This window comes from Nocardiopsis sp. M1B1, assembly GCF_052466615.1.
The window spans coordinates 5,254,789-5,485,474 of record NZ_CP196194.1; the positions used below are offsets into that span (position 1 = coordinate 5,254,789).

The window sequence follows — 230,686 nt, forward strand, 5'->3', positions numbered from 1 at the left end:
GGGCGCCGGGGCGGGGAGGGCGGCCTCTCCGACGGGCTCCGCCCCCGCTCGGAGGCGATCAGGCGTCGAGTTCGCCCAGCAGCTCGCGCACGCGCTCCGGCTGCTCGTACAGCGACAGGTGCCCCGCGCCCTCGATGGTGTGGACGTCGGCGTCCAGGAACCGGCGGGCCGGGCCGTGCAGGCGCGCGGGCGAGAAGAACGGGTCGTGCGACCCGGTCGCGACGGCGACCGGGGTCTGGGCCCAGGCGCGGAAGTGCTCCGCCGGCAGCGGGCTGGGGGTGGACCCCGCGCGGCAGTACCGGGCCACCAGGGTCAGCCACTCGGCCTCGGCCCGGTGCTTGTCGCATTCGGTGGAGGGGCCGCTGAGGAACTCCACCAGGCGTCCGCTGGTCTGCTCGTTGGGGTGGATCATCCACGGCAGGGTGGCGCGCATGGACTCGGAGCTGACCCCGGCCGCGGTCAGTCCGGCCGGGTTGAGCAGCAGGATCCCGGCGACCAGCGGGGACGGCGTGGAGGCGAGCGCGATGGCGGCGCCGCGCGAGTGCCCCAGCACGAGGACGGGTCCGTCGGTGATCTGGGGCAGGAGCTCGTCGAGCCACGCGCCGTAGGTCTCGATCCTGGCGCCGCCGACCCTCTGGTTGCAGCTCAGGCCCGGCTGCCCGGGCAGGTCGACCAGCAGCACCGGCCGGTCCGCGGACAGCGCGCGGGCCGCGGGCACCGTGGCGGCCGCGTTGAAGTTGGTGCCCGAGAGCACCAGCACCGGGGTGCCGGGGCCGCCCGCGGAGCGGAAGGCCTGCGTGCTGCCCAGACGGGTCTCCACGGGCGGGAGGGGTCCGAGTTCGGGCCACTGGCTCAGGGCTTTGTGGCACCAGGCGTGCACGGAGCGCTCGGCGTTGTCGGAGCGGTACACGCGCGCGGTGCGGTGCGGGACGACGGTCATGATCTGCTTCGCCTAAGAGGAGACTGGCCGCCGTCCTTGCTTGTCGGCGCGCCAAGAGAGGACTGTACGCCTCCGTTCGGCACCACGCCACTCGGGGACGCTCGGAGTGTCCCAACAGACACGCGAAAGAGATCCGCACCCGGCACTGGGTGTCCCCTGTTGAGCTGTTCGCCCTGCTCTGAGGGCTTTCGTCCGCCCCTTCTCGGCCGTGTCCGGCCACGCTCCCCCGTCCCCGCGGGGGTGTTCCCGGACCGGACGCCGGCCCGGGAACACGCCGATCAGCCGACCGTGGCGGGGTCCGAGCCGATCCGGCCGCCCCGGTCGAGGGCCGAGATCCGGTCCATGTCCTCGGCGGACAGCTCGAAGCCGAACACGTCGAAGTTCTCGCGGATACGGGACGGGGTCACCGACTTGGGGATCACGACGTTGCCGAGCTGGAGGTGCCAGCGCAGCACGACCTGCGCCGCGGACCTGCCGTGCTTCTCGCCCAGGGCGGTCAGCTCCGGGTCCTCCAGCAGCCCCTTGCCCTGGCCCAGCGGGCTCCAGGCCTCGGTGAGGAGGCCGTGGCGGGCGTTGACGGCCCGCATGGCCTCCTGCGAGAAGTAGGGGTGCAGCTCGATCTGGTTGAGCACGGGGACGACGTCGGTCTCCGCGACCAGGCGGTCCAGGGTCTGCTCGGTGAAGTTGGACACGCCGACGGCCCTGGCGCGGCCCTCGGCGTGGATGCGCTCCATCGCCTTCCAGCTCTCGACGTAGGCGTCCTGCCGGGGGCAGGGCCAGTGGATCAGGTACAGGTCCACGTAGTCCAGGCCGAGGCGGTCCAGGCTGGCGTCGAAGGCCTTGAGGGTGCTGTCGTAGCCCTGCTCGTCGTTCCACAGCTTGGTGGTGACGAACAGCTCCTCGCGGGCGATGCCCGACTCGGCCAGGGCCCGGCCCGTGCCCCGCTCGTTGTCGTAGATCCTGGCGGTGTCGATGCTGCGGTACCCGGTCTCCAGGGCGGTCGCGACCGCGGCATGGGCCTCGTCGTCGGGAACCTGCCAGACGCCGAACCCGAGTTGGGGCATGGTGAGGCCGTTGTTCAGCGTGACGTGCTGCATGAGCGCCCTTCCGTCGTGGCGGACTCGTTGTTGCTCGTGGGGTGCTCCCCCATGGTGGCCACCTGGAGTGCACTCCAGGCAAGCGGTTCAGGGTGTGAGGTGGACCAGCATCTTGCCCGTGTTGGCGCCCCGCATCATGCCGAGGAAGGCCCGCACGGCGTTGTCGATGCCGTCGACGACGGTCTGCTCGGTGCGCAGCCTGCCGTCGACGATCCACTCGGAGGCGCGCTCGGCGTACTCCTTCATCAGGTGGCCGTGGTCGCCGGCGATGAACCCGCGCAGGGTGAGGCGCTTGCCGACGGCCAGGAAGAGGTTGTCGGGACCGGGCTCGGGCTTGGTGGCGTTGTACTGCGAGATCGCGCCGCACAGGGCGATCCGGCCGTGGTTGCGCATCGCGGCGATGGCGGCCCTGAGGTGGTCGCCGCCGACGTTGTCGAAATAGACGTCGATCCCCTCGGGCGCGGCCTCGGCGAGCTGCTCCTCCAGGCGGCCCTCGCGGTAGTCGATGGCGACGTCGAAGCCGAAGTCCTCCAGGAGGCGGCGCTTCTTCTCCGGACCGCCCGCGGAACCGACCACCCGGGACGCGCCCAACTGGCGGGCGATCTGGCCGGCGGCGGACCCGACCGCTCCCGCGGCGCCGGAGACGAACACCACGTCGCCCTCGCGCACCGGGGCGATCTCGGTCAGGCCCGCGTAGGCGGTGAGGCCGACCATGCCCAGTACGCCGAGGTAGGCCTCGGCGGGCGCCAGGGAGGCGTCCACCGCGCGCACGGACTCCGCGGGCAGCAGCGCGTACTCGCGCCATCCGGCCCCGTGCAGGACGGTGGTGCCCACGGGGACGTCGTCGCTGCCGGAGGCGGTGACCACGCCCACCGCGCCGCCGTCCATCGGCTCACCGAGCCGGAACGGGGGGACGTAGGACTTGGCGTCGTTCATGCGGCCGCGCATGTACGGGTCCACGGACATCCAGTCGTTGCGCACCAGGACCTGTCCGGGTCCGGGGTCGGCGACGGTGGTCTCCACGAGGGAGAAGTCGGTGGGCTCGGGCTCGCCGACGGGACGGGCCACCAGGTGGACCTCCCTGCTGGTGACGGACATGACGTGACCTCCGTGACTTCGCTGGGTGTTGGCGCGGTGACCCGCGGACCGAACCGACACTAGTCCGACCATCCATTCACCGACCAATAAAATCGGCGAGGTGAGCTATAGGAATGTCAATGGTTCGGGCACGGCGGCCGACCCGCGGCCCGGCGGGCCGCTCGATCTGCAGCAGTTGAGGACCTTCCTGGCGGTACACCGATCGGGGTCCTTCACCGCCGCCGCGCAGCTGCTGCGGCTGTCGCAGCCCACGGTCACCACCCAGATCCGTTCCCTGGAGCGGCGGCTCGGACACCCCCTCTTCGAGCGGCTGCCCCGAGGCGTGGCTCCGACCGCCGAGGCCAACGACCTGGCCGCGCGCGTGGCAGAACCCCTGGACGCGCTGGAGGTGGTGGCCGGGCTCGGCGGGGGCGGCACGACCGCGTCGCCCGCGCCGCTGCGCGTGGCGGGTCCCGCCGAGGCGCTGCACGCGCTGGTGCTGCCCGCGCTCGCGCCCCTGGTGGAGGGCGGCCTGCGGCTGCGCGCGCGCACCGGTCCGGCCGAGGACCTGCTGGAGGGACTGCGCCGGGACCGGCACGACCTGGTGGTGTCCGCGGTGCGGCCGCGCGGGCGGACCCTGGTCGCCGAACCCCTCGCCGACGAGGAGTTCGTGCTGGTGGCGTCGCCGGTGTGGGCGGACCGGATCGGCCGCGACCGGCTCCTGCGCCAGGGCGCCTCCGCGCTGTGCGCGGTCCCGCTGGTGGCCCACGACGACGAGCTGTCGGTCCTGCGCCGCTACTGGCGGCAGGTGTTCGGGGTGCGGCTGACGTGTGCGCCCGCGGTCACCGTGCCCGACCTGCGCGGGGTGGTGTCGGCCGTCACGGCGGGGGCGGGGGTGACGGTGCTGCCGCGCCACCTGTGCCGGGAGGCGCTGGCCGAGGGCCGCCTGGTGGCGCTCCTGGCCCCGGAGGAGCCGCCGGTCACCACGCTGTACCTGGTACGGCGCCCGGGGGTGGCGGACAACCCGTGCCTGGAGGAGGTGCACCGGCGCCTGGTGTCGGCCGCCCGCGCCTGCTGAGGGGGCCGCCCGGGGGTTCGGAGCCATCGGGCTTGGAGCCACCAGGGATTCGGCGCCGCCAGGGGCTCGGCGCCGCCGGGAGCGGATGCCGCCCGGGGTTCAGTGCCATCGGGCTCGGGTGCCGCGACCGCCCCGAACCCGCGCCGCGGTGGTGTAGTCCTAACCCCGTGAAGGGCGGGCGACGGCGTCCGCTCCGGGGAGGACGGCGATGGAACGCGTACAGGCACCGGACAGCGGCACGGAAGCGGCGGACGACGGGGGCTCCGGGCCCCCGGGCCGCTCCCCCGCGGTGACCGTCCTGGTCGCGCTGGCCGCCGCGGGGCTCGCGGTGTTCGCCCTACTGCGGGTCCTGGGCTTGGAACGGGGCTGGCCCCTGGTGCCCGCGCTGGCCTTCACGCCCTACGCGCTGGCCACCGCTCCGCTGGCGGCGGTGGTGGCCGGACTGCTGCGGCGCTGGAGGTCCATGGCGGTCCTGACCGCGGTGACGTTGGCGCTGGCCGCCGTGGTCGTGCCCCGCGCGGTGCCGTTCGGCGTGACCTCGGCGGGTGGTCCGGTCGTGCGGATCATGACCCTGAACATGCTCGGCGGCGGCGCCGACGTGAACCGGGTGGTGTCGCTGGTGCGCGACCGGGAGGTGGACGTGCTCACCCTCCAGGAGGTCACCCCCGACCTGGTGCGCGAACTGTCCGCCGCCGGGCTGGACGACCTGCTGCCGCACGCGGTCGACCGCTCCGACCCCCGGGGCGTGCACGGGAGCACCGTCCACTCGGCCTTCCCACTCACCGACGCCGGCGGCGGGGAGGCGGGCCGGGACACGTTCGCGATGCCGACCGCCGTCGTGCGGCTGCCAGAGGACGGCGACGGGGACGGGGAGGACGACGTGCTGGAGGTGACGTCGGTGCACGTCCCGCCGCCGCTGTCCCCCGCGTACACCGACTCCTGGCGCGGGGAGCTGGAGGGCCTGGCCGAGGCGGGCGACCCGGACACGATGCGGGTCCTGGCCGGGGACTTCAACGCGACGCTCGACCACGCGGCGCTGCGCGAGGTCCTGGACGCGGGGTACCTCAGCTCAGCCGCGGTCCTGGGCGAGGGGCTGGAGCCCACGTGGCCGGTGGGGCGGGCGGTGCCGGGGCTGGCCATCGACCACGTGCTGGTGCACCCCCGGATGGGCGTCGACGGCCTGGAGGTGGTGGAGGTGACCGGCACCGACCACAGGGCGGTGCTGGTCGAGGTGTCCCTGCCCTCGCCCCGGTAAGCTTCCCGGCTTCCCGGCTTCCCGGCTTCCCGGCTTCCCGGCTTCCCGGCTTCCCGGCTTCCCGACGAGGACGGTACGGGGACGTCCGGCCCGTCCTTGACCCTCGCACCGGTGGCACGGTCTACCGTCGCCCCATGAGCGAGTTGACCGAACCGATCACGGGAACCGCCCTCCAGGTGGTCCTGCCCGACGAGTCCGCGCGGATGTCCCCGGGAACCCTCGTCGACCTGGGCGTTCGCGCCGAGGAGTTGGGTGTGGACGCGGTGTGGCTGCCCGACCACCTGCTGCCGCCCGCGCCGTACGGCCGCACCTTCGGCGGCGTGTACGAGCCGCTGGTGACCCTGGCCCACCTGGCGGCCCGGACCCGGCGGATCCGGCTGGGCACGTCGGTGCTGGTGGCGCCGATGCGCGACCCGTTCGTCCTGGCGAAGCAGGTGGCGACCCTGGACGCCCTGTCCGAGGGGCGCTTCGTCCTGGGCGTGGGGACCGGCTGGTCGCGCGAGGAGTTCGAGGCCGTGGGGTCGGACTTCGCCACGCGCGGCGCCCGGACCGACGAGACACTGCGGCTGCTGCGGCACCTGTTCGAGGGTGAGGGGCCGTTCGAGGGGCGTTTCCACTCCTACGAGCGCGGGGTGTTCGCCCCCCGTCCGGCACGGCGCGTACCCGTGATGGTGGGCGGCACGTCCGAGCGGGCGCTGCGGCGGGCCGCTGAGTGGGCCGACGTGTGGCAGGGCGTGGAACTGGACACGACGGGGTTCGTGGAGGCCCGGAACCGGCTGCGGGAACTGACCTCGCGGCCGGTGCGCGCGGGAACGCGGATCGCCTGGTCCGGGGGCGAGGAGGAGTTCGAACGAGCCGTCGGGCTGTTCCGGGAGCTGACCGCCGCCGGGGCGGACGCGGTGGCGGTGTGGTTCGGCGACGCGGAGGGCTTCGGCGACCGGATGGAGCGGTTCGCGGCGGCACTGCGCTGACAGGGGACACCGGGCCGAGCGACGGCGCCACGCCGACCGGCGGCGGAGTGCCGGTGCGGCGGCGGAGTGCCGGTGCGGCGGCGGAGTGCCGGTGCGGCGTTCCTACTCCTGCGCGCCGAAGAGCCCCCGGCCGCCGTACTTCTTGTGGATGGCCTGCTTGGACACGCCGAGCACCCGGGCGATCTCGGCCCAGGTGGAGCCGCGGTTGCGGGCGCGGCGGACGAGGACGGCCTCGACCCGCTCCATCTCCCTGCGCATCCGGACGGTGGCGTCCAGACCCACCAGCGGGTCGTCGGCTCCGGTGGTGCGGGCGAGGGAGGTCAGCTGTTCGGCGTCCATAGGTCAACTGTAATTGACATACCCGTGGTGGCGCACCCGTGGCGTGTCCTCGTCGGGCGGGCGGAGGAGGGCCGGACGCCGTGCCGGATCGGGTCGATCACCGCCTCCCGAAGGTCCGGCGGGGGTGCCTTCGCCGACGCCCCGGCGGTCGCGGGTGGCACCCTGGAGTTCCCGACGAGGACCGGACGAAGGAGTGACGTGGGCGGTTACGACGAGGCGACCGTGCTGTTCGACCTGGACGGCGTGCTGGTGGACTCCACCGCGAGCATCCGCGCGGGGCTGACCGCGTGGGCCGTGGAGCGCGGCGTGGACGTCGGCGCGGTGCTCGAACACCACCACGGGCGGACCGACGTGGACCTGGTCCGCCTCTTCGCCCCGCACCTGGACCCGCTGACCGAGGCGCCACGGATCGAGGACCACGAGGCCGCCGCCGGGGACGGCGTCCGGGGCGTGCCCGGCGCGCGCGAACTCCTCACCGAACTCGACGCGCGCGGACGCCCCTGGGCGATCGTCACGTCCGGGAGCGACCGGATCGCGCGTTCGCGGATCGCGACGGCGGGGCTGCCCCTCCCCCGCGTGCTGGTGACCGCCGACCAGGTGACCGCGGGCAAACCCCACCCGGCCCCGTACCTGCTGGGCGCCGAGCGCATGGGGGCCGCCCCCGCGCGGTGCGTGGTGGTGGAGGACTCGGTGAGCGGGGTCCGCTCCGGACTGGACGCGGGCATGCCCGTGGTGGCCGTGGCCTCCACGACCGGCGCGGAGGATCTCGCGCACGCGACCACCGTGGTGGCGGACCTCGAAGCCGTGGCCGCGCTGCTGCTCCCGTGACACCCGCGCCGGGTCGGCCCGCCCGCGACGCGGGGAAGCGCTCCGAGCGGCCGGGCCCCTCCCCTTCGGAACCGCTCGGGGCGAGGCCCCATCGACCGCGTCCGGCGGCGCCGGAACGCCTGACGACGTACGGAGCACCCTTGAACGAGGGCATCACCATCGACCGGGCCCGCGCAGAGGACGTGGCGGCGATCGTCGCCATGCTCGCCGACGACGAGCTGGGCTCCCGGCGCGAGGACCCCGGGGACCCGGCCCCCTACCTGGCGGCCTTCCGAGTGATCGACGCCGACCCGCACCAGTTCCTGGCGGTGGCCCGCCTCGGGGGCCGGGTGGTGGGAACCCTCCAGTTGACGTTCCTGCCGGGCCTGTCCCACCGGGGCGCCACCCGCGCCCAGGTGGAGGCGGTGCGGGTGCACTCGGACGAGCGCGGCGGCGGCCTGGGCACCGGCCTGCTGGTCTGGGCCGAGGAGGAGGCCCGCCGCCGGGGAGCCGCCATGCTCCAGCTGACCTCGGACGCCTCGCGCGGGGACGCGCACCGCTTCTACGAGCGGTTGGGGTACACCGCCTCCCACGTCGGTTTCAAGAAGCGGCTCGGCTGAGCGGACACGCAACGGCGGGCGCGGAGCCGAGGACCCGCGAGCGAACGGGCACCGGCGTGCGGCTACGGCGTCCGGCGGGCCAGGTGGAGCCGCGTGACGTAGGGGACGCGCACGTTCCCGTCGGGGAAGTGCGCGGCGACGAGCTCGGTGAGGGCGGCCCGGGTGCGCTCCTCGCCGATGTTGCGGACCACGGCGGCCATCCTGCTGGAGGACAGCGCGCTCCCGACGAAGCCCGCGGTGTCGAGTTCGCGCGTCCAGGCGGCGGTGAACTCGGTGGCGTCGGAAAGGCCGTCCCGGGCTTCCATCTCGGCGACGGTGTCGTAGGCGCGGTAGTCGCGCCGGTAGTCGTCGCCGTACTCCTCCATCAGGCTCTCGTGGGCGTCGACGAACGCACTGGCCGTCCAGTCGCGGTCGTTGTTGAGGACCGCGACGGTGCCGCCGGGCAGGAGCAGGCGCGCGGCCTCGGCGTAGAAGGCGGGCCGGTCGAACCAGTGGACGGCCTGCGCGGCCAGCACGAGGGAGGCCGACGCGTCGGGGAAGGGGACCTCCTCGGCACGGCCGTCCACGTACTCGGCCCCGTCGGGTTCCTCTGCGGCGGTGGCCCGCATGGAACGCCCCGGCTCGACGCCGACCACACGAGGGCCCGGACCGAAGACGTGGCGCAGGGCTCGGGTGGAGATGCCCGTCCCCGCGCCGACGTCGAGCAGGAGCCGGGGCTCGGGCCAGGAACTCCGCTCACCGGCGAGGACGTGGGCGCGCAACCGGTCAAGCACGGAACGGGGGTATCCCGGCCGGAAACGGCGATAGCCCTCACTGAGCTGGTCGAACTCCTGGGTCCTGTCGGTCATCGCGTCCCCCTTCTGCCGTGCCCTGGTCCCCGGGTCCCGGGAACACCTACCCAACCACGTGGCTCGGGGCCGCGTCAGGCCTCCTGCGACACGCGCTCGGCCCGGGCGGCCCGGTACGCGGACGGGCTCGCGCCCGTGTGGTTCTTGAACGCGGAACTGAACGCGAACGCGCTCCCGTAACCCACCCGGGCGGCCACGGCCTCCAGGCCCAGCCCCGGGCTGGCGGTGAGCAGGTCGCAGGCCACCGTCAGCCGCCAGGTGCGCAGGTAGGTCATCGGAGGGGTGCCCACGGCCCGCTGGAAGCGCGCGGCCAGGGTGGCGCGGGAGACCGCGCACTCCCCCGCCAGGGACTCCAGCGTCCAGGGGTCGGCGACGCGCTCGTGGACCAGCTCCAGCGCCCGCGCGACGACGGGGTCGCTGCGGGCGGTGAGCCAGTTGGGCGCGCTGTCGGGGTTGTCCTCCAGCCAGGCGCGCACCGCCATCACCAGCAGGCAGTCCAGGAGCCGGTCGTTGAGGCTGGTCTGGGCTACGTGGCCGGTGGTGATCTCGCGGGCGAGCAGTTGCACCAGCGCGGGGTCGACCCGGCCCTCGGGGAGCACCGCAAGCGACGGCAGCGCGGCCAGGGCGAGGCGGCCGACCTCGCTGTCGTCCAGGTAGGCGCCCACGACCATGGTGTCGGTGCCGTCGGGGTCGTTCCCCCAGGTGCCGACGCCGTGGCTCATGGACACGTGGACCTCCGCGCCGTCGCGGGCCACGCACCGCGCACCCGGCAGGGCGGTGACGGTGGGCTCCCGGCCCGGGCTGTCGGCGATCACGTAGGGCTCCGGGCCGCGCACGAGCACCAGGTCGCCGGGACCGGCCTCGGCCTCCTCCCCGCGCGCCGCCACCCAGGCGCGCCCGGAGGTGACCACGACCAGGGTGAGCGCGGCCTCGTCGCGGATGTCGATGCCCCAGGGCGGGCTCATGACGGTGCGCAGGGTGAAGGCGCCGCGCGCGCGTGGTCCGTCCAGGAGGTGCACGAGGGGGTCCATGGCCTCACCCTAGTGACGCGGACGGGGGCTCAGGGCTCGGCCGCCGAACGCGCGGGCTCCTCCGAGGGGGCCGTGTCCGAGGACAGCGGGAACCGCGCCGGATTCAGACGAACGCTTATGCACACCAGCGTTCTGGCTATGTTCCGTCCGATCCCCGGCTGGTGGACTGGGGGACATGACCACACAACACGTCCTCGTCACCGGCGGCACCGGCATGACCGGCCGCCGCGTCACCCGCCTGCTGCGCGAGCGCGGCGCCGACGTCCGGGTCGGCTCCCGCTCCGGTCGGCCCCGCTTCGACTGGCACGAACCCGCCACCTGGGACGCCGTCCTGGAGGGGGCCGCCTCCGTCTACCTGTGCTACCACCCCGACCTGGCCTTTCCCGGTGCCGACGAGACCGTCGCCGCGTTCGCCTCCCGTGCCGCCCGGAGCGGCGTCCGACGCGCGGTGCTGCTGTCGGGCCGAGGCGAGGAGGGGGCCGAGCGCGCGGAGCACGCCGTGCGCGGCGTGTTCCCCGACCTGACCGTGCTGCGCTGCTCGGTCTTCGCGCAGGACTTCTCCGAGAGCTTCCTGCTCGGGCCGGTCCTGGAGGGCACCGTGGCCCTACCCGTCCCGGACGTGCCCGAGCCGTTCGTGGACCTCGACGACGTCGCGGAGATCGCGGCCCGGGCGCTGACCGAGGACGGGCACGCCGGTGAGCTGTACGAGCTGACCGGGCCCCGGGCACTGACGTTCACCGAGGCCACCCGCCTGATCGGTGGGGCCGCCGGGTATCCCGTCGCCTGCCGCCGTGTCCCGCCGGAGGAGTTCGTCGCCGGGGCGGTCGCCGCGGGGCTGCCCGGGGAGGTGGCCCGGGGGCTGACCGAGATGTTCGGCGAGATCCTGGACGGCCGCAACGCCGAGCCCGCCGACGGGGTGGAGAAGGCGCTGGGCCGCCCGGCCTCGGACTTCGCCGAGTACGTCCGCCGGGCCGGGGCCGCCGGGGCCTGGAGCCGCTGAAGGCGCGGGCGCGCCCAGTACGAGGGGGCGCGGTGTGGAGGCGCCCGGTGCCCGTACGGGCACCGTTTCCCACCGCCCCGGACGGACCGCCAGGTCCGCCCGGGGCGGCCCGCGTCCGGGGCGGTCACTCCCTGGCCGGTCCGCGCCTCAGGTAGCGCACCCAGTTCACCGCTACACCGCCGACCGCGGCCGGACACGCCGCGAGGATGAGCGAGGACAGGATCCACTCCCGGGAACCGTCGGGGCCGTAGACGCGGTTGGCGGCCCCCGCGTCCACGGAAGGGATCCGCTCGCCCTCCCGGCAGGTGTCGCGGCCGGCCGCGTGCAGGTAGACCCCGCGCGGCTCCCCTCCCCCGGCACTGGTGAAGGTGCCGTTGCAGACGCACGACTCGTGCCCGGGGTGCTGAACGCACGTGAGGCTCGACGCGGTGAACACACCCGGCACGCCCTCACCGCGCGCCGCGCGCAGCCCCTGTTCCAGTCCGGAGAACGCCACGTAGGCCACCATGGCGACGAGGATCAGCAGGACGACGGAGAACTGCGGTGACGGTCGCCGGGGACTCCGGGCTGCGCGGCCCCCGCCGAACCCGCCACCGTCCGAACGGGCGTCGCCGCAACCGGTGGCGCCGTGGTCGTTGTCGGAGGTCTCGGCGCCACCGCAGACGTCAGCGTCCCCCATGCCGGTGTCCCTCATGCCGGTCACGCCCTCTCCCGCGCGTCGTCACTCACCCCTGCGGGCCCCTCGTCCGCGAGGTCGGCGCCCGTGCCGCGCGGCAGGTTGAAGGCCAGCAGCCCGGCGACGGCGCACAGGGCGGCGGCCATCAGCCACACCGGGCCGTAGCTTCCGCCCACGTCACGGGCGAAGCCGCCGAAGACCGCCATCGCCCCCGCGCCGACCTGGTGGACGGCGTTGACCCATCCGAAGACGATGGCCCCGTCCGCGCCGAAGATCCGACGGCACAGCAGGATGGTCGGGGGCACCGTCGCGACGTCGAGCAGACCGAACACCACGACGAAGGCCACCAGCGCCGCCCCGGCGTCCGGGCCCAGCAGCACGGGCAGCGCGGCCAGGAGGGCGCCCCGCCCCGCGTAGTAGACGACCAGGAGCGCACGCGGGTCCACCCGGTCGGTGAGCCACCCGGACAGGACCGTTCCCACCAGGGAGAACACACCGATCGTCGACACCAGCGCCGCGGCGACCGTGACGGCCATCCCGTGGTCCTGAGCGGCGGGCACGAAGTGGGTCCAGATGATGCCGTTGGTGGTCGCGCCGCACACCGCGAAGGTCCCCGCCAGGAGCCAGAACCGGCGGCCGCGCACCGAGGAGGACAGGACCTCCACGGTCCGGCGCGCCGCCCCCCGGTCCACCCGGGGCCGCTCCACGAAGACCGGGGAGCCGTAGGGACGCTGCCCCAGATCGGCCGGGTGATCACGGAGTACCAGGGCGACGAGGACGATCATCACGCCCGCCGTCAGCGCCGGGGTCACGAGGGCCGGACGCCATCCCTGGTTCTCGACGATCCACGCCAGAGCGGGCAGGAACACCATCTGTCCGAAGGCACTGGCCCCGGTCAGGGTGCCGATTACCAGCCCGCGGCGTTCGACGAACCAGTTGTTGGCCACGGTGGCGGCGAACGTCATCGCCAGGGACCCGGTACCCGCGCCGATGAGCATCCCCCAGTAGAGGGTGAGCTGCCAGGCGGTGGTCATGACGGTGGTGAGTCCGGCGCCCGCCACGACGGCCCCCAGGGCCACCAGGGCGACGCGGCGGATGCCGAACCGGTCCATCAGCGCGGCGGCGAACGGGGCGATCAGGCCGTAGACGACCATGTTGACCGAGGCCGCCGTGCCGATCGTTCCCCGGGACCACCCGTACTCGGCGTGCAGGGGATCGGTCAGGATCCCGGGCATCGCTGCGAAGGCCGCCGCGGCCACGATGGTCAGGCACGAGACCAGTGCGATCGGCCACGCGCGGTGGAACGGGGTACGTGCGGGCTTCCCCGCGGAAGCGGTGTTCTCGACCATGGCCCCAGCCTCCTTCGCGGGCCCCTCCCCCCGACAGTGTCCTGAAAGCCAACATGCGCAAGAATCGGGCCATGAGGATTTTTTCGCGTCCCGGCCGCCACCGCGTGGCCGTCCTCGTCCGCCACGGCCTGCTGCCCATCGAGTCGGGCATCGTCCACCGCCTGTTCGGCCAGGCCCGGGGCGCCGACGGGGAACCGCTCTACGAGGTCGTCACCTGCGCGCTGGAGCCGGGTGAGATCAGCACCGACACCGACTTCACGATCAACGTGGCCCACGGACCGGAGGCCCTCGACGAGGCGGACACGGTGATCCTGCCCGCCGCCGACGAGGACTACGGCGAACGCCCGCACGCACCCCTCGCACCGGCTCTGGCCGCGGCCGTCGCGCGCATCCCGCCGACCGCGCGCGTGGCCTCGATCTGCACCGGCGCGTTCGTGCTCGCCGCGGCCGGGCTCCTGGACGGGTGCCGCGTGACCACCCACTGGAAGTCGGCGGGCTACTTCCGCACCATGTACCCGGGCATCGACCTGGACCCGGACGTGCTGTACACCGACAACGGGCGTGTGCTGACCGCCGCCGGGGTCGCCTCGGGCATCGACCTGGGCCTGCACATGATCCGCGTCGACCACGGCGCCGCCGTGGCCAACGAGGTGGCGCGCAGTACCGTCGTCCCGCCCCACCGCGACGGCGGACAGGCCCAGTACATCCGCCGTCCCGTGCCCGCGCCGGAGCGCGCCGCGACGGGTCGGGCGCGCGCCTGGGCCCTGGAACACCTGCACCTCCAGCCGGGCCTGCGGGAGATGGCCCTCCAGGAGTCCATGAGCGTGCGCACCTTCACCCGCCGTTTCCGCGACGAGGTGGGGCTCTCGCCCGGCCGGTGGATCGCCCAGCAGCGCCTGGACCGGGCCCGGCAGCTGCTGGAGGAGTCGGACCTGCCGGTGGACGGGGTCGCGCACGAGGCGGGCTTCGGCACGGCGGCGTCGCTGCGCCAGCACATGCACGCCGAGCTGGGGGTGTCCCCCAGCGCCTACCGGCGCACCTTCCGGGGTACACCGGACGCGGTTTGAACCCGTCCGGGGCCCGGAACCCCTGACCGGGGGCGCGGGCGGCGGACCTCCCCCAGCGGGGAGGCGCCCCCGGGGGTCATCGGTACGGCCCACGGAACCGGGCGCGGGACGGACCGTGCAAGGGCGGGGCGCGGGTGCGGAAACGCCCGTGGCCGCGCGGTCCGCGGCGTGAGGGGGCCCGGAACGGGTAACGGGGAACCGTGGGTTCCGCGCCCACGCCCGCCCCTCACCCCGGAAGGCCCCCGTGAAGCTCTACGCCGAGTACCCCGTGCGCGCGTTCCTCCAGTTCGCCTCCGACCTGCTCGCCGCCGCCTGGGTGTACGCGTGGGTCGGCGCGGCGCTGGCGCTGCGCGAGACCCTCATGGCCCTCAGCCGCCCCGGCGAACTCATGGTGAGCACGGGCGAGGGCTTCAGCGAGCACATGAACGCCGCCGCCGAGCAGGCCCGGAAGGTGCCCCTGGCCGGGGAGGCCCTGTCCACCCCGTTCACCAGCATGAGCGAGACCGGCGAGTCCCTCACCTCCGCCGGGGTCTCCTTCCAGGAGACGGTGGCCTCGCTCTCGCTGGCCCTGCCGCTGCTGACCGCCGTGCTCCCGCTGCTGCTGCTCGCCGCCACCTGGCTGCCCCTGCGCGCCCGGTGGGTGCGCCACGCCAGCGCCGCCAAGCGGCTGCGCGGGCTCACGCCCGAGGCCCGGTCCCGGCTGCTGGCCCTGCGCGCCCTGACCTCGGCCTCCCCGTCCCGGCTGGCCGGTACGCACGAGGACCCGGCGGGCGCCTGGCGCTCCGGTGACCGCGGAGCCGTGGACGCGCTGGCCGCCCTGGAACTGCGCCGCCTGGGTCTGCGCCGGATCTGAAGCACGCCGCACCCCGCACCGACGAGGGTCGTCCCGGCCGCGTGGCGGAGGACCCCGTCCCGGGCCCGGCCGAGTGGCGGGGCCGGACGCGCGGCCCGGAGATGGCCCCATCCGGCCACTCCGGACCGCGCGAACGTCGTCGCCGCTTCCTAGGCTGGATGGCCACACTCCCGACCCCCGGAGCACGCATGCACCTGACAGCGCTGTTGGACTTCGACGCCGTCCCCCGGGACACCGACGACGCCGTGTCCGTCCTGGTCGACATCACCGCCCCCGAACGCGAGGAGGACACCGAGCGCCCGCCCGCGACCCTCCAGGTCGTGCTGGACCGAAGCGGGTCCATGGGCGGAGGACGCCTGGACGGCGCGGTGCGCGCGCTGTTGTCCCTGGTGGAGCGGCTCGCGCCCTCCGACAACTTCGGACTCGTGTCCTTCAACGACCAGGCCCGCGTCGAGGTGCCCTGCGGGCCGCTGGAGGACAAGGCGCGGGTGCGCCGCCTGATCTCCGGGCTGCACGCGTCGGGGGGCACCGACCTGTCCAGCGGGCTGATGCGCGGTGTGCAGGAGGCCCGCCGCGCCGGAGCCGACCGGGGCGCCACCCTGCTGCTGATCTCCGACGGGCACGCCAACCAGGGCGTCACCGACCACGACCTGCTCCGGCAGGTGGCGGCCGACGCCTACTCCCACGGGGTCGCCACCACGACCCTGGGATACGGCCTGGGCTACGACGAGGAACTGCTCGGCGCGGTGGCCGACGGCGGCGCGGGCAGCGCCCTGTTCGCCGAGGACCCCGACACCGCGGGCGGCCTCATCGCCCAGGAGGCCGAGTACCTGCTGGCCAAGACCGCTCAGGCCGTGTCGCTGCGGGTTCCGTCCGGTCCGCTCCTGCGCGCCGTCTCCGTGGTGGGCGAGATCCCCTCCCACCGGCTCGCGGACGGGTCGGTGGTGGTCGAACTGGGCGACTTCCACTCCGGGGAGCGGCGCCGCCTGCTGCTGCGCCTGGAGGTCTGCGGGCTGTCCGCGCCGGGCACCGTCGCCGCGCTGGAGGTCACCTACGCCGACCCGGTCACGCTGGCCAGCCGCACCGTGTCCCTGCCCGTCGAACTCGGCGTGGTCGCGCAGGAAGCGGCCGACGAACGGGTGCCCCGGCCCGAGGTACGCGCGGAGGAGGTCCTCCAGCGGGCGCAGACCGCCAAGAGGAGGGCCAGCGAGGCCATGCGCCGGGGCGACCGCTTCGGCGCCGCGGGTCTGTTGGAGGAGGCGCGGACGGACCTGGCCGACCACATGCCGGAGGCGCCCGGCGGTGCCACCGGTGCGCGTGCGGCGGCTCCGCCGCCGGAGGTGCTCGCGCAGATGGAGGAACTGCGGCGGATGGCGGGGATGACCCGGACCGGCGACGCCTCCCGGGTCTCCAAGTCGCTGTACGCGAGCCAGGCGGGCTACTCGCGCAAGAGCGGCCGTCAGCGCCCGGGGGCCGCACAGGACGGCGGGCAGCGGGCCGGAGGGGACGGGGACCGGGCGGAGCAGGACCGGACCGGCGGCGGGGCCCGGGACGGTGCTTCCGGTCCCGGTCAGGGCTCCGGCCCGGAGGCCGGGGGCGGTGGCCCCGGCCGGGGCCCCGGCCGCGGTCGCCGCGGTCGCCTCATCCGGGGCCAGCAGACCGACGGCGGACGACCCACCCCCGACGGGGGCGCTCCTCCCCCGCAGGAGTCCTGAGGCGTTCCCGCCCGGGTTCCGTACCCGGGCGGGGAAGCAGCCAGGGACGGCACACCAGGAAGATCAACGCGATCTCCACCGGCGCACCGGCGTAGTACATGAGCTGGGCTCCGGCATGGGCCTGTTCGGCGGGCACCCCCGGAGGCGGCGCCGCGTAGAGGGACTTGGCCAGGACGTTGTGCGCGGCGACGGCCGCGACCAGGGCGGCGGCCCGCCACGGCGGAGGGAGCCGGTGCGGCGCGGGGTCGGGTCCGCCCAGCACCGCGAAGGTGAACAGGCACCCGGCGGCCAGCACGTGGGCGTGTACCAGGGCGTGCAGGAGCGGGTCGGTGTGCGTCGCGGCGTACAGGCCGGTGCGGTACAGCGCCCACAGGCCTCCGACGCTGAGCAGGCCCGCGACGACCGGATGGGTCACGAACGCGGCGGGCGCCGACCGCAGGACCCGGGAGAGCGTGCGCGCGGCGTCCAGCGGCAGGGTCCGCAGGGCCAGAGTGGCCGGTGCCGCCAGGACCAGCAGGAGCGGGCCGAGCATGCCCAGCAGGACGTGCCCCGCCATGTGGGCGGCGAAGTCGTGGTGGGCCCGCTCGGCCAGGGGGCCCACCAGGGCCGCCCCCACGGCCGCGCACCCCGCCGCCCAGGCCAGGACGCGGGTCCGGGGCCAAGCCGCGCCCCGGCGGCTCGGCAGGAGCGCCGCGACCGCGTAGACCGCCAGGGCCGCGCACACCAGCGCCAGGACGGCCCACGCGCCGGGTGCGAGGAAGCCGGGAACCGCGGTGGCGGGTTCGTGCCCGCGGTGGTCCACGGGTCAGGCCCGCCCGGGATCGGCGCCCGACGCCCCGCGTGCCCGCCTCCGGGACAGGGTCCACAGCGCGACGCCCGCGACCAGCAGTATCCCGGCGAGGATGTTCCAGGTCAGGTCGTAGGGCACCAGGTTCACGCCGTAGCGGATCTGGTGCAGGCCCATGAGTTTGTGCTGGACCAGCCCGTCGTAGAGCTGGAAGGACCCCGCCCCGGTCAGCCAGCCCGCCGTGAAGGCCAGCCCCCGGAAGCGGTGTTCCCGGCGCAGGGAGGCCACCATGAGCAGGGAGGCCACCGTGGCGAACCAGCTGAAGGCGTGGAACAGCCCGTCCGACACCAGGCCGACGCCGGTCGTCGAGAGGTCGTAGAAGTGGTGCCAGTGCAGCAGCTGGTGAAAGACCACCTCGTCCACGAACGCCACCGTGCCCAGCCCGAGCAGGACGCCCGCGGCCGTGTTGCGGCCGTGCGCCGTCGGCGGTCGCGCCCCCGCGCGCGCGGATGCCGTCATGGACGCCTCCCTGGGTGTCTTGGCCTCTTCCCGAGGACCCCTGTTCCCGAGGACCGGTGCGCCGCCGTCGCGAAGGCGGCGTCACCGACCGTGCGGGCGCGCCGTGCCCCCGACCGGCCGGGCGTACCCCGCGCCCGGGAGGGGTCGGCCCGCCGCCCCCCGGTGGACGACACCGGGTTCCGGCCGCCGGGTCGGGCGCGGCCGGAACGGTGCCCGCCACACGGGCGCCCCGGGGAGGCGGTGCCTCTCCGGGGCGCCCGGGTCCCGTCGCGCGCGCCCGGCCCGCGGCGCGGTCAGCGTTCGGCGTCGGCCAGCGCGGTGCGCACCGCACCCGGGAGCTTCTGCTCCAGGAAGCGGGCCATGTCCTCCTCCTGGTGGAGGATGGCGGTCAGCTTGAGGGCGATCTGCTCCTCGCCGAGCGCGCGGGCGCCCTCGATCAGCGCCCGGTAGGAGGCGATCTCGAAGTGCTCGGCGGCGTAGTCGGAGAGGGCGTTCTTGACCATGGTGTCGCCCGCGGGCCTGTTCGCGATGCCCTGCACCGAACCCATCATCCCGGCCAGGGCGCTCTTGACCTTGGACACGCTGCCGCCCAGGGACTCGATGCACCCCTTGACCGTCTCGGCCTGCTCACGCGTCTCCTCGATGTGCCGCGTGATGCGGGCGTGGACCTCGGGGTCCTTCTCCGCGTCCTTGGCGTGGCTCTCCAGCGTCTCCTCGAGGGACTTCTCCATCGAGTAGGCGTCGTTGAGCCAGGCGATCAGTTGCTCGCGGCTGTTCACACCGTTCCCCTTCGTTCGTCGTGTCGCTCAGGCCTGGGCCCGCGACTACCCCCGGGGTCCGGCGGCAAACGTCAGGGCACCTGGTAGGAGGAGTCGCGCACGTCGGTGATCGCCATGTGCCCGGGGGCGTGGCCGATGGCGAACTCGGGGGCGGAGGCCGTCACGGCCGCCTGCGGGGTGACCCCGCACGCCCAGAAGACCGGGATCTCGCCGGGGCGCACCTCCACCGCGTCGCCGTAGTCGGGCCGGTCCAGGTCCTCGATGCCCAGCGCGGCCGGGTCGCCCACGTGCACCGGGGCGCCGTGGACCGCCGGGTAGCGCGAGGTGACGCGCACCGCGTCGGCCACCCGGTCGGCGGGGATCGGCCGCATGGAGACCACCAGCGGACCGCTGAACCTGCCCGCGGGGCGGCAGGGCCGGTTGGTGGCGTACATGGCCACGTTGGTGCCCGCCTCGATGTGGCGCACCGGCACACCGGCCTCCAGAAGGGGCGTCTCGAAGGTGAAGCTGCACCCGATGAGGAAGGCCACCAGGTCGTCGCGCCACAGGTCGGTGACGTCGGTGCGCTCCTCGGCCATCTTCCCATCGCGGTAGACCCGGTAGGCGGGCAGGTCCGTGCGCAGGTCGCCGTCGAAGACGGAGGCGTCCACCCGCCCCGGCTCGGTGACGTCCAGGACCGGGCAGGACTTGGGGTTGCGCTGGGCGAACAGCAGGAAGTCGAAGGCCGCCTCGCGGGGCAGCGCGATGAGGTTGGCCTGCGCGTAGCCCGCGCTGTAGCCGGAGGTGGGGACGCGCAGGCCGTCGCGGAACAGCGCGCGGGCCTGGGACGGGGAGAGGTCGGCCGGAGAGGTCATCGGTTCTGCCTTTCGTTCCGGGTGGGACGGACGGGCGGTGTTCCCGCTCGGCGCCGCGGCCCGTTCCCGGTACGGAACCCGGTCCGCGGTCGTTTCGGGCCCCGCCGCTCGGCGGGGCCCGGCCGGTCAGAGGGTGAAGCGCAGGCGGGTGCCGGGGCGCGCCTGGGCCGCCCTGGGCAGGTCCGCCGAACACACGACGGCCACCACCGGGTAGCCCCCGGTCACGGGATGGTCGGCCAGGAACAGCACGGGCTCCCCGCCCGGCGGGATCTGGAGCGACCCCGCGACCATGCCCTCGCTGGGCAGCTCGCCGGAGCGGGCGCGTTCCAGGACCGGGCCGGACAGCCGGGCGCCGACCCTGTCGCTGCGCGGGGTGACCTCGTAGGCGGACGACAGCAGCGTGCGGACGGCCTCCTCGGTGAACCAGTCCTCGCGCGGGCCGAGGACCACCCGCAGGACCTCCTCGGGTCCGCCGACGGGCGGCACGGGGGCGTGGTCCGCGTTCGGGAAGTCCGCGGGCGCGGGTCCGACCGGGAGCAGGGCACCGGGCACGAGCAGGTCGGGGCCCAGCCCGGCCAGGACGTCGGTGCTGCGCGATCCGAGGACCGGCGGGACGTCCACCCCGCCGCGCACGCCCAGGTAGGAGCGGAGTCCGCGGTCGGGCACGCCCATGGCCAGCTCCGCGCCGTCGGGCAGGTGCAGCACCGTGTTGGCGGCGGCGCCGCGCCCGTCCACCCGCAGCGGGGCCTCGGCCCCGGTGACGGCGACGGTCACCGGCCCGCGGGCCCGCACGCGCAGCCCGCCCAGGGTGGCCTCCAGGGCGGCGGCCCCCGGGGGGTTGGCGAGCAGGCGGTTGGCCAGGGCGTAGGAGTGGGCGTCGGCGGCGCCGGAGCGGCCCACGCCCAGGTCGGCGTGGCCGAAGCGGCCCGCGTCCTGGACCGTGGTCATCGGCCCGGTGGCCACGACCTCCAGGGCCGAGCGCCCCCCGCCGGCGGTCGGGGCGTGCTCCGCGGTCGCCTCGCGCGGTTGCGCCACCGATCCCCGACCCGACACCGCGTTCCTTCCCCGTCCCTGTCCCTGCAGCCGTCCCCGCCCCTGTTCGCGGGCGGGTTCCGTCCGTGCCGGTCCGACACGCGCACTCATGAGGCCTCCGCGTCGGTGAAGCGCACGCGCACCCCCGGCCGCAGCAGGCCGGGCGGGTCGCGGTCCAGGTCCCAGATCGGGGCCTCGGTGCGGCCCAGGAGCTGCCACCCCCCGGGAGAGCTGCGCGGGTACACCCCCGCGAACTCCCCCGCCAGGGCCACCGAACCGGCGGGCACGCGGGTGCGCGCCTCACCGCGCCGGGGCACGTTCAGGCGCGGGTCGTCGCCGACCATGTAGCCGAACCCGGGCGCGAAGCCGCAGAACGCGACCGTCCAGGTGGCGTTCGTGTGCGCCTCGACCACCCCGCGCCGGGTCAGGCCGGTCAGCTCGGCGACGTCGTCGAGGTCCTCGCCGTCGTAGAACACCGGGATGGTGACGGTGTCGCCGGAGTCCGGTCCGGTCCCGGGTGCCAGCGGCAGGCCGGTGACCGCGGCGGCGACCCCCTCGGGGTCGGTGCCGGGTTCGATCCGCAGCAGCAGTGTGCGGGCGGCCGGGACGACGTCGGTGACCCCGGGGAGCGGCCGGGCCCGGAGCGCGGCGCGCAGCGCGATCACCTCGGCGAGGTCGGCGACCTCCACCAGCACACCGCTGTCAGCGCACGTCAGGACACGCACGGCGCCTCCTCGGCGGGGGCGGTGGGCCCCACCCTCCCGGCAGGGGTCACGCGGCCTCCCCGGTGAACGGCGCGAGGGTGACGCCCTCGGCGCGCAACCGGTCGGCCACGGCCCGGGCGATGTCCACCGCGCCGGGGCTGTCGCCGTGCACGCACAGGGAGTCGGCCTCGATGACGATCCGGCTGCCGTCCACGGCCTCGACCGGCTCGCCGTGGGCGATGCGCAGGCAGCGCTCGGCGATGGCCGCCGGGTCGTGCAGGACGGCGCCGGGCTCACGGCGCGAGACCAGCGTTCCCTCCGGGGTGTAGGCGCGGTCGGCGAAGGCCTCGCGGTGCGCGGGCAGCCCGGCCTCCTCGGCCAGGCGCAGGAACCGCGATCCGGGCAGGCCCAGCACGGGCATGGCCGGGTCGAACTCGCGCACCGCGGCGACCACGGCGGCGGCCTGCTTCTCGTGGTGCACGATCGTGTTGTAGAGGGCGCCGTGCGGCTTGACGTAGCGGATCCGGTCCCCGGCCAGACGGGTGAACGCCGACAGCGCGCCCATCTGGTAGACCACCTCGTCGGTCAGCTCGGCGGGCGGCACGTCGAGGAAGCGGCGGCCGAACCCGGCGAGGTCGCGGTAACCCACGTGCGCGCCGACGGCCACTCCCCCGGCCACCGCGTCGAGCGTGGTGCGCCGCAGCACGGACGGGTCACCGGCGTGGAAGCCGCAGGCGACGTTGGCGCTGGTCACGATGGACAGCAGTGCCTTGTCGTCGCCGAGTTCCCAGCGGCCGAAGCTCTCGCCGAGGTCGGAGTTGAGGTCGATGCGCAACGTCGGTGCTCCTCGTTCTCTCGTGTTGCCCCTTGCGGGGTACCCCTACCCCGCCCGGGTGGCGGTCCGGGCGGGGCAGGGGTGGGGGAAGGTGGAAGGGCGCTCGCCCGGCGGGCTACTGCCAGAGGTCGGCGATGCCGCCCAGGGAGCCGATGGCCATGTACACGGTGAGCGCCCAGGCGGCCACGCCGATGACGATCAGCCAGCGCGGGTAGCGGTACCCGCCCAGCAGGTCGCCGGAGCGGCGGGCCGCGACCCACAGCAGGATGCCGAGGCCCACCGGCAGGATCACGCCGTTGAGGGCTCCGGCCAGGATCAGCAGCGTGTTCGGGGCCTGACCGGACAGCAGCAGGATCGCCAGCGAGAGGCCGATGAAGACGGTGACCAGGAGGCCCCGGCGCTTCTCCAGCCACGGGTGGAAGCTCGTGACGAAGGAGATCGAGGTGTAGGAGGCGCCGATGACGGAGCTGACCGCCGCGGCCCACAGGATGACGCCGAACAGGCGCACGCCGACCTCGCCCGCCGCCTGGCGGAAGGCCTCGGCGGAGGGGTTGGCGGACGCCAGGATGTCGGCGCCGCCCGTGACGACGCCGAGGATGGCCAGGAACAGCACCACGCGCATGACGCCGGTGACGATGATGCCGGTCACGGAGGTCTGCGTGATGGCGCGGACGTTCTCGCGCCCGCCCTGGCCCGCCTCGACGAGGCGGTGCACGCCCGCGTAGGTGATGTAGCCGCCGACGGTGCCGCCGATGATGGTGACGGTGGCCAGGAAGACGTCCGCGCCGAACCGCTCGGGCAGGACGGCCTGGCGCAGTGCCTCGCCGACCGGGGGCTGGGACACGACGGCCACGTAGACGGTCAGCACGATCATGGCCACGCCCAGCACGATCAGGACGCGGTCCAGGGCCACGCCCAGCCTCTTGACGGCCAGGATGACCACGGCCAGGACCGCGGACAGGACGGCGCCGAGCCGGGTGTCGAACCCGACCATGGCGTTCAGGCCCAGGCCGGTGCCCGCGAGGTTGCCGACGTTGAAGATCAGGCCGCCGAAGACGATGAGCGCGGCGAGCAGGTAGCCCGCGCCGGGGACGACCTTGTTGGCCAGGTCCTGGGCGCGGGTGTTGGCGACGCCGATGACGCGCCAGATGTTCAGCTGGACCGCGATGTCGACCAGGATCGAGATGAGGATGGCGACCGCGAAGGTCGCGCCCAGTTCAGCGGTGAACGTGGTGGTCTGGGTGATGAAGCCGGGGCCGATGGCGCTGGTGGCCATGAGGAACATCGCACCGAGCAGGCTGCTGCTGATCGCGATCCGCCCGACACGGGGGCGCACCTTCGGAGGTGCGGGGGGTGTGTCACCCATGGGTCACTCCAAGGGGTCCGATGTGGGTCGGTGACGCGATAACCGACCGCGCCATCGTTGGATTGTTGAACGATACTTCAATCCAACGAGACGGGTAAAGATCCGGTATGTAAAAAACCCAGGTCACCTGTGTTGCAGGAGGGTCTCTTCGCCCCACCTTGCCCAGGAGAGGCATTGGAGGAACCTCTGAAAGGGGCGTCCGCGAGTCCGTGGACGGAGCCGCGCGGGACCGCGCCGCGGTCCACCGGTCCGATGAACCGACTTCTGTGGGCTCCCCGCTCTCCCGGGAGTGCTCCGCGTCGGTGACAATGAAATAACAGACGCCATTCCCCTTAAGGAGCACCTGTGACGGCCACGGACGCCCGCACCGACCGGACCAGCGGCCGCACGCGCCTCCTCCCCCCGCTGCCCACGCAGGCCGAACGGGTCGCGGAGCTGCTCCGCGAGTCCCTCATCGACGGCGTGTACCCGCCGGGACAGCGCCTGTCGGAGGAGCGGCTGTGCGAGGAGCTCGGGGTCTCCCGCAACACCCTGCGCGAGGCGTTCCGACTGCTGGTGCGCGAGCGGCTGCTGGTGCACCAGATGCACCGAGGAGTGTTCGTCGGCCTGCCGACCAGCGAGGACGTCCGCGACCTGTTCAAGGCGCGCCGCTCCCTGGAGCTCCCCGCGCTGCGGGGGGCGGTGGCCCCGGACGAGGAGGCGGTGCGGCTGGTCGGGGCGGCCGTGGACGAGGGCGAGGCCGCGCGCGGACGCGAGGACTGGTGGCGGATGGGAACGGCGAACATGCGCTTCCACCAGGCCGTGGCCGGGCTGGCCGGGAGCGCGCGGGTGAACGAGTTCATGAGCCAGGTGCTGGCCGAGACCCGGCTGGTGTTCCACGTGATGGACGCGCCCCGGGAGTTCCACGTTCCGTACCTGGACTGGAACCGCAGGATCCACACCCTGCTGGCCTCCGGGGACGCGGCCGGGGCGGCGGACGAGCTGACGACCTACCTGGAGACCTCGGAGAACCAGCTGGTCACCGCGTTCACCGCCATGGAGCGGCAGCGGGACTGACCGCAGGGCGGGCGGCGGGCCGCGCCCCCGCCGCTCACGCCGGACGCGCGGCGCGGCGGCCCTCCCCTTGTCCAGCCGGACGGACCGCCCTCCCGAACAGCGGGAACACCCCCCCGCAGGCCCTCCGAGGGGGGTGAAAGGTCCGCGCCGGAGAGCCGTCCTACCTTGAAGCCATGACGAAATACGCGTGGATGTACCGTCTCGGCTTCACCCCCTGGGAGCGCTACGGCGCCGCGGGCGGGGCGGCGCAGCTCGGCGCCCTGCTCGACCGCGAGACGCGGGCGCGTGCGACCGGCCCCGGGCGGGCGCTGGACATCGGCTGCGGACGCGGGCAGTTCACCCCCGAGCTGGCCCGGCGCGGCTGGGAGGCGGTGGGCGTCGACATCGTGCCGGAGGCCGTGGAGGCCGCCCGCCGCAGGGGCCCGGCGGAGGTCACCTACGTCGTCGGCGACGTGACCGGCCTCGAATCGTCCGGCCTGGGCGCCTTCGACCTCTTCCTCGACATCGGCTGCTTCCAGGGCCTGGACGCGGACCAGCGGGCCGCGGAGGGGCGGGGAGTGACAGCCCTGGCCGCGCCGGGGGCCGTCCTGTTGATGCTCGCCTTCGGCCCGTCCCGGTACCGGCGGCTCGTCGAGGGCGTCGCACAGGCGGAGATCGAGGCCGCGTTCCCGGGGTGGGAGCTCCTCACGGCCGAGGACGCGCGGACCGACGGCCTGGGATGGCCGATGAACCGGACCTCACCGCGGTGGTACCGCTTCCGCCGCACGACCGGCTGACTCGGGCCCCGGCGGCCGGGTCCCGACCCGACCGGCGCGGTGCGCCGCCCACCCCGGTCCCGGTGGGGGAAAGCCCGATGGCGCGGATACCGGAATGCCATGATGGACACCTCATGGAACTGAACGGACGCCCCGTCAGCACCGGGGAACTCGCGGGCCTCGCCCTGTACGGCTACGGCCACTTCACCACCATGCTCGTCACCGACCTGCGCGTCCGCGGCCTCGACCTGCACATGGAACGCCTGAGCAACGACTGCCGCACCCTCTTCGGCGTCGAACTCGACATCCCCCGGGTCCGCGAACTCGCCCGGCGCTCCGCGCGCGCCCACCCCTCCCCCTCGGTGGTCCGCGTGACCGTCTTCGACCCCCACATGGACCTGGGCCGCCCCTCCGCCCGCCAGCTCCCGCAGATCCTCGTCAGCACCCGCCCCGCGCCGGAGAACGCCTCCCCTCCCCCGGTCCGCCTGGGCACCCGCCTCTTCACCCGGGACACCCCGCAGGTCAAGAGCACCGGCCTGTTCGGAGCGCTCCGCCAGCGCCGCGCCGCCCAGTTGGACGGCTACGACGACGCGCTGTTCATGGGCGTGGACGGCCGCGTCTCGGAGGGCCCCACCTGGAACATCGGCTTCCTGGACGGCGGCGGCCTGGTCTGGCCGCAGGCCCCCTGCCTGCCGGGGGTGACCACGGCGCTGGTCAGCCGGGCCGCCGAGAACCTCGGCATCCCGGTCACCACCCGGCCGATCGCCTCGGCGGCGAGCACCCGCACGGCGGGCGCGTTCATCACCAACGCCACCACGGGCGTGCGGCCGGTGGCCGCCATCGACGGCGTCCACCTGCCGCAGGCCGCGCTGGTGCGCAAGTTCGCCGCGGCCTACGCGGACCTGCCCGGAGACGCCCTGTAGCGACCTCCGGAGCGCGCACACGCTCCGCCTCGTCGTGTGCGCCCGACGAGCGCACACGACGAGGCCGGGTCCGGGGGTACGGGGCCGACGCGGCGTCAGCGCTCGGTGGGCTCGCGCTCCTCCGCGTTCTTCGGGGCGCGGCCCGCGCGCCCGGGCCACCACACGCGGGACCCGACGTCCAGGGACAGCGCGGGCACCAGCACCGTCCGCACGAGCAGCGCGTCCACCAGCACGCCGAACGCCACCAGGAAGGCCAGCTGGAGCAGGAACAGCAGCGGGATCACCGCCAGGGCCGCGAAGGTCACGGCCAGCACCACCCCGGCGGAGGTGATCACACCGCCGGTGACGGTCAGCGCGCGCAGCACGCCCTCGCGGTGCCCGTGCAGCAGCGTCTCCTCACGCGCCCGGGACATGAGGAAGATGCTGTAGTCGATCCCCAGCGCCACCAGGAACACGAACGCGAACAGCGGCACCACCGGGTCCGCGCCGGGCAGGCCGAGCACGTGGTCGAACAGCAGCGTTCCCACGCCCAGCGCCGCGGCGAAGGACAGGACGTTCACGGCCATCAGCAGCAGCGGCGCCACCAGGGAGCGCAGCAGCGGGATGAGCACGAGGAAGACCACCACGAGCACCAGCGGCACCACGACCACGAAGTCGCGCTGGGCGGTGTCCAGGGTGTCCAGGTCGGTGGCGCTCACACCGCCGACCAGGGCGTCGGCGCCCTCGACGGAGTCCAGTTCGGTCCGCAGGTCGCGCACCGCGTCCACCGCCTCGGCCGACTCGGGGCCGACGGTGAGGACCACCTCGACCAGCACCCGGCCGTCCTCCACCAGGGGCGGCAGGTCGGCGCCGGGCGGGCCGGGCTCGGTCACCGGCGCGGCCCCGTCCACGACGGGCAGGCGTTCGGCGGCCCGGACGACCTCGTCCAGGTGGTCGGCGTCGGCGACCACCAGGGCGGGGGCGGCGCTGGCGTCGGAGCCGAAGCCCCGGTCGAGGGCCTCTTGGGCGTCGACCGCCTCCACCTCGGTGCGGAAGACCTCGGCCTGGCCGGTGCCCCCGGCGTCGAACTGGGGCGCGAACACGGCCGCGGCGGCCAGGACCGCGGTGGTGACGATCCAGTACAGGCGCGGCCTGCGCGAGACGGTGGTCGCCAGGCGGCCCCAGAACCGGTGGCTGGCCACGACCTCGTCCAGGGTTCCGTCCGTCCGGCCGCCGCTGTGCGGGGCCACGGGCCAGAAGGCGGCGCGTCCGCACAGGGCGAGCACGGCGGGCAGGAAGGTCATCGCCGAGAGCAGGGCCGCGACGACGCCGATGGCCACCACGGGGCCGAGGCTGCGGGTGGAGGCCAGGTCGGCGGCGAGCAGGCAGAGCAGGCCGAGGATGACGGTCCCGCCGGAGGCCAGGACCGGGCCGGTCACGCCGCGCACGGCGGCCGTGACGGCTTCGGGCACGCGGTCGCGGACGGCCAGTTCCTCGCGGTAGCGGGCCACGAGCAGCAGTGCGTAGTCGGTGCAGGCGCCCACGACCAGGATGAACAGGATGCCCTGGCTCTGACCGTTGAGGCTGACCAGGCCGGTGTCGGCGGCCAGGTAGACCAGTGCGCCGGACAGGCCGAGCGCGAGGAGGCAGGCGAGGATGACCAGCACCGGCAGCAGCGGCGAGCGGTAGACGGCCACGAGGATGATCAGCACGGCGGTGATGGCCACGATCAGCAGCGTGGAGTCGATGCCGCCGAAGGCCGCGGCGAGGTCGGCCGCGAAACCGGCGGGGCCGGTGACCTGGACCTGGAGCCCCGGCACGGGGTCGTCGGCCAGCACCGCGCGCAGGTCCTCGACAGCGTCGCCGGTGTCGGCGGTCGGGTCGAGCAGCACCACGAGTTGGGCGACCGAGGGGTCCTCGGTCCCGGGGACGGGGCCGACGACGGAGCCGGAGACCCAGGGCTCCTCGCCCACGCGCTCGGCGACCGCGGCGATGTCGGCGAGTTCGCCCTCTCCGAGCGCCTCGCCCCCGTCGTCCCCGGCGTCCTCGCGCGAGTAGACGACGACGGCCGGGACCGCCTCCTCGCGGTCGAACTCCTCGGCGATCTCACTGACCTCGGTGGACTCGGCGCCCACCGGCAGGAACGCGCCCGGGTCGTTGGTCTGCACCTCACCGAGCCTGCCCAGGAACATGCCCAGGGGCCCGGCGCCCGCCAGCCACACCAGGGTGACCAGCAGGGCCGCTCCGATCCACCAGCGCGACCGCCCGGCAGGTGGTCTGCCGTTGTCCTTGTCCACGTTCGGGATCCCTCTCACACCGTCAGCTTGCTCGAAATTTGAGCATCTCGCTTTTCGAGTTACTTTCGGGCATGACCCTACCCCAGTCCGCTCCCGCCATGCGCCCGCCCCCGTCCGGCGCGGACGTGGCCCCCGTCACCGCCCGTCGGCGGTGCGGTCGGGCGCGAACGCCGTCGGCCCCGGTCCGCGCGGACCGGGGCCGGGGAGGCGGGTGTCAGCGGCGCGCGTGCGCCCCCCGCGGGGCCGCGCGCTTCGAGGACGCCCGTTCCCGGGACGCCTCTTCCGCGGCCGCGACGATGTTGTCGGCCATCGCGCCGAACACGAACCCGTGGAAGGGCGTGACGGCCTTCCAGTACAGGTGCCCCAGCAGGCCGCGCGGGTGGAAGAGCGCGCGCTGGCGGTAGACCGTGCGTCCGCGCACGCGGGCCACGCCCAGTTCGAGCCAGGCCGGTCCGGGCAGGCGCATCTCCGCCCGCAGCCGCAGCAGCTCGCCGGGGACGACCTCCTCCACCCGCCAGAAGTCCAGGGAGTCGCCCACCCGCAGCCGCTCCGGGTCGCGCCGCCCCCTGCGCAGGCCCACCCCGCCCACGGCCAGGTCGATCCAGCCGCGCGCGGCCCACGCGAGGGGCCAGGAGTACCAGCCGTGTTCGCCGCCGATGCCCTCGACGACCCTCCACACCGCCTCCGTTCCGGCGTCGACGTACCGCGCGCGCACGTCGGTGTAGAGGCTGCCGCCCGCCCAGGCGGGGTCGCTCGGCAGGGGGTCGGACGGGGCGCTCGGCCAGGCGGCCGAGGACCAGCGGGTGTCCACCCGCGACTCGTCCACACGGCGCAGGGCCAGCTCCACGGCCCGGTCGAAGCCGATCCGGTCGTGGTCGTCCAGCAGTTCGGACAGGTCGTCCTCGCCGACCACCGCGTCGTGGCGCAGCGACTCCACCAGCGGCCGGGCGATCGCGGGCGGCACCGGCGTGACCAGGCCGACCCACAGGCTGGAAAGGCCCGGCGAGAGCACGGGGACGGGGATGATCAGCCTCCTGGCGATCCCCGCCGCCCGGGCGAAGCGCTGGATCATCCGGGCGTAGGAGAGCACCTCCGGGCCGCCGATGTCGAAGGTCCGGTTGGTCCCCTCCGGGAGTTCGGCGCACCCGACCAGCAGTCGCAGCACGTCGCGCACGGCGATCGGCTGGACGCGGCTGCGCACCCACCGGGGCGTGGTCATCACCGGCAGCCGCTCGGTGAGGTGGCGCAGCATCTCGAAGGAGGCCGAGCCGGAGCCGAGGATCACCGCGGCGCGCAGCACGGCGGTGGGCACGCCCGACTCCAGCAGGATCCGGCCGACCTCCTCGCGCGAGGCCATGTGCGCCGACAGGCCGTCCCCGTGCGGCGCCAGTCCGCCCAGGTAGACCAGGCGGGTCGTGCCCGCCGCGCGCGCCGCGCGGGCGACGTTGCGGGCGGCGCGGGCGTCGGTGCCCGCGAAGTCGCGCCCGCCCGACATCGAGTGGACCAGGTAGTAGGCGGTGTCGATGCCCGCGAACGCCTCGGCCAGGCCCTCGCCGCTCACCACGTCGCCCCGGACCACCTCCACGCGGTCGCGCCAGGGCTGGTCGCGCAGCTTGTCCGGGGTGCGCGCCAGACAGCGGACGCGGTACCCGGCCGTGAGCAGCTCGGGCACCAGACGTCCGCCGATGTAGCCGGTGGCCCCGGTGACCAGGACGGACTGACTCATCCGGTCGCACCGACCACGCCGTGGCGGCGCTCGCGTCGCCGCGCGCGCCTGCGGCGGTACGGGTTGTCCTCGGGCAGGCCGCCGCTGACCCGGCCGTACATGCCGAAGGTCATCACCATGATCCCGACGACGAAGCTGAAGATGACGTTGGGCATGGAGAAGGCCAGGATGTTGGGCCCCGCGCTCATCAGGTAGAGGTTCACGAGTCCGCTGGCCACGAACCCCACGCCCACCAGCGTGCAGACGGTGGACGCGAACGAGCCGCCCAGCACGGAGGCGCCCAGCAGAAGTGAGCCGATCGCGACGGACACGAAGCTCAGCGCGCCGTTGGTGGACAGGCCCGCGATGACCTCCCCCTGGGTGTCGAAGAGCGGGAGCCTGACCACCAGCCCCGCGATGCCGAAGCCCATGAGTACGAGTCCGGTGAGTCCGGCGCCGACACGGTAGACCACGCTGAGACGGCGGTCGGCCGGGCGTCTGGTGTCCAGATCCATGGTGCTGCCCCTTCCGGTGTTCTCCCAGCTAGAGTTCTACGCGTGTGGTGTGCGACACAAGACGCACCGCTTTCGCAACGCTTGGGGCGCCATGGCCGACGCACTGACCCCCGGGGCGACCGCGCGTCTGCTCGGGGTCTCGCCCTCCACGCTGCGCAGCTGGGACCGGCGCTACGGTGTGGGGCCGCGCGAGCGCAGTCCGGGCGGGCACCGCCGCTACTCCCCCGCCGACGTGGCGCGCCTGCGCGAGCTGTGCCGCCTGGTCGGCGAGGGCCTGTCGCCCGCCTCGGCGGCGGAGTGCGTGCTGGACCCGGCCCGCGGGGGTTCGGCCTCCGCTGCCGCCGCGCCGCGCGTTCCCCGGCAGCGGGGCGCGGGGACCGGCCGGGAGGAGGCGCGGGCCTCCGGGGAGGGCTCGGGAACCGGCGGGGAGGGAGCGGAGGCCCCCGGGAGGGGCGTACGGTCCCGCTGGCGCCCCGGCGGGGACACCCTGCCGCTGGGCCCGTCCGGGCCCACCCTCCAGGGGATCGCCCGCGCCGCCATGCGCATGGACGCCGAACTCGTGGAACTCCTGCTGGAGGAGGCACTGGACGAGCGCGGCGTGGTGGCGGCCTGGGAGGACCTGGCGATGCCGCTGCTGTACGGGATGGGCCGCAAGTGGGAGGACACCCGGCGCTACGTGGAGGTGGAGCACCTCCTGTCGTGGTGCGTGTCCTCGGCGCTGCGCCGCGTGGCCGCCCCGGCGGGCACGGACGCGGCGGGCCGTGCCACGGTCCTGGCCTGCGGCCCCGGCCAGATGCACAGCCTTCCGATGGAGGCGCTGGCCGCCGCACTGCGCGAACGGGGCGTGCCGCGCCGGGTGCTGGGGCCGTGCACGCCCGTGGCGGCGACGGTGCGGGCGGTGCGCCGCACGGGCCCGCGCGCGGTGGTCCTGTGGTCCCACGCCGGAGACGCCGACGACGTCGCGGCGCTGCGGGCCGCGGTGCGCGCGGCGGCGGAGTCGGCCCAGGCCACCGCCGTGTACACGGCCGGGCCGGGCTGGCGGTCGCTGGGCGCGGCGCCGGGGCTGGCCGCCGGGCACCTGGGCTCGCTCACCGACGCCGTGCGGACCCTGGCCCCCGGCTGAGGTCCCTCGCACCGGCACCGGCTCCGCGCAGCGTGTACCACGCCTGGTCCAGGCTGGTCAGCGACATGGCCGCGACCGGTGTGCTCAGGCCCATCACCAGTTCCCGGGGCAGGCGCGAACCGCCGTCCAGGAAGGCCAGCACGTCCCCGAGGCGGTTGGCCGCGAACAGCCCGGCGAAGAACTCCGCTCCCCGCACCCGCCCCGTGTCCAGGGCCCGCAGCATGACCGCGTCCATCGCGAGATGGCGGCGCCGGTGGGGCACCGGCGGCACCGGGACCCGCCCCCGGGCCAGCGCCCGCGCCACGGCGGCCGTCTGTCGCCGCACACCGCTGAACGTGTACCCGGTCGAGGGCCGGGTGGCGCCGCCCGCCGTCCCCACCCGGAACACGCGCCGCCCCGCGCGGGGCCGGAACCGCGCGTCGGTCATCGGGATGACGCCCTGCTCGGCCGCGGTCACCTCCACGTCCCCCAGCCCGAGCAGACCGCAGTAGTCCTTGAGCGCGCGCTCGTACTCGGGGGTCGTGAGCGCCTCGCGGCCGAACTCGGTGTACTCCACCAGCGCCTCGCGCGACGACAGCGGCAGCACGTAGCCGAAGGCCACCCCGTTGGGGGGCTGGGGAGGGCGCAGGTCCATGAGCACCGCCGAGGCGGGGTCGAAGGCGTCGTCGGGCGTGCGCACGAACCAGCCGCGGAAGTGCTGGAGCAGGTGCGTGCGCCCGCGCGGGGCGGGCCGGGGCGGACGCGAGTCGAACACCCACGAGGCGGTCAGCACACGCTCCCCTCCCCCGGGTCCGGTGCCCCGCACCACGGCGTGCTCGGCGCCGTCGGCGACCCCGGTGACCAGCACCGGGAGCTGGTCCACGTGTTCACCGGCCGAGGCGCGCACGTGCGCGTCCACGTCGGCCGACCGCAGCATCTTGTACACGTAGGGCGCCGCCGAGGAGTCGTGTGAGGCCCCGTCCGGCCCCACCACGGACAGGTCCTCCCAGCGGGCGGCCAGCAGGTGGTCCCACGGCCCGCCGTCGGGCTCCCAGAAGCACCAGGTGCGGGGCGGAGGGGTGTGCGGCCCGGGGGGCGGTTCGACCAGGGCGACCCGCAGCGGTCGGCCACGTCGGTCATTGACCCCGCGAAGCTGGTGGGCCAGGGTGAGCCCAGCGGCTCCCCCGCCGATGATCGCCACGTCGTAGTCGGCCATGCCCCCAGCATGCACGGGAAGGGCCGCGCCCGCACGCGAACACCCCCCGGGAGGAGAACGTGGACACCACGACGCACGCCATGAAGGACGGCGCGGTCACCGACGAGTTCGACCACGCCGCCGGAGCCTACGACCGGCTCGTGGGAGCCAACCCCGGCTACCACGCGCACCTGCGGGTCTCCGCCAGGCGGCTGGGCCTGCCCTGGGACGGCACGGGGCTGCGCCTGCTCGACCTCGGGTGCGGCACGGGCGCCTCCACCGCCGCCCTGCTGCGCGCCCTGCCCCGGGCGCGGATCGCGGCCGTGGACGCCTCGCCCGGAATGCTGGAGGCGGCCCGCGCCAAGCGGTGGCCGGAGTCCGTCTCCTTCCACCGGGCCAGGGCCGAGGAACTGACCCCCGAGTGGGCCCGGGAGCATGTGGGCGGCCCGGTGGACGCGGTGTTCGGCGCCTACCTCATCCGCAACTGCCCCGACCCCGACGCCCTGCTCGCCTCCGTGCGCGCGCTGCTCAAACCCGGCGGCCGCGTCGTCCTGCACGAGTACTCCGTGGCCGACTCGGTGTCGGCGCGGGCGGTGTGGTCGGCGGTGTGCTGGGGAGTGGTGATCCCGGCGGGCAAGGCTCTGACCGGCCGGGCGGACCTGTTCCGCTACCTGTGGCGCAGCGTTCTGGAGTTCGACGGCCGCGGCGCGCTGCTGGACCGGATGCGCCGCGCGGGCCTGGAGTCGGTGGCCAGCGCGCCGCTGCCGGGCTGGCAGTACGGGGTCACGCACACGTTCGTGGGACGGCGCCCGAACGGCGCTTCGAGCGGCGCTCTGGAGAGCGCTCTGAACAGCGTTCGGAAAGGCGCTCCGAACAGCGCTCCGGGGGGCCGCGTTGACGAGCTCTGACGGCGAGGGGCGCCCCGGGGCGCGCCCCGCCTCCGACGGGTCCGGCCGTCCCCCCGGCGTCCGCGACCCCCTGGCCGAGGCCGTCCCGCCCGCCCCGCCGACCGGCCCCGCGACCGCCGGGAGGCCCCGCGCCGTCGTGGTCGGCGGCGGCATCGCCGGGCTGGCGGCGGCCTGCGCACTGGCCGAGCGGGACGTGGACGTGACGGTGCTGGAGCGCGAACCCTCGCTCGGGGGGCGGCTGCGCGGCTGGGCCACGACGCTCTCCGACGGTTCGCCCGCGACCATGACCCGCGGGTTCCACGCGTTCTTCCGGCAGTACTACAACCTGCGCGCCCTGCTGCGCCGCGGCGACCCCGGGCTCGGCGCGCTGGTGCCGCTCACGGACTACCCGCTGGTGCACCGGGACGGGCCGCGCGACCGCTTCTCCGGGCTGCCCGCGACCCCGCCGTGGAACGCGGCCGTCCTGGCGGCGACCAGCCCGAGCTTCCCGGCGCGCGACATGGCACGGGTCAACCTGCCCGCGGCCCTGCAACTGTTCGACGTGGACGTGCCAGGCGTGTACGAGCGGCTCGACCACCTCAGCGCCCGCGACCTGCTGGACGCGGTGCGCTTCCCGCCCACGGCACGGCACCTGGCCTTCGAGGTGTTCACCCGCAGCTTCTTCTCCGACCCCGGCGTGCTGTCGGCCGCCGAACTCGCGCTGATGTTCCACGTGTACTTCCTCGGCTCGTCCGAGGGTCTGGTGTTCGACGTGCCGGGCTCGCCGTTCCCGCAGGCGCTGTGGGACCCCCTGGAGCGCTACCTGGCCAAGCGCGGGGTCCGGCTGCGGACCGGCGTGCTGGTCGAGGAGGCGGGCCGGGCGCGCGAGGGCGGGGAACCGGAGCGCCGGGAACCGCGGAGCCGGTTCACGCTGCGCGGGCGCACGGTCGGGGGCGAGTTCTTCGAGGAGGGAGCGGACGCCGTGGTGCTGGCCGCCGACCCCGCCGGAACCCGCGACCTGGTGGCGGCCTCGCCGGGACTGGGCGGACCGGACTGGCGCGGCCGGATGGCCCGGGTGCGCACGGCTCCCCCGTTCCTGGTGTCGCGCTACTGGCTGGACCGGCCCGTGCGCCCGCACCGGCCCGCCTTCCTGGGCACGGCGGGCTACCCCACCCTGGACAACATCAGCGTGCTGGAACGGTACGAGGACGAGGCCCGCGAGTGGGCCCGGCGCACCGGCGGGTCGGTGGTGGAGCTGCACGCCTACGCGCTGGAGGAGGGGTGCCATCCCGAGTACGAACGGAACCGGCTCCGGGAACAGGCCGAGTCCGTCTACCCGGAGCTGCGCGGGGTCCGCGCGGTGGACGCCCGGCACGAACTGCGCGCGGACTGCCCGCTGTTCGCGCCCGGCAGCCACCGGGACCGGTGCGGGGTGACCACGCCCGACCCGTTCGTGACGGTGGCGGGCGACCACGTGCGCACCGACCTGCCCGTGGCCCTCATGGAACGCGCCGCCACCAGCGGTCTGCTCGCGGCCAACGCCCTGCTGTCGCGGTGGGGGCGGCCGGGGCACACGGTGTGGACCGTGCCCCGGCGGGGCCGGTCGGTGCCGCTGCGGGCGCTCGCCCGGTGGTCCAGGATGTCCTAGCGGTCCCGCCAGTACGGTGGCCGAGGAGGTTCACCGGCTCACGGCAGAGGTGGCCCGGTGTCCGCGGGAGCCCGGAGCCGAGGGCGGCGGCGCGCCCTCGGGCGGTTCAGCCGAGGTGGACGGGGAGCTCACGGTAGCGGGTCCAGAACGGCAGGGGCTCGAATTCGAGTTCGGAACGGTCGACGGCCAGCCGCAGGTTCGGATTGCGCCCGAACAGCGTGCCCAGCGCGACCCGGGTCTCCATGCGGGCGAGGTTCGCACCCAGGCAGAAGTGCACGCCGTGGCCGAAGCCCAGGTGGTTGTTCGGGTGACGGCCGATGTCGAAGACCTCCGGTGCGTCGAAGGCCGCCGGATCGCGGTCGGCCGCGCCCAGCAGCGGGATGACCGACGACCCGGCCGGGATCGTGGTGCCGTGCCAGGTGACGTCCTCGACGGTGGTGACCGGTTTGGTCCCCCCGAGCGGACTGCCGTAGCGCAGGATCTCCTCGACCGCGCCGCGCCACAGGGCCTCGTCCTGCGGCGCGTCCCGTAGCCGCGCGAGCTGGCGCGGATGGTCCAGCAGGGTGACCACCGCGCTGGTGATGAGGTTGTAGGTGGTCTCGTAGCCAGCGGTGACCAGCAGGAACACCATCGCGACGAGCTCGTCGTCGGAGAGGCGGTCGCCCTGTTCCTCGGCCTGGATCAGCCCGGTCAGGATGTCGGGGCCCGGGTCGGACCGCTTGCGGTCGATCAGCTCGCGGACGAACCCGGTCAGTGTGTTCACCTCCCGGACCCAGTCGGCCTGGCCGATCTCGGCCAGGCCGGTGATGAGGGCCTTCATACCCCGGCCGAACCGGTCGCGGTCCTCGTGCGGCACCCCGACCATCTCGTTGATCACCGTGGCCGGGATCGGCAGCGCGAACCGCTCGCGCAGCTCGGTCCGACCGGAGGGTTCGAGTTCGTCGAGCAGGCTGTTGGCGAGGTCGCCGACCCGGTCGCCGAGCCGGGCGATCGCCTTGGGTGTGAACGGCTTGACCACCAGCCCGCGCAGTCGCCGGTGTCCGGGGTCGTCCATCATGATCATGCTGGAGGTCGTGAGCAGCCGCATGGGCTCACGGACCGAGTCCGGCATCCGCGCGATCATCGCAGGGCCGCGGCCCTGCGGCGAGCGCTGGAACCGTGCGTCGCTCAGCAGCTTCCGGCAGTCGGCGTAACGGGAGACCAGCCACACGTCCTGCTCGCCCATGTACGCCATGCGCCCGCGGTAGACCGGGGCGTTCTCGCGCAGCCACGCGTAGTGCGCGTGCGGGTCGGCGAGGAACTCGGGGCTGCCGACGGTGATCGGGTGGGTGATGGCGGTCCCGGTCACCGGGGTGGTCTGGGGTGCGCTCATGAGGGCTCCTCGGCCGACTCGTCCTACCGCGCGTCCGTGCGGAGGCGGATGCGCGGCCCTGGTCGGCGTGTGGTCCCTCCGCGGACCGGACCGCGGGGTCGGTGGCTGTCCGGACGCCGTCGGACTCGGAACTCCGCCTGGTCCCCATCATCATCCCGACGCGCCGGTGCTGGCAATCCGCCGGAAGGGACCGCCGCCTGGCGGGCTGACCGCAATGGCCCACCTGTCCGGTGCCGCGCGGCACGGCCGTGTACCCGTGTCGAGGTCCGGCGCCCGGAACACGCCACGAGTACGGGCTCGCTACGGGCGGAATCTCCTGAACTCGCACCAGCAACGTTTTCGGCCAGCCCGTCAGTCAGCCCCGTACGGGCCGTTACAGCAGAACACCGGCCCTTCAGACGGGAACTCCCCCGAGGGGACCGCGTGCCGGGGGCTCAGCCGGGCCAGCGGCCGGTGCTTCTGAGCAGGTACCGGCGCTCCGCGTAGTCCAGATCGTCCTTCCACAGGCGCCGGGCGGCCATCCGCATCACGGGGCGCACGACCGGACCCGCCAGCTTGCGGGCCAGCAGGAAGCCGATCCGCTCCGAGCTGGCCACGGTCGCCTCGATGACCGCCGTGCGCGGCACGCCCTTGTCGTCCACGCCCAGCGGGGTGGCGTGCGTCTCCACCACGCTGCCCAGGCCCTCGCCCTCGATGATGCGCATGACCACCGTGCGGGGGTCCGGGCAGCGGAACTCCGCGCGCACCGGCACGCCCCACCGGCCCGCCACCCGGAACCCCACGTCCACCACCATGCGGTCCGGGTCGGGGTCGGCTCCCTTGGGCACCTCGGTCACCTTCAGCCCCACGAACGAGTAGGGGTGGAACCACGAGCCGTGCCAGGGGTCGAGCCGGTTGGCCACCACGTCCTCGGGTTCGCACCGCCCCGCCAGGCTCTCCACCGCCACCAGGCTCCCCGGCAGCGCGGGGCGCTCGGGGACCACCGGCTCGTCCAGGGGCTCCTCGCCGCCCTCCCGGTCCAGGCGCACCCACACCAGGACGCCGTCGTCGTGCACCGGGTAGGGGTCCCACCCGGGGAAGCCGCCGCCGTCCAGCGACAACCCGTGCCACCGGCACACCAGGCGTCCGGAGTCCACCGCGCCCCGGCACAGCGGCGCGCCCAGGTGCGGGCAGGCGCCCGGCCCCGCGTGCGCGGTCCCGTCCGGGGTGCGCCAGGCCACCAGCTCGGTTCCGGCCACGACGCGTCCGAACGGCCGGTCCGCGCGGACCTCGGTGCTCGCGGCCAGCACGAACCAGTTCCCCGAGGGCCGGGCGAGCGCGCGTTTGAGCGCCGACCCGATGACGGAGGGCGAGCCCTCCCGCCAGGTCGGTTCCTGCTTCCTCCACGTGGTGGCGGGCATGCGGCGCAGGGGAAGCCGCCGCGGTCGCGGGTCGGGCAGTGTCACGGGGTCCTCCAGGTACGTCGTTCGAGGGGTCGGGGACGGACCGCGCGTCCTCAGCCGGTCCGCGGGCGCGGCACCCGGCCGCGCAGGGAGCGAGCGATCAGCGACCGCGCGAGGGCGGGTACGGCGGCGGCCGCCTTGCGGGTGTCCGAGACGCGGTGCCGGACGCTCCACACGTCGTAGTCGGCCGCACGCACCTCGTCCAGGATCGCGCGGTAGAGCCGGAAGGCGGTGGCGACACACGGGCGCGCCACGGGGGAGAGCATCGCGATGCCCGGTTCGGCCCGCCGGTAGAAGCCCTGGTTGACCTCGACCAGGTCGGCGAGGGCCTCCCGCACGCGTGGATGCTGCTCCCGGGCCCGCGCGCACTGCTCCAGCAGCTCGCGGTCCACACCGTGCGCGGCCAGCGCCTCCTCCGGCAGGTAGACGCGGCCGCGCCGCAGGTCCTCGGCCACGTCCCGCAGGAAGTTGGTCAGCTGGAAGGCCTCGCCCAGCGCGGCGGCGTGCGGGGCCGCCTCCTCGCGCGGCGCCACCGTCCCCAGGACCGGCAGCACCTGGAGGCCGATCACCGCGGCCGAGCCGTACATGTACTCGCGCAGGTGCTCCAGGTCGCGGTAGCCGGCCACCGTCAGGTCCATGCGCATGGAGGCCATGAACGCGGTGAAGTAGGCGTGCGGCAGCTCGTACCGGTGGACCGTGTGCGCCAGGGCGGAGAGCACCGGCGCCGCCTCGGGGTCCCGGGCGGGTTCGCCGTCCAGGACCCGGGCCAGGTCGGCGTCGATGACGTCCAGGCGCGCGGTCTGGTCCGCGACCGTGGCGCCCGGCGAGGGCTCGTCGACGATGTCGTCCACCCACCGCGCGAAGCCGTACAGGGCGTGCACCCCGGGCCGGTGCTCGGGCGGCAGCACCCGCGTGGCCGTGTAGTAGGTGCGCCCGTGGTGGGCGTGCAGGGCCCGGCACCTGAGGTAGGCCTCCCGCAGCGGCCCGTCGGTGATCCCGGCCGCGTCGAGTTCGGCGGCTCCCGTGTTCATCGGCCGCCTCCGGTTCTGCGGACCACCTCGGCCGCGGCGAGCTTCCCCGAGATCAGCACGGTCGGCACGCCGACCCCCGGTGTGGTCCCGCACCCGGCCAGGACGGCGTTGGAGGTGCCGGGGACCGTGTTGCGCGGACGGAACGGCCCCGTCTGGGCGAAGGTGTGCGACAGCGAGAACGGCGTGCCGTGCGCGAGCCCCTGCCGCGCCCAGTCCGCCGGGGTGACCAGGTGCTCGGCCCGCACGGAGGCGTCCAGCCCCTCCAACCCGCGCTCCTCCAGGACCCCGACCAGGCGGTCCCGGTAGCGCGGGCCCTCGCGGTCCCAGTCGATGCGGCCCGCCGCCAGGTTGGGCGCCGGGGCGAGCACGTACAGCAGGTGGCGCCCCTCCGGGGCCAGCGACGAGTCGGTGAGGGTGGGCTGGGTGACCAGCAGGGAGGGGTCGCTCATGGTGCGGCCCTCGCGGATGATCTCGGTGAAGGTGCGCTTCCACGCGGCGCCGAAGGAGATGGTGTGGTGTCCCAGCCGCTCCCAGGTGCGGTCGGTGCCCAGGTGCAGCACGACCGCCGAGGGCGAGTAGCGCGCGGCCACGGGGCGCCGGGGCTTGTGGCCGAGCAGCCGGTGGGCGGCGGGCAGGTCCGCGGTGAGCACCACCTGGTCGCAGGCCAGGCGCTCGCCGTCCGCGGTGACGACGGCGCTGACGCGGTCGCCCGCGCGTTCCAGGCGCGCGACCTCCTGGCCGTAGCGGACGTCTCCCCCGGCCTTGGTGACCGCGCCCGCGAGGGCGTCGCCCAAGGCGCGCATCCCTCCCCGGGGGAAGTACACCCCGGCGACGGTGTCCATGTAGGCGATGACGGCGTAGGCGGCCAGGGCGCTCTCCGGCGCCACCCCCGCGTACAGCGACTGGAAGGAGAAGATCCGGCGCAGCCGCTCGTCGCGCACGTGGCGGCCCACGGCCGGGGCCAGCCTGCCGAAGCCGCCCATCGCGACGAGCCGGAACAGGTCGGGTCGGACCAGGTCCAGCGGGGACCGGAACCGGGCGTCGATGAACGAGCGCATCTCCACCCGGTACAGCCGGGTGAGCCAGTCGCGCAGCCGCAGGTAGCCGTCGGCCTCGCGCTGCCCGGCCACCCGGGCGACCTCGGCGGCCATCGCCTCGCGCTCGGTGTGCACGTCGATCACCGAGCCGTCGGCGAAGGAGGCGCGGTAGGCGGGGCTGAGGGGCACCAGGTCCAGCCGGTCGGCCACGGTCTCGCCGACCGCGCCCAGCGCCTCGTCCAGGAGTTCGGGCATGGTGAGCACCGTGGGGCCGGTGTCGATCTGGAAGCCGTCCAGGTCGAGCCGCCCCGCGCGCCCGCCCGGGTGCGCCTCGCGCTCGACCACGACGACCTCGCGTCCCGCGCCCAGCAGGTGCAGGGCGCAGGCCAGGCCGGACAGGCCGGCGCCCACGACGACCACGGGACCGCGTCCGCGCGGCCCGGGCCCGGACCGGGGCGGAGGCGGCGGCTCGGGGGTCTCCTCAGGCACGGTGGTGCTCCTCTCCGGTGTTGCGGATACCTTCCCCGCCTGGCGGGTCACACACGGTCACGGGCGATCCGGGAGGCCAGGCCGCCCAGCCCCTCCAGCACGTGGGCGGGCGCGTCGAGCCCCTCCAGGCGCGCCCGGCCCTGTTCGGCGAGCTCACGGCACCTGGCCCCGACCAGGTCGCGCGCGCCGAGGCGGTCCAGCGCGTCGGCCGCCTCCGCGGGGTCCACGTCCTCGCCGGGAAGGCCGATCCGGTCGAGCAGCCGCAGCGCGGCGTCGTCCCCCCGCTCGCGGGCCAGGCGGGTGCCGGTCACGAGCAGCAGCGTGCACTTGCCCTCGCGGATGTCCTCGCCCACGGGCTTGCCGGTCCGGGAGCTGTCCCCGTAGACGCCGAGCAGGTCGTCCCTGAGCTGGAAGGCGATGCCCACGTCCCTGCCGTAGCCGCGCAGGGCCTCCACCGCCGCCGGGTCGGCCCCGGCCATCGCCGCGCCCAGGTGCAGGGGGCGCTCGACGCTGTAGGAGGCCGTCTTGAGCAGGTCCACGCGCAGGGCGGCCTCCTCCGAGCGCTCCCGGCGCGCCTGGGCGCGCACGTCGAGGAACTGCCCGGCCATGATCTCGGTGCGCAGGTCACGCCACACGGCCCGGGCTCGGCCGGACTCGGGCACGCCCGGCAGGGCCTCGTTGAGCATGTCGTCGGCCCAGACCAGGGCCAGGTCGCCCACGAGGACGGCCAGCGCCTCCCCGTACCGGCGGGAGTCGCCGACGTGGCCGTCCCGCTCGTGTTCGAGGGCATGCGCGGCGTGCACCGAGGGGCGGCCCCGGCGGGTCGGCGAGCCGTCCATGACGTCGTCGTGGACGAGCGCGCAGGTCTGGACGAGTTCGACCGCGGCACAGGCCTGGCGGGCGGCGCGGGCCGTCTCCCCCGAGGGGGCGCCTCCGCCCGCGAGCCACCCCCACCAGGCGAGCAGGGGCCGCATCCGCTTGCCGCCGTCCAGGGTGAAGCGGACGGTCGTGCCGGCCAGGTCCCGGCCGAACTCTCCGTCGAGGTCCTTTGAGTCGCGGAGCCTGCGCTCCAGGTAGTCCTTGAGCGACTCCTCCAGGGCGGAGCGCTCGTCGGCGACTCCGGCGTCCGGCGGGCGCGGGTGCCTGTGGGTGTTCAGGATGGGATTGACGGTGTCCTCCCCGGGTAGCATCCGGACAATGCAACTCGGTTTCCATGAATCTTGGCAACCGAACTACTTCCCCCTCTGCGAGGGTCAAACCCTTCGCTGGTGGAGGGGTGCGCCTCCCGGAGAGGGTTCGTACGTCCCGGTGGCGCTTAGAATTCCAGGAACGGCCGGAGCCACCGGCCACGAACGCGAGAGAGGAACCATGGACACCGCGTCGGCCGCATCCTCTCCCACCGGCTTCGAAGGGTCCGGAACCGCGGATCCCGAGGTCAGGTCGCGGGCCGAACTCTACGACGCGTTGCAGACCGACGGGCAGCGACTCGCCGTACGGCTCATCCGCATGCTGCACCGGATGGCGGAGCGCTCGGGGATGAACCCGACCGACTTCCAGTGCTACACACTGCTGCGCGTGGGCGGTTCCATGACGCCGGGCGAGATCGCCGACAGCCTGTGCCTGTCCACCGGTTCGGTGACCGGGGTGATCGACCGCCTGGAGGCGCACGGTCTGGCCGAGCGCACCCGCCACCCCGAGGACCGGCGCAAGGTCGCCGTCCGGCTGACCGGCGACGCCTCGCGCCTGCCCGCCACCGCGCCCGGCATGCGCGAGGCGATGACGGCCGCGCACGCCGAATACTCGCTGGAGGAGCTGGCCACGATCACGGACTGGCTGGACCGGATCGGCACGGCTCTGGACCGGCTGTCCGCGAAGACGGAGCCGTGAGTCCGAAGGGGCGGCGGTCGCGGCCGTGAGCATGGCACCCGCAGGGGACGAGCGGAACGAGGGTGACCTCTCCTACCCCGATACGTGCGGACATATGCGGTCACGTGTCCAGTCAGGGCCCATGGCACCGCAAGGGATATTTCGCCGCTCGTAGGACAACACTCCACGATTGTGCGGTTGCTTCACGAAAAGGCTTCTGGCACCTACCATCCCACGAGACATGTCCGTGGGCCGGTGCCCGCACCGGTCCGTCATCCCCCGACCAGGGAAAGCGACCCTCCGGGGCTGGGAAGGAGCCAGCATCTCATCCCTACGCGAGTACATCCGAGAACACACCAACCCCACGGTCTTCGGGGTTTCCGGGGTCGTGATCCTCGCCTTCGTCATCGTCGGCATCGTGGCCACCGAGCCGATGCTCGACGCGGCCACCGCCACGCGCGACTGGATAGGTGAGAAGCTGGGCTGGGTCTACGTCCTGTCCACCACCTTCTTCCTGGTGATGGCGGTCTTCCTCATGCTGAGCCGGTTCGGGAAGATCCGGCTGGGCCCGGCCGACTCCAGGCCCGAGTTCGGGACGCTGGCCTGGTTCGCCATGCTGTTCACCACCGGCATGGGCATCGGCCTGGTGTTCTGGGGGGTGTCGGAGCCCATCCACCACCTGACCTCGCCGCGCTCGGCCGAGTTCGTCACCCCCGAGGGTGAACCGCCCCCGCCCGAGGCGGCGAGCGAGGCCCTGGCCCTGAGCTACTTCCACTGGAGCTTCCACCCCTGGGCCATCTACATCGCGCTCGGCCTGTCGCTGGGCTACTTCGCCTTCCGCAAGGGCCTGCCCCTGCGCCCCGCCTCCGCGCTCTACCCCCTCCTGGGCGACCGGGCCTTCGGCTGGCCCGGGAACGTCGTGGACATCCTCGCCATCTTCGGCACGATCTTCGGCCTGGCCACCTCGCTGGGCCTGGGCACCCTCCAGATCAACGGCGGGCTCAACCACGTCTTCGGCATCCCCTCGAACGCCACCGTGCAGTCGGTCATCATCATCCTCATCACCGCGATCGCGCTCTTCAGCGTGCTCTCGGGTATCGACAAGGGCATCCGCCGCCTGTCGATGATCAACCTGTGGCTGGCCTTCCTGCTGCTGGTGGTCGTCTTCGCCCTGGGCCCCAAGCTGTGGATCGCCAGCATCATGACCACCGGCACGGGCGAGTACCTGAGCAACATCGTCGAGTGGAGTCTGGCCTTCCCGAGCCCGCTCATCGACGAGACGGCGGCGGCCTGGACCACCGCGTGGCCCATCTTCTACTGGGGCTGGTGGATCTCCTGGGCCCCGTTCGTGGGCATCTTCCTGGCCCGGATCTCCTACGGCCGCACCATCCGCGAGTTCGTCATCGGGGCGCTGTTCGCCCCCGTCGCCGTGTCCATCCTGTGGTTCGGGGTGTTCGGCGGCTCCGGCCTGTACTACGAGCTGTTCGGGGACGCCGGACTGAGCGCGCTGAGCGAGGAGGACCGGTCCTTCCGCCTCCTGGAGCTGCTGCCCGGGGGGCCGCTCATCGGCGGCATCATCTCCGTGCTGCTGATCATCGTGGTGGCGGTCTTCTTCATCACCTCCTCCGACTCCGGCTCCCTGGTGGTGGACACGCTCGCCAGCGGCGGGAGCCTCAAGCCGGTCAAGGCCCATCGCGCCTTCTGGGCCATCAGCGAGGGCGCGGTCACCCTGATCCTGCTGGTGCTGGGCGGGGAGAACGCGCTGTCGGCGCTCCAGGCCGCGTCGGTGGTCACCGGTCTGCCCTTCGCGATCATCCTGCTGCTCATGGTCTGGGGCCTGATGAAGGCGCTGTCGGAGGAACCCAGGCCCGGAGGCCCCAGGGAGCAGCGCGCCGAGGACCGCCCCCCGTCCGACCGCTCCCCGGAGAAGCGGGCGCGCGACTAGATTCCCGTCAGCACGAGATTCCCGTCAGCACGAGGAAAGGAGGCCGCCGTGGCGTCGAGGAGGTTCCACAACCCCTTCCACGGTGTGGTGGACATGATCACCGAGATGAACCGCATCTCCGACAGCATGTCCTCGATGGAGACCGGCAACGCCGGTGAACGCGAGCGCGGGCACGCCGACGCGTGGAGCCCGCCCACCGACATCCTCGCCCGGGGCAACGACCTGATCGTCCGCTGCGAGGTCCCCGGGGTCCAGGAGCAGGACGTGGCCGTGAGCCTGAACAACGGCATCCTCACCATCAGCGGCGAGCGCCGCCGGGACGGGGACGACGTCGTCTACTACTCCTCCGAGAGGTTCATGGGCACGTTCCGCCGGGAGATCAGCCTCCCGGAGGCCGTGGACGAGGAGGACATCGAGGCCAGCTACGGCGAGGGGCTGCTGGAGGTGGTGGTGCACGGCGCCGCCAACGCCCGCGGGCCCAAGCGCATCGCCGTCCGCAAGCGGACGCCGAAGAGGTCCTAGCCACGGCAGACGGGGCGGGTCCGGCACGGCCGGGCCCGCCCCGTCGGCGTGCGCGGACCGGTTGTGGCGCGGGGCGCCCAAACGCCGGGAACCGGACGGCCCCGCGATCCGACCCGTAGGGGGAACGGCCGCGAGAACGCGGCTCGTACCCCCGGAGGGAACATGGACCGCATCCGCACCAGCCGTACCGCATGGGCCGCCTCACTGCTCTGCCTCGGCCTCGCCCTCACCGCCTGCGGCGGGGCGGAGGAACAGGGCGCCGCCCCCGCGGAGGAGGCCGCCGACAGCGCGGCGACCGCCGCCGACGCCTTCTCCGTGACCGACCCCTGGATCAAGGCCGTCACCGCCGAGGAGGGGATGACCGGCGTCTTCGGTGTGCTGGCCAACGGCTCCGACGAGGAGATCACCGTCGTCTCGGCCGACTACGACGCGGCCGGGCTGGTCGAGCTGCACGAGGTCGTCTCCGAGGGGACCGACGCCACCATGCGCGAGAAGGAGGGCGGGTTCTCGATCCCCGCCGGGGGCAGCGCCACCCTGGAGCCCGGCGGCGACCACATCATGCTCATGGAGCTGGCCGAGGACCTCCGACCGGGAGCCGAGGCCACCGTCACCGTGGAGTTCTCCGACGGCTCCACCACCGAGTTCACCGCCGCGGTCAAGGACTACGCCGGGGCCAACGAGGAGTACGAGGGCGGCCACGGCGAGGGGCACGGGGACGAAGGGCACGGCTCCGGAGCGGAGGGCGAGGGCGGCGAGGCGCACGGGGACGAAGGGCACGGGGACCACTGATGGGCGGCGAGTCCCGGCTCAGCCGCAGAGGGCTGCTCCTGGGCGGTGCGGCGGCCGGTGTCGGCGCGGCCGGGGGCGCGCTCGCCCACCGGTGGGCCGCGGAACCGGCCGCGGCCCCCCAGGCGCCTCCGCTCAACGGCACGCTGACCGTGCCGTTCCACGGCGTGCGGCAGGCGGGCGTGGAGACCCCGCCGCAGACGCACGGCACCTTCGTCGCGCTGGACCTGGAACCGGGGACGGACGCGGACGCGGTCGGCCGACTCCTGCGGCTGCTCAGCGACGACGCGGCCCGCCTGTCCCGGGGCGAGCCCGCCCTGGCCGACACCGAGCCCGAACTCGCCCTGGTCCCGGCCCGGCTCACCACCACGTTCGGGTTCGGGCGGGGTCTGGTGGAGCGGGTGGACCCCGACGCGGTGCCGGACTGGCTCGGCCCCCTGCCCGAGTTCGGGCACGACCGGCTCGACCCGGCCTGGGGCGAGGCGGACCTGCTGCTCCAGGTGTGCGCGGACGACCCCGTGACCGTCTCCCACGCGGTGCGGATGATGCTCAAGGACGCGCGGGCCTTCGCGCGGGTGCGGTGGACCCAGAGCGGGTTCCGCCGGGCCCACGGCTCCCAGCCCGAGGGCACCAGCATGCGCAACCTGATGGGACAGGTGGACGGGACCGTCAACCCGGCGCCGGGAACCGGGGACTTCGACCGGTTGGTCTGGGGCGGGGACCCGCCCCGGTGGCTCAAGGGGGGCACCAGCCTGGTGCTGCGCCGCATCGCCACCCACCTGGACACCTGGGACGAGCTGGACCGGCCCGCCCGGGAGGCGGTCATCGGCCGCCGCCTGGACAACGGCGCGCCGCTGACCGGTGCCGAGGAGCACGACGAGGCGGACCTGGAGGCCACGGACGCCTCCGGGCTGACCGTCATCGCGGACTTCGCGCACATCAGGCGGGCCCGCACAGACGACCCGGACCAGCGGATCTTCCGACGCGCCTACAACTACGACGAGCGCGGCTCGGGCGGCGAGGAGGCAGGGCTGCTGTTCGCCTCCTTCCAGGCCGACCCGCTGCGCCAGTTCGTGCCCATCCAGCGGAGCCTGGACGAACTGGACCTGCTCAACGAGTGGGTGACCGCCGTGGGCTCGGCCGTGTTCGCCGTCCCGCCGGGCTGCGCGGAGGGAGGGTACGTGGGACAGACCCTGCTGGAGAGATGAGGCCCCGGCCCCGGCGACCGGTTCCGGCCTCCGGGGCCGTATGGGGTCGCTTCCGCGAGCGCGGTACGCGGTCCCCGCCGCGCGGCCGACCGCTCGGCCCGCCCCCGGGCGGAGGCCCGGAACGGGTGCGACGTTGACTTCTCTCCCAGCTGAAGCGGGGAGATTCTTCCCTCACGGGTTGAGCTTTCTGCTTCGTAGCCGGTTGCCGACCCGAACTAACGGCGGGGGACGGGGCGCCGCCCATCGGTCTTACATCAGCTCCACAGACATCACTTCCCGCCAGCCCGGCGGTAGGCCGACTCGGTTCTCGTCTGAGCCGACGCGAGTTAGGCTAGCACCGGTTCCAGCGTTGGTTCGCGGGTTCGGTGATTCTGGTGGGCGGTGATCCACCCAGGGACGAACCACCGTTTCCCGTCCTGCTCCGCGGGAGTCCGATTCCTCCCTGGTCTGAAGTCCAGAGTTTTTCGGAAGGATCCAGATGTCGGAGCGGCCACCCCTGCGCGCGGCCCGCGCCGGGGTGTTCGCCTCGGTGTGCTCCGCCGTGTCCGTGGGCGGCCACGCGCTGTCCTCCGAGCACGCCGTCCCCTTGGGCGGACTGCTCGTCGGCGCCGCCCTGGTCTACGCCTCCGCGTGGGCCGCGACCGGCCGCGAGCGCGGACTCGGCGCGATCGCCGGATGGATGGCGTGGGGCCAGCTGGCCCTGCACCTGGTCTTCTCCACGGCCCAGGCGGCGGGCGCCCACGGTGCCCACGCGGCCGACCCCGCCGCCGTCGAGGCCGCCTCGGGCGGCGCCCGGATGCTCGTCGCCCACCTCGTGGCGGGCGCCGTGTGCGCCTGGTGGCTACGCCAGGGCGAGGCGGCGCTCTTCGCCTACCTGCGCCTGGCCGCCGCCGCGCTGCTGCCCGTCCTGGTGCTCGCGGTCCCGCGGCCGGTGCCCGAGCGGGTGCCCTCGGCCCCGCTCCCCGAGCGCGCGACGCCCGCCCCGGCAGCGCCCTACCTCCGGCACAGCCTGGTTCTGCGGGGGCCGCCTGCGGCGTAGGCCGTGTTCGACCGCGCCACCGGCCGCCGCGCGGCGGTCGGCGTCCGCGAACACGTGCCGGGCCGCTGACCCGGCCCCGCCCGCGCCCGCGCGGCCAGTGCGCCCTGCGCCCCGACGACCGCGTTCCGCGGGGACCGGCTCCGAGCCGTCCCCGCGTCGTGCCCCCGGAGGGAACGGCCGCGCGGTCCCGGCTCCGCCTGAGTGGACACGGGTGTCCGGGTCAGCGCCCTCACGCCGCGTCCTCCGCACCGCCGCGCCGCCGCGCGTGCGTCCGGAGGCGTGTCCGGTCCCCGCGTGCCCGGGACCGGTCCCCCGTCGGGGACCGGCCGCGCACGCTCCCGTCACCGCGCGCACCACCGCCCGAGGCCACCGGCCGCCGGGCCGCTGGTGCACGCCGGAACCCGGAGCACCGATGCCCACCGACACCGTCTTCCAGGAGCAGCGCCCGGCACGGGCGCGCCGTTCCCACCCCGACCGCCCGACGCGCCGTCCGCGGCGCGACCACCGCACCGACCCGCCGAGGTCCCCCGCGGCGGCCGAAGCGGACGAGCCCGCCCGTTCGCAGGACTCCCCGCAGGCGGAGGAACGCGGGCGCGAACGGGACGGCGAACTCGACCGGCTGGCGCTCGCCGCCCGCGAGGGCTCGGCCGCCGCGCTCGACGCGTTCGTCCGGCGCACCCGTCCCGACGTCGCCCGCTACATCGCCCGCAGGGTCCACCCCGACCGCGTCGAGGAGCTGAGCCAGGAGACCTACCTGCGGGCCCTGCGCGGCCTGCCGCGGTTCGCCGGACGCGCTCCGGCGCGGACCTGGCTGCTGGCCATCGCCCGCAACACCGTCGCCGACCGCTACCGCCGCGACGCGGCCCGCCCCGACTGCGTGCACCCCGCCGACTGGGACCTGCTGCCCGGCCGGACCGTCCGGTTCGACGAGCACGTGGCCCTGCTGTGCCTGCTGGACGGCCTCGCGGCCGAACGGCGGCAGGCGTTCGTGCTCACCCAGGTGGAGGGCCTGTCCTACGCCGAGGCCGCCCGGCTGGCGGACGTGCCCGTGGGCACGATCCGCTCGCGTGTCGCCCGGGCCCGCGGCGACCTGGTGCGCGGGCTCACCGTCTGAGGGCGGAACGCGACGGCCCCGGACCGCTCCGCGTGCGCGGAGCGGTCCGGGGCCGTGTACGCCACAGCGGCGCCGTTCCCGGCCAGCCGGTCAGAAGACCCGGTCGGCCGCGTAGGGGCCGATCACGGCCAGCGCGCGCGGCCGCGACAGTAGGTCGGCGGCCACCTCGGCCACCTCCGCGCCGGTGACCGCGTCGAACAGCGCCAGGCTCTCGTCGATCGAGTAGTGTCCGGGCCGGTTCAGCTCGTGCGAGAGAAGCCGCCCCATCCGTGCGTTGGTGCCCTCGCTGCCCAGCACCAGCGAGCCCTGGATCTGGCCCTTGGCGCGGGTCAGCTCCTCCTCGGTGATGCCCGAGGCGGCCACCTTCGCCAGCTCCTCGCGGCACACCCCGATGACCTCGTCGGCCTTCTCCGGCAGGCAGCCCGCGTAGATCTGGAAGCTGCCGGTGTCGGCGTAGTCGGCGTTGTAGGCGTGCACCGCGTAGGCCAGACCGCGCTTCTCGCGCACCTCCTGGAACAGGCGCGAGGACATCCCGCCGCCCAGGGCGGCGCTGAGCAGCCGCAGCGCGTGCCACCGCGGGTCGGTGCGGCAGAGCCCCTCCGACCCCAGGATGATGTGTGCCTGCTCGGTCTCGCGCGACTGCACGACCGTGCCGCCGTAGGTGGCGACCGGCGAGCCGCCGATGCGGGGGCGCGCGGGGCGGGCGTCCCCGGCGGCGGCCGAGTGCCCGGCGAACAGCGCGCGGACCTGCTCCACCACCAGGTCGTGGTCCAGACTGCCCGCGGCGGTCACGATCAGCTCGCCGGGCACGTAGGCGTCGCGGTACTGCTCGGCGATGCGGTCGCGGGAGAGCGCCTCGATGGTGTCGGTGGTGCCCAGGATCGGTCGGCCCAGCGGCGAGTCTCCGAAGAAGTGCGCCGCGAAGACGTCGTCCACCAGGTCGGCGGGCTCGTCCTCGTACATGGCGATCTCCTCCAGGATCACGCCCCGCTCGGTCTCCACCTCGCCCTCGTCGAGCACCGAGTTGGCCACCATGTCACCGATGACGTCGACGGCCAGTGGCAGGTCGCGGTCGAGCACCTTCGCGTAGTAGCAGGTGTGCTCCTTGGTGGTGTAGGCGTTGTGGTCGGCGCCCACACCGTCGAGCAGCGCGGAGATCTCCAGCGCCGAGCGCTCCTTGGTCCCCTTGAACAGCAGGTGCTCCAGGAAGTGCGCCGAGCCCGCGTGCGCGGAGTCCTCGTCACGGGAACCCGTGGTCGCCGAGATCCCGAACGCGGCGGAGCGCACGCCCGGCACGGCCTCGGTGACCACGCGCAGGCCGCCCGGCAGCACCGTGCGGCGCACCAGTCCGGTACCGCCGTCCGGCTCCAGCAGCGTCACGGTCGTGTCCGGGTCCTGCTCGGCGGCGATGGGGACAGAGCTCATGGATCCTTCTTCTTCGTCGGGACGTCGGTGGCCGGTCCACCCGGCGGTTCCGGCCGAGGATACGCGCCGGGGCGGCCGCACCCAAGGTGCGACCGCCCCGGCGTCGGTCAGGATCAGGTGTTCTCCGAACGCCCGCCCGAGCTGCGGCGGCGGCGACGGCGCGGGGCCTCCCCGCCGTTCTTGTCGCCGTCCTCCTCCTCGGCCGGGGAGCCCTCGTCCTCGGCGGCGGGGGCGGCCTGGGCCGACTCGGCCTCCACGACCTCGACCGGGACCAGCGACAGCTTGCCGCGGTCGTCGATCTCGCGGATCTCGACCTGGATCTTCTCGCCGATGCTGATCACGTCGTCGAGGTTCTCGATCCGCTTGCCGCCGTGCAGCTTGCGGATCTGCGAGATGTGCAGCAGGCCGTCCTTGCCGGGCAGCAGCGACACGAACGCGCCGAACGTGGTCGTCTTGACGACGGTGCCCAGGTAGCGGTCGCCGACCTCGGGCATCGTCGGGTTCGCGATCTGGTTGATCGTGTCCCGCGCGGCCTCGGCCGAGGGGCCGTCGGTGGCGCCGATGTAGATCGTGCCGTCGTCCTCGATGGTGATCTCGGCGCCGGTGTCGTCCTGGATCGAGTTGATCATCTTGCCCTTGGGGCCGATGACCTCGCCGATCTTCTCCACCGGAACCTTGACGGTGAGGATGCGCGGAGCGTTCGGGCTCATCTCGGCCGGACGCTCGATGGCCTCCTGCATGACGTCGAGGATGGCCAGGCGCGCGCCGCGGGCCTGCTGGAGCGCGAGCGCCAGCTGCTCGGCGGGGATGCCGTCGAGCTTGGTGTCCAGCTGCAGGGCCGTGATGAGCTCACGGGTGCCGGCGACCTTGAAGTCCATGTCGCCGAACGCGTCCTCGGCGCCCAGGATGTCGGTGAGGGTGACGAACTCGTCGCCCTCGCTGATCAGACCCATGGCGATGCCCGACACCATCTCCTTGAGGGGCACGCCGGCCGCCATCAGGGACATGGTGGAGGCGCAGACCGAGCCCATCGAGGTGGAGCCGTTGGAGCCCAGGGCCTCCGACACCTGACGGATGGCGTAGGGGAACTCCTCGCGGGCGGGCAGGACCGGGAGCAGGGCGCGCTCGGCGAGGGCGCCGTGCCCGATCTCGCGCCGCTTGGGCGAGCCCACCCGACCGGTCTCACCGGTGGAGTAGGGCGGGAAGTTGTAGTTGTGCATGTAGCGCTTGGTCTTGTCCGGGTTGAGCGTGTCAACCGTCTGCTCCATGCGCAGCATGTTGAGCGTGGTGACACCCATGATCTGGGTCTCGCCGCGCTCGAAGAGGGCCGAGCCGTGCACCCGCGGCAGGATGCCGACCTCGGCGCTCAGCTGGCGGATGTCCTTGGGGCCGCGGCCGTCGATGCGGATCCCGTCGCGCAGCACGCGCTCGCGCATGAGCTGCTTGCTCAGGGAGCGGAAGGCGGCGCCGATCTCCTTCTCGCGGCCCTCGAAGTCCTCGGCGAGCTTCTCGGCGGCCGAGGCCTTGACGCGGTCCAGCTCGGTCTCGCGGTCCTGCTTGTCCGCGATGGTCAGCGCCTTGGACAGCTCCTCGCGGACGGCGCCCTCGACGGCGGCGTACACGTCGTCCTCGTAGTCGAGGAAGATCGGGAACTCGCCCTGCTCGCGGCTGGTCTGGTCGGCGACGGCCTGCTGGGCCTTGCACAGGACCTTGATGAAGGGCTTGGCGGCCTCCAGGCCCTCGGCGACGGTCTGCTCGTTGGGGCCGACGGCCCCCTCGGCGACCAGCTTGAGGGTGCGGACCGTGGACTCGGCCTCCACCATCATGATGGCGACGTCGCCGTCGGCCAGGACGCGGCCGGCGACCACCATGTCGAAGGTGGCGTTCTCCAGCTCGGCGTGGGTCGGGAAGCCCACCCACTGGCCGTCGATGAGGGCGACGCGCACGCCGCCGATCGGGCCGGAGAAGGGCAGCCCGGCGATCTGGGTGGACATCGAGGCCGCGTTGATGGCGACGACGTCGTACAGGTGCTCGGGGTGCAGGGCCAGGACCGTCTCGACGATCTGGATCTCGTTGCGCAGGCCCTTCCTGAACGACGGGCGCAGCGGCCGGTCGATCAGGCGGCAGGTGAGGATGGCGTCCTCGGAGGGGCGGCCCTCACGCCGGAAGAAGGAGCCGGGGATGCGGCCCGCGGCGTACATGCGCTCCTCGACGTCCACCGTCAGGGGGAAGAAGTCGAGGTTGTCCTTGGGGCGCTTCGAGGCGGTGGTGGCGGACAGGACGACGGTCTCGTCGTCCAGGTACACCGTGGCCGACCCGGCGGCCTGGCGGGCCAGGCGACCGGTCTCGAAGCGGATGGTTCGGGTGCCGAAGGAGCCGTTGTCGATGACGGCTTCGGCCGAGTACACGCCCTCCATGGGCGACCTCCTACTACACGTGTTCGCGTTCGTGGCGCCGGGCACGGAAGGCGTGCCGACGCTGGTGATTCGTTTCCCGCGTCCGTGCCCCGGAGTTGATGACGGCCGGTCATCGATCGAAGCCCACGGCATGCCCTGAGGGAATGTCCGGGGACCACTACCGAGGACCGGCCCCGACTCTGCGCCGGGGTGGGGAGCGGGTGGTTCTCACTGTGGAATTGGGGTGGACGGCGGTGTTCGACCACCGTCGCGTCACACCTTACTAACAAAGCGGGAGCGGCCGAAGCCACTCCCGCCGACAACCTAGCGGCGCAGACCCAGGCGCTCGATGAGCGAGCGGTAGCGGGTGATGTCCTGCTTGGCGATGTACTTGAGCAGACGGCGGCGGCGACCGACCATCAGCAGCAGACCGCGGCGGCTGTGGTGGTCGTGCTTGTGGCCCTTGAGGTGCTCGGTCAGCTCGGTGATGCGGTGCGTGAGCAGCGCGACCTGGACCTCGGGGGAACCGGTGTCACCCTCGCCGGTGGCGTACTCGGCGATGATCTTCTCTTTGGTGGCGGTGTCGATCGACACGTCGCTCCTTCACTGGAAAGTCGGTACGCGGTGTGGAACCCGGTATGCGACCGGGAACAGACGCGGTGACCGCGCGTACGAACAGTCACCGTCGCGTGTGGTGCGCGGCCCGCCGCCGACGGCGTGGGTGCGCCGCGCTCCCCCGGCGACGGTACGCGCGGAGGCGACCGGCCGTGGGCACACGTGGACAACGACCACCCTACCGCAGACCACGAGGTGGCGGGCCGTGCCCGGGCGCGGGCCGGCCCTCCCCCGCTCCGCGCCCTACCCGGCGCGCAGGACCTCGCGGCAGCGGTCGACGTCCCGGCGCATGGCGACGATCAGCTCGTCGATGCTGTCGAAGCGCTCCTGACCGCGGATGTGCACCGTGAAGTCCACCGTCATGCGCAGCCCGTACAGGTCCAGGTCGTCGCGGTCCAGGGCGTAGGCCTCCACGGTGCGCTCGGCGCCGTCGAACGTGGGGTTGGTGCCCACGGAGATGGCGGCGGGCCAGCGCGACTCCTGCCCGGGCGCGGGCTCGGAGCGGTGGAGCCAGCCCGCGTAGACGCCGTCGCCGGGGACGGCGGTGTCGGGGAGCAGGTCCATGTTGGCGGTGGGGAAGCCCAGCAGCTCGCGGCCGCGCGCGGCGCCGTGCACGACCTCGCCCCCGACCCGGTGCGGTCGGCCCAGCAGCTCGGCGGCCCCGGCCACGTCTCCCTCGGCGAGCAGCCCGCGCACGCGCGTGGAGGTGATGGTGTCGCCGTCCGCGACCAGGGCGACCCCGTCGGCGGTGAAGCCGTACTCGGCGCCCAGCGCGGCCAGCGCGGCGACGTCGCCCGCGGCGCGGTGGCCGAAGCGGAAGTCCTCGCCCACGACCACGGCCGCGGCGTGCAGGCGCTCGACCAGGACGCGCTGGACGAACTCCTCCGGGGTCAGGGAGGACAGGTCCTTGGTGAAGGGCAGGACGCACACGGCGTCGGCGCCGTACTCGGTCAGCAGCTCCACCCGCCGCTCCAGGGGGGTGAGCACCGGCGGGGTGGTGCCGCGCAACACCGTCTGCGGGTGGGGGTCGAAGGTCACCACGGTGACCGGGAGGCCGAGTTCACGCCCGTGCCCGACCGCGGTCTCCAGGATGGCCTGGTGGCCACGGTGCACCCCGTCGAACACGCCGACCGCCACCACCGAGCGCCCCAACCCGGAGGGAACGCCCTCCAGCCCGTCCCATCGCCGCACGTCCGGCTCCCCTGCTCGTCGCTGCTCGTGGTCCGCGCGGAGCCCGTGGCGCCCAGCGCGCCCGGAACCCGCACGAACCAAGGGTGCCACGTCCGCGGGTCCCCCACTGACACAAGGGGTATGTGGCCCAGCACACGCCGGGCCGCCGCTCCAGCGGATACCGAAGGTCAGCGCCCGCCCGAGTAGTGGTAGGCGTCGGCCCGCCCTCGAATGTCGTAGACGACGATGACGCCCTTGTCATCGTCTATGCCGAATCGAATCCTGTAAGTGGCACGGCGGGCGACCCAGTCCTGACCGTAGGGGGGATTGAGTCGTTTCCCCACTTTGCGGGGGTTCTCCCTGAGGTCTCCCCGAATCAGCTCCCATGCCGCCGTGGCCACCTTGTCAGGCAACGTCTCGGACAGGGCACGGCGCACGGTACGGGTCAGGACGATTTCGTACTGGTCGCTCACGTTTCCGTCTCCCGGCGCGCACGTTCTCGCATGAGCTCGGCCATCTCGTCACCGGTGACCACGTCCCCGCGTTCGTACTCCTCCTTCGCCCGGGCCAGACTCGCCTGCTCCTCCGGACTGTCCAGAAGGGCGAAGGTCTCCATCATCGACTCGTAGTCGTCCACGGAGATCACCACGGCACTGGGCCTGCCGTTGCGGGTGATGGTGACGGCGTCGTGTGTTCTCTCCACCTCATCGACGATCTTGGACAGGTTGTTTCTGGCCTCGGCCAGCGGAAGCGTCGTCATGGCGTGAATTCTAGCCAACCGTGTCGCGGGTTGTACATCTTTCACGCCAGTCCGCTCTCTTCGTGTGCCGGTTCCGGGAAGTCCCGTCGTCCGGGAGGAACTGGAGGACGCCGGGCTCCGCCGCGGCTGAGACCCGGGCGCGCGCCCGGCCGCTACGCCCCTGGCGGAGCCGGGTTGGCACACGTGCGCGGGGCGGTTACCGTGCACCGATGGCGATGATCGACACGGGTACGACCCGACTGGCGTACGACGAGGCCGGTTCCGGTCCCCCGATCGTTTTCGTGCACGCCGGTGTGGCCGACCGGCGCATGTGGGACCACCAGTTCACCGAGTTCGCCAAGACCCACCGGGTGGTCCGCTACGACTGGCGCGGCCGCGGCGGCTCCGCCGACCACGAGGGCCCCGTCGACCACCACGAGGACCTGCTGGCCCTCATGGACGCCCTGGACATCGACCGGGCGACCCTGGTCGGCGCCTCCTTCGGGGGCGCCTACTGCGTGGACGCGGCGCTGGCCGCCCCGGAGCGGGCGGAGGCCCTGGCCCTGGTCTGTCCGGGGATGTCGGGGCACGAGTGGCCGGAGGTCTTCGTGCGCGAGGCGCGCAAGATGGTGCTGGGCGCCGTCCCCCACGAACGCCTGGAGGTGTACCGGGCGGGACGCGCCGACCCCGATCCCGGGGACGTGGCGGCGATGGCCGAGGCCCAGGCCCGGTTCATGGTGCTGGGCCCTGGACGGGTGCCCGAGGACCTGCCGACGGAGGCCTGGGACCTGGTGCTACTCATGCTGCGCGAGATGTTCGCCCGCGAGTGGTCCGGGCCGGTCGCCACCACCCGCTGGCCGGAGCGGCCCGCCGGCGACCGCCTGGGCGAGATCACCGTGCCGACGCTGGTGGTGAAGGGACTGTCGGAGATCGCCCAGGTACGGGAGGTCGCGGACCTGTACGCCGGGGGCGTGCCCGGGGCTCGGCTGCTGGAGATGCCCGACACCGGCCACCTGCCGTCCGTGGAGCGCCCCGGCGAGCTGACCGCGGCCCTCGCCCGGTTCCTGGGGACCGCCTGACCGGACGGGACCGCGCGGGATCAGGCGGGTTCGAAGACCACCACGGGCTTCATGTGGTCGCGGCGGTTCTCCCCCAGGGCGACGACGCGGCCGTCCGGGGCGAAGAGGCCGACCGGACCGCTTCCGGACCCGTCCGGGTCGATCCGGTTGCCGTGCCGGATCCGCTGCTCCTCGTCCTCACTCAGGGCGCGCGCCGGGAAGGCCGCGGCCACGGCCTCGGCCAGCGGGACCTGCGTGAACTCCTCGGCGAGCTCGTCCAGCGTGCGCGCCCGGGACAGGTCGTAGGGGCCCACCCTGGTGCGCCGCAACGCCGTCAGGTGCCCGCCCACGCCCAGGTCGGCGCCCATGTCACGGGCCAGCGAACGGATGTAGGTGCCGCTGGAGCAGGTGACGGCGGCGTCCACGTCCACGAACCCCCCGTCGGCGTCGGAGGCCCGGCGCACGTCGGTGACCGTGAACTCCGCGACGGTGACCGTGCGGGCCTTGAGGGCGACCTCCTTGCCCTCACGCGCCGACTTGTAGGCACGCTTGCCGTCTACCTTGATCGCGCTGACCTGCGGCGGAACCTGCTCGATCCGCCCCGTGAGCCTGCCGACGGCGGCGCGCACGGCCTCCTCGCCGACCCCGGAGGCGTCCGTGCGCACGAGAGGCTCGCCCTCGGCGTCGTCGGTGTTGGTCGTCAGGCCGAGCCGGATCGTCGCCTCGTAGACCTTCTCCGTCAGGGTCAGGTGGCCCAGGAGCTTGGTGCCCTTCTCGATGCCCAGCACCAGGACCCCGGTGGCCATCGGGTCCAGGGTGCCCGCGTGGCCGACCCTGCGGGTGCGCGCGAGCCCGCGCGTTCTGGCGACCACGTCGTGCGAGGTCCAGTCGGCGGGCTTGTCGACGACCACGACGCCGCTCTCGGCCATGGTGCTCCCTCGTGATGAAGGGCGGCGGCGCGGTCCGCGCCGCCGCCGGGGGTGTTACTCGTCCTCGTCGCGCTCGTCCTCGCGGGGCGCCCGGTAGGGGTCCGCCTCGCCCGCGGGCTCGGCGCCGCTGGCCCTCTCGGCCAGCTCCGCGTCCGACTGGCGGGCCTTGAGCAGCAGTTCCTCGATGTGCTGGGCGTTCTCCTGCACCTCGTCGACGACGAAGGCCAGGCTCGGCGTGTGCCGGATGCCGGTCTGGCGTCCCACCTCGCTGCGGATCACGCCCTTGGCGCTCTCCAGGGCGGCGGCGGAGGCGGCCTTCTCGTCCGGGGTGCCGAACACCGTGTAGTACACCGTGGCGTCCCGCAGGTCGGCGGTGATGCGCGCGTCGGTCACGGTGACGAATCCCAGGCGCGGGTCCTTGATGCGCCGGTCCAGCATCTCGGCGACGATGCGCTGGATGCGGTCGGCGATCTTGCGCGCGCGTGCGGCGTCAACCATCGTCAGTCTTCCTCTTCGTTGAAGAGCCGCTGCCTGGCGGAGAGCAGCTCCAGTTCGGGACGGCCCGCGACGAAGCTCTCGCAGGAGTCCATCAGCTCCCGGGCGTGCGCCGCCGTCGGCGCGACCACCGCGACGCCGATCTTGGCCCGGCGGTACAGGTCCTGGTCGCCCGCCTCGGAGACCGAGACGGAGAACTTGCGGCGCAGCTCGGAGACGACGGGTCGGACCAGCGAACGCTTCTGTTTGAGCGAGTGGACGTCACCGAGAAGGACGTCCAGGGTCAGCGCCCCAACGTACAAGTGATCACCTGTGGTGTGTGGAGTTGTCCGCCGCTGTCGGCGGCGTGAAACACGGGGCCCCGGCCGCACGGCCGGGGCCCCGTCTGGTCATGCTCCGCGAGGATCAGTCGCGGGGCTTCTCCTGCATCTCGTACGTCTCGATGACGTCCTCGACACGCAGGTCGTTGTAGCCGACGCCGATACCGCACTCGAAGCCCTCGCGGACCTCGGTCGCGTCGTCCTTGAACCGGCGCAGGGATTCCACGTTGAGGTTCTCGGAGATGACGACCCCGTCGCGGATGAGCCGCGCCTTGGAGTTGCGGCGGATCAGGCCGCTGCGGACGATCGAACCGGCGATGTTGCCGATCCGCGGCACCTTGAAGACCTCGCGGATCTCCGCGCTGCCGAGCTGGACCTCTTCGTAGATCGGCTTGAGCAGACCCTTGACCGCGGCCTCGACCTCGTCGATGGCCTGGTAGATCACCGAGTAGTACCGGATGTCCACGCCCATGCGGTCGGCCAGCTCGCTGTTCTTGCCCTCGGGCCGAACGTTGAAGCCGACGATGATCGCCTCGGCGGAGGCCGCCAGGTTGATGTCGTTCTGCGTGATCGCACCGACACCGCGCCCGATGACCCGGATGCTCACCTCGTCGCCGCCGGCGTCGATCTTGAGCAGGGACTCCTCCAGCGCCTCGACGGAACCGGACATGTCGCCCTTGATGAGGAGGAGCAGCTCGGAGCGCTCGCCCTCCTTCAGGGCGTTCTGCCAGTTGTCGAGGGTGACTCGGCGGGCCGAACGCGCCTGCTGGGCGAAGCGCTCGCGCGCCTCGCGCTGCTGGGCGATCTGCCGCGCCACCCGGTCGTCCTTGACGACCAGGAAGTTGTCACCGGCGCTGGGAACGTTGGTCAGACCCAGCACCTGCACCGGACGGGACGGCTCGGCGCTCTGCACGTTCTGGCCGTGCTCGTCGAGCATGGCGCGGACGCGGCCGAAGGCGTCACCGCAGACGATCGAGTCACCGACGTTGAGCGTGCCGCGCTGGACCAGCACCGTGGCCATGGAACCGCGACCGCGGTCCAGGTAGGCCTCGATGGCCAGACCCTGCGCGTCCATCTCCGGGTTGGCCTGGAGATCGAGCGCGGCGTCGGAGGTCAGCACGATCGACTCGAGCAGGGCGTCGATGTTGTCGCCCTTGAGCGCGGAGATGTCCACGAACTGGACGTCGCCGCCGTACTCCTCGGCCACCAGGCCGTACTCGGTGAGCTGCGCGCGGACCCGCTGCGGGTCGGCGCCCTCGACGTCGATCTTGTTGACCGCGACCACGATCGGCACCTCGGCCGCCTTGGCGTGGTCGATGGCCTCCGCCGTCTGCGGCTTGACGCCGTCGTCGGCCGCCACGACCAGCACCGCGATGTCGGTGACCTTCGCACCGCGGGCACGCATGGCGGTGAACGCCTCGTGACCCGGGGTGTCGATGAAGGTGATCTTGCGCTCTTCGCCGTCCACCTCGGTGGCGACCTGGTAGGCACCGATGTGCTGGGTGATACCGCCGGCCTCGCCGCTGACGACGTTGGTCTTGCGGATGGTGTCCAGCAGTCGGGTCTTACCGTGGTCGACGTGACCCATGACGGTGACCACCGGCGGACGCGGACGCAGGTCCTCCGCGGTGCCCTCGTCCTCACCGAACTCGATGGAGAAGGACTCCAGCAGCTCGCGGTCCTCGTCCTCCGGGCTGACGACCTCGATCCTGTACTTGAGCTCCTCGCCCAGCAGCATCAGGGTCTCGTCCGGAAGGGACTGGGTCGCGGTGACCATCTCACCCAGGTGCATCATCACCTGGACGAGCGACGCCGGGTTGACGTCGATCTTGTCGCCGAAGTCCGACAGCGAGGCGCCGCGGGACAGGCGGATGGTCTGGTCGTTGCCGCTCGGGATCTTGACGCCGCCGAACGACGGGGCCTGGAAGTCGTGGAACTCCTGGCGCCGCTGCTTCTTGGACTTGCGGGCGCGTCCGGGACGACCGCCGGGGCGTCCGAACGCACCGGCCGTACCGCCGCCGCGACCGCGGCCACCGCCGCCGGGACGGCCGCCGAAGCCGCCGGGACGACCGCCGCCGCCACCACCGACACCGCCGGGACGCGGACCGGAACCCGCGGGGGCTCCCCCGCGGCCACGGCCACCGCCGCCACCGGGACGACCGCCGCCACCGCCGCGACCGCCACCCGCGGGTGCGGCCGGACGGGACGAGGGCATGTTCATCGGGCTGGGGCGCGGACCGCCGGGCCGGGGACCGGGACGCGGGGGACCCGCGGCACCACCCGGACGCGGAGCGCCAGCGGCACCGCCGGGACGCGGAGCGCGCTGCTCGCCGCCGCCCTGCGGGCCGGGACGCGGACCCGGACGCGGACCGCCCGGACGCGGAGCGCCAGCGGCACCGCCGGGACGCGGAGCGCGCTGCTCGCCGCCGCCCTGCGGGCCGGGACGCGGACCCGGACGCGGACCGCCCGGACGCGGAGCGCCAGCGGCACCGCCGGGACGCGGAGCGGCCGGCTTGGAGCCCATGCCGGAGGCGTTGGACGCGAACGGGTTGTTGCCCGGACGGGGACCGGACGGGCGCGGGCCGGGACGGGCCCCGCCGCGCTCGGGACGGTCGCCGCGCTCGGGGCGGTCACCGCCGCGCTGGGCGCGGTCGGGACGGCCGCCCTCGGAACGACCACCCTCGGGACGGCCGCCGGGGCCGGCCGGGGCACCGGGCTTGGGGGCGCCGCCGGGGCGGGCACCGGCCTCGCCGCGGGGAGCCTTGGGGCCGGGCTTGGGCGCGTTCGCGCGCGGAGCGGCCTCGCCCTGCGGGGCGGGCTTGGGCGCGGGAGCCGGCCTGGGGCCGGGCTTGGGAGCCGGCCCCGGCTTCGGGGCGGCACCGTTGTCCGCGGCGGGACGCGGGCCGGGCTTGGGAGCCGAACCCTTGCGACCGCCGTCGGAACCGTTGTTGAAGGCTTCCTGGAGGCGTCGTACGACGGGGGCCTCTATGGTCGAGGACGCCGAACGGACGAATTCACCCATCTCGTTGAGCTTGGCCAGAACGGCCTTGCTCTCTACACCGAACTCCTTGGCGAGTTCATATACCCGGACCTTCGCCACTACTCTCCTTCAGCTTCGGTCCGGGACATGGGCTTGTGCCGGACCGTCGTTAGCTCGAGTTACTCATCGCTGCGTACTCATCAGGCGCTCATCGCAATCTCGACCTGCTTCCTCATCGCTACACAACAATGGGCCAGCTTCTGCGTGCCGACACAGCACTGGACGCCGACCTCGGTCCTTACAACCCAGAAGTCGGTCCAGACATTCCAACCCTATCGGGAGCGCTGACCCGATCCGCCACGCGGGGCGGCGTCGATCAGGGCCGCCACGGGTGAGACGTCCCACCCGTCGGCGCCCGCTCCCCTCCGGTAGGCGCGTGACCAGGCCCTGCGCCGCTCGGCGAGCTCGAAGCACCGCCAATCGCGGTGCAGGTAGGCGCCGCGCCCCGGAAGACGACCCCGGGTGTCGGGCGTGATGACCGTGCCCTCGGCCACCAGCCGCACGAGGTCGGACTGGACTGCCCGCGACCGACACCCCACACAGGTACGCACGGGGCGGTCGGGACCGTCATGGGCCACCCTATCGCGTCGAGGCATGCGCGCGACCCGATCAGCCCGTCGCGGCGGTGTCGTCGCCCTCGGCGGCGCCCTCCCGTTCCGGCTCACCGGCGGGCTCGGCGTCGGAGCGGATGTCGATGCGCCAGCCGGTCAGACGCGCGGCCAGACGGGCGTTCTGACCCTCCTTGCCGATCGCGAGGGACTGCTGGTAGTCGGGCACGATCACGCGGGCGACACGGGAGGCCATGTCGAGGATCTCCACGGAGTTGACCCGTGCCGGGGACAGGGCGTTGGCGACGAACACGGCCGGGTCCTCGGAGTAGTCGACGATGTCGATCTTCTCCCCGTGGAGTTCGGCCATGACGTTGCGGACACGGCTGCCGAGCGGGCCGATGCAGGCGCCCTTGGCGTTGACCCCGCCGCGGTTGGAGTGGACGGCCATCTTGGTGCGGTGGCCCGCCTCCCGGGCGATCGCCGCGATCTCGACGGTGCCGTCGGCGATCTCGGGGACCTCCAGCTCGAAGAGCTTGCGCACCAGGTTGGGGTGCGTGCGCGAGAGGGTGACCGAGGGGCCGCGGTGGCCCTTGCGGACCTGCACGACGTAGGCGCGCAGGCGCTCGCCGTGGGTGTAGGTCTCGGTGGGCACCTGCTCCTGCGGGGGCAGGACCGCCTCGATCTTGCCGAGGTCCACCAGCACGTTGCGGGGGTCCTTGCCCTGCTGGATGATACCGGAGACGATGTCGTGCTCGCGTCCGGCGAACTCGCCCAGGGTCAGCTCGTCCTCGGCGTCGCGCAGACGCTGGAGAATGACCTGCTTGGCGGTGGAGGTCGCGATGCGGCCGAACCCGGTGGGGGTGCCGTCGAACTCGCCGACGGACTCGCCGTCCTCGTCGGTCTCGGCCACCCACACGGTCACGTGGCCGGTGGAGCGGTTGAGCTCGACGCGGGCCCGCTTCTCGGGGCCCTCCTCGCGGTGGTAGGCGATCAGAAGCGCGTCCTCGATGGCCTTGGCCACGAGTTCGACGGAGATGTCCTTCTCGCGTTCCAGGCTGCGCAGAACGCTCATGTCAATGTCCACGGGGCTCCCCCTCTAGTCCGCCGCGTCGGTGTCGGCATCGTGGCGGAATTCCACCTGGACCCTGCCCTTGCCGAGTTCGGCGTGGGTGAAGGTGCGGGGCTGGCCCTCGACGTCCAGGGTGACCCCGTCGTCGTCGGCGCCGGTGACGCGCCCGGTGACCTTGCCGCCCTCGGCGAGGGTGGCGATCACCAGGCGGCCTCGGGAGCGGCGCCAGTGCCTCGGCTCGGTCAGCGGGCGGTCCACCCCGGGTGAGGTGACCTCCAGGACGTAGGGCTGCGCGCCCATGACGTCGGAGGAGTCCAGCAGGGTGTTCACCTCCTGGCTGACCTCGCCGACCGTGTCCAGGTCGACCCCGTTGTCGGAGTCCACGACCACCCGCAGCACCCGTCGCTTGCCGGCCGGTGTGAGTTCGACGGCCTCCAGGTCCAGTCCGGCCTCGGCCAGTACCGGCTCCAGCAGCTCGGCGATGCGCTCCTCGCGCGCCTGCGCTCCCATGTGGTCCTGCTCCTCCAACGGCGAAGATCCCGCCCGCGCGGCCGTCGGGCCGGTGTACGGGGCGGTCCAGCTCTGTACGTAGTCTTCGACTTCAGCGGCCCGCCCCCTGGTGCGGGGACGCGGGCCGACCGCGCGTCGCGTGCGACGGCGGTTATGCCGCAAGAGTATCCACACCCGGAACCGTTCCTGAACAGTGAAGCAGGAGTGACCCCCGGGGGGTCACTTCGGCACTGCACCCGTCCCGAACGGTGCTGGATGGGCTGGGTCACCGCGTTCCTGCCCCGTCCGGCCACGCGCATCGCGTGCGCGCTCCGTGACGGGTGGGCGGTTTCCCTCACGCCCACGACTCCCCGGTGCGGCCTGGAGGGTCCGATGCTCCACACCATCACCCTGGTGGTGTGGGGGCGGTGCCGTCCGTCGCCGGACCGGGTGGCCCTGGGCGCGCCGCCCGACCGCGATGCTGGCCGCATCGTGCCGGGAGACCTTCCTGGTTGTGGTGGTCAGGGGTTGTTGCCAGTGTTGGGCACCCCACCGGGAGGTGTATGCGGGGTCCACGGCGATGACCGATACCCCCAGGGTGTGGGCCATCGAGGTCAGCCGGGACCGCAGCCGTGCGGTGGGGAAACCACTGATCAACTGCCGGAACTTCTTACGCCGTCCGTGCTTTTCCCGGGTCTTCTCGCGGGTGAAGTCCAGGTCCTCCACGGCGATGGCCCGCACACCGTGTGTGGTGGCCCAGCGCAGCAGTCGGGACAGGGCGTGGCGTACCTGCGCGTCCCGGTGGGAGGCGCTGCCGGACAACTCGAAGGTGAACCGGTGTGGGTTCCCGATCGGGTTGCCGTGGGTGTCGAGTCGCCAGGCGGCCAGGTGGTCGGCGTTGGCGTCCACCCCCACCACCCCATGGGCCAGCGCCGCCTCCCACGGCACCTGCGGGGCGGGGGTGGGGGTCCAGGACGCGCTCACGTACCACCGGACCCGGCCCGCGTCCAGGTGGATGCGGTAGGCCACCGCCCCGTCGGCCTCGACCCGATCAGCCCACTCCGTGCCCCGGTGGGCGAAGGCCACTCGACCCGAGAGCACGTACCGACCACGGGGCGCGTTGGCCAGGTGCGCCAACGGGGCGGGCAGCCGGATACTGACCTGCCCGCCAGGGGTGATGCGGATGGTTTCGTTGCCGTAGCGTTTGCCGGACTCACCATCAGTTTGGAGGAAGAAGCGTGCGGCCTCCCACCGGGACCGCCACCCGGCCTCGGTCAGCTGTGCCCGCTCCAGGTGGTGGCGGGTGTGCAGCAACCGCTTGCCGCCACGCACCACCCGTACACGGCCCTCCTCCCAACCGGCCACCGCCACCGCATAGCGATGCTCCAGGGCGGCCAGGCGTCGGGACTTGGCGTGCCACTCCCTGCGACAGGAGTACCCGCCCGGCGCGCCCCGGGTGCCCGGGGTTCCCAGAGGTTGGGAGAGCCGGTGACGCAGGGTGTCGATCCCCGTTTGGAGGCGGTGCAGGTGGGCGGCCTGGCTGCGGCGGGCCAGCGCCCACTGCTCGTTCGAGGCCCTGGTGATCGTCCCCGCCCACCGCGACGAGGATTCAGGGGTCAGTTCCCGTTTGCGGGCGGCCCAGGCGTCCTTGTCGTGGTTGGTGCCGTGCGCGCATCGGGCGGCCAGGTCCGTGGAAGCCAAGGACCCCAGGTGCGCGCCCACCGCCCGCAGCACCGCCTCGTCCTCAGGGGTGAGGCCCTTGAGCCGATCACGCACACTCACACCGGTTGGTGCGGGGGCCAGGAACGGGTCGGCGATCGACCGCAACCGCCGCATGCCGGTACCCGCCATCCCTTCCCACCTCCCGATACCTGCCGGTTTCGTCACTGTGTTCGATACGACCGTAGCCAGGACCGGGGGCGCTTGTCCGGAGAATCAGCGAACTCCTCGGACGGACTTTCACCGGCGGACCGTCCACCGGGGTGGGGACACACACCACACACCGCTTTCCGGCAGCAGTAGAGGCTCACTCCTGTGCCCTCGTGTGTGCTTGAGTGGCTTCCCGATCCAACAGCTGACACCCCCCAGGTCGCCGTCGGTGGCCGGGGCGCGTCGGCGCGTGGCCCCCGGGACGCGTCCGAGCGGCGGCGTCCCCCGCGCGGTACGGGACGTGGAAGGATGGGGGCCGGGGGGCCGCCGCGGGCGGCCCGCACCGCACGAGAGGAAGAGCGCGTGGGGATCGGCCGTGTCAGCCGTCGCACGGTGCTGGGCGCGACGGCCGCTGTGGGCGCCGTGGGCCTGGCCGGGTGCGGCGGTACCGAGTGGTACCCCTCCGACGTGACGCCGGACGTGTACGTGCTGCGCGCGGTGGTCCGGGAGAAGGAGCGGATGGTCGCGCGCTACGAGGCCGCGGTCGCCGGGGGGACGGGACCGGCGGAACTGCTGGAGCGGTTCCTGGAACACCACCTGTCCCACCTGGACGCGCTGCTGGACTCCCTGCCCGAGGACGCCCCCTCCCCCTCCGCCGGGCCGTCCGGCGAACCCTCCTCCCCCGAGGAGGCCCCCGTTCCGGAGACCGCGCCGGACACCGCGGCGCTGCACGTGCTGGAGGCCGCGGCGACCGGCGCCCGGCTGGACCAGGCGGGCGCCGTCACCGACTCCGCGCTGGCGCAGCTGATCAGCGCGATCGGCGCGTGCGAGGCGGGGCACGCCCACCTGCTGGCCCAGGAGCCGTGACGGCGCACACCCCCAGACGGAAGGCAGGTAGCAAGGTGAGCGAGAGCCCCGCGTCCGCAGGCGAGGAGACGGACGCCGGCCCCCGGGCGCTGGCCGAGGCGCTGCGCGCCGAACACGCGGCCGTGTACGGGTACGAGTTCATCGGCGGGGCCGCCGAGGACGAGGACCGGCGCGACCGCGCGGGAAGCACCGCCCACGAGCACAAGGCGCTGCGGGACGCGCTGCACGCGGCGGCCGTGGAGCGGGGCGTGGACCCCCCGCCCGCGCTGGCCTCCTACCCGGTCGCCGACGAGTACGGCGACGAGGCCGTCGACGCCTACGCCGCGGGGTTGGAGCAGGCCGCCGCGCGCGCCCACCTGTGGCTGACCGCCTCGCGGGACACCGACCTGCGGGTGACCGGCGCACGGGCGCTCCAGGAGACGACCGTGCGCCTGCTGGAGTGGGGCGGGGCGCTGGACGCCCTGCCCGGTTTCGACGAGGCCGGTTAACCCGCACGCAGCCCGCACGGACGGGCACGGCGGCGGCCAGGGAAGCACCCGCGTCAGTCCGTGTACGGGCGGGGGGGAGGGTCCGCGGTCTCCCCGCGGGCCCTCCCCCCTCCCGTTCACCCGCTACGCGCGGCAGGCGGCGACGGCGCGGTCCACGATCTCGGCCAGGGCGACCTCCTCGCGGTCGCCGGTGGCGCGGTCGCGCAGTTCCACCAGGCCGTCCTTGAGGCCGCGGCCGACGATGACGCCGGTGGGGATGCCCAGGAGTTCGGCGTCGGTGAACTTGACTCCGGGCGAGACGCCCTTGCGGTCATCCACGAGGACGCGCAGGCCCCTGGCCTCCAGTTCCCGGGCGATCCGCAGCGCCTCCTCGACCTGCTCGCCCTTGCCCGTGCCGACCACGTGCACGTCGGCGGGAGCCACCTCGCGCGGCCAGACGACGCCCTTGTCGTCGTGGGACTGCTCGACGACCGCGGCGACGGCGCGCGAGACACCGATGCCGTAGGAGCCCATGGTGATCCGCCGGGGCTTGCCGTCGGGGCCCAGGGCGTCCACCTGGAAGGCGTCGGTGTACTTGCGGCCCAGCTGGAAGATGTGGCCGATCTCGATGCCGCGCGCGGTGTACAGGGTTCCCCTGCCGTCGGGCGAGGGGTCGCCGTCGCGCACCTCGGCGACGTCGATGGTGCCGTCCGGGACGAAGTCCCGGCCCGCGACCAGGTCGACGACGTGGTGGTCGGCCTCGTCCGCGCCGGTCACCCAGGCGGTGCCGGTGACCACCCGGGGGTCGACCAGGTAGCGGACCTTGTTGTCCAGCAGCGCGCGGGGGCCGATGTAGCCCTTGACCAGGAAGGGGTTGGCCGCGAAGTCGGCCTCCTCCAGCAGGGCGACCTCGGCGGGCTCCAGCGCCGCCTCCAGACGCTTGAAGTCCACCTCGCGGTCGCCGGGCAGGCCGACGGCCAGCAGCTCCCATTCCTTCGCGCCGGGCACGCGGGTCTTGACCAGGACGTTCTTGAGGGTGTCGGCCTCGGTGAAGTCGCGGCCCAGCCCGGCGCCGTTGAGGAAGTCCACCAGGGTCTGGATGGTGGCGGTGTCCGGGGTGTGGTGGACCGCGGCCTCGGGCAGCCCCTCGACCGGGAGCGCCTCGGGGGCCGGGACGGCCACGGCCTCGACGTTGGCGGCGTAGTCGGACTCCGTGCTGCGCACGAAGGTGTCCTCGCCGGTCGGGGCGACGGCCAGGAACTCCTCCGAGGCCGATCCGCCCATGGCGCCCGAGGTGGCCGACACGATCACGTACTCCAGGCCCAGCCGGTCGAAGACGCGGATGTAGGCGGCGCGGTGGTCGGCGTAGGACGCGCGCAGGCCCTCGTCGTCGATGTCGAAGGAGTAGGAGTCCTTCATGTGGAACTCGCGTCCGCGCAGCACGCCCGCGCGGGGACGCGCCTCGTCGCGGAACTTCTCCTGGATCTGGTACAGGGTGACCGGGAAGTCCTTGTAGGAGGAGTACTCACCCTTGACCAGGAGCGTGAACAGCTCCTCGTGGGTGGGGCCGAGCAGGTAGTCGGCGCCCTTGCGGTCCTTGAGGCGGAACAGGGTGTCGCCGTACTCCTCCCAGCGCCCGGTGGCCTCGTAGTACTCGCGGGGCAGCAGCGCGGGCAGGAGCACCTCCTGGGCGCCGATGGCGTCCATCTCCTCGCGCACGATCCGGGAGACGTTCTCCAGGACGATCTTGCCCAGGGGCAACCAGGTGTAGACCCCGGGCGCGGCCCGGCGCACGAACCCGCCGCGGACGAGCAGCTTGTGGCTCGGCACCTCGGCGTCCGCCGGGTCCTCACGCAGGGTGCGCAGGAACAGGGTCGACATCCGCAGTAGCACGGCCACTCCTCGTGGGATAAGCGAAGGAATTTGCAATGCCAAGAAAAACCTTGGCGGCTCAAAAAAACCTGGGTTCCCCAGGCTAGCGCGACCACGGACACGCTCGCTCGGGCCTGTGCGTAGTCTTGGGGCCGACGAACGGAGGCGGACGTGGGCAGACGCGGCGCGCGGGGGGAAGCGGCGCACGGCGGGAACGGCGAGGACGCCGTGGACGGCGGGAACCCGGGCACGGAGCTGCTCGCCGACGCCGACCGCTCCGACTCGTGGTTCCTGGTCGTGGACGGTACGCCCCAGTCCCACGTGGACCTGGCCGATCCCTCCTACCTGGACTTCTCCTACGTGCGCCGCATGGCGCACGCGGCCGACCTCGTGGCGCCGCCGGAGGAGGCCGTGGACGCCCTGCACCTGGGCGCGGGCGCGCTGACGCTGGCACGCTACGTGGCGCACACCCGTCCCGGTTCCCGGCAGCGCGCGGTGGACGTGGACGCGCCCCTGGTCGAGATGGTGCGCAGGCGGCTGCCCTGGGACCGCAGGGCGCAGTTGCGCGTGGGCATCGGCGACGCCCGGGAGTGGATCGCCGCCCGGCACACCGACAGCGCGGACCTGGTGGTCAGCGACGTGTTCGCGGGTGCGCGCACCCCGGCCCGGCTGACGTCGGCGGAGTTCTACGCCGAGCTGGCGCGCGTCCTGCGGCCGACCGGGATGCTGGTGGTCAACATCGGCGACGGCGGGGGTCTGGCCCACACCCGGAGCCAGGTGGCGACCGCGCGCACGGCGCTGCCGCACACGGCGCTGTCGGCCTCGCCGGGCGTGCTGCGCGGGCGGCGGTTCGGCAACCTGGTCCTGACGGCCTCGCACAGCCCCCTGCCGGTGGAGGAGCTGGGCCGCCGCGCGCACCGGGATCCGGAGATGGCCCGCCTCCTGGAGGGCGAGGAGCTGGACCGCTTCGTCTCGGGCCGGTCCCCCGTGCGTGACGCCGACGCCGTCGACTCCCCGGCTCCGCCGGACGACGTCTTCTAGTCGGCCGCGGACTACTCCCCGGGGAGTAGTCCGACGCCGGAAAACCCTCCTCCGGGGTGACGGCTTCCCCGAGGGGTCCCCCGTACTGTCGGGGTTGTGGCAGCACTACTCCTCCGACCCGCGCGCACCGACGTCTGGCTCGCGCTCGGCCTACTCGCCGTCTCCATGGGCAGCACGGCTCTGGTCAGCGCGCTCCAGCGGGCGGTGGGGGCGGTCGACCCCTGGCCGTGGGGCCACGCGCTGATCCTGGTCGCCTGCCTGGCCGCCCTGTGGCGCACCGCCTACCCGCGCACGGTCGGGCTGGTGTCGGTCGTCGCCTCCACCGTGTACTACCCCCTGGGCTTTCCCGACGGCATGGTCATGCTGTGCACCGCCGTCATGCTCTACACCCTGGTGCGCCGGGGGTACCGCGTGTTCGGCTGGACGCTGGGCGTGGGCCAGTTCGTGGCGGTCAACGGCTACGAGTTCCTCATGACGGGGACCTTCCGGCCCGAGGCGGTCGGCATCGTCGGCTGGGTGCTCGTCCTGCTGTGCACGGGCGAGGTCGTGCGCTGGCGGCAGGAGTACCTGCGGGCCGACCGCGAGCGCGAGGCCGAGTCCCTGCGCACCCGGGAGGAGGAGCTGCTGCGCCGGGCCTCCGAGGAGCGCGTCCGGCTGGCCCGGGACGTGCACGACACGGTGGCGCACAACATCTCCCTCATCAACGTGCAGGCGGGCACGGCCCTGTACCTGATGGAGACCGAGCCGCAGCGGGCCGCGGAGGCCCTGGCCACCATCAAGCGGACCAGCAAGGACACCCTGACCGAGCTGCGCGGCATGCTCGGCGTGCTGCGAGCCGTGGACGAGGCCGCGCCGAGGTCGCCGGTCCCCGGGCTGGACCGCCTGGAGGAGCTGGCCGAAGGCACCCGCAGCGCGGGCGTCGACGTGACCGTGGAGGTCGGCGGTGTGCCCGGGCACCTGCCCGTGAGCACCGAGTCGGCCGCCTACCGCACGGTCCAGGAGGCGCTGACGAACGTGGTCCGCCACTCCGGGGCCTCCTCGGCGCGGGTGCGCATCGAGCACCGCGCGTCCTCGCTGGTCGTGGAGGTCACCGACGACGGCGCGGGGACCGTCGGGCCGCCGGTCCCGGGCAACGGCATCACCGGGATGCGCGAACGCGCCGCCCTGGTGGGCGGCACGGTGGACGCGGGCCCCCTCCGGGAGGGAGGATTCCGGGTGCGCGCCCGGCTCCCGCTCGACGGCGCCGGACCGGACCGCCGGACACCGGCCGTCCCCTCCCCCGACACCGAGGAAACGAGGCCCCGTTGATCCGGGTACTGCTCGCCGACGACCAGGCGCTGGTACGCGCCGGGTTCCGCGCGCTGCTGGACAGCGCCCCCGACATCGGGGTGGTCGCCGAGGCCGCCGACGGCGAGGAGGCCGCCCGGCTGACCCGCGCCGAACGCCCGGACGTGGTCCTCATGGACATCCGCATGCCCGGTGTGGACGGCCTGGCCACCGCCGGGCGCATCCTGGCCGACCCCGCCCTGGAGGCGACGCGGGTCGTCATCCTCACCACGTTCGGCCTGGACGAGTACATCTTCGAGGCGCTGCGCGCGGGCGCCAGCGGGTTCCTGGTCAAGGACACCGAACCAGGGGACCTGCTGCGGGCGGTGCGGGTGGTGCACGGCGGCGAGGCGCTGCTGTCGCCGGGGATCACCCGGCGGCTGATCGCCGACTACGCGCGCCGCCCGCCGAGCGCTCCCGACCCCTCGGTCCGGCTGAACGGGCTCACCGAGCGCGAACGCGAGGTGGTTTCCCTGGTCGGCGGCGGCCTGTCCAACGAGGAGATCGCCGCCCACCTCGTGCTCAGCCCGGCCACCGCCAAGACCCACGTGAGCCGGGCCATGGTCAAGCTGGGGGTGCGCGACCGCGCCCAGCTGGTCGTCATCGCCTACGAGACCGCCCTGGTCACCCCGAAGTGGAGCCGGTGAGGAAGGGCCGCGTGCGCCCGGGAGCGTCCCCGGGGTCCTCCCGGGGCCGTCTCGGGGTCGTCCCCTACGCCCCCGGGAGTACCCGCGCCGCCGCTCCTACCCTCGGAGGGGGCGGCGAGGAGCCCCCGCCGGGACGATGCGCCCGCCCCTGCCGCAGTCGGATGCTTGGCCGCGTTCCCACCGCCGAACGCGAGGCCCGACGATGTTCGAAGACCCCCTCCTGCTGGCGCGGCTCCAGTTCGCGCTGACCGCCGCCACCCACTACGTGTTCGTGGCCCTGACCCTCGGGCTGGCCCCCTACCTCCTCACCACACAGCTGGTCGCCACCCTGCGCGGCGACCGCTCCCGGATGACCGCCGTACGGTTCTGGGGCGGCCTGTACCTGGTCAACTACGGGATGGGTGTCCTGTCCGGGCTGGTGATGGAACTCCAGCTCGCGCTGAACTGGAGCGGCCTGCACGGGATGTTCGGCTACACCTTCGCCGCTCCCCTGGCGCTGGAGACGATGACCGCGTTCTTCGTCGAGTCCACGTTCCTGGGGCTGTGGATCTTCGGGTGGGACCGCATGGGCCGGTGGGCGCACCTGGCCTGCTTCGCCGTGGTCACCGCGACGGCGTACGCCTCGGCGTGGTGGGTGCTGGTCTCCAACGGCTTCCTGCGCAACCCCGTGGGCTTCGAGATGGTCGACGGGGTGGCGCACCTGACCGACCCCGTCGCGCTGATGACCAACCCGGCGGCCGTGCTGGCCTTCGGCCACATCGTCACCGGGGCCCTGCTGGTCGGAGCCCTGGTCGTGGCCGCGACCAGCGCCCACCACCTCGTCCGGCGCGACGACGCGCACGGCGTCTTCCGGCGCGGAATCCGCTACGCGGCGCTGGTCCTGTGCGTCGTGCCGGTACCCGTGGCGGCCTTCGGCGGGGTGCAGTTCGGGCTGTTCGGCCAGGATCCGCCCACGAGCGGGCTGACCTACACCGCCGAGGAGATCGCGGCGATCGAGGCGGCGAACCCGGGCGGTCCCCTCCTGGACGCGGCCAACACGGCCGGCGACCTGGTGATGATGACGTCGTGGGCGCTGATGTTCTCCCTGGGCCCGCTGATGCTGCTGGCCTGGCCCCTCGGCGGACTCGACCGCTGGAGGTGGTTCCTCGCTCCGCTGGTGGTGACGCCGTTCCTGCCCTACCTGGCCAGCGTCGGCGGCTGGGTGTTCCGTGAGACCAACCGCCAGCCGTGGACGGTCGTGCACCACCTGACCACGGCCGACGCGGTGACCCCCCTGTCCCCGGCCGCGGCCTCGGCCTCCTTCGGTTTCTTCACCGTCGCCTTCGCGGCCCTGGCCGCCGTCACCTGCTGGCTCCTGGTGCGCTACGCGCGGCGCGGCCCCGGGGGCGGTCCGCTGGCCGAGCCGCGTACACGGCCGCCCGAGGACCCCGCGGAGCCCGGTGGGCACGCCGCACCCGTCCACACGTACTGAGCCCGGAAGGCCGCAAGCCATGGACCTCCTCTCCTCCGCACTCCTCGCCCTCCTCGTCGTGGGCTACCTCGTCCTGGCCGGTGCCGACATCGGCCTGGGCATGCTGATGCCGCGCCTGGCTCGCGGCTCCGGGCAGCGCCGCCGCGTGGTCGCCGCCGTCGCCCCCTACTTCCTGGCCTCGGAGGTGTGGCTGGTCGCCGCGGTCGGGGTCCTGGCGGGCCTGTTCCCCGCCCTGGAGCACCACGTGGTCGCCGAACTGTGGCCCGTGCTCGCCGTCCTGCTGGCCGGGTGGCTGGTCCGCGACGCGGGGCTGTGGCTGCGCGCCCGCGTGGACGGCGACCGCTGGCGGCTGGCCTGCGACTGCGCGCTCGTCGGGGGCAGTTGGGCCCTGGCCGCCTCGTGGGGCCTGGTGGTGGCGGGTCTGCTCGCGGGCGGCCTCACCGCGAGCGCGTTCACGCCGCTGTGCGCGGTCGCCGTCACGGCGCTGTTCGCGTTGCGCGGCGCGGCCTTCGGGGCCGAGCGGCTGGTCGGTCCGACCGACTCCGAGAGCGCGGACGTGGCCGCCCGGGACACGCGCCCGCTCGCGCGCCTGGCCCTGGGGACGGTGGCGCTGGCGGCGGTGGCGGCGGCGCTGCCCGGCGGTCCGGTCCTGTCCCCCGGGCCCGCGGCCGCGCTGGCCGCGGTACTGCTGGCGGCCCTGGCGGCGACGAGCGGCCTGGCGGGTCCGATGCTGTCGCGGCACACGTCGGCGGTGGCGATCGCCGTCCCCGGTCTGCTCGTGGCACTGGCCGTACCGGAGCTGCCCTGGGCGCCGATCCCCTCCACGACCGCGGTGTTCGTGTGGGCGACCCTCGTTCCCGTAATTCCGGTCATGTTCGTCGGTCAGGTTTGGCTCTACCGAATGACACGCCGCCCGGCGGTCGCGCCGACCTTCTTCGCTTGACCCCGGTCGGGCCTCCGCACAGGTCAGTGCGCCCCGCGAAAGCCGCGGGGCGCACCCGGGCCCGGCGGCTCCGTCACCCGCCCCGGTTGGCGGCCGCGGCGAACGGGCACGGTCTCCTGCGGGAAACGCGCCCGTGACGCCCCCTCCCACCAGGGGAGGCTCCGGCGTGATCGCGCACGGGCGCTGTCGATCCCCTTGGAGGGACTGTGACCCACCGGACGACCACGACCCCCGACCTGCGCGGGTGCAGCTGCGGTTCGGGCTGCGGCTGCGGCTGTCAGAGCGGCGGCTCCTGCAACTGCGGCGGAGGCTGCGGCTGACCCCTCGTCCAACCAGAACCCGTCTCCCCTTCCGGCGGGCCGTCCCTCCCCCGGGCGGCCCGCCGCCCCCTTCTTTCCCCGCCCCGCCCCCGCGTGTCGCGACAAGGAGCAATGCTGGGTATACGCTGTGTTACCACGTGAGGCTGCGTATCCACGTGGTGGGGGAGATCAGCGATGTCGCCGTTCACCAGACCAGCGTCGGGGAGGGGCCACCCCTCCGAGCACGCGAGAGTGCTCCAGTGCGTTCTGGGCATCCGGGAGCGCTCGGCGCGTGCGGTCCCCTGGGAGCCGGACACGGTCGGCATCCCGTCCTCGGGCCGCTCCAGCGCCCTGGCCCGGATCAACGACGTCGCCTTCTACGCGAACGCGCGCGAGGAGGTGTCCGCCCTGGCCGGGATCTGCGTGGACCTGCTGCACCTGCACGCCCCCGACGAGGAGGACGGGGACCGCTGCCGGGGGTGCCGCCTGGCCTGGCCGTGCCCCACCTTCGGCGAACTCTGCCGCCTGCTCTCCTAGCGGCCGAGCGAGGGCGGCCGACGGGGAACGGACGCCGTCCGCCGGAGTCGGGGCGCGATCCGACTTCGACGGACGACCGTCCTCGCCTGCCGTCCGCTGACGCCCCGCGGTCGAGCCGCCGGACGCCCTCACCGGGGCAGGCACCTCCAGAGACTAATACTGAAACGCGTTCTACCGCAAGACCCGGGTCCACGGATCTCACCATGGGAACCGGGGCGTCTAGGCCCTCAGCGCCGAATGGAACAGGATCTACTCGACGCTCGGCGCAGAGGCCGGGAGGCGTCGGGACGGCGCACGTGCGGCGAAGGAGGCGCACACGCGCGGAGCGGGAGAACCGGGCCCCGCGCGCGACGCGCAGGTGGAGAGGACCTCCCCGCCTACGCGGGGCGGCCAGGCCCAGGGGCGGGGGACAGCCCCTGGGACCGGCCTTGGGGCGGCAGGGCGCAGCGGCCCGTGGACTCTCCGAGAGTGGGGGGACCCTCCCTGTGGCCGCTGCCGGGGCGCGCCTTGCTCCACAGACGTTAACGAGGAACCGGTAACGCGAACACCCTCCATCAGATAACCGGAACGTCTCGATTCGCGCTGGTGGGCGCGCCGCCCTCTTCCGTGACCTGCGCCGATGCCCGTTCTTCACCGGCACTTCGCCTCTGGAACCCCCGGCGTCCCACAGGCCACACAAGCCACAAAACCTCGCCGGCCGGCTCCCGAAAAGACGGGCGGCGGCGAAACCGGGGCGTCCGGCAATCCCCCTCCGGTAAAAGGTTGCAAGGGGTTGCGGTCCCCCGCCGGAAGAAGGAAAACGAAGACCCCGGGCACTCGCCCGGGGCCCGGAGTCAACTTATTCGCGTGGCCAGCAGATATGCGGAGGGAGTATCCGCGTCGACAATGTCGGTCACCCTCCACGCCTGTCCGCCGACGCTGAAGACGTCGCCCACCCGGACGTCGATCATGGGCGTGGGCCGCCACTCCTTCGGTCCGCCGATCTTGGCGACCGGGTGGCCGTCCTCATCCACCCAGAAACTGCCCCCGCCCACCGGACCGCCCGTGAATCGGTCGTTCCGTCCATAACTGATCTTCTCCTGCGCACCGACCTCGTGGACCACGGTGAATTTCGTCCCAACCGTCTCGGGTTCCGTTGAAAACGCAGCCATGTTAACCCGGACGGGGCAATTGGTGATGCCGTTTTCGGGCTTGTGGGGCGTTTCGAGCAGAGTAGCTGACAAAAGTAATGCGCGGGCCGGGACTTTGGTCCCGACCCGCGCATCCGTTCGCGGGGGAATGGTCAGCTCCCGCTCCCCCGGCCGCCCTTGAGCCTGCCCACCAGGGTCTCGAACGCGGAGCTGAACGGGTGGTCGTGCACCATGTACGTCCACGTCATCGACGGGCGCTTGACGCCCACCGAGCTCACGTCCAGCTCGCCGTCCACGACCTCCAGCTCCTCGAAGCTCTCGGCCGCCCGGGCGCGCGCGTCGTCCAAGAAGCCCTTGAAGACCGGCACCGCGTCGCGGTTGAACTCGTCCAGCGGATCGCGGCGGCCCAGGAAACGCAGGTGGATGCCCTCGCGCAGCTCCGACAGGAAGGCGTTGTGGTCGGTCCAGCCCCGGTCCAGGTGGTAGAGCGTGATGAGGCGGGCCGCACGGGCGACCTTCTCGTTCGCCTCCTCCTCGGCGTCGGCGCCGCTTCCGGCGTCCTCGGCGTCCCCCTCCGCCCCGGCTCCCCTCCCGGCGAGCTCCTCCAGCAGCTCCTCGTGCCGCTTCCCGCGGTCGGCCCTGATCTGCCGGTCGCCCTGGTCCCCGGTCAGGACCATCTCCCGGTGCTCCAGGACCACGTCGCGCTGCACGTCGATCAGCTGGTTGTACCGCCAGGTGTTGCGGTGCACCTCCAGCAGCTGGCCCTCGGACACGCGCTGCGCGTGGTCGACCATGCCCAGCCAGCCCTGGTCGGTGATCTCACCGTCGGAGGTGGTCTGGTAGCCCGTGGTCTCGGGGGCGTGGTTGACCACCAGGTCGTCGTCCATGCTGACGAAGAAGATGGAGTCACCCGGGTCGCCCTGGCGCCCGGCGCGGCCGCGCAGCTGCCCGTCCAGACGGCTGCTGGGGTAGCGGCCGAAGCCCATCACGTACAGGCCGCCCGTCTCCACCACCCGCTCGCGGTCGGCCATGTCGCTGCCGCCCAGGCGGATGTCGGTGCCGCGCCCGGCCATCTGGGTGGAGACGGTGATGGCGCCGTGGGTGCCCGCCTCCGCGATGATGGCGGCCTCGTCGGCGTCGTTCTTGGCGTTGAGGACCACGCACTCCAGCCCCGCCTCGCGCAGGCGCCCGGCCAACAGCTCGGACTCGGCCACGTCCTGGGTGCCGATGAGGATCGGCCGCCCGGACTTGTGGACCTCCTCCACCTTGGCGATGAGGGCGTCCTCCTTCTCCTCGCGCGTGGCGTACAGGCGCGAGCCGTGGTCCTCGCGGACGTTGGGCTTGTTGGAGGGGATGACCGCGACCTCCAGCTCGTAGAACTCGCGGAGCTGTTCGGCGACGGCCATCGCGGTACCGGTCATACCGGCGCGCGTGGGGTAGCGCAGGACGAGCGACTGCACGGTGATGGAGTCCAGCACCTCGCCGGTCTCGCTGAGCGCCACCTTCTCCTTGGCCTCGACCGCGGCCTGGAGGCCGTCCGGCCAGCGCTGGAGGAGGGCGATGCGCCCGCGCGACTCGTTGATGAGGCGGACCTCGCCGTCGCGCACCACGTAGTGGACGTCGCGCTGGAGCAGCACGTGCGCGTGCAGAGCCAGGTTGACCTGCGGCAGGACGGAGGTGTCGTCCTCGGAGTACAGGTCGACCCCGTCCAGCGCCTTCTCCACCGCGTCGATCCCGGCGTCGGTGAGCTGGACGTTGCGCCCCTCACCGTCGATCTCGTAGTGCAGGCGCGGCTTGAGCCCGCGCACGACGTCGGCCATCTCCACGTCGGCGTCCACGCTCTCCGCGGCCCCGGCCAGGACCAGCGGGACGCGGGCCTCGTCGACGAGCACCGAGTCGGCCTCGTCGATGATCGCCACGTGCGGCGGCGGCACGACCCGGTCGGCGATGTCGGTGACCATGCGGTCGCGCAGGACGTCGAAGCCCAGTTCGCTGACGGCCGCGTAGGTCACCTCGCAGGAGTAGGCGGCGCGCCGCTCCTGGGGGGTGGAGTCCTCGGTGATCCAGCCCACGGTGACGCCGAGCATGTCGTAGAGGGGGCGCATCCACTCGGCGTCGCGCCGGGCCAGGTAGTCGTTGACGCTGAGCAGGTGCACGCGCCGGCCGCGCAGGGCGAACCCGGCGGCGGCGAGGGCGCCCGCCAGCGTCTTGCCCTCACCCGTGGCCATCTCCGCGACGTGGCCGTCGAGCAGGGCCATGACGCCGAGGAGCTGCACGTCGAAGGGCCGCTCGTCGAGTGAGCGCCGGGCGGCCTCGCGGCCGACCGCGCACAGCGACACGAGGTCGTCGCGCTCGTAGGGGAGTTCGGCGTTGCCGAGTTCGATGGCCTTCTCCGTCAGCTCGGTGTCGCTGAGCTCACGCAGACCATCCTCCTCGGCCTCGATCGCCGACAGGAGCTTGGTATAGGGCCGCAGATCCACCGCACCGGGCTTACCCAGGAAGCGGCGAACGCCTTCCGCCATTCGTCCGAACACCACCACAGGGTAACGCCGGACACAACCGTTGAGAGAACCCCGGGCGCCCACATGTGCGGACGGTTGCGTCGAAACCGCCCCCGGTCCGCCACGGGGCGCCCGTCGGCTCAGGCGGGCTGGCGCTGGTGGCGCTGACGGGCCTCCACCGCCATGGCGTGCTTGACCAGGGTCACCAGGACCCGGACGACGGAGTTGCGGTCGCGGGCGTCGCAGTGCACGACGGGCACGTCCGGGGTCAGGTCCAGGGCGTCGCGCAGTTCCTCGGCGCTGTGGAGGTTCTCGGGGTCGAACTCGTTGACGGCGACGACGAAGGGCAGCCGGTACTGGCGCTCGAAGTAGTCCAGCGCCTGGAAGGTGTCCTCCAGGCGGCGGGTGTCGGCCAGGATCACGGCGCCCAGCGCGCCCCGGACCAGGTCGTCCCACATGAACCAGAAGCGCTGCTGGCCCGGGGTCCCGAACAGGAAGAGGGTCAGGTCGGTGTCCAGCGAGATGCGGCCGAAGTCCATCGCGACCGTGGTGCTCGTCTTGTCCGGGGTGTGGGAGAGGTCGTCCACGCCCGCGCTGGCGGCGGTGACCGCGGCCTCGGTGCGCACGGGCGGGATCTCCGAGACGGCGCCGACGAACGTGGTCTTGCCGACCCCGAACCCCCCGGCGACGATGATCTTGGTGGACAACGCGGTCGAGGCGTGGGCGTTGTTCGTGCTGTTGACTGGATCGATCACAGTTAGTCCTAGCGGAAGTGCCGGGCCAGCGGGACGGACGGCGCGCACGGTCCGGTCCTCGGGGTACGCGACCCATCGGGGTCGGTACCGACGCGGGAGGCACCGTTCCTGGAACCTAACACCGGATGGCCGGTGGGGAAGGCGTTTTGGCTCAGTGGTGCGGCACGCCACACCGGTCGGCTCGTGGGGTCCGCGGCTCCCGGGCAGAGGAGGAGTCGCGGGAGTGCGGTGGCCGTCGCGTGGCGGTGCGTCCTCCGCCCGAAACCGACCGTGAACAGGTAAGCACACACCTGTACCCCGGAAGGTCGACTTTACGACATTGTGAGCGGTCATTTTCGGCCGCTTTCGGCCGCGCCGATCCCTGTCCGGCGGGGTCCCCGGAGTCTACGGTGGAGGCAGGGCCCCCGCACCGGCAAGTGCGGTCGCGGAGAAGACTCCTGGCACGAGGACGCGACCATCCGCGGGAGCCCCGGCGGCGCCCCGGACACAGGCCACCCACCGACGTCCCGCTCTTCGACGTCGGCCCGGTCGACACTCCGGTCCGGCGCGCCAGCGCCCCACCGGCCCACAACCGTCCACGTGGGCCGGTGGTGGCCGAACCGCGGCGAGCGGTCGCGGCGGCGGGCAGTCCGTCGCGCCGCCCTCCCGACCGGGTTCCCCGTAGACTGGACCGGCCCTCCCCCCGCCCGACGAGCGAACCCGCGCGTGCGTACGCGCGGCGCGGCGCGGACGGGGCCAGCAAGCCGAGACGAAACTGTGAGCCGAGAACCCCACATGTCCGATCAGCGCGTCGTCCGCCCCACTCCCATCAGCGGTTTCCCCGAGTGGTCCCCTCAGGTCCGGGCCGTGGAGCAGCGCTGGCTGGACCATATCCGCGCCGGGTTCGAGTCCTTCGGCTTCGCGTCGGTGGAGACGCCGTCCGTGGAGAACCTCGACGTGCTGATGGCCAAGGGCGAGACCTCCCAGGAGGTCTACACCCTGCACCGCCTCCAGGCCGACGCCAAGGACGACTCCGACGCCAGGCTCGGGCTGCACTTCGACCTCACCGTGCCCTTCGCCCGGTACGTCGCCCAGCACTTCAACGAGCTGTCCTTCCCCTTCAAGCGCTACCAGATGCAGCGCGTGTGGCGGGGCGAGCGCCCCCAGGAGGGGCGCTTCCGCGAGTTCACCCAGTGCGACATCGACGTCATCAACGTCGACTCCGTCCCGCTGCACTTCGACGCCGAGCTGCCGCGCATCGTGCATCGGGTGCTCAGCGGGCTGGACCTGCCCGCCTGGACGCTCAACGTCAACAACCGCAAGGTCCTCCAGGGCTTCTACGAGGGCCTGGGCATCAAGGACCCGATCGCGGTCATCCGCGCCGTGGACAAGCTGCACAAGATCGGCGACGACGGCGTGCGCCGGATCCTGCTGGCCGACGGCCTGACCGGCGAGCAGGCCGACGCCTGCCTCGCGCTGGCCCGCGTCCGCGGCGCCGGGCCCGGCGTCGCCGAGCGGGTCCGCGGGCTCGGGGTCTCCTCCGAACTGCTCGACGAGGGGCTGGAGGAGCTCTCCTTCGTGCTGGAGGACCTGGCCGACCTGCCCGAGGGCAGCGTCGTGGCCGACCTGTCCATCGCCCGCGGCCTGGACTACTACACGGGCACGGTCTACGAGGCCTCCTTCGACGACGACCCCGGCTACGGGAGCATCTGCGCGGGCGGGCGCTACGACGACCTGGCCGGGCAGTTCATCCGCAGGCGGCTGCCGGGCGTGGGCATCTCCATCGGCCTCACCCGCATCTTCGCCAAGCTCGTCGCCGAGGGCCGGATCGAGGAGGGGCGCGCCTGCCCCACCGACGTGATGGTCGTGGTGCCCGGCGCCGAGCGCCGCAGGGAGGCCCTGCGCACCGGGGAGCTGCTGCGCGGGCGCGGGTTCAACACCGAGGTGTTCCACTCCACCGCCAAGGTCGGCAAGCAGATCCAGTACGCCGCCAAGAAGGGCATCCCCTTCGTGTGGTTCCCGCCGTTCGGCGAGGACGGCGGCCACGAGGTCAAGGACATGGGGTCGGGGGAGCAGGGTCCGGCCGACCCCGCCACCTGGGCTCCGAAGGGCCCGGAAAGCGCGGAGTAACCGCTCCATAGCACCTTCCGGTCCGGCGTGGGCGGTTTCTGTCCGCTCATGCCGGAACCGGCCATTCGGAGGACAACCGGGGGTGGCGGGTGCGACACTGGGGACGGCGTTCCCCGCGCCGCCCCCGCAGCGGCGGCGCGGGCCGATTTCGGTGTCCTAGTAATCGAGGCCATGTCTCCTCCCCGCCACAACCTGCCCCTGTCCGCCGGCGAGTTCATCAGCTTCGTCGGACGCGAGCGCGACATCGTCGACCTGGGCCGCCTCCTGGGCACCGCCCGGATGGTCACGCTGACCGGTACCGGCGGTATCGGCAAGACGCGCCTGGCACTGCACCTGGCCGAGCGCGTCATGCGCCGGTTCCCCGACGGCGTGCGCTTCGTCGACCTGAGCGAGGCCTCCACCCACGACCAGGCGCTGCGCGCGGTCGCGGGCAGCCTCCAGGCGGTGCAGGACGACTCGCGCACCATGACGGACGCCGTCATCACCTCGCTGCGCACCCGCAACCTGCTGCTGCTCCTGGACACCTGCGAGCACGCCGTGGGGCCGATGGCGCAGCTGTGCCAGGCCGTGCTGCGCGACTGCCCCCGGGTGCGCATCCTGGTGACCAGCCGCCAGCCCCTGCACGTTCCCGAGGAGAACATCTGGCGGGTGCCGCCGCTGTCCCTGCCCGCGCGGCCCACACCCACCGACCCCTACGCGGCCGACCCCGCGCCCATCCCCCGGCGCGACACCCAGCGCTACGAGTCGGTGCGCCTGTTCGTCACCCGCGCGCACGCCGCACGCGCCGGGTTCGAGATGACCAGGGAGAACTCCGGTTACATCGCGGAGATCTGCCGGATGCTGGACGGCATGCCGTTGGCGATCGAGCTGGCCGCCGCACGGGTGCGGGTGCTGTCGGTGCAGCAGATCCTGCGCCGCCTGGACGACCGGTTCCAGCTGCTGACCAGCGACGGGTCCGAGGACCTGCCGCCGCGCCAGCGGACGCTGCGCGCGGTCCTGGAGTGGAGCCACGACCTGCTCACCGAGCCGGAGCGGCTCCTGCTGCACCGGTTGTCGGTGTTCTCCACCTGGTACCTGGAGGCCGCGGAGGACGTCTGCTCGGGTGAGGGGGTCGACCCCGCCGACATCCTGCCGCTGCACTTCTCCCTGCTGGACAAGTCGCTGGTGGTGATGGACGCCGAGGTGGACGGCACCACCCACTACCGGCTGACCGAGACGGTGCGCGCCTACGCCGCCGAGCACCTGGCCGACAGCGGCGGCGAGGACGACCGCTGGGAACGCTACCTGCGCTTCTGCGTCGCCCGTCTGGAGGAGTGGGCCAAGAGCTGCTGCGCGCCGATGCCGTGGGGCGAGCGCCTGGGGCACCTGCGGCTGCTCGACCACCACCGGGAGAACCACGCCCGCGTGGTGGACTGGGCGCTCTCGCGCGGGCGCGTGGACGAGGCCCTGCGGGTGTGCGTGGCTCTGCGCCCCTACTGGATCGTGCGCGACCTGGCCGCCGAGGGCAGCCGCCTCCTGGAGCGGGCGCTGGCCACCGACCCCGACGCGCAGTCCCCGCACCTGCGGGCGCGCGCCCTGGCCCTGCACGCCGAGCTGCGGCTGGACCTGGACGCGGCGCCGCGCGTGTCCACCCTGGCCCTGTGCGCCCTGGAGGCGGCGCGGGCCTGCCGCGAGGCGGGAGCGGCCGCCTCCGCGCTGGCCACCCTGGCGGCGCTGTGCCTGCGCACCGGGACGCTGGACGAGGGGCAGGAGCACGCCGAGCGAGCCGGGGTGTGGGCCTCCCAGGTCAGCGACCCCATCACCGAGGCGGCCACGCTGGACGTGCTGGCCCAGCTGGCCCGCCGCCGCGGCGAGGCCGAACGGGCCACGGCCCTCCTGGAGCACAGCGTCGCGGTGGCCGACAACCTCGGCGACCGCTGGAGCGCGGCCCGCGCCCTGCACGGACTGGGCTCGATCGCCGCCGAGCGCGGCGACTTCGCGCGGGCGCGGGAGCTGTTCTCCGACGCCCTGTCGGTCTTCGGAGAACTGGAGGCCGCCCCGGCCACCGCGCACTGCGCCCGGGAACTGGGCCGTCTGTACCTGGCAGAGGGCGAGACTCTGCTCGCCCGGGAGCCCCTGGCGACGTGCCTGCGGGTGAGCTTCACCTCCGGACGCAGGCTCGCGGTGGCCCGTGCCCTGGAGGCGCTGGCGGAACTGGCCCTGGCCGAGGAGGAGGCCGAGCGGGCCGCCGCCCTGGTGGGGGTGGCCGCCGACCTGAGGGCGGCGCTGGACCGCCCCTCGGCCGAGACCCTGCGGCTGCGGTCGGCGGCGGAGCGGCGCGTGGGCGCCACGCGCACCGCCGAGGCGTGGAACGCGTGGCGCCCCCTGCCGCTGGAGCAGGTGCTCGACCGCGCACTGGCCTTCCCCCGGCCCCAGACCTCGGGGCCCTCGGGCCCGGATTCGCTGACCCCCCGGGAGAGGGAGGTGGCCGAACTGGCCGAACAGGGCCTGTCCAACCGCGAGATCGCCGAGCGGCTGACCATCAGCCACGCGACGGCGGCCCGCCACATCGCGAACATCTTCAGAAAACTCTCGATTTCCTCGAGGACGCAGTTGACCGGCTGGGCCGTCCCGGGTGACGGTGGCTGACACGGCCCCGGTCGGGGGGACCCACTTGCACAGTGCGCGTGCACCCGCTAAGACAGGAACTCCGGGTACCAGAGCCCACACCGACGACGTCCGCCCTTGCCGACCTTCCCCCCGACCCTGGTGAGAACCTCCCCCGACAGCCCCTACATGTGAAGGCCATGGCACCTTTGACCGCGCCCGCGCGGCACAACCTCCCCCGTCCGGGCACCGGATTCGTGGGCCGTGAGCGGGACCTGAGCGACCTGCTCCGTCTGCTCGGCTCCAGCCGCTCCGTCACGCTGAGCGGAACCGACGGGCTGGGCAAGACGCGTCTGGCGATACGCGTGGCCGAGCAGTCCACCGCGTGGTTCCCCGACGGCGTGTGGATGGTCGGCATGGCGGACGCGCGCACGACCCTGGAGGTGTACGCGCGGGTGGCCGCCGCAGTGGGCGTGGTGGAGGAGCCGGGGCAGCCGCTGTCGGTCACGGTGACCGAGGCGCTGTGCGAACGCCACCTGCTGCTGGTGCTGGACGCGTGCGAGCACGCCGTCGAGGAGGTGGCCGAGGTCGGCGAGGCCCTGCTGGCCTCGTGCCCGTCCGTGTCGATCCTGCTCACCAGTGAGACCCCCGTCCGCCTGTCGGACGGCACCGTGTGGCGGATGACGCCGATGGCGCTGCCGCTGCCCGCGCGCAAGGGGCCCCAGCCCGACCCCGCCGGCGCGGAGGCGGTGCGGCTGTTCATGGACCGCGCCCACGCACGGGACCCGCGCTTCTCGCTCTCGCGCGAGGAGATGGAGACCGTGACGGAGCTGTGCGACCTGGCGGGCGGCATCCCGCTGGCGATCGAGGCGCTGGGCGCGAGCGCGCCCGGGGTGGGGCCGGCCGTGCTGGTGGACGATCTGCGCGAGCACCTGTCCTCCCCCGAGGTCCAGCCCGGCCCGGGGCAGGCGGTCCCGCGCAGCGAGATGCTGCCGGTGGTGCTGGACTTCGTGTACCGCGGGCTGCCCGAGGCCGAGCGGGTGCTGCTGCGCCGCCTGTCGGTGTTCCGGGGCTGGAACCTGGAGTTGGCCGAGCAGGTGTGCGCCGACGAGGCGCTGCCCGAACCGGCCGTCCTCGACCTCGTGACGTCCCTGCTGAACCGCTCCCTGATCACCGTGACCGGCGAGTTCGAGGGCCGGGTGCGCTACCGGCTGCCCGAGGCCGTGCAGCGGTTCGCGCACTCCCGGCTGGTCGCGGCGGGCGAGGCGGAGCTGTTCCAGGAGAGGCTCCTGGACCGGATGCTGCGCCTGGCCGAGGACCTGGGCCAGAAGCTGGAGTCGAGCCGGGTCATGCCCTGGAGCGAGCGCGACTCCGGGCGCCAGCGCGTGATCGCCGAGTACGACACGCTGCGCTCCCTGCTGCGCTGGGCGCTGGAGCACGGCGCCGCCGAACCGGGCCTGCGGCTGTGCGTGAGCCTGACCGCGCACTGGGTGAGCCACCAGAGCTACTCCGAGGGGGCGCACTGGATGGACCGCCTGCTGGAGCTGGAGGACGCGGCCAAGGCGCCCTCGCGCGCGCGGGCGCTGGTGGGCCGGGCCCAGCTGGCGCGCGTGCGGCGCGACCACGAACTCGCGGTCTCGCTGGGCGAGGAGGGCCTGCGGCTGTGCCGGGAGGCCGGGGACGACGTGTTCGTCCGCGTCGCGCTCAACCTGCTCGCCCTGGTCGAGGTGCGCGAGCGCGTGTCGGACCAGGCCGCGGTGCGGGTGGAGGAGGCGCTGCGGCTGTGCCGAGAGTCGGGTGACCTGTGGGGCGAGGCGATCGCCCTGGGCACCCGGGCGGCCCTGGTCGCCCAGCAGGGCGACCACCCCACGGCCGACCACCACTACAACGCCGCGCTGACGCTGTTGCGCGGGATCGACCACCGGTGGGGCGTGGGGGTCACCCTCATGGGCCAGGCGTGCGCGGCGGAGGCCAGCGGCGACCTGTTGACGGCGGACCGCTGCTACCGGGAGGCGCTGGACACCCAGCGGCTGATCGGGGCGGCGGCCGAGGAGGCGCGCTGCCTGGCCGGGATCGGCCGGGTGGCGCACGCCCAGGGGTCCACGGGGCAGGCCTACGACTACCTGAGCGAGGGGCTGCTGCTGAGCCACTCGACGGGCCAGCGCGCGGACGCGGCGCGCGCCCTGACCGCGATCGCCCGGGTGTCCTTCGGGGCGGGGCTGCGCGAGGGCGCCTGCCGCCTGGCGGGCGCGGCGATGAGCGTGCGCGAGCGGCTGGGGCTGTCCACGCACGAGGCGCCGTGGCCGTTCACCGACGTGGAGAAGGTCCGGCGGCGCCGCCGCCAGCTGGTGGGCTGGTGGGAGCAGGGCCGGACGCTGGCCCTGTCGAACGCGGTCCGCGAGGGAGAGCAGCTGGCGGAGGAGGCACGGCGCCCACCGTCGCGCCGTTCCGCGCCGCCCAGCCGTCCCGCGCGCGGGCGCCGGGAGCGGGGAGGGCCCGTCCCGGCCCCGGAGTCGGTGACCCCCGAGGAGCGGCTCACCCCGCGTGAGCTGGAGGTGGCCGTCCTGGTGAGCCGGGGCAGGAGCAACCCGGAGATCGCCCGGGAACTGTTCATCACCCCGTCCACGGCGGCGCGGCACGTGGCCAACATCAACCGCAAGATGGGCTTCCACTCGCGTACGCAGATCACGTCGTGGGTACGCCACCACCGGACCTCGGACTAAGCTGCCCGATCTGCCCTGTTAAGCCCGGCTCGCCACCGGGAGAACCGCCTTCCGCAATGAATCTACATATGCATGTGCATAGCAATATGCATGTGCATCTGGTTGTGAACGCGCTAGGCTTCAAGCCATGGGACACCACGTTCGTGGCACTGCGGTGGCACGGTCGCCGGGGTCCCGGAAACGGCCGTCGAACACCGGTGTGACACTGGTTTCCGGCGGACGTCAGCCCCGGGGAGGTCTCCGGGGCCGGTGGGAGGCCGCGTCGGCACGGGTTGCGTCCTGGGGAGGGACGCCGCATCCGCCGACCGGTGTGCCGCCGCCGGGTTCGCCACGTGGAGGGGGCGTGACGAGCCCGGACGGCGGTACCGCCGCCTGATGGGCGAACTGGGGGTACGTATGGGGGTAGGGCTGTCTTCAGGAACCGGACGACCGGGGCGCCACCTGCCGCGCCGGGACGACCCGATCGGATCCTTGACCGGGGGCCTGTGCGAACGGCTCCGGTTGCGGCCCGCGCGGGGTGGATCGATCCGCGGGGTCGGGCACCGCGTGGACGCCCTGTCGTTCGCCGCCAAGGTGGAGCAGGCCGCGGCGGGGCTCAGCCGCCGGGGCATGTGCTTCGGTGACGTGGTGGGGGTGCTCGCGCCGGTCTCGCCGGACCGGTTCCTGGCCACCTACACCGTGATGGCCGTGGGCGGGCGCGCGCTGCCCCTGTCGACCGCCTCCGACCTGGACACCCAGTGCGCGGTGCTCACCGAGACCGACACCCGCCTGCTGCTGGTCAGCGCGGACATGGCGCAGACGGCGCTGGAGCTGGCGGAGCGCTCGCGGGTGCGGCAGGTGATCGCGTTCGGGCAGGCGCTGGGGACCACGCCCTTCGAGGAGCTGTTGCAGCCCAGTCCCGACGGCAACGGGTACAGCCCGGCGCGCGGTCTGTTCGACAACGGCATCCTGGGCTACGAGGACACCAGCGGGGGGCTCCTGACCACGCTGCACCCGCACAACGACCTCATGGGGCGCTTCTCGGAGCTGCGGGACCTGCTGGAGCTGACCGCCGACGACGTGGTGGCGGTGGACGAGCGCGGCGACGAGGCCACGCGGGTGACCCTGGTGGCGCTGGCGCTGTGGACCGGGGCCTGCGTGCTGACGGGGGCGGACTGCCCGCCGCCGGAGGGGCGCCAGGTGACGGTGCGCTGCGCGCCCGAGCCGGAGCGGATCGGCTACCCGCCGTCCGGCGGAGCGTACTGACCCGGGGCGCGTTCGGGGGGACGCGGGTCCGCTGGTGCGGCGGGGGCCGACGGTAAGGCCGTGAATCCGGGCGTCGGCTGAGGCTGACGGTGCGGGCAGGGTCCGCGGGGTGCCTTGCGGCGGACAGGGAGACCGCGCCGCGGGCGTCCGCCGGGGGCCGTGCTGCGCGGTGACTGCGGACAGGGACGGTCCGCGACCCCTTCCTGTTCACGGCCTCAGTCGTCGACCGCCAGCTCCGCCTCCGGACGCCCGCCCTCGGCGGCCTCCTCCGCGTGGTCGTCGATCTCGAACCAGGCCACGTGCGTGGCGTCGCTCCAGTACTCGCCGCTGCGGGTGGCGCAACTGTCCACGATGAGCTTGCCGCGGCCGAAGTCGTCGCCGTCCTCCCGCGTGTGCTCGCTCTCGCCGTCGCGCGCACCCTGGTCGGCGATCGCGACGCGCAGGCGCCCGTCGTCGGAGCGGATGAACAGCGTCATGACGCCGCCGCTCTGCCCGGAGCGCGAGTGGAGCAGGGCGTTGGTGGCCAGCTCGCTGACGGCCAGCTCGGCGTCGTCCAGGGAGCCCTCGGAGTGGCCCATGCGGGTGAGGAACTCGCGCACGCGGGAGCGGATGGAGCGCACCGCGGTCAGGTTCCCGGCGCAGCTCCACACCGTGTGGTCGGTGACCCCTCCGGTGAGTTCGCCCGTCTCGATGGTCGGTGCGGTCGGAGCCGTGCCCTCCGGCGCCTCCGCGGGCACGTATTCCCGGAGTTGCCTCGCCTCAGCCATCCGGTCACTCCAATCACCCGCGACGGACGCGCGGGTTGCGCCGCCTGCACTCACCTTAGACAAGGGTGTGCTGGCTCCAGAACAGCACACCCGCGTTCTCCCTGTCGGGGATTGGCCACAAAACCCTGTCACGTGTCATCCCCGATATGGACAAAGGAAACAGTCCCGACTCCAGTGACACTCATGTGAGGTGTAACACGTTGGCAATACGCGGCGCGACGGGGCCGTTCGGCTGACAGCGCGAATAACAGGAACGATAATCGTTTCCATATCCGGGCCCCGGTCGCCCGCCCCGTCGCGGGCGGGCAGCCGCCGCGCGCCCGCCGCACACCCACGTTCCGAAGGGCTCACATGAAGATCGCGTTCGCCGGCAAGGGCGGCAGCGGCAAGACCACCCTGTCCGCGCTGTTCACCCGCCACCTGGCCGCCCAGCACGTGCCCGTGGTGGCCGTCGACGCCGACATCAACCAGAACCTGGGCGCCGCGCTGGGGGCGTCCGAGGAGGACCTGGCCGCCCTTCCGCCCCTGGGCGCGCACCTGGACGAGATCAAGGAGCTGCTGCGCGGGGACAACCCGCGCATCCCCTCGGCACGGGAGATGATCAAGACCACGCCGCCGGGCCGCGGGTCTCGCCTGCTGACGGTGACCGGGGACAACCCGCTGCACGCCCGCTTCGGAGCGCGGGTCCGGGGCGCCACGCTCATGGTCACCGGCCCGTTCGCCGAGTCGGACCTGGGCGTGTCCTGCTACCACTCCAAGGTGGGCGCGGCCGAGATGTACCTCAACCACCTGGTGGACGGGCCCGGGGAGTACGTGGTCGTGGACATGACCGCGGGCGCCGACTCCTTCGCCTCGGGGATGTTCACCCGCTTCGACGTGACCTTCCTGGTCGCCGAGCCCACCGTGCGCGGCGTGGGTGTGTACCGGCAGTACGCCGAGTACGCCCGCGACCACGAGGTCGCCATCCGCGTGATCGGCAACAAGGTGCGGGACGAGTCGGACGTGGAGTTCCTGCGCGAGCACGTGGGCGACGCGCTGGCGGGGTGGATGACGCACTCGGGGTTCGTGCGCTCGATGGAGAAGGGCCGCCACCCCGAGCTGGCGGAGCTGGAGGAGGACAACGTCAAGACCCTGGCCCTGATGCGGGACATGGCCGACGCCGCGCCCAAGGACTGGGAGCGCTTCACCCGCCAGTCGGCCGAGTTCCACCTGCGCAACGCGCGGGCCTGGGGCAACGAGGCCAAGGGCGCGGACCTGGCCGCACAGGTGGACCCCGGCTTCCTCATGGGTCCGGCGGCGCTCACCGGCTGAACGCGCGGGGCGGGTCACGGGGCCGGATCGGCCACGCGCCCGCGCACGCGCGGCGAGGTCAGGGCCAGCAGGACGCCCAGGCCCAGGAGGGAGGTGGTGAACAGGACGGCGCCCATCGGCACGGCGGTGCTCTCGTCCAGACCCACCAGCGGCGCCACCGCCGCGCCGAGCAGCGGGGGCAGCGCGCCCAGCACGGCGCTGGCGCTGCCCGCCCGCCGCTCCTGGCCGCGCATGGCCAGGGCGAAGGAGCTGGTGAGGATCATCCCCATGCACGTCATGTAGACGAAGATCGGCGCCACGAGGGCCACCAGCGGGCCGTCCACCAGCGTCGCCGCGAGCAGCACCCCGGTCGCCGCCACCGCGGCGGAGACCGCGCACACCAGGAGGACGCGTTCACCGAAGCGGGCGCTGAAGCGGCCCACCGCCCAGCTCCCGGCGATGATGGCCGCGCCGTTGATCCCGAACAGCACGCCGAAGACCTGCGGCGACACCCCGTACAGGTCCTGGTAGACGAACGGCGTCCCGGCGACGTAGGCGAAGCTGCCGCCGTGCACGAAGCCGACCACCAGCGCGTAGCCGAGGAAGGCGCGGTCCCGCAGCAGCTCCCCCACCGTCCGCAGGGTGCCGCCCACCGTGCCGGGGATGCGCCGCTCCACCGGCAGGGTCTCCTCCAACCGCAGCGCCACGATCACGACGATCACCGCGCCCAGCAGCGCCAGGGCCAGGAAGACGGCCTCCCAGCCCGCGAAGGACGGCCACAGGATGGCGCCGCCCGCGATCGGCGCCATCAGGGGCGCGACCGCGTTGATCACCATCAGCAGGGCGAAGAACCGGGTCAGCTCGGTGCCGTCGAACACGTCGCGCACGACCGCGCGCGAGAGCACGACCCCGGCCGAGGCGGTGAACCCCTGGAGGAAGCGGGCCAGCACCAGCACGGCGATGTTCGGGGCCAGGGCGCACAGCAGCGAAGCCAGGACGAACAGGACCAGGCAGATGAGGAGCGGGCCGCGGCGCCCCCGGGCGTCGCTGATCGGGCCGACCACCACCTGGCCCGCGGCGAGGCCGACCAGGCAGGTGGTCAGGCTCAGCTGCACGTGGGAGGCGCTGGCCCCCAGGTCCGCGGCGATGTCGGGAAAGGCCGGCAGGTACATGTCGATGTTGAGGGGGCCCAGGACGGCGAGCAGGCCGAGGAGGAGGGCCAGGCCCAGGCGTGCGCGGCCGGTCGGGTTGTGCTGCATGGCGCTCTCTCGTGGGTGGCAGAGGGCGCGGGGCGCCACGGACCTGGGACCAGGCTAACCGGCCGCGGCTCCCCCGGCCCCGGCGCGGGGGCGGATCTGACACGGGTCCGTCAGAACGCCGTCGGCCGCGCCGGTCGCGGTGCGCTCAGAACAGCACCGACATGACCTCGCCGACCTGGCGGAAGCCCACCCTCTCGTAGGCGGCGCGGGCCGGGGTGTTGAAGTCGTTGACGTAGAGGGTGACGCGGGGCGCGATCTCGGCGAGCGCGTACTCGACCACGGCGGCCATCCCCGCCGTGGAGTGCCCCTGTCCGCGCAGGTCCGGGTGCACCCACACGCCCTGGACCTGGCAGGCGTGCCGGGTGACCGCGCCGATCTCGGCCTTGAAGACCACGCGCCCGTCCTCGATGCGGGCGAAGGCCCGGCCGGTGCGCACCAGTTCGGCCACCCGGGCACGGTAGAGCGCGCCGCCGTCGCCGGAGTCCGGCGGGACGCCGACCTCCTCGGTGAACATGGCCACACAGGCGGGCACGATGGTGTTGAGCTCGGACAGCTGGACCCGGCGCACCAGGGGGTCGGCGGGCACCGAGGGCGGGCCGCTGATCTCCAGGACGGGCTGGCTGGCCCGGATGACGCGGGCGGGCCCCCACGCCGGGGTGACCTGCTGCCAGAAGTCGCTGACCGCGTCGACGGGCCCGACGATCGAGGAACAGCGGCGGCCCCTCCAGCGGGCGTGGTCGGCGAAGCTGCGGATCGCGGCCGGTCCGGCGTTGACGGGGACGAGGTTGGCCCCCGAGTAGCACAGGGCGGTCAGACGCCCCCTCTCCGTGTGCCCCCACACCTCGGCGCCGCCGGGGCCGCCGGAGAGGCCGGTGGCCATCAGGCGGGAGGTGACGAAGACGTTGCCCACGGGGTCGGTGTCCAGGAGCGCGCGAACGGCCTCCCGGTCGCGTTCGCCGAGGATCCGTACCGGCGAGGTCCGCAGCATCGCATCTCCCCCATCTTCCCAGTGCCCTCGTTCGGGCGCCGGGGGACGACCAACCAAGCCTTTTCGCGCTGGTTCCAGCCTATTCGACCGGTTACTCCCGCGTCTCGGACTCCACGATCGCGCCGACGTGGTGCCCGGGTACCGGAGCGGGGCGCTCCACCATCGTCCCAGGTGCGTTCTGGGCGGTACGCGGCTGGGGTTCGGGGCGTCCCTCACAGGTGACGTCGGGCCCCTCGCCCCCGGCGCGCGCGGGCAGCTCCCCGTCCCGGAGGTAGGCGGTGACGATCTCGTCCACGCAGCCGTTGCCGGTGAGCGAGACGCCGTGGGTGTGGCCGACCTCCTCGGTCACCAGGACGGAGGCGGGCAGGCGCTCGCGCAGGGAGAAGGCGCCCTCGACCGGGGTCGCGCCGTCCTCGGTGGCGTGGACCAGGAGCACGTCGCCCTCGTAGGCGGGGTGCTCCCCGGGGCCGTCACCGACCTGGAACCAGTCGCCGGATCCGGCGCTCCAGGACGCGCACGGAGCGTTGTACCAGGTGTTGTTCCAGCTCATGAAGGGCGCCTCGGCGTGGGACTCCTCGGCGTCGGCACTCCACGTGGACCAGTCCCTGGGCCAGTGGGAGTCGGTGCACTGGACGGCGAGGTAGCCGCCGTAGCCGCGGTCGGATCCGGCGTTCTCGCCGTAGGCCTCGTACAGGGCGAGCAGGGGCGCGCCGTCGGACTCGGTGATCCGGGCCGAGAGCGCGTCGGCGACCGAGGTCCAGTAGGCGCTGCTGTAGGCGACCACCATGGCCGTGCCCTCCAGCTCGGTGGGGCCGACGGTGCCCTCGGCGGGCTCGTCCGCCAGTTCCGAGCGCAGCGTGTAGTAGGCCTCGGCGACCTCTTCCCCGGTCGTGCCGAGTCCGTAGACGTCGTCGTGGCGGGCGGTCCAGGCGAAGAAGGCGTTCGCCGCGCGGTCCAGCGCGCGGTTCTGGGCGAGGTTGCTCTCGTACCAGGGCTTGTCGGGGTCGACCACGCTGTCCAGGACTAGGGAGCGGACGCGGTCGGGGTAGAGCGCGGAGTAGACGGTACCCAGGTAGCTGCCGTAGGAGTAGCCGAGGTAGTCGATCCGCTCCCGCCCCAGGGCGGCGCGGATGGCGTCCATGTCGTGGGCGGTGTCCACGGTGCGGGTGTGCCCGAGCAGGGGGCCAGTGTTGTCCGCGCAGGCCTCGGCGTAGGCCCGGGCGTCGGCGCGCAGCGCCTCCTCCGCGGCGGCGTCGGCGGGTACGGCGGCGGGCCGCACGGGGGTGAAGTGGTCGGGGTCGCAGGTGATGGACGGGGTGGAGGCGCCCACCCCGCGCGGGTCGAAGGAGACGACGTCGTAGGTCTCGCGCAGTTCGGCTGGCATGCGCCAGTGGGTGTAGGAGGCCCACTGGCGTCCGGCGCTGCCGGGTCCCCCGGGGTTGACCAGCAGGGTCTGGCGGGCCTCGCCGCCGGCGGGGACCCGCGAGAGCGCGAGTTCGACGGTGTCGTCCCGGCCGCTGAGCCGCTCGCCGTCGGCGGTGCGGGCGAGGGGGACGGTGAGGGTGGCGCACTCCAGGTTCTCGTCCGCGACGGGCTGGATGTCCTCGCAGGGTGCCCAGTCGAGGCCGCCCTGGTCGATGCGGGTGGTCTGGCCGGCCTGCGCTGGGACCGCCGCGACCAGGGAGACCAGGACCGCCACGGCCGAGACTCCGGCCCGGGTTCGTGCTCGCACTCGTCCACTCCCTCACAGAGATAATTACTCTATGAATTGTTATCACTCCGGAGAGTGACCATCGGATGCGACACGAGCCTCAGGGGAACACACCCCGGTAACATGTGCCCTGCCTCAATCAGACGTGGACAGACGGGGACGAAGCGCAATGCGGCTGGATCGTGTCGATGAGCGGATCATCGCGATACTCGGCGCGGACGCGCGGATGAGCTTCGCCGAGATCGGCCAGCGGGTCGGGCTGAGCCCCTCCGCGGTCAAGCGCCGCGTGGACCGGCTGGTGGAGTCCGGCGCGGTGCGCGGGTTCACCGTGGTGGTGGAGCCCCAGGCCGTGGGGTGGACCACCGAGGCCTTCATCGAGCTGTACTGCCGGGCCCGCACGTCGCCGGGCGAGATCCGGACGGGGCTCGCGGGCTACGCCGAGATCACCTCCGCGTGCACGGTCACGGGTGAGGCGGACGCCATCGTGCAGGTCCGCGCCCGCGACACCCACCACCTGGAGGAGGTCATCGAGCGCCTGGGCGCCGAGCCGTTCGTGGTGCGGACCAAGAGCACGCTCGTGCTCTCGCGCCTGGTGGACCAGCCCATCCTCGCCGGGACGGCCGACCTGCCCTGAGGCGCCTCCCCGCGGCGGGACCGCGGGAAGGCGCCCGGAGGGGCACTACCTCAGTCCTCGGGGAGGGCGACCGGCGCGAGCTCGTCGAACAGGTCGCCGGGGCCCGGGTTGGACGGGTCGGTCCCGCCGCCGAAGTGGTGGACCACGCCCCACACCGCGTTGAGCGCGGTCTGCACGGCGCCCTCGGCCCAGCCCGCCGTCCAGGACACGTCGTCCCCGGCCAGGAACAGGCCGCGGTGGCGCTCCTCCAGGCCGTCCTGGCGGAAGTGCGTGAACAGGCGGCGCTGGTAGCGGTAGTGGCCGGGCAGGTTGGCCTTGAACGCGCCCATGAAGTAGGGCTCGTCCTCCCACGACACCGTCACCGGGTCCCCGGTGATGTGGGAGCGGATGTCCACGCCCGGGTAGATCTTGGACAGCGACGAGAGCATGACCTCCAGGCGCTCGTTGGCCGACAGCGGCAGCCACTTGAGCGAGTCGTCGCACCAGGTGTAGGACATGCAGATGGCCGCCGGGCCGTCCGGGTCGGACCCCTCCAGCAGGTAGGTGCCCCGGGTCATGCGGTCGGTGAGCGTCATGCTCATGACGTCGCGGCCGGTCTCGGGGTCCTTGTCCCGCCAGAACGCGCGGTCCACCGGCACGAACAGCTTCGAGGACTCCATGTAGTGGGTGCGCTCGATCGCCGTCCAGTGGTCGATGGGCAGCAGGTCCTCGTCGCAGTCGATCTTGGACAGCATCATCCAGCTCTGCGCGGTGAACACGGCCGCCGCGTAGGTGCGGGTGGAACCCGAGGCGTCGGTGACCGTGATGTTGCCCGCCGGGGAGCCCTTGGCCGCGGTGCGGCGCAGGGCGGTGACGGCCGGACGCGGGCCGCCCTCGTGCAGCGAGGCCAGGGTGGTGCCCTGCGCCCAGTGCACGAGCTTGTCCGGGGCGTCCTCCCACAGACGCAGCGGCAGCTGCTCCACACCGCCCACGATGCCCATGTGGTCGTCGTCGGCGCCGGTGTAGGTGACGCGCAGGATCTCCAGGATGGAGTTGGGGAAGTCGGTGTCCCAACCGCCGGTCCCGAAGCCCACCTGGCCGAAGATCTCGCGGTGGCGGAAGGAGGCGAAGGCCGGGGAGTCGCACAGGAAGCCGTAGAAGGTCTGGTTGTCGAGCCGGGCGACCAGCTCGTTCCAGATCTCCTTCTGGGTGGCCACGTCGCGCTCGCGGATGGCCTTCTGCATGCGGGTGTGCTGGACGCTGTCCAGGGTCGCGTCCCAGGCGCGGGCCACCTCGCGGTAGACCTCGGGCAGGTCGTCGAGGGAGGTGGCGTAGTGGGACCGCCCCTTGAGGTCGACCACGGTGCTGGGGGTGGCCGGGGAGAGCGGGTTGGGGAACGGCGTCGTCTCCAGGCCCGCGCGGTCCACGTAGTGCCAGAAGGCGGTGGAGGAGGGCGGGAAGCGCATGGCGCCCATCTCGGCGACCACGTCGTCGGGGCAGCCCGCGAGCTTCTCGGTGCGCAGCCGCCCGCCGATGCGGTCGGCCTCGTACACGACCGGCTTGAGCCCCATCTTCATCAGCTCGTAGGCGGTGACGATCCCCGACAGCCCGCCGCCGATGACGGCGACCTCGGTGCCGTGGCGCTCCGCCGGGACCTGCCCGAGTCCGGCGGGGTGGTCCAGGTAGGCGTCGTAGGCGAACGGGAAGTCCGGCCCGCACATGTTCAGCGGCGTGTCCTGCGCGGGTGCGGCACCGGCGGCCGTGGGCACGGCAGACGTCATTCTCCAACCCCTCCTTCGTGGGTGCGGTCCGGCGGGGAAGCCGGTGGTCGTCCGTGCGCGGCGGCACGGGTCGTGATGGCGGATCGACGGTTCAGGGGCGCACGGGCGCGGGCGGGCCCGCCCCGGCACGGGAGTGTGGGGGCCGGGCGGCGCGGCGCCCCCCTCCTCAGGCGGGGGTCAGGCGGTGAGCGTCCGGTACAGGGCCGGACGGCGGTCGTCCAGGTAGGACTGCTCGCTGCGGGCGCGGGCGAGGGCGTCCGGGTCGACGTCGCCGACCAGGAACTCCTCGCCGGGACCGGCCCGCAGCGTCTCGGAGCCGTCGGGCGCGAGCAGGGTACTCAGCCCCGCGTAGCGCAGGTCGCCCTCGGCGTCGCAGCGGTTCACGTACGCCAGGTGGATCTGGTTCTCCAGGGCGCGCACCGGCACGATCCGCTCGGCCACCTCGGTGAAGGGCAGCATGAGCGCGGTGGGGACCAGGAGGAGTTCGGTCCCGGCGAGGGCGTGGGCGCGCACGGTCTCGGGGAACTCGACGTCGTAGCAGACCAGCAGGCCGACGCGGATTCCGTCGAGGTCGGCCTGGACCACCGGCTCCGCGCCCGGGGAGAACGCCCCGCGGTCCAGGTCGCCGAACAGGTGGGTCTTGCGGTAGGTCCGGCGGTCGCCGTCGGAGTCCACGAGCTGGACGGCGTTGTACACGGCGCCGTCGGCGCGCTCGGGGAAGCCGTGCACGATGGCGACGCCGGTGTCGGCGGAGATCGCGGCGACAGCGTCGCTGAGGGGGCCGTCGCGGGGTTCGGCGAGCCGGGCCAGGACGTCCGGGTCCAGGTTGTAGCCGGTCAGGGACATCTCGGGTCCCACGAGCAGGCGGGCTCCGGCGTCGGCGGCGGCTCTGGCGCGGTCGGCGAGCCGGTCGAGGGCGGCGGCGGGGTCCGCGCCGGGTCCGGTGCCCTGGTCAAGGGCCACGCGCAGGGGTCCGCGTGTCACTGCCTCTCACCTCGCTTTTCTCCGTCGTCTCGGGGCCGCGTCCACTCTAGGTGGACGAACGCGCCGAAACAGTGCGCCCATCCGGAGGATTCCCGCGTCTTTTCCGCGCGATGCCGCTGTTCCTTGCGCCTGGGGGCGGATTGGTGCGGCATGTGGTGCGTCGCACCCTCCCGGGAACACGCGAGGGGCCGGGGGATCCCCCGGCCCCCGCACGCGCGGTTCCCGACCGGTCCGACTAGGAGCGGACCTCGCTGGTCTCGGGGTCGGTCTCCAGGGCGGAGCGGCGCATGCTGTAGGCGAAGTAGACCGCCACGCCGACGGCGAGCCAGACCAGGAAGGCCACCCACACGCTCATCGACATGCTGAACATGAGGTAGGCGCAGGCCAGCACGCCCAGGACCGGCGTGACCGGCGCCCCCGGCACGCGGAAGGCGCGCGGCAGGTCGGGCCTGCTGCGGCGCAGCACCAGGACGGCCACGTTGACCAGGGCGAAGGCGAAGAGGGTGCCGATGGCGGTGGCGTCGGCGAGCGGCCCGAGCGGGACCAGGGCGGCGAGCAGCGCGATGAGCACGGAGGTGATGAGGGTGTTCGTGCGCGGGGTGCCCTTGGCGTCGAGGGTGGAGAAGGCCTTGGGGATGAGCCCGTCGCGCGACATCGCGTAGAGGATGCGGGTCTGGCTGTAGAGCACCACCAGGACCACGCTGGCCAGGGCCAGGACCGCGCCGGCGGCGAAGATGACCGCCCACACGGGGGTGCCGGTGACCGCGGTCAGGATGCCCGCCAGGGAGGTCTCGCCGTCGACGAAGCCGGTCCAGTCGAGCGCGCCGACCGCCGCGAAGGCGACCAGGCAGTACAGCGCGGTGACCAGGATCATCGCGAACATGATCGCCCGGGGCAGGTCGCGCTGCGGGTTCTTGGCCTCCTCGCTCGCGGTGGAGACCGAGTCGAAGCCGATGTAGGAGAAGAACAGGGTGGCGCCCGCGGCGCTGACACCGGCCATGCCCATCGGCATGAACGGGGCGAAGTTGCCGTCCTGGACGGCGGTGATCGCGATGGCCACGAACATCACCAGGATGGCGACCTTGACGGCGACCATGACGGCGTTGACGCGGCTGCTCTCGCGGACCCCGGCGAGCAGGGCGAACATGGACAGCAGGACCACGACGGCGGCGGGCAGGTTGATCACGCCGCCCTCCAGGGGACCGGCGAGGACCGCGCCCGGCAGGGACAGGCCGGTGGTGAGCTGGAGGAGTTCGTTGATGTACTCGCCCCAGCCGACGCCGACCGCGGCGACCGACACACCGTAGGTGAGCATGAGGCACCAGCCGCACACCCAGGCCATGAACTCGCCGATGGTGGCGTAGCTGTAGGAGTAGGCGGAGCCGGAGGCGGGGATCATCCCGGCCATCTCGGCGTAGGCGAGCGCGGAGAACAGCGCGGTGATCCCGGCGAGCACGAACGAGAGGATGACGGCCGGTCCGGCGACGGGGACGGCCTCGCCCAGCACGACGAAGATGCCGGTGCCCAGGGTGGCGCCGATGCCGATCATGGACAGCTGCCAGAAGCCCATGTGCCGCTGGAGGCCGCTGCCCTCGGAGTCCTGGGTCTCGGCGACGAGCCTCTCGATCGGCTTGCGCCTGGTGAGGCGCTGCCTCAGCGCGGGCGCACCGCCCGGGCCTGCGGCCCCGCGGGTGTCCGCCGGGCTCTTCTGGTCCACCACGTGTTTACTCCTCGTTCATGCGCGTGGGCACACCGCTCCCCAGGGGGAGGTACGGCGGGGGTGGGGGTCCGGCCGCCGCGTGTCCGGGCGGCCCGAAGCCCTCAGCAACGGTAGCCGCGTTATCTACGTAACATGACCCACATTCGTTGCGTCTGTCCGTTCGAAGCGGCGGGATCGTGCGTGGCCGCGCAAGGAAACGCAGGTTCCTGTGATCGACGCCATATAAAATCACCCTGGGTGACCACGGCCACGTCGGACAGCGAACAGGCTGGTCAGGGGCGCGCGGCGGAGTCCCGGGCACGACGAAGGGCCGGAACCGGCCCGTGCGCGGACGCGTTCCGACCCTCCGACAGCCTCCTGGTTCGGCGCGCGGGACCTAGCGTGGCCGCGGCGGGCGCACGGGCGCGCGACCGGTCGGGCTACTCCGCCGCCGCGGGCACGACCACGGCGTCCGGCCCCGGGTAGACCAGGGTCTCGCGGCCGTCGGGGAAGCGCACCACGTAGGGCGGTTCCCCGTCGGGGCCGCGGACCTCGGTGATCTCCCCCGCCTGGTCCCCCACGCCCGCGACTCTTCCCTTGATGTGGATCCGGTCCCCCACACTCGCATGCACCGGCAGGCCCTCCCGTTCCTCGCGTGCTCATCCTCGCGTCACCGCCGACCGGCGGAACGGGGTGTTCCTTTCCCGCCCCCACCTGCGCAAACAACGGCCCTTTACCGCCGGAAGAGGGACAGGGAGGGCATCGGGTGACGTTCCCGACGGCCTCCGGTCAGGAAGCTCCGCTGTCCGGGGTCCCTGGCTCTTGGGACCGGGCCGCCTCCGACAGGGCGGCCTCCAGGGCTCTCCAGTCCTCGGGATGGGCGGAGGACCGCCGCACCGGGGTGAGGGCGCGGGTACCGTCCCCGGCCACGTGCACGAGGCGGTCCTGCTCGACCGCGAAGCGCTCGCCCGGTCCCGTCACGACACCGCGTGCGAGCGGGCCGATCCGTCCGGGGCCGGACAGGACCGACCGCCCGCCCGCCAAGCCCTGTTCGAGTCGGAAGTAGGTTCGCCGCGTGTTCACGACCGCGAGGACCAGGAGAACGGTGCCGACGAGGAGGTTGAAGAAACCCACGACCCGTGGCCACGACCCGCTGACCACGTTGACCGCCCCGAGCACCGTGATACTCCAACCGAGCAGCCCGTAGGAGGCGCTGGTGAGGGGGGCGAAGCGTACTTCGACCACGGAGGAGGGCACGAGGGCTCCCGGGAGGGGTGGGGGCGGACCGGTCGTCCCCGTGATCATGCCCGTGTCCGGGCACCGGCACAACAGCGAACGGCCGCGCCGACCCTCGAAAGGGTCGGCGCGGCCGTCGGAGGCGGCGGAGGGCTCAGCCTGCCACGGAGACCGTGGGCGCGCCCGACTCGGCGCCGGACTCGCCCATCTCCTCGGCGATGCGCATGGCCTCCTCGATGAGGGTCTCCACGATCTTGGACTCGGGCACGGTCTTGATGACCTCGCCCTTGACGAAGATCTGGCCCTTGCCGTTGCCGGAGGCCACGCCCAGGTCGGCGTCGCGGGCCTCGCCGGGGCCGTTGACGACGCAGCCCATGACGGCCACGCGCAGCGGAACCTCCATGCCCTCCAGACCCGCGGTGACCTCCTCGGCGAGCGTGTACACGTCCACCTGGGCCCGGCCGCAGCTGGGGCAGGAGACGATCTCCAGGCCGCGCTCGCGCAGTCCGAGCGACTCCAGGATCTGGTTGCCGACCTTGACCTCCTCCGCGGGGGGCGCGGACAGGGACACGCGGATGGTGTCGCCGATGCCCTCCGAGAGCAGCGCGCCGAAGGCCACCGCGGACTTGATGGTGCCCTGGAAGGCGGGACCGGCCTCGGTCACGCCCAGGTGCAGCGGGTAGTCGCAGGCCGCGGAGAGCTGACGGTAGGCGTTGACCATGACCACGGGGTCGTTGTGCTTGACCGAGATCTTGATGTCGCGGAAGCCGTGCTCCTCGAACAGCGAGCACTCCCACAGCGCCGACTCGACCAGGGCCTCCGGCGTGGCCTTGCCGTACTTCTGGAGCAGCCGTTTGTCCAGCGAACCGGCGTTGACGCCGATGCGGATCGGCGTCCCGGCCTCACCGGCCGCCTTGGCGATCTCGGCGACCTTGTCGTCGAACTTCTTGATGTTGCCCGGGTTGACGCGCACGGCGGCGCATCCGGCGTCGATCGCCTGGAACACGTACTTCGGCTGGAAGTGGATGTCGGCGATCACCGGGATCTGCGACTTCTTGGCGATGATCGCCAGGGCGTCGGCGTCGTCGTTGGTGGGCACGGCCACGCGGACGATCTGGCAGCCCGCGGCGGTCAGCTCCGCGATCTGCTGGAGGGTCGCGTTGATGTCGGAGGTACGGGTGGTCGTCATCGACTGCACGGACACCGGGGCGTCCCCACCGACGGGGACGTTCCCGACCATGATCTGCCGCGTCTTGCGCCGGGTCGCGAGCGGGCGCGGCGGTGCGGCGGGAATACCGAGATCGACGGTCACGCTTGATTCACCTCGTCTGCCGCCGAGGAGGGGGCGGCACTTGATTCGTCCGTTTCGGGAATTGGGTGTCCGGCGCAGCGCGCGGGTCCGCGTCCGGGGATCACCGTGTCCGGCGGCCTTGGCTACGCCGTCGTTCCCGGATCGCGCCCCCAGGTTACCCGTACCCGGGGGCGTGCCCGGCACGGAACGCGGACCGGGGATACCAGGGTGAACGCCCGGCGCCGCGGGGGTGTCCGCCGCCCGTCGGGCGGTCACCGCGGCGGTGGACGGGAAGGGCCCCGGCACACGGCCCGGCTCGCCGGACCGACCGCAGGGGCCCTCGTCCCGGCGGCCGGAGGGCCGCCGGGACGAGGGGTCAGCCGAAGAGCCTGACCGGGTTGAACAGGTCGGCCACGAGCAGAACCACGCTGAACACCAGGAAGCAGGCCACGACCACGTAGGCCACCGGTGTCAGCATCGCCACGTCCACCGGGGCGGGCTCGGGTCTGCGGAAGAGCCTGGCCCAGCCGCGCTTGATCCACTCCCAGATGGCGCCGGCCATGTGACCGCCGTCCAGCGGCAGGATGGGCACCAGGTTGAAGGCGAACAGGAAGAGGTTCACCCCGGCCAGGATCTGGATCATGATCGCGGCGGTGTCGGCCACGGGCAGGCCCTGGGCCATGATCTCGCCGCCGATGCGGGAGATGCCGACGATGCCCACCGGGGAGTCCTGGGTGCGCTGCTCGCCCAGGAACGCGGCGGCGAACACGTCGGGCACCTTGCTGGGCAGGGCGATGAGGGCCTCGCCGACGCCGACCATCATGCTGCCCATCTCGGCGGCGGACTCGGCGAGGGTGAGCGGGGCGCGCTCGGTGGCGAAGACGATGCCGAGGAAGCCCACGACCTCGGTCTCGTAGACGCGGTAGCCCTGCTCGTCGTAGACCGGCTCGCCGTCGGCGTCGGTCTCGTAGACGAACTCGCCCTCGGCGTCGCGGGCCGGGAGTTCGTTCTCGACGATGTCGACGTTCAGCGGCAGCCGCTCGCCGTCGCGCTCGACCACGATCTCCGTGTCGCCCATGGCCTCGCGGATCTGCCGGTTGGCGGTGCTCCAGTCCGGGGTGGCCTCGCCGCCGACGGAGACGATGACGTCGCCGGGCAGCATCCCGGCCTCGGCCGCGGGCGTGGGCGGGGCGTCCTCGCAGTCGGTGGCCGAACTGCCCGCGGGGACCACGCACTCGCTGACCGTGGCGATCTGGGTGGTGCTCTGCGGCACCCCGATGCCCATGAACAGCACGGCGAGCAGGATCGCGGCCAGGATGACGTTCATGCCCGGACCGGCGAACATCACGATGAGGCGCTTCCAGGGCGCCCGCTGGTAGAACTGCCGGTCCTGGTCCTCGGGGGACAGCTCGACGTAGGACGCCTCACGGGCGTCCTCGGCCATGGCCCGCCAGCGCGAGAGCTTGCGGGAGCTGTCGTCGGCCCTCTGGCGCGAGGGCGGGAGCATGCCGACCATGCGCACGAACCCGCCCAGCGGGACCGCCTTGACGCCGTACTCGGTCTCGCCCCTGCGGACGGACCACAGGGTCTTGCCGAAGCCCACCATGAACTCGGTGCACTTGATCCCGAACATCTTGGCCGTGGCCATGTGACCCAGCTCGTGCCAGGCGATCGAGAACAGCAGGCCGAAGACGAACAGGACGATCCCGACCACGGTCAACAGGGCGACCATGCATCTCTCCTCAGGGCGGTGTCAGGCCTGGCGCGCGAGCAGCTCGCGCGCACGCGTGCGGGCCCAGGTGTCAGCGGCGTACACGTCGTCCAGGCTCAGGTGTCCTCTGTGTGAGGACGCTCCCCCGGCACGTTCTGTTCGCTGGTGCTCCGAGACTACCCGGGAGACGGTGTCCATGATGGCCGGGAACGCGAGGTTTCCCCTGAGAAAGGCGTCGACCGCCTCCTCGTTGGCCGCGTTGTAGACCGCGGGCGCGGTCCCGCCCGCGGCACCGACCTCGCACGCCAGGCGGACGGCGGGGAAGGCCTCGTGGTCCAGCGGCTCGAAGGTCCAGGTGTGGGCGCGGGTCCAGTCCATGCCGGGCGCGGCGTCGGGCACGCGGTCGGGCGCGCCGAGCCCGTAGGCGATGGGGATCGTCATGCTGGGCGGGCTGGCCTTGGCGATCGTGGAGCCGTCCACGTACTCGACCATGGAGTGGACGACCGACTGCGGGTGGACGACCACGTCGATCCGGTCGAAGGGCACGTCGAACAGCAGGTTGGCCTCGATGACCTCCAGCCCCTTGTTGACGAGGGTGGCGGAGTTGACGGTGATGACCGGGCCCATGCTCCACGTGGGGTGGTCGAGGGCGTCGGCGGGGGTGACCGAGGTCAGTTCGTCGCGTCCCCGGCCGCGGAAGGGGCCCCCGCTGGCGGTGACGACCAGGCGGCGCACCTCGTCGCGGCGGGCGTGGACGTGGCCCTGCGCGAGGCTGGCGAGTTCGGCCTCGGGCAGGTGGGGGAAGCACTGGGCGATGGCGAAGTGCTCGGAGTCGACCGGGATGATCTGGCCGGGCCGGGCGAGTTCGCGCACGAGCGGCCCGCCGATGATGAGGGACTCCTTGTTGGCCAGCGCGAGGGTGCGCCCGGCGCGCAGCGCGGCGAGGGTGGACTCCAGGCCCAGGGCGCCGGTGATGCCGTTGAGGACGACGTCGCACTCGCTCCCGGCCAGCTCCGCGACCCCCTCGGGCCCGGCCAGGACGGTGGCGCGACTGCCGTGCCCGGCGAGGGCGCGCGCGAGTTCGCCCGCGCGGTCGGGGTCGGCGACGGCGACCAGCGGGACGTCGAGCTCGGCCGCCTGCTTGGCGAGCAGGTCCACGCGCCCGCCGCCCGCGGCCAGGCCCACCACGCGGAAGCGTCGGGGGTTGCGCTGGACGATGTCGATGGCCTGGGTCCCGATCGAGCCGGTGGAACCGAGGATCACTGCTGTTCGCTGTTCTTCTCGCACGCTCCCCATTGTTCCGCAATCCGCCGGGCGGAGTGCGGGGCCTGTGGACAGGCCGGGACCGGGACGGAACGCGGGACCGGGCCCATGGCAGAACGCGGGACCAGGGCGGAACGCGGGACCAGGGCGGAACGCGGGCCCAGGACGGAACGCGGGCCCAGGACGGAACGCGGGCCCGTGGCGCCGACCGGAGGAGGCGGCGGGATCATGCGTCACCGGGTCTTTACAACCGGTGCCCGGTGACCTAACTTAACCCGTGAGTAAGTTACCCCCCAGTTGGAACGGTCCGTCGGACAGCGCGTCGAGGCGACGCGAGCACGGCCCGGTGGGACCGCCGGGCAGGACGGTCCCCGAGAGGCGCTCCCCCGGACGCCTCCGCCGGAACCCCCGGGTTCCGGCCTCCCCGATGGCGAGACGGCGCGACGACCCATCGGTCACCCCACCCCGCCAGCCCCCTGAGGTTCCCCCGCCATGCGCCCTGTCACCACCCCCTCCCTCCCCGCGCCCCGCGAGGCCGGGCCGCCGCGTACCGGCTCCGGGCTCCGCGCCGCCGCGCGCCTCCTCCCCCGCCTGCTGTCCGCCGCCCTGGCGGCCGTGCTCGCCTCCGCCGTCCTCACGCCCGCCCCGGCCTCGGCCTCGGTCGGCGCCAGCATCGGCTACGAGACCATCGTCAGCCACGACGGCACCGAACTGAGGGCGAAGGTCATCACCCCCACCGGGGTCGAGGGCCCGCACCCGCTGCTGGTCATGCCCTCCGCCTGGGGCACGCCCCACCTCCTCTACGTGGGCGCCGCCGCCAGGCTGGCCCACGAGTCCGGCTACCAGGTCGTGGCCTACACCTCGCGCGGCTTCTGGGACTCGGGCGGCGGGATCGGGGTGGCCGGTCCCGAGGACCGCGCCGACGCCAGCGCCGTCATCGACTGGGCGCTGGAGAACACCGACGCCGACCCCGACCGCATCGGCATGGCCGGGATCTCCTACGGGGGCGGCATCAGTCTGCTGACCGCCGCCGAGGACGAGCGGATCCGCGCCGTGGCCTCGCTGAGCGGCTGGGCCGACCTGGCCGTCTCCCTGTATCCCAACGAGACCGTCGACACGCAGTCGGCCGAGCTGCTCCTGCTCGCGGGCAACCTCACGGGCACCCCCGGCGAGGAGCTGGCGGGGATCGAGGCCGCCTACCGGCGCGGCGACATCCAGCCCGCCCTGGACGTGGCCCCGGACCGGTCGGCGGCCACCAAGGTGGACGCCATCAACGCCAACGGCACGGCCGTGATGATGGCGCACGCCTGGAACGACGGCATCTTCCCCGTCGGCCACATCACCGACTTCTACGAGGAGCTGGAGGTGCCCAAGCGGCTCATGATCACCCCCGGCGACCACGCCACCCAGGAGCTGTTCGGCGCGGCCGGGCTGCCCAACGAGGTGTGGGAGGCCCTGGGCGACTGGTTCGACCACCACCTGCGCGGCCGGGCCAACGAGGTGGACGCCGAGGGCCCCGTGCACGTCAGGCCCAACAACGGGCGCGGCGGCTGGACCACGCACCCCGACTGGCCGTCGGTCACCGCGAGCACCGACCGGTACTACCTGGCCGAGCCGGGCACCGACTGGTTCCGCTGGCAGAGCGGCGGCGCCATGGAGGCCGAGCCCTCCACCGGCTGGAGCTACCGCTTCCGCACGGGGGTCCCCACCCCGGCCGAGAGCGGCACCGTGATGGTCTCCGGCGCGCTCCAGCAGTTCTTCGACATCCCGACCGGGGTGCTGCTGCCGACGGTGGACCGCCACCGGGCCGCCGTGTGGACCAGCCCCGCCTACCCCGAGGGGGCGCGGGTGGCGGGGACACCGGAGGTCTCCCTCACCTTCACGCCCACCGCCCCGGAGCAGTCGGTGTACGTGTACCTGTACGCGATCGACGGGCGGGGGACGGGTTCCCTGCTCTCGCACGCGCCCCACACCCTGCGCGGGGCGACTCCCGGTGAACCGGTCACGGTGGACGCGGAGTTGGCGCCGGTGGTCTGGGACGTGCCCGCGGGGCACCGCCTGGCCGTGGTGGTGGACAGCATGGACGCGCGCTACCAGGACGAGAGCGACATCGGGGACCGGGTGGGCGTGACCTCCCCGGAGGAGGCCCCCGCCCGGGTCGCGGTTCCGCTCGCCTGACGGGCGCCGGGAACTCCCCCGGCGACGGCCCGAGCACCCTCCGGCCGCCTCCGGCACGCCCCCGTGCCGGAGGCCGCCCCTTCTTCCCCCGCCGCGCACGACACAAACACAAAGTAGCTACTCGACTACCGAAAGTGTGCGAGGATGCTCGTCATGACCTCGTCCACCGCACACAGGATTCTCGCCCCCCTCGCCGCCGCGGCGGTCGCCGCCGGGGGCCTCTTCCTCGCCGAGCAGCTCCCGGCGCCCGCGTCCGCCGTCACCCAGGCCATCCACTCCCCCGCGGTTCCCGCGCAGGAGGACCGCGAGACCCTGTCGCACGTGACGGGGCTCTCCCACCAGAGCGCCGCCGTGACCGGCGACCAGCACCAGGCCGTGCTGGACTACTGGACCGAGGAGCGCATGGCCGCCGCCAAGCCCATCACCGGCATGCTGGAGGACGTCCTCACGTCCGCCGAGGGCGGGACGGCGCCGGACGGGGGAGTGGAGCATCAGGCCGCGCCGCGCTCCGACAGCGAGGGCGAGCGCTGGACTTCGGGCGGGCTGGTCACCAGGACCACAGGCAAGGTCTACCTGACCATGGACGGGCGCGACTTCACGTGCTCGGCGTCGGTGGTGGACGCGGCGAACCGGAGCACCGTGGTCACCGCCGGGCACTGCGCCAAGGACGGCCGGGGCTCGTGGGCGCGCAACTGGACCTTCGTGCCCGGCCACGCGGACGGGGAGAGCCCCTACGGCCGGTTCACCGCCAGCGACCTGCTGGTGGCGCCCGAGTGGTCGCGCCAGGCGGACGACAGCTACGACTTCGCCATGGTGGTGCTCAACCCCGACGGGGGCACCACCGTCCAGGAGCGGGTGGGCTCCCAGCGGATCGCGTTCGACGCCTGGACCGAGGACAAGGTGCGCGAGGGGGTGCAGGTGTACACGTTCGGATACCCGTCGGCGTCCCCGTACGAGGGCAGGCACCTGCACTACTGCTCGGGCCGCACCGAGCCCGACACCGGCGGCACCACGGCCAACGGGGTGCGCTGCTCCATGACGCAGGGCTCCAGCGGCGGCCCCTGGTTCGCCGGTTTCGACACCGGCACCGGCCGGGGCACGATCACCTCGGTGGTCAGCTTCAAGTACGCCGACGACCGCAGCGTCCAGTACGGCCCCCGGCTCGGCGGGGAGGCGCGCGAGCTGTACGAGCAGGCGGCCCAGCTGTAGAACCCGCGGGACGAGCGGTGTCCCCCGGCCCCCGTGGCTCGGGGGACACCGCTCGTTCCGGTTCCGGGGCGGTCCCCGGCGGCGCTACAGGTCGATTCCGGTCAGGACCAGGACCCGCTCGTAGGACAGGTCGGTCATGGCGGCGCGCACGCCCTCCTTGCCCACACCCGATCCCTTGACGCCGCCGTAGGGCATCTGGTCGGCGCGGAACGTGGGCACGTCGCCGATGACCACGCCGCCGACCTCCAGCTCGCGGTGGGCGCGGAAGGCGGTGGGCAGGTCGCGGGTGAACACGCCCGCCTGGAGCCCGAAGTCGCTGTCGTTGACTGCGGCGAAGGCGGCGTCGGTGTCGGCCGCGCGCTGGAGGACCAGCACCGGGCCGAAGACCTCCTGGCGCACCACCCGGGAGTCGTCCGGGGCCTCGGCGAGGACGGTCGGCGCCACGGTCACGCCGTCGCGCGTGCCGCCGGTGAGGAGCTCGGCCCCGGCGGTGACGGCCTCGTCGATCCAGGAGGCCACGCGCTCGGCCGCGGCCTCGTCCACCAGCGGGCCCACGTCGGTGGCCGGGTCGGCGGGGTCGCCCACGCCGAGGGCCTCCACCCGCTCCACCAGGCGCGGGACGAACTCGTCGTACACGGAGTCCTCGACGATGACGCGCTGCACGCCGATGCACACCTGTCCGGCCTGGTTGTTGCCGAACAGGGCCACCCGCTGGGCCGCCCAGTCCAGGTCGGCGTCGGCGAGCACCACGGCGGCGGCGTTGCCGCCCAGTTCCAGGGTGACGTGCTTGTTCGGGGCCAGGCGGGGCAGCTGCCAGCCGAAGGCGCCGCCGGTGAAGGAGATGACGGGCAGGCGCTCGTCGGTGATGAGGGAGGCGGCACGGTCGTTGGGCATCGGCAGCACCGACACCATGCCGCCGGGCAGGTCCGTCTCGGCGATGATCTCGCCCAGGATCAGGGCGGTCATCGGGGTGGCCGGTGCGGGCTTGAGGATGATGGGCGCGCCGACGGCGATGGCCGGGGCGACCTTGTGGGCGACGAGGTTGAGGGGGAAGTTGAACGGCGAGATGCCCAGGACCGGCCCCTTGGGGACGCGGCGCACCAGGGCCATGCGGCCGGTGCCGCCCGGGTCGGTGTCCAGGCGCTGGAGCTCACCGCTGTCGCGGCGGGCCTCCTCGGCCGCCCAGCGGAACACGGACACGGCGCGTCCGGCCTCGGCGCGGGCCCACTTGATCGGCTTGCCGCTCTCGGCGGTGATGGTGCGGGCGATCTCCTCGGCGCGCTCGCCGATGCGCCGGGAGACGTGGTCGAGGGCGTCGGCCCGCACGTGGGCGGGCAGGGCGGCGGCCTCGGCGGCGACCGCGTGCGCGGCGGCCACCGCCTCCTCGATCTGCTCGGCGGTGGGCACGGAGACGGTGCCCGCGTCCTCGCCGGTGTAGGGGTTGACGAGGGTGATCTCGGTGTCGCCGGTCGCGGCGGTGCCGGCCAGCCAGAACGGACGCGTAGACATGCCCGTGACGCTAGTGCCCCCTTCTCCCGGTATGCCTTGTCCACCGTTGCCAACACGCACGCGGGAGTTGGCCACAGTGGCGCAAGAACGACGCGCACAAGGCTCCGCGCTCCGAACAGGGGCGACAGCGGGGGGTGTACACCGGGGTGACGGGCGGTATCGTCTGAGGATCAGACAGCCTGACCGGGGATCTTTGGTCGGCCGACTGGCGCCGGCGACCTCCTTCGTCCACAGTGGTGAGGAGGGCTCTGCCAGCGCGTTCGGCCGGACCCTCGGGTCCGCCACCGCCGACGGGATCCCGGGAGTGCCCATTGCCGCTTGTCTACCGCACGCTCGTCGCGGTCCCGGAGCACGACGGCGACCTGGTCGCCGTCACCTCGACGGTCCTGTCGCGGTGGTTGAGCAAGCGCGGCAACTCGGGCGCGCGCGTGGACTTCTCCGCGTCGGGGCGCCATGAGCTGAGCAACCGCTCCCGCGCCCTGGTCGTGCGGCACGACAACCCCGACGAGGGCCTGTCCTTCCTGCGGCTGACCACCGAGTCCGACAAGACGGACGGCGTGTGGCGGACGGTCGCCACCGCTGTCGTGGACCCGGCGCTGTCCCCGTGGCGGTACGTGTGGATCGACATGACCGTCACCCCCTCCCCGGAGGGCGAGGGCTCCGAGCAGCCCCGGCTGGACGTCATGCCGCCCGAGGCCGCGCGCATGCTCCTGGAGGCGGTGCACGGCCACGACGGCGGCCACCCGCTGCCGCCCGCGCCCCGGATCGTGCGCGGGCGCGACGACGACCTCGTGGACACGCTCGTGGCCACGATCCGCGACCCCCTGCGGCGCATGGCGGTGGTGGCCACCGGTTCGCCCCGCGACGTGACCGTCGCCGACTGGCGCGGGGCCATGGCCGGGGCGCTGTCGCGCTGCACCGGCATGTGCTCGGGGTACGTGCTCGACGACGCCGCCCTGGAGCGCGTCGGCGCGCTCCTGCCGCCGGGCCTGGACGTCCCGCCCGGCGGGGTGCGCACCTTCTTACCCGGGGTGGACCCGCACGACGAGGCGGACGCCGCACGCCACCCCAGGATGAGCCCGGCCACGCTGGACACCGCGCGCGACGGCGAGCGCATCCGCAACTGGGTGGGCGCCGCCCTCTCGCGGCGGGTGCGCGACAACGCGCTGGAGGTGGGCCTGCCCGGTCCGCTCCAGGCCGTGGACGCGCTGCTGGAGGAGGAGACCGACGACCTGCGGCGGTCCGGACCCGGCACGGCGCGGCCGCGGGTGGGCGTGCCCGCGGCCCGGGGCGCGGCCGTCGTGCACCAGGCGGCGCAGGGCGGGGCCGGTTCGGCCGGGGCCGCCTCGGCGCTGGAGCGCGAGGCCCTGGAACAGCAGGCCCAGCGGCTGCGGGAGGAGGTCACCCGGCTCGGCGCGCGGGTCAGCGAGCTGTCCGAGGAGCGCCACGGGCTCCTGGCCGAGACCGCCGACCTGAGCGAGGAGCTCGACACCGCCCGCGAACAGGCGCGCGCCGCCCGCTACGAGGCCCGCTGGTTGCGCGAGCAGGCGCGCGAGGCCGGGCTGTTCCGACTGGCCGCGGCGCCCGCGCCGAGCGACCCGCAGCGGCGGCCCCCGGTCAGCGTGCGCGAACTGCTGGAGCGGATCACCGACGACTCGGTCCTGCCGCACCTGTACTTCACCATCGAGGACGCCACGGTCTACGAGCTGTCCGACAGCCGCAAGGAGTCCCTGTGGGTCACCCGCGCGTGGGAGGCGCTGCTGGCCCTGAACGACTACGCGCGCTACCAGTTCGACAACCCCGGCACCGGGCTGGGCTTCCACTCCTACCTGCGCGAGACCCCCGACGGGTACCAGGTGATCCCCATCAAGCGGTTGGCCTCGCAGGAGTCGGACCACGTGCGCAACCGGGGCAAGCTCAACGACAAGCGCCTGTTCCGGGTGCCCGAGGAGGTGGAGCCGAGCGGGCGGCTGCCCATGTACGCGCACATCAAGCTCGACATCGAGTACGGGATCTGTCCGCGGCTGTACTTCTACCCCCACTTGGGGCCGGGCACCACGAACCGGGTCTACATCGGCTACCTGGGCCGCCACCTGCCCGTTCAGCAGTCCAACTGAGGCCGCCCGGGTACGCGGACCGGGGCCGGGCCGCGTCAGGGGCCTACCCCCCGGCGAGGCGCAGGATCTCGTCGACGACGCTCGCGAGCGGTCTGGTGGCGTCGACGACCGTGCCGTTTCGGGGGACGTCCTCCTTCGTCCGGTGCAGGCGCGCGATGAGGTCCCGTTCGGCCTGCCTGCCGCCCCACTCCCCCTTCGGCCGCCCGTCGAGCCGCCGGCGCAGCGTCCGCGGGTCGACCTCCAGGACGAACACCCCGTCGAAAAGCTCGATGAACTCGGGGAAGTTCCTGGAACCGCCGCAGAAGAACGTCACCGCGCTGCCCCGGTCGGCGACCAGGGACCTGACCCGGTCGACGTGCCAGAGGTGGTGCTCGTGCCTCAGGCCCTCCGTCGGCTCACCGGTTCGCGGGTCGCCCTGGTAGGCCAGCTCCCGGTCGCCGTCGACGGCGTGGTGCCCGCGCCGCCGCAGTTCCGCGCAGACCGAGGTCTTGCCGGTGCCGGAGACGCCCTCGACCAGATAGTTGCGCACGCCCATCACCGGAGCGTACAAGAACGCGTGCGACGTGACGCGGGGGCGGGGGATCCCGTGGCGCGCGTACCCTGGGGGCCGTGACGGAAGCGAGTACGCGGGCCCTGGCAGCCCTGCCCGAGGAGCTGTGGCGCGAGCGCGCCGAGCGGCACCGCGACCGCGTGGACGCGCTGGTCGGGGACCACCTGCGGCGGCGCCGGGAGGGCGTGCGCCACCCGGTGGAGGACTTCCTGTTCACCTACTACAACCTCAAGCCCGCGCAGCTGCGGCGCTGGCACCCGGGCGCGGGGACGGTGCTGCTGGGCGAGGGCGCCCGCGCCCGCCTGGACGAGCGGTTCTACGCCGAGCTGCCCGGGGGCGCGGTGGGCCTGGACACCGCGGCGTTCCTGGCGGCGCGGCCGGTGCTGGACTTCGTGGAGCGGCTGCTGTCGTCGGTGGCCGGGCGCCCCGCCCACCTGGGCTGCTTCGGGCTGCACGAGTGGGCGATGGTGTACCGGGCCGGAGAGGTGCGGCACGGACAGGTGCCGCTGCGGCTGGGCCGGGAGGGCACCGACCGGGTCGTGGAGACGCACCGGATCCAGTGCTCGCACTTCGACGCGTTCCGGTTCTTCACCGACGCCGCGCGCCCGCTCAACACGCTCCGGCCCAGCCGGGAGCGGCAGGACGAGCTGGACCAGCCGGGGTGCCTGCACGCCAACATGGACCTGTACAAGTGGGCGTACAAGCTGGCCCCGGCGGTGCCCTCGGAGCTGGTGGTGGACTGCTTCGAACTCTCGCGGGAGATCCGGACGCTGGACATGCGCGCCTCCCCCTACGACCTGGCGGAGTGGGGGTACGCGCCGGTGCGGATCGAGACCGCCGAGGGCAAGGCGGAGTACATGGAGGCGCAGCGGGGGTTCGCCGAGCGCGGCGCGGTGCTGCGCGAGCGGCTGCTGGAGGTGTGCCGGACCCTGCGCGCGGCCTGAGTCCGCGGGCGGCCGGGGCGGCCGGACGCGCGGCCGGCGCGGAGACGGCCGCCGGTCACGTGGGCGCCGGGTCACCCGCCCTGCTGAGGGGGGCCGAGACCGCAGGAGGGGGCTCCCCCGGGAAGGGGGATGCGGTGGCGGTTGGCGGCCACCCAGCGGTAGGCGGACCGGTTGAGCGAGCGCAGCAGCGGCAGGCGCGCCAGTCGGCCCAGCGGCCGGGTGAGCGGGCGCCCGTGCAGCAGGAGTTCGGCGACGGCGTCGCCGCCCGAGAAGCGGCGCCCGTCCGCGTACACGAACCAGGCGCTGGCGTCGGTCTGCTCCGGTGTCAGCCCCGCCGAGTCCAGGTCGAAGTCCTGCCAGGCCACGAAGCTGCTGCGGGCGCGCAGCCGGTCGCGGGCGAAGACCACCGAGCGCTTGCAGAACCCGCAGTCGCGGTCGTACAGGAACGTCCCGGTACCGGGAACGGTGTCCAGCGAAGGCCTCATGCCGTCATCGTGCCCGCCCGGGGGCGTCCTCTCCCGGTTCCGGCGGATGTTCTTCGCCGCCCGCCGCGCGCGGGGGCCGCCCACCTGGGGCTCCGCGCCCCCGGGTGAGCGACCGCACAGCCCGCCACACTGCCTTCAGGGGGCGTCGGTGTCGCGGGCGGCCCGGGCCCGCGCGGTCCGTTCCGCGCGCCACACGCCCAGGAAGAGCAGGACCAGGCCCACGCCCATCGGCGCCAGGACCACCACCATCTGAAGGGAGAAGTCGTCCAAGAAGGCGACCACGATCGGGGGCACAGCCATGGCCACTCCCGAGGCGATCGTCCAGGGCGCGGCCAGAGAGTGCACGGTGTACCAGGCGTCGTCGTCGGAGAGGGTGTACTTCGTGCGGATACCGAACGCGAGGTTGGGATGGAGGCGGCCACGGCCAGACAGATAACCGGCGATGAGCAGGGCCGCCGCCGTGGCGCCGAGGGTGAGCACGAACATGACCAGGCCGACTCCGCTCATGGGCTCCGAGTACTGAAGGTTGTCGGCGAAGGGCGGCAAGGGGGGGTCTCCTCGTCTTCGACAGGGTTCCGGCGCGTCTCGGCGGATGGTGGGTGTCCCACCATAACCGTGCCGTTTCTCTCCTCTCCCCGGCCCTGGTGCCCTGCCCTGGGGGCTGTGCGGGCTCGCCCCGCTCCCGACCGCCCACCTGTGGCAGGGCCACGGCTGCGACCGGGTGCTGGCCGACGTCACGGCGCGGGAGGACGCCAACCCCCGGCCGCCGCACGGCAGCCCGACACGGCGGACGGCCGTCCGGATTCCGGACGGCCGCCCCCGCCGGTCGGCTCAACCGGTGCCGTGCACGATGCGCTCGGCCATCTCCTCCCTGGGACGGATCTCGCCCGAGAGGATCTGCTCGGCGTAGTGGCAGGCCACCCTGTGGGTGCCGCCCTCGGCGCTTCCGACCGGGCGCAGTTCGGGCCGCTCGGTGTCGCACCGCTCCTCCCGCCGCCACGGGCAGCGGGTGTGGAAGCGGCAGCCCTTGGGCGGGTCGGCGGGCGAGGGCAGGTCGCCCGCCAGCAGGATGCGCTCGCGGCTGTCCTCCACCTGCGGGTCGGGGACCGGCACCGCCGACATGAGCGAGCGCGTGTACGGGTGCATCGGCGTCTCGTACAGGTCGTCGCTGGAGGCCTCCTCCACCAGGCCGCCCAGGTACATCACCCCGACCACGTCGCTGACGTGGCGGACCACGGCCAGGTCGTGCGCGATGACCAGGTAGGTCAGCCCCAGTTCCTCCTGGAGGCTCTCCAGCAGGTTGAGCACCTGGGCCTGGATCGACACGTCCAGCGCCGAGACCGGCTCGTCGCAGATGATGAGGTCGGGCTCCAGCACCAGCGCGCGGGCGATGCCGATGCGCTGGCGCTGGCCGCCGGAGAACTCGTGCGGGTAGCGGGTGAGCGCCTTGGCCGACAGGCCCACCCTCTCCAGGGCGTCGACCACGCGCCTGCGCTGGTCCTCCAGGACCAGGGCGCGGCGCTCCCTGCCGCCGGTGGGGCCCTCCCCCGGCGGCGGGCCGCCGATCCCGTGGGTCTGCAGTCCCTCCAACAGGATGGAACCGATGTTCTGCCGGGGGTTGAGGCTGCCCAGCGGGTCCTGGAACACCATCTGGAGGTTCTTGCGCTGGCGGCGCATCGACTCCTCGTCCAGGCCGGCCAGGTCCTGTCCGCCGAAGAGCACCTCGCCCTCGGTGACGTCCACCAGCCGCAGCACCGCGCGGCCCAGGGTGGTCTTGCCGCAGCCGGACTCACCCACCAGGCCGTAGGTCTGGCCGCTCTCGATCTCCAGGCTGACTCCGTCGACCGCGCGCACGTGGCCGACGGTGCGGTCGAAGAACACCCCCCTCCTGATGGGGAAGTGCACCTTGAGGTCGTTGATCCGCAGCAGGCTCATCCCTGCTCCTCCTCGTCGTCGCCGTCCGGACCGCCCGGGCCGTCCAGCGTGGGCCGGTCGGCCGCGTCCGCGTCCCGGATCGGGTTCACGCACCGGTGCACGTGTGCGGCCGCCGGGCCCCGCCCGGAACGGCCGCCCTCCTCCACGCCCGCCGCGGTGCCCACCGCCACGAGCTCCGGTGGCCCCTGGAGGCACTCCATCGTGTAGTGGTCGCAGCGGGGCGCGAACGCGCACCCCTGCGCCCAGGCGATGTTGTCGTTGACCGACCCCCGGATGGGGGTGAGCCGCTCACCGCGCGGGGCGTCCAGCCGGGGGATGGAGCCCAGCAGGCCGACCGTGTAGGGGTGGGTGGGGTCGGCGAACAGCGGCGCGCGCGGCGCCGTCTCCACCGCCCGCCCCGCGTACAGGACGTTGATGTCGTCGCACAGCCCGGCGACCACGCCAAGGTCGTGCGTGATCATCAGCAGGGCGGTGCCCTCCTCGGTGACCAGGTCCCGGAGCAGCTCCAGGATCTGCGCCTGGATGGTGACGTCCAGGGCCGTGGTGGGCTCGTCGGCGATCATCACGCGGGGGCGGCAGGCCACCGCCATGGCGATGAGCGCGCGCTGGCGCATGCCGCCCGACAGCTGGTGCGGGTACTCGCGCAGCCGCCGGGTGGGGTCGGGGATGCCCACCCGGTCCAGCAGGTCGGCGGCCTCCTTCTCGGCCGCCGAACCGCGCAGCCCCCGGTGGCGGCGCAGGATCTCGGTGACCTGGCGGCCGATGGGCACCACGGGGTTGAGGGAGCTGAGCGGGTCCTGGAAGATCATCGCCAGCTGGGAGCCGCGCAGGTCGCGCATCCGCTTCTGCGACAGCTCCAACAGGTCGACGGGGCCGTCGGGCAGCCGCATGACGGCGCTGCCGCCGACCCGCACCCCCCGGTCGGGGAGCAGGCCCATCAGGGCGAGCGAGGTGACGCTCTTACCGCAGCCGGACTCACCGACCAGGCCGGTCACCCGGCCCTCCTCCAGGGTGAAGGACACCCCGTCCACGGCCCGCACCTCGTCGGAGCCGCGTCCGCCGAACACCACGGACAGCTCGTCCACCGCCAGCAGCGGCGTGCTGGAACTCATGTCACTTCCTCAGCTTGGGGTCGAGCGCCTCCCGCATCGCCTCACCCAGCAGGGTGAAGCCCAAGGCGGTGACGATGATGGCCAGCGCCGGGTACACGGCCAGCTGCGGCGCGCTGGACAGGAACCGCTGGGCGTCGGCGAGCATGGTCCCCCATTCGGGGAAGGCCGGGTCCGGGTTCCCCAGGCCCAGGTAGGACAGGGCCGCCGCGTCGATGATGGCGGTGGCCAGGGTGAGCGTGGACTGCACGATCACCGGGCCGAGCGAGTTCGGCAGGATGTGCACGAGGGCGATCTTGTGTTTGCGCACGCCCAGCGCGCGGGCGGCCAGCACGTACTCGCGGTTGCCCTGGGAGAGCATCGCGCCGCGCAGGAGGCGGGCGAAGATGGGGATCTGCGCCACGCCGACCGCGAACATGACCGTGGTCAGGCTGGGGCCGACCAGGGCGGCGATGGTGACCGCGAGCAGCAGGGTGGGCAGCGCGAGCATCATGTCGATGACGCGCATGACGGCGTTGTCCACCTGGCGGCCCCAGCGGCCGCCCAGGACCGCGGCGGCCCCGGCCGCGCCGCCGAGCAGCGCGCCGACGCCGAAGCCGACCAGGGTGGCGACCACGCCGACCAGGAGGGTCTGGCGGGCGCCGATCACCATGCGGGAGAACTGGTCGCGGCCGAGGTTGTCCAGGCCCAGCCAGTTCTCGGCGCGCGGGCCGACGAACACGTTGCGGTTGGGGAAGACCTCGTCGCCCCAGCTCTGGGAGACGGGGTCGTAGGGCGCGATGAGCGGTGAGAACAGCGCCACGACGAGGAACACCACGACGATCACGGCGCCGGTGATGGCCATGGGGCTGCGGCGCATGCGCTCGAAGGCGGTGCGCCAGATGCCCGCGCCGTGTTCGCCCTCCTCGCGCTGGCCCATGAGTTCGGCCAGCCGGTCCACCCTGGCCGCCTTGCGCCCCAGGAGGGGCGTGCGCTGGGCCGCGGTGCCCTCGGGCTCCGGTGCGCCCGCGGGTTCGGACCGGTGGTGGGGGCTCGGTGTCGTCGGCATCACTGGGCCCGCACTCTCGGGTCGAGGAGGCTGTAGGAGATGTCCACCAACAGGTTGATGAACACGTACATGGTCGCGATGAGCAGGATGAACCCGGTGAGGACCGGGTAGTCGCGCCCCTGCGTGGCGGCGTAGACGAACGAGCCGATGCCGGGGAAGGCGAAGACGCTCTCGGTGAGCACGGCTCCGGCGAACAGGCTTCCGGTGAGCAGTCCGACCGAGGTGACCACGGGGAGCATGGCGTTGCGCATCACGTGGCGGGTGCGCACGGTGTTGCGGTGCAGCCCCTTGGCGTTGGCGGTGCGCACGTAGTCCTCGCCGACCACCTCCAGCACGCTGGCTCGGGTCATCCGGACGATCACGGCGAGCGGGATCGAGGCCAGCGCGATCCCGGGCAGCACGAGGTGGAGCAGGGCGTCCCACACCACGTCGAGCTCCCCGGTCCGCAGGCCGTCGAGGACGACGAACCCGCTGAGGTCGGTACGGATCAGGCCCGGCGAGAGCCGGAAGGCGGAGGGGAACATCCCGAGCCGCTCGGCGAAGACCACCTTCAGGATGAAGGCGAGGAAGAACACCGGCGTGCAGATGCCCAGGAGGGATCCGCCCACGGCCGCGAAGTCCAGCACGGAGCCGCGTCTGCGCGCGGCGAGGTAGCCGAGGGGGACTCCGACGGCGACCGCGATCAGCATCGCGGTGACCGACAGTTCGAACGTGGCCGGGAAGCGGGTGAGGAACTCCTCGGTGACCGGCCGTCCGGTGGAGAGCGAGGTCCCGAGGTCGCCCTGGAGGATACGGCGCAGGAAGGCCAGGTACTGAACCGTGACCGGTTCGTCCAGGCCGAGGGAGCGACGCAGCGCGGCGCGCTGTTCGGCCGTCGCGTCGTCGGGTAGGAGGGCGTACTCCGGTCCGCCCGGCAGCCGTTGCAGCCAGACGAACAACAGGATCGACAGGCCGCCCAGTGTCGGGATCAGCTGGAGGAGACGCCTGACGATGAATCGCAGCACTTTCGCCGCCTTTCGCCAGTGGTGGGAACTGTGGACGCGAAGCGTCCCCGCCGGATCGCGGCGGGAGTTCGAGCGGGTGGTTCGGACGAGGGGCCCGGTCGGCGCGCGGGCGGCGCGCCCCGCCGGGCGGTGTCGCGGCGAGGGGCGCGCGGCCCCGGACGGGCCGGGGACCGCGGCCCCGGGCAGGGGGCGGGCCCGACCGGTGGCCGGTCGGGCCCTTCCCCTCCCCGCGGGAGAGGGGGACTACTTCCAGGAGGCCTCGGAGAAGTTCTCCTGGGTCAGCGGGCTGACGTTGGGCGGGTTGACGTTCGCGGAGAAGGCGATGGACGGCGGGGAGCTGGAGATGGGCAGCCCCGGCAGGATGTCCATGATCTGGTTGTTCAGGTCCTGGTAGGCGGCGACGCGCTCCTCCTCGTTCGGGTTGGTGCTCGCCTCCTCCATGGCGTCGAACAGGTCCTCGTCACGGAAGCCGAACTCGCTGTTGTACTGGGAGAACCAGGTGCCGATGAAGTTGTAGGCGTCGTTGTAGTCGCCGGTCCAGCCGAGCAGGTACAGCGGGCACTCACCGGAGTTGGTGCGCGGGACGTACTCGGTCCACTCGTAGGTGACCGGCTCCACGGTGACGCCGACCGCCTCCAGGTCCGCGGCGATGACGTCGAAGATGTCGCGCGGCGCGGGCATGTAGGGGCGGGTGACGTCGGTCGGGTAGCAGAACTCCAGGGTCAGGTCCTCCTGCCCGGCGTCCGCCAGCATCTCCCGGGCCAGTTCGGGGTCGTACTCGTAGGTCTGCACGTCCGGGGACCAGCCGTCGAGGGTGTCGGGGTGGAACTGGGTCGCGACCTCGCCGCCCTCGGGCAGGATCGTGTCGACGATGCGCTGGCGGTCCACGGCGTGGGCGAGGGCCTGGCGCACCTCCAGGTCGGCGAGGGCCTCGCTGGCCTCCTGCTGGTAGGCCATGTACAGGACGTTGAACACGCCGCGGGTGGGCACCTGGAAGTCGGCCTCGGTCAGGGGGGCGACGTCGGCGGGGGCGACCAGGTCGTAGCCGTGGATGTCACCCGCCTCCAGGGCCTGGCGGCGGGCGGTCTCGTCGGGGATCGCGCGCAGGATCATCGTCTCGAAGCCCGCGGCGTCGCCCCAGTAGTCGTCGAAGCGCTGGAGGGTCACCTCGGCCTGGTCGTGGTCCCACTCCTGGACGGTGAAGGGTCCGGTGCCCGCGACGGTTCCGGCCGTCTGGGTGTACTCGGGGAGGGTGAAGTTGCCCTCCTCGCCGGTGATCTCGGCGTCGGCGATGGCCTCCAGCGTGGTGGGGCTCATGATGCCGAACGAAGCGAGGCTGAAGCCGCCGGGGAAGATGGAGGAGTACTCGTCGATCGTGATGACCGCGGTCAGCTCGTCGGTGGCCTCGCAGGAGACGTACCGGGACTCGGCGAGGTCCTCGCTCTCGTTCTCCGCGAAGCCGCCGAAGATCGACTGCCAGTAATAGGAGTTGTTCGAGCTCTGGAAACCGCCGGTGAGGTTGTACCAGCGGTCGAAGTTGGCGCAGACCGCCTCGGCGTTGAACTCGTCGCCGTCGTGGAACACGACGCCGTCGCGCAGGTGGAAGGTCCAGACGGTGCCGTCCTCGGACTGCTCCCAGTCCTCGGCGAGTCCGCCGACGATTTCGGTCCCGCCCGATTCGTGTTCGAGAAGGGTTTCGAAGACCTGCCTGCTGTAACGGAAGGTCTCACCGTCACTGGTGAGGAAGGGGTCGAGGGTTTTGATGTCGCCCGCGGAGGCGAAGACGAAGGGCTCCGACGCGTCGGTCCCCCCGCCCTCGCGGTTACTCTCGGCACACGCTGTGGCCACCAGCGTGAGCGCGGCCGCGGAGGCCAGGAGGGCCAACGGCTTTCGGAAAGGCTTCCTGAACATGGTCCACCTCAGTGCGGGGCCCGGCAGGCCCTGGAACGATTGAGTGGACCCTAGACCGCGCCGAGAGCGACTGTGAAGATAGACAGCTGGGTATTAATACAACCGTTTCCCATCTGTGCCGTGATCCATGGGCGCATTTTCGGATACGAGTTGTCGAACAGATGAACGCACTATCACGTGAGACTTCACGGCAACACCCCCGTAACTCCAGGAAAACAATCCTCCCCGTGATCGGATATCCCCCTCCTGTAATCGGATATCCGATGATCGGATGAAAGGGCGCGTTTTCCGGGCCCGACAACCCGCCCCCCGGTGCCCGGGCACCGGTGTCGGCGGAGGCGCCGGGCGGGCCTATGATCTGCCAATGACCACACCGCTTGACGACGCGGCGCTGACCGCGTTCCTCGAGGGCCAGGAGGCCTCCTGGCTGGCCGAACAGCTGATGCTGGTGGCCGACGAGGATCCCATCACCAGGATCCGGCTGACCGCCGCGGCCGGATCCGAGAGCGCAGTGGACGAGGCGCGCGCCGCCGTCCTCGCCAGGGTCGTGGCCCACCTCCCCCAGGAGGCCGCCCAGTCCCCCGACGACGGCGACGCCCTGCACCGGGCACTGGACCTGCTGGACGACTTGGCCGACTACGGTTTCGAGGACGAGTCGGCCGACATCGCGGACGAGGCCAGGGAGATCTACCTGGGCCGCCACGGGGAGGACGACAGCGACCACCTGGCGCGGCTGCACGCGGCCGCCGACGGCGAGGACGACGAGGAGTAGCACGGGAGGGGGACGACGGCGTGCCGTCGTCCCCCTCCCCCTTCGGACACGCGCGCGGCGGGAACCCCGGCTCCGGCCGCCCCGCACGCGAGGGGCGGGGCGTACCGCCGGACCGGTCCGCGGGCGCCGGACCTCCTAGCGGCCGCACCAGCGGTGGACCTCGGTGCTCCACAGCGCGATGTTGACGACGATGGCGGCGACCGCCACCACGACCGCGGCCAGCAGCAGCTGCGTGTCCACCAGCCGCGCGGCCGCGTACAGACCGGCCACGGCGACCCCCATTCCGGCCACGGCGCCGACCTGGGCGGCGCGCCACAGGGCGTTGCCGCCGCGGCGCACCGGTACGGCCAGGGCGCCCAGGGCCACGCCCGCGAGCGCGGCGGTGACCATCAGGGCGCGCAGGCCCTCGGCGGCGTCCTCGTGCGCGCCAGAGAGCATCCGGTCGCCCGCCAGGTAGGCCAGCAGGCCGTACGCGGGGACGGCGACCAGCATCAGGACGAGGGTCTGGCGCACGTCGCGCGGGGGCCGCACACCGGGGCGGCGCTCCGCGAGGAGGCCCGCCGCGGAGGACCGTGCGGTGCCGAGGATGCGGGAGGCGGGGGACACGGGGGACGAGACGGAGTTCGACATGCCGAACAGCGTCGCGTTCCGGGAGGAACCACGCAAGGCGCCCGCGGGACCGTGCACGGAATTCGAGACCCGACGGTGACGTGACCGTGGCCCACCGCCGCTCCCCTTCAGTCCCCGACGACCGGCGCCTCCGCCGGACGCAGCAGCGGCCCCACGTACTCCAGGGCCTGCCCGACGAGGGCCTCCACGTCGTCCCTGACGTCGAGTTCGAGGCCGGGCTCGTCCGCCTTCAGCCGTTCGAGGGTGTCGAGCTGCGACTCCAGGAGCGCGGGCGGCATGAAGTGGTCCTGACGGGCCTCGATCCGCCGCCAGATCACCTCGGCGGAGCCGTGCATGTGCAGGAAGCGCACCCCCGGGGCGGCCTGGCGCAGGACGTCGCGGTAGCTGTGCCTGAGCGCCGAGCAGGCCATGACCGTGGACTGGCCGGCGGCCTCGTGCTCGGCGATCCACCGTGCCAGCTCGTGCAGCCACGGCCAGCGGTCCTCGTCGGTCAGCGGCACGCCCGCCGCCATCTTGTCGATGTTGGCCCGGGGGTGGAAGTCGTCGGCCTCGGCGAAGGGCAGGCCCAGCTGCTTGGCCACACGTTCGGCGACAGTGGTCTTGCCGCTGCCCGAGACCCCCATGAAGACAAAGTGCATGGTTTCTCCGTGTCGTGGTGCCCCTGCGTGGCCGCAAGCGTCACCATTAATAGTGATATCAATCAATCCGGCTAGGCTTCAGCGTGACCCCACGGCCGCATGCGGCCAACCGGACGGCCCCGGAGCACGAGGAGAACGATGGCCACGGACCACCGCACACTGCACAACCGCGTGCTGGCGGTGCTCGGACCCGCCATCGCCGCAGGCGAGTACCGGACCGGCCACACCTTCACCCTCCAGGGCCTGGAACAGGACTTCGGCGTCTCCCGGACGGTCGCGCGCGAGGCCGTGCGCGTCCTGGAGTCCATGCGGCTGGTGGTCAGCCGCCCCCGCACCGGCATCCGCGTGCGCCCGCGCCGGGACTGGAGCGTCTTCGACCCCCAGCTCATCCGCTGGCGCCTGGCCGGGCCCGGCCGGATGGAGCAGCTGCGCTCGCTCAACGAGCTGCGCGCCGCGCTGGAACCGGGCGCCGCGGCCCTGGCCGCCGAGCGCGGCGACGCCGAGGAGCGGGCCCAGCTGGTGGTGGTCGCCGACCAGATGGCCCGCACCGGGCGCGCCGGGGACCTGGAGACCTTCCTGGAGTTGGACGTCACGTTCCACCGCCGCATCCTGGAGCTGTCCGGCAACGAGATGTTCGTCGGCCTGTCCCAGGTGGTGGCGGAGGTCCTGGTCGGACGCACCTCCTACCACCTGATGCCGCGCAACCCGCGCCCGGAGGCGCTGCGGCTGCACAAGGCCGTGGCCCAGGCGATCCGGGACGGCCTCCCCGACGTGGCGGAGGCCGCGATGCGCTCCATCGTCACCGAGGTGTCCGTCGCGCTGGAGGGCGACCGGAGGGCGGAACCCGCGTCCTGAGCGGACGGCCGGGTTCCGCCCGCGCGGTCACAGCACCAGGCTGAGCCCGAAGGCGAGCCCGAAGCCGATGAAGCCGATCAGGGTCTCCATGACCGTCCAGGTCTTGAGCGTCGTCTTGACATCCATACCCAGGAAACGGCCGACCAGCCAGAACCCGGAGTCGTTGACGTGTGACAGGGCGGTGGCGCCGGAGGCGATCGCGATGACGATCAGGGCTAGGTCGATCGAGGAGAGCCCCGAGGTGGCCGCCACGGCCGGGGCGATCAGACCCGCCGCCGTGGTGATGGCGACGGTGGCCGAGCCCTGGGCGACGCGCAGCGCGAGCGCGATGACGAAGGCGGCGACGATCACCGGCAGGCCGGTGGACTCCAGGCTGTCGGCGAGGGCGTCGCCGATGCCGCTGGTGCGCAGCACGCCGCCGAACATGCCGCCCGCGCCGGTGATGAGGATGATGGCGCAGACCGGGCCGAGCGCGCCGCCGACGATCTCCTCCACCCGCTGACGGGTGAAGCGGCCCGGGCTGAGCACGACCATCGCGAAGAGCACGGTGATGAGCAGTGCGATCGGGGTCTGTCCGAGCAGCTGGAGGACCTGCGCCCACGTGGCCTCGGCGGACACCGCGCCCGTGGAGACGAACGTGGTCACACCGGTGTTGGCGAAGATCAGCAGCATCGGCAGCAGGAGGACGGCCAGCACGGTCACCAGGCGCGGCGGGTTCTCGTGCTTGACGGTGCCGTCGGACATGATGTCCTCGGGAACCGGCAGCTCCCACTTCCTCCCGGCCCACAGGCCGAACAGGTAGCTGGCCAGGTACCAGGTGGGGATGGCCAGGACGGTGCCGACCAGGAGCACCAGGCCCATGTCCGCCCCGATCTCCACGGCGGCGGTGACCGGGCCCGGGTGCGGGGGCACGAAGGCGTGCATGACCGCGAAGGCGCCCGCGGTGGGCAGCGCGTACATGAGCACGGACCCGCCGACGCGGCGGGCCACGCTGAAGACGATCGGCAGCATGACGATGAGGCCGACGTCGAAGAAGATCGGGAAGCCGAAGAGCAGGGAGGCGACGCCGAGCGCGAGCGGCGCGCGCTTCTCACCGAAGAGCTTGATCAGTGCCCCGGCCAGGACGGCCGCGCCCCCGGTGATCTCCAGCAGGCGCCCGATCATCACGCCGAGCCCGACGAGCAGGGCGACGTTGGCGAGGGTGCCCCCGAAGCCGTCCAGGAGGGTGGGCACCACCCCGGAGACGGGGATGCCGGTGGCCAGGGCGGTCAGGACGCTGACCAGGATGAGCGCCACGAACGCGTGCAGCTTGAGGCGGATGATCAGGAACAGCAGGAGGGCGATGGCTCCCGCAGCGATCCCGAGAAGGGGTCCCGTCCCGTAGACGGGTTCGAAGTTCTCCACGACGGAGCCTTCCGTGGGTGTGCGGTGGTGCTGAGCTGTACGGGAGTACGGCTCCGACCTGCTCTGGGGGCAGGCTCCGAGAATGGTAATACCATTTGTGAGGTTATGTGAACACCGGCGTTCCGTTCTGTTACAACCGCGAGACCTGCGTCACCGGAAACCCGACCCACCAGCAGCTTTCGGAGCAGGAGTGACATGCGACACACGGACGCGTTCGGTCCTCACTCCGCGAGCCCCGCGGGGGTGGGGTGAGGTGGGGGCGGGCATCCGCGCTCGCGTCAGCCGGTGGGGGTGAGGCCCAACCCTGCGATGGTTGCGCGTGCACGGAGACGCCTGCCTCAGCCTGTGGGATGAGGGCAGGATTCGGGCTCACGTCCGCCCGGGAAGGGCGTGGATTTTAATGCTTTTGTGGGTTGAGGGTGTCTGATCACGCTCACGCCAGCCCATGGCGGGGCGAGGGTCTGCCTTCGCGCTCATGTCAGCCCGTGGGGGGTTTGAACCCCCACCGCAGGGGGTTGTGAACCCCGACTCCAAGGGGTTTTGAACCCCAGCCCATGGGGGGTTTGAAGCTCAGCTCCAGGGGGGTTTGAAGCCCGGCCGTCTGGTGGTTGAACGTGCACGGTGCTGCCCTCCTCAGACACGGCGGGGTACAGACGGATAAAGGCTGTGCTGGGTAGGGGTGTGGGGGGTGGCCGTAGGTCCCAGGCTCCCCGCCCGGACATAGGGGGTTTTCTCCAGTGCTGGGGACCACGCGATGCGCACGTCGGTTGTCCAGGGGGTGAGCGCATCGCGTGCTTCGCCCCGGTTCTCCAGTGCCGTGGTCGAGGGCACGTCCGCGAAGTGCGTGATAAGCGGCTCAGCCACCACCCCACGCCGCCACCGTCCACTTCTTCCAGACCCCGCCGCTGGGGGTGGTACGAACGTGCACATATCCGCCCTCCAGAAGACAGGGGGTGAAAGGTACGCGTTACGCGCGGCCTGGAGTGGAAGGGGTTTTGAAGCTCAGCCACAGGCAGGTAGTCACGGATCAGGTCACTGCCCTCCCGCACCACCACTGAGCCCGAAACCCCATGCCCCAACGCGACAGCGACCACCGGTGAGCTGAAAACCAGGGCCTTGCTGTGCCTGGGGTTCGCCGGTCACCGCAGGCAAGGAGCGTGGCCCAGGTACAACCGCGACCACAGAAAACACAAAGGGGAAACGGGAGAGAGAAGGCCGTGGCTCAGGTCCCGTGTACATGCATGGTCTGTGGCTCGGGTTCCACGTACGTGCACGGTCTGTGGCTCGGGTTCCGCGTACGTACAGGGCCTGGGGTTGAGGTTCCGTGTACGTGCACGGCTTGTGGCTCGGGACGCGCGTACGTGCACAGCTTGTGGCTCAGGTCCCTCATACGTGCACGGTCTATGGCTGAGGTCCCGCGTACGTACAGGGTCTGTGACCGGGCTCTGCTGCACGCTCTACAACCCCCTGTCTTCTGGAGGGCGGATATGTGCACGTTCGTACCACCCCCAGTGGTCGGGACCTGGAGGCTGTTCTGACGGCGTGGAGTGGTGGCTGAGCCGCTTATCACGCACTTCGCGGACGTGCCCTCGACCACGGCACTGGAGAACCGGGGCGAAGCACGCGATGCGCTCACCCCTGGACAACCGACGTGCGCATCGCGTGGTCCCCAGCACTGGAGAAAACCCCCTATGTCCGGGCGGGGAGCCTGGGACCTACGGCCACCCCCCACACCCCTACCCGGCACTGGTGTTTTCCGTCTGTACCCCGCCGTGTCTGAGGAGGGCAGCACCGTGCACGTTCAACCACCACACGGCCGGACTTCAAACCCCCTGGAGTCGGGATACAAACCCCCCTGGAGTCGGGGTTCAAAACCCCCTGCGGTGGGCCCCACGGGCTGACATGAGCGCGAAGGCAGACCCTCGCCCCGCCACCGACTGACGTGAGCGCGATCAGACACCCTCAACCCACAAAAGCATTAAAACCAAACCCCCTAACAACTGACGCCAGCGGGACCGCCCACCCTCCATCCCCACGAGGGCGCGAACGTGCACCTTCAACCAGTCTCGACCCAGGTCACTTTCCGGGTTTGGTCAGTAGAAGTACGCACTTGTAGGCCGACCGTAAAAGCACAACAGGTAACACCTGATCCATGATGGCCGTGGACACGCTGACCGTCTTGGCCTGCGGACCAGCACATATCCCTCCAGAGGGCGCATCAGACGCACGGAGCACCACAGATCCGTCCACCCTCGGATATTGACAGTATGCTGTCCATTTGACAGCATGCTGTCATGATCGAAGACACCAGGCAGACCGTCCACCTCGCCGTGTACGACCAGCTGGCGGACTGGGAGATCGGGCACACCACCGCGACCATCCGGGGCGGCGACTGGCAGCGCGACCCCGGGCGCTACGACGTGGTGACCGTCGGCCTCACCGGCGCGCCCGTCACGACCGCGGGCGGGCTGACCATCCTGCCGGACATCACCCTGCCCCAGCTCAAGCCCTCCTCCAGCGCGATGCTGATCCTGCCGGGGGCCGACGGCTGGGACCTGGACCCCGAGGCCTTCTCCCCGTTCGCCTCGGCGGCCGGGATCTGGCTCGACGCCGGTGTGCCGGTGGCGGCCATCTGCGGCGCCACTGCCGGGCTCGCCCGGGAGGGGCTCCTGGACTACCGCGACCACACCAGCGCCGCGCCCGAGTACCTGCTGGCCACCGGCTACGCCGGGATGCGCCGCTACCGCTCCGCGCTCGCGGTCTCCGACGGCGGCCTCATCACGGCCGGGCCCACCGCGCCCCTGGAGTTCGCCCGGGAGGTCTTCGCGGCCCTGGACCTGTACACGCCCCGTGTCCTCGACGCGTGGTACCGGCTGCACGCCGAGCACGACCCCGGCGCCTACCACGTGCTGCTGGAGGGGGCCTGAGCATGGCCCCTGCCGAGGACAGACACTCCGACCTGCTCACCGGGACCGCGCTCGCCGTCTTCCGCCTCAACGGGCAGTTCCTGTCGGTGGCCGAGGAACTGGCACGCACCGCCGGACTGACCGCCGCGCGCTGGCAGGTGCTCGGCGCGGTGACCCGGGAACCCCTGCCGGTGTCGGCGGTCGCGCGCCGCTTCGGCACCACGCGGCAGAGCGTGCAGCGCATCGCCGACCTGCTGGTGGAGCAGGGGCTGGCCGAGTACCGGCCGAACCCGGCGCACAGCCGCGCCAAGCTGCTCGCCGCCACCGGGGAGGGCCTGGACGCCCTGCGCCGGATCAGCCCCGACCACGAGCGGGTGGCCAAGGCCCTGGTCGCCGAACTGGGCGAGGAGGACAGCGCTCGCGTACTGGAGGCGCTGGCCCGCCTCTCACGTGCCCTGGACCGGATCGGGAGCGACTGAGCGGCGGGCAGTATCGTCGGGCGGACACCCCGTCCACCCCGGGTCCGCCCCCGCCCGAGGTCACGCGTCCCACCAGGAGGAAGACGCCATGATCGACCTGCGTTCCGACACCGTCACCCGCCCCACCCCGGCCATGCGCAGGGCCATGGCCGAGGCCGAGGTGGGCGACGACGTGTGGGGCGAGGACCCGACCGTGCGGGAGCTGGAGGAGGAGACCGCCGGGCTGCTGGGCAGGGAGGCCGCGCTGTACGTGCCGTCCGGGCACATGGCCAACCAGCTGGGGCTGTACGTGTCCACCCGCAGCGGCGAGGAGGTGTGGGCGCACGAGAACCACCACCTCATCGGCGACGAGCAGGGCGCGACCGCGGTGCTGGCCCGGGCCCTGCCGCGCCTGTACTCGGACGGGCTCTGCCCCACCGACGCGGTGCTGGAGTCGTGGATCGCCGGCCGGGGCGACGTCCACCGGGCCGAGCCCGCCCTGGTGTGGCTGGAGAACACCTTCACCGGCCGCGTCGTGCCGCTGGCCGAACAGCGCCGGGTCACCGGGTTCGCGCACCGGCACGGGCTGCGCGCGCACCTGGACGGGGCGCGGCTGTGGAACGCGGCAGCCGCACTGGACGCCGCCCCCGCCGAGGTCGCGGACGGGTTCGACACGGTGTCGGTGTGCTTCTCCAAGGGCCTGGGCGCCCCGGTGGGCTCGGCGCTGGTCGGGGACGCCGACACGGTGCGCAGGGCCCGGCGCGGGCGCAAGCTGCTGGGCGCGGGGATGCGCCAGGCCGGGATCATCGCCGCCGGTGCCCTGTACGCGCTGCGCCACCACCGGGAGCGGGTGGCCGAGGACCACGAGCGCGCCGCGGAGCTGGCCCGTCTGATCTCGGAGCGCTCCGGGCTGGCCGTGCGGGCGCGGACCAACATGGTGCTGGTGCCCGCCCCCGCCGGACAGGGGGCGCGCTACGCCGAGGCCTTCGCCCGCCACGGGGTCGCGGGGCTGGGCATCGGCGACGCCGTGCGCCTGGTGGTGCACCTGGAGACCACCGACCGCGACGTCGAGGAGGCCGCCCGGGGCGTGGCCGAGGCCGCCGCCGAGCTGTGACCCCGGCGGCCGGGCGCGGCGGTCGGCCGACCTAGACTGTGCCGATCGCCTGACCGCCCGGCTGCCGCGGGCGTGCCACGCGTCACAACGCGTAGTAGCATTTCGCGTATGACATTGTCGTACTAGAGAGTGGTAGCACCGCAATGCCGGGAAGAATCCAGTCGATCGAACGCGCGGCAGCCATTCTCCGGATCCTGGCCACCGGTGCCCGCGGGCTCAGCCTGGCGGAGATCTCCCGGTCCCTGGAACTGCCCAAGGGCACCGCGCTCGGTATCCTGCGCACCCTCCAGCACGTGGGCTTCGTCGAGCAGGACCCCGAGTCGGGCCGCTACCGCCTGGGCGGGGGCATGCTCAGCCTGGGCACCCGTTACCTGGACGGCAACGAGCTGCGCACCCGCGCCCTGAACTGGGCGGACAGCCTGGCCTCGCGCAGCGGCGAGAGCGTGCGGATCGGCACGCTGCACAAGCACCAGGTGCTCGTGGTCCACCACGTGTTCCGCCCCGACGCCTCCCAGCAGACCCTGGACGTGGGCACCCTGCTGCCGCTGCACGCCACCGCCATCGGCAAGGTCCTCATGGCCTTCGACCCCCTGGCGGCCCCCGAGGAGGACCCGGCCGTGGTCGAGAGCGGAGGGGCCCCTGCCCTGACCTCCTTCACCCGGCACACCGTCACCTCCCCCGCCGCGCTGGAGCGCCAGCTCGACCAGGTGCGCGACGACGGCTGGGCCTGGGAGGCCGAGGAGCTCGTGGACGGCGAGGTCTCCATCGCCGCCCCCATCCGCGACCGGCGCGGCACGACCGTCGGCGCCATCGGGGTGCGCGGCGCCGTCGAGCGCCTGCGCGGAGAGGGGGGCAGGCCCGACATGGAGCAGGTCTCCTACGTGCGCGACGCGGCGCGGGCCATCTCCCGGGAACTCGGCGTCACCCCCTACTGAGGGATCACGGCACGGTTCCGGTACCGCCCGCGGAAGGCCTTCCGCGCGGCGGCTTCCGGCGTCCGCCCGGGCCTGGCAGCGTTGCCGTCGAGAGGGCGTGACGCACGCGACACGATTGCGTCACGCGGCCTTGACATGGGAAGGAAAGACGGATGAAACTAACGGCTACTCATACGTCAATGTCGTACAACGTGCGGGTTTAATCCGAAACCGTGTGCGTCCGGCCCCGTCCCGAGCCCCACCCTGAAGGCGAGCACCCGATGAGTCAGCAGTACGTCGCCGCGATCGACCAGGGCACCACGTCGAGCCGCTGCATCCTCTTCGACCGCGACGGACGTATCGTCTCGGTCGACCAACGCGAACACAGGCAGATCTTCCCCAAGCCCGGCTGGGTCGAACACGACGCCGTGGAGATCTGGGCCAACGTCGAGGCGGTCATCAGGGGAGCCCTGGACAAGAACGACATCACCCCCGACCAGATCGCGGCCGTCGGCATCACCAACCAGCGCGAGACCACCCTGGTCTGGGACCGCGAGACGGGCGAGCCGGTCCACAACGCCATCGTCTGGCAGGACACCCGCACCGACGACCTGGTCCGCGAGCTGGGCGGCGAGGAGGGCCAGGACCGCTTCCGCGAACGGTGCGGCCTGCCGCTGGCCACCTACTTCTCCGGCCCCAAGCTGCGCTGGCTGCTGGACAACGTCGACGGCCTGCGCGAACGCGCCGAGCGCGGCGAGGTCCTGTTCGGCACCATGGACACCTGGATCATCTGGAAGCTGACCGGCCGCCACGTCACCGACGTGACCAACGCCAGCCGCACCATGCTGATGAACCTGTCCACCCTCCAGTGGGACCCCGAGATCCTGGAGGCCATCGGCATCCCCGAGGGCGTCCTGCCCGAGATCCGCTCGTCGTCGGAGGTCTACGGCGAGGCCGAGGGCTACCTGGCCGGAACCCCCGTCGCCTCCTCCCTCGGCGACCAGCACGCCGCGCTGTTCGGCCAGACCTGTTTCGACCCGGGCGACGTCAAGGGCACCTACGGCACCGGCACCTTCCTGGTGATGAACACCGGCACGGAGCCGGTGACCTCCGAGAACGGCCTGCTCACCACGCTGGGCTACAAGCTCGGCGACGAACCGGCCGTGTACGCCCTGGAGGGCTCCATCGCGGTGACCGGCTCCCTCGTGCAGTGGCTGCGCGACAACCTGGGCCTGATCTCCACCGCGCCCGAGATCGAGACGCTGGCGCGCACCGTGGAGGACAACGGCGGCTGCTACATCGTGCCCGCCTTCTCCGGCCTGTTCGCCCCGCACTGGCGCAGCGACGCGCGCGGCGTCATGGCGGGCCTGACCGGCTACGTCAACAAGGGCCACATCGCGCGCGCCGTCCTGGAGGCCACCGCGTGGCAGACCCGCGAGGTCGTCGACGCGATGAACGCCGACGCGCCCACGGAGCTGACCACGCTCAAGGTGGACGGCGGCATGACCGCCGACAACCTGCTCATGCAGATCCTGTCCGACGTGCTCGACACCGAGGTCGTGCGCCCGATGGTCGCCGAGACCACCTGCCTGGGCGCCGCCTACGCCGCGGGGCTGGCGGTGGGCTACTGGCCCGACGTCGAGACGCTGCGCGCCAACTGGCACAAGGCCGCCGAGTGGACCCCGAAGATGGAGCCCGCCGTGCGCGAGCGCGAGTACCGCAACTGGAACAAGGCCGTGCGCCGCACCCTGGACTGGGTCGAGCACGAGGACGCCCAGTAGCGCGAGGGCGGCGTCACCCCACCGAACGACCGGTTCCCAGGAGCCCCGGCTGCCACCTTCGGCCCCCGGGAACCGGCCCGCGGGGCGCCGTGCGCGCTCCGCTCCATCCCATTCCTGTGACGGGTGCGTCCTATTAAACCCCCGCCTCCGGCCCGGTGCCGGTCGGCGGGGGCGAGGCCCCCGTGACCCGGTTCCCCCTGACGGGGCGGAGGTCTCCATGGTCTATCTGGCAGAGTTCGTCGGTACGGCGATCCTGATCCTGCTCGGCGGCGGTGTCGTCGCCGGTGTCTCGCTCGCACGCTCCAAGGCCCTCAACGGCGGCTGGATCGTCGTCACCTTCGGCTGGGGCATGGCGGTCGCGATGGCCGTCTACGTCGTCGGCGCCACCAGCGGCGCCCACATCAACCCGGCGGTCACGCTCGGCCTGGCCAGTGTCGGCGAGTTCGGCTGGGCCCAGGTCCCGGGCTACATCCTGGCCCAGATGGGCGGCGCCTTCACCGGCGCCGTCCTGGTCTACCTGGTCTACCTGCCGCACTGGAAGATCACCGACGACCCGGACGCGAAGCTGGGCGTGTTCAGCACCGCCCCGGCCGTGCGCAACCCGGTGGCCAACCTCATCACCGAGGTCGTCGGCACCGCCATGCTGCTCCTGGGCGTGCTGGGCATCGGCGCGAACTCCGGCTACGTCTCCATCGAGGACGGCGTGGACCTGAGCGGCCTGTTCACCAACGGCCTGGCGCCGCTGCTGACCGGCCTGCTGGTGCTGGCGATCGGCCTGTCCCTGGGCGGCCCGACGGGATACGCCATCAACCCGGCCCGCGACCTGGGGCCGCGCATCGCGCACGCGGTGCTGCCGATCCCCGGCAAGGGCCCCTCCGACTGGGGATACGCCTGGGTTCCGGTGGTCGGCCCCCTGTTGGGCGGCGTGATCGGCGCGTGGATCTGGAAGCTCACCGGGTTCGGCTCCTGAGCGTCGCCGACCCGGGGACGGTGTGACCGCCGCCCCCGAACGGCCCGCCCACGAACGCCAGGGTCTGCCGGGGCCCCGCCTTCCGGGCCCGCTCGGCGGACCCGGACCCGCCGAGCCCCGGGGCGTCGCCGTGCGACGCCCCGGGGCTTCGCCGTGCGCGCCCTCGGCTCGGGCCGACCGCGTGGTCGGCCGATGAGGTTCGACAATGCCGCATCTCAGGAGCCCCGTGTGTTGACCCGACTCCCCTGGGCAACTTGCGTCAAGCTCGTCTGTGCTCCGGGTCGCGCCTGGACCCGTTTTCTCCGCGAGAAGACCCCCTCTTCTTCACCAGCGTTCGGCATTGTCGTATTATGAAGGCGATACATCGCCTGAAACGTGGAGACTGTTCAGGTGCACGCGAGGCCCCCTCCATCCCTCCGAGGAGCACAGCCATGACCGTCAGCGCCAGCCAGAACCGCATCGCCTCGTCGCGCTCGCGCACACGCGACGAACTCACCCGGGGGACCTTCGACCTCCTGGTCGTCGGCGGCGGGATCCTCGGGACCTCCGTCGCCTGGACCGCCACCCAGGCGGGACTGCGCGTGGCCATGGTCGACTCCGGAGACTTCGCCGGAGCCACCTCCAGCGCCTCCTCCAAGCTGGTGCACGGCGGACTGCGCTACCTCCAGAGCGGGCAGGTGCGCCTGGTCGCCGAGAACCACCGCGAGCGCCGGTCCCTGGCCTCGGATGTGGCGCCGCACCTGGTCAACCACATGCCGTTCCTGGTCCCGATCTACTCCGGCGGCCCGCACGGGGCCGCGAAGATGGGCGCCGGGGTGTTCCTGTACTCGGCCCTGTCGGCCTTCGGCGACGGCATGGGCCGCCTGCTCTCCCCCGCCCAGGCGCGGCGGCTCGCCCCGGGCCTGCGCACCGACGGCCTGCGGTCGGTGGCCGCCTACAGCGACCACCAGATGAACGACAGCCGGATGGCCGTCATGAGCGTGCGCGCCGCCGTGGACGCGGGCGCGGTGGTGCTCAACCACGCCGAGGTCGTGGGGCTGCGCACCACCCGGGGCCGGGTCACCGGCGCCGACCTGCGCGACCGCGTCGACGGCGGGGAGTTCGGCATCGACGCGCGGCTGGTCCTCAACGCGACCGGCCCGTGGGTTGACCGGCTGCGGAGCATGGAGGACCCCTCCGCGACGCCCAGCGTCCGCCTGTCCAAGGGCGCGCACCTGGTGCTGCGCACCCCCGAGCCCTGGCGCGCCGCGCTGACCATCCCCGTGGACAAGTACCGGGTGTCGTTCGCGATCCCGTGGGAGGGCAGGCTGCTGCTGGGCACCACCGACGAGGAGTACACCGGGGACCCGGCCGACGTGTCGGTCGTGCCCGCCGACGTGGAGCAGATCCTGGGCGAGGCCGCGCTGGGCATCGACGCGCCCTACCTGGACGCCTCCCACGTCGACTACTCCTTCGCGGGGCTGCGGGTGCTGCCCGGCGGACCCGGCGGCACCAGCGCGGCCAAGCGCGAGACCGTGGTCACCCAGGGGCGGGGCGGGATGCTCTCGGTGGCGGGCGGCAAGTGGACGACCTACCGCCACATCGGCCGCGCCGTCCTCAAGGAGCTGCGCAAGGTCAGCGCCGTGCCGCTGTCGGAGGACATGGCCGACCCGCTGCGCACGGTGCCGCTGCCCGGACTGGCCAGCCCGGACGCGGTGGCCCAGCGGCTGATCACCGACCGCGCGCCCGGCGCCCCGCTGGACCCGCTGGTCGCCCGCCACCTGGCGTCGCACTACGGGAGCCTGGCCATGGACATCGCGGCGATGGTGCGCGAGGAGCCGCGTCTGGGCGAGCGCATCCACCCCGACGGCCCCGACATCTGGGCGCAGGTGGTCTTCGCCCGCGACCGCGAGTGGGCGGTGAACGCGGACGACGTGCTGCGCCGCCGCACGACGGTGACCGTGCGGGGACTGGACACCCCCGAGGTGCGTCGGCGCACCGAGACCCTGCTGGAGGGGTGAGCCCCCGCCCCCTCGGGGGCCGCACACGCGAACGCCCCGGAAGGCGGTGCCTTCCGGGGCGTTGCGCGAAGTTATCGCGTGCTAGATCGCGACGACGTTCTCGGCCTGCGGGCCACGGGTGCCCTGGACGACCTCGAACTCCACGCGCTGGTTCTCCTCCAGGTTACGGAAGCCCGTGCCCTGGATGGCGCTGTAGTGAACGAAGGCGTCGGGGCCGCCGCCGTCGGGGGAGATGAAGCCGAAGCCCTTCTCGCCGTTGAACCACTTCACAGTTCCCTGAGCCATGTTCTCTCCTTCAGCTCGGTGTACACGGACGCAAACTCACGTCCGCGAATTGCCGCGAGCCGGACTTCCTTGAAGAAACCGCCCGCCGGTCACAAACTCCGCGGGCAAGACACCAACTGCGAAATTCAACGACTAACAATCACTTCGAACGTACCACAGACGGGTCGGCCAGCGAAGGATTCCGATGTGGCAACCCGCACGGCCCGCCGGGGAATACCGACGGACCCTCCAGGGTACACGTGTGCCGCGTGGGAACGCACGCCGGGATGTCACACCCCGTTCAGGCGGACGTCGCCGCCACGTCGTCGGCGCACCTCAGGACGGGTGCGCACGTGAGCGCACCCGGCTCCGGGACGGCGCCGCCCGCGGCCGCCCCCGCGTGCGGCCAGCCGGGCGGCGGAGCGGCCCGGCGGCGTCCGCCGACGCCCTCCGCGACGGGCCCGTCGGCGCCCGGAACCGGCCCCCGCGACGGGATCCGGGACCGTGCGCACACCCGGAGACCACCGCCGGCCGCCCGGGTCCGCGCGTCGAATCGCGGCTTTCGGAAACCGGTGTCGGGAGCGCGCGAGGAGAGCCGGAAAACACCGAGGCGCCCGCGGGGGGTGGACGGGCGCCGGGATGAGGGGAAGCGGGCGGCTCAGCCCTGGTCGATCCCCACGAAGTGGCCCTCCTCGGCCTCGATCAACGGAGCGGAGTCCTCGTCGGGCGCCGTCGGCAGGACGACGTCCTCGGGGGGGTTGGCCGCCAGTTCGGCGTCGACCTCGGCCCAGGTGCGGTGCAGCTGCGGCACGCAGGACAGCAGGTGGCGACTGTAGGGGTGCAGCGGGTTGTCGAAGACCCTGGCCGTCGGGCCCATCTCGGCGATCGCGCCCTTGCGCAGGATCACCGACTTGTCGCTGACGTAGTTGCCCAGCGACAGGTCGTGGGTGACGAACAGGATGCCCAGGCCGCGCTCCTTGAGGTCGGCGAGCAGGTTGAGCACGTCGATGCGCGTGGAGGCGTCGAGCATGCTGATGATCTCGTCAGCGACCAGCAGCTTGATGTCCAGCAGCAGCGCCCGCGCGATCAGCAGGCGCTGCAGCTGCCCGCCGCTGAGCTGGTGCGGGTACTTGTTGAGGACGTTGGCCGGGTCCAGGCGCACAGTGGCTATCGCCTTCAGCACCTTGTCCCGCCACTCCGTCTCCGGGGTCTTCGGGAAGTAGGAGGTGCGGACCATCTCGAAGACGCGGTCGGCCTTGAAGATGGGGTTGAAGCAGCTGAACGGGTCCTGGAAGACCCCCTGCACACGGCGGTAGTACTCCTTGCGCGCGGCGTGGCCCTTGATGGTGGTGATGTCGGTGCCCTCGAAGGTGATGCTCCCCGAGGTCGGCTTGAACAGGCCCAGCACCATCTTGCCGAGGGTGCTCTTGCCGCTGCCGCTCTCACCGATCAGCGAGACGACCTCGCCCGCCCCCACCGTGAGGCTCACGTCGCGGACGGCGCGCAGGCGGTCGCCCCCGAACGCGCCAACCTTGTACACCTTGTGCACGTGGCTGAGTTCCAGCACGGTCTACCTCACCCCGTCTTCCAGCAGGCGGCCCAGTGGCCGGGTTCGATCTCCACCAGCGGCGGCTGTTCGGAGCACTTGGAGAACGCCATCGGGCAGCGGTCCTTGAACCGGCAGCCGGTGGGCGGGTTGAGCAGCCCCGGCGGGGTGCCGGGAATGCCCTCCAGGCGGCCCCCCTGCACGGTGGAGGTGGACCCTACCTCGGGCAGCGCCCCGATGAGCATCTGGGTGTAGGGGTGCTTGGGCTCGTTGATGATGGTGCTCGCGGGCGCCTTCTCCGCGATGTGGCCCGCGTACATCACCATGATCGTGTCCGCCATCTGGTACACGAGCGAGATGTCGTGGGTCACGAAGACCATGCTCTTGATGTAGCCCCGGTCGCGGAACTCCACCATCGACTCCGCGACGGAGCGCTGGGTGGACACGTCCAAGGCCGAGGTGACCTCGTCGGCGATCAGCAGCGACGGGTTGAGCAGGGTCGAGATGACCATGACGACGCGCTGCTTCATGCCGCCGGACAGCTCGATCGGGAACCGGTTGAGCACGTCGGTGTCCAGGCCGACCAGTTCCAGGCGGCGGTGGAGCTCCTCGGTGATGTCGGCGGGCCGCACGCCGCGGGCGCGCAGCAGCTCGTTGATCATCTTCCCGATCTTGCGGGTCGGGTTGAGCGCGCTCATCGCGTACTGCGGGATGAGCGAGATCTCGTGGTACCGCAGGGGCACCATCGCCTGGTCGTCGGCGATGGGCACGTCCTTGCCGTCCAGCTCGATCGTGCCGCCGACGTGGCGCATCCGCGAGTCCAGGCGGATCAGGCTCTTGCCCAGGGTGGTCTTGCCGCAGCCGGACTCCCCGGCCAGGCCCATGATCTCCCCGTCGGCGAGGTCGAACGTGACGCCGTCGAGGGCGTGGACGTCCCCGCGCAGGGTCTGGTAGTAGACCTTCAGGTCCTTGACGCGCAGGGTCATCACAGCTCCCGCAGCTTGGGGTTGAAGACCTCGTCCAACCCGACGTTGAGGATGTACAGCGAGCCCACGATCACGGTGATGCCGAGGCCCGGCGGGATGAACCACCACCACATGCCGAGGGTGAGCGCGCTCCAGGCGACGGCGCTCTCCAGCATCAGGCCGAGGGACACGCCGTTGGAGGGGCCGAGGCCGATGAAGTCCAGGCCGGCCGCGGTGAGGATCGCGCCGCCGAAGAGCAGGATGAAGGACATCACCAGGTACGAGCTCATGTTGGGCGCGATCTCGGTGGTGATGATCTTCCACGTGCGCCGACCGCTCAGCCGGGCCAGGTCCACGTAGTCGCGGGTGGCCAGGGACAGCGCCTGCGAACGGACCGCGCGGGCCGCCCACGGCCAGGCGGTCAGACCGATGAACAGGCCCTGCACGAACAGGCCGCGCGCGTCCAGGTAGGCGATCGCGACGATGAGCACGACCATCGCGGGCAGCACCAGGACCACGTTCGTGATCATGTTGAGGATCTCGTCGACGATCCCGCCCTTGTACCCGGCGACGAAGCCGACCGTCGTGCCGATGACGAAGGCGACGCCGCCGCCGAACAGGCCGATGATGAACGTGGCGCGCACGCCGTGCACGAACTGGGCCCAGATGTCCTGGCCGAACGTGGTGGTACCGAACCAGTACTCGCCGTTGGGCGCCTGCATCTGCGGGCCGACGTACTCGTTGGGGCTGTCGCTGACGAAGAAGGGGCCGACGATCCCGAGCAGCAGGAAGGCCAGGACGATACCCGAGCCGATGAGCAGCTTGGGGTTGCGCCGGGCGAAGTACAGGGCCTCTGAGCCCTTGCGCCCGGCCGGTTCGGGGGCGGCCGCCTTCTCGGCGGTGCCCGGAGCTCCGGCGACGTTCGTCATGAGGAGCCTCCCGTCATCTGGACCCGGGTGCGCGGGTCGATCAGCACGTAGACGATGTCGATGATGAAGTTGGCGATCAGCACGCCGACGACCACGAACAGGAAGACGCCCTGGAGCAGGAAGAAGTCGCGGCTCTCCAGGGAGTCGAGGATGAGCTTGCCGAGGCCGGGGTAGTTGAACACGATCTCGGTGAGCAGGGAGCCCGCGATGATCGTGCCCAGCTGGACCGCCAGGCCGGTGATCTGCGGCAGCATGGCGTTGCGGAACGCGTAGCGCCGGACCAGCTTGCGCGGGGCGCCGAGGGCCTGGAGGTAGTTGGAGTAGTCCGCGTCCAGCTCGTAGATGATCATGTTGCGCATGCCGATCGCCCAGCCGCCGAGCGCCACGAGGAACATGGACAGGAACGGCAGGAACCAGTGGGTGATCAGGTTGGAGATGAACAGCCAGCTGAACTCGGGGCGCAGGGAGAAGCTGTAGCCGCCCGAGGCCGGGAAGATCCCGGCGACGATGCCCAGGCTCCAGGCCAGCAGCAGGGCCAGCCACATGTACGGCGTGGCGGTGAGGATGTAGCCGACCGGCAGGACCGTGTTGTCCAGGGCCTTGCTGCGGGCGGCGAAGGCGCCGAAGCGGTTGCCGATGATCCAGCTGAGCAGGATCGCGGGGAGCAGCAGTCCCAGGGTGAAGGGGACCGCCCTCATGATGACGTCGGTGACCGGCTCGGGGTAGAGCATCACGCTGATGCCCAGGTCCCCTCGGAACAGGCCGGCCCAGAAGCTCAGGTACTGCTCGTGCAGCGGCCTGTCGAGGCCGAAGACCTCCTCGTAGTAGGCGGTCATGGTGGCCAGGGCCTCGGGGTCGCCCGCTGAAGCCCGGGAGAGCATGCTGCGGATGGGGTCGCCGGGCATGAAGCGCGGAATCATCCAGTTGATGGTGACCGCGACGATGAACGTAAGCAGGTAGACGAAGAGCTTACGACCGATATAGCGCCACACACGTTCCTCCAGGTGATGGCGGCGGACAGTCGAGTGGCCCCGGAGGGGGCGCGGCACGGACCCTGTGGGGCTGTTCCGTGCCGCGCCCGCTCTCCCGGGGCGTCCCCCGGCCGGGCTCTTTCGCGCCGTGCCTCGGCCGGGGGCGGGGAGTGGTCAGCGGGGTGGATGGGGGGAGGTCGCTCCCCCGCCCCTACTCGACCGGTTCGATCGAGGCGAGAGTCTCGATTCCGCCGAGCTCGTACCAGCCCTCCCACATCACCGCGGGGCTGTTGGGCGTGTCCTCGGCCTCACTGGGCCAGTTGGCCCAGGCGGTGTTGTTGGTCTGCGCCCACTGGCCGTTGTACCAGAGCGGGATGGTCGGCAGCTCGGCCAGGAAGTGCTCCTGGAGCTGCGAGGTGACCTCGGCCGCGGCCTCGACGTCGTCGGCGGGGACCCGGGCGAGCTCCTCGGTGAGGGCCCACGCCTCGTCGCTCTCGTAGCGGTGGAAGTTCACCGTGGTCTGCTGCTCCTGGATGGGCAGCTGGTAGAGGTAGTCGTAGTAGGTCCACGGCGAGTTGCTCAGCTGCCGGGCGTTGTTGATGACCAGGTCGAACTCGCCCGCGTTGCGGTTGTCGTCGAGCAGGCCCGCGTCGGGGAACTCGGCGGTGATGTTGATGCCGACGTCCTGGGCGTTCTGCTCGATGATGCGGGCGGCCTCCATCCAGTCGGTCCAGCCGGAGGGGACCGCGAGGGTCAGCGCGATGGGCTCGCCGTCGGGGGTCTCGACGAAGCCGTCGCCGTCCTCGTCCATGTAGTCGGCCTCTTCGAGGATGGCCACGGCCTCGTCCGCGTCGAAGGTGAAGCCCTCGCGCTCGACCAGCTCGTGGTCGATGTAGGCGTCCCACTCGGGCAGCAGGCCCGTGGGGTTGGCCGCCTGGACCAGGTTGGCGTACGGGCCCTCGACGATCTGGGTGATGTTGATCGAGTGGGCCAGGGCCTGGCGGAACGCCGTGTCGTTGAGCGGCTCACGGGTGTGGTTCGGGATGAGCCACGCCGTGTTGGCGCTCTTCATGTACGGGGGGCCGTCGTAGAAGCTGGTGATGGTCTCGTTGCTGTTGAGGACCTGGTCGATGCCGGGCAGGAAGTTGTTGGAGAGGTCGACCTCGCCCTGGTTCAGCATGCCCATCGTGACCTCGTTGGAGGCGTTGACGATGTCGACGATGTAGCGGGCGTCCATCGTCATGTCGAGGGCGTCGACGGCCCACCACTCGTCGTTGCGCTCCCAGACCATGCGGTCGTCGGTGTGCGACTCGTAGACGTAGGGGCCGGTGCCGACCGGGTTCTCGTTGGGGCTGTCGGCGATCTGGCTCTCCTCCATGTCGGCCCAGATGTGGTCCGGGACGATGGGGTTGGAGTAGGCCCAGTTCATCCACTCCTGCGGACGGCTCTCCGAGAAGGTGACGGTGACCGTGCGCTCGTCGGTGGCCTCGACGCTCTCGATGTAGTCCCAGACGTTGCTGTAGGGGACTCCGGGGACCTGGCCGAGCTCCAGCGTGGTGACCACGTCCTGGGCGACGAAGGGCTCGCCGTCGTTCCACGTGACGCCCTCGCGCAGGGTGATCACGTGCTCGGTCTCCGAGGTCCACTCGTCGCTCTCGGCGAGCCAGTGGACGTACTCTCCCGCGTCCGCGTCGTAGTGGAAGAGCGACTCGTAGACCAGGCCGTTGGTGCCGACCGCGAACTGGCCCCGCATCATCGGGTTCCAGCTGGTCGGCGCCTCCCAGGCTGTACCCGTGGTGTACAGGGTCTCGTTCCTGGGGTACTGGCCCGAACCGCCGTCGCTGTTCCCGCCGCCACCCGAGCAGGCGCTGACCGCGAGGGCCAGGGCCGCGAGTGCCGCCGGAAGCCGCAGCATTCTCATCTCGACTCCTCCTTGTCACCCGGCCGGCCTATGGGGGGAGTCCCCTCCGTGAGACCGGAAGGGTGGGAGCGCTCCCAGTGGTGAGCGCACGAGACCGTTGCTGAACCGGGTAAGTGACGTTAACAACAACACGTCCACAGGAAGGGCGTCAATGCCCGACACTTCGCTGTTATTCGCTTGTAACAGCACAGATGCGGGTATGTCAGTAAGTTCGGCGGTGCTGAACCGGTTCCGCACGGGCGTTCTCGCTCCCTCGGGGGCCTGTCGGCGTGGGGCGTTACGCGCCGCAGCCTTCCACAGCTCGGGAGGGGGTGGCAGCACCCTCACGGTCACCTTTTGGACACCAAAGCCACAGAGACCACCGAGGCAACTCGCGCCCCTGTTTTCACATCGTTAACAACCGCCGCGGTGCACGCCGCGAACCCCGGCGTCCGCGCCACACCGGGCTCTGGGGCTCTCACGCGGTGTACACGCCGGACCGGGCGCGCGGCGGCGGGCCGTCCCCCGACCGCGGGCGGCCGGTCGGGGACGCCGGATCACGCGCCCAGGGGCCCGGTGCTGCCGCGTGGGAGCAGCTCCCCGCGCGAGGTCTCGCTGTTGGCCACCGGCTTGCCCTCGATCGTTTTGGCCAGCATCAGCGCGGCCTGGCGGCCGTAGGACACGATGTCGCGCACTATGGCGGTCAGCGAGGGGCGGACCAGGCGGCACAGCACCGAGTCGTCCCAGGCCACGATGGACAGCTGCGAGGGCACGTCCACGCCCATCTCGTGGGCCACGCCCAGTCCGGCCACGGCCATGAGGTCGTTGTCGTAGATCAGGGCGGTCGGCCGGTCGGTGGCGGCCAGCAGCTTGCGCGTGGTCCTCGTACCGCCCTCGCCCGTGTAGTCGGCGTGCACCCAGCGGGCCTCGCTGAGCCCGGCCTGGGCCGCGGCGTCCAGGAAGGCCCGGGTGCGCACGCGGGTGTGCACGAACTTCTCCGGGCCCGCCACCTGGACGATGCGCCGGTGGCCGAGGGCGGCCAGGTAGTGGACGACCTCGCGCATGGCGGTGGCGTCGTCGGTGTGCAGGTACGGCAGGGAGCCCACGCCCTCGGGTCCACCGAGGACGACGGCGGGCAGCGGGAGCTCCTCGACGACTTGGACGCGCGGGTCGCCCACGCGCAGGTCGACCATGATCACGCCGTCCACCCGGCGTTCGGACGACCAGCGCCGGTAGGCCGCGATCTCGGCGCCCATGTCCTCGGTGACCTGTAACAACAGGTCGACCCCCGAGGAGGCCAGCTCGGTCTCGATCCCCGAGACCAGCTGCATGAAGAAGGGTTCCAGCCCCAGGGAGTGGGCGGGCCGGTCGACCACCAGGCCGACCGCCCCGATCCGGCCGCCGGGGGCGAGTGCGCGCGCCGGGCTGCTGGGCGCCCAGCCGAGGTCGCTGGCGATCGCCAGGATGCGTCTTCGGGTCTCCTCCGAGACCCCCGGGCGCCCGTTGAGCGCGTAGGACACGGCCCCCTTGGACACCCCCGCGGCCTTGGCGATGTCCATGATGGTCGGACGCCGCATCAAACCCCCCATTCGTCCCCCTGATCACACAACGCTGAACCGGTTAAGCAGACGGTTCGGGATTGTACTGCATGACCTCGGCATCTAACCCGACAAATGGGTACTTAACTCACGAAAGCCATCAAACTCCCTGGCACCGGGGGCACCAGTAGAGGGTGCGCCCGGCCAGTTCGGCGGAGGCGACCGGCGAGGAGCACACCCGGCAGGGTTCGCCGGTCCGGTAGCACACGTAGAGGCTGTCGGGCCGGGGCACGGGGCGCGCGTCCGGGTCGGGGCGGTGCTCGGGCAGGGTGGTGATGATGTAGCCGTCCCGCACGCCGTCGCGGAGCAAACCCGACAGGTCGTCCCACAGCCGCGACCATTGCCCGGCCGTGAGGTCGCGGCCCGGGGTCATCGGGTCCAGGCCCGCCCGGAACAGCGACTCCGCACGGTAGATGTTGCCGATGCCCGCCACCACGTCCTGGCGCATGAGGAGCGCGGCGATGCTGGTCCGGGAGCGGCTGACCACGCGCCAGGCGCGCTCGGGGTCGGCGTCGTCGCGCAGGGGGTCGGGTCCCAGCCTGTCCTGGACGGCGCGCTTGTCGTCCTCGGTGACGACCTCGCAGGCCGAGGGGCCGCGCAGGTCGGCCCAGCCGGAGGAGTTGACCAGACGGGCGCGCACCGCCCCGACGGGTTCGGGCGGCACGGCGAAGCCCTCGGCGTCGCGGAGCAGCTCCCGGCGGGCGCCGCCGGCGGCCCGCGGCGCGCCCAGGTGGCGTTCGCCGTCGGCGTCGCCGAAGGACCAGGCGCCGTACAGGCCCAGGTGGACCCGCAGCCACTCCCCCGAGTCGAACCCCAGGAAGAGGTGCTTGCCGTGGGCCTCGCTCTCGGTGAGGACCCGGCCGTCGATCCGGGCGGCGCCGTCGGCGAAGCGCCCCTGCGGGCTGCTGGCGCGTACCGCGCCGCCGCCGAAGGTCTTGTCGAAGTGCGCTGCCAGGCGGTGCAGCGTGTGGCCCTCGGGCACCGGTCCTCTCCTCCCCCGTCCGCCCGGGGCGGCGTGAACACCGCTTTCCGGACATCGGGCTCCAGGGTAGTGCGCCCGCCCCGTCCGCCGGTCCGTTCGGCGTCCGGTCCCGGTGGGGGCCGCCCGGCGGGTCAGTGGGCGGTGAGGATCTCCTCCACCAGGGCGCGCGGGTCGGCCAGGCAGCGCCAGGCGGGCACCACGACCACGGGGTCCCCCGTGGTGCGGTTGAGCGTCTCCCCGCGGGCGAGCAGCCAGCGCAGGGAGCGGCCGTCGGGCTCCCGGTCGAGCAGGAGCAGCAGTCGGCGGGAGCCGAACCGGACCACCATGTCGGCGGTCCAGCCCTCGACCGTCTGCTGGAGGGTCACCTCCGTCCCCACCCCGCGCAGTTCCCTGACCAGTGCGGAGGCGGCCGCGTCGGTCCGCCCCGCGCGGCCGCCCGGCACCGACGCCTCCAGCTCGCCCAGCGGGCCGTCGTCGCCCGACCAGTACCCGCGGTCCCCGACGACCACGAGCCGCTGGCGCGTGCGGGTGAGCACCGACGACCACAGGTGGCCCATCCGGCGGACGCGCCGCTCGGCGACGGCGGGCGCCCCGGAGGCCAGCGTCGGCGTCAGGACGGTGACGTCCGCCGGATCGTGGTCGTCCGCCAACAGGTCCGGTCCGCCCACCCGCACCTCGTGGCGCAGGACGCGCTTGCGTAGCAGGCGGCGCACCAGGGCCGCCTGGGGCTGGGTCGGCGCGACCACCGCGACCACCCGGCCCCGGGGCAGGTGGTCGTCGAGCTCGCCCACCACCACCGCCACCCGGTAGGCCTCGTCCCGGTTGACGAAGGACGCGCCGGGCGCGACCTCGCAGACCCCGGCGACGTCGCGCCACTCGAACGCGGGGCCGGCCGAGGGGTCGGGGAGGGTGCGCACCGCGAGCCTTCCCCCGTAGCAGTGCCGCGAGGCGGCCCCGGCGAGCTGGGGCGGCGCCCCCTCGTGCTCCTCCAGCCACCGCATGGGCGGCGCGGCCCGGTACAGGGCGCGCATCGCCGAACCGGCGCCGTAGCGCAGGCCCCGGTCGTCCAACTGGCCCGCGACCAGACCGGCGGCGGACAGCGCGCGGCGCTCCTCGTCCGGTTCCAGCACGCTCACCGGCCCCGGGTGCGCGGGGTCTCCGAACACCACGGCGCGGTTGGCGCGGTAGAGCACCGGCAGCAGCTCGGTCAGCCGGGTACGCTCGGCCCCGACCACGACGGCCAGGTCGAACAGGCCCGCCCGGGGTTGCAGCGCCCGGACCTGGTCGGTGCGGCACACCCACGCGGGCAGGGTGTCGAGCAGCCCGCCCAGACCCGGCCAGCCGTGTCCGCGGTGCCAGTTGAGGCTCTCCAGGCGGTGCTCTATGGCGGCGCGGCCCCGCCACAGGCGGGGGTCTCCGACCGCGCGCAGGCAGGCGGAGCTGGACCTGCGGTGCCGGGCGAGGGCGTCGGCCAGGTCGGCGGTGAGCGTGTTCAGCGGCGCGCAGCGGGTGCGCCGGTCCACGGCCGCGCGCCACTCGCCCTCCAGGCGGGCGACCGCGCGCAGGCGGGCGAGGCTGTCGGGGTCGGTGTCCACTCCCAGTTCGCGGCGGACGGCGCCGCGGTGGGCCAGCCCGGCCAGGCCCCCGGCGCCCGCGCGCTCGGCCCGGTGCAGCCAGTACTCGGGGCCGCCCCGCTCCGGCGTGAAGAGGGAGTCGGGGTCCCACCCCTGGGAGACGACCCGGCCGCGCTCCTCCGCCAGGCGGGCGAGCGAGTGGCCGCCGGAGGCCATGGTGTCCATGGCCCGCCACGCCTCGCGGACCGCCGCCCAGTCCGCGGCCAGGTCCGCCCAGTGGACGGTGGGGTCCTCCCCGCCGGAACCGGCGGGGGCCGCGGGCAGGCTCCGGGAGTGCTCGGTGAGGAGCCGGGTGAGCAGCACTGCCTCGGCCGTGCTCCGTCCGTCCCCGCCCACGCGCACGACGGGGTGCCCGGGTGAGGTGTCCGCGCGCAGGCGCACCGCGTCGACGTCGGCCTCGGTGCGCCCGCACACCAGGACGCGCTGGCCGTTGCTGACGGCGGTGCGCACGAGGGCGTCGACCAGGTCGTACACACCGCTTCCGGGCGGGGCGGCGGCCACGGTGAGCTGCTCGCGCATGGCCGCGCACAGGACCGCGTACTGGGACTGGTCGAGGGCGGTCGCCGAGATCGGGACGGGGGGCTCGGCGGCGTTTCCGGCGGGGTCGGCGCAACCGCGGCGGGTCGCGGCGCGGGGACCGCGGAAGAGCCGTCCGGACGCCGCCGGGCCGGGGGCCCCGGCCGTCCGGGAGGGCTGTCCGAGCAGGGGCTCCAGGGCGGTTCCGCTGACGTCCTCGGGGTCGAGGCCGTCGCGGCCGGAGGGGTCGAGGTCGGCCAGGACCCCCTCGACCCCGACGGGTTCGCGCTCGTCGGCGTCGTGGCGTCCCCCGCCGGGCCCGGCCCGGAAGAGCACGGCGACGTTGTGGGCGCCGTCCGTCCCGGTGCGCGGAGCGCCCCGGGTGCCCAGGGGTGCGATGTCGTCCACCCGCTCGATCTCCAGGCCGGAGAGCAGGGCGCGGATCCTGGCGGCGAGGTCGGCGACGGCCGCGGGGCGCCGCAGGGAGTCGGGCGCACCGGAGCGCAGCCGGGTCCGCAGTTCGAACAGGTCCTCGGGGTCGGTGAGGTCGAGGCGTCCCAGGAGCGCGGGGTTGACGTCGGGCGGGCCGACCGCGCGGACCAGCGTGTCCCCGGACCCGGCGGGGGTGTCCGCGGACTCGTCCGCGATCCGCACGTCGACGGTGAGCAGGGGCAGGGCCGCCCGGTCCCCGCCCTCCCCCAGGATCACGAGCGGGTAGCCGTAGCGCACGGACTGGCCGAGGCCGTGGGCCGCGCGCAGGACTCGGACGGACTCCGGGTGCAGCGGAAGCGTCTCCCTGACCCCGCTGAAGAGCACCTCGGGGCCCGGGGGCAGGCACGCGCAGCTGTCGGAGCCCAGGTCTGCGACCGGGACGACGTGGGTGTGCACCGCCTCGCGGCGCAGGCAGGCGCGCAGGTAGGCCAGCACGGAGCGCACCTCGGAACGGTCGATCGGGGGCTTCCAGCGCAGCGAGGCCGTGCCGACGCCCGACGGGCCGCCGAGCGCCCCGGGGAGGGGGCCGGCGGCTCCCGGCGGCGCCCCCGGCACGCCCGCGCGCACGATCTCGTCCTCGTCGTCCCGCAGTGACCTCAACGTCTCCCCCACACGGCTGTGTCATCGGCCGACTACCCACCGACAGCAAGCCATTGTGGTGTACGGACCGCTCCCGGACCCCGCGAACACCGGAACCCGTCACCACTTTCACTCCGGGTGACGACGCCGGGTGACGGGGTCCGGGGAGTAGCGAGGGCGGTCAGTCCGCGGCACCGCGGACGCGCAGGGCGATCCACAGCTCGGTGCGGTAGTCGGGGTCGTCCAGATCGCCGGGCAGCAGGTCGCGGATGCGCCGCATGCGGTAGCGCAGCGTGTGCCGGTGGACCCCCAGTGCCTCCGACGCCGCGTCCCACCGGCCCGAGGCCGCGAGGTAGGCGCGCAGCGAGGCGAGCAGTTCGGCCGAGGTGCGCTGGCGCAGCAACGGGGCGAGCAGGTCCCCGGCCATGCGGGCGCCGGCGGGGGTGTCGGCCAGCCCGAGCAGCCCGCCGGGCAGGTCGCCGACGCGGAGCAGCCCCTCCCCCGCGTCGCGCGCGGCGGCCAGCGCGCGCTCGGCCTGGGACAGCGCCGCGGACAGTTCCGCGTAGGAGGACGGGTCGCTCACCCCGACCGGCCCCTCCAGGACCTCGCCGAGCACCCCCGTCGCGGTGTCGGCGGGGGCCAGCAGCAGGGCGCGGCCGTCGTGCTCGGTGGCCAGGACGCCCTCGGGCGGGTGCGCGGGCCCGGCCCCGTCGGCGGCCGCCACGATGACGGGTTCGGCGGGAAGGACCCCGCGCAGCCGCTCCGCCCCCGGGTGGAGGGGGTCCAGCGCCCCGGTGAGCAGCGCCGCGAGCACCCCCTCGCGCACCCGGGACGCGGCGTCGTGCGCGGTGCGCTCCAGTTCGAGGGAGAGCAGCGACACCGCGGCGTTGACCAGCGTGCGCTCGTCCGAGCCCAGGCGCCCGCCGGTGCCCACGGCCAGGAACCCGCGGACCCGGCGGCTGGTGGCCAGGGGCTGCACGGAGACGTGTTCACCGCCTGAGGTGAGGGAGACGCTGGCGCGCACGCCCGCCTCGCGCAGCCGGTCCAGCTCCTCGGCGAGTCCGGCGGCGCGGGGGGAGGCCCCGGCGGGGGCGGCGTGCCGGGCGGCGCCGTCGGCGGACAGCAGCAGCACCCAGGCGCCGAGTTCGCGGGCCAGCCGGTCCACGATCGCCGACTCCCCGGTGAGCGCGGCGCGGGTGAGGTCGCGCTGGGCGGCGAAGGCCCTGCTCAGCCCCTCGTACTCCTCCTTGGCCAGGAGCCGGGACACCTCCTTGCCGATCGCGATGAAGGGGGTCTCCCGGGCCACCTCCAGCAGCGTGAGGCCGAACTCGGCGGCGGCCTCGCGGAGCGGCTCGGGGGTGCGCTCCAGGACCACGCCGACCGCGAAGCCCAGCGCGGTGACGCGGCGCTCGGCCAGGCGGCGCGTGTAGTCGCGCAGGTCGGGGACTCCGGTGGCCCAGCGCACGCCGGTGGTGAGCAGGAGTTCGCCGCCCGCCAGGTAGGGCGTGGGGTCCTCCAGTTCGCTGACCGCGACCCACTCCACCCGCCGGTCCAGGTTCTCCTGGCCGGTGAGCAGGTTCAGGCGCAGGCGGGGCGTGCGCATCAGGGCCCCCAGGGTCGGTGGCATCGGCTTCCCCTCCACTTCGGCCGCCGGCCGAGGCGGTTCGGCGCGGTCGGCGGGACCGGACGCGGGCCGTCCTCCCGCCGCTCCGGCGGACCCGCTTCGTGCGAACCCTGACGCGCTGGCGCAAGGCTCTGCCCTGATTATCCACCTTGTCCATGTGGGGGCGGTTCCGCGCGCCCTAGTGTCGTCCCAGGTCGGGGAGCCCACCCCCGGCCCCTCTCCGCTCCCGTCCACCGCAGAAGGAGGCAGCCGCATGGCAGCGACCGAGGTCGCCCAGTCCCGCCGGATCGTCACCGAGATCCCCGGCCCCAAGTCCCGCGCGATCCAGGAGCGCCGCCGTTCGGCCGTCGCCCAGGGCGTGGGCAGCGTCCTGCCGGTCTACGTCGAGCGCGCGGGCGGCGGCATCGTCGAGGACGTCGACGGCAACGCCCTGATCGACTTCGGCTCCGGCATCGCCGTGACCAACGTCGGCAACGCCGACCCCCGCGTGGTGGAGCGCGCCGCCGAGCAGCTCGGCCGGTTCACGCACACCTGCTTCATGGTCAACCCGTACGAGGCGTACGTGGACGTGTGCGAGGCGCTCAACCGGATCACGCCGGGCGACCACGAGAAGCGCTCGGTCCTGCTCAACTCGGGCGCCGAGGCGGTCGAGAACGCGGTGAAGATCGCCCGCAGCGCGACCGGTCGCCAGGCGGTCGTGGTGTTCGACCACGCCTACCACGGCCGCACCAACCTCACCATGGGGCTGACCGCCAAGAACATGCCCTACAAGCAGGGCTTCGGGCCGTTCGCCGGTGAGATCCACCGGATGCCGATGGCCTACCCGTACCGCTGGCCCACGGGCCCGGACAACTGCGGCCCCGAGGCTGCGGCCATGGTGATCGAGCAGATCACCAAGCAGATCGGCGCCCAGAACGTGGCGGCCGTGGTGATCGAGCCGATCCAGGGCGAGGGCGGCTTCATCGAGCCCGCCCCCGGCTTCCTGCCCGCGGTGGTGGAGTTCTGCCGCGCCAACGGCATCGTGTTCGTCGCCGACGAGGTGCAGACCGGCTTCGCCCGCACCGGCCACATGTTCGCCAGCGAGCACGAGGGCGTGGTCCCGGACCTGATCACGACCGCCAAGGGCATCGCGGGCGGCCTGCCGCTGGCCGCGGTGACCGGCCGCGCCGAGCTGATGGACGCCGTGCACGGCGGCGGCCTGGGCGGCACCTACGGCGGCAACCCGGCCGCGTGCGCCGCCGCGCTGGCCGCCCTGTCGGCGATCGAGTCCGACGGCCTGGTGGAGCGCGCCCGTGAGATCGGTGAGCTGATGCTGGGCCGCCTGCGCGAGCTGGCCGCCAAGTACGAGGTCATCGGCGACGTGCGCGGACGCGGCGCGATGATCGCGATCGAGCTGGTCCAGGACGCCGACCGCACGCCCGCCACCGAGGCGCTGGGCAAGGTCCTGTCCTACTGCCACTCCCGCGGCCTGGTCCTGCTGAGCGCGGGCACCTACGGCAACGTGATCCGCATGCTGCCGCCGCTGGTGATCGGCGACGAGCTGCTGCACGAGGGCCTGGACATCCTGGAGGAGGCCTTCGCCCAGCTGTAGCACCCGTACGGCGGAGGCGGCGGGCGGCGCGGGCCGGTCACCGTCCACCGGAGGGACAACGTGTGCGCGCTGGTCCTGGTGCGCCCGCGCGCGGGCGGGGACACCGTGACCGCCCGCGGGCGCCGGGTCAGCGCTCGTCGCGGACCGAGTCCAGCGACAGCAGCGCCACGTGCAGGGACAGGCAGGTCTCCACCGAGTCCAGGTCCGCGTCCAGGACGTGGGCGATGCGCCGCAGCCGGTCGTAGAACGCCGGGCGGGACAGGTGCGCCCGCCCGGCGGCGAGCGCCTTGTTGCGGCCCGCGCCCAGGTAGTGGCGGAGCATATCGGTCAGGTCGCCGCCGTGCCGCGCGTCGTGGTCCAGCAGCGGCCCCAGCTCGCGCTCGACGTAGGTCTGGAGCCGCTCGTCGTCGCGGAACAGGTGGAGCAGGCCGCGCAGGTGCAGGTCGGGCAGCCGGTAGAAGGGGCGCTGGTCGCTCTGGCGGATGGCCACGTCGCCGACCTGGCGCGCCTCCAGGAAGGAGCGCCGCACCTCCCGGACGCCGTCCGCGGAGGAGCCCACGGCCAGCACCGCGGCGCCGCCCACCGCGGTGCGGATGCGGTCGGCGAGCATGTGCAGGGTCGGGTCCAGGCGCTGGCGGCCCGGCAGCGCCAGCAGGATGCCCACGCGCAGGTCGTCGAGCGAGCCCACCAGGGCGGGCAGGCGCAGCTCTCGGCAGGCGCGCGCGGCGCCCTCGGCGGTGTCGGACAGGCGCGCCTGGGCGGCCAGTCCGGTCCCGCTCTCACGCAGGCGCAGCACGAGTCCCACCAGTTCGCGGCCGTTGAGCGGCACGCCCACGGCGCGGGCCCGCACCAGCGCCTCCTCCGGGTCGGAGTAGGCCCGGTCGATGATGCCCGCGATGATCGTGCGGTGCGTCTGCCGCTCCAGGCTCTCCTGGTGGCGCTCCAGCAGCCTGCCCAGCGCCAGGGTGGTGGCGGCGCGTTCGATGAGCATGCTCTGGCGCGGGGTGGGGTTGGCCCCGACCACGAGGATCAGCCGCCCCCAGTCCTGGCCGCGCGCCCCGACAGTGGTGACCAGCCAGCCGTTGGCGGGCGTGTGGACGGTGCGCGTTCCCGAGCGCGCCGCGCGCGAGCGGCTCTCCCAGGAGGTGAGCAGGGTTCCGGGCTCCTCGCCGTTGAGGTCGCAGGCCAGCACCTGGTGGGTGAGGTTCTCCAGGACCACGGGGCAGCCGGAGAGCTGGGCGACCTCGTGCAGGATGCGCCCGGTGTCGGCGCCCTCCACCGAGAGCTGGGTGAAGACCGAGTGCAGCTTCTCGGACTCGCGCAGCTCCTCCAGCTGTTCGTTGACCACCCGGATGTGCACGGCCTCGGTGATCTCCACGAAACGGGCCTCGCGGTCGAGCAGGACCACCGGCACGCCCGCGTCGCGCGCGGCGTCGAGGAAGGCGGGCGGGAGCTCGGCGTGGTACTTGCGGCCCAGCTCGACCGCGATGCCGCTGACCCCTGCGGCGGCCAGGTCGTCGATGTAGCGGCGCAGCGCCTCGGGGTCGTCGGGCATGGCGATGCCGGTGCTGAGCACCAGTTCGCCGCCGCGCAGCAGGTGGGCGAGGTCGGTGACCTCCGCGATGTGCACCCAGCGCACGGCCACGTCCAGCCGGTCCGGGCACGCCACGACCCGGGGACGGGCGCGCTGGAGGGCGGGAAGCTGGAGGACTTCGGCGAGGGTGGGAAGCACGGCACCCATCCTAGGAGGCGGGCGCGGAACGCAGTGTCAGGCTCCCGGCCTCCGGGTTTACACGGTGTACCGCGCTGACCGGGCCTGACCTGAGGGGAGGGCACGCGCGCGGAGGCTTACACGTCGTAAACCCGGCCGCCATGTTGTCAACATGCTGATCCTGGCCAAGCCCGGGGGCCGGGGCGAGACTGGGTGCATGTCGGAACTTCTCTCGCGCCACCGCGCGGTCATGCCCTCCTGGCTTCCCCTGTACTACGAGTCCCCGCTGGAGATCACCGGCGGCAAGGGCGCCCGTGTCACGGACGCCGACGGCAACACCTACCTGGACTTCTTCACCGGCATCGTGACCAACATGCTCGGCTACGACGTGGCCGAGGTGCGCGAGGCCGTCGAGCGCCAGATCGCCAGGGGGATCGTGCACACCTCCACCCTCTACCTCATCCGAAGCCAGGTGGAGCTGGCGGAGAGGATCGCCCGCCTGTCGGGCATCCCGGACGCGAAGGTGTTCTTCACCAACTCCGGCACCGAGGCCAACGAGACCGCCCTGCTGCTGGCCACGTTCGCGCGCGGCAGCGACGAGGTGCTGGCCATGCGCGGCAGCTACCACGGGCGCTCGTTCGGCACGGTGGCCGTGACCGGCAACCGGGCGTGGAAGAACTCCTCCCTGTCGCCGCTGAACGTGCACTACCTGCACGGCACCGACCACGCGGCCCCGGCCTTCCGGGGGATGACCGACCGGGAGTACGTCGAGGCGTGCGTGGCCGACCTGCGCGACGTGCTGGACACCGCGGCGCCGAACGTGGCGTGCCTGATCGCCGAGCCCGTGCAGGGCGTGGGCGGATTCGCGATGCCGCCGGACGGCCTGTACGCCGCCTACAAGGAGGTGCTGGACGAGCACGGCATCCTGTTCGTGTCCGACGAGGTGCAGACCGGCTGGGGGCGCACCGGCACGAGCTTCTTCGGCATCGGCAACCACGGGGTGGTACCGGACGCCATGACCTTCGCCAAGGGCCTGGGCAACGGGTTCGCCGTGGGCGGTGTGGTGGCGCGCGGCGACCTGATGGACCGGCTGGGCGCGCTGGGCGTGGCCACGTTCGGCGGCAACCCGGTGTCGATGGCGGCGGCGGGGGCGACCCTGGACTACGTGCTGGAGCACGACCTCCAGGGCAACGCCCGGCGCCAGGGCGCGCTGATCCTGGAGGGGCTCAGAGCGCTGACCTCGCTGCCGAGCGTGCGCGACGTGCGCGGCAAGGGGCTGATGTTCGCCGTGGAGATGGCGGACCCCGCCACCGGCGCGCCGTCCTCCCCCCTGGCCGCGAAGGTGCTGGAGGCCACCCGCGAGCGCGGCCTGCTGGTGGGCAAGGGCGGCGTGCACGGCAACGTGCTGCGAATGGCTCCGCCGATGACGCTGTCGCAGGAGGAGGCCGTGGAGGGCCGCGACGTGCTGCTGGACGCGGTGCGCGCGGTGGACGCCGAGGCCTGAGGAAGGGCCGACCGGGTCTGAGGAAGAGTCGGCCGGGTCTGAGGAAGGGCCGACCGGGCCCGAGGGGGTCGCCGCGCACGGTCGCGGAGGCGGGCAGCACGATGCCGGCGGCCCCCGGGGACCCCCCGTATCAAGCAAACCGCGCCGGGGCGCGGCGCACCAGCCCCGACCGCGCCCCTGTGGACAAGGAAGAGAGCGGCATGAGCAAGCACGTCACCCACTGGATCGGCGGGACCGCCCACGAGGGGCCGGCCCGGCGCACGGGGGACATCTACGATCCGGCGTCCGGGCGGGTCACCGGCGCGGTCGACCTCGCCGGACGGCAGGAGGTCGACGCGGCGGTGACGGCCGCGCGGGAGGCCTTCCCGGGGTGGCGCGACACGCCGCTGTCCCGGCGGGTGCAGGTCCTGTTCCGCTTCCGCGAGCTGCTCAGCGCCAACGCCGACCGGCTGGCGGAGCTGATCAGCGCCGAGCACGGCAAGGTCTTCTCCGACGCCCGGGGCGAGGTGGCCCGCGGCCTGGAGGTCGTCGACTTCGCCTGCGGCATCCCGCACCTGCTCAAGGGCGGCTACTCCGAGAACGTGTCCACGGGCGTGGACGCCTACTCGATCCTCCAACCGCTCGGCGTGGTCGCCGGGATCACGCCGTTCAACTTCCCGGCGATGGTGCCGATGTGGATGTTCCCGGTGGCCCTGGCCTGCGGCAACACGTTCGTGCTCAAGCCCAGCGAGAAGGACCCCTCCGCGTCGGTGCTGCTGGCCGGGCTGTGGGCCGGGGCGGGCCTGCCCGAGGGCGTGTTCAACGTGGTGCACGGCGACAAGGAGGCGGTGGACGCCCTCCTGGAGCACCCGGACGTGGCGGCGGTCAGTTTCGTGGGCTCCACCCCGATCGCGCGGTACGTGTACCGGACCGCCGCCGAGCACGGCAAGCGCGTGCAGGCCCTGGGCGGGGCCAAGAACCACATGGTGGTGCTGCCCGACGCCGACCTGGACCTGGCCGCGGACGCGGCGGTCTCGGCCGGGTTCGGCTCGGCGGGCGAGCGGTGCATGGCCATCTCCGCGGTGGCCGTGGTGGACTCGGTGGCCGACGAGCTGGTGGAGCGGATCCGCGAGCGGGTGGCGCGCCTGCGCGTGGGCCCCGGCGACGACGAGCGCAGTGAGATGGGGCCGCTGGTCACCAGGGAGCACCGCGACCGGGTGGCCTCCTACCTGGAGTCGGGGGTGCGCGAGGGCGCGACCCTGGCGGTCGACGGCCGCGTGCACCCGGTGTCGGGCGGGAGCCCGGACGGGTTCTGGCTGGGACCGTCGCTGCTGGACCACGTCGGCCCCGAGATGTCGTGCTACCGGGACGAGATCTTCGGCCCGGTACTGAGCGTGGTGCGCGTGGGCGGCTACGACGAGGCGGTCAAGCTCGTCAACGCCAGCCCCTACGGCAACGGCACGGCGGTCTTCACCAACGACGGGGGCGCCGCCCGGCGGTTCCAGAACGAGGTCGAGGTCGGCATGGTGGGCATCAACGTCCCCATCCCGGTGCCGATGGCCTACTACTCCTTCGGCGGCTGGAAGCAGTCCCTGTTCGGCGACTCACACGCGCACGGCACGGAGGGTGTCCACTTCTACACCCGCACCAAAGCGGTCACGGCCCGTTGGAGCGACCCGGGCCAGCGGCCCGAAGGAGGCGTCGACCTGGGGTTCCCCACCAACGGTTGACTCGGATTCCGCGAAAATAACGGACGGATCTGCCTCACTGTCGGTCGGCGGTGAACGACACGGAGTATCGTTGTCACAGGACGCCCCTCACGGGGCGTGGTCGGCGCCGGCAGCCGACGCACGAACCATCCGGGAAGGGCGCGCTCATTTCCCCTCCTCCCCAATGGAAGCGGGCGCGCCAACGGGAGCGCTCCGGGTCCGCCTCTCCCCCTGGACCCGGAGCGCGACCGTCTGCGCACCGCTAGCGCACCGCGAACAGCCGCTCCTCGGCGGCCACCCGGGGCTCCGCGCCGACGAGGTCGGCGCACTCCTCACAACCGAACACCGCACTCCCGTCCGGGAGCTCACCGAGCATCCGGCGGGGCCGGGGCCACTTGGTGTGGCAGACGACGCAGGCATCCCCCATGCACTGCGCCCAGCTCAGCGAGTCCGGATCGTAGACCTCGACGTCGATCGCGGGCCGCGTATCTGGTTCGCACATCATGCTCGTTCCGCGCAATGTCCTTGCTCCCCCCGTGGTTTAGGACAGTCTGGCGGGCCGATAGTTACCGGCTCTTTATTGAATCAGAAGCTTTGGGCACCTGGAATGGTTCGGACCGATCTACATCACACCATGCACGGGAATCATAACCCTAAGTGATGATGCCTGGGAAGACCCTGTCTCGCAGGATGGGATTCATTAGTTTTGTCCGGCTAGCTGCGGGGCGGTAGTGATCCGGGACCTCAGTCCTCGGCCCGCACAGAGACCGAAAAACGGCGCAGGGAGAGCGCAGGATTGAGCTCCCGCACCTCCTCGACCCGAGAGGCCGAAACCCCGGCCGAGGCGACCGCGAAGGTCTGCTCACCCAGGGCCGCGAGCGGTGTCCCCATGGGATCGACCACCATGCTGTTGCCCGCGCCCGCGGGCGCCGCCTGCCCGGAGGCGGCCACGTACACGGTGTTCTCGATGGCGCGCGCCCGGGCCAGGGTCCGCCAGTGCTCCTCCTTCAGCGGGCCGGGCACCCACTGCGCGGCCAGCAGCACCACGTGCGCCCCGGCCTCGGCGATGCGCCGCGTCACCTCGGGAAAGCGCAGGTCGTAGCAGGTCTGTAGACCGAACACCACGCCGTCGACGGTGAAGGTCTCGGGCTCCTCGATCGGGCCGGGACGCAGCACGTCCGACTCCCGGGCGCCGAAGGCGTCGTACAGGTGGATCTTGCGGTAGTGCGCGACCCGCTCGCCCTCCGGCGACAGCGCCACCAGCGTGTTGGTGAAGCGGGTGGCGTCGGCGCCGCCCTCGGCCTCGCCGACCCCCAGCACCAGGTGCACACCCTCCCGCCGGGCGGTGTCGGCGGCCTCGGACACGAAGGGGCCGTCCAGGGGCTCGGCCGCCGCCACGTAGCGCTGGTCGACGCGGCCCGCGGTGAACATCGCGTACTCGGGGAACAGGACCACACGGGCCCCGTCCGCCGCGGCGCGGGCGGTCAGCTCCGCCACCGAGCGCTGGTTGCGCGCCTTGTCCTGACCGGGGGCGAACTGGGCGACCGCGACCTGCACCATCGAACCTCTCCTCGTCGGCGTGGGGCGCCCGGGGCGCCGTGCACCGAGTGTACGGCCAGCGTCGCCGCCCCGGTCCGCGCGGACCGGGGCCTCCCCCTTGCCAAGAGGCTGAACAAGCGTTTAATGTATTGAACATGAGTTCAACCGACCGTCCGGACCCGCCCGAGAGGGAGTCCGATCTCACGGCGCGCGCCAGGATCCGCGACGCGGCGATCGCGTGCTTCGGCCAGCGCGGGTTCGGCGTGAGCGTGCGGGCGATCGCCGAACAGGCCGGGGTCTCCCCCGGGCTGGTGATCCACCACTTCGGCTCCAAGGACAGGCTCCGGCGGGCCTGCGACGACCACGTCACCGCGGCCGTGAACGAGGTCAAGACGGACACGGTCACCAGCCACGACGGGCAGACCTTCCTCCACCAGCTCGCGACGATGGAGCAGTACGCCCCGCTCCTGGCCTACGTCGTCCGCTCCATGCAGGCCGGCGGCCCGCTCGCGGCCGGGCTCTTCGAGCGCATGGTGGCCGACATCGAGGTCTACCTCGCCACGGGCGAGGCCGAGGGCACCATCCGCCCGAGCCGGGACCCGGCCCGGCGCGCCCGCTACCTGGCCGCCAACTCCCTCGGGTCGCTGCTGCTGTTCCTCACGCTGGGGCGCTTCGAGGGTGAGGTCGACTTCGCCCGGGTCGCGCACGAGTGGTCGCGGGAGTACATGCTCCCGACCCTGGAGCTGTACACCGAGGGCCTGCTCACCGAGCGCGCGATCCTCGACGCCTACCTCGCGTACGTCGGCGATCCCCCGGAGGAACCCCGCTGACCGCCCCGAACCCCCGCCCCCGACCCCCACCACGCACGGAGGGAACGACGACCATGACACCGACCGCCATCGAGGTCCGCGGCGTCGACAAGCGCTTCGGCCGCTTCCAGGCCCTGGACAAGCTGGACCTGACCGTCCGCACGGGCCAGGTCGCGGGCTTCCTCGGACCCAACGGCTCCGGGAAGTCCACTACCATCCGCGTCCTGCTCGGCCTGCTCAGGGCCGACGCCGGGACGGTCAGCCTGCTCGGCGGCGACCCCTGGCGGGACGCCGTCGCCCTGCACCGGCGCCTGGCCTACGTGCCCGGCGACGTCACCCTGTGGCCCAACCTGACCGGAGGGCAGGCGATCGACCTGCTCGGGCGGCTGCGCGGCGGACTCGACCCCGCGCGCCGCCGGGAACTGCTGGCCCGCTTCGAACTGGACCCGACCAAGAAGGCGCGCGCCTACTCCAAGGGCAACCGGCAGAAGGTCGCCCTGGTCGCGGCCCTGGCCTCCGACGCCGAGCTGCTCATCCTCGACGAGCCCACCTCCGGCCTGGACCCGCTCATGGAGGCCGTGTTCACCGAGTGCGTCCTGGAGGCCAAGGCCCGGGGCCGCACCGTGCTGCTCTCCAGCCACATCCTCTCCGAGGTGGAGAAGCTGTGCGACACCGTCACCATCATCCGCAGGGGACGCGCGGTGGAGTCGGGCACCCTGGACGACCTGCGCCACCTGACCCGCTCCGCCGTGCGCGCCACCGTCACGGGGGACGCCCGGGTCCTGGAGGGCGCCGACGGGGTGCACAACCTGAGACTCGACGGCGACACCGTCGCCTTCGACGTGGACAACACCCGCATGGGCGCCGTCATGGGCACGCTCACCGGCCTCGGCATCCGCTCCCTGGTGAGCAACCCGCCCTCCCTGGAGGAGCTGTTCCTGCGCCACTACGGCGACGAGCTCGCGGCGTACGGGGCCGACGGCGACGGGGGGACCGAGGCATGAACGCGTTCACCGGCACCGGCACCCTCGTCCGGTTCGTCCTGCGACGCGACCGCCTCCGGCTGACCGTCTGGACCCTGGCCCTGGTCGGCACCGTCGTCGCGACCGTTCCGACCCTCGACGACATGTTCTCCACCGACGCCCAGCGCCAGGCCCGGGCGGCTCTCATGGACACCCCGACCGGCGTCGTCTTCGGCGGCCCCGGGTACGGGCTGGACGACTACCAGCTCGGCCCGATGGTGGTCAACGAGCTAACCATGAGCGTGCTCATCGCCCTGGCGGTCATGAGCGTCCTGCACGTGGTCCGGCACACCCGCGCCGAGGAGGAGAGCGGCCGCGCCGAACTGCTGCGCGCCAGCGTCCTGGGCACGAGCGCCCAGATGACCGCCGCGCTGGTGACCATCTCGGTCGTCAACCTGCTCATCGGCGGCCTGACCGCGCTGGCCATGGCGGGCAACGGCCTGTCGGTCGCCGACTCCGCGGCCTACGGGCTGGGGCTGGCCCTGGCCGGGATCTCCTTCGGCGCAGTCGCCGCCGTGTGCGCGCAGGTCACCGAGCACGGACGCGCCGCAGCGGGCCTGGCCTTCCTGGTCACCGGCGTGCTGTTCCTGTTCCGGGTCGTCGGCGACATGGCCGAGGAGGGCGGCAACGCGCTGTCCTGGCTGTCGCCGTTCGCCTGGGTCCAGCAGACACGCGTGTTCGACGACCTGCGCTGGTGGCCGCTGGCGCTGTACGCGGTCCTCGTGGCGGTGCTCTTCGCGCTGGCCTACGCCCTGGCGGACCGGCGCGACCTCGGCGCGGGCCTGGTCCCCTCCCGGCCCGGTCCGGCCGGTGCGGGCGGGCTGCTCAACGGCGTGTTCGCGCTGCACCTGCACCAGCAGCGCGGGGCGATCCTCGCCTGGACGGCCGCGGTCTTCCTCTTCGCCCTCGCGTTCGGCTCGCTGGTCACCGAGGTGGAGGGGATGCTGGAGGAGAACCCCGACCTGCTGGCCGTCCTCGGCGACTCCGCCGACGACGTCACCGGGGGCTTCCTCGGCACCATGAGCGGTTACGTGCTGATGGCCGCGTCGGCCTACGCCGTCATGTCCGTGCTGCGGGCGCGGGGCGAGGAGACCTCCGGGCGCGCCGAGCTGACCCTGGCCGCGGCCGTTGGCAGGGTGCGCTGGTTCGGCGGCGCCCTGCTGGTCAGCGTGCTGTCCTCGGCGGTGATCGTGGTGGCGGGCGGCGTCGGCATGGGCCTGAGCGCGTCCGCGGCCCTGGAGGACCCCTCCTGGACGTGGACGATGACCGAGGCCGCCCTGGCCCAGCTGCCGGTGGCCCTGCTGTTCGCCGCGCTGACCGCGCTGCTGGTGGGAACGGTCCCGCGCCTGACCCCGCTGGTGTGGGCGTGGCTGGGCTACAGCCTCCTGGTCTCGCTGCTCGGACCGATGCTGGGCCTGGACGACCGGCTGCTGGACCTGAGCGCGTTCGGGCTGCTGCCCCAACTGCCCGCCGACGAGTTCGACACCGTCCCGGTGGCCGTCGCGCTGGGGGCGGCGCTCGCGGCCAGCGCGGTCGCCCTGGCGGGCTTTCGCCGCCGGGACCTGGCCAGCGTCTGACGGGGACGCGGTCCGGGGCGCCGCCGAGCCGGGGACCGGTCGGGCGGCGCCCGGGCCGCGGCAGGGGCGGACCGCGCTCAGGGCAGGTGGGACAGACCCCAGGCGGGCGCGAACACCACGACCAGGAAGCGCGCGGTGCGGGTGACGAAGGTGATCAGGGCGAACAGCACGACGTTCATCCGCACCACCCCGGCCAGCACCGACACCACCATGAACGGCGGAACGCTGGCGAGGGAGCTCACCGCCACCAGGCCCGCGCCCCAGGCGGGCTGCTCCTCGGCCCTGCGCCGCCAGCCCTCGGCGCGTGCGGCCCACTTGCCGGGCGTGGCGCTCCTGCGGCGGATCCACGGCGCGGAGAGCGACCCGCGCCCGGCGTAGTAGTAGGGCAGCTTCCCCAGGGTCTGTCCGACCCCGGCCGCCACCGCCATGGCCACCAGGGCGCCGTCCTCCATCGCGATGACGGCGCCCACCAGGTAGACCTCGATGTTGATGACCGGGACGAGCCCGGAGACGAGGGCGACCGCGAAGGCCAGCGCCGTCTCGATCACCCCGTGCTCCCGGGCTCCGCGGGCGGGCCGGTCAGTTCTCGGCCGCCGCGAGCTGCCCGCACGCGCCGTCGATCTCCTGTCCGCGGGTGTCGCGGACGGTCACCGACACCCCGTGCGACTCCAGCCGCCGCACGAACTCGCGCTCGTCCTCGGGGCGCGAGGCCGTCCACTTGGACCCCGGGGTGGGGTTGAGCGGGATGAGGTTGACGTGCACCAGGTGGCCCTTGAGGAGCTTGCCCAGCAGGTCGGCCCGCCAGGCCTGGTCGTTGATGTCCTTGATGAGCGCGTACTCGATGGAGACCCGGCGGCCCGTGGTGCCCGCGTAGCGCCAGGCGGCGTCCAGGACCTCGGCGACCTTCCAGCGGGTGTTGATGGGCACCAGCTCGTCGCGCAGCTCGTCGTCGGGGGCGTGCAGGGAGATCGCGAGGCGGACCTGCATCCTCTCGTCGATGAGCTTGTTGATCGCGGGCACCAGGCCGACCGTGGACACGGTGACCCCGCGCTGGGAGATGCCCAGGCCGTGGGGGACGGGGTCGGTGATGCGGCGCACCGTCTGGAGCACGCGCTTGTAGTTGGCCATGGGCTCGCCCATGCCCATGAACACGATGTTGCTGATCCGGCCCGGGCCGCCGGCGACCTCGCCGTTGGCCAGGTCGCGGGCGCTGGCGACCACCTGGTCGACGATCTCCCCGGTGGAGAGGTTGCGGGTCAGGCCCGCCTGGCCGGTGGCGCAGAACGGGCAGTTCATGCCGCACCCGGCCTGGGAGGAGATGCACAGGGTGACGCGGTCCGGGTAGCGCATGAGCACCGACTCGAACAGCACCCCGTCGAACGCCTTCCACAGGGTCTTGCGGGTCATGCCGTTGTCGCAGGTGATGTGGCGCACGGGCGTGAGCAGGGTGGGCAGCAGCGCCTCGCCGAGCCGCTCCCGGGAGGAGGCCGGCAGGTCGGTCATGGCCGAGGTGTCCGACACCAGGGAGCCGAAGTAGTGCTGGGCGAGCTGCTTGGCCCGGAAGGGCTTCTCGCCCAGCTCACGGACGACCTCGGCCCGCTCGTCGGGGCTGAGGTCGGCCAGGTGCCGGGGAGGTTTGGCACGGCGGGGTGCGACAAAGGTGAGCTCGGCGGGCATACACAGTCCGTAGGAAGTGGAGTCGGTGGTCTGGCGCCCGGGCGCGGACGGCGGCGGAACGTGTCGTTATACGACTTATACGCCGCCGCGGTGCAGCTCCGCCTGTCAGGGCACTACCGTCGATTCTACGCACTGCGCGGACGGTCCTGACGGGTCCGTCCGGCTACGACGACCGGGGATCGGTGTGTGGGAGGGCCGGTGACAGGGATCGACGTCCTGCTCGACGAGATCAGCCCGTACCAGAGCCGACGCGTCGTCGTCGAGTGTGACTCCCACACCACGGCCGCCTACCTGCTGGACGCGCGCGGGCGCATCCGCGTCCCGGTGTGGCTGGCCAACCACGAGATCGCGCCGCGCACGAGCGAGTCCGGCGGGCTCTACGAGGGCCGGGCCCCGCTCATGCCCGAGGCCTACACCAAGCACCCGCAGGGCCGCCCCCGCTTCGACCCCGACCGCCTGCGCGCCGTGTGGTTCGAGGAGGGCGACGGGGTCGCCCTGGTGGACGAGGAGGGGCTGTTGGCCGTCATCCCGGGCTGGGCGGAGGCCGACAGCGGGCTGCCGGGGTACGCGCGCGAGGCGATCGGCCGCAGCGCCTACGCCTGGGAGCTGGACTCGGTGCGCGGGCAGCTGTGGCCGCGCGTGGTGCACGCCGAGGCCTACTGGGACTGGCGGCGCGCCTCGGGGGCATGGCGCAGCGTGCAGCGCACGGTGCTCAGCCACCTCAATCGCAACGTGGGCGAGCCCGGGCACTACTGGGACGTCTCCGACGGCCACCCGCCGCTGCTGCGCGTGTCGGAGCGCCCGCCCACCGCGGACCGCCCGTACACGGTGCTGTCCACGGTCGGGATGTGCGGTCAGCGCATGCCCACCCTGGACCGCTACATGGCCAACACCTCCCAGCACGCCCGGGTGGAGCTGGCCCTGGCCACGACGCTGCCCGCGCACCACGCCGCCCGCGTCTTCCGGTGGATCGGCGCCTTCCCCTGGCGGGCGGTGACCTGGTTCGGCACCGGGCACACCGTCAAGTGGCTGGACAACCCCGAGGACCGGGCCATGCGCGGCGGCGCGGGAGCGGTGCTGCTCCTGGAGGACCCCACCGCCCTGGTCACCCGCCCCGAGCACCGGCCGCCGGACACCGCCGGGCTGTCCTTCCAGGGCGACCCCGTGCGGTGGCTGTGGATCGTGCCCATCACCCGCCCCGAGCACCTGTTCGCCAAGGAGCACGACAGCGCCACCCTGGTGGAGAAGCTGGCCGCCGAGGGCCGCAGCTGGGTGCTGGGTTAGCCGGGAACCCGGGCGCCGCACGAAAAACCGTTGACACCCCGCGGCCGGGACGGGATCGTCGCCGCGTTCGCACGAGCGGGGACGGGGGCGGGGCCATGGCGCGCACCGGAGGCGGAGGCGCGGGGCTGACGGCTCCGCTGGGGCACCCGGCCTTCCGCGGGCTGGCACTGGGCCGGGCCCTGATGGCCCTGGGCAACGGCATGGCGTCGGTGGCGCTGGCCTTCGCCGTGCTGGACGTGACCGGCTCGCTGACGGGCGTGGGGCTGGTGGTGGGCGCGCGCTCGGTGGCGAACGTGGCGCTGCTCCTGCTCGGCGGCGTCGTCGCCGACCGGCTGCCGCGCGCGCTGGTGCTCCAGGGCGGGTGCGCCCTGGCCGCGCTCTCCCAGGCGGCCCTGGGCGCGCTCCTGCTGACGGGCAACGCCTCGCTGCCGCTGATGATCGCGCTGAGCCTGCTCAACGGCGCCGCCGCGGCGGTGAACCTGCCCGCCTCCGCGGCGCTGACGCCGCAGACCGTGCCCCGGGAGCTGCTGCGCCAGGCCAACGCGGCGATGGGCGTGGGCGTCCAGGGCGGGATGTTCCTGGGGATGTCGGCGGGCGGCGTCGTGGTGGGCCTGTTGGGCGCGGGCTGGGCGATCACCGCGGACGCGGCGCTGTTCGCCTGCGCCGGGGCGGCCTTCCTGTCCGTGCGGGCCGCCCGGGCGGACGGGCCCGTGGACACCGGGGACGCGAACGTGCTGCGCGACCTGCGGGAAGGGTGGAGCGAGTTCGTGTCGCGGCCCTGGGTCTGGATCGTCGTGCTCCAGTTCATGGTGGTCAACGCGGGCTGGTCGGCGGCCACGGCCGTGCTGGGCCCGGGCATCGCCGACGAGACCTTCGGCCGGACCGCGTGGGGCCTGCTCATGGCGGCCAACAGCGTCGGGCTGCTGGCGGGCGGCGTGTTGGCGGCCCGCTGGCAGCCGCGGCGGGCGCTGGTCTACGGCGCGGCGCTGATGACGGCGCACGCCGTGCCCTTCCTGGCCCTGACCGGGCCGTCGCCGCTGCCGGTGCTGTTCGCCGCGATGTTCCTGGCGGGCGTGGCGGTGCAGCAGTTCGACGTGGCCTGGGAGGTCGCCGTCCAGGAGAACGTGCCGAGGGAGCGGCTGTCGCGGGTGTACTCCTACGACGCGCTGGGTTCGTTCGTGGCGATGCCCCTCGGGCAGGTCGCGATCGGCCCGTTCGCCGAGCGGTTCGGCCCGGCCCCGGCCCTGGTGCTGGTGGCCTCGCTGACGCTGCTGGCCACCCTGGCCGCGGTCTCCTCGCGCAGCGTGCGCACCCTGACCCGCTCCTAGGGCGCGTTCGGTGGATGCTGCCCGTCGCGAGCGGCGCATCCAGTGCGGCTATCGCAAGGCCGAAGAAGGAGTCAGGGTGGGGTCCTGTCGACTGATGAGAACGCCGCGAGAGTTGTGCTGGGGCGTCGCGCAGCAGGGTGTGTGTCCGCCGGACGCGCCCTAGGGCGCGTCCGGCGGACGTCCCGCTAGCTGGCGACGCCGCGCCGGTCCCGGGCCTGGGCCAGCACGCGGTGCAGGCGCGCCACCTCCTCGTCGCTGAAGCGCTCCACGAAGCGCAGCAGGGTGGCGCCGGGGTCGGGCCCGGTGTTGAGGACCTCGTCCATCATCCGCGCGGTGTACTCGGCGTGCGACTCGCGCGGCCAGTACGTCCAGGCGCGGCCGGTCTTCTCCCGGTCCAGCAGACCCTTGGTGAAGAGGATGTTGGCCACCGTCATGACGGTCGTGTAGGCCACGTCGCGGTCGTAGACCATGCTCTCGCGGACCTGGCGCACGGACATCGGCTCCTCGGACCGCCACAGCGCGTCCATGATGGCCGCCTCCAGTTCACCCAGACCCCTCATGGCCTCCCCGCCCGTCACGTCCTCGGTTCCGAGGATCGTAGACACGAGGGGGCCTCCCGCGTGGGAGAACTCCGGAGAGCGCACAGATCCGCACACGCTCGACACCGGTCACCGGCGTTTCACCAGCGAACACGCGTCCCCGCACGAGGGAAAGGGCGTTCGCGGCCGGGCCCGGGCCCCGTCCCGCCCGCTGGGAAGACCGGCGGAGGGGGCCCGGCCGTCCTGCCCGGCCGCTCGCACCCCCTCCGACGGGGGCCCGCCCCGGCCGGTTCCCCGGGGGGCACCGTGTTACACGCCACATCCGGCATGGCCGGACGCGGCCAACAAGTTCACATCGCGAAACCCCTGCAAAACCCCGCAAACCTGGCGCTCTCACGACTCTGAGCTTTGTTACTCACACGTAGCGACAGCGCCGATGTGAAAGATTGTTACCTATCTCCTAGTTTCCACAAGGTCAGCGTTCCCCGCGCGGAGGCCGGTACAAGTAGCCTTGTACCCGACGAGTGCTGGCCAGGCCAGATGCTTCTCCGTATGCGCGGAACAGCTCCCGCGTTCGTTTCTTGAGCCCGCCTTGCCAGCAGCCACCCGTCTTCCTACACATTCACAAGCGAGCTGCGGAAGTGGGCGATCTCCGCCGTGTCGTCTGAGGCGTCTCAACCCCTGACAGATTTCGGTCCCAACGAGTGGTTGGTCGAGGAGCTTTATCAGAAGTACTTGAACGACCCGAACTCCGTTGACAAGGCCTGGTGGAACTTCTTCGCGGACTACAAGCCCGCGGAGACTGCTGGCGCGAAGGGCGGGAGCGGCGCGAAGGCGCAGGGCGAGAAGGCCCCCGCGGCCTCCGCCCCCAAGAAGAAGCCGGCCGCCCCCGCGGCCCCGGCCGCGTCCGCCAAGCCCAAGAGCAAGGACGACAAGGAGGGCAAGGACGAGGCCCTCCAGGTCAAGCAGGAGCGCCTGCGCGGCGCACCCGCGCGGACCGCGACCAACATGGAGTCGAGCCTGGGCCTGCCCACCGCCACCAGCGTGCGCGCGGTGCCGGTCAAGCTGCTCTTCGACAACCGCATCGTCATCAACAACCACCTCCGGCGCGGCCGTGGCGGGAAGGTCTCCTTCACCCACCTCATCGGCTACGCCATGGTCAAGGCCCTCAAGGCCCTGCCGGAGATGAACCACTCCTACGCGGAGGTGGACGGCAAGCCCGGCGTCGCCAAGCCCGAACACGTGAACTTCGGCCTGGCGATCGACCTCCAGAAGCCCGACGGCACCCGGCAGCTGGTCGTGCCCTCCATCAAGAAGTCCGACGAGATGGACTTCACGGAGTTCTGGAGCGGCTACGAGGACCTGGTCCGCAAGGCCCGCGGCAACAAGCTGGGCGTGCCGGACTTCCAGGGCACCACCATCAGCCTCACCAACCCCGGCGGCATCGGCACCGTGCACTCGGTCCCGCGCCTGATGCCGGGCCAGGGCACCATCCTGGGCGTGGGCGCGATGGAGTACCCGGCCGAGTTCCAGGGCGCCTCCTCCGACACCCTGGCCGAGCTGGGCATCAGCAAGGTCATGACGCTGACCTCCACCTACGACCACCGCATCATCCAGGGTGCGCAGTCCGGCGAGTTCCTGCGCCGGATCCACCAGCTGCTGCTGGGCGAGGACGGTTTCTACGACGAGATCTTCAACTCGCTGCGCATCCCCTACGAGCCGGTGCGCTGGGTGCAGGACATCCACGTCAACAAGGCCACCCAGCTCGACAAGACCACCCGGGTCCAGGAGCTGATCCACGCCTACCGCGTGCGCGGCCACCTGATGGCCGACACCAACCCGCTCGACCACGAGCAGCGCAAGCACCCCGACCTGGACGTGCTCGAACACGGTCTCACCCTGTGGGACCTGGACCGCGAGTTCCCCACCGGGGGCTTCGGCGGCAAGCAGGTCATGAAGCTGCGCGACGTGCTGGGCGTGCTGCGCGACACCTACTGCCGCACGGTGGGTATCGAGTACATGCACATCCAGAGCCCGGAGGAGCGGGAGTGGATCCAGGCGCACGTCGAGCGCGAGCACGAGAAGCTCGACCGCGACGAGCAGCTGCACATCCTGCACCGGCTCAACAGCGCCGAGGCCTTCGAGACCTTCCTGCAGACCAAGTACGTGGGCCAGAAGCGCTTCTCCCTTGAGGGCGGCGAGTCGCTGATCCCGCTGCTGGACGGCGTGATCTCCAAGGCTGCCAAGGCCGAGCTGGACGAGGCCGTCATCGGCATGGCCCACCGCGGCCGCCTGAACGTGCTGGCCAACATCTGCGGCAAGTCCTACGGGCAGATCTTCGGTGAGTTCGAGGGCAACCTCGACCCGCGCAGCGCGCACGGCTCGGGCGACGTCAAGTACCACCTGGGCACCGAGGGCACCTTCGAGACCCAGGACGGCCAGAGGATCCGCATCTCGCTGGCCGCCAACCCGTCCCACCTGGAGACGGTCGACCCGGTCGCCGAGGGCATCGTCCGCGCCAAGCAGGACGTGCTCAACAAGGGCCCGCAGGGCTTCACCGTCCTGCCGATCCTCATCCACGGCGACGCCGCGTTCGCCGGGCAGGGCGTGGTCGCCGAGACGCTGAACCTGTCGCAGCTGCGCGGCTACCGGACCGGCGGCACGGTGCACGTCATCGTGAACAACCAGGTGGGCTTCACCACCTCGCCGTCCGACAGCCGCTCCAGCGTCTACGCCACGGACGTGGCGCGAATGGTGCAGGCGCCGATCTTCCACGTCAACGGGGACGACCCCGAGGCCGTGGTCCGGGTCGCGCACCTGGCCTTCGCCTACCGCCAGGCGTTCAACAAGGACGTCGTCATCGACCTCGTCTGCTACCGGCGCCGCGGCCACAACGAGGGCGACAACCCCGCCTTCACCCAGCCGCTGATGTACGACGTCATCGACGCCAAGCGCTCCACCCGCAAGCTGTTCACCGAGGCCCTCATCGGCCGCGGCGACATCACGGTGGAGGAGGCGGAGTCGGCGCTGCGCGACTACCAGACGGAGCTGGAGCGGGCCTTCACCGAGACCCGCGAGGTCGAGAAGAAGCCGATCGAGCCCGGCGCCGTGGTCAAGCCCGAGGTGTTCACCGAGGGCCGCCTGGAGCACTCCGCCGTCGAGACGGCGATCAGCACCGAGACGGTCAAGCGGGTCATCGACACCCAGGTGTCGCTGCCCGAGGGCTTCACGCCGCACCCGCGGCTGGCCCCCCAGCTCTCGCGCCGCGCGACGATGGTCGAGACCGACGCGGTCGACTGGGCCACCGGTGAGCTGCTGGCCTTCGGATCGCTGCTGCTGGACGGCCACCCCGTACGGCTCATCGGCCAGGACAGCCGCCGCGGCACCTTCGGCCAGCGCCACGCCACGCTGATGGACCGCGAGACCGGCGAGACCCACACGCCGCTCAAGCAGTTCGACGACGGCATCACCCGGTTCCACGTGCACGACTCCCTGCTGAGCGAGTACGCGGCCCTGGGCTTCGAGTACGGGTACTCGCTGACCCGTCCCGACGCCCTGGTGATGTGGGAGGCGCAGTTCGGCGACTTCGTCAACGGCGCGCAGACCATCATCGACGAGTACATCAGCGCGGGCGAGCAGAAGTGGGGACAGCGCTCCAGCGTGACCCTGCTGCTGCCGCACGGCTACGAGGGCCAGGGGCCGGACCACTCCTCCGCCCGCATCGAGCGGTTCCTGCAGCAGTGCGCGCAGGAGAACATGACGGTGGCCCACCCCAGCACCCCGGCGAGCTACTTCCACCTGCTGCGCTGGCAGGCCAAGTCGCCGCTGGAGCGCCCGCTGGTGGTGTTCACGCCCAAGTCGCTGCTGCGTCTGAAGGCCGCCACCTCGGCCGCCGCGGACTTCACCTCGGGCCACTTCGAGCCGCTGATCAAGGACGACTCGATCGCGCCGGACAAGGTGCGGCGCGTGGTGCTGTGCTCGGGCAAGATCTACTACGACCTGGACGCGGCGCGCCGCAAGAGCGGTGACAAGCACACCGCGATCATCCGGGCGGAGCGGCTCTACCCGCTGCCGATCGAGGAGATCCGCGAGCAGCTCAAGGCCTACCCCAACGCGGGAGAGGTCCTGTGGGTGCAGGAGGAGCCGGCGAACATGGGCCCGTGGCCCTTCGTCGCGCTGGTCTTCTCCGAGCAGCTCGACCGCCCGTTCACCCGGATCTCGCGTCCGGCCTCCTCCGCGCCCGCGGCCGGTTCGGCCAAGCGCCACGAGGCCGAGCAGCGGGCACTGGTGGACACGGTCTTCCCGCCCGCCGACTAGCTCCCGGAGAGGCCCGGGGCGCGGTTCCGCGCCCCGGGCCGGGCCCCGATGCGGGCCTGCGAGCACGGAGAAGGAAGAACGTGTACTACACCGATCGCGGAATCGAGGAGTTGGAGAACCGCCGCGGCGGCGAGGAGGTCAGCTTCGCCTGGCTCGCCGAGCAGCTGCGGGCGTTCACCGACATGAACCCCGAGTTCGAGACCCCGGTCGACCGGCTGGCCACGTGGCTGGCGCGGCTGGACGACGAGGACGACGAGTAGGGACCGCCTGAGGGGCCCGGGTCAGCGCGACCCGGGCCCCTTCGCGTGCCCGGGGTCCTCCCCCGGCGGTCTCGGGGTTCGCCCGGAGGTCTCCCTGAAACAACCCGCCGATCCGCGACATATCTTGAGTTCGCCGCAGACGCGACATATCGTGAGACCACAGAGCGAGCGAAAGGGGCCGAGCACGATGGCACGTTGGACCATCGACAGGCCGATGACCCAGACCCTGGACGGCATCGTCGCGTTGCGGGTCCGGATCATCGGGGGCCACGTCAACATTCTTCCCACCGACGACCCGGTCACCTTCGAGGTCACCGACATCGTCGGTGAACCCCTCCTGGTCACGCAGGAGGCGGGCATCCTCACCATCCAGTACGAGGACCTCACCGGCCAGGGGTTCCTGGACCGGCTGCGGCCGGTCCAGCTCAACAGCTACAAGAGCGTGCAGCACCGCAGGGCCACCGTGAACCTGCGGCTGCCCAAGGACTGCCCGGTCGAGGTCAGCACGGCCAGCGCGCCGATCGTCGCCGCCGGGCTCAGCGCCCGCAGCCAGCTGCGGACCGCGACCGGGGAGATCACCCTGGACGACGTCTCGGGGGAGACCGAGATCAACACCGTCTCGGCCAGCACCGCCGTGCGCGAGCCCCACGGCAGCCTCAAGTTCAACAGCGTGAGCGGCCAGCTGGCGGTGGCGGGCGGACGGCTGTCCGCGCTGAGCGCCAAGACCGTCTCCGGTCAGCTGCTGGTCGACACCGGCGTCGCCCCGGCGGGGCGGGTCCGCCTCACCTCGGTCTCGGGCGAGATCGCCCTGCGGGTGCCCTCCGAGACCTCGGCGACCGTGGAGCTGCGCACCGCGGCGGCGCCCGCCAAGTCCGACTTCGGGCTGGACCGGCGCAGCGCCCCGGCCAGGACGGTCCTGAGCGGAAGGATCGGCAGCGGCGTCGACCCCGCCTCCATCACCACCAACTCCGCGTCCGGTCGGACCGCGCTGCTGCGGCGCGCGCCCGAGGCACCGGCCGCGATCCCCGAGGGGGCCTGAATGAGCACCATCTTCGGCCACGGCAGACTGCGGCTGTACCTGCTCAAGCTGCTGGACGAGAACCCGCGGCACGGCTACGAGATCATCAGCCTGCTCCGCGACCGCTTCCTCGGCGTGTACTCGCCCTCTCCCGGCACGATCTACCCCCGGCTGGCCCGGCTGGAGGAGGAGGGGCTGGTCACCCACACCGAGGAGGGCGGACGCAAGGTCTACAGCCTCACCGACAAGGGCCGCGAGGAGCTGCGCGAGCGCGAGAGCGACCTGAACGACCTGGAGCGGGAGATCACCGACTCGGTGCGCGACATCGCCCGCGCGGTCAAGCAGGACGTGCGCGCGACGATCAGCTCGCTGCGCGACGAGCTCAAGTTCGCCTCCGGGGGCGCGCGCCGCTCCGGACCCGAGGCCCCGGGCGAACCCGCCGGGACCGCCGACTCCACCGCCTCGGAGGAGAGCGGTCGGGGCGAGGAGGCGGCGGACGCGTCCGGAAAGGAGTCCGGCGAGAGCCGCGAACAGTCCGGGCAGGGCTGCGAGGACGGCTCGCGGTGGTCCCGCGAGTGGGAGCGCTTCACGCAGGGCTTCGGCGCGTTCGGAGCCGCCTGGGGCGGCAGGCGCGATTCCGAGCGCCCGTCGCAGGGCCCGGAGTTCGAGCGCGCGCTGCACGACTTCGGCGACCGCGTGCGCGACGTGGTCCGCGAGGCGGGACACGTCGGGGAGGCCGCCGCCACCGACCTGCGGCGCATCCTGGACGACACGGTCGAGGTGATCCGCCGGGACATGCGGCACTGGGGCCCGCCCGCCGACCGCACGGAGGGGGCCGGGGACGGGGCCGACGGGGCCGCTCCCGCCGGGGAGGGGGCCGCCACCACCCCCGAGAAGGGGAAGCAGGAACCCGCCGCCCCGGAGAAGCCCACCGCCCCGGAGCAGTCCGGGACTTCCGGGGACGAGCCCGCCCCCGAGGGCGGGACGCCTCCGAGGCCGTCCGCCGATCCCTGGAGCGAGGCGGTCGACGACCCCGGCGACGGCAGGTAGGCAGTACACGGAGGGGCCCGGAGGGCGGCGCGGGGGCGCGCCCTCCGGGCCCCGTCGTGTCCGGGTCCCTAGCCGCGGACGACGCCGTCCTCGCGGGCCTGGGCGGCGACCGCGGCGGCGACCGCCGGGGCCACCCTCTCGTCGAAGGGGCTGGGGATGATGTAGTCGGCGGACAGCTTGTCGCCCACCAGGTCGGCCAGCGCGGTGGCGGCGGCCAGCTTCATGTTCTCGGTGATGTCCGTGGCCCCCGCGTCGAAGGCGCCCCGGAACACGCCCGGGAAGGCCAGGACGTTGTTGATCTGGTTGGGGAAGTCGCTGCGCCCGGTGGCGACCACGCTCGCGTGCCTGCGGGCGACGTCCGGGTGCACCTCCGGGTTGGGGTTGGCCATCGCGAAGATGATCGCGTCGTCGGCCATGGTGGCGACCACGGACTCGGGGACCTCGCCCGCCGACAGGCCGATGAACACGTCGGCCCCCTCCAGCGCGCTCTCGATGGACCCGCGCAGCCCGGCCCGGTTGCTGATGGAGGCCAGCTCCCGCTTGACGGGGGTCAGGCCCTCGCGGCCGTCGTAGATCATGCCCTTGGAGTCGGCCACGGCGATGTCGCCGATCCCGCCGTCGACGAGCATCTTGGTGACGGCCACGCCCGCGGCGCCCGCGCCCGAGACCACGGCGCGCAGGTCGGCCAGGGTGCGCCCGGTGAGCCGGGCGGCGTTGCGCAGGGCGGCCACGGTGACGATGGCGGTGCCGTGCTGGTCGTCGTGGAAGACCGGGATGTCCAGGCGCTCGCGCAGCTGGCGCTCGATCTCGAAGCAGCGGGGCGCGGAGATGTCCTCCAGGTTGATCCCGCCGAAGGAGGGCGCCATGCGCACGACGGTCTCGACGATCTCGTCGACCCCGGTGCAGCCCAGCGCGATCGGCACGGAGTCGACGCCGGCGAACTGCTTGAACAGCAGCGACTTGCCCTCCATGACCGGCAGGGAGGCCTCGGCGCCGATGTCGCCCAGGCCCAGCACCGCGGTGCCGTCGGTGACGACGGCGACCAGGTTGCTCTTCCAGGTGTAGGTGTCGACGAGCTCGGGGGACTCGGCGATGGCGTCGCAGACGCGGGCGACGCCGGGGGTGTAGGCGAGGGAGAGCCCCTCCTGGTCGCGGACGTCCACGGACGAGGTCACGTGGAGCTTGCCGCCGCGGTGCATCGCGAAGGCGGGATCGTCGTCACGACGCGGGTTCTGGGAACGCGAAACAGTGGTCACGGCTGAAAACCCCTCAGGTCTTGCGTGTTCCACCCGCCGTCGGCCATGACGGGGGCGGACCTGGCGGTGGTGCGGACCGCGCGCGAAGACGTGACGATTGCTAGGGGGCCCTCCTCGGCGCCGGTCGGCCATGACCGGTGGTGTCGCCGGGGAGAGTCGTTCTTCGCGGGACTCCTATACGAGTTGCTGCGCGGCCGCCTCTCACGGGGATGACCCGTTACGCAATCCTCTCACAACGGTGACCACAGGAACATCGCGGGTGTGCACGATGGGACGGCACCGGCTTCTGAGTGTTAAAAGAAGATTGTCCTGAATGTCGTTCCGGCTCGGGCGGTCGGGTCACGGACCCGCCCCCGCCAGGCGTTACGCGCCCCCGAAGGAGACCCCGCGATGGCTCTGCACAAGTCCCTGCCCACGCCGTTCGCCCTCGGCGCCCTGTCCCTCGCCGGCGTCCTGGCGCTGACCGCCTGCGGCGGCGGGGACGGCGGCGGCGGAGGCGCGGAGGAGTCGGCCGCCCCCGAGGCGCCCTCCGTCGAGGTCGACGAGGAGCTCGCGGCGCTCGTGCCCGCCGACATCGCCGAGGCCGGGACCGTCACGGTCGGTGTCGAGGCCTCCTACCCGCCCGGCGAGTACCTGGACCCCGACGGCGAGACCGTCCTCGGCTTCAACGTGGACCTCGTCAACGCCGCCATGGCCAAGCTCGGCCTGGAGGCGACGTGGGAGCCCACCGCCTTCGACTCCATCATCATCGGCGTGGACACGGGCACCTACGACCTGGGCTCCTCCTCCTTCACGGTCACCGAGGAGCGCATGGAGCAGGTCAACATGGTCAGCTACTTCTCCTCGGGCACCCAGTGGTTCGCCCAGGCGGGCAACCCCCAGGGCGTGGACCCCGACAACGCCTGCGGCATGCGGATCGCGGTGCAGTCCAACACCACGCACGACACCGACATCGAGGAGCGCAGCGCGGCCTGCGTCGACGCCGGTGAGGAGGCCATCACCATCCAGAAGTTCGAGAGCCAGCCGCTGGCCACCGAGACGGTCGTCTCCGGCGTCAACGACGCCTCGCTCGCCGACATGCCGACCTCGGCCTACGCGCTGGAGCAGACCGGCGAGGGCGTCCTGGAGTTCGTCGGCGAGCAGTACAACGCCGCCCCCTACGGCATCCTCACCAACAAGGAGGACACGGAGCTGGCCGAGGCCGTGGCCGCCGCCTTCAACGCGCTCATCGAGGACGGCACCTACGCCGAGGTCCTGGGCGAGTGGGGCGTGGACGCCGGCGTCATGGAGTCCGCCGAGGTGAACCCCGAAATCGCCGAGTGAGCAGGCCGAACCACACCCACTGAGTGAAAGACCGACCCTTGTCCTCACCGACCGAACCGACGGACGGCCCGGTGTCGAAGACCTCGACACCGGGCCGTCCGGCCGACCACGTCACCGCCGTCCCCGTGCGCTACCCCGAGCGGTGGGTCGCCGCCGGGGTCATCCTCGTCCTCGCGGCCATGTTCGTGCACATGCTGTTCACGAACGACGCCTTCAACTGGCCGTTCATGTTCGACCACATGTTCTCCGAGCCGGTCGTGCGCGGCGTGTGGATCACCCTCAGCGCCACCGTGCTGTCGATGGTCATCGGCGTCGTCCTGGGCATCGTCCTGGCGGTGATGCGGCTGTCGGGCAACCCCGTCCTGGTGTCCGTCTCCTGGCTCTACACCTGGTTCTTCCGGGGCGTGCCCCGCCTGGTGCTGGCGGTGCTCTTCGGCAACATCGCCATCCTGTACCAGACCATCGAGTTCGGCCTGCCCTTCGACAACTACTGGATGCCGTGGCTGGGCCTGGAGGGCGACGCCCGCTTCTTCGAGATCGACACCCGCACCGTGCTGAGCGGCTACACCGCCGGCCTGCTGGCGCTGTCGCTGTCCGAGGGCGCCTACATGGCCGAGATCATCCGCGCGGGCCTGCAGTCGGTCAACAAGGGCCAGACCGAGGCCGCGCAGGCGCTGGGCATGGGCAAGGGCAAGGTCCTGCGCCGCATCACCCTGCCGCAGGCGATGCGCGTGGTCGTGCCGCCCACGGGCAACGAGACCATCGCCATGCTCAAGGACACGGCGCTGCTGGCCTACGTGCCGGTGACCATCGAGCTGTTCTACCAGCTCCAGGCCATCGGCTCCCGGACCTACCAGATCTTCCCGATGCTGGTCGCCGCGTGCCTGTGGTACCTGGCCATCACCAGCGTCCTGATGGTGGGCCAGTACTTCCTCGAACGCAGGTTCAACCCCGGCCAGTACGGCAGTATCCGCGACCGCATCGTCGGAGGGGCGCACAGGTGAGCGACAAGACGAAGGACCCGGGCGTCGTGGAGACCGCCGAGGGCGCCACCCTGCCCGCCGACGCGCTCGTCGTGGCGGAGAACGTGCGCAAGAGCTTCGGCCGCCTGGAGGTGCTCAAGGGCATCGACCTCCAGGTCGGGCGCGGCGAGGTCATGTGCGTGATCGGCCCGTCCGGGTCGGGCAAGTCCACGTTCCTGCGCTGCGTCAACCACCTGGAGAAGCTCACCGCCGGACGGCTGTGGGTCAACGGCGAGCTGATGGGCTACCGGCAGAAGCGCGGGAAGCTCTACGAGCTGCGCGACAACGAGATCGCCGCCCAGCGCAGCGACATCGGCATGGTCTTCCAGCGCTTCAACCTGTTCCCGCACCTGAGCGTCCTGGGAAACATCACCGAGGCGCCCGTGCAGGTCAAGCGGATCCCCCGGAGCCAGGCCAACGCCAAGGCCGTGGAGCTGCTGGAGCGGGTGGGCCTGCCCGACAAGGCCGACGCCTACCCCGACCAGCTCTCCGGCGGCCAGCAGCAGCGCGTGGCCATCGCCCGCGCGCTGGCCATGGAACCGTCGCTGATGCTGTTCGACGAGCCCACCAGCGCCCTGGACCCGGAGCTGGTCGGCGAGGTCCTGGACGTCATGCGCGACCTGGCCCGGGGCGGGATGACCATGGTGGTCGTCACCCACGAGATGGGGTTCGCCCGCGAGGTCGGCGACTCCCTGGTCTTCATGGACGACGGTCTGGTCGTGGAGTCGGGCACGCCCGCCGAGGTGCTCTCCAACCCGCGCCACGAGCGCACCCGGGCGTTCCTGTCCAAGGTGCTCTGAGCGCTCCGCGGAGGCCGCCGCGACCCCGACCCGGGCGCGGCGGCCGGTACCGGCCGGGGAAACACCCCCGGATCCCTTGACCGCGCGGCGGCGCGTCGCCAGAGTCGTTGTGTACGCGCCCCGCTCGGGAGAGGCACATGGACGCTCGCACGGAACACACACGCAGGCGCTGGGACCGGATGGCCGCCTACTGCGAGCACAGCGAGCGCTTCCAGAGCCCCGCCATGCGCCGCACCCGCGAGATCCTGTGCGCCGGTGCGCGCGGCGAGACGCTGGAGGTGGCGGTCGGGGCGGGCCGCAACCTCGCCCACTACCCGCCGCAGGTGCGCCTCACCGCCGTCGACGTCAGCCCGCGGATGCTCGACCGCGCCCGCGAGAGGGCCGAGGAGCTGGGCAGGGCCGTGCGCTTCGTGGAGGGCGACGCCCAGGAGCTGGACTTCCCCGACCGGGCCTTCGACACCGTCCTGTGCACGCTGGCGATGTGCGCCGTCCCCGACCAGGGGCGCGCCCTGGCGGAGATGTACCGCGTGCTGACGCCGGGCGGCAGGCTCCTGATGGTCGACCACATCGAGTACGCCCGCATGCCCGGGCGGCTGGTGGAGCGGCGCCGGGAGAACCCGCGCCGCCTGCCCCGGGACGTCGCCGTCGAGGCCGGGTTCGAGGTCGTCCACCACGACCGGCTGTTCCTCGGACTGGTGGAGCGGGTGGTCGCCCACCGGCCCTGAGCGGTCCCGGAGCGCGGGGGCGCCCCGCCGCAGCGCATACCCTGGATGCGACCGTGTCCCCGCCGCGCGCCAGAGGTGGTCCGATGATCCGTCCCGCACGTCCCGACGACGTTCCCGTCATCCACGCCCTGGTCCGCGAACTCGCCGAGTACGAGAAGGAGCCGGACGCGGTCGTCGCCACCGAACAGGACCTGCGCACCGCACTGTTCGGACCGGACGCGGCGGTGTTCGCGCACGTCGCCCAGGAGGACGGGGACGGCCCTGTCGTCGGGTTCGCGCTGTGGTTTCGCAACTACTCCACCTGGACCGGCAAGCACGGCGTGTACCTGGAGGACCTGTACGTGCGCCCCCAGGCGCGCGGGCGGGGGCACGGACTGGCCCTGCTGCGGACCCTGGCGCGGATCTGCGTCGAACGCGGCTACACCCGGCTGGAATGGTCGGTGCTGGACTGGAACGAGCCCTCGATACGGTTCTACGAGTCCCTGGGCTCGCGTCCCATGGACGGGTGGACGGTCCGCCGCCTGGACGGCGGCGCGCTGGACGCACTGGGCTCGGAGGGTCCCTGAGACCGGCCGTCCGTCCCGCCTTTCGCCCCGGATCGTGTGGACACGATCCGTTCGCCCTGCGTCAGTGGCAGGGTAAACCAGATACATTGCTCTCAAGCGGCAACCCCGCCCCCCGAAGGAGGGACGTGACCGAAGAAACCGCTGTGCCCACGGCCGACGCCATCGGCGTCCGGGACGCTGTCACCGTCAACATGCCTGCGGACAGCGCCTACTTGTCCGTTCTGCGGACGGCGACGGCGGGTCTGGCCGCGCGACTGGACTTCACCCTCGACGAGATCGAGGACCTGAGGATCGGTGTCGACGAGGCCTGCGCCATGCTCCTCTCCCAGGCGCTGCCGGGCACGGAACTGACCACGGAATTCGAACTCACCCCCGACGGGATGCGCATCTCCGTCTCGGTGCTCACCGCGGACGGGCGCCTTCCCGCCCGCGACACCTTCGCCTGGACCGTCCTGTCCGCCCTCGCGGGAGAGGTCGACGCGGGGGTCGGACCGGACGACCGTGTCCACATCGTCCTGTACAAACGCCGCGGCACGCTGGAGTCGGCGTGAGCGAGAGGGGGCCCGCTCTGACAGCGAAGACCGAGCACGCGGTGCCCGACAGGGCCCGCGCGAGAGAGTTGTTCGAGCGCCTCGGCGAACTCGAGGCGGACTCCGAGGAGCGCCGGCGGATCCGCGACGAGCTGGTGGAGCTCCACCTGCCCTTGGTGGAGTACCTGGCCCGCCGCTTCCGCAACCGCGGCGAGTGGCTGGACGACCTCACCCAGGTGGCCACGATCGGGCTGATCAAGTCCATCGACCGGTTCGACCTGGAGCGCGGGGTGGAGTTCTCCACCTACGCCACCCCCACCATCGTCGGTGAGATCAAGCGGCACTTCCGCGACAAGGGCTGGGCGGTGCGGGTTCCCCGTCGCCTCCAGGAGCTGAAGCTCTCGCTCACCAAGGCGGTCAGCGACCTGTCGCAGCGGGAGGGGCGCTCCCCGACCGTCGCCGAGCTCGCGGCGCACCTGCAGATGACCGAGGAGGAGGTGCTGGAGGGCCTGGAGTCCGCCAACGCCTACTCGACGGTGTCGCTGGACGCGCCCGACAGCGGGGACGAGGACGCGCCCGCGGTGGCCGACTCACTGGGCATCGTGGACGAGTCCCTGGAGGGCGTGGAGTACCGGGAGTCGCTCAAGCCGCTCCTGGAACAGCTTCCGCCGCGGGAGAAGCGCATCCTGCTGCTGCGCTTCTTCGGCAACATGACGCAGTCGCAGATCGCCCAGGAGCTGGGGATCTCGCAGATGCACGTGTCCCGTCTGCTGGCCCGCACCCTGGCGCAGCTGCGCCAGGCGCTGACCACCGACGACTGACGCGCGAGCGGTCGCCGAGGGCGGCCGCGGCGCTACTTCCCGCGCTCCTCGGGGAAGAGCGCCGCGGTCGTCGGCGGTGAGAGCACGGCCGCGGAGGCGCACACCGCCACGACCGCGAGCACCGCGGCGAACGCGTACTGCTCGCTGGTGAACATGTAGTAGGCCACCACGGCCAGGAAGAGCTGGGTGACGAACACCGGCGTGCGCGCCCAGTCCCGCAGCTGCCAGAGCCCGCGCGCGACGAAGACCAGCAGCGCGCCCGCGCCCAGTCCCAGGGCGGTCAGGGGGATCGCGCTGGTCAGGTCGCTGGCCTGGCCGGTGATCGCGGTGAAGAGGCTGTAGACCCCGCTGACCGCGGCGGCCAGCCCGATCAGGGCCTCCAGGGCGGCGGCGATGACGATGGTGACGGGACGCGAAGACACCTGACGAGCCTATACGCGCTCGGGGGGTCCCTCCCCTCGGCCCCGGCTTCGCGCACGCGGCCCCGCCCGGACAGTCGGGAGCGGCGCGCGGCGTCCGTCGAGGGCGGCCCGCCCCGGCGCGGAGCGCCCCGGCGGGCGGCGGACGGGCGGAAACGGAGCGGAGACCCCGGGAGATACACCCTAGACTGGCGTGGTGCGCGCCCTTCTCATCATGAACCCCCAGGCCACCACGACCACGTCACGCACGCGTGAGGTGATCATGGGTGCCCTGGCGTCGGAGCTGGACGTCACCGTGTCCGAGACCGAGTACCGCGACCACGCGGGCGAGCTGGCCCGCGAGGCGGCCGGGAACGGGTACGAGCTGGTGCTGAGCCTGGGCGGCGACGGCACCGTCAACGAGGTGGTCAACGGCCTGCTCACCACCCCCGAGGGGCTCAGACGCCCCCGCTACGCGGTGATCCCCGGAGGCAGCGCCAACGTCTTCATCCGCGCCCTGGGCGTGCCCGGCGACCCTGTGGAGGCCACCGGCGTCGTGCTGGAGGCGGTCCGCGAGGGCCGCGAGCGCGAGATCAACCTCGGCCGGATCACCAGCGACCAGGACGACCGCTACTTCACTTTCTGTGCTGGTTTCGGCTGGGACGCCGACGTGGTCCAGCAGGTGGAGAACGAGCGCGCCAACGGGCGCAGGGCCACTCCCGCGCTGTACGCGGAAGTGGCGGTAAAGCTGTTCTTCCAGGGGGATATCCGCGATCCGTCACTAAGCGTGGTCAGCCACGGAAGGTCCCTTGTGGGGGCGTATTTCGCACTCGTCACCAACACCACGCCCTGGACCTACGCGGGGGCGCTGCCGCTTCAGCCGACCCCGTCCTCGCGTTTCGATCTGGGCCTGGACGCTTTCGCGCTGACCCACTCCTCGCACGCGCTCACGGGGTGGATCCTTTCCCAAATGTTCTTCCCCAAAGGCCTTCCCGCACGTGGGGACGGCTACGTGACGTGGCATGACCAGGACTCTCTCCAGATCACGTCATCCCACCCCAGGGCCTTCCAAATCGACGGTGAATACCTGGGAGACCGCGAACAGGTCAACTTCCACTCTGTACCGAAGGCATTACGAATCGTCTGTTAATTGCGCCGAAAGACGCCATTCCGAGCCACTGTGACGCACCCGACACGCCGAACAGGACCTTCGGCCTCGGCAGCTCTTGCATGGGCCGATCGATGCTGTCACGCTCAAGATATCGCCGCGAGTTACAGGCGAGTTAATTGGGGCGCTTCCCACATGGCCGTGGGATGAAACCTGGACGGACCTCGGCCCGAACACCCCTTCCGATGGAACCCATCCATCGGGCGCCCTTCGCCCGTTACGGACGCGCACAAGATCGTGAAAAGCTTCACAAGCCCCCGATCGCCTCACCGTGAGGAGTGGACCGCATGGACTGGCGCCATGACGCAGCCTGCCGTGACGAAGACCCCGAACTCTTCTTCCCCATCGGGAACTTCGGCCCCGCACTGATCCAGATCGAGGAGGCCAAGGCGGTCTGCAACCGCTGCCCGGTCAGCTCGGCCTGTCTGCGCTGGGCCCTGGAGAGCGGCCAGGACGGCGGCGTCTGGGGCGGCACCAGCGAGGACGAGCGCCGCGCTCTCAAGAAGCGCCGCGGCAGCGCCTACCGCACCATGGTGAGCAGCTGAGGCCCCGCCCACGGTAGGGCCCCGAGGGTTCCCGGGAGACCCCGAGGAGTCCAAGGTCCCGAGGAGACCCCGCGCGGCGCGGCGGGGACGGCCCCGGGGCCGTCGCGGGCCGGTGCGCCCAGCGGCCCCTCGGACCGGCCCCGCGCGTGGTCCGCGTGAGCCCCCGTGTCAGGGCAGCTCACCCTCCTCGTGCTCCAGCGGCAGGCTGATCGCCACCTCGGTCCCGCCGCTCTCCTTGGGCTTGATCGCCAGGGTTCCCCCCAGCTCGCCCACGATGAGGGTCCGCACGATCTGCAGGCCCAGGCTCGTGGTGCCCTCCAGGTCGAAGTCCTCGGGCAGCCCCCCGCCGTCGTCGGAGACGGCCAGCTCCAGGCTGCTCGGCCCCGGGTAGCCCGGCTGCGCGTCGAACCTGCGCACCCGCACCTCGATCCGCCCCGGCCCCTGCCCCAGGCCGTGCTCCACGGCGTTCTGCACCAGCTCGGCCAGGACCATCGACAGCGGTGTCGCCACCAGCGCGTTCAGCAGCCCGAAACCGCCGATCCGGCGCGGCACCACCGCGGTGCCCGTGGAGGAGACCTCCGCCGCCATCTGGATCACCCGGTCGGCGATGTCGTCGAAGTCCACCACCTCGTCGGGGGTGTGCGAGAGCATCTCGTGCACGATCGCGATGGACCCGACCCGGCCCACCGCCTCGTCCAGCGCCGCCCGCGCCTCGGGCACGTCCAGGCGCCGCGCCTGGAGGCGCAGCAGGGCGGCGACCGTCTGGAGGTTGTTCTTCACCCGGTGGTGGATCTCCCGGATGGTGGCGTCCTTGGTCATCAGCTCGCGCTCGCGGCGGCGCAGCTCGGTGACGTCGCGCACCATCACCAGGGCGCCGATGCGCACCCCGTCGATGACCAGGGGGATGGCGCGCAGCTGCACGGTGACCCCGCGCGCGTCCACCTCGGCCTCCTGCGGCGCCCGGCCGCTCGCCGTGTAGGTCAGCGCCTCGTCGCGCGCCTCGCCCGGGGCCGCCAGCTCCAGCGTGGTGCGGTCCAGGCGCGCCCCCACCAGGTCGGCGGTCAGACCGAGCCTGCGGTAGGCCGACAAGGCGTTGGGGCTGGCGTAGACCACCTCGCCGTTCTGGTCCAGGCGCAGCAGCCCGTCGCCGACCCGGGGCGAGCGCACCATCAGGGGGCCCTGGTCGCTGAACGGGAACGCGCCCTCGGCGATCATCTGGGCCAGGTCGCCCGCGCTCTGCAGGTAGGTCAGCTCCAGGCGGCTGGGCGTGCGCGCCGAGCTGAGGTTGGTGCTGCGCTGGATGACCCCGATGAGGTTGCCCTGGCGGCGCACCGGAATGGTCTCCTCGCGCACCGGGACGCCGCCCGACCAGTCCGGGTCGCCGTCGCGGCAGATGCGCCCCTCCTCCCAGGCGCGGTCGATAAGGGCCCTGCGCCCGATGACGCGCGGCGCCGAGCGGGACGTGACATCGGTCATGTCGTCGCGCAGGACGGTCTCGACCAGGTCGTCCTGGAAGGCGGTGGGCCCGGTGGTGGGACGCATCTGGGCGATGGCCACCCAGCCGTCGTCCTCGCGCAGACGCACCCACAGCACGAGATCGGCGAAGGACAGGTCCGCCAGGAGCTGCCAGTCCGAGACCAGGGAGTGGAACCACTCCAGGTCGGCCTGTTTGAGTGACGTGTGTCGCCAGATGAGATCACTGAGGTGAGGCACTCACAAATCATCCCATGAAGGCGTGCATACTCAAGAGGTACGCACTCGACCAGTGGTCCACACCAATCGGCGGCCGCCACCCCCGCCGTGCCGACCACACCGGGAGGGTTGTGGGGCAAGCGCGGGACTCGGCGAAGGAGACTGATGACTGGTCAGCGCACACTGGACGGCAACCCCCGGGTGCCGAAGTACTACCAGGTGAAGAAGCAGCTCCTGGAACTGATCGAGGCGATGCCGGCGGGCAACCCGGTCCCCCCGGAGCGCGCCCTGGCGACCCAGTTCGGCACCTCGCGGACCACCGTGCGCCAGGCGCTCACCGAGATGGTGGTCGAGGGCCGTCTACTGCGCATCCAGGGCAAGGGCACCTTCGTGGCCAAGCCGAAGGTGGCACAGGTCCTGCAGCTGACCAGCTACACCCAGGAGATGCGCGCGCACGGCCTGCACCCCGCCACGCGCATCCTGGACGTGAGCTACATCAACGCCGACGACCAGCTCGCCGAGCTGCTGGCCATCCGCTCCGGCGGGCGCGTGCTGCGCATCGAGCGGCTGCGGCTGGCCAACGGCGAGCCGATGGCCGTGGAGACGGCGCACCTGGCCGCGCGGCGCTTCCCGGGCCTTCGTCGACAGCTGGACCGCTACGCGTCGCTCTACGAGGCTCTGGCGAGCGCCTACGACGTCTCCCTGGCCGAGGCGGAGGCCTCGATCGAGACCGTCCTGGCCACGCCCAACGAGGCGCGGCTGCTGGGCGTGGACGTGGGCCTGCCGCTGGTGCTGCACTGCCAGCACAGCTTCGACGGCGACGGGCACCCGGTGGAGTGGGTGCGCTCGCTCTACCGGGGCGACCGGTACAAGTTCGTCACACGCCTGCGCCCGCCCCGGGACTGACCCCCGTGCGGGCGGGCGCCGGAGCGGGGCGCTCGGCAAGCCCGCGCCCGCCCGGCCCCCCGCGGGGCCGTGACACGGCCCGCGCCCGTCCTCGGACCAGGCCGGTGGGCCCCGCCGGACGGACCCCGGGGGGTTGTTAGCTGTTGGGTCGGGAGGCGACTCGAACGCACACAAGGGCACAGGAGTGAGCCCCTACTGCTGTTGAAAGCGGTGTGTGGTGTGTTCCCCCACCCCGTTGGACGGCCCGCCGGTGAAATTCCGTCCGAGGAGTTCGCTGATTCTCCGGACAAGCGCCCCCGGTCCTGGCTACGGTCATCTCGAACACAGCGACGAAACCGGCAGGATCGGGAGGTGGGAAGGGGTGTCAGGTACCGGCATGCGGCGGTTGCGGACCCTCGCCGACCCGTTCCTGGCCCCCGCGCCGACCGGGGTGAGCGTGCGTGACCGGCTCAAGGGCCTCACCCCTGAGGACGAAGCGGTGCTGGAGGCCGTGGGCGCGCACCTGGGGTCCTCGGCCTCCACGGACCTGGCCGCCCGATGCGCGCACGGCACCGACCACGACAAGGACTCCTGGGCGGCCCGCAAACGGGAGCTGACCGCTGAGTCCTCGTCGCGGTGGGCGGGGGCGATCACTAGGGCCTCCAACGAGCAGTGGGCGCTGGCCCGCCGCAGTCAGGCCGCCCACCTGCACCGCCTCCAGGCAGGGATCGACACCCTGCGCCATCGGTTGGCCCAACCCCTCAAAACGCCGGGCGCCCGGGGCGCCCCGGGCGGGTACGCCTCACGTCAGGAGTGGCACGCCAAGTCCCGACGCCTGACCGCCCTGGAAAGTCGGCATGCCACGCAGGTGACGGACTGGGAGGCGGGGCGGGTCCCTGTGGTGCGCGGCGGCAAACGGCCGCTCAACAGCCGTCACCACCTGGAGCGGGCGCAGCTGACCGAGGAAGAGTGGCGGGCCCGGTGGGAGGCCGCCCGCTTCTTCCTGCCTGGACACCGGCCGGGGCCCTGGTCGGAGCCGGTGGTACGTGAGCGCGTCCTGGACGCATGCTCCTGTTCCGCGGGGGTCGTGGGAGGCGGCGCTGGCCTGCGGGGTGGTGGGGGTGGACGCCAACGCCGACCACCTGGCCGCCTGGGGACTCGACACCCACGGCAACCCGATCGGGAACCCACACCGGTTCGCCTTCGAGTTGTCCGGCAGCGCCTCCCACCGGGACGCGCAGGTACGCCACGCCCTGTCCCGACTGCTGCGCTGGGCCACCACACACGGTGTGCGGGCCATCGCCGTGGAGGACCTGGACTTCACCCGCGAGAAGACCCGGGAAAAGCACGGACGGCGTAAGAAGTTCCGGCAGTTGATCAGTGGTTTCCCCACCGCACGGCTGCGGTCCCGGCTGACCTCGATGGCCCACACCCTGGGGGTATCGGTCATCGCCGTGGACCCGTCGTATACATCAAAGTGGGGCGCCCAACACTGGCAAACACCCCTGACCACCACACGTAGGAAGGTCTCCCGGCACGATGCGGCCAGCATCGCGGTCGGGCGGCGCGCCCAGGGCCACCCGGTCCGGCGACGGACGGCACCGCCCCCACACCACCAGGGTGATGGTGCGGGGCATCGGACCCTCCAGGCCGCACCGGGGAGTTGTGGGCGTGAGGGAAACCGCCCACCCGTCACGGAGCGCGCACGCGATGCGCGTGGCCGGACGGAGCAGGAACGCGGTGACCCAGCCCATCCAGCACCGTTCGGGACGGGTGCAGTGCCAAAGTGACCCTCAGGGTCACTTCTGATCACTGTTCAGGAACGGTCAGAGCCGGGAGAGCACCGTGGCCAGCGCGTCCACCACGCGGGGGTCGTACTCGCTGTCGGTGTCCATGCGCAGGCGCTCCAGGACCGCCGTGCGGCGCTCGGCGTCGCCGCTGTCGCCCACGAGGTCGTCGAAGGCGTTGGCCACCTTGATGATCCGGCTGCCCAGCGGCGGGACACCCTCGTCGCCGTCCCCGGCGAGGGGCTCGCACTGGCGGCGGACCGTCTCGGCCACGTTGTCCAGGACGCCGGTCTCCCGGATGATCGCCGAACCCAGTTCGGCGATGCGCCGCTGCTCCCTGGGCGAGGCGAGCACGGTGGCGCCGCCCGCGATGGGCTCGCGCAGGGACAGCTGGCCGATGTCGTGCATCAGGGCGGCGTACTCCAGCTCCAGCAGTTCGGCCTCGGCCAGGCCCAGTTCGCAGGCGATCCCGTGCGCCAGGTGGCTGACCCGGCGCGAGTGCCCGTTCTCCACGTAGCCGCCCACCTCGGTGACCCGCGACAGCGCCCGGACCGTCTCCAGGTAGGTCCGGCGCACCTCCGCGTGGCGGCGGAAGGCCACCTGCGAGACCAGCAGCGGGGCGATGAACACCAGCAGACCGCCCAGGCCGGTCACCGTGCAGGCCAGCGCGATCAGCACGCCGCTGGAGCCGATCGCGGCGCCGGTGGCGAACTGGGCGCGCAGTTCGTCGCGGACCGCGACGGAGGCGCTGGTGCGCAGGCGCTCGGCCCGCAGCACCGCCGCCAGCAGGGAGTCCGCCGCCCAGACGAGCATGACCAGCGCCGCCATCAGCAGCGTGGCGGTGACCGAGGGGCCCGACAGGTGGAGCTGGTCGGCCAGCGGCCGGAAGGCGGTCGCCAGCGCCGCCGCGACGAGCACCCTGCGGGCCACATCCTCCACCCGGGGGCTGCGGCCCACCGCGATGTGCGGCAGCTCGCCCAGCGCCACGCCCAGGGCGACCACCGCCACCACCTGCCAGGCGGAGTGGTGCAGCGGCCCGGAGCCCAGCGACAGCAGGAACGCGTAGCTGATCGCGCCGGCCGAGGCGATGGGGGCCACCTCCCGGTGGCCCGGCAGGGTGATCCGCGCCAGCTCACCGGCCGCGACGACCAGGCAGAACGCCAGCGCCACGTGCGGTTCCACGACCCCGGTCGAGGCCGTCCACACCAGCGCGGCCAGGGCGCCCGAGCCCACCGAGCCGACCAGCGCCGCGCGCACCGGCCGGGAGGTCCGCCAGATCGGCCCGCGCGGGCGCTGGTGGTTGAGGGCGCCGCCCTCGGGGCCGCTCAGCACGGATCCGGCCGACCGGGTCCCGTCCGACTGTCTCTGCGTCATCATCGTTCACGCCCGCCCGTCACTGCCTCGGCGGAGGCCGCGGCGTCCGCGGGGGCGGCCTCGTCGGCCGCCGCCCCTGCGGAGGACGGCTCACCGGCGGCGCGCTCCTGGGCGGAGGCGTCGGCGGACACCTCCTCCGGTCCCCCGGTTCGGCCGGACTCCTCCACGGAGCGCTCGGCCGCCTCCGACCCGTAGCAGCCGCCCGGAGGCTCGGCGATGTCGGGGGTCTCCCAGCCCTCGCGTTCGACGGCGCGCACGAGCGCCTCGACCATCCTGGGGTCGAACTGGGTTCCGGCGCAGGCCCGCAGCTCGGCGACGGCGTCCTCCACCGACCACGCCCTGCGGTAGGAGCGCGTGGAGGTCAGGCAGTCGAAGACGTCGGCGACGCTGATGATGCGCGCGGACTCGGGGATCTCCATCCCCACCAGCCCCATGGGGTACCCGCGCCCGTCCAGGCGCTCGTGGTGGTGCCGGATCCCGGCCAGCGCCTCGTCCAGGAAGCTGATCTCGCGCACGATCTCGTAGCCGCGCGTGGGGTGCAGCTTGATGGCCGCGTACTCGTCGTCGGTGAGCTTGCCGGTCTTCTGCAGCACCTTGGTCGGCACTCCGAGCTTGCCGATGTCGTGCAGCATCCCGGCGTAGCGGATCTTCTGCACCCGGTCGGCGGGCATGCCCAGTTCCCGGGCGATCATGGCGGCGCCCTCGGCCACGCGCATGCAGTGGCCCCGGGTGTAGTAGTCCTTGGTCTCCACCGCCTGGCACAGGGTGGCCAGGGTGGCCTCGTGCGCGCGCGCCTCGTCCAGCTGCTGGGCGAAGGTCCAGCGCGCGATGAACAGGGGGAGCAGCACCAGCAGCGGTGCGATGAGGCCGACCCCGCCCCAGACCGCGGCGATGGCCAGGCCGAGCATCTGGTAGCCCATGGAGGAGAGCTCGACCCCCACCAGCGGACGCCAGTCGAACCGGCCCCGGGAGCCTCCGGGGCGCACGACGCCCAGGGTCCACATCAGGACGGCCACGAGCGCCGAGTTGACCAGGGAGTGGGTCAGGACGGCCGCGACGTAGGGGAGGACGATGGCCGGGAAGTCCTCCCGGCCGGGTTCTCCCACCGTTCCGCCAAGCAGAAGGTAGACGTGTCCGGCCGCGTAGGCCGCCAGTGCGAACTGTGCTCCGTTGAACGCCCTCTTGACGAGGTTCTGCTTGCGGATGACGAAGCAGGAGGCGAAACCGACCACCGCCGCCCCGACCGGTCCGACCAGGACGACGGCGGCCAGGGAGACCGCCGAACTCGGCGAGATCCCCGCCTTGACGCCCGTCAGGACCGCCGTACTGATCGACTCCGCGACCACGAAGAGAATCGCGATCAGGACCAGTGTGTGCAGATCCAGTCCCGTGTAGGGACCGATGAGCATGATGGTGACAGCACTGACAACGATGATTCCGACGTAGACACGCGCGCCCCCAGGAAGAGCCCGCACCCCCGTTCACCCCCCGCCGACGACGACCGGACTGTCATGGTTTCACCGGTTCTGTTCTACCACCAGGACCATCCACTGAAGGCGGTTACCACCCAAAGAACTCCCATCACCGCGTGAAGCATGCCGAAGAACACCGTTGTCCCCTCTCCCCCGACGCGTGCGCACCGTCTTTTTCCCCGGGCACGCCGCGTAAATTACCCCATTCGTTGGATATGGCGTCCAGTTTAACGGGCAACGACAGCGCCCCGATTACCCCCAACCCGAACTACCGTCACCGCACCCCCTCCCACTGGCACCAAGTTCCGGAATATGGAATTACGAATTCAATTAGTGGTGCGCTTCGATCACCCTGGGTAACCACACCCCCGGAGGCGGAGGTGCACGAAGATCAACCGCCTCGGCGCTTGCCCCGCCGCCCACCGACCGGAACCACCAGGCATGACTACCCCAGGTAACCAAACGAAACGGTGTCCGGATCCGGACAGAAAAAACATTCCGAGTGGGTCACGACCGGGAACGGCCCGGGCGTGCCGGGCGTGTCGGGGGAGGAGGCGGGAACACGGCCGGGAAGCGCCTGACCAAAAACCCGACAGGCACGGGGAATACGGCACGACATTCCCACAAAAGTACATAAAAGCCACACATCACTTCAGAGCGCGCTAATAACGGAACCGGGTACGAAATCCAACAAAAAGGTGGCGGAAGCTGGAATTCCAGCTTCCGCCACCAGGTGTGCCAGGTTTCGTCGGATACCGGGCTCGCTCCTGCCCGGCCCCTCAGGAGGGCGCGGTGCCCGGGCTTTCCACGCGCGCCTCCCGCGCCAACTGCTCCGTGCGTGCCCGGGCCAGGCGGCTGAGCACCTTGTCCCTCAGGTCCATCGGAACCGGATCACAGCCGCAGTGCTTGGCCACGAGCTTCTTCACCGCCTCCTCCAGCCCGTACTCGTCGAGGCAGGGCCCGCACCCGTCCAGGTGCTCGCGCACCTGTTCGTAGTTGCCCTCCTCCAGCTCCCCGTCGATGTAGGTGTAGAGCTTGGCGAGCACCTCGCTGCACGGGGTGTCGCTGTGTTCGCCGTGGCCGCCGCTCATTGCCGGTCTCCTCGATCCGAGACGTCCTGTCCCCGTCCGCGCGGGGACGTCCCCGAGGCGACCGCGCCGGCCTCGGCCGCCGCCCTCGCCGGCAGGAACCCCCGCTCCACCGCGTACTCCTCCAGCATCGACCTGAGCTGGCGGCGCCCGCGGTGCAGCCGGGACATGACCGTCCCGATGGGCGTCCCCATGATCTCGGCGACCTCCTTGTACGCGAAGCCCTCGACGTCGGCGAGGTACACCGCGATCCGGAAGTCCTCGGGCAGCTCCTGGAGCGCCCGCTTGACGTCGGTGTCGGGGAGGTGTTCGAGCGCCTCGGCCTCAGCCGACTTCAGGCCCGCCGCGGTGTGCGACGCGGCCTGCGCCAGCTGCCAGTCCTCGACGTCCTCGGTCCCCGCCTGTTTCGGTTCGCGCTGCTTCTTGCGGTAGGAGTTGATGAAGGTGTTGGTGAGGATGCGGTAGAGCCACGCCTTGAGGTTCGTTCCCTGTTTGAACTGGTGGAACGAACCGAACGCCTTGGCGAAGGTCTCCTGTACGAGATCCTCCGCGTCGGCGGGGTTACGGGTCATCCGCAGCGCCGCGGAGTAGAGCTGGTCGAGGAAGGGAAGCACGTCCCTCTCGAAGCGCTCTTCCCGTTCCTCGGCTGTCTCCTGCTCCTGGCCCTGTTCCAAGCCCGTCGGCCTCCTCGCGCTGGTCCCGGTTGGGGCGTCCATACCCCAACGATACGGTCCCATGGCACGGACCCGCGCATCGGCGCCGCGTGGCGCCGACACCGTCTCCTCGCGCTCCAGGCACGTCCCGGCTGTCGGCATGGTCTGTCGGCCCTCCCCCGCATACTCGCGTGTGGCGCACCCGGACGCTGCTGCTCCGGGCGCGGTGTAGGGGAGAACAACGCTTCGCCCGAGCTGATTCCGCGCCGCGGGGGGACGAAGGTCCCCTCCTTGGGCGAACTTTGTCGTTTACCTCCGTCACCGGAGGTGAGGCATGGCAGAGTGCGGGTAGGACACCTGGAGGATGGGAGAGGAGTGCACGTGCGACCGTCCCCGACCCCGGCCTCCGACCGCCCCCGTTCCACGGCTGCCCAGTTCGCCACTCCCGACCGCCTGTCGGACTACTGGCGGTTCTACTGGGCGGTCGCCGAGGCGCAGGTCGCCCGGTGGCTCCCCGACACCCCCTCCCTGCTGCTCGACCTCTCCGGCGCGGACTACCAGGGCGCCCCGCGCGCCGTGGCCGCCGGACACGACGTGGTGACCCTGCTGCCGTCGGTGGACGTGGCCGTGCGCCGCCCGCTGACCCTGGTGAACGGGCGCGCGGTGGTGCCCCGGCCCGCCCGGCGCGGACGGCTGCGCCACGTGGTGGGCGACTCCGCCTTCCTGCGCAGCTTCGCCCCGGACTCCTTCGACGGGGTCATCGCCGACAACCGGGTGCTGTCCCGGCACCTGGCCACCGAGGAGGCGCTGGCCCGGGTCAGCCGGGTGCTGCGCCCGGGGGGCCGCGCCCTGCTGTGCGTGGACTCGGTGGTGCTGGGCATGGCGATGCTGGCCGAGCAGGACCGCTGGCCCGAGCTGAGCCACGCGCCCAGCGCGGACGTGCTCCTGGTGCCCTGGCCGGACGGCTCCATCACGCGGTGCTTCACGGCCGAGCAGCTCACCGAGGCGCTCACCGACGCCGGTCTGGAACTGGAGTGGATCAAGCCCCGCACGGTGCTGTCCGCCTCCACGGTGGAGATGATGCTGGCGCGCGACCCGAGGTCGATGGGACGCCTGGTGGAGATGGAGCTGCGCGCCACGGAGTCCGACGACTACGTGGGCGTGCACCTGGTGGCGAGCGCGCGCAAGCCCGGCTAGGGCGCACCCGGCCGGTAGCGGAGCGGCGCCCGCCGCAAGCGCCTCAGCCCGCCCCCTCGTCGGGGGCGCGCCCGCCGCCGTGGACACCCAGAAGCAGGCGCACGGCCCGGCGCATCCGGTCGAGGTAGCGCCCGTCGTCGGGCCGGACGAACATCTGGTAGTACGCCACCCCCGCGATGAGTTCGGCGAGCGTCTCCACGTCGGTGTCCGCGGGCAGCCCTCCACGGTGCGCCTCCGCGCGCAGCCGGGCCATGAGCGGCTCCCGGCGCGGGCGGATGTACCTCTCCCAGTACACCCGGCGCAGCTCGGGGTTGCTCAGCGCCTGGATCAGCCGTGTGCGGATCAGCCGGTGGATCCGCGGGTCGTCGTCCACCGCCTCGGGGCCGAACCAGGGTTCGAGGTCGGCCAGCAGGTCTCCGGTGTCGGCGATGCGCGGCATCTCGCGCACGCTGTCCAGGGCCTCGGCGATCAGCTCCTCCCGCGAGTCCCAGCGCCGGTAGAGGGTGGCGCGGGCGACCCCGGCACGGTCGGTGATCGCCGCGACCGTCACCCGGCCCGGGTCCTCGTGCTCCAACAGGAGTTCGACCGTCGCGTCCAGCAGCACGCGCCCGGCGGCCTCCTCGCGTGGGCGTCCCGGACCGCGTGCGGGCTGCGTGGGCATGGGTTTCCTCGGTGTCTCGGTAGTCCTTCCGGGGGATCGCCCCGGGTGCTTCGTCCGGCGGCGCGGACCGTCGCGCCGCGCCGCGGGGGCCGCACGGCGCCGGGCCCGGAACCCGGGAGGGGACAGTCGCCCCCTCCCGGACCGAACCGCAGGACCCTACCGGCCCCCGGTGTCGTTCAGGCGTCCTGCACGAGGCGTCCGCGCAACCGGCGGACGACGTCCTCGTCCAGCCCGGCGGCGCGCAGCCCGCCCAGCGGGTCGCCGTGCCGCCCGGCCATGGTCCTCCAGAAGGCGCGCATGGTCTCGGCGTCGGCGCGCATCATGGGGCCGCCCAGGGCCGCGGTGTCCGTTCCCAGCCCAGCCAGCAGCGGCCCCATCAGGTGGGCCAGCCGCAGGTGGATGCCGGGCATGACGGCGTCGGTACGGGCGTAGTCCTCGGCGAGGGCCTCCTCACCGGCTTCGACCGCGCCCAGCAGCAGGGCCGCGAGGACCCCGGTGCGGTCCTTGCCCGCCGCGCAGTGGAAGGCCGCGGGCCGGTCGGTGAACGCCAGGAGGGTGAGGATGGTGGCCAGGGACGCGGCGGAGCGGTCCGCCATGTCCGCGTAGAAGGCGGCGACGCCCTCCGGGGTGGCGGGCGCGTTCGCGAGGTCGCGCCCTCCGGGCGTCAGGTCCACGCTCAACGGGATGTGGTGGTAGGCCACGGTGTGCCCGGTGACCTCCGGGTCGGCGAACGGTCCCCTGCCGGTGGCCGCGGCCTCCCCGAAGGAGCGCAGGTCGATGACGTGGCCGATGCCCCGCTCCAGGCACACGGAGCGGACGAAGTCCGGGGTGGCGGTGGCCAGGTCGTCGCTGCGGAACACCAGGCCGGGTCTGGTCCGGCCGCCGCGGACGGCGACGCCGCCCAGGTCGCGGAAGTTGACCGGGACGCTGGGCTCGACGGCAACGGGGAGGGAGGGGACATCGGTGGGAAGAGCGGGGTTCTCGGGGCTTGTGGTGCTCATGGTGCTCCTGGTTCGAAGGGCGGCCCGCCGGTGGCATGGACCGCCGACGGGCGCGGGTCAGGCGGTCAGACGGGCGCGGACGAGGGCGCTCAGGCGGTCGATCACGGTCACGAGCAGGACGATCCCGATGACGATGGCGCACAGGTGGCCGAAGTCGTACAGCCGCAGGGCGGTGGTCAGCGTGCCCTTCAGTCCGGGGGACTGCCAGGGAGAGGACAGGCGGCGCAGGTCCTCGGGGAGCTCGGCGGGCCCGCCCCTGCCCTTGGGGCCGTCGGCGGCGAAGGCCTCGGGCGCGGATGCGGTGTCCGTCGCGGACGCGGGTTCGGGGCGGCTGGTCACGCGGTACCTCCGGGGAGCGGGGCGGCGCCGCGTCGCACCGCGGGCCCGTCGTCGGTGCCGAACTCGGTGTCGGCGCCGTAGATCTCGCGCACGGCCGCCGCGTCCAGGTCGGCGGAGGCCAGGTCGGCGACCACACGGCCCTCGCGCAGGCCCACGGCGCGGTCGGTGTAGCGGCGGGCCAGGGCGACCACGTGCAGGCTGACCAGCACGGGCACACCGCGTTCGCGGGCCAGGTCGGACAGCAGCCCCAGGACGGAGCCGGCCAGGCGCGGGTCCAGGGAGGCCACCGGCTCGTCGGCGAGGATCAGTCCGGGTTCCTGCATGAGGGCGCGGGCTATGGCCACCCGCTGCTGCTGGCCGCCGGAGAGGGTGCGCGCCTGCTGGCGGGCCTGGTCGGCCAGCCCGACCCGGTCCAGGAGGGCGAGGGCGCGGACGCGCTGCTCGCGGGAGAACACCCCGATCCCGGACGCGGGACCGGCCTCGTGCAGCCCGCCGGTCAGGACGTTGGTCAGGGCGGACAGACGGGGCACCAGGTGGAAGTGCTGGAAGACGTGGCCGACGTCGGCGCGCAGGGAGCGCAGTGCCCGTCCGCGCAGCGCGGTGACCTCGCGTCCGGCCACACGCACCTCTCCGGAGGTCACGGGGGCCATGCCGGTGAGCGCCCTCATGAGGGTGGACTTGCCCGAGCCGCTGTGGCCCAGGAGTGCCACGACCTCGCCGGGGGCGACGTCGAGGTCGACCCCGTCCAGGACGGGCGCGGTGTCGTAGACGACCGTGAGGCCGCGGACACCGACGACCGGTGCCGTCGGCGGGGCCGTGCCCCGGTCGGTGCGCGGGGTCCGCGAGGCCGCGGTGGTGGCGTCGGCTGTCATCGGATGTCCTCCAGTTCGAGGCCGACGGACTCGGCGACCTCCAGCAGCGGCGCGAAGACCTCCGCGTCCGGGTCGGCGATGGCCTCACCCTCGCCCAGCAGGGTGGTGAGGGCCTCGTCCCCCTCGACCAGTTCCGGGAGCCGCTCGACGACGGCGGTGCGGGTGCGTTCGTCCAGGTCCTCGGAGAAGACGATGGTGACGCCGACCGGGATGGGGCCGCTCTCGGCCAGGACGACGACCTCCTCGGGGTCGATGACGCCCGCCTCGGTGAGGGTCCCGACGAGCATGGCCGAGGTCGCCGCGACGTCGACCCCGCCCTGGGCCAGGGCCAGGGCGGCCGAGTCGTGGCCGCCCGCGAAGGTCATCTCGTAGTCGGTCCCCGCCTCCAGGCCCTCCTCCTTGAGCAGGGCCCGGGGCATGAAATGGCCGGTGGTGGACCCGGGGTCCACGAAGGCGACCTGGCGGCCCTCGACGTCGGCGACCGTCTCGATCCCGCTGTCGGCGCGGGTGAGCAGCACGGAGGCGGGGTCGTCCGTGGCCTCCCAGACCAGGCCGACGTCCAGGCCCCCGGCCTGCTGGCCGATGGCGGTGGCGAAGGGACTGAGCAGGGCGACGTCGACGTGCCCCTGACGCAGGGCCTCGACGACTCCCATGTAGTCGGCGGGCGACTCGGTGACGATCTCGCGCCCGGTGGCCTCGGCGATGTGGTCGGAGACGGGTTCGACCTGGGCGAGCTGTTCGGGGTCGTCGGTCCCGGGCGGGAAGGCGAAGACGAGCGCCTCGTCGGCGGTGTCCCCCTCGGCGGGCGCGCAGGCGGCCAGGGCGAGGACGGAGAGGGCGGTCAGTGCGGTGAGGGCTGGACGGGGGTGGCGGTGCATACCGTCGCTCCTTGGCGGAGGCAGGAATGTGACGCCTCCGAGGCAACAGGGGATTCGTGAACCGGCGGTTTCGATACCGGCGGTGCACTAATTGCCGTCAGGTGAACGCTGATGCTCGCCGCCGCGGACGGAAAAGCCCAGGTCGTACGGGGAGGAAAACCCCGGTGGAGCGGGGGTGACACGGGGGTGGCCGGTCACCGACCCCGCGGTCGGCGCCCCTCGGAGCGACCGCCGCGGGCCGTCCTCCGCCGACGGGGGCGCACGGGAGGGGGCGGGAACGCCGCCGCGCCCCCGCCCCCTCCCTCGCCGCGCCGCCCCTAGGCAGTGTTTTTTTGGACCTCCGCTCCGCTTCGGTCCGTGTCCGGGCGCCCGGAGAACGGGAACCTTCGGCGCCTACGACGGGTTCGCTCGTGCCCACCCGTCACCCACCACCACCCTCAAACGACGCCTACGGCGCAGTTCCCCCACGGAAACCCGTCTCCGGCACCTCCAGAACCCCGTGGGCGCCCGAACCGACCCCCACAAGCTGAGACCGGTTCAAAAAACAGACCCTAGTCGGCCAGGGGCAGGTAGACCCGCTTACCCTGCTCTGCGAACTCCGCTGACTTGTCGGCCATGCCCTTCTCGATGGCGGCCACCGTCTCCAGCCCGTTCTCCTCCGCGTACCTGCGCACGTCCTGCGTGATCTTCATGGAGCAGAACTTCGGCCCGCACATGGAGCAGAAGTGCGCGGTCTTGGCCGGTTCGGCGGGCAGGGTCTGGTCGTGGAAGGACTGCGCGGTCTCGGGGTCCAGGGCCAGGTGGAACTGGTCCTGCCAGCGGAACTCGAACCGCGCCTTGGACAGCTCGTCGTCCCACTCCTGCGCCCTGGGGTGGCCCTTGGCCAGGTCGGCGGCGTGCGCGGCGAGCTTGTAGGTGATCACGCCGGTCTTGACGTCGTTCCGGTCGGGCAGCCCCAGGTGCTCCTTGGGGGTGACGTAGCACAGCATCGCCGTACCGAGCCAGCCGATCTGCGCGGCGCCGATCGCGGAGGTGATGTGGTCGTAGCCGGGCGCGACGTCGGTGGCCAGGGGGCCGAGCGTGTAGAACGGCGCCTCGCCGCACAGCTCCTCCTCCAGGCGCACGTTCTCCGCGATCTTGTGCATCGGCACGTGCCCGGGCCCCTCGATCATCACCTGCACGTCGTGCGCGCGGGCGATGTGGGTGAGTTCGCCCAGGGTGCGCAGCTCGGCGAACTGGGCCTCGTCGTTGGCGTCGGCGATCGACCCCGGCCGCAGCCCGTCGCCGAGGGAGAAGGTGACGTCGTACTCCCGGAGGATCTCGCACAGCTCCTCGTAGTGGGTGTACAGGAAGCTCTCCCGGTGGTGGGCCAGGCACCAGGCCGCCATGATCGAGCCGCCGCGCGAGACGATGCCGGTGACCCGGCGGGCGGTGAGCGGCACGTAGCGCAGCAGCACGCCCGCGTGGACGGTCATGTAGTCCACGCCCTGCTCGCACTGCTCGATGACGGTGTCGCGGTAGACCTCCCAGCTCAGCGCGGCCGGGTCGCCGTTGACCTTCTCCAGGGCCTGGTAGATGGGCACGGTCCCGATCGGGACGGGCGAGTTGCGCAGGATGCGCTCGCGGGTCTCGTGGATGCGCTTGCCGGTGGACAGGTCCATGACGGTGTCGGCCCCCCAGCGGGTGGCCCACACCATCTTCTCCACCTCCTCGGGGACGGAGGAGGTGACGGCGGAGTTGCCGATGTTGGCGTTGATCTTGACCAGAAAGTTCTTGCCGATGATCATCGGCTCGGACTCGGGGTGGCACCGGTTGGCGGGGATGACCGCCCGGCCCACGGCCACCTCCCGGCGGACGAACTCGGGCTCCACGCCCTCCCGGGCGGCCACGAACCGCATCTCGGGGGTGATGGTCCCGGCCTTGGCGTGGGCCAGCTGGGTGGTCGCGCCGCCGGAGGGGACGGGCGCGTGGGCCCACCCCCCGCGGGTGGGGGCCAGGCCCCGGTGGACGTCGATGTGCGCGGTGTCGTCGGTGTACGGGCCTGAGGTGTCGTACAGGTCGAAGTGGCTGCCGTTGCTGAGTTCCACCCGGCGCTGCGGGACGCGGAGGGTGTGCCCCTCGGGGGTGGCGACCTCCCGGTAGACCTTGCGTGATCCCATGATGGGACCGGTGGTCACCCGGTGGTCGGCGGTGGAACTGACGTCGCGGCCTTCGAGAGCCGTCATGGCATGCCTCCCTACGTCGGAATTACCCGAACAGGTTCTGCGGTCGGCGACACCGTTGAGTCGCCCTCTCAGCCCGCCATGGCGCGAGCTCCCGCGTTGCGTATGAAGATGTGGGGACGCCTGGGGCGCCCCGGGCACGCGGGACCGGGGCGGTCCCCGGCCCGTGTGGCCCCCGACACTGTATCCGGCCGCGGAGCGGGACTGTCCACCCTCCCCGGGATACAAAAGTGTCCCCCGCGCGCCACTTCCGGCGGCGCGGACGGACGGGAGCCGCAGGGCGGGGCTGTCCGGTGCCCCGGGGTCAGGGAACCGTCCTCCCGGCGGCGCGGACGGCACGGGTCCGTGCCGCTCTCCCCCGGGTCAGAAGAGCGTCTGCGGCTCGTCTCCCCCAGGTTCGGAGAGCGGTTCGAGCAGGTCGGGGCGGTTGTTCTTGATGCTGTTGACGTCGGTGGAGACCTCGTCCACGTCGAAGCGGTCGGCCGGGGTGTCCTGGAGCAGGTGGGCCAGCTCGTCGGCCCCGGTCGCCGGGTCCAGCCAGGCCGCCCAGTCCTCGGGGGGCACGACGACGGGCATGCGCTCGTGGATGTGGGCGAGCTCGGGGGCGGCCTCGGTGGTGACGACGGCGCAGCTCCACACCCACGCGGCGGGGTCGTCCTCGGCCACCTCCGGGTCGCGCCAGCGCTCGAAGATCCCCGCCATGGCCAGGGGCCGGTCGTCGGGGTAGTGGATGGAGTAGGGCTTCTTGTCCGCCTTGGCCTTGCGCTTCTTGTGGTGGGGATCGGTGACCGGCGAGGTGCTGGCCTGCACGGTCCCGTCCCTGCCGATCAGCTGCCACTCGTAGTAGGCGTCGGCGGGCAGCAGGCAGCGGCGGCGCCGGAAGGCCGTGCGGAAGGCGGGCTTGTCGGCGATGGTCTCGCTGCGGGCGTTGATCATCCGGTAGCCGATGTTGCGGTCCTTGGCCCAGGAGGGCACCAGGCCCCAGCGCATGGTGTGCAGGGAGCGGGGCCCCGGCTCCCCCCGGTCCTCGGCCTGCGGGGGCGGGCCGAGCACGGCGTACACCGGCCTGCCCGGCGAGATGTTGTAGTCCGGGTCCAGCTCCTCCAGCGGCGGCCACGCCCGGGGATCGGTCTCCTCGGGAAGGGCCTGCTCGGGCAGGCCGAAGGCGAGCTGCAACTGGTGCACGTTCCTGGACTGGGCATAACGACCGCACATGGGTGTGATCCTACGGTCGAAACAGCTCCTTCTCTCCCGGAACACCCGTATCCGCCGGTGTTTCCCATCCCTGGAGCACCGGGGACGGCCCGCCGGTTCCGCCGGGCCTCAGCTGGGCGCCGGTGCGGCGGGCTCCTCCTCCGCACGGCCGGGGCCCCGCTCCGCTCCCCCGTCCGCGTCCCGGCCCCGCCGTGCCCGGACCAGGCCGACCAGCACGGCCAGGCCGCCCAGCGGGGCCAGCGTCCACGGGGCCCACGAGGAGAGGGCGCGCAGCAGCACCGAGCGCACGCGGGCCTGCTCGGCCTGGGCCGCGACCTGCTGCTCGGCCAGGACCAGCCGCGCGTACAGCAGGGGCGCCTCACCGCTGTCGTTCTGCGGGCGCAGGGTCTCCGCGCGGGTCTCGTGGGCGTTGACCACGATCCCGCTGACCGGCTCCACCCAGAACGTCCGGCTGACCTCCAGCCAGCGGGTGGCGGTGACCGTGCCCGCGGCCCCGGAACGGAACAGGGAGGCGGGAACCGGGCGGGCCGAGTCGGGCACCTGGGTGGACTCGATCCACTGGCTGTACCGGCGCACCCGCACCCCCGCCACCTCCTCCCACTCCTGGAACTCCAGCACCGGCGCGGACCGCACCTCGGCGTCGTAGAAGGGGTACTCGCCCTGCTCGTCACCGGGCGGCCAGAAGTGCACCAGCCCCGCCTGCCGGACCGCCCGGTCGCCGTCGACGTGCTCACCGCAGCAGTTGACCGCCCGGCCGGTCTCCCGGTCGACGATGACGCGGCGGCTCCAGTGGTCGATCATCCGGTCGGGCACGGAGGTGTCCACCGACATCTCCCACGCCGACCAGTCGCCGCCGTGCGCGGAGGCGTCCACCCGGGTGACCCGGCTGAGCTCGGCCGACTCCACCCACGACCACGTGGAGGTGTCCAGGTAACCGGCGTCCTCGTCCAGCATGCGGATGTCGAACTCGGCCCCGGCGGGCAGCAGGGCCACCCGCTCGTACACGTAGAGCGGGAGCAGGGCGGCCAGGGTGAGCAGGAAGGCGCCCACGGCCACCAGCAGGGTGCCGCGGGGCAGGGAACGCCCCGGTCGGCGCTCGGGACCGACCTGGCTGGGGGCGGCCTCACCGACGCCGAGCGCGCTCATGTCCGGGCCTCCTCGGGGTCGTTCTCCCACCGGTCGTCGTCCGAGGGGCCCCCGTTGTGGGGAGCGCCGTCGACCTCATCGTTCACAGGGGGCGCCGAACCCTCGGCGGCGCCGTTGGCCCCACCGGCCTCGGCACCATCAGACTCGTATCCCTCACCCGAAGCACCGTTGGCCCCGGCACCATCAGACCCATGCCCCTCAGGAACCGCATGGGCTCCAGCGGCACCATTGGCCTCGCTGTTTCCCTCGGTGTCAGCAGCTTCGGGGCCACGTTCCCCACGAACCCCACCAGCACCGCTGGCCCCCGCAACCACAGTCCCCTGCCTCTCAGGAGGCGGGTGGGCCCCGGAGACCCTGCCCGCCCCGACGACGGCGCCACCGGCCGCGTCGGCCCCGCCACGGGACGGAGCCATCCCGTCCGCCCCGCCGCCACCGGCGTTCGCGGCGGCGGCCCGGGCGCGGACCGACGGCGGATCGGCGTCGGCGTCCTCACCGTCGCCCGGCTGGCCCAGGGCCAGCACGAGCCGGGCCAGAGCGGGCAGGCACAGCAGTTGGGAGACCCAGCCACGCAGCGCTCCCCCGAGCACCTCGGTCACGTCGTGGAAGGGCATGTACAGCGCCAGGTAGGTGCCCGCGCCCATGGCGAGTCCGGCCAGCGCCAACGACACCGCCACCGGCCAGGGACCCGCCATGAGCGGCAGCGTCCGCCCGCCCATGGAGGGCCTTCCCGGTTTGGCGTGCCGCAGCCTCCGGGGCGCCCAGCGTCCCAGCCACCACACGCACACCAGGATCACCGCGACCAGGGCGGCTCCGACCGCGCCGGCCACCCACACCCCGTAGGCCAGACCCAGCGGCAGCACGACCCGCCTTCCCAGCCACCCGGGCCCGGCGTCGGGCAGGGCGCGGGCGCCCCGAGGGGCCGCGGCCCCGGCCGCCGCTCCCCCGGGCAGCAGGCGCCCGGGCCACAGGGCGGCGACCACCAGCACCGCGGCCAGCGCGGCGCCCACGGCCAGGGCCCGGTGGTAGGCGGTGTCGGGCCCGTAGGTCAGGGTGACGGTGCCCGCGCTGCCCGCGGGCAGCACCCAGGCCTGTTTCCAGCCCTCCAGCCGGACCGGCTCCAGGGCCGCGTCCGCCCCCTCCAGGCGGGCCTGCCAGCCCTCGTTGAAGTTCTCGTTGACCACCAGGAGGCTGTCCTCGGTCGCGTCCACGTCGAAGCGGCGCTCGCCTGGACCCCAGGCGTGCACCTCCTCCACCTCGGCCATGGTGACCTCGGGTCGGTCCGAGACGGGGTCGGCGGACTCCACCAGGGCCGAGCGCACCTCGTAGCGGTTGCCCGGATCGACCACGATCCGGTTCCCGCCCCCGACCAGGTCCAGGTCGGTGCAGCTCTCGTAGCGCAGCGGGCGGCCGGTGAGCTGGTCGGCGAGGGTGCCCCGGCTGATCCGCGTCTCCACCCGCTGGTCGTTGACCCGCAGCGTGGGGCCCAGGCCGCAGGCGGTGGAGGCATCGCCCTCGGGCAGCGGCTCCACCGGGTCCACCCCGGGCAGGGTGACGGTGCCGATCTCCAGGGCCTGCCCCTCGGGGCGTTCGAAGGTCACCCGCAGCGACTCCGCGGTGAACTCGGCGAAGTCCACCCGGCCGCTGCCGTCCAGCCACCCCTCGCGCACGGTGCCGCCGCCCTCGACGGTCACCCGGATCGGCCGCAGCACGCTGTCGGCGCGGGGGAACTCCACCTCCAGGTGCCCGATCTCGGCGGGCGCGCCCAGCTCGATGTCGAGCCAGGGGTTCTTCTCCTCCGGGTCCGGGTACCAGACGGTGCTCTCGTCGTCGTCGAGCGCGCCCCTGCCCATCGCGGCGGGGTGCTGCACGGCCGTGGAGGAGGCCGTCACGCGCGGGTGCGGGCTGGCCCGGTTGGCGGCGTTCTCCGCCTCCCGGGGGTCGGTGAGCACGACCTCGCCCGAGACCGTGTGCGGGGCCGAGGCCGACTCCGCCGACAGCTCGAACGTGCGGTCCAGGCGGCGCGCGTCCTCGCCTTGCACCTGGAGGTCGGGGTTGCACACCCACACGTGCGAGCCCTCCATGCAGCCGGGCGCGGTGCCGGTGGAGCCGGTGAACAGCAGCGTTCCGGCGTCGGCGGGACCGGGGACCCGCAGCGTGCGGGCCGGTTCCAGGCCGGGCACGGAGATCGAGGCGACGCCCACCCGGGTGCCGAACCGGTACTCCGGCTCCCAGGCCAGCTCGTCCACGCGCACGCGCAGCGTGGTGGTCGCGCCGGGCGGGGCCGTCAGCTCCTGGGGCTCCTCGGTCTCGGCGACGGGCACCTGTGCCTCGCCGCCGTCGGTGACGAGCGTGACCCGGGAGGGCGGCGGCTCGCCGGGCAGGTGCTCGAAGGCGACGCTGAGCCCGGTGAGGTCCTGGGGCTCCTCGAACTCGACCTCGATCCACTCCCCCAGGGCTCCGGTGAAGGCGCTGGACCGCCAGGAGGTGGTGAGGTCGTCGTCGAGCGCGGCGTGCGGGGCGTGCCCCGGGTCGCGGTCGGCGGCGCGCGCGCCCGCACCGCTCTCGGCGGAGGAGGCGCTCACCGAGGCGATCCCGATGTCCTCGGCGTGGGCGACGTGGTCCTCCCAGGCCGGGTCGAGGACGTCGGGGGCGGGGACGTCGCGTTCGAGCTCCTGGTCCTCGGTGAGGGTGGCCGACACGTTGCGGCGCACGTCGGAGTAGACCACCTCGCGGCGGCGGGCGGTGTCGGTGACGATCGTGTCCCGGGCTGCGACCTCCCCGGCCCCGGGGTCGTCCCCGAGCAGGATCGGGCGGTCGTCGTCGACCACCCCCTGTTCGGCCAGGTGGAGCACGGACTCGGGGCCGCCGGTGACCCGCAGCACCTCGTCGGCGGGCACGGTGCCGACGGTGGGCGCGGCGTCCTCCACCTCGTACACGCTCAGCGCCTGGTAGGGCTGGTCGAACCACTGGGAGGCGGACTGGTGGTCCAGCGAGCCGATGACCGGGCCGAACTCGGCGGCCAGGGCGATGCCCGGCGAGTCGGCCAGGGCCTGGTGGACGCGGGCGGGCCAGCCTCCGTTGTTGCCGGTGCGCTGGAGGTCGTTGCGCACGAGGAGGTGGGTGACGCCCATGCGCGCGAAGGTGTCGGCGAGCCCGGCGGAGCCGCGGCCCGAGGAGACGCGCTGGTCGATCTCGTGGGTGATGCGGGAGACGCCCGCCGAGCCCCACGGGATGATTTGGTGGTTGGTCCAGGCCCCCTCGAAGAGCGGTTGCAGGGGTTCGTCCATGGGGCGGCCCCACTCGTACTCGCCGCGCGCCGAACCGGGCAGGGCCATGGTCATGCCGCGCTCGTCGGCGCGCGCCTCCAGCCAGTCGGAGGCCTCGTACCAGTAGTCGGGGATCTGCGCGAAGCCGCCCGCTGGGGCGATCCCGACGGTGCCGACGGGCACGAGGGTGACCGCGAAGACGGCGGCGGTGGCGCCCGCGACGGCGCGGCGCACGCGTCCGGGCACGGGCGTGCCCCTGCGGTCGGCCAGGTCCCGGGCCACGACCACGGGCAGGTGGGCCAGGCCCAGCACCAGGGGCAGGCGTACGAGCGCGTCGAACTTGTGCACGTTGCGGAACGGGGAGAGGAGGCCGTCGAACAGCTCGCGCACGGCCCCCGCGAAGGGGCCCGTGAGGTCGCCGGTGAAGCCCGCGACGATGACGGCGGTGCCGGTGAGGAGGCTGGCGATGAGGAAGAGCCGTTCGGGGGTGCGCCGGTTGACCAGCCCGGCCAGGCCCAGGCCCGCCACCAGCGCGGTGACCGCGATCAGCCAGGGGGTGGTGGACAGCTCCGCCCCCGAGGGCAGCGCGGTGTTGCCCTGGTCGGGCAGGAAGCCCATCCAGTTGGAGGTGCCGCGCAGCGCGTTGAGCAGCGAGGTGACGCCGGTGGTGACGGCGGCGTCCTCGGTGTAGGGCATGAACGAGAACACGTACCGCGCCATGAGGAGCAGCGGCGCGACGTACCAGAACGAGGCCAGGACCAGCGCGACCGCCCACCAGGCGATCAGGCGCCACTTGCGCGGACCGTTCGCCCGGGTGAGCAGGTAGAGCCCCGGGACGACCAGGACGGCCAGTTCGGAGGCGGCGTTGGTGCCGCCGCACAGCAGGAAGGCCAGACCCGAGAGCAGGGCCGAGCGGGCGGGCGAACGGCCGTGCCGGGCCCCGAGCACGAGCGGCAGCAGGATCCACGGCATGAGCAGCATGGGCTGCAACTCGGCGGAGTTGTACGACAGTAGCGTCAGCACGCGGGGGGCCAGCGCGTAGGCGACCCCGGCCAGGATGCGGGTGTTGACGGTGCCGATGCCCAGCGCCCCGGCGACCTTGTACACGCCGGTGAACGCGGCGACGAGCAGGACGGCCATCCACAGGCGCTGGATGAGCCAGTCGGGCATGCCGAGCAGGTCGAACAGCAGGTGGAAGGGGCCGTTGGGGAAGAAGTACCCGTAGGCCTGGTTCTGGATCTGGCCGAAGTAGGAGGCGTCCCACAGGTGCAGGGCGCGCTCCATGAACCCCAGGGGGTCGGCCGTCAGGTCGAGCTTGGTGTCGCTGACGATCCTGCCGGGGTCGATGCTGGCGGCCAGCGCTCCCAGGAGCAGGCACACCGTGAGGACCTTGAGCCGGGCCAGGAGGCGGGGATCGGCGCCGCCGGGGCCGGTGGAAGGTGGTGTGCGGGAATCCTCCGGTTCGCGCCTGGCGGTGGATTCCGTCGGTGTCACGTCTTCGCTTTCCTGCCTGCTGCCGTGTTCCGGGCGGCGGGGGCGCCCGGGTCGTCGGAGGTGGGGGGGTCGGGGGCGGGGGTGCCCGATGTGGGGGCGGCGCCCGGTGTGGGGGTGGTGCCGAGAGCGGGGGCGGGGGCGTCGGTGGCGGGGGCGTCCGGTTCAGCGGCGCCGGGCAGGCCCAACTCCCCGGCGACGAGCCGGGTCATCCGCGCGCCGCTGGCCTCCCACGTGAACCGGGACGCCCACGCGCGGCAGGCGCGGCGGACGGCTTCGGCCCGGCGGGGGTCGGACAGCTCCTCCAGGGCGCGCGCGACCGCGTCGGCGAGTTCCTCGCCCTCGCGCACGAGCCACCCGGTCTCGCCGTCGCGGACCGAGTCGCGGAGTCCGTCCACATCGTAGGCCACGGTGGGCACGCCGAGGCGGGCCGCCTCGATGACGGTCAGGCCCCAGCCCTCGAACTCGGAGGCGGTGACGTGGAGGTGGCACGAGGCCAGGACGCTGTTCTTGTCCTCCTCGGGCAGGAAGCCGTGCAGGCGCACGCGGTCGCCCGTGCCGTCGCGCGCGACCTGCTCCGCCAGGGGTTCGCCCTCGGGGCCGCGGCCGATGATGTGCACCTTCAGGTCGGGGTGCTCCTCGCGCAGCGCGCGGGCGAGGTCGACCACCCGCGAGACGCGTTTCTGGACGACCAGTCGGCCCAGGCTGACCACGGCCGGGCGGCCCATGTCGGCGGGGGCGGGCGCGTCGTCGAGGGGCTTCTGGGGTCCGGGGAGTCCGCCGTTGTGGATGATCTCGATCGGCGCGCGCCAGCCCAGCTTCTCGCGCATGGCCCGGCGGGAGGACTCCGAGACGGTGACGGTGGTGCAGCGGCGGTAGACGCGCGAGGCCACGGCCGACTCCAGCGTGCGGCCCAGCCAGGCGACGGGCGCCGGGAAGTAGGCGTTGAACTGGAGGTCGTGGACGTGGTGGACGATGCTGACCACCCGCGTGCTGCGGCGCAGGACGAGGCGGCACAGGAAGGGGATGCCGTTCATGCAGTCGAAGGCGAGCTGGTACTCGCGGCGCCACAGGGCCAACCACGCCATGACGCGGGGGTAGACGGTGAACCTGCCGCCCATGCGGCGGATGACGATCCCGTCCCTGGTCTCCACGCGCGCCTGGTGGGGCTCGCGGCTGGTGAGGAAGGTGACGATGGCGCCGCGTTCGGCCAGGTGGCGGCTGATCCGCCAGGAGTACTCCTCGGCGCCCCCCGCGGCGGACTGCCAGGGGTCGCGCCAGTTGACCATGACCAGGCGGACCCCGTCCAGGCGCGGCCCGAGGTCGACTGGGGCGCCGGTGCTGCCGGGGGCGCCCGGAGCGGCGGGGGCGCCCGTGCCGGTCGGAACCTGGACGGGGACGACGGCGGCCGGGGCCCCGGTGACCGCGGGCAGGCCCGGCTCCGCCTCCTGGCGGATCCGGTGGACCTTCTGGAAGACCACACGCTCTCCTTCCGCGCGGTGTCCGGCCGGACCGCGTGCCGCCACCTCGCGCGTGCGGGTGAACACGCACGGCGATCCCCTGAGGGAAGGGTGGAGCGCACGCCGAACGGGCCCGTGGGCCGGACGTCGGTGGTGGTGGGCGGCCGGGGGAGGGTACCCGGGGCCGCGGGAGTCGGGGGAGTGGGGCGCCCCGCCGGGAGCGGAGCGCCCGCGAACCTCCGCCGTACGGCCGCCCTAGCGGTCGCCGTAGTTGTAGAGGGTTTCGTTCACCGGTTCCGCGGTGGCGGTCGAGTCCGTGGCGAGGCTGGTGGCCACGAAGGTGGCACCTCCCGCCAGGGCCGCGCCGATGACGCAGGCGGCGATTACCTTGATCACTTGGGGATCTCCTTCCGCGCGCCCGATCCCGCGCTGGGTCCGGAGCGCTGGAAAACGAGACTAGAACCTGATCTAGCCATAGACCAGATGATTGCCCCAACTGTAACTAACCCGCCGGTAACTTCCAACCCCGGAATGCCAGCTTTGTCGGCCTTTACATGCTGGTCCTGCACCCGCAGAAGCACCATGTCGGAGCCCTCCACCACCACGGACAGGCCCTCCACACCTGACCAGAACTGGTTATCGACCGGCGCGGACACCGCCACGTACCGCACCCCCAGCCCGCCCAGCGCAGCGGCGTCCAACCGCTCGGGCAGGCCCGTCGCCGGATCCGGCCCGAGCACCCCGGCGACCCGCCGCGCCCGCGCGTCCTCGCCGGTCACGACCACCTCTCCCCCGTCCGGGGTGCCCACCACCAGGTCGTCGTTCCACAGGGTGCGCCGGTCGAAGAGCTTGGTCGCCGGGTCCAGGACGACCGTGGCCCGCCCCGACCAGTCGGGGCCGCGGTAGGCGCTCCAGGGCAGCACCAGCACCGCCCCGGGCCGGTCGTCGGCGGCCACCGCCTCCTGGGCCGCCGACCACTCCCCGGGGTAGTACACCGGGGCCAGCCGACCGCTCGCGCCCCACAACAATCCCGGCAGCACCACCACCGGCAGCAGCGCCACGAACACCGCGAGCCCCGTCCGCAGCGCGGCGCCCCGCCGCCCGGCCAGCCACCACACGCACGCGCCGAGACCGAGCGCCTGGACCAGGGACAGCGGGGCCACGTAGAGCTGGCCGTCGCGCAGCGGCCCGAACCCCGGCCAGGCGGAGACCAGCCAGACCAGCAGCGCGCGCCCCGGCCCGGTGGCGCCCAACAGGGCGATCAGCAGCCCCAGGGCGGCGGCCGCCGACAGGCCGGGGCCGAACCCCGGCCGCTCCCGGCGCAGCAACCACACCCAGCCCGCCAACGCCAGCAGACACAGCAGCAGGCGGGCCGCGGCCGTCACCGGCTCGCCGTAGCCCGCCGGAACCGCACCGGAGTTCCACACCCCGCCCAGGAGCAGCAGGGAGCCGAGGACCCCGAACGGGGTGTCCGAACGGGCCGCGAACGCCGCCACCCCGGCCGGATCCGTATCCGCCCCGCTGGCCAGGGACGGAAGCAGCCAGGGCAGGGACACCACCACCAGCGCCAGCGCGAAGAGCGCCGCCCGCCCCCACCAGCGCGGCGCGCGCGAGCGGGCGGTGAGTGCGACGGGACCGGCGGTGAGGGCGGTCAGCACCACCGACGAGAACCCCCCGACCGCCGCGGGCACCAGAGCGCGCACCAGCCCGGCGAACCCCGCGCCCGGCCGCACCCGCGCCAGGCGGACGGCGGCCCCCACCACCCACGGCAGCCCCGCGTAACCCAGCAGCATCGCCCACTGGCCCAACAGCAGCCGCTCGGCCACGAACGGGTTCCACACGTAGGCCGTCCCGGCGGCGGCCGAAGCCACCAGGGCCCCGGCGCCGCCGCGGGGCAGCGCCCGCAGCACCAGGCGCGCGGCACCGGCACCGCCCACGGCGAACACCGCCAGCAGCGCCAGCGACTGCACCGCGTCCCCGGGCAGGACCGCGGACAGCGCCGCCACCACGGCGTCGCTGGGGATCGCGCGGGGGAACCCGTCCGCGCCCCGCAGCACCGTGGCCAGCGACAGGTCGGGCACGAACACCATGTCGTAGCGCAGCACGTACCCGGGTCCCAGAGCGGGACCGAGCGCCAGCACACCGGCGAGCAGCCCCACGGCCCACGGCAGCAGCCGGACGCCCCGCCCTCCCCGGGCGTCCCCTCCTCCCCGCGCTCGCCGGGCCATCAGCCCCGTGACCGACACCATCGACCTCCGCCCCTGGAAAGCAGTCCCCGACCCTCCGTCAGCCCCGCGCGAGCAGAACGCTGTCGGAGTAGCCGCCCTCCACGTAGTCGCGGTAGGAGCGGACCACGAGTTCGTAGGGACCCGACACCGTCACCGACCAGCGCGGCTCCTCCCCCGCCGGGCCCAGCGTGCGCCACTCCCGCCCGTCCCCGGGGCCGAGCCCGTCGCGGCGCTCGCAGTCCGGACCGGGCGCGACGGGCTCGGGTTCGGGCACGGACGGCATCGGAGCGGGGGTCGGCGTGGGAGTGGGCCGCGGACCGGGGTCCGCGTCGGGAGCGGGGTCGGACGGCCCGGCGCTGGGCACGGGAGACTCGACGGGGACCTCCGAGGCGCGGTCGCCGTCCGGGGACGCGGGCGCGCGCCGGTCGTCGGCGGCCCCGCAGACCAGCGCGCGCACCCACACCTCGTAGTGGGAGGCCTCCCCGACGTCCTCCCACTCCACGGTCGCCCCGCCGTCGACCACGCGCAGCCAGGACGGCCCCGGAGGCGGATCGTCGTCCCACACCCACTGGAGGGGCTCGGACTCCGCCCCCTCGTCCCGGCCCTTGAACGAGCGCACCACGAACTCGTAGCGGGCACCGCTGAAGAGCGCCTCCACCAGCACGGAACGGCTGTCCCCGTCGGCGCGCACGTCCACCGGGAGCACGGCGGCCTCGTCCGGGTCCGGTCCCACGCGCCGCTGCACCACCCGGTAGCCGGTCGCGCCGGGCACGGTGTCCCAACTGAGCACCAGGCCGCCCTCGGACTCCTCCGCCACGGGTTCGGGCGCGGTCGTGGGCCCCACCGTCGTCTCCGGCAGCGGCCGCCGGTAGGCCGTGCCGACCCCCAGCGGTTCGGCGAGCGCGTCGGCGAAGGCCGCCGCGATCTTCAGCTCGCCGCGCGCGTTGGGGTGCGCCTCGTCCCAGTTGTCGCTGGCCGGGGCGTACCCGTCGGCGACCCGCGCGACCACCACGGGCGAGTCGCTGGAGGTGAGCTGTGCGGCGAGGTCGACCAGGCCCATGTTGAACCGGTCGATCTCGGCGTTGGCCCGGGGGTCCTCCACCGGCGGGAGCTCTCCGAGGACGAACCGGGTCTGCCCCCGCACGACGCGCACCGTGGACACCGTCTCGCCCACCCCCTCCAGCGCGCTGTCGGCGTCCCCGCCCGCCAGGATGTCCTCGGTACCGGCCAGGAGGAGCAGGTAGTGCGGCCGGTACTCGGCGGCCACCAGCGCGGCCCCGGTGGACAGGTCCTGCGCGGTGGTGCCCCAGCGGGCGGCGTGGTCGGTGTCGAAGTCGGGGTCGGCGTAGTCCTGGTTGCCGAACTCCCGGTCCGCCAGCCCGTACATGCCGTCGTAGGGGCCGACGAAGTCCACCTCCACCCCGGCCCCGCGCAGATGGGACCACAGGCGGTAGCGCCAGGTGTAGTCGCCGCTGCTGCCCTGGGAGAGCGAGTCGCCGACGACCATGACGCGCAGTTCGCCGTCCGGCGGCCCCGGCACGGTGACGGGCTCCTCGGCGCGCCCCTCCTGCGCGGCCCCTCCCCCGGAGCCGCTCTGGACCAGCAGCAGGGTGACCGCCATCGCCGAGAGCATGACGCCGAGCAGCCCGAGGGGCCCGGGTTCGAAACGGGAATGGCTGTCCCAGCGGGGCCGGAGCAGCGGGAGACGGAGCCGTCGGGGCCACCGGTCCAGGAGCCACGCCCAACGCGGCGGTCGCGGGCGCTCCCGCCCCGGTTCGCCGGGCCGGGCCCCGCGCGGGCGGGGCCAGCGGAACCGAAGCCTGCCGAAGCGGTCGGCCACGCGCGACCACCACACGGAGCGTTCGTCGGATCCGCGCACCGCGCCCCCTGCGTTCCCAGAACGGGTTCTACCCCCCACAGGGGGTTCGTCAGACAAGACTAGAACTGGTTATATATAATTCGTCAACTCGTTGCGGCCGAGCGGAACCGCCTACACCGACGTTAGCGGCCGTCCCCGCCCTCTCGACTCCGCGCCCCGACGGAAAGCAGGACCCCCGTGACCGGACTCCTGGTAGCCCTGCTGTCCGCGGTGGTCTACACCGTCGGCCTGACCGTGGAACAGCGCGCCCTGCACGGCGCGGAGTCGATCTCGATCAACCGCCCCCTCCACCTGGCCCGGGTCCTGCTCACCAACCCCCGATGGGTGCTCGGCTGCCTCTTCGCCGCCCTGGGCAGCGTCGGCCTGATCGTCTCCCTCGGCCTCGCGCCCGTGTCCGTGGCCCAGCCCGCCTTCGCCGCCGGGGTCGCGTGCGGCATCCTCGTCATCACCCTCGTCCTGGGCGAGCGCGTCACGCGGGGCGAGTACGTGGCCCTCGGCGTCATGCCGGTCGCGCTCGGCCTGCTCAGTCTGTCCACCGCCGAGGGCGCCGAGACCGGGACCACCGCCGACACGCCGCTGCTCGTCACCGTCAGTCTGCTCACCGTGGCGGCGTGCCTGGTCGTCGTGGGCCTGGTCGGCGGCCGCGGCCGCTACATGTCCGCCGCCGCCCTGGGCGCGGCCGCGGGCTTCGCCCAGGGCAGCGCGGGCCTCCAGGGCAAGGGGCTGGGCGGCCTGCTGGCCGACCACGGCCTGTGGAACGCGGTCGTCCCCGCGCTGCTCTCGCCCTACCCCTACCTGTACGCGGTGGGCTGGGCGGTGGGCATCGTCCTCTTCCAGACCTCGCTCCAGCGCTCGCGGGCCTCCATCACCGCCCCGGTGTCCAACGTCGTGGGCAACGTGTTCATGGTCGTCATGGGCACGATCCTGTTCGGCGAGCGCCTGCCCGACGACCCGGTCATGCTGGCCCTGCGCGTGGGCGGGTTCGCGCTCACCCTCGTCGTGGTCGTCCTGGTCCGCGGCAACGTGGCCGCCGCCGAGGCGGACACCAGCCGCAAACGCGCCCACGCGTAGGGCGCACGCGGCGGGACCGCCCCGGCGGACCCGGTCAGACGGCCACCGACACGGCCTCGCGCAGGCCCGGAGCGGCGACGTCGGCCCACGCCCGCACCACGCTGTCGGGCTGGCCGGTCTCCCCCTCGGCCAGGATCAGTCCGGGCTCGGCCACCCAGGCGCCCAGGTCGGCCAGCAGGATACGCAGGTCCTCCTCGATGCCCCGGCTGTTGCGCAGGTCCTCCACGACCGCCAGCGGAACCGCGACCGTGTGGCCCAGCCCCAACTCGGGCAGGCGGTCGAGGAAGACCTTCAACAGCCCGGTGTAGGTGCCGTGCGCCTGCGGGGAGGCCACGAGCAGCACGTCGCTCTCGCGCACCTTCGCCAGCGCCGCGTCGACGGCGGCGGAGGACTCCGAGAGCAGCTCGGCGCCCAGTTCGGCGATGTCGATGACGTCGGGACGGGAGTCGACACCCGCGCGGGTGGCGACCTCGGAGGCCGCGCGCAGGGCGGCGTCGCGGACGGAGGAACGGATCTGGGGGGCGGCGACGAGCACGGTGAAGCGGGTCATGCGAGAACTCCTGGGTTCGAACAGAGCGAGCCGGGATCGGAGGAGACACCAGCCGGAGAGGACGGCGGGGTGGTTGACACCGGAAGGAGGGGTGACGAACGTCCTGGGACTCTCGCGGTTCCTCGCATCCGACACGGGGGCGGACCACGCTGTCCGAGAACCGCCTGTGTCGGGCCTGACAGGTCTGCTTCGGCGACCGCGGGGCGGTCCCCACAGAACCCAGGGGAGGAGATGAGCGTCCGGTGTCTGCGACAGGGCACGTGCGACGGGGCACGAGGGGCGCGGGGCGAAACCCCGCAGGGCGCTAGCTACGACAGAGCGCGCTCGCCTGCTGTCTCAGATCGACATGCAGGCGCTGGACAAGCAGCTCACCGGCGGACATGTCTCCATCATGAAGCGCCCCGGCCGTTATCGTCAATGCGTGCGCGCGCCACGGTGGGCGGTCCACCCCTCGGACAGCCGTCCCAGGAAGCGGGATCACCCAGCTCCGCAGGCAATACGGAAGCCCGCGGTGACGGCCCCGGAGGCCTGTGTAATGTGCGACACACACCGACGAGACGACGCGAGGAACCCCTCACATGGCCCACACCCCCGTCACACTCACCAACGCGCGCGTCGTGACCCCCGACGGGGTCCACGAAGGATGGCTGAGGATCGAGAACGGCCGCGTGGCCGCGCTCGGATCGGACGGACCCGTCCCCGACGGCCGCGACCTCGGCGGCGCCTGGGTCGTCCCCGGCATGGTGGACACCCACATCCACGGCGGCGCGGGGCACGCGTTCACCGAGACCGACCCCGAGGGCGTCCGCAAGACGATCGCGTTCAACCGCTCCCGGGGCGTGACCGCACTGGTGGGCGGCCTCGTGGCGGCCACCCCGGAGGACACCCTGCGCCAGGTGGCGGCGCTGGCCGAACTGTGCGACGCGGGCGAACTGGCGGGCATCTACCTGGAGGGCCCCTTCATCTCCCGGGCCAGGTGCGGGGCGCACGACCCCGGACTCCTTCGCGATCCCGACACCGCCGAGTTCGACCGCTGGCTCAAGGCCGGGCGGGGGCACGTGCGCATGGTCACGGTGGCCCCGGAGCTGCCCGGGGCACTGGACCTGATCGGCGCGGCGGCCTCCTCCGGCGTGGTGGCGGCGGTGGGGCACACCGAGGCCACCTACGAGCAGACGCTGGCGGCCTTCGACGCGGGGGCGTCGGTGGCCACCCACCTGTACAACGCGATGCGGCCGCTGGGCCACCGCGACCCGGGGCCGATCGCCGCCGCGCTGGGCGACGAGCGCGTGACGGTCGAGCTGATCGTGGACAACGTACACGTCCACCCGGGCGCGGCCGGACTGGTCTTCGACGCCGCGGGCGCGGACAGGGTGTCGCTGGTGACGGACGCGATGTCGGCGACGGGCCTGGGCGACGGCGAGTACACGCTGGGCGACCTGCGGGTGCGGGTGAGCGGCGGCGAGGCGCGCCTGGCGGAGAGCGGCACGATCGCCTCCAGCACGATCGTCCTGCCCCAAGCGGTGCGCAACGCCGTGCGGGGTCTGGGCGTCGGCGTGCCCGAGGCGGTGCGGTCGGCGTCGTCGGTTCCGGCCGCGGCGCTGGGACTGGACGGGGTGGGCCGGATCGAGGTCGGAGGGCGCGCCGACCTCGTCGTGCTCGACGAGGACCTCGGGGTCCGCGAGGTGGTGTACGAGGGCGCCTGGGTGGAGTAACGGCGTGTCGTAACCGCGTTACGGACTAGTAATATAACCCTGGGTGACAATGGCGACAGGGCATCGAGGAGAGCCACCACGCTCGACACGAAAGGATCTGCGCCATGGCCAAGTCGAGACAGACGAGGGACGAGCAGCCGACCCGTGTGCCCTCCGAGGAGCACGAGCACCTCGGCAAACTAGCCGCGGAACTGTCCCGCTACGACGTACGGACGGACGTGGTCGACGAACAGTCGTCGCCGTGCCTGCGCGTGCGCAACCCGTCATCCGCGTGTGCGGTCGAGGACGTGATCTGTGAGCGCCGGGAGCACGACTACGCGTTCATCGCCTCGTTCGGGGTCTACCTCGGCAGCAGTGGGAGCCTCGGCGTCACGGCCCACAAGGTCGCCTGGCTCGTGGGAGCCACCGAGGCGTGAGGGCCGCGCGGGACGGGTGCGGTGCCACCGGCACCGCACCCGTCCGCGTATCGCCCCGGCGTCTCCATGGAGCTTTACGAGGTAGATTCCTGGAGGCCGTGCGGGGAGCCCGCGTCCCGGCACCCTAGAGTCGTGCCGTCCCCACCCCTCGACGGAAGGCGAGCCCGTGGACTACGTCAAGCTGGGCCGGACCGGACTGGACGTCTCCCGCGTCACCCTCGGCTGCATGAGTTACGGAGACCCCGCCAGGGGCACCCACGACTGGACCCTGGACGAGGAGGCCAGCAGGCCCTTCATCCGCCAGGCGGTCGAGGCGGGCGTCAACTTCTTCGACACCGCCAACACCTACTCGGACGGCAGCAGCGAGGAGATCGTGGGCCGCGCCCTGGCCGAGTACGCCGACCGCGACGAGATCGTGCTGGCCACCAAGGTGTTCGGCCGCGCCCGGCCGGGCCCCAACGGCGGCGGGCTCTCTCGCAAGGCGATCCTCACCGAGATCGACCACAGTCTGAGGCGCCTGGGCACCGACTACGTGGACCTGTACCAGATCCACCGCTGGGACCCCACCACACCGATCGAGGAGACCGTCGAGGCCCTGCACGACGTGGTCAGGGCGGGCAAGGCACGCTACGTGGGCGCCTCCTCGATGCACGCCTGGCAGTTCGCCAAGGCGCTGCGGGTCGCCGGCGTCAACGGCTGGACCAGGTTCGCCACCATGCAGAACCACTACAACCTGCTCTACCGCGAGGAGGAGCGGGAGATGCTGCCCCTGTGCGCGGACGAGGGCATCGGGGTCATCCCGTGGAGCCCCCTGGCCCGCGGTCGGCTCACCCGCGCGTGGGAGGAGGAGACGGCGCGCAGCCGCGGTGACGCGTTCGGCGCGCGGCTGTACGCGGAGGCGGACCGGTCGATCGCGGACGCCGTCGGCGCGATCGCCCGGAGGCGCGGGGTCCCCCGCGCACGGATCGCCCTGGCCTGGGTGTCGCGCAACCCCGCGGTGACCTCGCCGATCATCGGCGCCACCAGACCGCACCACCTGGACGACGCGATCGCGTCGCTGTCGCTGGAGCTGACCGACGACGAGGTGGAGGAGCTGGAGCGCCACTACACGCCGCGCCCGGTCTCCGGCTTCTGACACCGCCCGGCGCGGGGCCGTCCGCGGCCCCGCGCCCGCGCGGGCACCCGGTCAGCCGCGCGCGGTGACGCGGATCTTGGACTGGCCGTGCGGGCGCTCCTCCCAGTCCTGCATGAACCGGGCCGACAGCCCGTGCTTCTCCGCGAGGGTGATCAGCGTTTCGGTCCGGTAGTAGAAGTCCTCCCGCAGTACCTGGTGCTCGGCCCCCTCGGTCCGGTCGTAGGTGAAGTCGAAGAACCCGCCCGGTGCCAGGACCCGCTCGACGTTGGCCAGGCACTCGTCGATCACCTCGATGGGCGAGTGCGAGAACACGCTGTGCGCGTGGACGACGTCGAAGTAGCCCTCCGGCAGGAAGGAGAAGGTCAGGTCCCGCGTGATGGTCAGGTGCGGCAGCTTCTCCTGCAACCCGCGCTCGGCCAGCACGCCCTTGGCGGCGATGAGGATGTCCGGGGAGATGTCGATCCCGTAGTAGCCGCCCGGGTCGAGGTAGTCGATCAGCCGCCACCCGGCGCGCAGGTTCCCGCAGCCGATGTCGAGCATCCGGTGCTCCGGTCTGAGACCGTGTTCGACCAGGTAGTCGAACTGCATCTGCCCCAGCGCCAGCCAGCGCTCCTGGCTCTGGCTGCCCACCGCCGACCTGGGGTCGCGGGCGGCGTCGGAGGCCATCACCGCCCGGTAGTAGTCCACGTGGTCGCGGTGGGTCAGGCGCAGCCGCAGGTCGCGGGCGGAGCGGCGCACGTACGGCACCACCTTGCCGGGGTTGCGCAGCGCGTAGCGCACCTTGTGGACGAGGGAGGATCGGTTGGCGTTGAGGGAGGCGGCTGTCTTCTTCGGCATCGGAAGGCTTTCGGTCGAAGGCTCTCGCTCACCCGCGGACACGGGGTCGGGGGGCAAAGAGGATAACGCTTTCGTCGCGGCCCCGGTTCACCGCCTCGGGTCCGACCGTACCCGGAAAGTCACCGGGAGTGCGGTACCCCCGCCCTTCCGAAACGCACGGCGCCCCGGAGGAGCCCGATGACCAGGAGCACGCCGAAAACCGCGCCGACCGCGAACCCGGCCCGGTCGGCGGCGCCCTCCGCCCCGTCAGCCAGCCGCAGGACCGCCCAGGTCCCCGCGGCCACCGCGACCAGCAGGCAGGCACCGATGGCCAGCGCGCCCCTCCAGCCCAGGAAGTAACGGCGGCGGCCGGGCGCGGGCGGGGAGGCCAGTTCGGCCGCGGGCCCGGCGGTGGCCGACCCGGGGCGTTTGAAGTAGGCCAGGACCGACCAGTGGCCGCACGGCTCCCAGCCCTCGGGGGCCAGGCGCTGGGCGAGGCGCTCGCGGTCGCCCGGGCCGGGGCTGAGTTCCTGGCGGTACTCCCAGGTCTGCGGCCGCTCGGGAGCGCGGCGGCTGACGAAGCGGCCGAGCCGGTCCACCCGTTCCACCTCCCAGCCCTGGGCGCCCATCGCGGCCAGCCGGGCGGGGCCCTCGAAGGCGTCGGCCGACCAGACCAGCACGTCCGGCTCCGCGGCGGCCTCGTCCCGCGCGCCGACCGGCGGCGCCAGGGCGTCGGCGAACTCCCCGACCGGGCCGAACTCCTCCTCCGGGTCGGCACCGCTCTCGGCCGTGTGCGCGGCCAGGTCCTCCAGCAGGACACGTGACCTGTCCGCGTCCACACCGCGTTCCCCCAGCAGCTCCGCGAGCCGGGTGAGGTAGTCGTTCATCGGATTCCTCCCTCCGCGAGTACCGAGCGCACCGAGGCGTCGAACTCCGTCCAGGCCGCGCCCTGTTCGCTCAGGACGGCGCGGCCCTCGTCGGTCAGTACGTAGTAGCGGCGGCCGGGGCCCTTCTCGGCCGCCCGGTACTCGGCGTCCACGAGCCCGGCCTCCTCCAGCCGGTTGAGCACGGGGTAGAGCGTGCCGCCCCGGATCTTGCCGAAACCGGACTCGTCCAGCCGCCTGGCGATCGCGTACCCGTAGCTCTCGCCCCCGGTCAGGCTGGCCAGGACCAGGAGGTCCAGCACCCCTTTGAGCCAGCTCGCGCGGCGGTCCATGCGCGCCCCCTTCGTTCGCTACCTAGACCATAGACCTACCTAGGTAGGATCACAACCTAGATAGCCGCACCGATACGAAAAAAGCCCCTGAACCGCCACGAACAGGCGGGCCAGAGGCCGAAAACGAAAGCGGGCTGCGACGAGGAGCCTTCCCGTCACAGCCAGCGAAGAAGGCCGCAGCCGTACCGCCGGGAGCCACTCCACCGACCAGCACAACCCGAGCCACCGGGGGAGTCCTCGCAAAGCCCCGCGTCGTCAGGGACCGCCACACCGACCAATGCGGCCTCGACCACAGAGGGGTACCCGGGAATCCTCGCAAAGCCCCGAGCCACAAGGCGAAGCCCCGCGTCGTGAGGGACCGCCGCGCCAACCCCACCGACCGGCACGACCCAAGCCACAGGGGGGTACCTCGGAAAGTCCCCGCAAAGCCCCGCGTCATCAGGGACCACCGCGCCAACCCCACCGACCGGCACGACCTAAGCCACAGGGGGGTACCTCGGGGGGTTCGGGGGGTCTCCCCCCGGAAAACACGAAGGACGACCCTGCGAGGCGGCCGAAGGCCGCCGAGCAGGGTCGTCCTGAGTCATGTGGAGGTGGCGGGAATCGAACCCGCGTCCTTCAGCACCGAGCCAGGGCTTCTCCGGGTGCAGTCCGCGCTGTCGTTCTACTCGGCCTCAGCGCTTGCACGGACACATCGCTGACAGGCCCAGCCACGAAGATGTCCCGCTCAGGCCCCGTGGCCTGATCTGAGCGGTAAGTCATCTAGCTGATGCCGGGATCTGGGCCGATGACGAGCCCAGGCCGACAGAGACGCTATCGCTTAGGCAGCGAGAGCGAACTCAGTGCGCTTGGAATTGGCACTTGTGTTTACGCGAATGCAGGATTAACGAGGTCACAAACGCAACCCTCGACCCGCTTCCCCTGGAACGACTACCGAAGTCGAAACCGATCACCCCCTGTGGAATTGTCACGGCCTCCCCGCTGGGCGGAGCGGCCGACATGCGAGCGGCGAACGCTCGCGCGTCCGTCACTCTACCTGTTGAACAGTGCGGGGGCCAAGCTGATTCCCGGTCGCGGAGGGGAATCCGCGGCCACCGGGCCCGGACAGGGAGAAACCCCCGCGGGCGCGGACGCAAGAGGTGGTCGACGCGGCCCGCGGGGGCGGTCGGCAGGGTCGGGCCGACCTTGGGAAACGACAGGATCTCCCCCGAGATGAGGTCCTGCCCCTCACTGGTCCGCTACCCCCTGTCGCGGCCCAGTCATAGGGGAAGACGCGGGCGGACCCCCGGGGGGTTGCCCGGGGGTCCGCTCTTTGCCTGGTTCTGTCCTGTCCGGAGGGAACGGTGACCGTAGCCGCCGCCGTCCGGTCGGCCCTACCAGCCGGTCTCCTCCGTGCCCGTCAGGTCGGCCTGGTTGGTCGGCCCCGTCTGCTCCGAGGGCAGGCCCACGCCCTCGGTGGTCGTGGGGCCGCCGGGCACCTGCTCGCCGGTGGCCGTCCCGGCGGGGGCCTCCTCGGGCACCCCGTTGGCCATCCCGTCGAGGAAGGAGCCCGCGGCGTTCACCGCGTGCTGCGACACCAGGGTCGTCGCCGGGTCCGCCTCGGCCAGGACGGCGAAGGCCACGTCGTCCTTGTAGCCGACGAACCAGTGCAGCGAGGTGTCGCCCTGCTCCACGCGGGCCGCCTGCCCGTGGACCTCTCCCCCGGTGGCGAGCAGCTCGGGCATGCGGTTGAGCACCGCTTCGCGCAGCCCGGTGCGGACCACCTCCAGGTGGGCGTCGTCCAGGGTGGTGGCGCCGATCGGGTTGGGGCCCTCCTCCGGCACCAGGGTCGGCGCGTTCCACGTGCCGTCCGCGACCGCGGCGGCGATCAGGGCCATGGACAGCGGACTGACCCGCACTCCGTGCTCGCCGATCATGGCCGCGGCCACGTTCTCCTCGCCGTCCTCCACGGCGACCGAACCCGAGGAGGCCGGGACGGGCAGCTGCCAGTCGGCGCCGACGCCCATCCGCCCGGCGGTCTCGGCGATGGCCTCCGGCCCCACCTCGGCGCCCAGGCCCGCGAAGCCGACGTTGCAGCTGAAGGTGATGTTGCGGGCCAGGGTGGCCTGGTCGAGCAGTGCGCCGCCGCCCGGGTTGACGAAGGTGCGTCCGCCGATCTCCGCGGAGTAGCCGCAGGGCACCTCGCTCTCGGGGGTGGCCGCTCCCGACTCCAGGGCGGCCAGGGCGGTGACCATGCCGAAGGTGCTGCCCGGCAGGTAGGAGCCGGTGAAGGCGTTGTCGTCCGCGGTGCCGCCCGAGGCGCTGGCAGCGGCCAGGACCTCGCCGCTGCCGGTGTCGACCGCCACCAGGTAGCCGTTGCCCGGCACCGCCGCCAGCGCGTTCTCGGCGGCCCGCTGCACGTCCAGGTCCAGGGTGGTGTCGATGGCCCCGCTGAGCGAGCCCTCCCACGCCTCCAGGACGTCGGTGACCTGTCCGTCCTGGTCCAGGGAGACCACCTGCGTGGTGCCCGAACCGGCCAGCTCGTGCTGGAAGATGTTCTGGAGCCCGTTCAGGCCGACGGTGTCGCCCGCCTGGTAGGAGCCGGGCACGCGGGAGGAGACCCGGTGCTCGGCGGTCCCGGCGACCTCGCCGAGCAGGAACGGCGACACCGAGGGCGTCAGGTTGACCTGGACCTCCTGGGTGTCCACCCCGGAGATCCGCGAGGCCTCGCTCAGCAGCGTCTCGTCCACGCTGGAGCCGCGCATGAGCACCAGCGGCTGGAACTGCTCGGGCGGCGCGGAGCGCACCCGGTTCAGGAGCGGGTCGGGGTCCTCGTCGAGGAGTTCGGCGAGCTGGGTGACCCCGGCCTCCTTGTCCTCCATGTCCGCGGGGTAGACGCCGAAGGCGGTCACGCTGTCCGCGGTGACCAGCGGCTGCCCCTCGCGGTCGAGGATCTGGCCGCGCTCCTGGCTCTCGTAGCTGACCGCGAGGCGCTCCTCCTCGCTCAGGTCGGGGTGCAGCACGCTCGTGGACCAGGAGATGCGCCAGCCGTCGGGGCCCCACTCCAGGGGCATGCGGCCGGTGTAGTTCCAGGTCGGGTCGCCGATGCCGAGGTCGGCGTTGACGCCGAACTCGGCCTCGGCCGAATCGCCCTCGCGGGAGATGGGTCCGAGCTGGAACCGCAGGGAGGCCAGGTCGAGCTGCTCGCGCATGTCCGTGAGGGCCGCGGACACCTGTGCGGGGTCGCCGTCGGTGTAGGCGGCGGCGGTCTCGTGGTCACCGTCCTGCCAGGCGAGCAGGAAGGACCTGACCGCCACCTCGGGACTGGGGTGCGGTGTGCACGCGACCAGGGCTGCGGCGAGGAGCAGGCCGCTGCCGGCGGCCGTGAACCGGCCGAGGGGACGGGGGGACACCGTGTGTGTTCCTTTCGGCTGCCTCATCGACGGCGGCGCAGGGCGCGTTCCATGTCGCGCTTCGCCTCACGCTCGGCGATGTCGTGGCGCTTGTCGTACTCACGCTTACCGCGGGCCAGAGCGATCTCCACCTTGGCGCGCCCGTCACTGAAGTACAGGGACAGCGGGACGAGCGTGAAGCCGGGCTCCCGGGTCTTGCCGATCAGCCGGGAGATCTGCTCGCGGTGCAGGAGTAGCTTACGCGATCGTCGGGCGGCGTGGTTTGTCCACGTTCCCTGGGAGTACTCGGGGATGTGGACGTTCTCTAGCCAGACCTCGCCGTCGTTGATGTGCGCGAAGCCGTCCACGAGGGAGGCGCGGCCCTGCCGCAGCGACTTGACCTCGGTACCGGTGAGGACGAGGCCCGCCTCGTAGGTCTCGTCGATGTGGTAGTCGTGCCGGGCCCGGCGGTTCTGCGCGATGAGCTTGCGCCCGGTCTCCCGTGCCACAGGTGTGTCCCTTCATACGTCCGGGGGGCACGAGGCCCCCCGGTGTCGAATCCTCCCCGCCCCAGGCGGCCGCGTCAGATCTTGAGGTAGCGGCGCAGGGTGAGGAACGAGGTGATGGTGCACAGCAGGATGCCGAGGATCATCGAGACGCCGATGACGTACATCAGCGAACCCGCGCCCAGGGCCACGTCGAACTGGAACCAGGCCTCGATCTGCGTGAGCAGGGTGTAACGGGTCGCCACGATGAAGCCGGAGGCGATCAGACCGCCGATGAGGCCTGCGACCGCGCCCTCCAGCAGGAACGGCAGCTGGATGTAGAAGTTCGACGCGCCGACCAGCCGCATGATGCCGGTCTCCCGGCGGCGGCTGTAGGCCGACAGCCGGATGGTGTTGCCGATCAGCAGCGCGGCGGCGGCCAGCTGGACGCCCGCGAGCACCAGGGCGGCCGCGCGCAGGCCGTCCAGCAGTCCGAAGAACTGCTCCAGCACGATCTCGTCGTCGGAGACGCTGTCGATGCCCGGGGCGCCCTCCACCGCGGAGCGCACGGTCTGGTAGTGGGAGGGGTCGGTGAGCTGCACCCGGTAGTTGTCCGGGATGTCGCCCTCCTGCGCGGCGTTGGCCAGCGCCTCGTTGGCGGGGCCCAGCCGGTCCTGGAAGTCCTGCCAGGCCTCGGCCGAGGTGAGGTAGGTGTACTCCTGCACCTGGGCCAGGCCGTCGAGGGTCTGCTCCAGTGCCTGGCGGTCCTCGTCGGTGGCCGGACCGTTCTCCTGACAGGTCGTGGTGGGCGAGATCTCGGTGCACATGTAGATGGTGAGCGTGATCCGCTCGTCCCAGTAACTGCGCATCTCGGAGACCTGCTGGTTGACCAGTAGACCGGCGCCGAAAAGAGTCAGTGAGATGGCCACCGTCGTGATGACCGCGATGGTCATCGTCAGGTTTCGGCGAAGGCCGATCCACGTCTCGGAGAGAACGAATTGTGCTCGCATGATCTGTTAAAGGTCCATCCTTCGGGGCTTCGCCGCGCCGGTCCTCGCAGCGGGAGGTCAGTACGCCTGGCCGTAGACGCCGCGCGTCTGGTCGCGCACTACCAAGCCCTCTTCAAGCTCGATCACGCGCTTGCGCATCGAGTCGACGATGGCGGCGTCGTGGGTCGCCATGACGACGGTGGTGCCCGTGCGGTTGATTCGGTCCAGCACCTTCATGATGCCGATGGAGGTCGCGGGGTCGATGTTGCCCGTGGGCTCGTCGGCCAGCAGGATCTGGGGGCGGTTGACGAACGCGCGGGCGATGGCCACGCGCTGCTGCTCACCGCCGGAGAGTTCGTTGGGCATCCGCCCGGCCTTGCCCTCCAGGCCGACGAGTTCGACGACCTCGGGGACGACCTTGCGGATGAAGCGGCGGGGCTTGCCGATGACCTCCAGAGCGAAGGCGACGTTCTCGAAGACGTTCTTGTTCGGCAGCAGGCGGAAGTCCTGGAAGACGCAGCCGATACGGCGGCGCAGGTGGGGGACCTTCCAGTTGGACAGGCGCGCCAGGTCCTTGCCGGCGACGTGCACACGTCCCTTGTCGGGCTTCTCCTCCTTGAGGACCAAGCGGAGGAAGGTCGACTTGCCGGAGCCGGACGGGCCGACCAGGAAGACGAACTCGCCCTTGTCTACGTCAATGGAAACGCCGTCGAGCGCGGGGCGCTTCTGGGTCGGGTAGACCTTGGTGACGTTATCGAAGTGGATCACAGGCGCATCACAAGGTTCTCGAAGGTATGGGCACCCGCAGTGGAGGGCACTCCGCGCGGGATCGTACCGGCCACATGGCCAACCGACAGTGTAGAGGGGGGAGCGGCCCGGATTGTCCCGGTCGCCTCACACCCGATAGATCAGTGCACCATCGGACAACAGCCTCGAGCATATCGGAGGCGTCAACCGATGATAACGTTCACATATAGCAGTTTCGGTAAAACTGCGGAGACGTGATCATCACCATTGGGACACAACAACCACATCTGTCCCACCTGCTGACCCGGGGTGCCGCCGCTGCGACCGGGCGTGTCCGCGCCCCTCGCCGGGCCGGGCCCGGCCGCGCAAGGCCCCGGCGCCCGAGGGCTCCGGGGCTCGCGTTACGTTCGCCGGGGAGGGCGCCCCGCGGCGAGCGCGTGCGGGAGCCCCGCCGGGGCCGCCGGGGAGGGTGCCGCTAGGCGTCCTCGGAGCGCTCCCGGCTGCGCATCCAGCGGATCTCGGCGTCGATGAACTCGTCGATGTCCCCGTCCAGCACACCCGAGGTGTTGCCGGTCTCGGCGCCGGTGCGCACGTCCTTGACGCTCTGGTAGGGGTGCAGGACGTAGTTGCGCATCTGCGTGCCCCAGCTGCTCACCGAGTCGCCGCGGATCTCGTCCAGCGCCGCCTGCTCCTCCTCGCGCTTGCGCGCCAGCAGCTTGGCCTGGAGCATCGACATGGCCGTGGCCTTGTTCTGCAGCTGCGACCGCTCGTTCTGGCAGGACACCACGATGCCGGTCGGCAGGTGGGTGATGCGCACCGCCGAGTCGGTGGTGTTGACGCCCTGGCCGCCGGGGCCGCTGGAGCGGTACACGTCCACCCGCAGGTCGCCGTCGTCGATCTCGATGTGGTCGCTCTGCTCCACCACCGGGACGACGTCCACGCCCGCGAACGAGGTCTGGCGCCGGTTCTGGTTGTCGAACGGCGAGATGCGCACCAGGCGGTGCGTGCCGTGCTCGCCGCGCAGGGTGCCGTAGGCGAACGGGGTCTTGACGGCGAAGGAGGTGGACTTGATGCCCGCCTCCTCGGCGTAGGAGGTCTCGTAGACGTCGGTGGGGTAGCCGTGCCGCTCGGCCCAGCGCAGGTACATCCGCTGGAGCATCTGCGCCCAGTCCGCGGCGTCCACGCCGCCCGCCTGGGAGTTGATCGTGACGATGGCCTCGCGCTCGTCGTGCGGCCCGTTGAGGAGGGTGCGCACCTCCAGCTCACCGATCTCCTTGCGCAGCTGGTCGAGCTCGCGGTCGGCCTCGGCCCTGGTCTCGGCGTCGTCCTCGGCCTCGGCCAGCTCGTAGAGCACGCCGAGGTCGTCGAGCCGCTGGCCGATGCCGTTGATCTTGTTGACCATGGACTCCAGGCTGGAGAGCTGGCGCGTCACCTTCTGCGCGTTGTCCTGGTCGGCCCACAGCTCGGGGTCCGCGGACTGCTCGCGCAACTCGGCGATCTGCGTGTGCATGGCCTCCAGGTCCAACACGGCGCTGACGCTCGCCAGGGTCGCCGCGAGGTCCTTGATCTTCTCTGCTGGGTCCAGTTCTGCCACGGACCCCAGTGTAGGCCCCAAACAGGGGACGGGCTCCCCGCGCGCACCGGCGCGGGGAGCCCGTCGGGGTCGGAGGCGGGGCCGGGCCCGTTTTCTGGACGGGCCTCAGCTTGCGGGGGTTCGGTTCGGGCGCCCACGGGGTTCTGGAGGGGCCGGAGGCGGGTTCGTGAGGAACGAGCGAACCCGCCGTAGGCACCGAAGGTTCCCGTTCTCCGGGCGCCCGAACACGGACCGAAGCGGAGCGGAGGTCCAGAACGACACTGGCTAGTCGACCAGGCCGCGGAAGGACCGCAGCGCCACGGACAGCGTGGCCAGGTCGAAGCGCTCGTTCTCCTGGATCTCCGACAGAGTGATCCCGGCGCGCTGCACCCGGTCGCTGTTCTGTTCGATCCACGCCGCGATCAGCTCGGAGGGCTCCTGCGCCGGACCGCTCTCCAGCACCCGCGCGGTCAGGTCGGCGTGCGCCGCGTACAGGTCGTCGCGCAGCGAGGAGCGCGCCGTCGTCACCCACCGGTCGTCGCGCGGCAGGTCGATGACGCGCTCGCGCCACCAGCTGATGTTGAGCCGGTCGGCCAGCTCGAAGTAGAGCTCGGCGACCTTCTCCACCGGGCGGCCGGTGCGCTGGGCGATCTCCACCAGGTCCAGGGTGGAGTAGGCGGGCACCATCACTGCCACCCGCTCGGCCAGCTCGGTCGGCACACCCATCGACGTGTAGCGGTCGCGGCGCTCGACGAAGGCCTCGCGGTCGCGGCCCCGCAGCAGCTCGACCAGCTGCGGCAGCAGCTCGCCCACGCCGTCGGCGAAGTAGCCGATCTCGCTGCTGATGTCGAAGGGGAAGGTGCGGTTGCGCAGCAGCCAGCGGGCGGAGCGCTCGGCGAGCTTGCGCGCCTCCAGCAGCAGGACGAGCTGGCTGTCCATCGAGATCTCGTGGTCCAGCTCCTCCAGCCCGCTCCAGAACCGGCGCAGCCCCAGCACGTCCTGCACCACCAGGTAGGCGCGGGCGATGTCGGCGGAGCTGGAGCCCAGCTCCTCGTTGAGCCGGAACGCGAAGGTCAGACCGGAGCGGTTGACCATCTGGTTGACGACCTGGTTGACGATGATCTCCCGGCGCAGCGGGTGGGAGTGCACGCCCTCGGCGAAGCGCTCCGACCGCAGGGGCGTCGGGAAGTACGCCGTCAGGGTGTCGTTCAGGTAGGGGTCCTCGGCCAGGTCGGACAGGTCGAGCTGGTCCTTGAGGCTGATCTTGGTGTACGACAGCAGCGTGGCGAACTCCGGGCTGGTCAGGCCCCTGCCCGCCGCGCGCCGCTCCGCGATCGTCTTGTCGGAGGGCAGGTCCTCCTGCTTGCGCTTGAGCACCCTGGTGCGCTCCAGGTGGCGCATGTACCGGCCGTGGACGTGCAGCATCTGGCCGTCCTGCTTGCGCGCGGCGGCCAGCACGGTGTTCTGCGCGTCGTTGTTGTCCAGGACCAGCTCTGCGACCTCGTCGGTCATGTCGATGAACAGCTGGTCGCGGTCGGCCTTGTCCAGCTTGCCCGACCGCACCTCGCGGTCCAGCATGATCTTGATGTTGACCTCGTGGTCGGAGGTGTCCACACCGGCGGAGTTGTCGATGAAGTCGGTGTTGATCCGGCCGCCCGCGCGGGCGAACTCGATCCGCGCGTCCTGGGTCAGGCCCAGGTTGCCGCCCTCGCCGACCACCTTGACGCGCAGATCGGCGGCGTCCACGCGCAGCTGGTCGTTGGCCTTGTCGCCCGCGTCGGCGTGCGTCTCGGTACCGGCCTTGACGTAGGTGCCGATGCCGCCGTTCCACAGCAGGTCGACGGGCGAGGTGAGCACGCACCGGATCAGCTCGTCCGGCGTGAGGCTGTGCACACCCTCGTCGATGCCCAGCGCCTCGCGCACCTGCGGCGTGATCGGCACGGACTTGGCCGTGCGCGGGTGCACGCCGCCGCCCTCGGAGATGAGCTTGGGGTCGTAGTCCTCCCACGTGCTGCGGGGCAGGTCGAAGACGCGCTTGCGCTCCACCCAGGAGGTGTGCGGGTCGGGGTCGGGGTCCAGGAAGACGTGGCGGTGGTCGAAGGCCGCGACCAGCCGGATCTGCCGGGAGAGCAGCATGCCGTTGCCGAACACGTCGCCGGACATGTCGCCGATGCCGACGACGGTGAACGGCTCCTCCTGCACGTTCACGCCCATCTCGCGGAAGTGGAACCGGACCGACTCCCAGGCGCCGCGCGCGGTGATGCCCATGGCCTTGTGGTCGTAGCCGACCGAGCCGCCGGAGGCGAAGGCGTCGCCGAGCCAGAAGCCGCGCTCGGTGGAGATGGCGTTGGCGGTGTCGGAGAAGGTGGCGGTGCCCTTGTCGGCGGCGACCACGAGGTAGGAGTCGTCGCCGTCGTGCAGGACGGTGCGCTCGGGGTGCACGGTCTCGCCGTCCACGAGGTTGTCGGTGACGTCGAGCAGGCCGCTGATGAACTGCTTGTAGCAGGCCACGACCTCGGCCATCACCTCGTCGCGGGTGCCGTTCTGGGGCAGTCGCTTGCACACGAAGCCGCCCTTGGCGCCGCTGGGGACGATGACGGAGTTCTTGACCATCTGGGCCTTGACCAGGCCCAGGATCTCGGTGCGGAAGTCCTCGAAGCGGTCCGACCAGCGCAGTCCGCCGCGCGCGACCGCGCCGAAGCGCAGGTGCACGCCCTCCACCCGCGGGGAGTAGACGTACATCTCGAACCGGGGCCGCGGGTGCGGCAGGTCCGGGATCTCCTGCGGGTCGAGCTTGAGCACCAGGTAGGGGTGGCCCTGGTAGTGGTTGGTGCGCAGGGTGGCGCGGATGGCCGCCAGGAACGAGCGCAGGATGCGGTCGTGGTCCAGGCTGGCCACGGCCTCCAGTTCGCCCTCGACCTTGCCGACGAGGACGTCGGCGCGCTCGTCGCGGCCCTCGCCGGGCTGGTCGGGGTCGAAGCGGGTCTCGAACAGCTCGACCAGCAGGTTGGCGATCCCGACGTTGGCCACCAGCACGTCGGCCAGGTACTCGGGCGTGAACGTGGACCCGGTCTGGCGCAGGTACTTGGCGTAGGCGCGCAGCACGGTGAGCTGGCGCCAGTCGAGGCCGGCCCGCACCACCAGGGCGTTGAAGCGGTCACTCTCGCCCAGGTCGCGCCAGGAGGCGTCGAAGGCCTCCTCGAACAGGCACTTGAGCCGTTCGGGGGCCAGGTCGGACTCGGGGATGGGGCCGAGGCCGAAGTCGTAGATCCACACCCGGCCCACGTCCCGGATGGTGACGTCGTAGGGCCACTCGTCGACGACCTCCACGCCCAGGTTCTCCAGGACGGGCAGGACGCGCGAGAGCGAGATGGGCTCGCCGATCCGGTAGAGGCGGAACCGCCAGCAGCCGGGGTCGGCGTCCTCGCGCTGGTACAGGACCGCGGAGAACTCGCCGTGGCGCCGCCCGGGGTCGGTGCGGGCCAGGAGCTTCTCCAGCTCGCGGATGTCGCCCGCCGCGGTGGCGGGGCTGTTGTCGACCTTGTAGGCCTCGGTGAGGCCGCCCGAGTAGCGCTCCTTGAACTCGGTGGCGCGCACGGGGCCGAAGGCCGCGGCGAGGGCGTCGTCCAGGTCCAGGTCCCAGGAGCGGGCCGCCTCGCGGACCTTCTCCTCCAGGGCGACCTGGTCGATGTCGGCGAGGGTGCGCCCGTGCTGGGCTCGGGCCACCAGGTACAGGCGGGCCAGCGGGGCGGAGCCGATGAGCACGTTGTGGTCCATCGTGGCGCCGTGGAAGGCCTCGGCGAGGACGTTCTGGATGTCCAGGCGGACCCGGGTGCTGTACTGGTCGCGCGGCATGTACACGAAGCAGGACATGTACCGGCCGCCGTAGGGGTCGCGGCGCATGAACAGCTTGGTGCCGCGCCGGTCGCGCAGGCGCAGGACGCCGCGGACGATGTTGTACAGCTCGCCCACGGGGATCTGGAGGAGTTCCTCGCGGGGGAAGGTCTCCAGCAGCTCGATGAGGTCCTTGCCGTCGTAGCTGTCGGCCTCGAACCCGGCCAGGGCCAGCACCTCGGCCTGCTTGCGGCGCATGATGGGGATCTGGGCGATGCTGGTGGTGCTGGCCTGGGAGGTGAACAGGCCGAGGAACCGGCGCTCGCCGACGATGTTGCCCTGGGCGTCGAACTTCTTGACGCCGATGTAGTCCAGGTACTTGGGGCGGTGGACCGTGGCGCGCGAGTTGGCCTTGGTCAGGACCAGGATGTAGGGCTCGCGGGCCTTGCCGCGGATCTCGGGGGGCAGGGCGGCGAAGCTGGTGGAGGCGGGCGAGTCCATGCGCAGGACGCCCAGGCCGGAGCCGGGCTCGGGGCGCAGGGAGTCGTCGCCGTTCTCGTCGGTGACCAGGGTGTACTCGCGGTAGCCCATGAAGGTGAAGTGCCGGCCCGCGATCCAGCGCAGGAAGTCGACGCTCTCGCCGATCTCGCGCGGGTCCACTCCCCCGGCCACGAGCCGGTCCGGGTAGGCCGCCAGCTCGTCGGCGATCCGGATGGCCCGGTCGCTCATCTTGCCGGCGTCCTCGTCCACGTAGCGCACGTCGGCCAGGACGGACTCGACGCGGGCGGTGATCTCGCGCAGGCGCTCGGGGTCGGGCTGCGGGTCGATCTCGATGTGCATCCAGGACTCGTCGATCGGCAGCAGGCCCTCGCCGCCGCTCTCCGGCTCCACCCGGACCAGGCGGCCCTCCAGGTCGCGGCCGACGGTCATCTGGGGGTGGATGATCAGCCGGACCCCCGCGCCGAGGTCGCTGAGGGCCATGGTGACGGAGGAGACGAGGAAGGGGGCGTTGTCGGTGACGATCTCCACGACGCCGGTCTGCTGGTCCCAGCCGTCGCGCTCGGCGTCGGGGGTGTAGACGCGGACCTTGGCCCGTCCGGCGGCGCGCCGGGCGCCGAAGGAGCGGTGGGCCTCGGCCGCGCCGCAGATCTGCTCGGCGGAGCGGCCGCTGATCTCCTCGGGGTCCGTGTGGCGGTAGTACACGGGGAGGAAGCGGCGGACGGCTTCGGCCTCCTCGGGGCTGATGCGCGCCCCGGGGGACCACTTGGCGGCCGCCTCACTGAGCAGCTTCTGGAGCTGGACGTCGGATTGCCCGGACATAGGGATCTCTCACTCCTTTGTGAGCAACGTCGCACGAGTGCTGGCAGAACGACCGGTCATACGACCTGTGAACTTCTGGGCGACTGCGTGATTCGGTGTGAACTCCCTGGGCCGCAAGGAGCCCACGACCGTGGTGGTTCGGATTGGGGTCGCGGGGCGCCGGACCTCGTTGTCCCCGCCCCGCCCGGTGCCAAGGCTACTGGCTTTCGGGCCCGGGGGCAGGTCCAACACCGTTACAGGGTGGTTGCGGAGTGTTAGAAACAGATTGCGGTGATCGGTTGCTGCGTACACGGGCCACCACCTACCCCCCGGGCAGGGGGGACATGTCGTTACCGAGCCGTTGCCTGCTGGACCGCGGTCATCACGGCCCGGGGGTCGGTCAGGTCGGGCAGGACGACGACCGCTCCGGCCTCGCGCAGCTGGCTCTCCGTGGTCGAGCCGTTGAGCACCGCGACCGGGGTCGCGCCGCCGATGACGGCGGCGCGCACGTCCGGGGCGGAGTCGGTGATGAAGACCGTCTCCTCCTCGGGGTAGACCCGGCCGCCCTCGCCCGCGGCGTGCAGGCGGATGGACTGGATGAGGCTGGACTTGGGGTAGTTGACCGAGCCGTAGCCGCCGATGGCCAGGTTGAGGTAGGTGTCCAGTCCGAAGGCGACCAGCTTGGCCGTGGCGTTGGCGCGGGTGCTGCCGCTGACCACGGTCTGGACGGTGTCGGGCATGGAGGCCACCGCCGCCAGCGAGGCCGCGGCGCCGGGCATGACGCGGCCCTTGGAGAGCAGCTCGTCCGAGCGGTTGCCGAAGGACTCCTCCAGGGCGTCGAGGAACTCGCCCAGGGAGCCGGTGTCGGGTTCGACGTCGACGTAGTTGCGGGCGCAGAACTCGAAGAACATCTCCGAGTCGGTCCGGCCCGCCGACGAGGTCAGGTAGACGAGGGGCTCACCGGTGACCTTCTCGAAGGCCTCGGCGTAGGCCGCCCTCGTCACCCGTCCCACGTCGAGGAGGGTGAGGTCGATGTTCCATAGCACCAGGCGGCTGATGGCGAACTCCTCGGGACGCGACGGGGGTGGGGCCCCTCCATCTTGCCGTATGGGCGCACGAGGGCGGAAACCTCCGTCCGGGTGCGGCCGGGAGGCGGGGGGTCGGGGGGTGTGCGTTCGCGCTCACCCCCCGGCAGCGAGCCCCCGGCCGTCGCCCTACGGCTGCGTGGTCGTGGCCTCGTCGACCAGGTAGCGCAGCTCCTGGACCGCGAACCACATCAGTTCGTGGTCCTCCGCCGCGCCCGAATCCGGGTCCTGTACCGACGCCGCCACGTCCGCGGCGGCGTCGGCGTCGTCCACGTGCGCCGAC

At 72.7% G+C, this 230,686-nt stretch carries 193 protein-coding genes and 1 other RNA gene (1 of these 194 cut by a window edge); 78 read left to right on the forward strand and 116 right to left on the reverse strand.

All coding sequences use genetic code 11. The features are described 5' to 3' along the window. Positions 1-58: 58 nt before the first annotated feature. The 3 genes from ACSTA4_RS22745 to ACSTA4_RS22755 all read right to left on the reverse strand — a co-directional run bounded on the left by ACSTA4_RS22745 (position 59) and on the right by ACSTA4_RS22755 (position 3,135). The gene (locus tag ACSTA4_RS22745) at positions 59-940 is read right to left on the reverse strand and encodes an alpha/beta fold hydrolase (RefSeq protein WP_248771706.1); all 882 of its coding nucleotides are present in this window, start codon (positions 938-940) and stop codon (positions 59-61) included. Positions 941-1,218: 278 nt separating this feature from the next. Then, positions 1,219-2,037, reverse strand: coding sequence for an aldo/keto reductase (locus ACSTA4_RS22750; protein WP_444960945.1), 819 nt, complete (start codon positions 2,035-2,037; stop codon positions 1,219-1,221). An 87-nt stretch (positions 2,038-2,124) separates the two neighbouring features. Continuing rightward, the gene (locus ACSTA4_RS22755; protein WP_444960946.1) at positions 2,125-3,135 is read right to left on the reverse strand and encodes an NADP-dependent oxidoreductase; all 1,011 of its coding nucleotides are present in this window, start codon (positions 3,133-3,135) and stop codon (positions 2,125-2,127) included. Positions 3,136-3,235: 100 nt separating this feature from the next. Between ACSTA4_RS22755 and ACSTA4_RS22760 the strand changes: the two genes are divergently transcribed. The 3 genes from ACSTA4_RS22760 to ACSTA4_RS22770 all read left to right on the forward strand — a co-directional run bounded on the left by ACSTA4_RS22760 (position 3,236) and on the right by ACSTA4_RS22770 (position 6,418). After that, entirely contained in the window at positions 3,236-4,192 is a 957-nt protein-coding gene (locus tag ACSTA4_RS22760; protein ID WP_444960947.1) for a LysR family transcriptional regulator, read from the forward strand. 208 nt (positions 4,193-4,400) lie between these two features. Beyond that, entirely contained in the window at positions 4,401-5,447 is a 1,047-nt protein-coding gene (locus ACSTA4_RS22765) for an endonuclease/exonuclease/phosphatase family protein (protein WP_444960948.1), read from the forward strand. 134 nt (positions 5,448-5,581) lie between these two features. Next, entirely contained in the window at positions 5,582-6,418 is an 837-nt protein-coding gene (locus tag ACSTA4_RS22770; RefSeq protein WP_444960949.1) for a TIGR03619 family F420-dependent LLM class oxidoreductase, read from the forward strand. A gap of 102 nt (positions 6,419-6,520) precedes the next feature. Here the strand turns inward: ACSTA4_RS22770 and ACSTA4_RS22775 are convergent, their stop codons facing one another. Next, complete coding sequence (locus tag ACSTA4_RS22775) at positions 6,521-6,757, reverse strand: hypothetical protein (protein WP_212643138.1); 237 nt, start codon at positions 6,755-6,757, stop codon at positions 6,521-6,523. A 198-nt stretch (positions 6,758-6,955) separates the two neighbouring features. Here ACSTA4_RS22775 and ACSTA4_RS22780 point away from each other — a divergent pair, with 198 nt between their 5' ends. Continuing rightward, positions 6,956-7,585, forward strand: coding sequence for an HAD-IA family hydrolase (locus ACSTA4_RS22780; protein WP_444960950.1), 630 nt, complete (start codon positions 6,956-6,958; stop codon positions 7,583-7,585). A gap of 140 nt (positions 7,586-7,725) precedes the next feature. Next, entirely contained in the window at positions 7,726-8,184 is a 459-nt protein-coding gene (locus ACSTA4_RS22785) for a GNAT family N-acetyltransferase (protein WP_444960951.1), read from the forward strand. Positions 8,185-8,246: 62 nt separating this feature from the next. Here ACSTA4_RS22785 and ACSTA4_RS22790 read toward each other — a convergent pair whose 3' ends face one another. Together ACSTA4_RS22790 and ACSTA4_RS22795 are read right to left on the reverse strand one after the other, a co-directional pair. Then, the gene (locus tag ACSTA4_RS22790; RefSeq protein ID WP_444960952.1) at positions 8,247-9,032 is read right to left on the reverse strand and encodes a class I SAM-dependent methyltransferase; all 786 of its coding nucleotides are present in this window, start codon (positions 9,030-9,032) and stop codon (positions 8,247-8,249) included. 74 nt (positions 9,033-9,106) lie between these two features. Next, positions 9,107-10,063, reverse strand: a complete 957-nt coding sequence (locus ACSTA4_RS22795) for an AraC family transcriptional regulator (RefSeq protein ID WP_444960953.1) — start codon at positions 10,061-10,063, stop codon at positions 9,107-9,109. A 175-nt stretch (positions 10,064-10,238) separates the two neighbouring features. On the opposite strand from ACSTA4_RS22795, the gene ACSTA4_RS22800 reads away from it, so the two are divergent. After that, complete coding sequence (locus tag ACSTA4_RS22800; protein WP_444960954.1) at positions 10,239-11,063, forward strand: NAD-dependent epimerase/dehydratase family protein; 825 nt, start codon at positions 10,239-10,241, stop codon at positions 11,061-11,063. Between the two features lie 124 nt (positions 11,064-11,187). Here ACSTA4_RS22800 and ACSTA4_RS22805 read toward each other — a convergent pair whose 3' ends face one another. Next, on the reverse strand, positions 11,188-11,757 hold the full coding sequence (locus tag ACSTA4_RS22805; RefSeq protein WP_444964247.1) for a hypothetical protein: 570 nt from the start codon (positions 11,755-11,757) through the stop codon (positions 11,188-11,190). A 5-nt stretch (positions 11,758-11,762) separates the two neighbouring features. Beyond that, on the reverse strand, positions 11,763-13,088 hold the full coding sequence (locus ACSTA4_RS22810) for an MFS transporter (protein ID WP_444960955.1): 1,326 nt from the start codon (positions 13,086-13,088) through the stop codon (positions 11,763-11,765). Positions 13,089-13,159: 71 nt separating this feature from the next. Between ACSTA4_RS22810 and ACSTA4_RS22815 the strand changes: the two genes are divergently transcribed. The 3 genes from ACSTA4_RS22815 (at position 13,160) to ACSTA4_RS22825 (ending at position 16,723) form a co-directional block, all read left to right on the forward strand. Further along, the gene (locus tag ACSTA4_RS22815) at positions 13,160-14,155 is read left to right on the forward strand and encodes a GlxA family transcriptional regulator (protein WP_444960956.1); all 996 of its coding nucleotides are present in this window, start codon (positions 13,160-13,162) and stop codon (positions 14,153-14,155) included. Between the two features lie 244 nt (positions 14,156-14,399). After that, positions 14,400-15,008, forward strand: a complete 609-nt coding sequence (locus ACSTA4_RS22820; RefSeq protein WP_444960957.1) for a hypothetical protein — start codon at positions 14,400-14,402, stop codon at positions 15,006-15,008. Between the two features lie 188 nt (positions 15,009-15,196). After that, complete coding sequence (locus ACSTA4_RS22825) at positions 15,197-16,723, forward strand: vWA domain-containing protein (RefSeq protein ID WP_444960958.1); 1,527 nt, start codon at positions 15,197-15,199, stop codon at positions 16,721-16,723. Here ACSTA4_RS22825 and ACSTA4_RS22830 read toward each other — a convergent pair. The 8 genes from ACSTA4_RS22830 to ACSTA4_RS22865 all read right to left on the reverse strand — a co-directional run bounded on the left by ACSTA4_RS22830 (position 16,650) and on the right by ACSTA4_RS22865 (position 23,599). Next, positions 16,650-17,525: a cytochrome c oxidase assembly protein gene (locus tag ACSTA4_RS22830; protein ID WP_444960959.1), complete on the reverse strand. Its 876-nt coding sequence runs from the start codon at positions 17,523-17,525 to the stop codon at positions 16,650-16,652. The genes ACSTA4_RS22825 and ACSTA4_RS22830 overlap by 74 nt on opposite strands. A gap of 3 nt (positions 17,526-17,528) precedes the next feature. Beyond that, positions 17,529-18,029, reverse strand: coding sequence for a DUF2243 domain-containing protein (locus ACSTA4_RS22835; protein ID WP_444960960.1), 501 nt, complete (start codon positions 18,027-18,029; stop codon positions 17,529-17,531). A gap of 293 nt (positions 18,030-18,322) precedes the next feature. Then, on the reverse strand, positions 18,323-18,808 hold the full coding sequence (locus tag ACSTA4_RS22840; RefSeq protein ID WP_248771723.1) for a ferritin-like domain-containing protein: 486 nt from the start codon (positions 18,806-18,808) through the stop codon (positions 18,323-18,325). A 71-nt stretch (positions 18,809-18,879) separates the two neighbouring features. Further along, positions 18,880-19,662: a putative hydro-lyase gene (locus ACSTA4_RS22845; protein ID WP_444960961.1), complete on the reverse strand. Its 783-nt coding sequence runs from the start codon at positions 19,660-19,662 to the stop codon at positions 18,880-18,882. 126 nt (positions 19,663-19,788) lie between these two features. Then, positions 19,789-20,715 carry a biotin-dependent carboxyltransferase family protein gene (locus ACSTA4_RS22850; RefSeq protein ID WP_444960962.1) on the reverse strand — a complete coding sequence of 309 codons (927 nt, stop codon included), beginning with the start codon at positions 20,713-20,715 and terminating at the stop codon, positions 19,789-19,791. 86 nt (positions 20,716-20,801) lie between these two features. Next, complete coding sequence (locus tag ACSTA4_RS22855) at positions 20,802-21,419, reverse strand: 5-oxoprolinase subunit B family protein (RefSeq protein ID WP_444960963.1); 618 nt, start codon at positions 21,417-21,419, stop codon at positions 20,802-20,804. Between the two features lie 46 nt (positions 21,420-21,465). Beyond that, positions 21,466-22,233 (reverse strand): LamB/YcsF family protein, encoded by a 768-nt coding sequence (locus ACSTA4_RS22860; RefSeq protein ID WP_444960964.1) that lies wholly within the window; start codon positions 22,231-22,233, stop codon positions 21,466-21,468. Positions 22,234-22,348: 115 nt separating this feature from the next. Then, positions 22,349-23,599 carry an NRAMP family divalent metal transporter gene (locus ACSTA4_RS22865; RefSeq protein ID WP_444960965.1) on the reverse strand — a complete coding sequence of 417 codons (1,251 nt, stop codon included), beginning with the start codon at positions 23,597-23,599 and terminating at the stop codon, positions 22,349-22,351. 345 nt (positions 23,600-23,944) lie between these two features. Here ACSTA4_RS22865 and ACSTA4_RS22870 point away from each other — a divergent pair, with 345 nt between their 5' ends. The 3 genes from ACSTA4_RS22870 to ACSTA4_RS22880 all read left to right on the forward strand — a co-directional run bounded on the left by ACSTA4_RS22870 (position 23,945) and on the right by ACSTA4_RS22880 (position 26,333). Beyond that, a complete protein-coding gene (locus ACSTA4_RS22870; protein WP_444960966.1) occupies positions 23,945-24,655 on the forward strand; it encodes a GntR family transcriptional regulator in 711 nt (236 codons plus the stop codon). A gap of 191 nt (positions 24,656-24,846) precedes the next feature. Then, on the forward strand, positions 24,847-25,431 hold the full coding sequence (locus ACSTA4_RS22875) for a class I SAM-dependent methyltransferase (protein WP_444964248.1): 585 nt from the start codon (positions 24,847-24,849) through the stop codon (positions 25,429-25,431). Between the two features lie 113 nt (positions 25,432-25,544). Next, positions 25,545-26,333 (forward strand): aminotransferase class IV family protein, encoded by a 789-nt coding sequence (locus tag ACSTA4_RS22880; protein ID WP_248771729.1) that lies wholly within the window; start codon positions 25,545-25,547, stop codon positions 26,331-26,333. Between the two features lie 95 nt (positions 26,334-26,428). Here ACSTA4_RS22880 and ACSTA4_RS22885 read toward each other — a convergent pair whose 3' ends face one another. The 3 genes from ACSTA4_RS22885 to ACSTA4_RS22895 all read right to left on the reverse strand — a co-directional run bounded on the left by ACSTA4_RS22885 (position 26,429) and on the right by ACSTA4_RS22895 (position 30,829). Continuing rightward, positions 26,429-28,609 carry an MMPL family transporter gene (locus tag ACSTA4_RS22885; RefSeq protein WP_444964249.1) on the reverse strand — a complete coding sequence of 727 codons (2,181 nt, stop codon included), beginning with the start codon at positions 28,607-28,609 and terminating at the stop codon, positions 26,429-26,431. Positions 28,610-28,823: 214 nt separating this feature from the next. After that, on the reverse strand, positions 28,824-30,335 hold the full coding sequence (locus tag ACSTA4_RS22890; protein WP_444960967.1) for an SDR family oxidoreductase: 1,512 nt from the start codon (positions 30,333-30,335) through the stop codon (positions 28,824-28,826). Continuing rightward, positions 30,332-30,829, reverse strand: coding sequence for a DUF4383 domain-containing protein (locus ACSTA4_RS22895; protein WP_444960968.1), 498 nt, complete (start codon positions 30,827-30,829; stop codon positions 30,332-30,334). The genes ACSTA4_RS22890 and ACSTA4_RS22895 overlap by 4 nt, the downstream gene beginning before the upstream one ends. Before the next feature lie 91 nt (positions 30,830-30,920). Between ACSTA4_RS22895 and ACSTA4_RS22900 the strand changes: the two genes are divergently transcribed. Beyond that, positions 30,921-31,952, forward strand: a complete 1,032-nt coding sequence (locus ACSTA4_RS22900; RefSeq protein WP_444964250.1) for a MerR family transcriptional regulator — start codon at positions 30,921-30,923, stop codon at positions 31,950-31,952. Here the strand turns inward: ACSTA4_RS22900 and ACSTA4_RS22905 are convergent. Next, positions 31,918-33,147, reverse strand: coding sequence for a lycopene cyclase family protein (locus ACSTA4_RS22905; protein WP_444960969.1), 1,230 nt, complete (start codon positions 33,145-33,147; stop codon positions 31,918-31,920). The genes ACSTA4_RS22900 and ACSTA4_RS22905 overlap by 35 nt on opposite strands. Positions 33,148-33,206: 59 nt before the next feature. Between ACSTA4_RS22905 and ACSTA4_RS22910 the strand changes: the two genes are divergently transcribed. Both ACSTA4_RS22910 and ACSTA4_RS22915 read left to right on the forward strand, forming a co-directional pair. Next, positions 33,207-34,034, forward strand: a complete 828-nt coding sequence (locus ACSTA4_RS22910) for a class I SAM-dependent methyltransferase (RefSeq protein ID WP_444960970.1) — start codon at positions 33,207-33,209, stop codon at positions 34,032-34,034. After that, on the forward strand, positions 34,021-35,661 hold the full coding sequence (locus ACSTA4_RS22915; protein WP_444960971.1) for an FAD-dependent oxidoreductase: 1,641 nt from the start codon (positions 34,021-34,023) through the stop codon (positions 35,659-35,661). The genes ACSTA4_RS22910 and ACSTA4_RS22915 overlap by 14 nt, the downstream gene beginning before the upstream one ends. Before the next feature lie 106 nt (positions 35,662-35,767). Here the strand turns inward: ACSTA4_RS22915 and ACSTA4_RS22920 are convergent, their stop codons facing one another. The 5 genes from ACSTA4_RS22920 to ACSTA4_RS22940 all read right to left on the reverse strand — a co-directional run bounded on the left by ACSTA4_RS22920 (position 35,768) and on the right by ACSTA4_RS22940 (position 42,222). Continuing rightward, the gene (locus tag ACSTA4_RS22920) at positions 35,768-37,033 is read right to left on the reverse strand and encodes a cytochrome P450 family protein (RefSeq protein WP_444960972.1); all 1,266 of its coding nucleotides are present in this window, start codon (positions 37,031-37,033) and stop codon (positions 35,768-35,770) included. 434 nt (positions 37,034-37,467) lie between these two features. Further along, positions 37,468-38,478: a DUF5914 domain-containing protein gene (locus ACSTA4_RS22925; protein WP_248771737.1), complete on the reverse strand. Its 1,011-nt coding sequence runs from the start codon at positions 38,476-38,478 to the stop codon at positions 37,468-37,470. Between the two features lie 50 nt (positions 38,479-38,528). Then, positions 38,529-39,506, reverse strand: a complete 978-nt coding sequence (locus ACSTA4_RS22930; RefSeq protein WP_444960973.1) for a phytoene/squalene synthase family protein — start codon at positions 39,504-39,506, stop codon at positions 38,529-38,531. After that, the gene (crtI, locus tag ACSTA4_RS22935; RefSeq protein WP_444964251.1) at positions 39,503-40,963 is read right to left on the reverse strand and encodes a phytoene desaturase family protein; all 1,461 of its coding nucleotides are present in this window, start codon (positions 40,961-40,963) and stop codon (positions 39,503-39,505) included. The genes ACSTA4_RS22930 and crtI overlap by 4 nt, the downstream gene beginning before the upstream one ends. Positions 40,964-41,079: 116 nt before the next feature. After that, positions 41,080-42,222, reverse strand: a complete 1,143-nt coding sequence (locus tag ACSTA4_RS22940; RefSeq protein WP_444960974.1) for a polyprenyl synthetase family protein — start codon at positions 42,220-42,222, stop codon at positions 41,080-41,082. A 178-nt stretch (positions 42,223-42,400) separates the two neighbouring features. On the opposite strand from ACSTA4_RS22940, the gene ACSTA4_RS22945 reads away from it, so the two are divergent. The 7 genes from ACSTA4_RS22945 (at position 42,401) to ACSTA4_RS22975 (ending at position 49,512) form a co-directional block, all read left to right on the forward strand. Next, entirely contained in the window at positions 42,401-42,919 is a 519-nt protein-coding gene (locus ACSTA4_RS22945; RefSeq protein ID WP_444960975.1) for a MarR family winged helix-turn-helix transcriptional regulator, read from the forward strand. A gap of 220 nt (positions 42,920-43,139) precedes the next feature. Then, positions 43,140-44,843: a BCCT family transporter gene (locus tag ACSTA4_RS22950; protein WP_444960976.1), complete on the forward strand. Its 1,704-nt coding sequence runs from the start codon at positions 43,140-43,142 to the stop codon at positions 44,841-44,843. A gap of 48 nt (positions 44,844-44,891) precedes the next feature. After that, on the forward strand, positions 44,892-45,365 hold the full coding sequence (locus tag ACSTA4_RS22955; RefSeq protein ID WP_248771742.1) for an Hsp20/alpha crystallin family protein: 474 nt from the start codon (positions 44,892-44,894) through the stop codon (positions 45,363-45,365). A gap of 162 nt (positions 45,366-45,527) precedes the next feature. Continuing rightward, positions 45,528-46,154, forward strand: coding sequence for a copper chaperone PCu(A)C (locus tag ACSTA4_RS22960; protein ID WP_444960977.1), 627 nt, complete (start codon positions 45,528-45,530; stop codon positions 46,152-46,154). Then, complete coding sequence (locus ACSTA4_RS22965) at positions 46,154-47,359, forward strand: Dyp-type peroxidase (protein ID WP_444960978.1); 1,206 nt, start codon at positions 46,154-46,156, stop codon at positions 47,357-47,359. Before ACSTA4_RS22960 ends, ACSTA4_RS22965 begins: the two co-directional genes overlap by 1 nt. A gap of 478 nt (positions 47,360-47,837) precedes the next feature. Further along, entirely contained in the window at positions 47,838-48,398 is a 561-nt protein-coding gene (locus ACSTA4_RS22970; protein ID WP_444960979.1) for a hypothetical protein, read from the forward strand. Positions 48,399-48,810: 412 nt separating this feature from the next. Next, positions 48,811-49,512 carry a sigma-70 family RNA polymerase sigma factor gene (locus tag ACSTA4_RS22975; protein WP_444960980.1) on the forward strand — a complete coding sequence of 234 codons (702 nt, stop codon included), beginning with the start codon at positions 48,811-48,813 and terminating at the stop codon, positions 49,510-49,512. Positions 49,513-49,602: 90 nt separating this feature from the next. On the opposite strand, the gene ACSTA4_RS22980 is transcribed toward ACSTA4_RS22975, so the two are convergent. From ACSTA4_RS22980 to ACSTA4_RS23005, 6 genes are all read right to left on the reverse strand, one after another. Further along, entirely contained in the window at positions 49,603-50,937 is a 1,335-nt protein-coding gene (locus ACSTA4_RS22980; protein ID WP_444960981.1) for a M16 family metallopeptidase, read from the reverse strand. A 113-nt stretch (positions 50,938-51,050) separates the two neighbouring features. Next, positions 51,051-53,354, reverse strand: coding sequence for a polyribonucleotide nucleotidyltransferase (locus ACSTA4_RS22985; protein ID WP_248771748.1), 2,304 nt, complete (start codon positions 53,352-53,354; stop codon positions 51,051-51,053). A 303-nt stretch (positions 53,355-53,657) separates the two neighbouring features. Continuing rightward, positions 53,658-53,927: a 30S ribosomal protein S15 gene (gene rpsO / locus ACSTA4_RS22990; protein ID WP_013154592.1), complete on the reverse strand. Its 270-nt coding sequence runs from the start codon at positions 53,925-53,927 to the stop codon at positions 53,658-53,660. 264 nt (positions 53,928-54,191) lie between these two features. Further along, on the reverse strand, positions 54,192-55,139 hold the full coding sequence (locus ACSTA4_RS22995; protein WP_444960982.1) for a bifunctional riboflavin kinase/FAD synthetase: 948 nt from the start codon (positions 55,137-55,139) through the stop codon (positions 54,192-54,194). Between the two features lie 167 nt (positions 55,140-55,306). After that, positions 55,307-55,591, reverse strand: a complete 285-nt coding sequence (locus ACSTA4_RS23000) for a type II toxin-antitoxin system RelE family toxin (RefSeq protein WP_444960983.1) — start codon at positions 55,589-55,591, stop codon at positions 55,307-55,309. Then, positions 55,588-55,878 carry a type II toxin-antitoxin system Phd/YefM family antitoxin gene (locus ACSTA4_RS23005; RefSeq protein ID WP_013154595.1) on the reverse strand — a complete coding sequence of 97 codons (291 nt, stop codon included), beginning with the start codon at positions 55,876-55,878 and terminating at the stop codon, positions 55,588-55,590. Before ACSTA4_RS23005 ends, ACSTA4_RS23000 begins: the two co-directional genes overlap by 4 nt. Before the next feature lie 209 nt (positions 55,879-56,087). Here ACSTA4_RS23005 and ACSTA4_RS23010 point away from each other — a divergent pair, with 209 nt between their 5' ends. After that, positions 56,088-56,936 carry an alpha/beta fold hydrolase gene (locus ACSTA4_RS23010; RefSeq protein ID WP_444960984.1) on the forward strand — a complete coding sequence of 283 codons (849 nt, stop codon included), beginning with the start codon at positions 56,088-56,090 and terminating at the stop codon, positions 56,934-56,936. Positions 56,937-56,956: 20 nt separating this feature from the next. Here ACSTA4_RS23010 and truB read toward each other — a convergent pair whose 3' ends face one another. From truB to ACSTA4_RS23050, 8 genes are all read right to left on the reverse strand, one after another. Beyond that, complete coding sequence (gene truB / locus ACSTA4_RS23015; protein WP_444960985.1) at positions 56,957-57,844, reverse strand: tRNA pseudouridine(55) synthase TruB; 888 nt, start codon at positions 57,842-57,844, stop codon at positions 56,957-56,959. Positions 57,845-57,898: 54 nt separating this feature from the next. Then, on the reverse strand, positions 57,899-58,342 hold the full coding sequence (gene rbfA, locus ACSTA4_RS23020; RefSeq protein WP_130394938.1) for a 30S ribosome-binding factor RbfA: 444 nt from the start codon (positions 58,340-58,342) through the stop codon (positions 57,899-57,901). Between the two features lie 2 nt (positions 58,343-58,344). Then, entirely contained in the window at positions 58,345-58,641 is a 297-nt protein-coding gene (locus ACSTA4_RS23025; RefSeq protein ID WP_013154599.1) for a DUF503 domain-containing protein, read from the reverse strand. Positions 58,642-58,744: 103 nt separating this feature from the next. Continuing rightward, positions 58,745-61,759: a translation initiation factor IF-2 gene (gene infB / locus ACSTA4_RS23030; protein WP_444960986.1), complete on the reverse strand. Its 3,015-nt coding sequence runs from the start codon at positions 61,757-61,759 to the stop codon at positions 58,745-58,747. 212 nt (positions 61,760-61,971) lie between these two features. After that, entirely contained in the window at positions 61,972-62,295 is a 324-nt protein-coding gene (locus ACSTA4_RS23035; protein WP_444960987.1) for a YlxR family protein, read from the reverse strand. Between the two features lie 13 nt (positions 62,296-62,308). Then, positions 62,309-63,322: a transcription termination factor NusA gene (gene nusA / locus ACSTA4_RS23040; protein WP_013154601.1), complete on the reverse strand. Its 1,014-nt coding sequence runs from the start codon at positions 63,320-63,322 to the stop codon at positions 62,309-62,311. Positions 63,323-63,346: 24 nt separating this feature from the next. Then, positions 63,347-63,829, reverse strand: coding sequence for a ribosome maturation factor RimP (rimP, locus tag ACSTA4_RS23045; RefSeq protein ID WP_248771755.1), 483 nt, complete (start codon positions 63,827-63,829; stop codon positions 63,347-63,349). 219 nt (positions 63,830-64,048) lie between these two features. Further along, entirely contained in the window at positions 64,049-65,659 is a 1,611-nt protein-coding gene (locus ACSTA4_RS23050; protein WP_444960988.1) for an IS200/IS605 family accessory protein TnpB-related protein, read from the reverse strand. A 381-nt stretch (positions 65,660-66,040) separates the two neighbouring features. Between ACSTA4_RS23050 and ACSTA4_RS23055 the strand changes: the two genes are divergently transcribed. Next, entirely contained in the window at positions 66,041-66,544 is a 504-nt protein-coding gene (locus ACSTA4_RS23055) for a hypothetical protein (RefSeq protein ID WP_444960989.1), read from the forward strand. 35 nt (positions 66,545-66,579) lie between these two features. Next, a complete protein-coding gene (locus ACSTA4_RS23060; protein WP_444960990.1) occupies positions 66,580-67,032 on the forward strand; it encodes a ferritin-like domain-containing protein in 453 nt (150 codons plus the stop codon). Between the two features lie 123 nt (positions 67,033-67,155). On the opposite strand, the gene ACSTA4_RS23065 is transcribed toward ACSTA4_RS23060, so the two are convergent. Next, complete coding sequence (locus tag ACSTA4_RS23065) at positions 67,156-68,892, reverse strand: proline--tRNA ligase (RefSeq protein WP_212644305.1); 1,737 nt, start codon at positions 68,890-68,892, stop codon at positions 67,156-67,158. 162 nt (positions 68,893-69,054) lie between these two features. On the opposite strand from ACSTA4_RS23065, the gene ACSTA4_RS23070 reads away from it, so the two are divergent. The 6 genes from ACSTA4_RS23070 (at position 69,055) to ACSTA4_RS23095 (ending at position 75,147) form a co-directional block, all read left to right on the forward strand. Beyond that, on the forward strand, positions 69,055-69,924 hold the full coding sequence (locus ACSTA4_RS23070) for a spermidine synthase (RefSeq protein ID WP_444960991.1): 870 nt from the start codon (positions 69,055-69,057) through the stop codon (positions 69,922-69,924). 96 nt (positions 69,925-70,020) lie between these two features. After that, complete coding sequence (locus ACSTA4_RS23075) at positions 70,021-71,232, forward strand: sensor histidine kinase (protein WP_444960992.1); 1,212 nt, start codon at positions 70,021-70,023, stop codon at positions 71,230-71,232. Beyond that, on the forward strand, positions 71,229-71,897 hold the full coding sequence (locus tag ACSTA4_RS23080) for a response regulator (RefSeq protein WP_444960993.1): 669 nt from the start codon (positions 71,229-71,231) through the stop codon (positions 71,895-71,897). The genes ACSTA4_RS23075 and ACSTA4_RS23080 overlap by 4 nt, the downstream gene beginning before the upstream one ends. A gap of 202 nt (positions 71,898-72,099) precedes the next feature. Continuing rightward, a complete protein-coding gene (locus ACSTA4_RS23085) occupies positions 72,100-73,368 on the forward strand; it encodes a cytochrome ubiquinol oxidase subunit I (RefSeq protein WP_444960994.1) in 1,269 nt (422 codons plus the stop codon). 19 nt (positions 73,369-73,387) lie between these two features. Continuing rightward, positions 73,388-74,311: a cytochrome d ubiquinol oxidase subunit II gene (locus ACSTA4_RS23090; protein WP_444960995.1), complete on the forward strand. Its 924-nt coding sequence runs from the start codon at positions 73,388-73,390 to the stop codon at positions 74,309-74,311. Positions 74,312-74,805: 494 nt separating this feature from the next. Beyond that, the gene (locus ACSTA4_RS23095) at positions 74,806-75,147 is read left to right on the forward strand and encodes a hypothetical protein (RefSeq protein WP_444960996.1); all 342 of its coding nucleotides are present in this window, start codon (positions 74,806-74,808) and stop codon (positions 75,145-75,147) included. An 833-nt stretch (positions 75,148-75,980) separates the two neighbouring features. Here ACSTA4_RS23095 and ACSTA4_RS23100 read toward each other — a convergent pair. The 3 genes from ACSTA4_RS23100 to ACSTA4_RS23110 all read right to left on the reverse strand — a co-directional run bounded on the left by ACSTA4_RS23100 (position 75,981) and on the right by ACSTA4_RS23110 (position 79,533). After that, positions 75,981-76,250, reverse strand: a complete 270-nt coding sequence (locus tag ACSTA4_RS23100) for a DUF6406 domain-containing protein (RefSeq protein WP_444960997.1) — start codon at positions 76,248-76,250, stop codon at positions 75,981-75,983. Positions 76,251-76,429: 179 nt separating this feature from the next. Next, positions 76,430-78,799 (reverse strand): accessory Sec system translocase SecA2, encoded by a 2,370-nt coding sequence (gene secA2, locus ACSTA4_RS23105; RefSeq protein WP_444960998.1) that lies wholly within the window; start codon positions 78,797-78,799, stop codon positions 76,430-76,432. A gap of 119 nt (positions 78,800-78,918) precedes the next feature. After that, the gene (locus ACSTA4_RS23110; RefSeq protein WP_444960999.1) at positions 78,919-79,533 is read right to left on the reverse strand and encodes a GTP-binding protein; all 615 of its coding nucleotides are present in this window, start codon (positions 79,531-79,533) and stop codon (positions 78,919-78,921) included. Between the two features lie 774 nt (positions 79,534-80,307). Here ACSTA4_RS23110 and hisS point away from each other — a divergent pair. The 4 genes from hisS to ACSTA4_RS23130 all read left to right on the forward strand — a co-directional run bounded on the left by hisS (position 80,308) and on the right by ACSTA4_RS23130 (position 88,196). Continuing rightward, on the forward strand, positions 80,308-81,642 hold the full coding sequence (gene hisS, locus ACSTA4_RS23115; RefSeq protein WP_444961000.1) for a histidine--tRNA ligase: 1,335 nt from the start codon (positions 80,308-80,310) through the stop codon (positions 81,640-81,642). Positions 81,643-81,813: 171 nt separating this feature from the next. After that, positions 81,814-84,270: an ATP-binding protein gene (locus ACSTA4_RS23120; protein ID WP_444961001.1), complete on the forward strand. Its 2,457-nt coding sequence runs from the start codon at positions 81,814-81,816 to the stop codon at positions 84,268-84,270. A 167-nt stretch (positions 84,271-84,437) separates the two neighbouring features. Next, entirely contained in the window at positions 84,438-86,951 is a 2,514-nt protein-coding gene (locus ACSTA4_RS23125; protein ID WP_444964252.1) for a LuxR C-terminal-related transcriptional regulator, read from the forward strand. 249 nt (positions 86,952-87,200) lie between these two features. Further along, on the forward strand, positions 87,201-88,196 hold the full coding sequence (locus ACSTA4_RS23130) for an AMP-binding protein (protein WP_444961002.1): 996 nt from the start codon (positions 87,201-87,203) through the stop codon (positions 88,194-88,196). Positions 88,197-88,411: 215 nt separating this feature from the next. On the opposite strand, the gene ACSTA4_RS23135 is transcribed toward ACSTA4_RS23130, so the two are convergent. Then, on the reverse strand, positions 88,412-88,963 hold the full coding sequence (locus tag ACSTA4_RS23135; protein ID WP_444961003.1) for an ATP-binding protein: 552 nt from the start codon (positions 88,961-88,963) through the stop codon (positions 88,412-88,414). Positions 88,964-89,314: 351 nt separating this feature from the next. Here ACSTA4_RS23135 and ACSTA4_RS23140 point away from each other — a divergent pair, with 351 nt between their 5' ends. Next, positions 89,315-90,274 carry an ATP-binding protein gene (locus ACSTA4_RS23140; protein WP_444961004.1) on the forward strand — a complete coding sequence of 320 codons (960 nt, stop codon included), beginning with the start codon at positions 89,315-89,317 and terminating at the stop codon, positions 90,272-90,274. Between the two features lie 14 nt (positions 90,275-90,288). Here the strand turns inward: ACSTA4_RS23140 and ACSTA4_RS23145 are convergent, their stop codons facing one another. From ACSTA4_RS23145 to ACSTA4_RS23155, 3 genes are all read right to left on the reverse strand, one after another. Then, a complete protein-coding gene (locus ACSTA4_RS23145) occupies positions 90,289-91,512 on the reverse strand; it encodes a Bcr/CflA family efflux MFS transporter (protein WP_444961005.1) in 1,224 nt (407 codons plus the stop codon). A 145-nt stretch (positions 91,513-91,657) separates the two neighbouring features. Then, a complete protein-coding gene (locus ACSTA4_RS23150; RefSeq protein WP_444961006.1) occupies positions 91,658-92,500 on the reverse strand; it encodes a GNAT family N-acetyltransferase in 843 nt (280 codons plus the stop codon). A 91-nt stretch (positions 92,501-92,591) separates the two neighbouring features. Continuing rightward, entirely contained in the window at positions 92,592-94,232 is a 1,641-nt protein-coding gene (locus ACSTA4_RS23155) for an alpha/beta hydrolase (RefSeq protein WP_444961007.1), read from the reverse strand. A gap of 148 nt (positions 94,233-94,380) precedes the next feature. On the opposite strand from ACSTA4_RS23155, the gene ACSTA4_RS23160 reads away from it, so the two are divergent. After that, on the forward strand, positions 94,381-94,845 hold the full coding sequence (locus ACSTA4_RS23160) for an Lrp/AsnC family transcriptional regulator (protein WP_013154624.1): 465 nt from the start codon (positions 94,381-94,383) through the stop codon (positions 94,843-94,845). 50 nt (positions 94,846-94,895) lie between these two features. Here the strand turns inward: ACSTA4_RS23160 and ACSTA4_RS23165 are convergent, their stop codons facing one another. The 8 genes from ACSTA4_RS23165 to dxr form a co-directional block, all read right to left on the reverse strand. Further along, positions 94,896-96,605 carry a flavin monoamine oxidase family protein gene (locus ACSTA4_RS23165; protein WP_444961008.1) on the reverse strand — a complete coding sequence of 570 codons (1,710 nt, stop codon included), beginning with the start codon at positions 96,603-96,605 and terminating at the stop codon, positions 94,896-94,898. Positions 96,606-96,782: 177 nt separating this feature from the next. Continuing rightward, complete coding sequence (locus tag ACSTA4_RS23170; RefSeq protein ID WP_444961009.1) at positions 96,783-97,589, reverse strand: carbon-nitrogen hydrolase family protein; 807 nt, start codon at positions 97,587-97,589, stop codon at positions 96,783-96,785. Between the two features lie 235 nt (positions 97,590-97,824). Next, positions 97,825-99,309: an amino acid permease gene (locus tag ACSTA4_RS23175; RefSeq protein ID WP_416023105.1), complete on the reverse strand. Its 1,485-nt coding sequence runs from the start codon at positions 99,307-99,309 to the stop codon at positions 97,825-97,827. 419 nt (positions 99,310-99,728) lie between these two features. Further along, entirely contained in the window at positions 99,729-99,920 is a 192-nt protein-coding gene (locus tag ACSTA4_RS23180) for a DUF1918 domain-containing protein (RefSeq protein WP_444961010.1), read from the reverse strand. Between the two features lie 157 nt (positions 99,921-100,077). After that, positions 100,078-100,545 (reverse strand): hypothetical protein, encoded by a 468-nt coding sequence (locus tag ACSTA4_RS23185; RefSeq protein ID WP_444961011.1) that lies wholly within the window; start codon positions 100,543-100,545, stop codon positions 100,078-100,080. 133 nt (positions 100,546-100,678) lie between these two features. Next, positions 100,679-101,836: a flavodoxin-dependent (E)-4-hydroxy-3-methylbut-2-enyl-diphosphate synthase gene (ispG, locus tag ACSTA4_RS23190; protein ID WP_274974480.1), complete on the reverse strand. Its 1,158-nt coding sequence runs from the start codon at positions 101,834-101,836 to the stop codon at positions 100,679-100,681. A 355-nt stretch (positions 101,837-102,191) separates the two neighbouring features. Beyond that, positions 102,192-103,547 carry a M50 family metallopeptidase gene (locus tag ACSTA4_RS23195; protein WP_444961012.1) on the reverse strand — a complete coding sequence of 452 codons (1,356 nt, stop codon included), beginning with the start codon at positions 103,545-103,547 and terminating at the stop codon, positions 102,192-102,194. A 21-nt stretch (positions 103,548-103,568) separates the two neighbouring features. Further along, positions 103,569-104,789, reverse strand: a complete 1,221-nt coding sequence (dxr, locus tag ACSTA4_RS23200) for a 1-deoxy-D-xylulose-5-phosphate reductoisomerase (RefSeq protein WP_444964253.1) — start codon at positions 104,787-104,789, stop codon at positions 103,569-103,571. A gap of 492 nt (positions 104,790-105,281) precedes the next feature. On the opposite strand from dxr, the gene ACSTA4_RS23205 reads away from it, so the two are divergent. Then, the gene (locus tag ACSTA4_RS23205) at positions 105,282-106,967 is read left to right on the forward strand and encodes a CocE/NonD family hydrolase (protein WP_444961013.1); all 1,686 of its coding nucleotides are present in this window, start codon (positions 105,282-105,284) and stop codon (positions 106,965-106,967) included. 153 nt (positions 106,968-107,120) lie between these two features. Then, positions 107,121-108,176, forward strand: coding sequence for a trypsin-like serine peptidase (locus ACSTA4_RS23210; protein ID WP_444961014.1), 1,056 nt, complete (start codon positions 107,121-107,123; stop codon positions 108,174-108,176). Between the two features lie 84 nt (positions 108,177-108,260). On the opposite strand, the gene ACSTA4_RS23215 is transcribed toward ACSTA4_RS23210, so the two are convergent. Continuing rightward, the gene (locus ACSTA4_RS23215; RefSeq protein ID WP_444961015.1) at positions 108,261-109,685 is read right to left on the reverse strand and encodes an aldehyde dehydrogenase family protein; all 1,425 of its coding nucleotides are present in this window, start codon (positions 109,683-109,685) and stop codon (positions 108,261-108,263) included. A 311-nt stretch (positions 109,686-109,996) separates the two neighbouring features. On the opposite strand from ACSTA4_RS23215, the gene ACSTA4_RS23220 reads away from it, so the two are divergent. After that, positions 109,997-111,802: a hypothetical protein gene (locus ACSTA4_RS23220; RefSeq protein WP_444961016.1), complete on the forward strand. Its 1,806-nt coding sequence runs from the start codon at positions 109,997-109,999 to the stop codon at positions 111,800-111,802. Between the two features lie 43 nt (positions 111,803-111,845). Here the strand turns inward: ACSTA4_RS23220 and ACSTA4_RS23225 are convergent, their stop codons facing one another. After that, positions 111,846-112,337, reverse strand: a complete 492-nt coding sequence (locus tag ACSTA4_RS23225) for an AAA family ATPase (protein ID WP_444961017.1) — start codon at positions 112,335-112,337, stop codon at positions 111,846-111,848. 74 nt (positions 112,338-112,411) lie between these two features. On the opposite strand from ACSTA4_RS23225, the gene ACSTA4_RS23230 reads away from it, so the two are divergent. Then, complete coding sequence (locus ACSTA4_RS23230; protein ID WP_444961018.1) at positions 112,412-113,296, forward strand: 3-methyladenine DNA glycosylase; 885 nt, start codon at positions 112,412-112,414, stop codon at positions 113,294-113,296. Positions 113,297-113,367: 71 nt separating this feature from the next. Here ACSTA4_RS23230 and ACSTA4_RS23235 read toward each other — a convergent pair whose 3' ends face one another. The 7 genes from ACSTA4_RS23235 to ACSTA4_RS23265 all read right to left on the reverse strand — a co-directional run bounded on the left by ACSTA4_RS23235 (position 113,368) and on the right by ACSTA4_RS23265 (position 120,788). Further along, positions 113,368-113,781 (reverse strand): thiol-disulfide oxidoreductase DCC family protein, encoded by a 414-nt coding sequence (locus tag ACSTA4_RS23235; protein ID WP_444961019.1) that lies wholly within the window; start codon positions 113,779-113,781, stop codon positions 113,368-113,370. Positions 113,782-113,916: 135 nt separating this feature from the next. Then, entirely contained in the window at positions 113,917-114,327 is a 411-nt protein-coding gene (locus tag ACSTA4_RS23240; RefSeq protein ID WP_444961020.1) for an SdpI family protein, read from the reverse strand. Between the two features lie 285 nt (positions 114,328-114,612). Continuing rightward, positions 114,613-115,716, reverse strand: coding sequence for an ABC transporter ATP-binding protein (locus ACSTA4_RS23245; protein WP_444961021.1), 1,104 nt, complete (start codon positions 115,714-115,716; stop codon positions 114,613-114,615). Beyond that, positions 115,713-116,828: an ABC transporter ATP-binding protein gene (locus ACSTA4_RS23250; protein WP_444961022.1), complete on the reverse strand. Its 1,116-nt coding sequence runs from the start codon at positions 116,826-116,828 to the stop codon at positions 115,713-115,715. Before ACSTA4_RS23250 ends, ACSTA4_RS23245 begins: the two co-directional genes overlap by 4 nt. Before the next feature lies 1 nt (position 116,829). Further along, positions 116,830-117,873, reverse strand: a complete 1,044-nt coding sequence (locus ACSTA4_RS23255) for an ABC transporter permease (protein WP_274974491.1) — start codon at positions 117,871-117,873, stop codon at positions 116,830-116,832. Further along, positions 117,873-118,877 (reverse strand): ABC transporter permease, encoded by a 1,005-nt coding sequence (locus ACSTA4_RS23260; RefSeq protein ID WP_444961023.1) that lies wholly within the window; start codon positions 118,875-118,877, stop codon positions 117,873-117,875. The genes ACSTA4_RS23255 and ACSTA4_RS23260 overlap by 1 nt, the downstream gene beginning before the upstream one ends. Before the next feature lie 243 nt (positions 118,878-119,120). Continuing rightward, positions 119,121-120,788, reverse strand: coding sequence for an ABC transporter substrate-binding protein (locus ACSTA4_RS23265; protein ID WP_444961024.1), 1,668 nt, complete (start codon positions 120,786-120,788; stop codon positions 119,121-119,123). Positions 120,789-121,152: 364 nt separating this feature from the next. Between ACSTA4_RS23265 and ACSTA4_RS23270 the strand changes: the two genes are divergently transcribed. Then, positions 121,153-121,560, forward strand: coding sequence for a hypothetical protein (locus ACSTA4_RS23270; RefSeq protein ID WP_047868227.1), 408 nt, complete (start codon positions 121,153-121,155; stop codon positions 121,558-121,560). A 135-nt stretch (positions 121,561-121,695) separates the two neighbouring features. Here the strand turns inward: ACSTA4_RS23270 and ACSTA4_RS23275 are convergent, their stop codons facing one another. Continuing rightward, entirely contained in the window at positions 121,696-122,190 is a 495-nt protein-coding gene (locus ACSTA4_RS23275) for a hypothetical protein (RefSeq protein ID WP_444961025.1), read from the reverse strand. 107 nt (positions 122,191-122,297) lie between these two features. Beyond that, positions 122,298-122,828 carry a gluconokinase gene (locus ACSTA4_RS23280; RefSeq protein ID WP_274974495.1) on the reverse strand — a complete coding sequence of 177 codons (531 nt, stop codon included), beginning with the start codon at positions 122,826-122,828 and terminating at the stop codon, positions 122,298-122,300. A gap of 138 nt (positions 122,829-122,966) precedes the next feature. Here ACSTA4_RS23280 and ACSTA4_RS23285 point away from each other — a divergent pair, with 138 nt between their 5' ends. Beyond that, positions 122,967-123,683: a FadR/GntR family transcriptional regulator gene (locus tag ACSTA4_RS23285; protein ID WP_444961026.1), complete on the forward strand. Its 717-nt coding sequence runs from the start codon at positions 122,967-122,969 to the stop codon at positions 123,681-123,683. Positions 123,684-123,710: 27 nt separating this feature from the next. Here the strand turns inward: ACSTA4_RS23285 and ACSTA4_RS23290 are convergent, their stop codons facing one another. After that, complete coding sequence (locus ACSTA4_RS23290) at positions 123,711-125,087, reverse strand: GntP family permease (protein WP_444961027.1); 1,377 nt, start codon at positions 125,085-125,087, stop codon at positions 123,711-123,713. A gap of 2,294 nt (positions 125,088-127,381) precedes the next feature. Between ACSTA4_RS23290 and ACSTA4_RS23295 the strand changes: the two genes are divergently transcribed. The 7 genes from ACSTA4_RS23295 to ACSTA4_RS23325 all read left to right on the forward strand — a co-directional run bounded on the left by ACSTA4_RS23295 (position 127,382) and on the right by ACSTA4_RS23325 (position 135,230). Further along, entirely contained in the window at positions 127,382-128,014 is a 633-nt protein-coding gene (locus tag ACSTA4_RS23295) for a DJ-1/PfpI family protein (RefSeq protein WP_019608026.1), read from the forward strand. Positions 128,015-128,016: 2 nt separating this feature from the next. Further along, complete coding sequence (locus ACSTA4_RS23300) at positions 128,017-128,472, forward strand: MarR family winged helix-turn-helix transcriptional regulator (RefSeq protein ID WP_248771797.1); 456 nt, start codon at positions 128,017-128,019, stop codon at positions 128,470-128,472. Between the two features lie 88 nt (positions 128,473-128,560). Further along, a complete protein-coding gene (locus ACSTA4_RS23305) occupies positions 128,561-129,565 on the forward strand; it encodes a threonine aldolase family protein (protein WP_444961028.1) in 1,005 nt (334 codons plus the stop codon). Between the two features lie 143 nt (positions 129,566-129,708). Further along, positions 129,709-130,500 carry an IclR family transcriptional regulator gene (locus ACSTA4_RS23310; protein ID WP_274974499.1) on the forward strand — a complete coding sequence of 264 codons (792 nt, stop codon included), beginning with the start codon at positions 129,709-129,711 and terminating at the stop codon, positions 130,498-130,500. 260 nt (positions 130,501-130,760) lie between these two features. Next, positions 130,761-132,260 (forward strand): glycerol kinase GlpK, encoded by a 1,500-nt coding sequence (gene glpK, locus ACSTA4_RS23315; protein WP_444961029.1) that lies wholly within the window; start codon positions 130,761-130,763, stop codon positions 132,258-132,260. A gap of 217 nt (positions 132,261-132,477) precedes the next feature. Further along, positions 132,478-133,230, forward strand: coding sequence for an MIP/aquaporin family protein (locus ACSTA4_RS23320; protein WP_444961030.1), 753 nt, complete (start codon positions 132,478-132,480; stop codon positions 133,228-133,230). Between the two features lie 431 nt (positions 133,231-133,661). Further along, positions 133,662-135,230, forward strand: a complete 1,569-nt coding sequence (locus tag ACSTA4_RS23325) for an FAD-dependent oxidoreductase (protein WP_444961031.1) — start codon at positions 133,662-133,664, stop codon at positions 135,228-135,230. A gap of 81 nt (positions 135,231-135,311) precedes the next feature. Here ACSTA4_RS23325 and ACSTA4_RS23330 read toward each other — a convergent pair whose 3' ends face one another. The 10 genes from ACSTA4_RS23330 to ACSTA4_RS23375 form a co-directional block, all read right to left on the reverse strand. Beyond that, positions 135,312-135,515, reverse strand: coding sequence for a cold-shock protein (locus tag ACSTA4_RS23330; protein WP_047868215.1), 204 nt, complete (start codon positions 135,513-135,515; stop codon positions 135,312-135,314). 637 nt (positions 135,516-136,152) lie between these two features. Continuing rightward, complete coding sequence (locus tag ACSTA4_RS23335) at positions 136,153-137,061, reverse strand: ABC transporter ATP-binding protein (RefSeq protein ID WP_444961032.1); 909 nt, start codon at positions 137,059-137,061, stop codon at positions 136,153-136,155. An 8-nt stretch (positions 137,062-137,069) separates the two neighbouring features. Further along, on the reverse strand, positions 137,070-138,026 hold the full coding sequence (locus ACSTA4_RS23340) for an ABC transporter ATP-binding protein (protein ID WP_444961033.1): 957 nt from the start codon (positions 138,024-138,026) through the stop codon (positions 137,070-137,072). Then, entirely contained in the window at positions 138,026-138,934 is a 909-nt protein-coding gene (locus tag ACSTA4_RS23345) for an ABC transporter permease (RefSeq protein WP_444961034.1), read from the reverse strand. Before ACSTA4_RS23345 ends, ACSTA4_RS23340 begins: the two co-directional genes overlap by 1 nt. Continuing rightward, positions 138,931-139,926, reverse strand: coding sequence for an ABC transporter permease (locus ACSTA4_RS23350; protein WP_444961035.1), 996 nt, complete (start codon positions 139,924-139,926; stop codon positions 138,931-138,933). The genes ACSTA4_RS23345 and ACSTA4_RS23350 overlap by 4 nt, the downstream gene beginning before the upstream one ends. Before the next feature lie 190 nt (positions 139,927-140,116). After that, entirely contained in the window at positions 140,117-141,820 is a 1,704-nt protein-coding gene (locus ACSTA4_RS23355) for an ABC transporter substrate-binding protein (RefSeq protein ID WP_444964254.1), read from the reverse strand. A 542-nt stretch (positions 141,821-142,362) separates the two neighbouring features. After that, entirely contained in the window at positions 142,363-143,382 is a 1,020-nt protein-coding gene (locus tag ACSTA4_RS23360; RefSeq protein WP_444961036.1) for a LacI family DNA-binding transcriptional regulator, read from the reverse strand. 121 nt (positions 143,383-143,503) lie between these two features. Then, the gene (locus ACSTA4_RS23365; RefSeq protein ID WP_274974508.1) at positions 143,504-144,385 is read right to left on the reverse strand and encodes an Fpg/Nei family DNA glycosylase; all 882 of its coding nucleotides are present in this window, start codon (positions 144,383-144,385) and stop codon (positions 143,504-143,506) included. Between the two features lie 131 nt (positions 144,386-144,516). Then, complete coding sequence (locus tag ACSTA4_RS23370) at positions 144,517-147,627, reverse strand: DNA helicase (RefSeq protein WP_444961037.1); 3,111 nt, start codon at positions 147,625-147,627, stop codon at positions 144,517-144,519. Positions 147,628-147,787: 160 nt separating this feature from the next. After that, positions 147,788-149,233, reverse strand: coding sequence for a PucR family transcriptional regulator (locus tag ACSTA4_RS23375; RefSeq protein WP_444961038.1), 1,446 nt, complete (start codon positions 149,231-149,233; stop codon positions 147,788-147,790). Between the two features lie 250 nt (positions 149,234-149,483). Here ACSTA4_RS23375 and gabT point away from each other — a divergent pair, with 250 nt between their 5' ends. Continuing rightward, on the forward strand, positions 149,484-150,821 hold the full coding sequence (gene gabT / locus ACSTA4_RS23380) for a 4-aminobutyrate--2-oxoglutarate transaminase (RefSeq protein ID WP_444961039.1): 1,338 nt from the start codon (positions 149,484-149,486) through the stop codon (positions 150,819-150,821). A gap of 127 nt (positions 150,822-150,948) precedes the next feature. Here gabT and ACSTA4_RS23385 read toward each other — a convergent pair whose 3' ends face one another. After that, a complete protein-coding gene (locus tag ACSTA4_RS23385) occupies positions 150,949-152,553 on the reverse strand; it encodes a PucR family transcriptional regulator (RefSeq protein WP_248771813.1) in 1,605 nt (534 codons plus the stop codon). Positions 152,554-152,749: 196 nt separating this feature from the next. Between ACSTA4_RS23385 and ACSTA4_RS23390 the strand changes: the two genes are divergently transcribed. Continuing rightward, positions 152,750-154,036: an aspartate aminotransferase family protein gene (locus ACSTA4_RS23390; protein ID WP_444961040.1), complete on the forward strand. Its 1,287-nt coding sequence runs from the start codon at positions 152,750-152,752 to the stop codon at positions 154,034-154,036. 200 nt (positions 154,037-154,236) lie between these two features. Then, positions 154,237-155,745 (forward strand): CoA-acylating methylmalonate-semialdehyde dehydrogenase, encoded by a 1,509-nt coding sequence (locus ACSTA4_RS23395; protein WP_444961041.1) that lies wholly within the window; start codon positions 154,237-154,239, stop codon positions 155,743-155,745. A gap of 241 nt (positions 155,746-155,986) precedes the next feature. Here ACSTA4_RS23395 and ACSTA4_RS23400 read toward each other — a convergent pair whose 3' ends face one another. Continuing rightward, the gene (locus ACSTA4_RS23400) at positions 155,987-156,229 is read right to left on the reverse strand and encodes a hypothetical protein (RefSeq protein WP_444961042.1); all 243 of its coding nucleotides are present in this window, start codon (positions 156,227-156,229) and stop codon (positions 155,987-155,989) included. Positions 156,230-156,468: 239 nt separating this feature from the next. Then, the gene (locus tag ACSTA4_RS23405; RefSeq protein ID WP_444961043.1) at positions 156,469-157,284 is read right to left on the reverse strand and encodes a carbon-nitrogen hydrolase family protein; all 816 of its coding nucleotides are present in this window, start codon (positions 157,282-157,284) and stop codon (positions 156,469-156,471) included. 134 nt (positions 157,285-157,418) lie between these two features. On the opposite strand from ACSTA4_RS23405, the gene ACSTA4_RS23410 reads away from it, so the two are divergent. From ACSTA4_RS23410 to ACSTA4_RS23420, 3 genes are read left to right on the forward strand one after another with little or no spacing between them, the layout of a single operon-like run. Next, positions 157,419-158,093, forward strand: a complete 675-nt coding sequence (locus ACSTA4_RS23410; RefSeq protein WP_444961044.1) for a TetR family transcriptional regulator — start codon at positions 157,419-157,421, stop codon at positions 158,091-158,093. A 53-nt stretch (positions 158,094-158,146) separates the two neighbouring features. Next, entirely contained in the window at positions 158,147-159,076 is a 930-nt protein-coding gene (locus tag ACSTA4_RS23415; protein WP_444961045.1) for an ATP-binding cassette domain-containing protein, read from the forward strand. Beyond that, positions 159,073-160,671 (forward strand): ABC transporter permease, encoded by a 1,599-nt coding sequence (locus tag ACSTA4_RS23420; protein ID WP_444961046.1) that lies wholly within the window; start codon positions 159,073-159,075, stop codon positions 160,669-160,671. Before ACSTA4_RS23415 ends, ACSTA4_RS23420 begins: the two co-directional genes overlap by 4 nt. A 77-nt stretch (positions 160,672-160,748) precedes the next feature. Here ACSTA4_RS23420 and ACSTA4_RS23425 read toward each other — a convergent pair whose 3' ends face one another. Beyond that, positions 160,749-161,219 carry a hypothetical protein gene (locus ACSTA4_RS23425; RefSeq protein ID WP_444961047.1) on the reverse strand — a complete coding sequence of 157 codons (471 nt, stop codon included), beginning with the start codon at positions 161,217-161,219 and terminating at the stop codon, positions 160,749-160,751. Positions 161,220-161,250: 31 nt separating this feature from the next. Next, complete coding sequence (gene rlmN / locus ACSTA4_RS23430; protein WP_274974523.1) at positions 161,251-162,348, reverse strand: 23S rRNA (adenine(2503)-C(2))-methyltransferase RlmN; 1,098 nt, start codon at positions 162,346-162,348, stop codon at positions 161,251-161,253. 198 nt (positions 162,349-162,546) lie between these two features. On the opposite strand from rlmN, the gene ACSTA4_RS23435 reads away from it, so the two are divergent. Both ACSTA4_RS23435 and ACSTA4_RS23440 read left to right on the forward strand, forming a co-directional pair. Next, positions 162,547-163,632: a suppressor of fused domain protein gene (locus tag ACSTA4_RS23435; RefSeq protein WP_274974524.1), complete on the forward strand. Its 1,086-nt coding sequence runs from the start codon at positions 162,547-162,549 to the stop codon at positions 163,630-163,632. Between the two features lie 95 nt (positions 163,633-163,727). After that, the gene (locus ACSTA4_RS23440; RefSeq protein WP_444961048.1) at positions 163,728-164,960 is read left to right on the forward strand and encodes an MFS transporter; all 1,233 of its coding nucleotides are present in this window, start codon (positions 163,728-163,730) and stop codon (positions 164,958-164,960) included. 185 nt (positions 164,961-165,145) lie between these two features. Here ACSTA4_RS23440 and ACSTA4_RS23445 read toward each other — a convergent pair whose 3' ends face one another. Beyond that, positions 165,146-165,520, reverse strand: coding sequence for a BlaI/MecI/CopY family transcriptional regulator (locus ACSTA4_RS23445; protein ID WP_274978222.1), 375 nt, complete (start codon positions 165,518-165,520; stop codon positions 165,146-165,148). 636 nt (positions 165,521-166,156) lie between these two features. On the opposite strand from ACSTA4_RS23445, the gene ACSTA4_RS23450 reads away from it, so the two are divergent. The 4 genes from ACSTA4_RS23450 to ACSTA4_RS23465 all read left to right on the forward strand — a co-directional run bounded on the left by ACSTA4_RS23450 (position 166,157) and on the right by ACSTA4_RS23465 (position 172,144). Then, positions 166,157-169,816 carry a multifunctional oxoglutarate decarboxylase/oxoglutarate dehydrogenase thiamine pyrophosphate-binding subunit/dihydrolipoyllysine-residue succinyltransferase subunit gene (locus ACSTA4_RS23450; protein ID WP_444961049.1) on the forward strand — a complete coding sequence of 1,220 codons (3,660 nt, stop codon included), beginning with the start codon at positions 166,157-166,159 and terminating at the stop codon, positions 169,814-169,816. 80 nt (positions 169,817-169,896) lie between these two features. Next, on the forward strand, positions 169,897-170,076 hold the full coding sequence (locus ACSTA4_RS23455) for a DUF6104 family protein (protein WP_013154687.1): 180 nt from the start codon (positions 169,897-169,899) through the stop codon (positions 170,074-170,076). 187 nt (positions 170,077-170,263) lie between these two features. Then, positions 170,264-171,115, forward strand: a complete 852-nt coding sequence (locus ACSTA4_RS23460; protein ID WP_444961050.1) for a DUF4097 family beta strand repeat-containing protein — start codon at positions 170,264-170,266, stop codon at positions 171,113-171,115. Continuing rightward, positions 171,116-172,144 carry a PadR family transcriptional regulator gene (locus ACSTA4_RS23465; protein ID WP_444961051.1) on the forward strand — a complete coding sequence of 343 codons (1,029 nt, stop codon included), beginning with the start codon at positions 171,116-171,118 and terminating at the stop codon, positions 172,142-172,144. Positions 172,145-172,212: 68 nt separating this feature from the next. On the opposite strand, the gene ACSTA4_RS23470 is transcribed toward ACSTA4_RS23465, so the two are convergent. Continuing rightward, entirely contained in the window at positions 172,213-173,343 is a 1,131-nt protein-coding gene (locus ACSTA4_RS23470; RefSeq protein WP_248774664.1) for an NAD(P)-dependent malic enzyme, read from the reverse strand. A 447-nt stretch (positions 173,344-173,790) separates the two neighbouring features. On the opposite strand from ACSTA4_RS23470, the gene ACSTA4_RS23475 reads away from it, so the two are divergent. The 7 genes from ACSTA4_RS23475 (at position 173,791) to ACSTA4_RS23505 (ending at position 179,187) form a co-directional block, all read left to right on the forward strand. Then, positions 173,791-174,723 (forward strand): ABC transporter substrate-binding protein, encoded by a 933-nt coding sequence (locus ACSTA4_RS23475; RefSeq protein ID WP_444961052.1) that lies wholly within the window; start codon positions 173,791-173,793, stop codon positions 174,721-174,723. Positions 174,724-174,761: 38 nt separating this feature from the next. Then, complete coding sequence (locus tag ACSTA4_RS23480; protein ID WP_041552849.1) at positions 174,762-175,727, forward strand: amino acid ABC transporter permease; 966 nt, start codon at positions 174,762-174,764, stop codon at positions 175,725-175,727. Continuing rightward, on the forward strand, positions 175,724-176,545 hold the full coding sequence (locus ACSTA4_RS23485; RefSeq protein WP_274974531.1) for an amino acid ABC transporter ATP-binding protein: 822 nt from the start codon (positions 175,724-175,726) through the stop codon (positions 176,543-176,545). The genes ACSTA4_RS23480 and ACSTA4_RS23485 overlap by 4 nt, the downstream gene beginning before the upstream one ends. A 137-nt stretch (positions 176,546-176,682) precedes the next feature. Further along, on the forward strand, positions 176,683-177,270 hold the full coding sequence (locus tag ACSTA4_RS23490; protein ID WP_248771828.1) for a class I SAM-dependent methyltransferase: 588 nt from the start codon (positions 176,683-176,685) through the stop codon (positions 177,268-177,270). 83 nt (positions 177,271-177,353) lie between these two features. Beyond that, positions 177,354-177,836: a GNAT family N-acetyltransferase gene (locus ACSTA4_RS23495; protein ID WP_248771829.1), complete on the forward strand. Its 483-nt coding sequence runs from the start codon at positions 177,354-177,356 to the stop codon at positions 177,834-177,836. A 125-nt stretch (positions 177,837-177,961) separates the two neighbouring features. Further along, positions 177,962-178,387 carry an anti-sigma factor gene (locus ACSTA4_RS23500; RefSeq protein ID WP_013154696.1) on the forward strand — a complete coding sequence of 142 codons (426 nt, stop codon included), beginning with the start codon at positions 177,962-177,964 and terminating at the stop codon, positions 178,385-178,387. A gap of 41 nt (positions 178,388-178,428) precedes the next feature. After that, positions 178,429-179,187, forward strand: a complete 759-nt coding sequence (locus ACSTA4_RS23505) for an RNA polymerase sigma factor SigF (protein WP_061080583.1) — start codon at positions 178,429-178,431, stop codon at positions 179,185-179,187. Between the two features lie 32 nt (positions 179,188-179,219). Here ACSTA4_RS23505 and ACSTA4_RS23510 read toward each other — a convergent pair whose 3' ends face one another. After that, positions 179,220-179,609, reverse strand: coding sequence for a hypothetical protein (locus tag ACSTA4_RS23510; RefSeq protein WP_444961053.1), 390 nt, complete (start codon positions 179,607-179,609; stop codon positions 179,220-179,222). 193 nt (positions 179,610-179,802) lie between these two features. Between ACSTA4_RS23510 and ACSTA4_RS23515 the strand changes: the two genes are divergently transcribed. Further along, a complete protein-coding gene (locus tag ACSTA4_RS23515; protein ID WP_013154699.1) occupies positions 179,803-180,735 on the forward strand; it encodes a diacylglycerol/lipid kinase family protein in 933 nt (310 codons plus the stop codon). Between the two features lie 305 nt (positions 180,736-181,040). Continuing rightward, the gene (locus tag ACSTA4_RS23520) at positions 181,041-181,298 is read left to right on the forward strand and encodes a WhiB family transcriptional regulator (RefSeq protein WP_047869445.1); all 258 of its coding nucleotides are present in this window, start codon (positions 181,041-181,043) and stop codon (positions 181,296-181,298) included. A gap of 168 nt (positions 181,299-181,466) precedes the next feature. Here ACSTA4_RS23520 and ACSTA4_RS23525 read toward each other — a convergent pair whose 3' ends face one another. Continuing rightward, positions 181,467-183,011 carry a sensor histidine kinase gene (locus tag ACSTA4_RS23525; RefSeq protein WP_019608063.1) on the reverse strand — a complete coding sequence of 515 codons (1,545 nt, stop codon included), beginning with the start codon at positions 183,009-183,011 and terminating at the stop codon, positions 181,467-181,469. A 144-nt stretch (positions 183,012-183,155) separates the two neighbouring features. On the opposite strand from ACSTA4_RS23525, the gene ACSTA4_RS23530 reads away from it, so the two are divergent. Next, the gene (locus ACSTA4_RS23530; protein WP_013154702.1) at positions 183,156-183,896 is read left to right on the forward strand and encodes a GntR family transcriptional regulator; all 741 of its coding nucleotides are present in this window, start codon (positions 183,156-183,158) and stop codon (positions 183,894-183,896) included. Between the two features lie 1,283 nt (positions 183,897-185,179). Further along, positions 185,180-185,665: an IS200/IS605 family accessory protein TnpB-related protein gene (locus ACSTA4_RS23535; protein ID WP_444964255.1), complete on the forward strand. Its 486-nt coding sequence runs from the start codon at positions 185,180-185,182 to the stop codon at positions 185,663-185,665. Between the two features lie 36 nt (positions 185,666-185,701). Here ACSTA4_RS23535 and ACSTA4_RS23540 read toward each other — a convergent pair whose 3' ends face one another. The 4 genes from ACSTA4_RS23540 to ACSTA4_RS23555 form a co-directional block, all read right to left on the reverse strand. Continuing rightward, positions 185,702-187,036: an HD-GYP domain-containing protein gene (locus tag ACSTA4_RS23540; RefSeq protein WP_444961054.1), complete on the reverse strand. Its 1,335-nt coding sequence runs from the start codon at positions 187,034-187,036 to the stop codon at positions 185,702-185,704. Further along, the gene (locus ACSTA4_RS23545) at positions 187,036-188,445 is read right to left on the reverse strand and encodes an HD-GYP domain-containing protein (RefSeq protein WP_444961055.1); all 1,410 of its coding nucleotides are present in this window, start codon (positions 188,443-188,445) and stop codon (positions 187,036-187,038) included. The genes ACSTA4_RS23540 and ACSTA4_RS23545 overlap by 1 nt, the downstream gene beginning before the upstream one ends. A gap of 842 nt (positions 188,446-189,287) precedes the next feature. After that, positions 189,288-189,599, reverse strand: coding sequence for a mycothiol system anti-sigma-R factor (gene rsrA, locus ACSTA4_RS23550; RefSeq protein WP_248771833.1), 312 nt, complete (start codon positions 189,597-189,599; stop codon positions 189,288-189,290). Next, entirely contained in the window at positions 189,596-190,312 is a 717-nt protein-coding gene (locus ACSTA4_RS23555) for a sigma-70 family RNA polymerase sigma factor (protein WP_047869444.1), read from the reverse strand. The genes rsrA and ACSTA4_RS23555 overlap by 4 nt, the downstream gene beginning before the upstream one ends. A 312-nt stretch (positions 190,313-190,624) precedes the next feature. Here ACSTA4_RS23555 and ACSTA4_RS23560 point away from each other — a divergent pair, with 312 nt between their 5' ends. Continuing rightward, the gene (locus tag ACSTA4_RS23560) at positions 190,625-191,446 is read left to right on the forward strand and encodes a methyltransferase domain-containing protein (protein ID WP_444961056.1); all 822 of its coding nucleotides are present in this window, start codon (positions 190,625-190,627) and stop codon (positions 191,444-191,446) included. A 43-nt stretch (positions 191,447-191,489) separates the two neighbouring features. Here the strand turns inward: ACSTA4_RS23560 and ACSTA4_RS23565 are convergent, their stop codons facing one another. From ACSTA4_RS23565 to ACSTA4_RS23625, 13 genes are all read right to left on the reverse strand, one after another. Beyond that, the gene (locus tag ACSTA4_RS23565; RefSeq protein WP_444961057.1) at positions 191,490-192,107 is read right to left on the reverse strand and encodes a TetR/AcrR family transcriptional regulator; all 618 of its coding nucleotides are present in this window, start codon (positions 192,105-192,107) and stop codon (positions 191,490-191,492) included. Positions 192,108-192,283: 176 nt separating this feature from the next. Then, on the reverse strand, positions 192,284-193,108 hold the full coding sequence (locus ACSTA4_RS23570) for a tyrosine-protein phosphatase (protein WP_444961058.1): 825 nt from the start codon (positions 193,106-193,108) through the stop codon (positions 192,284-192,286). Positions 193,109-193,165: 57 nt separating this feature from the next. Next, positions 193,166-193,447: a hypothetical protein gene (locus tag ACSTA4_RS23575; RefSeq protein ID WP_444961059.1), complete on the reverse strand. Its 282-nt coding sequence runs from the start codon at positions 193,445-193,447 to the stop codon at positions 193,166-193,168. Continuing rightward, positions 193,444-194,319, reverse strand: coding sequence for a phosphonate ABC transporter ATP-binding protein (locus ACSTA4_RS23580; RefSeq protein WP_444961060.1), 876 nt, complete (start codon positions 194,317-194,319; stop codon positions 193,444-193,446). Before ACSTA4_RS23580 ends, ACSTA4_RS23575 begins: the two co-directional genes overlap by 4 nt. After that, positions 194,316-195,197, reverse strand: coding sequence for a phosphate/phosphite/phosphonate ABC transporter substrate-binding protein (locus ACSTA4_RS23585; RefSeq protein WP_444961061.1), 882 nt, complete (start codon positions 195,195-195,197; stop codon positions 194,316-194,318). Before ACSTA4_RS23585 ends, ACSTA4_RS23580 begins: the two co-directional genes overlap by 4 nt. Positions 195,198-195,748: 551 nt before the next feature. Next, positions 195,749-197,422: a phosphomethylpyrimidine synthase ThiC gene (thiC, locus tag ACSTA4_RS23590; RefSeq protein WP_444961062.1), complete on the reverse strand. Its 1,674-nt coding sequence runs from the start codon at positions 197,420-197,422 to the stop codon at positions 195,749-195,751. Between the two features lie 360 nt (positions 197,423-197,782). Then, positions 197,783-198,634: an SOS response-associated peptidase gene (locus ACSTA4_RS23595; protein WP_444961063.1), complete on the reverse strand. Its 852-nt coding sequence runs from the start codon at positions 198,632-198,634 to the stop codon at positions 197,783-197,785. A 108-nt stretch (positions 198,635-198,742) separates the two neighbouring features. After that, positions 198,743-199,780: a DUF3068 domain-containing protein gene (locus ACSTA4_RS23600; protein WP_444961064.1), complete on the reverse strand. Its 1,038-nt coding sequence runs from the start codon at positions 199,778-199,780 to the stop codon at positions 198,743-198,745. Further along, positions 199,777-204,540 carry an alpha-(1->3)-arabinofuranosyltransferase gene (locus ACSTA4_RS23605; RefSeq protein WP_444961065.1) on the reverse strand — a complete coding sequence of 1,588 codons (4,764 nt, stop codon included), beginning with the start codon at positions 204,538-204,540 and terminating at the stop codon, positions 199,777-199,779. The genes ACSTA4_RS23600 and ACSTA4_RS23605 overlap by 4 nt, the downstream gene beginning before the upstream one ends. Beyond that, complete coding sequence (locus ACSTA4_RS23610; RefSeq protein ID WP_444961066.1) at positions 204,537-206,018, reverse strand: glycosyltransferase family 4 protein; 1,482 nt, start codon at positions 206,016-206,018, stop codon at positions 204,537-204,539. Before ACSTA4_RS23610 ends, ACSTA4_RS23605 begins: the two co-directional genes overlap by 4 nt. A 234-nt stretch (positions 206,019-206,252) precedes the next feature. Next, positions 206,253-206,393 carry a hypothetical protein gene (locus tag ACSTA4_RS23615; RefSeq protein ID WP_013154713.1) on the reverse strand — a complete coding sequence of 47 codons (141 nt, stop codon included), beginning with the start codon at positions 206,391-206,393 and terminating at the stop codon, positions 206,253-206,255. After that, complete coding sequence (locus ACSTA4_RS23620) at positions 206,390-208,225, reverse strand: hypothetical protein (RefSeq protein WP_444964256.1); 1,836 nt, start codon at positions 208,223-208,225, stop codon at positions 206,390-206,392. Before ACSTA4_RS23620 ends, ACSTA4_RS23615 begins: the two co-directional genes overlap by 4 nt. 58 nt (positions 208,226-208,283) lie before the next feature. Continuing rightward, positions 208,284-210,104, reverse strand: coding sequence for a GDSL family lipase (locus tag ACSTA4_RS23625; RefSeq protein ID WP_444961067.1), 1,821 nt, complete (start codon positions 210,102-210,104; stop codon positions 208,284-208,286). Positions 210,105-210,281: 177 nt separating this feature from the next. Between ACSTA4_RS23625 and ACSTA4_RS23630 the strand changes: the two genes are divergently transcribed. Continuing rightward, positions 210,282-211,175, forward strand: coding sequence for a hypothetical protein (locus ACSTA4_RS23630; RefSeq protein WP_444961068.1), 894 nt, complete (start codon positions 210,282-210,284; stop codon positions 211,173-211,175). Positions 211,176-211,209: 34 nt separating this feature from the next. Here the strand turns inward: ACSTA4_RS23630 and ACSTA4_RS23635 are convergent, their stop codons facing one another. Further along, positions 211,210-211,725: an NADPH-dependent FMN reductase gene (locus ACSTA4_RS23635; RefSeq protein WP_274974546.1), complete on the reverse strand. Its 516-nt coding sequence runs from the start codon at positions 211,723-211,725 to the stop codon at positions 211,210-211,212. A 578-nt stretch (positions 211,726-212,303) separates the two neighbouring features. Between ACSTA4_RS23635 and nagA the strand changes: the two genes are divergently transcribed. The 3 genes from nagA to ACSTA4_RS23650 all read left to right on the forward strand — a co-directional run bounded on the left by nagA (position 212,304) and on the right by ACSTA4_RS23650 (position 214,988). Next, positions 212,304-213,437 (forward strand): N-acetylglucosamine-6-phosphate deacetylase, encoded by a 1,134-nt coding sequence (nagA, locus tag ACSTA4_RS23640; RefSeq protein WP_444961069.1) that lies wholly within the window; start codon positions 212,304-212,306, stop codon positions 213,435-213,437. Between the two features lie 104 nt (positions 213,438-213,541). Further along, complete coding sequence (locus tag ACSTA4_RS23645) at positions 213,542-213,853, forward strand: hypothetical protein (protein ID WP_444961070.1); 312 nt, start codon at positions 213,542-213,544, stop codon at positions 213,851-213,853. Positions 213,854-214,019: 166 nt separating this feature from the next. Further along, positions 214,020-214,988, forward strand: coding sequence for an aldo/keto reductase (locus tag ACSTA4_RS23650; protein ID WP_444961071.1), 969 nt, complete (start codon positions 214,020-214,022; stop codon positions 214,986-214,988). A gap of 51 nt (positions 214,989-215,039) precedes the next feature. Here the strand turns inward: ACSTA4_RS23650 and ACSTA4_RS23655 are convergent, their stop codons facing one another. The 12 genes from ACSTA4_RS23655 to ACSTA4_RS23710 form a co-directional block, all read right to left on the reverse strand. Next, complete coding sequence (locus ACSTA4_RS23655) at positions 215,040-215,825, reverse strand: class I SAM-dependent methyltransferase (RefSeq protein WP_444961072.1); 786 nt, start codon at positions 215,823-215,825, stop codon at positions 215,040-215,042. A 119-nt stretch (positions 215,826-215,944) separates the two neighbouring features. Next, positions 215,945-216,691 carry a DUF2812 domain-containing protein gene (locus ACSTA4_RS23660; protein WP_444961073.1) on the reverse strand — a complete coding sequence of 249 codons (747 nt, stop codon included), beginning with the start codon at positions 216,689-216,691 and terminating at the stop codon, positions 215,945-215,947. After that, positions 216,688-217,020 (reverse strand): PadR family transcriptional regulator, encoded by a 333-nt coding sequence (locus ACSTA4_RS23665; protein WP_248771852.1) that lies wholly within the window; start codon positions 217,018-217,020, stop codon positions 216,688-216,690. Before ACSTA4_RS23665 ends, ACSTA4_RS23660 begins: the two co-directional genes overlap by 4 nt. A gap of 585 nt (positions 217,021-217,605) precedes the next feature. Further along, positions 217,606-217,977, reverse strand: a transfer-messenger RNA (tmRNA) gene (gene ssrA / locus ACSTA4_RS23670). A 416-nt stretch (positions 217,978-218,393) separates the two neighbouring features. After that, positions 218,394-220,412, reverse strand: coding sequence for a penicillin-binding transpeptidase domain-containing protein (locus ACSTA4_RS23675; RefSeq protein ID WP_444961074.1), 2,019 nt, complete (start codon positions 220,410-220,412; stop codon positions 218,394-218,396). 23 nt (positions 220,413-220,435) lie between these two features. Then, the gene (gene smpB / locus ACSTA4_RS23680) at positions 220,436-220,900 is read right to left on the reverse strand and encodes an SsrA-binding protein SmpB (RefSeq protein ID WP_013154726.1); all 465 of its coding nucleotides are present in this window, start codon (positions 220,898-220,900) and stop codon (positions 220,436-220,438) included. Between the two features lie 74 nt (positions 220,901-220,974). Then, the gene (gene ftsX, locus ACSTA4_RS23685) at positions 220,975-221,886 is read right to left on the reverse strand and encodes a permease-like cell division protein FtsX (RefSeq protein ID WP_444961075.1); all 912 of its coding nucleotides are present in this window, start codon (positions 221,884-221,886) and stop codon (positions 220,975-220,977) included. Positions 221,887-221,943: 57 nt separating this feature from the next. After that, positions 221,944-222,633, reverse strand: coding sequence for a cell division ATP-binding protein FtsE (gene ftsE, locus ACSTA4_RS23690; protein ID WP_013154728.1), 690 nt, complete (start codon positions 222,631-222,633; stop codon positions 221,944-221,946). Positions 222,634-223,087: 454 nt separating this feature from the next. Continuing rightward, entirely contained in the window at positions 223,088-224,206 is a 1,119-nt protein-coding gene (gene prfB / locus ACSTA4_RS23695; RefSeq protein WP_444961076.1) for a peptide chain release factor 2, read from the reverse strand. A 264-nt stretch (positions 224,207-224,470) separates the two neighbouring features. Beyond that, entirely contained in the window at positions 224,471-229,339 is a 4,869-nt protein-coding gene (locus ACSTA4_RS23700) for an NAD-glutamate dehydrogenase (protein ID WP_444961077.1), read from the reverse strand. 329 nt (positions 229,340-229,668) lie between these two features. After that, entirely contained in the window at positions 229,669-230,364 is a 696-nt protein-coding gene (locus tag ACSTA4_RS23705; RefSeq protein ID WP_444961078.1) for an HAD family hydrolase, read from the reverse strand. A gap of 168 nt (positions 230,365-230,532) precedes the next feature. After that, positions 230,533-230,686 carry the end of a DUF6912 family protein gene (locus tag ACSTA4_RS23710; RefSeq protein ID WP_416023154.1) on the reverse strand. The gene runs 314 nt beyond the window's last position, so only the last 154 of its 468 coding nucleotides appear in the window; its start codon lies beyond the right edge, outside the window; it ends in the stop codon at positions 230,533-230,535.

Excerpts from the sequence above, each read along its gene's own strand:
- ACSTA4_RS23570 (WP_444961058.1), bottom strand. The coding sequence starts at position 193,108 with ATGAGCACCACAAGCCCCGAGAACCCCGCTCTTCCCACCGATGTCCCC.
- ACSTA4_RS22895 (WP_444960968.1), bottom strand. The coding sequence starts at position 30,829 with ATGGATCTGGACACCAGACGCCCGGCCGACCGCCGTCTCAGCGTGGTC.
- ACSTA4_RS22970 (WP_444960979.1), top strand. The coding sequence starts at position 47,838 with ATGTCGGAGCGGCCACCCCTGCGCGCGGCCCGCGCCGGGGTGTTCGCC.
- ACSTA4_RS23585 (WP_444961061.1), bottom strand. The coding sequence starts at position 195,197 with ATGCACCGCCACCCCCGTCCAGCCCTCACCGCACTGACCGCCCTCTCC.
- ACSTA4_RS23665 (WP_248771852.1), bottom strand. The coding sequence starts at position 217,020 with ATGGACCGCCGCGCGAGCTGGCTCAAAGGGGTGCTGGACCTCCTGGTC.
- ACSTA4_RS23035 (WP_444960987.1), bottom strand. The coding sequence starts at position 62,295 with ATGCCTCGACGCGATAGGGTGGCCCATGACGGTCCCGACCGCCCCGTG.
- ACSTA4_RS23390 (WP_444961040.1), top strand. The coding sequence starts at position 152,750 with ATGTCGGAACTTCTCTCGCGCCACCGCGCGGTCATGCCCTCCTGGCTT.
- ACSTA4_RS23375 (WP_444961038.1), bottom strand. The coding sequence starts at position 149,233 with ATGCCACCGACCCTGGGGGCCCTGATGCGCACGCCCCGCCTGCGCCTG.
- ACSTA4_RS23270 (WP_047868227.1), top strand. The coding sequence starts at position 121,153 with ATGACCACACCGCTTGACGACGCGGCGCTGACCGCGTTCCTCGAGGGC.
- secA2 (WP_444960998.1), bottom strand. The coding sequence starts at position 78,799 with ATGGCGGAAGGCGTTCGCCGCTTCCTGGGTAAGCCCGGTGCGGTGGAT.
- ACSTA4_RS22905 (WP_444960969.1), bottom strand. The coding sequence starts at position 33,147 with ATGGCCGACTACGACGTGGCGATCATCGGCGGGGGAGCCGCTGGGCTC.
- ACSTA4_RS23400 (WP_444961042.1), bottom strand. The coding sequence starts at position 156,229 with ATGATGTGCGAACCAGATACGCGGCCCGCGATCGACGTCGAGGTCTAC.
- truB (WP_444960985.1), bottom strand. The coding sequence starts at position 57,844 with ATGGCCGAGAGCGGCGTCGTGGTCGTCGACAAGCCCGCCGACTGGACC.
- ACSTA4_RS22800 (WP_444960954.1), top strand. The coding sequence starts at position 10,239 with ATGACCACACAACACGTCCTCGTCACCGGCGGCACCGGCATGACCGGC.
- ACSTA4_RS23340 (WP_444961033.1), bottom strand. The coding sequence starts at position 138,026 with ATGACCCTGCGCGTCAAGGACCTGAAGGTCTACTACCAGACCCTGCGC.
- ACSTA4_RS22975 (WP_444960980.1), top strand. The coding sequence starts at position 48,811 with ATGCCCACCGACACCGTCTTCCAGGAGCAGCGCCCGGCACGGGCGCGC.
- ACSTA4_RS23600 (WP_444961064.1), bottom strand. The coding sequence starts at position 199,780 with ATGAGCGCGCTCGGCGTCGGTGAGGCCGCCCCCAGCCAGGTCGGTCCC.
- ACSTA4_RS23555 (WP_047869444.1), bottom strand. The coding sequence starts at position 190,312 with ATGGACGCCCCAACCGGGACCAGCGCGAGGAGGCCGACGGGCTTGGAA.
- ACSTA4_RS23090 (WP_444960995.1), top strand. The coding sequence starts at position 73,388 with ATGGACCTCCTCTCCTCCGCACTCCTCGCCCTCCTCGTCGTGGGCTAC.
- ACSTA4_RS23520 (WP_047869445.1), top strand. The coding sequence starts at position 181,041 with ATGGACTGGCGCCATGACGCAGCCTGCCGTGACGAAGACCCCGAACTC.
- ACSTA4_RS22775 (WP_212643138.1), bottom strand. The coding sequence starts at position 6,757 with ATGGACGCCGAACAGCTGACCTCCCTCGCCCGCACCACCGGAGCCGAC.
- ACSTA4_RS23595 (WP_444961063.1), bottom strand. The coding sequence starts at position 198,634 with ATGTGCGGTCGTTATGCCCAGTCCAGGAACGTGCACCAGTTGCAGCTC.
- ACSTA4_RS23300 (WP_248771797.1), top strand. The coding sequence starts at position 128,017 with ATGGCCCCTGCCGAGGACAGACACTCCGACCTGCTCACCGGGACCGCG.
- ACSTA4_RS23410 (WP_444961044.1), top strand. The coding sequence starts at position 157,419 with ATGAGTTCAACCGACCGTCCGGACCCGCCCGAGAGGGAGTCCGATCTC.
- ACSTA4_RS22880 (WP_248771729.1), top strand. The coding sequence starts at position 25,545 with ATGGAACTGAACGGACGCCCCGTCAGCACCGGGGAACTCGCGGGCCTC.
- ACSTA4_RS23215 (WP_444961015.1), bottom strand. The coding sequence starts at position 109,685 with ATGTCTACGCGTCCGTTCTGGCTGGCCGGCACCGCCGCGACCGGCGAC.
- ACSTA4_RS23065 (WP_212644305.1), bottom strand. The coding sequence starts at position 68,892 with ATGTCGACCCTGTTCCTGCGCACCCTGCGTGAGGACCCGGCGGACGCC.
- ACSTA4_RS23275 (WP_444961025.1), bottom strand. The coding sequence starts at position 122,190 with ATGTCGAACTCCGTCTCGTCCCCCGTGTCCCCCGCCTCCCGCATCCTC.
- ACSTA4_RS23475 (WP_444961052.1), top strand. The coding sequence starts at position 173,791 with ATGGCTCTGCACAAGTCCCTGCCCACGCCGTTCGCCCTCGGCGCCCTG.
- ACSTA4_RS23330 (WP_047868215.1), bottom strand. The coding sequence starts at position 135,515 with ATGGCTCAGGGAACTGTGAAGTGGTTCAACGGCGAGAAGGGCTTCGGC.
- ACSTA4_RS23245 (WP_444961021.1), bottom strand. The coding sequence starts at position 115,716 with ATGAGCCTGCTGCGGATCAACGACCTCAAGGTGCACTTCCCCATCAGG.
- ACSTA4_RS23160 (WP_013154624.1), top strand. The coding sequence starts at position 94,381 with ATGCGGCTGGATCGTGTCGATGAGCGGATCATCGCGATACTCGGCGCG.
- ACSTA4_RS22845 (WP_444960961.1), bottom strand. The coding sequence starts at position 19,662 with ATGACCTCTCCGGCCGACCTCTCCCCGTCCCAGGCCCGCGCGCTGTTC.
- ACSTA4_RS23580 (WP_444961060.1), bottom strand. The coding sequence starts at position 194,319 with ATGACAGCCGACGCCACCACCGCGGCCTCGCGGACCCCGCGCACCGAC.
- ACSTA4_RS23405 (WP_444961043.1), bottom strand. The coding sequence starts at position 157,284 with ATGGTGCAGGTCGCGGTCGCCCAGTTCGCCCCCGGTCAGGACAAGGCG.
- ACSTA4_RS23645 (WP_444961070.1), top strand. The coding sequence starts at position 213,542 with ATGGCCAAGTCGAGACAGACGAGGGACGAGCAGCCGACCCGTGTGCCC.
- ACSTA4_RS23210 (WP_444961014.1), top strand. The coding sequence starts at position 107,121 with ATGACCTCGTCCACCGCACACAGGATTCTCGCCCCCCTCGCCGCCGCG.
- ACSTA4_RS23250 (WP_444961022.1), bottom strand. The coding sequence starts at position 116,828 with ATGAGTTCCAGCACGCCGCTGCTGGCGGTGGACGAGCTGTCCGTGGTG.
- ACSTA4_RS23360 (WP_444961036.1), bottom strand. The coding sequence starts at position 143,382 with ATGCGGCGTCCGACCATCATGGACATCGCCAAGGCCGCGGGGGTGTCC.
- rimP (WP_248771755.1), bottom strand. The coding sequence starts at position 63,829 with ATGGGAGCGCAGGCGCGCGAGGAGCGCATCGCCGAGCTGCTGGAGCCG.
- ACSTA4_RS23120 (WP_444961001.1), top strand. The coding sequence starts at position 81,814 with ATGTCTCCTCCCCGCCACAACCTGCCCCTGTCCGCCGGCGAGTTCATC.
- ACSTA4_RS23305 (WP_444961028.1), top strand. The coding sequence starts at position 128,561 with ATGATCGACCTGCGTTCCGACACCGTCACCCGCCCCACCCCGGCCATG.
- ACSTA4_RS22985 (WP_248771748.1), bottom strand. The coding sequence starts at position 53,354 with ATGGAGGGCGTGTACTCGGCCGAAGCCGTCATCGACAACGGCTCCTTC.
- ACSTA4_RS23415 (WP_444961045.1), top strand. The coding sequence starts at position 158,147 with ATGACACCGACCGCCATCGAGGTCCGCGGCGTCGACAAGCGCTTCGGC.
- glpK (WP_444961029.1), top strand. The coding sequence starts at position 130,761 with ATGAGTCAGCAGTACGTCGCCGCGATCGACCAGGGCACCACGTCGAGC.
- ACSTA4_RS23530 (WP_013154702.1), top strand. The coding sequence starts at position 183,156 with ATGACTGGTCAGCGCACACTGGACGGCAACCCCCGGGTGCCGAAGTAC.
- ACSTA4_RS22950 (WP_444960976.1), top strand. The coding sequence starts at position 43,140 with ATGTCCGTGGGCCGGTGCCCGCACCGGTCCGTCATCCCCCGACCAGGG.
- ACSTA4_RS23620 (WP_444964256.1), bottom strand. The coding sequence starts at position 208,225 with ATGGCCCGGCGAGCGCGGGGAGGAGGGGACGCCCGGGGAGGGCGGGGC.
- ACSTA4_RS23320 (WP_444961030.1), top strand. The coding sequence starts at position 132,478 with ATGGTCTATCTGGCAGAGTTCGTCGGTACGGCGATCCTGATCCTGCTC.
- ACSTA4_RS22745 (WP_248771706.1), bottom strand. The coding sequence starts at position 940 with ATGACCGTCGTCCCGCACCGCACCGCGCGCGTGTACCGCTCCGACAAC.
- ACSTA4_RS23140 (WP_444961004.1), top strand. The coding sequence starts at position 89,315 with ATGAAGATCGCGTTCGCCGGCAAGGGCGGCAGCGGCAAGACCACCCTG.
- ACSTA4_RS23255 (WP_274974491.1), bottom strand. The coding sequence starts at position 117,873 with ATGCCGACGACACCGAGCCCCCACCACCGGTCCGAACCCGCGGGCGCA.
- ACSTA4_RS22920 (WP_444960972.1), bottom strand. The coding sequence starts at position 37,033 with ATGAGCGCACCCCAGACCACCCCGGTGACCGGGACCGCCATCACCCAC.
- nagA (WP_444961069.1), top strand. The coding sequence starts at position 212,304 with ATGGCCCACACCCCCGTCACACTCACCAACGCGCGCGTCGTGACCCCC.
- ACSTA4_RS23635 (WP_274974546.1), bottom strand. The coding sequence starts at position 211,725 with ATGACCCGCTTCACCGTGCTCGTCGCCGCCCCCCAGATCCGTTCCTCC.
- ACSTA4_RS23195 (WP_444961012.1), bottom strand. The coding sequence starts at position 103,547 with ATGGTCGCCCTGTTGACCGTGGTCGGGATCGTCCTGTTCGTCTTCGGC.
- ACSTA4_RS23050 (WP_444960988.1), bottom strand. The coding sequence starts at position 65,659 with ATGGCGGGTACCGGCATGCGGCGGTTGCGGTCGATCGCCGACCCGTTC.
- ACSTA4_RS23545 (WP_444961055.1), bottom strand. The coding sequence starts at position 188,445 with ATGCTCATCGGTCCCTACACGGGACTGGATCTGCACACACTGGTCCTG.
- ftsX (WP_444961075.1), bottom strand. The coding sequence starts at position 221,886 with ATGCGAGCACAATTCGTTCTCTCCGAGACGTGGATCGGCCTTCGCCGA.
- ACSTA4_RS23285 (WP_444961026.1), top strand. The coding sequence starts at position 122,967 with ATGGCCACGGACCACCGCACACTGCACAACCGCGTGCTGGCGGTGCTC.
- ACSTA4_RS22835 (WP_444960960.1), bottom strand. The coding sequence starts at position 18,029 with ATGACGGCATCCGCGCGCGCGGGGGCGCGACCGCCGACGGCGCACGGC.
- ACSTA4_RS22865 (WP_444960965.1), bottom strand. The coding sequence starts at position 23,599 with ATGGGTGACACACCCCCCGCACCTCCGAAGGTGCGCCCCCGTGTCGGG.
- ACSTA4_RS23445 (WP_274978222.1), bottom strand. The coding sequence starts at position 165,520 with ATGAGGGGTCTGGGTGAACTGGAGGCGGCCATCATGGACGCGCTGTGG.
- thiC (WP_444961062.1), bottom strand. The coding sequence starts at position 197,422 with ATGACGGCTCTCGAAGGCCGCGACGTCAGTTCCACCGCCGACCACCGG.
- ACSTA4_RS22825 (WP_444960958.1), top strand. The coding sequence starts at position 15,197 with ATGCACCTGACAGCGCTGTTGGACTTCGACGCCGTCCCCCGGGACACC.
- ACSTA4_RS22795 (WP_444960953.1), bottom strand. The coding sequence starts at position 10,063 with ATGGACCCCCTCGTGCACCTCCTGGACGGACCACGCGCGCGCGGCGCC.
- rbfA (WP_130394938.1), bottom strand. The coding sequence starts at position 58,342 with ATGGTTGACGCCGCACGCGCGCGCAAGATCGCCGACCGCATCCAGCGC.
- ACSTA4_RS23265 (WP_444961024.1), bottom strand. The coding sequence starts at position 120,788 with ATGTTCAGGAAGCCTTTCCGAAAGCCGTTGGCCCTCCTGGCCTCCGCG.
- ACSTA4_RS23540 (WP_444961054.1), bottom strand. The coding sequence starts at position 187,036 with ATGACGCAGAGACAGTCGGACGGGACCCGGTCGGCCGGATCCGTGCTG.
- ACSTA4_RS22805 (WP_444964247.1), bottom strand. The coding sequence starts at position 11,757 with ATGAGGGACACCGGCATGGGGGACGCTGACGTCTGCGGTGGCGCCGAG.
- ACSTA4_RS23325 (WP_444961031.1), top strand. The coding sequence starts at position 133,662 with ATGACCGTCAGCGCCAGCCAGAACCGCATCGCCTCGTCGCGCTCGCGC.
- ACSTA4_RS22810 (WP_444960955.1), bottom strand. The coding sequence starts at position 13,088 with ATGGTCGAGAACACCGCTTCCGCGGGGAAGCCCGCACGTACCCCGTTC.
- rlmN (WP_274974523.1), bottom strand. The coding sequence starts at position 162,348 with ATGCCCGCCGAGCTCACCTTTGTCGCACCCCGCCGTGCCAAACCTCCC.
- ACSTA4_RS22750 (WP_444960945.1), bottom strand. The coding sequence starts at position 2,037 with ATGCAGCACGTCACGCTGAACAACGGCCTCACCATGCCCCAACTCGGG.
- ACSTA4_RS22930 (WP_444960973.1), bottom strand. The coding sequence starts at position 39,506 with ATGAACACGGGAGCCGCCGAACTCGACGCGGCCGGGATCACCGACGGG.
- ACSTA4_RS23565 (WP_444961057.1), bottom strand. The coding sequence starts at position 192,107 with ATGCCCACGCAGCCCGCACGCGGTCCGGGACGCCCACGCGAGGAGGCC.
- ACSTA4_RS23235 (WP_444961019.1), bottom strand. The coding sequence starts at position 113,781 with ATGAGGCCTTCGCTGGACACCGTTCCCGGTACCGGGACGTTCCTGTAC.
- ACSTA4_RS23205 (WP_444961013.1), top strand. The coding sequence starts at position 105,282 with ATGCGCCCTGTCACCACCCCCTCCCTCCCCGCGCCCCGCGAGGCCGGG.
- gabT (WP_444961039.1), top strand. The coding sequence starts at position 149,484 with ATGGCAGCGACCGAGGTCGCCCAGTCCCGCCGGATCGTCACCGAGATC.
- ACSTA4_RS22940 (WP_444960974.1), bottom strand. The coding sequence starts at position 42,222 with ATGCTACCCGGGGAGGACACCGTCAATCCCATCCTGAACACCCACAGG.
- ACSTA4_RS23490 (WP_248771828.1), top strand. The coding sequence starts at position 176,683 with ATGGACGCTCGCACGGAACACACACGCAGGCGCTGGGACCGGATGGCC.
- hisS (WP_444961000.1), top strand. The coding sequence starts at position 80,308 with ATGTCCGATCAGCGCGTCGTCCGCCCCACTCCCATCAGCGGTTTCCCC.
- ACSTA4_RS22945 (WP_444960975.1), top strand. The coding sequence starts at position 42,401 with ATGGACACCGCGTCGGCCGCATCCTCTCCCACCGGCTTCGAAGGGTCC.
- ACSTA4_RS23440 (WP_444961048.1), top strand. The coding sequence starts at position 163,728 with ATGGCGCGCACCGGAGGCGGAGGCGCGGGGCTGACGGCTCCGCTGGGG.
- rsrA (WP_248771833.1), bottom strand. The coding sequence starts at position 189,599 with ATGAGCGGCGGCCACGGCGAACACAGCGACACCCCGTGCAGCGAGGTG.
- ACSTA4_RS23295 (WP_019608026.1), top strand. The coding sequence starts at position 127,382 with ATGATCGAAGACACCAGGCAGACCGTCCACCTCGCCGTGTACGACCAG.
- ACSTA4_RS22790 (WP_444960952.1), bottom strand. The coding sequence starts at position 9,032 with ATGACCGACAGGACCCAGGAGTTCGACCAGCTCAGTGAGGGCTATCGC.
- ACSTA4_RS23660 (WP_444961073.1), bottom strand. The coding sequence starts at position 216,691 with ATGAACGACTACCTCACCCGGCTCGCGGAGCTGCTGGGGGAACGCGGT.
- ACSTA4_RS23085 (WP_444960994.1), top strand. The coding sequence starts at position 72,100 with ATGTTCGAAGACCCCCTCCTGCTGGCGCGGCTCCAGTTCGCGCTGACC.
- ACSTA4_RS22815 (WP_444960956.1), top strand. The coding sequence starts at position 13,160 with ATGAGGATTTTTTCGCGTCCCGGCCGCCACCGCGTGGCCGTCCTCGTC.
- ACSTA4_RS23005 (WP_013154595.1), bottom strand. The coding sequence starts at position 55,878 with ATGACGACGCTTCCGCTGGCCGAGGCCAGAAACAACCTGTCCAAGATC.
- ACSTA4_RS22875 (WP_444964248.1), top strand. The coding sequence starts at position 24,847 with ATGTACCGTCTCGGCTTCACCCCCTGGGAGCGCTACGGCGCCGCGGGC.
- ACSTA4_RS22890 (WP_444960967.1), bottom strand. The coding sequence starts at position 30,335 with ATGAGTCAGTCCGTCCTGGTCACCGGGGCCACCGGCTACATCGGCGGA.
- ACSTA4_RS23345 (WP_444961034.1), bottom strand. The coding sequence starts at position 138,934 with ATGACGAACGTCGCCGGAGCTCCGGGCACCGCCGAGAAGGCGGCCGCC.
- ACSTA4_RS22900 (WP_444964250.1), top strand. The coding sequence starts at position 30,921 with ATGGCCGACGCACTGACCCCCGGGGCGACCGCGCGTCTGCTCGGGGTC.
- ACSTA4_RS22980 (WP_444960981.1), bottom strand. The coding sequence starts at position 50,937 with ATGAGCTCTGTCCCCATCGCCGCCGAGCAGGACCCGGACACGACCGTG.
- ACSTA4_RS23225 (WP_444961017.1), bottom strand. The coding sequence starts at position 112,337 with ATGGGCGTGCGCAACTATCTGGTCGAGGGCGTCTCCGGCACCGGCAAG.
- ACSTA4_RS23095 (WP_444960996.1), top strand. The coding sequence starts at position 74,806 with ATGTCGCCGTTCACCAGACCAGCGTCGGGGAGGGGCCACCCCTCCGAG.
- ACSTA4_RS23145 (WP_444961005.1), bottom strand. The coding sequence starts at position 91,512 with ATGCAGCACAACCCGACCGGCCGCGCACGCCTGGGCCTGGCCCTCCTC.
- ACSTA4_RS23150 (WP_444961006.1), bottom strand. The coding sequence starts at position 92,500 with ATGCTGCGGACCTCGCCGGTACGGATCCTCGGCGAACGCGACCGGGAG.
- ACSTA4_RS22755 (WP_444960946.1), bottom strand. The coding sequence starts at position 3,135 with ATGTCCGTCACCAGCAGGGAGGTCCACCTGGTGGCCCGTCCCGTCGGC.
- ACSTA4_RS23355 (WP_444964254.1), bottom strand. The coding sequence starts at position 141,820 with ATGCTGCGGCTTCCGGCGGCACTCGCGGCCCTGGCCCTCGCGGTCAGC.
- ACSTA4_RS23655 (WP_444961072.1), bottom strand. The coding sequence starts at position 215,825 with ATGCCGAAGAAGACAGCCGCCTCCCTCAACGCCAACCGATCCTCCCTC.
- ACSTA4_RS23420 (WP_444961046.1), top strand. The coding sequence starts at position 159,073 with ATGAACGCGTTCACCGGCACCGGCACCCTCGTCCGGTTCGTCCTGCGA.
- ACSTA4_RS23460 (WP_444961050.1), top strand. The coding sequence starts at position 170,264 with ATGGCACGTTGGACCATCGACAGGCCGATGACCCAGACCCTGGACGGC.
- ACSTA4_RS23395 (WP_444961041.1), top strand. The coding sequence starts at position 154,237 with ATGAGCAAGCACGTCACCCACTGGATCGGCGGGACCGCCCACGAGGGG.
- ACSTA4_RS23465 (WP_444961051.1), top strand. The coding sequence starts at position 171,116 with ATGAGCACCATCTTCGGCCACGGCAGACTGCGGCTGTACCTGCTCAAG.
- ACSTA4_RS23010 (WP_444960984.1), top strand. The coding sequence starts at position 56,088 with ATGGCGATGATCGACACGGGTACGACCCGACTGGCGTACGACGAGGCC.
- ACSTA4_RS22965 (WP_444960978.1), top strand. The coding sequence starts at position 46,154 with ATGGGCGGCGAGTCCCGGCTCAGCCGCAGAGGGCTGCTCCTGGGCGGT.
- ACSTA4_RS22770 (WP_444960949.1), top strand. The coding sequence starts at position 5,582 with ATGAGCGAGTTGACCGAACCGATCACGGGAACCGCCCTCCAGGTGGTC.
- ACSTA4_RS23280 (WP_274974495.1), bottom strand. The coding sequence starts at position 122,828 with ATGCACTTTGTCTTCATGGGGGTCTCGGGCAGCGGCAAGACCACTGTC.
- ACSTA4_RS22960 (WP_444960977.1), top strand. The coding sequence starts at position 45,528 with ATGGACCGCATCCGCACCAGCCGTACCGCATGGGCCGCCTCACTGCTC.
- nusA (WP_013154601.1), bottom strand. The coding sequence starts at position 63,322 with ATGAGCGTTCTGCGCAGCCTGGAACGCGAGAAGGACATCTCCGTCGAA.
- ACSTA4_RS23165 (WP_444961008.1), bottom strand. The coding sequence starts at position 96,605 with ATGACGTCTGCCGTGCCCACGGCCGCCGGTGCCGCACCCGCGCAGGAC.
- ACSTA4_RS23470 (WP_248774664.1), bottom strand. The coding sequence starts at position 173,343 with ATGCACCGCGGCGGCAAGCTCCACGTGACCTCGTCCGTGGACGTCCGC.
- ACSTA4_RS23310 (WP_274974499.1), top strand. The coding sequence starts at position 129,709 with ATGCCGGGAAGAATCCAGTCGATCGAACGCGCGGCAGCCATTCTCCGG.
- ACSTA4_RS22765 (WP_444960948.1), top strand. The coding sequence starts at position 4,401 with ATGGAACGCGTACAGGCACCGGACAGCGGCACGGAAGCGGCGGACGAC.
- ACSTA4_RS23495 (WP_248771829.1), top strand. The coding sequence starts at position 177,354 with ATGATCCGTCCCGCACGTCCCGACGACGTTCCCGTCATCCACGCCCTG.
- ACSTA4_RS23700 (WP_444961077.1), bottom strand. The coding sequence starts at position 229,339 with ATGTCCGGGCAATCCGACGTCCAGCTCCAGAAGCTGCTCAGTGAGGCG.
- ACSTA4_RS23135 (WP_444961003.1), bottom strand. The coding sequence starts at position 88,963 with ATGGCTGAGGCGAGGCAACTCCGGGAATACGTGCCCGCGGAGGCGCCG.